This window comes from Acinetobacter tibetensis, from assembly GCF_023824315.1.
Taxonomy (GTDB): Bacteria; Pseudomonadota; Gammaproteobacteria; order Pseudomonadales; family Moraxellaceae; genus Acinetobacter; species Acinetobacter tibetensis.
The window spans coordinates 1,384,117-1,614,802 of the sequence record NZ_CP098732.1; the positions used below are offsets into that span (position 1 = coordinate 1,384,117).

The window sequence follows — 230,686 nt, forward strand, 5'->3', positions numbered from 1 at the left end:
TTTTTAAAAAGCATCCTTTAAATACCTATCAGGAAACTGGCGTGTATTTATCGCAAATTGTGAATGAAACTATTTTTTCCTATCCCAATACCCCTAAACCGAACTTTTCAACCACTATACAAGCCATGTTTACCCAACTGGGGCTTATTCCAACCAAGTGGACGGAAGTCCGTGAAATTCATATGGCTTTGGGTTTGGTGGCCTCAGGCGAGGGGATTTGTTTAATTCCAGAAAGTGCTTGCGACATTGGCATGAAGAATGTGGAATATCTGAATATTTTAGATTTAGAAGCCTATAGTCCAATCTCGTTGTCGATGCGCAACATGGACCAAAGTGCGTATATTCCAAAAATTTTAGAGTGTATTGAAGAAATCTATCGGACTGAGAACATTTCTAAAAACTTAAATTGATCGGATGCCGTTGACACATTCTACAAAAAAGATGCCTCATCCTGTATGAGGCATCTAGGCAAAAAAGTATAGCTTTAAAATTTTTTCATATAATTCATGAAAATACGGTCTTCAACAAAGTCATTACCATATTTCACATTATAATCAATGTGAATATATTGAAAGCCGAGTCCTTTGAGATAAGGCTGTTGAAAAGCGTAATTCAGTACATAATTGGCTTCGGTTTCTTGATTATTTTCCCTTGTGGATGATTTGAAATCATGACCATAGACCCATTTCACCGCAGTGCTTAGCCCTGGTACAAAGTCCTTAAAATCATAGCTATAAATCAAGTGATATGATTTTTCATCTTGTTTGGCAAAGCCTGTAACATTCCAGTTAATGAAATAGGTTTCAGGTAAATAACCATCTAATAATGGATAGGCAGAATCGCCAATAATTTGCTGATAGCCTAAGCCAAAAGAATGATTATTCACTTTCAATGTTTCCAGCAGACCGATGTTTTGCGCATCAATAGTGACCGTATTCTCATGATCTTTGGAATTAAAATATTTCAGTTTTGAATTAAGTGAAAAATTGGCTTGTTTCCATGTGTGATCTAAACTTGCATAGTGCGTGTTATATAAATTTTCCAGATTGCCAAAATAATATTCACCCTTTAACGTTGGGGTAATTTGATAACGCAGGTCAATATAGTTCAACCCATCTGAATAGTGTGTGACACCTTTAGAGGTGTAGGAAAATTTACGAAACTCTTCTTCATTCCGTGGCGAGACTTTTTCGATGCGACCAATTTCAGTTTGGAATTGAACGGTAATTTGCGAGCGTAGATTGGTTCCCCAATAAGAGGTTAATAACTGGCGACTGGTATCCACCGAAGTCACAGGCAGATCCAACCAGAGTTCACCCGTTCTTAATAAGGAATTACCATAACCGAGTTTTAAAGTTGCGCCATATTTTAAAAAATCTGATGCTTGTGATTGTTTGGATTTATCAAAAGGAAGAATGGAATCGGAAACGTGCTTATCTGAACTTAAACGCACGGCATATTGCACAGAAGCATTAGCACCAATTGTGATGGGTTGATCGGCAATATTTAAGGGCGTATCCAGCATTTCAGATTTATAGAATAAAGAGGCTGCTTGCGACCAACTGCCCGTATCTTTGACACCAGCGTTATCAAAATCACGGTCAATATACGCATTTCTCAGGGTAAATTTCCATTCATCTGCTGATGCTGCTGTAGATTCAGTTGCGTGAATAGCTGTTATTGAAAATCCATTGAATATGAGTAATGTGGCTAGGGCGAGTTTTTGTTGTTTGAAATGCGGTGAGCGTTGCATATTATTTCCAAAGGTTGAATGCTGATATCGGGCATTAACTTATTGATATTTTGACGATGTCTACCCAAACCACTATTTTGGGAAAGACATCAGAATGCAGAGATTAAAATGGCAATTAATGTAATTTTTCGCGTTGCATACTGTCGTTGAAAAATTTGCAGCCTTTAAGCAAGAGAATGAAAGCAAACACACATGATGCTCCGCCAATAATTGACAATGAAGACCCCACCATGATTGGGTTGCCAAAGTATTTGTCAGTCAAAATTGCAACTAAAGTGGTGCCAATACCTAAACCAATCAAGTTACTGACCAATAAGAAAATGGCAGACAGACGGGCACGAAATTGATTAGGGGCTAACATTTGTAAAGCGGTTGCAGAAATCACCAAAGGGAAGGAGGCAAAGAACATGGCAGGAATAAGTAACGCTACCGAAATGTGTAAATTCTGCACTTGGGTGAAAAGAGAGATCGGGAGAATTAATCCAATAATACCAATCACACCTGTGAGCATTGGTGCATTTTGTCTGCCTTTTTTAATGAACCAGTCATTGAGCCAGCCAGCACAAAAAACACCTAAGGTATTGGCAACTAACATAATGGAACCGAGCATATAGCCAGTTTCAGTCGGTGAAAGCGAAAAGTTGCGAATGTAAAAAGCAGGCGTCCAACTGGTTAAACTATATAAAGCCATAGCATAAAAGGTGAAACCTAAATAATGACAAGTAATGGTTTTGCCATGTTTACGGATAAATTGTAAACATTGCTTAAACTCACCTTTTTCGACATGGCCATAGGTATTCAAGCGCTGACCTTTACGTTCAGGGTCTCGTACGGTCAAAATGAACAGCAGACCAATGAAAATACCGGGTAAACCCACCACCAGAAAGGCAACTTGCCAAGCTTTCATGGCGCCTAATAAGGGAACTTGAATTAAGGTTGCACCTTTAAGCAGTTTAATGACATATCCACCTACGAGAAATGCGATACCACCGCCTAAGAATGCGCCAATAGAGTAAATTCCTACAGCACGTCCTAATTTGTCTTTGCTAAACATGTCACTAAACATGGAGTAAGCTGCTGGAGACAACGCTGCTTCACCAATACCCACGCCCATACGGCATAAAAATAACTGAAGAAAGTTTTTACTCATGCCGCAGGCTGCTGTTGCAAGACTCCAGATAATAATGCCAATAGAGATGAGTTTGGGACGAGAAAAACGGTCAGCAATATAGGCTAAGGGTAAGCCCATAAAGGCATAAAACAAGGAAAAGGCGAGGCCATGTAATAAACTAAATTGAGTATCTGTTAAATGTAAATCAGCTTTAATTGGCTCAATCATGAGCGCCAAGATTTGTCTGTCAATAAAAGAGAAGATATAGGCCAACATACAGAGTATGACCACATACCATGAATACAGATGGGTTTTTTTATGCTCTGCTTTTTCTACGTAGACATCTACATGATCCATTGATTTGTCCTTTTGTATTTAGCTTGCTCGGTTTGAAAGTTCTGAATAAAGTTTGCTTGCGCTAAACGCATAGATTTAGTGCGGATTAGATTCAGAGGCTTAACTTTTGTATTTGATCAATAATATTTTTAGGAAAAATAATTAGAATTCAGTCAGCCGTTCGGCGATTGAGAAGTTGATCATTGCAGGATTATTTTCTTTTTATATGTAAAATTCCATTACTTTTTGAGTATTTAAAAATACCCTATGGGTATTCTATTTACTCGGCTAAGCTAAAAAATAATTTTAGATCAAAGGTTTATTCTTAGAATTTTAGATAGGAGTTTGCAGGAGAGAAGAGTGCAGCAGATGAGTCTTCACTCATCAACTGCTGAATACAATTGAAAAGCAAGACTTAGCTAGAGGGCATCAATTCAAATAATTTTTTTAGTTGTTGGTTCAGATAACGAAGTTCATCTTCAGAAAAGGCATTCAGAATGCCTGCTAAAGTAACGGCACTGATTTGGTTAATCTGTTCGACAAGGCTTAAGCCTTTATCTGTTAGCTTTACCATAGAAATACGTTCATCTGTCGCGGAAGAAAAAACTTCAACAATGCCATCTTCCACTAAGCGATACACCGCTTTGGTTGCGGTAGTGAGTTTGAGTGTAGAAAGATTGGCAATGTCGGTAATACTGGCTTCACCTAAAGCATTGGTACTCAGAATAATTTTACGACGCGTATTGTCGATTCCTAATTTTTTTATTGATTTTTCAATTAGTTGTGAATATTTCCCATTGACTTGAGAAATCCAGAAAAAGGGGAAATTTTTAAGACTTTCTGGTTCATTGTTAGGTAAAAATTGTTCTAAATGGTTCAGCATGGCTAAGCAAGGACTTAGTTAAAATTGAGAAATCTATTATAAACAAAATTTTGCAGCTTGCCTTAAATGACTCTTGTAAAAATTACTTGACAATTATATTTAAATTTCTCATATTTATATTAAGTTATAAAAATACATGGAAAAGTGAATGAATATTATTGCACAATCACTTTCGCGAGGACATGGCGAACTCAAAGTCATGATTAAAGATACGATTGATATTCAAGGCTTTAAAACAGTTGCAGGCAGTAAAGCTTACTTAAATACCCAACCTGCGGAACACAATGCAGAAGTGGTCGACAATATTTTGAAAGCCAATTGTCAAATCACAGCCAAAACCAATTTACATGAATTGGCGTTTGGGATTACAGGCATTAATCATGCTTTTGGAACACCTGTTAATCCTAAATACCCTGAATTGATTCCAGGCGGATCTTCAAGTGGGTCGGCTGCGGCAGTGGCGGCAAAACTGGCAGATTTCTCTTTAGGAACCGATACAGGTGGTTCTATTCGTATGCCCGCTGCATGCTGTGGAGTTTATGGTTTAAAACCGACTTTTGGGCGTGTCAGTCGTCAAGGAGTGCATCCAGCAGCAAGCAGTTTAGATTGTGTCGGGCCTTTTGCAAATTCAGTCGAAATGCTTGAAGTTGCCATGCAGATTATTGAGCCAAGTTTTCAGCCTGCTGCAAAGCTGCAACAGCCACCCAAGTTGGCTTATTTAAATGTAGCTGCGAGTGATGAGGTATGCCGTTGTATTAAGCAATTCTTTGCACAGCATCAGCTTGATTTATCGCGTGAAACCATCGACTCGTTTGATGCCGCTTATGATGCAGGCATGCAGATGATCAATTATGAAAATTGGCAGGCTTATGGTGAATTAACTCAGACCGGTTTAATTGGTGCCGATGTAAAGCAACGCTTATTAAAAGCAGCGGATACTAGCCTAGAGCAGGTGAAACAGGCAGAACAGGTCAAATTACAATTTACCCAAGCATTAAATACGTTATTAAATCAATACGATGCTTTGGTTTTACCAACATTGCCGCAAATTCCACCAAAAGTAAAAGATGCCGAAAATACAGTCGCATTCCTAAATTTAACCCGTTTGGTTCGTCCATTTAATTTGTCTGGACATCCTGCTATTTCAATTCCATTACAGACAGAAGATGGCTTCCCTGTAGGTTTACAGTTGGTTGCTGGGCATCAGCAAGACGAAAAATTATGCGCGATTGCAAAATATCTTTCGCAATAAAATAAATATATTACAAGGAGTTAGATAATGAATGAATTATCTAAAATGGAGTTTGTAACACCAGAAAAAGCCGTCGATCTTGACGCTTTATGTCAAGAAATTCGAGCAAGAGCCTGTACAGGTGAGTTCGATAATCAAGCCTTTGTTAGTCAGGACATGATTGAAAAACTCAAGCAATTGGGAGTTTATCGCGCGCTTGTGCCAAAACGCTTTGGTGGTGATGCTGTTTCACCGCGTGAGTTTTGTGAACTGATTGAAACCTTGTCTAAGGCGGATGGTTCGGTAGGTTGGGTGGCAAGTTTTGGGATGAGCCCCGCTTATTTAGGCAGTCTGCCAGAAGCAACACTTGAAGAACTCTATAAAGATGGCCCAGATGTGGTTTTTGCTGGGGGAATTTTCCCACCTCAGCCTGCGGAAATTACCGATGAAGGCGTTCGAGTCAGTGGACGTTGGAAGTTTTCTAGTGGCTGCATGGGTGCAGACATTATTGGTGTGGGGATTTCACCTTTAAAAAATAATGAAATGCAGGGCCTACCGCGTATGGCAGTGATGCCTGCCTATAAAGCCAAAATTGAAATGACATGGGACACAGTGGGTTTAAAAGGCACAGGCAGTCACGATTTGGTTGTGGAAGATGTACTGGTCGAAAAGCACTGGACATTTGTACGGGGTGAACCTTCCAAACTACCAGAACCCTTTTTTAAATATCCGTCACTTTCTTTAGCGACCCAAGTTTTAACCGTTGTCGGTATTGGTGTAGCGGCAGCCGCTTTAGAAGAATTTCAAATTTTAGCGCCAGGCAAAGCATCAATTACAGGTGGTGCAGAAATTGCGAATCGTCCTGTGACGCAATATGAATTTGCTCAAGCAGATGCAGAATTTCAGGCAGCCAAAGCATGGTTCTATCAAACCATGGATAGCGTTTGGCACGAAGTCGTTGCAGGGCGTGTAGCAACCACACAACAGATTAGTGATATGCGTTTAGCCTGTACTCATGCTGCTCGAGTTTGCGCCAAAGTCACGCGCAAAATGCAAATGTTAGCAGGCATGACCGCCATTTATACCAACAATCCATTTAGTCGTTTTGTGAATGACACCAATGTAGTCACTCAACACGCCTTTATGGGGGATGCCACATTACAAAATGCAGGTTCAATTCGTTTTGGCTTAAAGCCAAGCCCAGGATATTTATAAATTTAAACTTGAGACAAGGAAATCAAAATGGACGCTAAAAAAACTTTACGTGTGTTGTTCTGTATGGGCATTAATCAGAATTTTTTTGATGCAGAACCTGCCGAAGCAAAAGCGGTTTGGGCTGCATTTGGTGAGATGTGGAACGCAATTCATGACCTACCGGGCGTACATGTTTTTGGCAATCTCGATGATGACCAAAGTATGGTTGGCCCTAGTACAGGCTGGCCATGGACGACCTATTTATTGGCAGATGTGCCTGACATTGAAACTGTACATGCGGCGTGTAATTTGTTCAGAACCACGGTTGTAGGCGAAGGTCCTTACAAACTATGGAAATACTGCAAAGTCGAAGCACGTGTTGGACGTGAATTAATTATTCAACGTTAAGGTACAGGACATGGATGACAAGGTGAATTTGGCAAAAATTCTCTCACGTTTAGAACAGTTGGAAGCACATAACGCCATCCGTAACTGTCTCAATCGTTATATGGAAATTTGTGATGAGTTGAATCCGAAGACCAATTTAGATGAGCTGATGGGGCTTTTTGATGCGGAGTGTATTTGGGAAGGCATTGGGGAAAAGTACACCAAATCTTTTGGGCGATATGATTCTTGGCAAGCCATTTACAACATGTTCAAAAGTTATACCCAAACAGAATCTCACTTTGTCATGAATGCTCACTTTGTCAGTTCGGAGCAAATTGAAGTACAGCAACAGTATGCCACGGCGACTTGGCTGATGTTGCAAACCTCCACTTTCCGCGATGGACGCAGTCATTTGAATAGCGCCAAGCTGAAGGTGAAATTTGCGCAACAAACGGACGGCAGTTGGAAAATCAAGCATTTTCAAACCCAGAATATTTTTAGCCGACCAGTGACAAATTGGCAGAGTGACGCTGAATTACCTGTCCCGACCCAGAATTAAATTACCAATTTATCAAAGGATTAATGAAATGAATGGAATTATCTCAACACTGAATATTGGTGTGGATTATGAAGCACTGGTGCAAAGCGACCGTGCACATACGTCTTTATACAAAGATGAGCGTATCTTTAATGAGGAAATGCAGAAGATTTTCTACAGCACATGGGTTTGGGTAGCACATGCCAGTGAAATCCCAGAAGGCGGTAGCTATAAAACCATCAATATTGGCAAACAACCTGTCGTGGTGGTACGTGACCGCAAGAAAAAAGTGCATGTATTACTGAATCGTTGTCGCCATCGTGCTGCGACAGTCTGTGAACATAAAAAAGGCAAAACCAATAGCTTTGTTTGTCCATACCACGGTTGGAGTTATGCCTTAGATGGCACACTGCGCGGCGTTCCTTCCCCAGAAAGTTATGGTGAATGTTTAGATAAATCTGAATTGCCATTGGTCAGCCTGCGTGTTGAAGAATATAACGGCATGATTTTCGCGTCATTTAATCATGAGGTTGAGCCTTTAGAACAATTTCTTGGACCTGCGAAAAAGTGGATTGATTTGTTCATGAAACAAGGTGCAGGTTATCCAGTGAAAGTTTTAGGTGAACATCGTTTTACCTTCCCGGGGAACTGGAAAATCCAGCTTGAAAACACCACCGATGCTTATCATTTTCCATTGGTACACAAGTCTTTCTTAAGTTCAGTCGATGAAAAAACGGAAGAATTATTTAACTTTGAAAATCAACCCGGTTTTGTTGAAGACTTAGGCAATGGTCACAGCGTGATGGTGATGATTCCTGAATTGGTCGATTTAGACGAAGAATTAATGGAACGTCCAATTCAGGAACGCTTTGAAGATTTAGCGCAAGCATTGCGTGATGAAGGTCATGCAGAACTGGAAGTGCGTCGTATTGTACGTGCTGTGGGCGGTTCTGGTTTTAACTTAAACCTGTTCCCGAACATCGCCTGTTCAATGGCGTTTTTCCGCGTCATGCAACCGATTTCCGTCGATAAAACAGAAATTCATCATTCCGTGATTACGATGGATGGTGGCCCACAAATTGCGAATCAATATCGCCTGCGTTTGCATGAGCATTTCCAAGGCCCATTTGGTTTTGGTACGCCCGATGATGCTGAAGCATGGGAGCGTGTGCAAAAAGGAGCCGCCGCAGGCGAAAACCTCTGGATTATGTTGAACCGTGGTTTAGCGGGCGAAGTACAAACTGAAGATGGTTTGAAAAGTGATGTGAGTGCTGAAACAGGGATGCGCTCTGCCTATCAACAGTGGAAAAAGTTGATGACGGCTTAAGGGGAAGAACATGAAAATTGATTTAAATTTACTCAATGAAGTCACAGCGTTTATTTGGGCAGAAGCCGATATGTTGGACCATGCTGAACATGCAGCATGGTTAAATCTTTGGAATGAAAAAGGGGTGTATATCATTCCAATTGATCCGACACTTAGCGATTATGAAAACAACCTGAATTATGCTTATGACGATCATCACATGCGTAAATTACGTGTTCAGCGTTTAGAAAATGGCGAAGCAATTTCAACTTCACCCAAGGCAAATACGGTTCGGAGCATTTCACGTGTTCGGATTTTAAAAGATGAAGAAGGTGAAATTGTTTTACGTTGTGCGCAAAACTTACGTGAATTCCGTAAAGAGAACCTCAAACACTACACCGCAGATGTGACTTACCATTTAAACCGTGATGCCGAAGCGGGTTTTAAAATTAATCGTAAAATCATTAATTTAATTAATTCTACCGATACCTTGGCAGGTATTAGCTACATTCTATAGGAGCATCGGCATGCAACAGGTTGTATTAGTGACAGGCGCTGCTTCAGGTTTGGGCAATGTCATTGCGGAATATTTTGCCAGCCAAGGTCATCAGGTAATTTTATCTGCCAGTACTTTGGAAAAGGCGGAAAAAGCCAAAGCAGAAAGTCAGTTTCCCGAGCAAATGTTTCCAGTGAAACTGGATATTTCAGTTGAAACGGACTTTCATGCCGTGGTGCAGTGGATCGAACAAAAATTTGCAAAACTTGATGTGTTGATCAATAACGCGACGGTCACTAAGGCAACCCCAGTTTTGGAGATTACGGCTGCTGATTTTGACTGGATTACCCAAGTTAATCAGCGCGGTACATTCCAGTCTTGCCAAATTATTGGTCAGTACATGGCGCAAAAAGGCTATGGGCGCATTATTAATATGGCATCTTTAGCCGGGCAAAATGGTGGTACGGCAACAGGCGCACATTATGCAGCGAGCAAAGGTGCCATTGTGACCTTAACCAAAATCTTTGCTAAAGAGTTTGCGGCAAAAGGTGTGACAGTAAATGCCGTTGCTCCCGGCCCAATGGAATCAGCCATTGTGCATAGCGTGGTGTCAGACGAAAAAATGGAACAGTTTATCCAGAATATTCCTGTTAAAGCATTAGGCAGTATGTCGTTTATTGCTGAAACCTGCGCGTTGTTGGCAAGTCCAAATGCTGGGTTCGTCACAGGCGCAACTTGGGATATTAATGGTGGTTTATTCATGCGCTAAGCCTTGTGCCAAGCAAGTGAAAAGGAGAAAACAAAAATGACTACACTTTATGATGTCGTCGTAAAAAACCGCCATGTAGAAGGTGGCAATATTGCAGTCATGGAATTTGAGTCTGCTAATGCCGAAGTATTACCTAAAATTGAAGCAGGTGCCCATATTGATGTGCACTTACCGAATGGTCTGGTTCGTCAATACTCGCTTTGTCAAAATCCTAATCAGGCTGGCAAGTTCAGATTAGGCATTTTAAGAGATGCAGAATCACGTGGTGGTTCAATTTCAGCTTTTGATGATTTAAAAGATGGAATGCACATTCAGGTGAGTGCACCCAAAAACTTATTTCCATTGTACCCAGCGAAACATACGGTGTTGATCGGTGGAGGCATTGGCATTACACCACTCATCACCATGGCCTATCAATTAGTGCATGAGGGTGCATCTTTCGAGCTGCATTATTGCGGTGCGAGCGAAGACCGTTGTGCCTTTGTCAATGAAATTAAAAATGGCGAATTGGCACCATTTACCACGTTCCACTTTAAATCTGAAGGAGCGAGCCATCGCCAGTTTTTTGAAGCTGCAATTCAGCATATTGATTTAACAAGTCATATTTATACCTGTGGCCCAGTGGGTTTTATGGACTGGGTGATCAATCTCGCTACGACACATAACTTTCCCCAAGCTCAGATTCATAAAGAATATTTCCAAGTTGAAACCGATACTTCGGGCGATGCATTTGAAGTGGTCGCTGAACGGAGTGGAAAAATTATTTTGGTAGATGCAGGAGAAACCATTTTGCAGGCATTAGCCAAACAAGGCATCAATATTGAAATGTCTTGTGAGCAAGGGGTTTGTGGCACCTGTATGTGCGATGTGATTGAAGGTGAACCCGACCATCGCGATGTGTATTTTACCGATGAAGAAAAAGCCAGTAATGAACAAATTTTGGTCTGCTGCTCTCGTTCCAAATCATCCCGTTTAGTTTTAGATATTTAAGCCTTTTCCTTGTGATATGGAAATTAAGGAGAAAAAGATGAATGTAATACAAAAAGTACAACCGTTAAGCATAGATCCTTTGCAATTCCGACGCGCATTAGGCAATTTTGCAACGGGTGTGACCATTGTCACAGCGCAAAATGAACAGGGTGAAAAAGTCGGGGTAACTGCCAATAGTTTTAACTCAGTGTCACTTGATCCACCGTTGATTCTATGGAGTATTGATAAAAAATCATCTAGTTTTGCTGTGTTTGAGCAAGCAACACATTTTGCTGTCAATATTTTGTCAGGTTCGCAAATTGAACTGTCCAACAAGTTTTCACGTCGCAATATTGATAAGTTTGAAGGAACCAATTATGAGGAAGGTGAAGGTGCGAGCTTATTATTAGAAAACTGTTCTGCAATCTTTGAGTGTGAACGTCATCAAGTGATTGAAGGGGGCGATCACTGGATTATGATTGGTAAAGTGGTGAAATTTCATGATCAAGGGCGCAGTCCTTTGGTCTATCACCAAGGCGCATATTCATGTGTGATGCCACATCCAAGTTTAAAGCTAAAACACAGTGAACCAACACTTTCTGAAATTCCACAACAAGGGCATTTATATAACAATGTTTGTTATTTAATGAGCCGCGCCTTTAAAGCCTATCAAACGGATTATATTCCGAAGCAATTGGCTTCGGGTTTTCGTACCAGTGAATCTCGATTGCTGTTGGTGCTTGCCAGTGGAACTGCTTCGAGCAAGGAAGATTTACCACGGGATATTGCTATGCCGATGCAAGAAGTAGAACGCGCAGCGGAAATTTTAAAACGTGAAGGGCTACTTTCAGACCACGAGAACTTGTATCAATTGACAGAAAAGGGCAAACAAACAGCACAATATTTGTTTGAAATCGCAGATAGCCATCAAAATGGAGTATTTGAAAAATATCCACAACAGGAAAAAGAAGCATTCATTAGCATGTTGCGTGACTTTGCTGGTGTGGCTTAAGTCGGAATGCACTGATAAATCTTCGGATTTATCAGTTTTATTTGATCTGAATATTGATGCTTAAGCCCGAATATATGTTTATCAGAGATGTATTTCGATGTGACAAAAAAGAGCCAAGGATAATCTTGGCTCTTTTTGCGTTATTCACTAGAAATTACCATGAAGGATAGGCAATTTCGGTTTTAAAATTAGGTTCGTGCAGTATTACTTTGTAAGAACTTTTCACTATACAAACGATAATCTTGTAAGGATTGTTCATCGAGCCAACTTTTAACCGCTTCAATCATTGGTGGCGGACCACATAAATACATATCGAATGCTTGTTCAGCCAGTTGTGCTTTGTTCAAATGTTCATGAATATAACCCGCTTTGCCTTGCCACTCATCTGATGCTTTGGTCACAATTGGGTGATAACTAAAGTTTGAAAATTGCTCAGTATAGTGATGTAAACGCTGTTGCTCACATAAATCTGACTCTGAATTCACCCCATAATAAAGTTGAATCGGTGGGGTATTGGGTTGTTCAACCAAATTGTCGAGCATACCTAAAAATGCGGATAATCCTGTACCACCTGCAATAAAGACCAATGGGCGTTCTACTTCACGCAAATAGAAGCTGCCTAAAGGTGCTTCAATCAGTAGCGTCTGACCTATTTGACAACGTTCGCGTAAGTAATTGCTCATTACGCCATCGGGTAATAGGCGAATCAAAAATTGTAATTGGTTTGTGGCATTTGGGCGATTGGCAAAGGAGTAAGAGCGCCAGTCATCGGTATCTGGAATTTGCAAACGTGCATATTGCCCAGCTAAAAATTGTAGTTGAGAGCTAAAGCTACTGGCATCCAAATGTAAAATGGCGGTAGTCTCTGAAACCAATTCAACGGCAGTGACTGTTGTTGCGATTTTTAAAGTTTCACCCGCATTACAGATGCTTGAATTATGATCAAAATAAAACGCGGCATCAGACTTTACCCGAGTTTGGCAAGCCAACATTTTTCGTTCTGCCAAGTCACGTTCACTTAAGGCATCTTCATCGACATAGTCTTGCGCATAGATACCCGTTTCACATTTGCCTTGGCAAGTTCCACAAACACCTTCACGGCAATCGAGTGGTAAATTAATCCCTTGTCGAACTGCTGCATCAAGCAGCAATTCGTCTTGGTTCACAGAGATGAAAAAGGTTTTACCATCGGCAAAATTTAAAGCAACTGAATGTCCCATTTCTATGCTCCTTAAACGTGGTAGAAGTCTAAAACAGAATCAATTTTGTCATTCAGCAAAATGCTGTGCTGACGACGAATCTTGAAGCTTTGCTCTGTTTGGCGGAGGAGATAAGTCGCATGACCATAGAAGGAACCTTCCAAACCTTGGCGGTTATATAGGGTATGCCAAGCCACTTTGGCTTCAACCAAACCATCTTCACGAGTTTGTACCTGCACATTGTTAATGCTGTGAAAGGTCCGAGGTAAAGGGCTCGCCGATGCCGCTTTACCTGTACGAATGCGAAATACACGGTCTTCTAAACCTGAACGATCGGCATAGTAAATATAGGACAAGCCTTGATTCGGATCTTGCACATAATTGTGGTCATCAATCCACTGTGGAATATGATATTCACTGTCCTCATCATAAAGATCAAGATAGGCGTCCCAGTCATATTTATCGCAAAGTTCTGATTTTTTATACAAAAATTGAGAAACTGCAAATTGTAGTTGTTGTGACATGGTTACACCTCATCCGCTACGTTTTGATTTTGAAAAGTGATGTCGAACATTTTTAATGACTTTTTCTTGAAGCCATCGAGCATTAGGCGTTGCCAATGACCGTGTTGATTGACATAGAGACCTTCATGGGTAAATTCACGCCCTGTAATTACAGGTTCAATGCCCAAATCAATTGAGTTTTTGCTTGGACCATATTCCCAAGCTTGATAACCACGTGAAATATCACTCCAACGTTCTAGTCGGGCTTGAAACCCTTTTTGCTGTTCACGGAATTCGACCAAGTCATCAGGGGTGCCTAAACCTGAAACATTAAAGAAATCTTCAAATTGACGAATACGATTACGACGCGCTTCAACTGATTCACCTTTCACACCGATACATTGGCTGATGACTTCGGTTTTGTTCCAAGCCACTGGACGAACAATTCGTAATTGTGAGCTGATTTGATCCATAAAGAATAAGCTAGGGTATAGGTTCAAGTTTCTTAAACGATGCATTGCCCATTCAGCATATTTTTGACCGTATTTCTCGACCATATAAGGCATAACGGTTTCATACCCAGGACGTACCGTTGGATTTGGCATATCACTGAATAAAACACTATGTCCATTTTTGAAGCTAAACCAACCATCATCGGTTTCAGCATCACCTGCGCCTAATTTGCTGTAATCGAGCGTATCCAGTTCAGCCCCTTTGGTAGCATTTACTTGCTGACGATGTTGCACTGTAGAAACGTAGTTATAATGCACAGTACTTACATGATAGCCATCTAAGCCATTTTCATTTTGCAGTTTCCAGTTCCCTGCAAAGGTATAGGCTGATTTGCCTTGCAGAACTTCAAGTTCTCCCGTTGGGGATTGATCCACCATTAAATCAAGGAAAATTTTGGCATCGCCCAAAAAGTCTTCCAAGGTATCTGTGGCTTGCGTGTCTAGGCTAACAAACACAAAACCTCGATAGCTCGCAATGCGTCCTTGTTTCAGTCCTCGGCTTGATTTATCAAAATCTTCACAATATTCACTTGGTGCTTTGACTTTGACCAAACGACCATCAGATTTATAGCACCATGCATGGAAGGGACAGGTAAAAGTTGATTGATTGCCTTTTGCAACACGGGTCAGTGTTGCACCGCGGTGTTCGCAGGCATTGACCATGGCATGTAACTCACCGTTGCCATCTCGGCTGACAATAATGGGTTGGCGACCAATTTGAACGGTCAAAAAGTCGTGTTTGTTGGGAATTTCACTTTCATGGCAGGCATAAATCCAGACTTTTTCAAAAATGAATTCCATTTCCAGATCGAACAGTTCTGGCTGGGTAAACATATCTCTTGCGACGCGAAACACACCATCTTGAGGGCGGAAATCGATGCATCCATCCACCAAGTCATTCCATTGTTGTAAATTTGATGAGGTCATGTGCTCAATCCTTTAGTCAATCAGCTTTAGCTTGATTGAAACGTGATTAAGCACTTGTCTCTATCCACTTTTTCCAGATGTTTATCCAGTCTGTGCTGCTTTTATTTTAAAGCGTTTAGATGCGGGATTTGATTAGGGGATAGGTATTGAAAGAGTCAGCTTTAACGTGCTGGCATTATTTGGGTGAGTTGCTGCATCATAATATTTACATATTTATGCACATCATCTTTAAAAATCATATATTGAAGTGCTAAGCCATAACTCAAAGAGATAATTTCTAGAAGCTTGTATTCATGCTGAGCTGACTCTGCCGCAGAAAAATTTGGAATGAGTTGTTGTAAAACTTCAGAAACTTGTGCCTGATGATTCTGCCAAACTTGCTGATATTCATTGGAAAATATTTCGTCACGTGCCGCATATAATTGCAATTCAATTGAAATTTTCAGCCATTCATCATTTTGGAAAAATTCGATTAACCACTGTTCGAGTGCGGCCATTAAATCAGACTGCGTCAAATGTGTTTGAGTAATAATTTTCTGTAATTGCAGATTTTCTTGTTCAAATTGAATTTTCATTAAGGTCAGTAAAAAATCTTCTTTGTGCTCAAAATTTGAGTAAAAAGCACCTTGAGTATAGCCTGCCTTTTTTGAAAGATTCCGAATAGATACCGCACTATAGCCTTGTTCAGAAATAAGGTGAAATCCTGCTTCAATTAACTGATTTCTAGTTTGAATTTGTTTTTCATCACGAGAAATTTTTGTGGGTTTCATAGGTTAATTTAAATTTCAAATATCACTTGATATCTTAAACTTTAAGCGTTATTTTGGCTAGGTCTATTTCAGATATCAAGTGATATCTAAAGTGGTAAATCTGTTTAAACCTAGAGAAAAATATGAGTAAGCAGTTGAAAAGAAAAATAGTGGTCATCAATGCTCATCCATCATCGACCAGTTTTAATCAAGCTTTAACGCAAGCCTATATTGAAGCTGTACCATCTGACTTGCAGGTTGAAGTGATTGAAATTGGCAAATTACATTTTAATCCAAATCTGAAATATGGCTATGAGCAAAGAATGGAGCTTGAACCCGATTTACAAGCAGCATGGTCTAAAATAATGAGTGCGGATCATTTGGTCTGGATTTTTCCAGTGTGGTGGGGCGGTTTACCTGCTGTAGCTAAAGGGTTTATTGATCGTTTATTTCTTCCGGGCAAAGCCTTTAGCTATTTTGAAAACAGCAACCGTATTCGGGGGCATTTAAAACGCAAAACGGCCAGAATTATTACCACCTTAGACCAAGCAGGTTGGACTTATAAATGGTATTTTGGCGAACCGAGCACACGACAACTTAAAGATACGACATTAAAATTTTGTGGTGTAGGGTCGGTAAAAACACATTATGTAGGCTCTGTACGGGGTTCTAGTTTAGCGCAACGTCAAATCTGGCTGGGATTAATGAAAGAACTGGCTCAACGTGATTATGCCAACTTGATGAAAAAATCAGATCAAGGAATGGTGCAACGGCTTCGGCTTTATTTTAGCAATTGATGGCATTAAAAAAGGGGAGAAAAGCATCTTATCCATGCAAAATGCAGATCCGATGCTATTTTTACTCACGACCCAAACCCGCATGGAATAAGGATTATATTCCAAATTTCTTGCGGTAACGCCATAAACTGGTTCGGCTAATTCCTAATGCTTGTGCTGTTAATCCCAAGTCATATTGATATTTCTTTAGGGTTTGTTGCAAGGTATAGGCATCCAGTTTTGTGGAACTGATTTGCACAGCTTGTTCATATGTTTCAGGCTCAGATACAGAATCCTGCAATACGTGAATGATTTCATCAGGTAAATCAGAAATACCTATTTCGGAACGACCATTCGCCATTGCCAGTGCATATAACAACGTATTCTTGAGTTCGCGGACATTCCCCGGCCAGTCATACTTCATTAAAGTTTGCAGGGCATCCTCTGAAAGGACAGGGGCATGTGCGGAAGTCCGATGCTCATTCAGCAGAAACTCAGCAATTAGGGGGATATCTTCTTTACGTTCACGCAGTGGCGGTACGAAAATCGGGATGACCCTTAAACGGTAGAGCAAGTCTTGACGGAAACGACCAGATTTTACTTCTTCACGTAGCGCACGATGAGTCGCCGCAATAATTCGGACATTGGACTTCAACGATTTTTCACCACCTAAAGGCGTGAATTCTCCTGTTTCCAGTACCCGTAATAATTTGGCTTGTAGTTCCAGTGGAATTTCTGCAATTTCATCCAGAAATAATGTGCCACCTGCCGCACGTTCAAAGACACCTTTATGTTCACGGATTGCGCCAGTAAAAGCCCCTTTAACATGTCCAAATAATTCACTTTCTAACAGGCTGGCATTGAGCGCAGCACAGTTGATGGCAATGAACGGATGTTTTCTTCTTTGGCTATGTTCATGAATGGCTTGTGCCACGAGTTCTTTACCACTGCCTGATTCCCCCCGAACCAGCACAGGAAATTCGGTAATTGCAACTCGTTCAATAATGGAGAACATATGCTGCATAGAACTTGAGCGGCTATGAAAAGTCTGTTGTAGAGATAATGCTGTTACAGGCTTTGGTTTTACCGTATTTAAAGAAACAGGCTGTAATACAAAAATTTCGCCTACAAACTGTTGATCAAGTACATCGAGTTTTTTTCGGGTCAATAAATATTGTGCAGAGGTTTCAGGCAGATGAATCAGCCCCGTTTGCAGTTCTGTATTTTGAATTAAATGTTTGAATGTCGTGATGATTTTTTTATTGAACTCGGATGTACCATATTCATAAATAAAGTTTTGGCTCTGCTGTTCTTGAATCAAGATCAAACTTTCATCAATAAGACTTTGTAATTGTTCTAAAAATAATTCTAGCTGAGTTTGTAAGGTAAAACTAAGTGTTAGCATGATGTTTCACTATCTGTTTCATTTGTTTCTTATTGAAACATAAAATGAAACAAAGATGAAACCGTATGGAAGAGTAAATTTATAATTTAAACTTTAATATATTGTTTTTTATCAATATAATTAAAAAAGCTAAAAGTTGGCACTGAGTTTGCAATTTAAGAATAAAGAAACGTATTTATTCAGGTGTTACAACATGATCTTTCATCAATTTTTTGAAGTAGAAAGTTCAACTTATACTTATCTCTTGGCTTCAGAGCAGACACATGAAGCAGTATTGATTGACCCAGTTGCTTCTGAAATAGACGTCTATACCCAGTATTTAGAAATGCATAACTTAACACTGGTCTATAGTTTGGATACGCATGTTCATGCGGATCATGTTACCGCTGCCAATCTATTACGTGAAAAGTTTGGCTGTAAAACCGTATTGCATCGTAATTCAGGTGTGAGTTGTGGCGACATTTTTATTACTGATCGTAGTGCGATTCGGATAGGTGAAATAAATATTGAAGCTCGTTATACCCCAGGACACACCAACGCATGTACCAGTTATGTTGCAGAAGGTATGGTATTTACTGGTGACGCTTTATTGATTGATGGTTGTGGACGTACTGACTTTCAGGAAGGGAATGCCGAAACCTTGTATGACAGCATTCATACTCAAATCTTTACTTTGCCAGACGAGACTATTGTTTACCCGGGTCATGATTATAAAGGCCGTTTAGCTTCGACAGTCGGACATGAGCGTTTGCACAATTCGCGTTTAGGTACAGCGCGAAACAAAGCTGAATTTGTTGAAATTATGAACAATTTAAATCTTCCATATCCGAAAAAAATTGATATCGCATTACCTGCCAATAAAGCATGTGGTCAGTAAAGGAGAGTGAAGATGCAATTAAAACAAGTCAATGCCGAATTCTGGGTTGCCGATCAAATTACTGTACAAGATATTGAATTGATCGTAGCACGTGGTATTAAAACCATCTTTTGTAATCGTCCAGATGGTGAAGGTGCTGATCAACCGAATGTGGCTGAAATTGAACAGGCCTTGCAACCGTATGGGATTCAAATTCAGTATTTGCCTGTGGTCAGCGGTAAGGTGACCGATGAGCAGTCCGAAGAGTTTAAGCAACTTTATATGCAGGCACAAAAGCCATTATTGGCATATTGCCGATCGGGAACACGGTCTATTACGCTTTGGGCATTGTCTCAAGTGGCAGATCAGACCTTAGAGAAAATGTTACTGACAGCAAAAACTTTAGGCTATGACTTACAAGGTGTAGTACCCCGTATTTTAAAGCAATCGACGCATGCACAAGAGCATATTCCAAAGTTTAGTGTGGTGATTGTAGGGGGTGGTGCTGCGGGTATTTCTGTAGCATCGAGCTTACTTTCACGTCAGCCGAATTTAGATATTGCGATTATTGATCCCGCGGAAGTTCACTACTACCAACCGGGTTGGACCATGGTGGGCGGCGGCATTTTTAAGCCTGAAAAAACTGTGCGGACCATGGCAAGCTTAATTCCGAAACAAGTGCAATGGATTAAAGCGGCTGTTGCAGCTTTTGATCCAGACAATAAACAAGTGTTACTGGAAGGATGTAAGCCACTGAATTATGAAGCTTTGGTGGTTTGCCCAGGGTTAAAACTGAATTGGCATGGTATTGAGGGTTTGGTCGAAACGCTGGGTAAGAATGGTGTGACTTCTAACTATCGTTATGACTTAGCACCTTATACTTGGCAGTTAGTCCGAGAAATGCAACGCGGTAAGGCGATTTTCACTCAACCGCCTATGCCAATTAAGTGTGCAGGTGCGCCGCAGAAAGCCATGTATTTATCTGCGGATTATTGGCAAAAGCAGGGCGTACTTAAAGATATCCAGATTGATTTTTACAATACAGGTGCAGCGTTATTTGGCGTGCCCGCCTATGTGCCTGCCTTGATGGAATACGTCAAACGTTATGACGCAAATTTGCATTTTAACCATCAATTAATCAAGGTCGATGGTCCGCAAAAACGTGCTTGGTTTAAGCAACTGAATGGTGAAAACAGCAGTATTGTTGAAACCGATTTTGACATGATTCATGTGGTGCCGCCACAGCAAGCTCCAGACTTTATTCGGGCAAGTAATTTGGTTGATCAGGCAGGTTGGGTCAGTGTCGATCAACATACCTTACAGCATACCCAATATCCGCATATTTTTGCTTTGGGTGATGTCATGAATGCACCAAATGCCAAAACAGCCGCCGCAGCACGTAAGCAAGCACCGATTGTGGCTGTGAATGTACTGGAGTATTTACAAGGCGGTGCCAACTTTGCCCAATACGATGGTTATGGTTCATGTCCACTTACCGTAGAGCGTGGAAAAATTGTACTGGCTGAGTTTGGTTATGGTGGCAAGTTACTCCCAAGCTTTCCAAAATGGCTGCTTAATGGTGAACAACCAACACGACTGGCATGGCTATTAAAAGAGCAGATTCTTCCACCGATGTATTGGGATGGCATGCTCAAAGGGCATGAATGGATGGTTAAACCTAAACGGTAATTATTTTAACTCCTTAAAAAACAAGTCCCTATCTGTCATTTTACAGATGGGTTAGGGACTCTTTTATTTAAAAAAGAGTCCCCCTTGAGGTAAAGAGGTCTAGAACCATGTGGTTGTTAGTTTTAGAAGGCTTGGCAATAGGATGTTTGCTTGGCATGACGGGTGCTGGCGGAGGAATACTCGCAGTTCCTGCACTGATGGCGAGTCAGGGATGGAGTGTGGCTCAGGCAGCCCCAGTCGGCTTATTGGCTGTTACCTTGTCGGCTTTTGTGGGAACAATTCAGGGTTTCTTCAAAAAAATCGTGCGTTATCGCGCTGCGATTTGGATTGCACTGATTAGTATTCCTTCAGCACGTTATGGTGTACAGCTTTCTAATATCATTTCTCCAGTATGGCTGAGCATTGCTTTTAGCCTAGTGATGTTGGTGGTGGCTTATCGAGTCTTTTTTAATAAAGTCAATGATATGGAAAATCCACCTTGTAAAGTGAATAAATCGACTGGACGACTCATCTGGAATTTCAAAACGGCTTCCGTGTTGGGTTTCATTGGTGTGGTTGCAGGATTATTGACTGGACTACTAGGTGTCGGTGGTGGCTTCGTGATTGTACCTGCATTGCGTAAAGCCACAGATTTAGACATGAACAGTATTGTGGCAACTTCACTGATGATTATTTTCTTGATCGGTGGTGTGAGTATTTCAATCCATGTCTTGGATGGTTTTCAGTATCCCATCAGTATTTCAGCAACCTTTGTAATTGCCTGTATTGTGGGTATGTTATTGGGGCGTAAAGCAACGAACCTTGTGCCATCCAGCGTCATTCAAAAGATTTTTGCCATTACCGTGATTGTGGTGGCGATTTCAATGTTGGTGAAAGCTTTGGTTTGATTAAGAGTCTATATTGAATTAAGCCAGCTAAGCCAAATCTGAAGATGCAACTTAAAACAGCACAGGACGAATCATCATCCTGTGCTATTGTTTATTGAGATACGTCGGATTTACGGATCTGGATCGCAAATTGAATTACGTGTGATAAGCCATGATGGAGCTGTCCTTCGAAGCGCTCAACTTCACCGACAAAAAAGTGCTGAATATGATCGTGTTGAAAATGATTTAGAAATTCTATCGGATCGTACAGCATTGCTTTGACCCGAGGTCCACCAGTTTGATAGGCAAGCTGTTCTGTGGAATAAACTTCACCAATAAACCATCCGCCATCAACCAAACTGTTGCGAACACCTTGCAACATCTGCTGGCGTGTTATCGCATTAAAATGCCCAAATACACAGATGATGTTGTCATATTGATTTTCTTGCCAATTTGCCTGAGTTAAATCCACTTTATGCGTATGAAGTGCGATGCGGAGTTCAACTGCATGGCGTTGTGCTTTATCTAGCGCAACCTGAGCATAGTCCCAGAGTTCAGCGCGAAAGGGGCGTTGCTGTTGTTTTGCCAAGTCAGCCAAATACAGCAGATTGCGACCTTCACCTTCGGCAAGCCCAAGGGTATTACCTAAAATGTCAATTTTTTGTGCGATCTGCTGAATAAACACATTGGCGTCCCGACCATAAAGATGATCTTGCTCGGCATAGCGAGCATCCCATTCATTCGTTATAGGCGTATCTGAATTATTCGGCATGATTAAATTCATTAAATGCAGTTACAGCATTGGCAGCATACATTAACGATGGTCCGCCACCCATATACACAGCGATACCTAGCACTTCATTCAGTTCTTCAAAGCTCATGCCCATTTTGACCAAGGTACGCACATGAAAACCAATACAGCCATCACAACGGTTGGCAACGCCAATGGCAAGCGCAATCAATTCTTTGGTTTTAGCATCCAAAATGCCATCTTTCATGGCAGCTTGCGAGAGTGAATTAAAACTCTTGATCAGATCGGGGGATTGATCACGCATACTTTTGATGTTGGCAGAAATTTCTTGTGTAAGTTCGGTGTAGCTCATGGTAAATCACCTTATATTTTGTATGGGTTTATTTTAAATTACCATGTTTATCATGAATATATTATATTTTTATATATTGATTTTTGTGAAAAGTATTTAATACTACAAGTCCCTGTTTAATCTTAATAATTTTGAATGAGAGCGTTAAGTATTCTCTCGCGAATTTAGCGTGATGCCATGTCTACGAACATATGTCAGTTGGCACGGATTGAAGCCAATCGAATCATGCTAAAAGACTCAATACGATTTTAATGCGTAAACGCTTGTTTATTGTGATCACGCCATTCGGAAGGGCTGATGCCAAACCAATGTTTAAAGTTACGGCTAAAAATGGAAAGTTCTGCATAGCCGAGTTGTAAGGCTAAATCTGTGAGGCTGACATTACCCGCGTTAATCATACGAAGCGCTTCTTTCTTGCGGACGTTTTCGAGTAAATCTCGATAAGTCGTGCCTTGCATTTTTAAGAGTCGCTGTAACTTTTTTGGATGCATACCCATACATAAAGCAATATTTTCAATACTACAATCACCTGTTGCCATTAACATGCGGACTGAGCTTTCAATCAATGTAGGATCAAGAGTAGCTTTGGTGCTGCTCTGCGTTTCCAGTCGTTGTACGATCAGTTGATCTACCAAATCTTCATTAAATGCATAAGGTTTATGGGTTAAAAAACTGGCAGGGAAATAAAGCGCATCTTCTTCTGTTTCGAACTCAACTCGGCAAGCGAAATGCTCTGTAAACACTTTAGGGTGTTTGGGAGCATGTTGCTTAAGATGAATTTTTTCAGCATGCCATGCGGGTCCAATCAAATCTTTTAAAATATTCGTCACGAGGCAGATTGCCAGTTGTGACTTTTGTGGGATATCGACATTGTATTCGTTTAAACGAACAAAGGTCAGTTTAGACCGTTGTGCATTTACTTGTGAAACTTGAAACACGATGCCTTCGGCATGTAAATAAACATATTTTTGGGCAACATTCAACGCATCTAAAATGGTCGCTTGTCGGGACATATACACGCCAATTAAACCAATCGTGTTAATATTTTGTAGTGCGCCAAGTTTTAAACCAAAACATTCTTCTTGGCAGTGCAAAGCCGCATTTTCTAATAAACTTAAGTAATGATCATAATGAATGAAAGAATCGGGATCGCGTAGTAAAGATGGCAAAATACCGACTTGTTTTAATATTTCTATAGGATTTACACCGTAACTACGAACAAGTTCTTCGAACCCACCAAGGCTGGCTGCACGGATATAACTTGCCATAACAATGTTCCTGAATGTCCTAAAAGATCAAGTGAGTGTCCTAAAAAGTCAAGCTCAATTCAAGTGTTTTGTTAAAGTAGAGTGAGAGATTTTCTCCATCTAGGCATCAAGAACGAGTCAATAATCGTTAGCCGTTAAAAGGAAAGACTATGCAACTTACAGTTCAGTCGCATTTAGAGCAAACAGTTATCGAACAGACATTACAAAACTGTTTCCAATTACAGCGCACGAGCTTTCATCAGCAAGGCATTGAAAGCAATGCACAACGCAAACAGCATTTATTGAATTTAAAGGCCATGATCACTAATCATCGAGAAGCGATTATTGAAGCTTTAAATCGTGATTATGGCAATCGTTCACGTCATGAAACTTTACTGGCAGAAATTATTACAGCTACTGACGATATCAATAGCAGTATTAAACATTTGAATCAATGGACGAAGGTGCAAAAGCGCAGAGTCGATCACAGCATGTACTTTGGTGCCAAGAACCGCCTAATTCCTCAACCACTGGGTGTGATTGGCGTTATTGTGCCGTGGAATTTCCCCATTAATTTGATGTTTTCGCAATTGTCCGCCGTGTTTGCTGCGGGGAATACCGCTATGGTGAAAATGTCGGAAAATTCGCGTCATTTGGCAGAGTTGCTCATTGAGATTAGCCCTAAATATTTTGCCAAAGAAAAATTACAAATTTTTGATGAAACGGGCGAGGTTGGTGTCGTATTTTCCAAACTGCCATTTGATCATCTGATGTTTACGGGTTCAGGTGCTACAGGACGTAAAGTGATGGCGGCTGCGGCTGAAAACTTAACTCCTGTGACTTTGGAACTCGGGGGTAAATCACCCGCGGTCATTGATCCAGAATACCCAATCGACAAAGCAGTTGAGCGGATTATGTTCGTGAAGCAGTTTAATGCGGGACAAATCTGTACCAATGTCGATTATTTATTTGTGCATGAAACGAAACTTCAGCAATTTATTGAAACTGCAAAGGCTTGGGTACAAGAGCATGTACCTGATATTTATAGTAAAGATTATACTTCGGTGATTGATCATCGTGCTTATCAACGCTTAATTCACAGTCTTGCTGATGCGGAAGCCAAAGGGGCAACTTTAATTAATTTAAACCAACAAGAAGCCGATGCTGCAACACGAAAAATTCCGCTGACTTTGGTGCTCAACAGCAATGATGAGATGGAAATTGATATGCGCGAAACTTTTGGTCCCATTTTGATGGTGAAAACTTATCAAAGCCCTGAACAAGTGGTGGACTATATTGTGCAGCGTGATCGACCTCTGGCATTTTATCCATTTAGTCACAATAAGCGTTTAGTCGAGTTCTATATCAGTCGTGTCATGTCGGGTGGTGTGTCTGTGAATGATGCATTATTCCACGTTGGACAACACGACTTACCATTTGGTGGTGTGGGGGCAAGTGGTATGGGGCATTATCATGGTTATGAAGGTTTTCTCACGTTCTCAAAAATGCGCCCAGTATTTTATCAGGCAGGGTTTTCGAGTTTGAAATTTCTGGCGCCGCCGTATGGCAAGTTTGCCACTTGGGTGCTGAATTTTTTAATTCGTATGAAGTCTTAGTTTTACTGTTTAAACCCTTAAATAGGGTAGTTGAGCTTCAGAATGATTTTTGAAGCTCAGGACTGACGCATGTTTAAAAAATAAAAAAAGCTATTAAAGGAGTTAATAGAATGAGTGATCAACATTTTGATTTTGATCAGATTGTCATCGGATCTGGTTTTGGTGGCTCGGTCAGTGCGCTACGCTTAAGTGAAAAAGGCTATAACGTCCTGATCTTAGAGAAGGGTTTACGCCGTGAAGACCATGATTTTCCAACCACCAATTTAGATACCAAAAATTATTTATGGATGCCTGAGTTAGGGTTCAAAGGCACCATGCAATTTACCTTTACCAGTAAGACAACCATTTTACATGGTGTAGGCGTGACCAATCGAATGGTGTGGTGGATTTTACAGGGCAAGTCTTCGGCTATAAAAACCTACGTGTGATTGATGGCTCAATTGTTCCGGGGAATTTAGGGGTAAATCCATCTTTAACCATCACAGCACTATCAGAATTCGCCATGAGCCAAATTCCAGTCTTTTCTGAAGAAAAAGCGTCTCAAATCAAGCGTATTCAGTTTAGTCAGCCTTTAGCAGGACAAGTATCCGAGTTAGACGGTACAGGTGACTTGGCAATTGCATTAACTCAAGTCTAATAGATTCAATATTTGACCTATGACTCAATGGGGAGTTATGGGTTAAATTATCCAATATATTGTTTTATTGAAGAATTTTTTAGTATTTTTTCAAGACTAAAACTAAGTTTAAACTATAATCAATTTCATTTGAGTGAATTAAAAAATTGGAGATGGTCATTTTGTACTTTATATATTTTAATAAAATATAATTATTTTAAGTGTTTGGCATGTATTTATTTTGGTTTCTTGGATTAGGCTTTATAAAAGATCTCATCAGCAATTGGTGGGTATAATGAATAGTGTAAAAGATAACAATTTTCAGTTAGGTTTTTTGATCTTTCGTTTAAATATATTGTTTTGTATCTTAAATCTCATGTAATAAAGCTGAAATAATATAAGCATCTGAATATAAAAATAAATAAATTATTAAGAGTTATGGTTGTCATAAAATTGTCATAAAGATTTAAGTAAATTTTAAGTTTCAAAACTTATTTTTTAATGAATTAATTTATGGCGAGATGACTATGACGACATTCATCTTTGGGACAGATTTTTCAACCAAATTTAATGGTCTGAATTATTATAAGAATCATCTAGTTTATAAAAATTCTACAGCAAAGCTAGAACATTTAAATCTATTAGACAACCAGAAAACCTATCAAATTGTATCACATCAAAAAAAGATGATGCTCCATATTCATGCTGTGCAAGAAAGTCAACCTGAGCGAAAACAGGTGGAAGCTTTTATCAGTACTAAGTATCAGGAAATGCATAAAGCAACATTGTCACATTTTTCCTCCACCTTATTTGTGGGGGAATTTCAGCATCAAACTCAAGTGGCGATAGGCATTGAACCGCTCAAATCCCATCAGGCATTTTTAGAACAGTATCTCGTACAGCCGATTGAACAGACGTTAACAAAAATGATTCAACGCGATGTAGCTCGAGAAAAGATTATTGAAATTGGCAATCTTGCTTCTCAGAACATGGAATACGCCAAAATGATGGTGGCATTTTTGGTGTTCTATCTCACGGTAGCGGAAGTCGAGTGGGCGGTATGTACGGGTACGATTGCCGTACGCTATGTATTACAGCAAATGGGGTTGCATTTTCATGTATTAGAAAAAGCAAATCCTGAAGTGTTGGGTGAAGCCAAAAAACAATGGGGTAATTACTATCAACAAAAACCATTGGTGTTGGCAATTAATGTTGCTGATGCTTTGGCTGTGACCCAGCAACATTATGATTTCAAAGTGAATCGTGCTGCAATCCGTGGGTGAAGTCTATGAATCAACTTTTTGATGTTATTGCAGCGTACGCTAAGCAAATGCCTAAACGTGAAGCGATTGTGACCGAAGTACGTACAGTAAGTTATGTAGAACTTCATCATGCTGTAGAACGCCTCAGTAAGGAACTGGGGCTGTTACAGACGCAGAAACTTGCGATCTGGGGCATGAACAGTATTGATTGGGTGTTGATTGATTTAGCTGCTAAAAAAGCAGGGATTACCGTGATCCCGATCCCTCTATTTTTTAGTGCTCAGCAGATTTTACATCTGTTAAAAGACAGTGCAGTCGATACGATTTTTATGGCAGATGTAAATCTTACCTTGTCAGCGTATCACCTTGATTGTGTGGCACAAAATCATACATGGTTGCATACCTTGAATGAGCAAGGCCATATTCAACAATTACTTAATGCTGAACAGGCTTCTGGCACTTTTATTCGTTTAAATGTAACTGCACCCACAACGATGGATTCAGCCGTTCCCGCAAAGATTACGTATACCTCAGGCAGCACGGGCACACCTAAAGGGGTATGTCTGGCGGAAGACACGATTCAGTCGATTACAGAATCGCTCAGTGCAGCATTACAGTCGAGCCAATTGGGACGACATCTATGTTTGATTCCCTTCGCTACTTTATTGGAAAACATTGCAGGGATTTATGTTGCCTTGAATATGGGGCGTTCAATCGTTGTAGGGAATGTCAGTCATTTTGGACTGGTGTCGAATCATGAGTTTAAGGTGGAAAACTTTGCAGCTACGGTGCAGCAATACCAGATTCAGAGCGTGATTTTATTGCCGCAAATGCTCAAGGCAATGGTGGAATATATTCAGCAATTTGGTGCTCAGGCTTTTGCGAGTTTGAAATTTATTGCAGTGGGTGGTGGTAAGGTTTCGCCCGATTTATTGTTGCAGTCGCAACAGTTGAATTTGCCTGTTTATGAAGGTTATGGACTATCAGAATGCGCTTCGGTGGTTAGCCTAAATCTGCCGAATGCCAGAAAAATTGGCAGTGTAGGCAAACCATTACCTCATGTAGATGTACAAATTGCGGACAATGGTGAAGTGATTGTACGCGGCAATGCCATGCAGGGTTATCTCAATGAGGTCGCAGTCGATCCTCTGATTCACACAGGTGATGCTGGTTTTTTTGATGAAGACGGTTACCTGTTTATTACGGGGCGTATCAAGCAAATTATTGTCAGTAGTTTTGGGCGAAATATTTCACCTGAATGGGTGGAATCGAATGGTTCGAGTGAGCCAGAAATTAATCAGATTGCCATTTTTGGTGAAGCACAGCCTTATCTTTCTGCGGTGATTTATGCCAAAGACAATATTTCGGATGGCATGTTAGCGCAAGCGATACAGAAAGCGAATGACCGCATGCCTGACTATGCCCAAATTAAGCAATGGTATCGATCATCAGAACCATTTTCACTGAATAATCAGATGTTAACCGACAACGGGAAATTGAGACGCAACGAAATTAAAAAGCAATTTGGGCAGTATTTATCGCTTCAATGAGCTGTCGTTCAGCTAAGCAAGCGATAGCCGCAATAAGACCTGAAGATTTAATTTCAAAGCATAAAATTTCACTAAACAGTGAGTAAAGATATGAATATTGAACAATCCATATTTGACCTTGAGCAGAGTCGTAGTTACTCAGCTTCAAGTCATGCAGAAATCAAGAATACCTTACGTGAGCAAGGTTGGATTTTACTCAGACATGAACATTATGACGTGCACCATTTTAGTGAGTTGATGACAGCTTTATGTCAAAAGCTGACCTATGACCCTGCCCGTGAAAATATCACACAACAATCTCAGAAAGTGGATGCAGGCACTCAGGCAGTTGGGCTGCATATTGAAAATGGTTCAACGCCATTACCTCCAGATATTATTGCTTTTTTTAGTGAAGTTAGCGCTTCTCAAGGTTCGCAAACCACTGTATGTGATGGACATGCAGTATGGAAAAACTTATCTGAGCCGTTAAAACAAAAATTTGCCGCACCGATGACCATTAGCCGTTATTTACCAAAACAGATTTGGCAGAAATATGTGGCGACTGCTTTCAATATTGCGGAAGCGAACTCAGTGACTTGGCAAGAGTTGAACCAATTTATTCAGATGATTCCAGGACAAACGATTACTCCATCTCACGATGAAGGTGTGGAATACCACCTGCAAATGAATATGATTCGCCGAGATAATTTGAAAGGTGTACCTGCATTTGCCAATACCATTTTAGGACCATCTTATAATTATCAAAAACCGAAATTCACCTTTGCTGATGGCCGCATTATTAGCGAAGAACTGATTGCAGAACTTACGGAACTGTGCGAACAGCATACGCAGGAAATTGACTGGCAAGATGGTGATGTTGCGATTATCGACAACAAACGTTTTATGCATGGTCGACGTGAAATTTTAGTCCCTCTTGAGCAGCGTAAACTCTATATCAGTATGGGTTTAGGGTTGAATGAAAGATTTTAAGCAGCAAGCTTTTATAAAATTAGAGTGAGTACAGTTATGTCAAATTTAACCGCAGTGATTGTTGGGGCAACAGGTGGCATAGGCAAAGCCATCGTTGAGAATTTATGCAAAAACAATGTGAATGTAGTTTTGGTGGCACGTAATGCCAAAGCATTACAAACCATGCAGTTAGAACTTAAAGCGCAATATCCGCAATTAAAGCTACAAAGTCTGTGTTGCGATTTGAGCGATACCGAGAGTCGTGAGCAATTTATTCAAGCACTGACGCAGCAAAAGATTCAGATCAATTATTATATTAACAATGCAGGGGTGAATGATTTTTCTTTGTTTAGCCACCAGTCGAGTGAAGCGATTGAACAAATGATGCTGATTAATGTGGTGTACCCACTACAATTAATTCAGCACATTATTCCATTAATGTCGAAAACCGCACCAAGCCAGATTATTAATATGGGATCGACTTTTGGCAGCATTGGTTACCCAGGTTATGTGAGCTACTGTGCCAGTAAATTTGCCTTGCGCGGTGCAACCGAAGCCTTGGCACGTGAATATTCCAACTCACCAATTCAGTTTAAATACTTTTCACCTCGGGCAACCGCTACTACCATGAACAGTCCAGTGGTGGTAGAAATGAATGCCAAGTTGGGTGTAAAAATGGATAGTCCTGTTTTTGTAGCTGAAGAGTTGTATCAATTTTTACAGAACGACAAGTTGTACTATCAAGTCGGGTATCCTGAAAAAATCTTTGTCAAAGTGAATCAGATATTACCCAATGTGGTGTCGAGTTCGATTCAAAAAGACATTGATAAAATTCAAAGTTTTGCAGAGTTAAATCATTCAAAAATCACGACGGCTTCATAAACAGGAGCCGTTTTAAGTGGCTGAACTGACGAGCACCCAGATTGGTGCTCGAATCTCTACAAAAGACTAACTTTTGGGCTGAATGCTCTCGATTGTCGAAATAAAATCCGTAAATTTCTCACCTTGAATGACCACATGCGCTTTCAGCAAAGCCTCAGCTTCTTGTTCATGACCTGCAAAAATGGCGTCTAAAATTGCGCTATGTTCTGAAAAAGAATGATTCATTCGATGGTTGACACGGAGTTGTAGGCGACGATAGGGATGCAAACGTTTGTGTAAAGTACACGCTTGCTCAATTAAAAAGGCATTATGGCTGGCGTGGTAAATGGCAAAGTGAAATAAACGGTTAGCCTCATAATAATTTTCCGAATCATTTTGCTTTAAATAATCCTGACACAATAGATGCAAACGCTGTAATTCTTGTTTTTCTTCAGGTTGAATGCGCCGTGCGGCCAAACGTCCACACATGGCTTCTAATTCAGCCATCACCTCGAACATTTCACAGAGGGTGAGTGAGTTAATGGTCGGAATAATGGCGCCACGACGTGGACGAATTTCAACCAATCCTTCAGCGGCCAATAGCTTTAATGCCTCACGAATCGGGGTACGTGAAGCCCCATAGCGTTCGCAAAGTTCTTGTTCATCTAGCTTAGTTCCGGGCAGGAAAAAGCCATAAATAATATCATCCTCTAACTTTTTACTAATTTGAATAGAAAGAGGAAGTTCCGCAATTGAAGTCATACATCACCAAAAATTGTATACAATTTATGTTTATTTGAGTACAAAATATTGTACACTGGATACAGATAAGCTATAACTATAGCAAATTATAAGTCAGATTATTAGAAGCGCTGCATGATCCAGGGAGGATTCAGCAATGATTATTTACGGAACAGCTATATTGGCAGTCTGCCATTTACTTGGTGTTTATCTAGGCAATGCACTCGGTATTGCACTCGGTGTTCAAGCCAATGTAGGTGGTGTGGCCATCGCCATGATTTTATTAATTCTATCGAAGGAACTGTTAGCTAAACGCGGGCACTTACCTCAAGTGACTCAATTTGGTGTGTTGTACTGGTCAGGTATGTATATCCCGATTGTTGTTGCAATGTCGGCAGGCCAAAACGTCGTTGCTGCTATGTCAGGCGGGATGTTGGGTCTGATTGTTTCGCTTGCGTCTTTGATTGGCACAGTCTTGGTGATTCGTTGGTTGAATAAATCCAGTGGCGACTATGAAAGCTATGAATGGGCTGTAGAGCAGACTGAAAAAGCCACTTAAGGACAAGGGTGTTGTCATAACACGAAATAACAATCAGTTGTACGGTTACAAGGAAGAAACACAATGGAAGAAATAATTACGGTTTTTACCAAAAATGCCCTCGTCGCGGCGCTCGCAGTGACTGGTTTGATGATGTATGTGTCGCATCTTTTGTCGAAATATCTCACCAAAGGGAAGTTACAAAGCTCAGCCATCGCCATCACTATGGGGTTGGTCTTGGCTTATTTCGCAGGGATTTATACTCAAGGTGAAAAGGGCATTTCAGATATCGCCATTTTCTCAGGTTTTGCTTTACTCGGTGGTGCCATGATTCGTGACTTGGCCATTGCATCAACGGCGTTTGAAGTCGACGTTAAAGAAGTGAAAAAAGCAGGAAAGGTGGGCTTGATCGCGCTTGCACTTGGCTGCGTGATTCCATTTTTGATTGGTGCAATGGTGGCATGGTTAATGGGCTATAAAGATCCCGTTTCGATGACTACGATTGGCGCAGGTGCGATGACCTATATCGTTGGGCCTGTGACTGGTTCAGCCATTGGTGCAAGCTCAGAAGTGATTGCATTATCAATTGCAATTGGTCTGATCAAGGCGGTGTTTTTTATGGTGGGTACACCGTTGTTCGCAAAATTTATGTATCTCAAAAGTCCACGTTCTGCCATGGTTTTTGGTGGAATGGCGGGAACGACCAGTGGTACAGCAGCAGGTTTGGCAGGAACTGATGTACGTTTAGTACCCTATGGTGCATTGGTCGCAACCTTCTATACCGGTCTTGGTTGTTTACTTGGGCCATCTGTATTTTTTCTCACAATTAATGCCATCTTCGGCTAAGCACAGCATAAAGGTGACCCCATGAACCAAATGGTTAAGACACGCTTATGGGATAAGCAGCGCACCCGTCGACAAGAAAAACTGAATCTTGCCAAAGAAAAAGGTTTTGCAAAACAAGTTGAGCATGCTCGGGTGATTGAACTTTTGGAAACGGTGATTTCCAGTGGTGATCGCGTTTGTTTGGAAGGTAATAACCAAAAGCAGGCCGATTTTCTCTCCAAGAGCTTAAGTCAATGTAATCCAGATGTGGTGAATAATTTACATATCGTACAGTCTGTATTGGCTTTACCCAGCCACATAGATGTCTTTGAAAAAGGCATTGCCTCTAAGGTTGATTTTTCCTTTGCTGGCCCACAGAGTTTGCGTCTGGCTCAATTGGTTCAGCAGCAAAAAATCAGTATTGGATCAATTCATACCTATTTAGAGTTATATGGTCGCTACTTTATCGACCTAACGCCAAATGTATGTTTAATCACAGCACATGCGGCAGACCGTGAGGGCAACCTCTATACGGGTGCGAATACCGAAGATACCCCTGCAATTATTGAAGCGACTGCATTTAAAAGCGGCATTGTGATTGCACAGGTCAATGAAATTGTCGATAAGTTACCACGTGTGGATGTGCCTGCGGATTGGGTCGATTTTTATATTGAAAGTCCCAAGCACAACTATATAGAACCGTTATTTACCCGTGATCCTGCACAAATTACTGAAGTGCAAATTTTAATGGCAATGATGGTGATTAAAGGCATCTATGCGCCTTATCAAATTCAACGCTTAAATCATGGCATTGGTTTTGATACCGCGGCGATAGAACTTTTACTGCCTACCTATGGAGCATCATTAGGACTAAAGGGACAGATTTGTACCAATTGGGCTTTGAATCCGCACCCAACTTTAATTCCAGCGATTGAAAGTGGATTTGTCGAATCGATCCATAGCTTCGGTTCTGAAGTCGGGATGGAAGACTATATTAAAGAACGTCCAGATGTGTTCTTTACGGGTAGTGATGGCAGCATGCGCTCCAATCGTGCCTTTAGTCAAACCGCAGGTTTATACGCCTGTGATCTGTTCATTGGTTCGACGCTACAAATTGACTTACAGGGCAACAGTTCAACTGCAACCGTAGACCGTATTTCTGGTTTTGGGGGTGCACCGAATATGGGTTCTGACCCGCATGGACGTCGTCATGCCAGTTATGCTTATACCAAAGCAGGCCGTGAAGCGGTCGATGGAAAACTGATTAAAGGACGTAAGTTGGTGGTGCAATTGGTGGAAACCTACCGTGAACATATGCATCCCGTTTTTGTTGAAGAGTTAGATGCGTGGCAGTTGCAGGACAAAATGGAGAGTGAACTCCCGCCAATCATGATTTATGGCGAAGATGTAACGCATATTGTGACGGAAGAAGGGATTGCCAACTTGCTGTTATGTCGGACTCCAGAAGAACGGGAACAAGCCATTCGTGGTGTGGCAGGTTATACCCCAGTGGGGATGCAGCGTGATGAGGCCAAAGTGGAAGAATTACGTCAGCGCGGCATTATTCAACGTCCAGAAGATTTGGGCATCGATCCAACACAAGTGAGCCGTGATTTGTTGGCAGCAAAATCGGTGAAAGATTTAGTTAAATGGTCGGGTGGTTTATATAGTCCCCCAAGTCGCTTTAGAAACTGGTGATCGACATGGAAAAGTTAAAATTTGAATTGCAATCAGCACCGCTGAGCGCTGAACAAGCAGCGGTTATTTGTGGTGTGGTTGGTTCTGGAAATTTAGAAGTTTTGGTTTCACAGCATGATCAGGCAGATATTTGTCAGATTGAAGTCACGACATCAGCCGTCGGTTTTCAACATGTTTGGCAGTCTGTACTGAATGAATTTGCACAACGTCATGCGGTAGCAGGGCTTAAATTTCAGTTAAATGATATGGGCGCGACCCCAGCGGTGGTGAACCTGCGCTTAAGCCAAGCATTATCTATGTTTAAGGGAGTATAGAACATGGATCAAGTGATGCTCAAAAATAGTTTTTATGAAAAAACCGCACGTGCGCGTATTCAAGCGGTCGTCGATGCTCAGAGTTTTCATGAAATCTTAAAGCCGACGGAGGTGGAGGTTAGCCCACATCTCTCGGCTTTGGATATTCCAGGAAGTTTTGATGATGGTGTGATTATTGGTACAGCGCGTTTGAACGGAAGACCAGTGCATATCATGGCTCAAGAAGGTCAATTCATGGGCGGTGCTGTGGGTGAAATCCACGGGGCGAAAATTGTCGGTCTCTTACATAAAGCCATTCAAGATCAAGCGCAAGCAGTACTGTTTTTTGTCGACTCAGGTGGTGTGCGTTTGCATGAAGCGAATGCTGGTCTCATTGCCATTTCCGAAATTATGCGTGCGATGTTACAGGTACGCAATGCGGGGATTCCGATTATTACCGTGATTGGCGGAACCTGTGGCGCTTTTGGTGGTATGGGTATCAGTGCGTGTTTAAGTAGCTCCATCATCATGACGGAAGAAGGGCGTTTGGCACTGTCTGGCCCAGAAGTGATTGAAACAGTGAAAGGCGTCGAAGAGTTTGATTCGAAAGACCGTGCTTTGGTTTGGCGTGTCACAGGGGGTAAACATCGTTATTTACTCAATCATGTACAGGCTTTGGTTGAGGATGATATTGCGGATATTCGTGATGCGATTCTAACGCAGCTAGACGCGAAAGCAGCCCCTTTAGACTTAGAACAATTATTGCAGCAACAGCAACAACTTGAGCAACAACAGCAACGCTGGTTTGGCAAAAACGATGGCTTACAGATTTGGCATGAAATGGGCATCGCTCAGCCAGAAAAAATTCCAATGCTCTCGGCGCATGAAGTCGTGATGTTAAAGCAAGGATGATGCAATGAATACAGAATTAGTTTTGAAACAACTTTTTCCAAATCAACTGAATTATCAGGTTGAGGGTTATGTCATTAAAGGGGATGCACAGACTGCGGTTGGTCCAGTACGAATTTTGGGTACGGTTAATGCTGCACCCATCAATCAAGACATTGCCATTCAGTTGTCTTCTGAAATTTTAAAATTGGTGCAACAAGGCAATAAAACTCCCGTGGTGTTTATTGTGGATACGCAAGGCCAAGATTTATCACGTGCCGATGAATTGTTGTGTCTCAACCGTACTTTTGCACATTTGGCATCTTGTGTAGATCTATTACGCCGTAGTGGACATGCCAATCTTGCCATTATTTTCGGTCAAGCGGTCAGTGGTGGGTTCTTGTCCTATGGACTCATGGCCAATGAAGTCTATGCACTCAGTGATTCTCAAGTCAAAGTCATGGACCTGAACGCGATGGCACGGGTGACCAAAATTCCTGTAGAAAAACTGAAACAACTGTCGCAAAGCTCAGCCATCTTTGCACCAGGAGTCGAAAATTTCTACAAGATGGGCGCAATCAACGCCGTATGGGAAAACTTGGACACCGATTGGGTCAGCCAAGCACTGTTAAATCAACAACAACGTCTTGAAGCTTATTTGACAGATCAGCGCCGTGTCGTTGGACAGCAGCGTCAGGGGCGTATGCTTTGTAATCAAATTGTCGAGAAAGTGGCACTGAGCTAAGGAGTAGAAAATGGATCGTCATGACTTAGCTTATCTCTATGATTCAGCGACATTACATTTTTTGGATAGTACTTTACCTGAACCTGCTAAACAAAAAGTGTCTCAGTTACTGAGTCAGAATATTCCAATGACGGTATGTCGGCAGGAAAGTTCGGCAGATGGACAAGTTAAGCTGGCGATCAACTGCTTGGTTGAGGGTTGCAAATATCGGGTTGCCTGTTTAGTCGATATTGCTGAAATTGAACTGATCACCCGACCGCTATCTTTACATACGCTCTTAAAAGAGCATGCAAACACCTTTTCAGATACGGTAATTCATGATTTTGCGGAGGCTTTGCAACAGCTTGGCTGCGAAGTGTATGTCTACGGGTCTTATGCCTATGAATATCTCACTAAAGAAGCCTATGTACGTTCAACATCCGACTTGGATTTGGTGTTATATCCAAAAAATTTAACACAAATTCCTGAGATTCTAAATCTGCTTCAACAGGCTCAAGCACTGAGCCAGATACGTTTGGATGGAGAAATTCAAATACATCCAGCTTGGCATGTATCGTTTAATGAACTCCTGATGATTTATCCAGACCAATCGCAGAGCATTATTGTAAAAGGATTGCAGCGGGTGGATATGCTGAGATTAGAACAATTATTAGAAGGGACGCTTGAAGATGCAGATTATACAGAAGCATGAAAGTGTATTAGACATTTCGCAGTATGCAATGCAATTAGATCATTTAGCGCGAACAGCACTTTATGAAGAAGTCAGTTTAGAACAAAAGCCCGGTTTAGTATGTCCGACAACGCAGGGTAGCCATACCGATATGGATTTCCCTCTGTTTCAGCGCAGTATTGCTGCTTTAACAGGTTATTTTCAATCCCAATGTTTAAACGGTTATCAGGGCGTTGCTTTTGAAAATATTCAGCGATGTGGCATTCAAGCTGAACAAAAAATGATGACCGCAACTGCACAGATTAATACCCACAAAGGGGCAATTTTTAATTTAGGCTTTGCCAGCGCGGCGGTAGGAAAATGCTTAGCTCAAGATATTTCTGTGAATGCGATTTCCATGGGTCGTATGATTCAGCAGACGTGGCAAGAGGAATTACTCCATCATTTAGAGCGTAATCCAAACAGCCACGGGCAACGCATGCGCAGTCAATACGGCATTACAGGTGCAATTGAGGAAGTCGCTTCAGGTTTTAAAACTGTTTTAGATGTTGCTGTTCCACATTATTTAGAAATTTATGTAAAAACGGAAGATAAAAAGCGAGCCTCCCTTCAAGCTTTATTTGCATTAATGTCTCATTTACAAGATACCAATATTGTTTGGCGTGGCGGTTTATCGGCTTTATATATTGTGCAAGATATGGCGAAGCAGTTTTTAGCGCGAGGCGGTGTGCTACAACACAATTGGATGCAAGAAGTGGTTAAAGTGGAAGATTATTTCGTTCAGCATCGCTTAAGTCCGGGGGGGAGTGCCGATTTATTGGGGGTGACTTTGTTCATGCTGAAGGTGGAACATGAATTTCGCAATATTATTTAGTGGGCAAGGGGTGCAGAACTTAGCTCATGTTCAGCAATTGAAAGACCTTGCCACAGAGTTAGATGTCAATTTGCAGCTCAAGCAACATCTGCCTGAGTTATTTAAGCCTGACTTATCTGAGGCAGACTTATATTCTAACGATTTTGCTCAACCCTTTATCTTTGCACTACAGTGGTGTCGATGGCAAAAGCTAAAGCATAAGTTGGATGAAATCATCAGTTTTTCAGGGTATTCACTGGGTGAGCTGAGCGCACTGATTTGTTCAACCGAAATTAGTTTTGAGCAAGGGCTGTATTTGGCCCGACAGCGAGGCATGTTAATGTCTAAGGCTGTGCAACAACCGAGTGGTTTACTGGCTGTTCAGGGCATGAATTGGGCAGGATTAGAACCGATTTTGGCAAAGACTGAGACCGAATTATCAATAAAAATTAGCGATAGTCATTTTATTGTGGGTGGTCTAGAAGTAAATTTACAGCAATTGACACAACAACTTGAACAGGTGGGGACTCGTTCGGTAAAGCGACTGAATGTCACTATTCCTTCACATACATCCTTAATGGATTGCGCTGTAGCCCCTTATCGGCAGGTCATGGTACAGCATCAATTTAACCGTTTGGGAACGCCAATTATTGGTGGTTCGGGTGGTCATAAATATTATAAAACCAGCGATGCCGTTGAAGCACTGATTCATCAAATGAACCATGCCATAGACTGGGATTCGTGTTTAACCGCTATACAAGAGAACCAACCCGATATTGTTCTAGAAATAGGAACAGGTAATGCTTTGAGTAAAATGTTATTGGAACGTAGTCCGCATTTAAATGTACGGGCAATCGATGATTTTAAGACATTTGATGGTTTAGAACTTTGGATTGAAAAACAACAGAATACTGATTCCTAAAATAGAATGAAATGAATGCACGGATGACGGTTGTATTTATCATCAGGATCGTTAGTCATTTGCATAAATTCATTTAAGCAGAAAATATGATTTGATTGGAACAATTGCTTATTTCAGGTCAAGTGGAAGATTCAGTATATTCAATGAACTTAAACCACGCGGAGAAACCAGTGATGACCATTAAATCTATTCGATACAACCGAGGAGAACTTGCTTGCTGAACTATCCCATGTGCAGCAAAAAATACAACTCATTTAGACACTATGAAATGGGGCCTAGAAACATAATGTCTAAGACTTTAACCCTGCAAGATTATAAATTAAAACAGATAAGTACAATAAAATTATAAAGTCCCAAGAGTTGGGACTTTTTTTTGCCTAGAAATTTATACAACTATCATTTCAGTCCTGTTGTCGGACTGCACGTTCAACTTCTTCAGGCTCAATTTTCTGAATTTTATTACCAAAACTGCGTAGCCACCACGTAAGTTGAGAGGTAAACGGCACAGTTGCGGAAATTTGGACCAGATTATGCTCAAGAGGAGTAATCACTTGATCTCGACTTAATTGGCTTTCTTCAAAATAATGGGACTCACATTCTGGAATGGTGAGTTTTAAAGCAACATGATCCGTCGGTTTGTTGTAGTCAACTCTAAATCCAAGTGCTCCTGAATCAATATATGCATCAATATCGAAATTGACAGGATGCAATGCACGAGAATCCAGCACTTTGGCTGATTTAAAACGGTGCAAGGCAAAGGTCTGAATATCGGTTTTATCATAGCGGGTGCAAATTAAATAAATAGTTGCACCTTTTTGCACCAATGCCAAAGGGTTCAGCGTATAGATACTTTCTTCGGCTTGTGGGCGTTTTTGATAAATACATTCCAATTGCTTGTCTTGTAGTAGACCCTCATAAATGGCTTGCTGTGCGGCACGATCAACCATGGGAGGAATCAATGGTTGATTGGCAGGTACAATACGCACCCGATTAATCCATTGGCGAACATTATTTTGGGTGGATAAACTGCGACGTGCCAAATCAAACCACGGATTCATCTCTTCGAGTAAGCTTGGAGGAAGAAGATGCTTTAAGTGCTCCTCTACCATCATAAAAGTCACAGCTTGAGAACTGGTCATATGCGGCAGGCTTTGAAGCGGTGCATCTGAACGCCAACGCCATCCTTGTGGGACGGTTTTGTTGCTCTCAATTGGAAATCGCTGCGAAATCTGATTCAAATCACGCTGGATGGTGCGCAAGCTGATATCGATGCCTTCTCTTTGCAAAATTTCCTGTATTTCCCGTGTACCCATCCATTTTCCTGCGGAAAGGCGGGAAAGGATTTGCCATTGTCGATAAAGGCTATTCGATGTTTCTTTTTCTTGTGCAGACATAATTCAAATAACAACAAATAAGTTGGTAATTAATAAAACAGTGTTAAACACAATAAAAAAACCTAACCGAATTGGCAAGCATTTCTCAACCAATCAGGCAAAGAAAGTTCAATAATTTTAGGCATAAGATCAAGCAGAAATGATATTGAGTACGGACTAAAAGCGTGAATTAATAAGGACTCGGCATAAGTGATGTAAGGAGTGGCATTCTTATTGCTTAATAAAAATGAGTTTGGCTATAACTATAAAGAGGGTCATATGCTTAAAGAAAAAGAGATTGTAGAGTTAAACGGTTTATCACGAGAAGTGAATAGTAAGCAATTGACAGTAAAAGTGGAGGGTGTAGCAAAACCGCAGGAGAAAACACAGTTACTTTTTGAGAGAACAAATTCGGTTTTTTTTAATGAAATGTTGGATGATCATGCTGTTTCCGAAACGGCATGTGCAAAAATTGAACACTGGTTGTCGCAATATAATATAGACGAATTACACGCTTTAAATCAGCATGCCAAAGAACATTTCTTATATGAAGGCATTACATTTACGGTCTATGGAGAGGCAGAAGGCACGGAGCGTACCATTCCTTATGATGTGATTCCTCGGGTAATTGTGAAAAAGCAATGGAATAAAATATCACTCGGTTGTGCACAACGCGTCAAAGCCTTGAATCTTTTTTTACATGATATTTATCATCAGCAAGATATTCTTAAAGCAGGTATTGTGCCTGAACTACACGTTCTCAAGCATGAGGCTTTTCAGCCACATATGTGTAATCAGAGCTTGAAAGGTAAAATTTATAGCCAAATTAGCGGAATTGATATTGTCCGAGACCGTCATGGAGAGTTTTATGTGCTGGAAGATAATTTAAGAACGCCATCGGGTGTGTCTTATATGTTGGAAAGCCGAAAAATTAGCCAAAAACTGATGCCTGAATTATGTTTGCAAAATAACTTGCAAGGCATTGAACATTATCCATTATTACTGAAAGAAATATTGGCAGAAAATGCATTTAACGATAATCCATTCATTGTTATTTTAACGCCAGGTCGTTTTAATAGCGCATATTATGAGCATTCCTTTTTGGCAAGGGAAATGGGTGTGCCTTTAGTAACATCGCGTGACCTTTACGTCGAAAACGATAAGGTTTATGTCAAAACCGTACGAGGTAAACAACGGGTTGATGTAATTTATCGACGTATTGATGATGATTATCTCGATCCATTGTGTTTTATGCCTGACAGTACACTTGGTGTTGCGGGGTTAATGTCTGCCTATTTGCAAAAGAATGTGGTGATTGCAAACGCACCTGGTACAGGGGTTGCAGATGACAAATCCATTTATCCTTATGTCGATAAAATGATTCAGTTCTATTTAGCTGAGCAACCCGTGCTTAAAAATGTACCGACTTATCAATGTCGTGAAAGCAAAGACCTTGAATATGTATTAGACAATTTAGCTCAACTGGTTGTGAAAGAAGCACAGGGTTCAGGAGGATATGGCATGCTCATCGGGCCACATGCTTCTGCACAGCAAATTGCGACTTTTAAAGATAAAATTTTGGCAACGCCACATTTGTACATTGCCCAACCTACATTAGATTTGTCGGTTTGTCCGATGTTAAGCGATACAGGGCTGTCGGAACGTCATATTGATTTGCGTCCATTTGTGCTGAGTTCACCTTATCGTACCGAAATTGTACCAGGGGGTTTAACACGCATGGCAATGCAGGAAGGCTCTCTTGTGGTGAATTCTTCGCAGGGTGGCGGCATTAAAGATACATGGGTTGTAGACCATTTACATTCATAAGTAACCAAAACGATGAAGGAGCAATTTCATGATCTTACTCAGCACGAATGCACAACAAATTTTTTGGTTAGGTCGTTATTTAACGCGCATTGAATATTTATGCCAACAATTTCCATTTATGGATGATCAGAAAGCCGTGTCTTATGCACATGCCTTTTGTTTACCTGCATTTGATGCAAGCTCACTCAATGAACTGGTATTAGACCCAGAACAACCCTATTCATTTATTCAACAATTTCAGTTTGCCAAAGACAATGTTCAAGAATTGAGGGGCATTTTGTCTGCAAAAACCTATGCAGAATTAAATCAATATATTCGGAATGCAAGTACGAGCTCGACATGTATTTGTGATGTGATTGCAGATTGTCGTGAAGTGTTAGAAGCTGAGCCTGAAGAAACTTTCTTATTCTATTCTTTAGGGCAAACTTTAGAGCAACTAGATCGACAACTTCGCTTAAAGCAAGATCAAACACAAACCTTAGAGCAAATTTCAGCGCTTATAGAAGTTTTAGAGCAAATGGGTTGGGACAGTTTAGATACGGCTTGGCAACAACTTAAAACGCAACCTGATCAAATAAACTTTTATAACTTTAGTGACCAAATTCAATATTTATTTGAGGTGAATGCATGAAACTCATGATCAATCACCAAACTCATTATCAATATACTGAACAGGCGTGTAATAGCATTCAGTATATTAAAATGACACCATTGAGTAATGCACATCAGAATGTACATTACTGGGATGTGAGTGTGCCAGGTGAGCGCTGTACGAAGAGAGACGCATTCAACAACATCTGGATTACCAGTTCACAACGTTATGCTTATGAGCAAATAACAATTATGGCGCAAGGGATTGTCGAGCTAAATAAGCAGCCTTCGGTGATGAGTCTGACAGATCATTTGAATCCTTATCAATTCCTGCAACCAACGCCAACAACCATGTGCAATGCAGAAATGAAAGAATTTGCTCATCGCTTCGTGCCAGAATTCACCCATGAAAATTTGGTGAAACTGTCTGAAGCTATTTTGCAGCATATTCCTTATATTCCAAATCAGACTTCAGTCAATACTTCTGCCATTGAAGCATTTCATAATCGTCAGGGGGTATGCCAAGACCATAGTCATGTTTTTATTGCTTTGTGCAAAGCTTTGGGCTTGCCAGCACGCTATGTTTCAGGTTATTTATTTGTGCCAAATACATCACACCTTGCCAGTCACGCATGGGCAGAAGTATTTCTAGGAAACACATGGTATTGTTTCGATATCAGTAACCAGATTTTTAGCCCAGACAAGCATATTTATGTGGCAATTGGTCGAGATTATTGGGATGTTGCCCCAATTCGTGGAGTGCGCGAAAAAGGGGGAATTGAAACGATGCACTCAATTGTTCAAGTACTTGCATGTTAATGTAAGTTAAGGGGAAGAGATGACTTATTGTTGTGCGCTTAGATTAAAAGATGGTCTCGTCTTTATCAGTGATACGCGTACGAATGCTGGCGTAGATCATATTTCAGTATTTCGAAAGCTTTATACTTTTGGAATTGAAAATGAACGTTTTATTACGATTCAAACCTCAGGTAATCTGGCCACAACACAGGCAGTCATTGGACATCTAAAAAACCATTTGGAATTACAACAAACACCCAATTTATATAGTGTAAATACCATGTTCGAAGTGGCTGAATTGGTTGGACACACTCTGCAAAAGGTTATTGCAGATGTGACTGAAAATACGCAGGAACAGAGTAATTATTACTGTAGTTTGTTGGTTGGTGGTCAAATCGGTCAAGCCGAAATGCAGCTTTATAACATTTACCCGCAAGGTAATTTTATTTGCGCGACCAGTGATACCCCATATTTTCAAATTGGTGAAAGTAAATATGGTAAACCAATTCTTGATCGTGCCTTAAGTTATGATATGCCACTGAGTGAGGCTTTACGTTGTAGTTTAATTTCATTCGATTCGACATTGCGTTCAAATGTATCGGTGGGAATGCCGCTTGATGCACTCATTTATAAAAAGAATAGTTTACATATTCCTGAAGGCAAACGAATCACTGAAGAAGACCCTTATTTTCAACATATTAGTAAACAATGGTCAGATACTTTGCGCAGTGGATTGCAGAATCTACCTAATCCTTCAGACGACTATTTTAATTAGTTTTTATACTTATTTTCCTAGGAATAGCGCGAGAAATCGCGCTGTTCTTTTATCTATGCAATGAATAAAACAATAAGATAGGAAATCACAAAGTATCAACTCTGCTATGTCAGTCAGGCAAAACGTCCTTCTGAAACACGACTACAAGATTTAAGAGACATTCTATCTGAAGCCATAGATTTTAATGTAAAACTAAAGGTCAAAGGGGGGATTGTGTTATACAGATGGTGGCTTCTTCCAATGTGTGGAAGGAGAACAAGATTCGGTTTTAAATTTATTGAATAAAATAAAACAAGATCAGCGACACTATGATTTAAGTATATTACCGAAAAAACAAATACAGACTGATTTTCATTTTCCAGATTGGAGTATCAAATATATGGGTAAACATTCAGACATATAACATTATTTTGCACAATTGGGATCTAGCACATTTAATCCCATATTATTGCAGCAAGCATCATTACAGAATTTTTTACAGTTGCTATATCGCATTCCAGATCAGCAGTTATAGACGCAGGTCAGTTGACCAAGCTATAAAACCATAGATACCGCTCACAAAGCAGAGCAGTACCTAAAGTCATTTTTTCTTATTTAGCAGTTCGATGAGGGCGTTGGCTTAAACGGCATAAAAGCTCATAACCAATGGTACCATTGGCATCAGCAACGTCATCTACTAAGCGTTGTTTGCCCCAAAGTTCAACAGGAGTGCCCAGTGCAACATTTAAACCAGTAACATCGATGGCAACCATATCCATTGCGACACGTCCAACAACTGGAAGCATTTTCCCTTGAATCACAACATAATTTTGTTTGACATAGGCGCGAGGGTAACCATCTCCATAGCCAATTGAAACGATGGCTAAATCCATGTTTTGTAATGCGGTATAGGTTGAACCATAGCCCACCTTTTCACCTTTTTGAATATGATTCAATGCAATAACTTCTGCACTCAAAGTCATCACAGGTTGTAAATCTAAATCTTTTACAGTCCGATCAGCAAAAGGTGTTGCGCCATATAACATAATGCCTGGGCGCACATAATCAAAATGGAGTTCAGGCCAACGATAAATTGCAGCTGAATTACAACATGAAGCAAGAATTGGAGCACAACTTTGTTTTATATCAATAAACTGAGCAATTTGTTGTTCATTTAAAGGGTGGTCGGCATCGGCATTGGCAAAATGCATGGTTAATACGCAGATAAAGCCTGCTGCTTTTAAGGTATTAATGACAGCAATAATTTCACTGGCTTTAAAACCTAATCGGTTCATGCCACTATTCAGCTTAATCCAGACTTTGAGTCCAAGGGCAGTGTATTGTTCTTGATGGGCCAGTAACCAATTCACTTGTTGTGGCTGATGTACAACACATTCCAGCTTTTCTGCAAGGACGGTCTGCATTTCATCAGCAGAAAATATCCCTTCAATTAATGTAATTGGCTGTTCATAGCCTAAAGCACGAATTTCCAATGCTTCTTGTAAGCAGGCGACACCAAAAGCATCGCTACTATTTAAGGCTGCAAGACAGTCTTTGATACCATGTCCATAAGCATTTGCTTTCACCATACTTACGATTTTTGCGTTAGGGGCAAGTTGTTTGACACGGTTTAAATTATATTGAAGTGCTGATTGATCAATACAAACTGTTGCTTGGCGCACCCGAATGACTCCTTTGGGAACAGAGAATGGCAAGATTAAAACAATGGTTTTATTTCAAGTCATCGAATCAGAAATATGGCATGGTATTAACGTTAAAGTAAATATCCACAAAATATGTCAGTAATTGTAGACCTATAAAAATTAAATACCCATCTTATTTCATGGCTTTATTCTATTTAAATGTATGGGTTATCGGTTTTGTTCGATAAAGACAATCTTATAGTGGCATTATTTTAAGTATTTAGGGTTAAATAAAAAATGGGCTGAACGCCCACTTTTTATTCTTCGTCATTGTACTGACTATAGTATTCAGGTGACAAGTTACTAAAACGCGTATACTGACCTTCAAAAGCCAATCGGACTGTACCAATTGGACCATTACGCTGCTTACCAATAATAATTTCGGCAGTACCCGCTTCTTTCGACTCTTTGTTATAGACCTCATCACGGTAAATAAACATAATTAAGTCGGCATCCTGCTCAATTGCACCTGATTCACGTAAGTCGGACATTACAGGGCGCTTATTAGGACGGTTTTCCAGAGAACGGTTTAACTGAGACAGTGCGATGACAGGACACATCATTTCTTTTGCCAATGCTTTTAAGCTTCGAGAAATTTCACCAATTTCACCCACACGGTTATCTCCCATGCCAGGGACTTTCATCAACTGTAAATAGTCGACCATAATACAGCCCAGTTTTCCCCCATGTTGTTTGGCAATACGACGTGCACGCGCACGTAATTCTGTTGGAGGCAGGGCAGAAGAGTCATCAATATACAGATGCTTTTCTTGTAGCTGTAAAATTGTACCAGTGACTTTAGACCATTCATCACCATCGAGTTTACCGGCACGTAAATGACCTTGATGTACTTTGCCGTAAGCAGAAATCAAACGCATAGCAATCGAGTCTGCGGGCATTTCCATCGAGAACACTAGCGCAGGCAAATCACAGTTAAATAGCACACTTTCAACTAAATTCATGGCAAAAGTGGTTTTACCCATCGATGGACGTGCAGCAACAATAATCATGTCACCTGCTTGCATCCCTGAAGTTTTATTGTCTAATTCAACAAAACCTGTGGTTAGACCAGTAATGTTACCTTCCATTTGAGACAGTTCATTTAATTTGTCAAAAACATCGGCAACTACGGTATTAATGGCTTTTGGACCAGCATTTTTCTTATTGTTATTGTGTTGTTCAGCAATCGAGAAAATATTGGTTTCTGCTAAATCTAAAATTTCACCGACACTACGACCTTTGGTGTCATAAGCATTTTGCAAGATTTCAGAACTGACTTTAATCATGTTACGTAAAGTCGAAAATTCTTTAATTTTATTGGCATAGGTTTCGAGGTTGTAGAAACTTGACGGAGAGTCAGCCATTAGCTGCATTAAATATTCTTCACCGCCAATCGCTTCCAGCAAATTCTGCTTAATTAACCAGTCATTCACCAATACCGCATCATAAGGCGAATTTTCTTGCGCGAGTTTTTCAATTGCACGGTAAATGTACTTATGGCGTGTTGCATAAAAATCTTGTTCATTCAGTATATCACTGACTTGCTCGAATGACTCGGCAACGGTCATCAGTGCAGCGAGCACAGCTTGCTCGATGGCTAAATTATGTGGAGGTGTGCGAAATTCTTTGAGTTGACTCGACTCATTTATTTTATTGTCAGCTTTGGATGAGTTTGGGGTAGCAGTGGCATTCGCCTGAGACATATCAAAAACCTAAAGATAAATGCAGGAAAGAATAATGCAGATAGAAGTGCAGAGCATTATGATGATGTCATCAATAATACGCACTCTGGGGTAAAGATAGTATCAAAATTTCAGCCTAATGTGGGCTAGGAATTTATAAGTGAGAAAATTTAAAGATAAAAAAAGAGCATGCGTGAGCATGCCCTTTTTTTTGCAAGAAATTACTCAGATACGATAGTAACGAGAACTTCAGCAACAACATCATGATGCAATTGGATTGCGATGTTGAATTCACCAGTGTGGCGAAGCGCACCATTTGGTAAACGAACTTCTGCACGGTCAACAACAAGACCAGCATTAGTTAAAGCGTCAGCGATATCACGCGTACCGATAGAACCGAATAGTTTACCTTCGTCACCAGCTTTAGCAGTGATTACGATGTTAACTTCGTCTAATTGGCTAGCACGTGCTTGAGCAGCAGCTAAAACATCAGCTTCAGCTTTCTCAAGTTCAGCGCGACGAGCTTCAAAAGCAGCAGTGTTAGCTTCAGTAGCTGCTACTGCTTGACCTTGAGGGATAAGGTAGTTGCGGCCGTAACCAGCTTTAACTGAAACTTTATCGCCTAATTTACCAAGGTTTTTAATGCGTTGTAATAAAATAATATCCACAGCTCAACCTCACTTATGATTGTCAGTGTAAGGGATCAAAGACAAGTAGCGAGCTTGTTTAATAGCAAGCGCTAATTGACGTTGGTAACGAGCTTTAGTACCTGTAATACGGCTAGGAACAATCTTGCCGTTTTCAGTGATGTACTGTTTTAAAGTGTCGATATCTTTGTAGTCGATGTACGTAACGTTCTCAGCTGTAAAGCGGCAGAACTTGCGACGACGGTAAAAACGTGCCATTGATGTTCTCCTTATGCTTCAGCAGAGTCTTGAGCAGCTAGTTGTGCTTCTTCACGTTGAGCTTTACGCGCACGCTTTTCTTCAGCACTCTTAGCCAATAAAGACTCTTCAGTGATTGCGTTTTCACGACGGATGATTAAGTTACGAAGGATCGCATCGTTATAACGGAACAATTCTTCTAACTCATCAAGAGTAGTTTGACCACACTCAACATTCATAAGAATGTAGTGAGCTTTGTGGATCTTGTTGATTGGGTAAGCCAATTGGCGACGGCCCCAGTCTTCAAGACGGTGAATTTGACCTTCAGCTTCTTTGATGTGAGTTAGGTAGCGTTCTACCATACCAACGACTTGATCGCTTTGATCAGGGTGTACTAAAAGTACGATTTCGTAATGACGCATTGTCAGCTCCTTACGGTTTAAACAGCCCCCAACTAAAATAATAAATTGGAAGCAAGGAGTCACAACCTAAGTTGTGTCGCATAATTTGCGAAGGATGAATTTTAGATGGTTTAGCGACCAAATTCAAGTCATAAAATAAGTTATGACGTGAATTTAGGATGGAATTTAAATATATTTATATTTAAACGAAAGTAGCTAAAGAAAAGTAAGTTTGTGAAAAGTTGTAGGTTTTTACAATGTATTGGGATAGGGCAAATTTTTAAAAGATAGAGAGGGGTCTCTATCTTTTAAAAAAGTGGTAAATGCGGGGCAGGGCTTACATAGCTGAAACTAAAACTAAAACTTAAAGCAGTGATTAAAATCACAGAATATAAGAAATAGCGTTTAGCCCAAACTTGATCATTTTCTGCTTTAAAGCCAATAATGGATAAATAAACCCAATAGGCACATAAAGCATTAAAACTGATTAAGAAAAATAAGTTTGTATAGCCAAAGCAATATAGACCATTTAATACTGCTGCAAACAAAACTACGTAAATCAGACTTTCGACTTTGGTGCGTAAAATTGAACGTGCAACAGGCAAAATTGGAATACCTGCATTTTTGTAGTCATCGAAACGATAGATGGCAATTCCCCATGAATGAGGCATCTGCCAGAGCGCATATGCTAAAAAAATCAGCAATGCAGCAACATCGAATTCGTTAGAAACAGCCGTATAACCAATTACAGGTGGACTTGCACCTGAGATACTCCCAATCAAAGTTTGGTGAATGGTGGTACGTTTGCTCCAAAGACTATAAAAACCGACATAAACAACAAAACCAAGGACAGCGAAACCAAAAGCATAAGCATTGACAAAAAGCCATAACATGCCAAATCCCAAAAGACCTAAAGTTGCTGCAAAAACAAGTGCAACACTAGGGCTAATCGTTTTTTGAACAAGAGCACGGTTTTGAGTACGATGCATCTTTTGGTCAATGTCTTGATCAATGACATTGTTAACTACACATCCTGATGCAACAACCAAAGTTGTAGCCAGTAGGGTAATCAGAAGTAAAAGGAAATCTACAGAACCTTGGGCGGCTAAGAAGAAGCCGCCCAAAGTGGTAACGAAGTTACCAAAGAGAATTCCTGGCTTAGTCAGGAATAAATACTTTTTTAACATGACAACCAGTTTAGAGCATCATGTTGAAGTGAAGGTAATTCATAACCCATACAGAACCAATCAAAAGAACGGCAATTGTAAGAATTGTATAAATAAATGCAATTACATTCCAACGCTGCTCTGCAGATGAGTTCATGTGCAAGAAGAAAATCAACTGTACAAGAACCTGAGCAATTGCAGTAATACCAATTACAGCAAGAGTTGCGCCACGACCGAAGTTTTCTGGGTTCATTGCCATGTAGAATGGAACAATGGTTAATAACACAGAAACAATAAAACCAATGGTATATTGTTTTACGGTACCGTGAGCTGCATCAGACGTATGATGATCGTGACCCATTAGAGAACTCCCGCCAAATAAACTACGCTGAATACACAGATCCACACGATGTCAAGGAAGTGCCAGAACAAGCTCAAGCAAGCAAGACGACGTGTGTTCGGTAAAGTCAAACCATTTTTCTTGATTTGAATCATTAACACAATCATCCAGACCAAACCAGAAGTTACGTGAATACCGTGCGTACCAACTAAAGTAAAGAATGCAGATAAGAACGCACTTGTGCTTGGACCATGACCGGCATGTACAAGGTGATTAAACTCGTATAATTCCATGCCAATGAATGCTGCACCAAATACCCAAGTAATAGCTAACCAGAGTAAAACTTGGCTAACATTCTTTTTGTATGATGCAAGTACAGCAAAACCAAAAGTTACAGAAGAAATTAAGAGAGCAAAAGTTTCAGTTAATACGAAACCTAAAGACTCACCAAAAAGTTCTTTTGCACTTGGTGTACCTGGTGGAACGTGACCACTTAATACAACGAAAGCAATGAAGAGTGTACCGAATAGGATCAAGTCACTCATCAAGTATGACCAGAAACCAAAGACTGTAATGTCTGTATCATCATGATGATGATGTTCATCGTGTCCGTGGTTATCGTGATGAAGTACTTCAGCCATTGTCTTAGTCCTTCTTCAAGTATTTTTCAAGAATCGCATAGCGTTCGTTTTCAATGCGCTCAACTTCAGCAGCAGGAACATAGTAATCAACTTTCTTAGTGAAAGAGCTTACGATGAAGCTGATGATTGCAGCAACAAAGGTTACGACAACTAACCACCAAATGTGCCAGATTAAACCGAAGCCCATAACAGTAATGAACATTGCGATTACAAAACCAGCAGCTCGGTTTGTTGGCATATGTACATCTTCATAAGACGTTGGACGTGCATAAGCAACACCATTCTCTTTGTCATTCCAGAAAGTATCGATACCGCTAATTTTAGGAAGATGAGCAAAGTTATAGAACGGAGCAGGTGAAGACGTAGACCATTCAAGTACACGACCATCCCATGGATCGCCTGTAACGTCCATGTTGTCATGGCGTTGTAAGAAACCAACAATGATTTGCATTAAGAAACATGCAATACCAAGTGCGATTAATACTGCACCAAACAATGCAATTGCGATGTACGGATCCCATTCAGGGTTGTCATATGTATTCAAACGACGCGTCATACCCATGAAACCAAGGATATAAAGTGGCATGAATGCAAAGTAGAAACCTAAGAACCAGAACCAGAATGCTGCTTTACCCCAAGCTTCATTCAGCTTCCAACCAAACATTTTTGGCCAGTAGAAAATGATACCCGCGAACATTGCGAATACAACACCACCAATAATTACGTTATGGAAGTGAGCGATAAGGAATAAAGAGTTGTGTACAAGGAAGTCCGCAGGCGGAACAGCCATTAATACACCAGTCAAACCACCGATACCGAAAGTCACAAGGAAGCCAAGTGTCCAAAGCATTGGTGTTGTATATGTAATGCGACCTTTGTACATGGTGAATAACCAAGAGAAGATTTTCACACCAGTCGGGATCGCAATAACCATAGTCATGATACCGAAGAACGCGTTAACGTTGGCACCTGCACCCATGGTAAAGAAGTGGTGAAGCCATACAACAAATGACAATACTGTAATTGCAACTGTTGCATACACCATAGACTTGTAGCCGAACAACGTTTTGCGAGAAAAAGTTGATACAACTTCTGAGTAAATACCAAATGCTGGTAATACTAAGATATATACTTCCGGGTGACCCCAAGTCCAAATCAAGTTTACGTAAAGCATTGGACTACCGCCAAGCTCATTGGTAAAGAAGTGGAAACCGAAGTAACGATCTAGAGATAACATTGCAATTGTTGCAGTTAACACTGGGAATGCAGCAATAATCAGAACTGCAGTACAAAGAGCAGTCCAAGTGAAAATTGGCATATCCATCAATTTCATGCCAGGTGCACGCATTTTGATGATGGTAACAAAGAAGTTAACACCAGTTAAAAGCGTACCTAAACCAGAAATCTGAAGTGCCCAGATGTAGTAGTCAACACCAACACCAGGAGAGTATTCAATGCCAGAAAGAGGAGGGTAAGCCATCCAACCTGTAGCAGCGAATTCACCTAAAGCAAGTGAAACCATCATTAAGCCTGCAGCACCAGCGAATAACCAGAAGCTTAAAGAGTTTAATAATGGAAAGGCAACGTCACGAGCACCAATCTGTAAAGGTACAGAGATGTTCATTAAGCCAACAACAAGACCCATTGCTACGAAGAAGATCATAATTACACCGTGAGCGGTGAAGATCTGGTCATAGTGTTCTGGGTGTAAATAACCTTCACCGCCACCACGAGCGAGGAAAAGTTGTAAACGCATCATGATCGCATCTGCGAAGCCACGAAGTAACATGACTACAGATACCAAGATATACATGATACCAATTTTCTTATGGTCTACAGATGTGAACCATTCGTTCCACAAGTAGCTCCATTTTTTAAAGTAGGTAATGCCTGCAAAAGCAGCAATACCACCTAAAACCATCAAAGCAACCGTTACCAACACGATTGGATCGTGTGGAATCGAATCTGGACCTAACTTACCTAAGAAGCTCATGTCTTATTCCCCTACAGCCGATGAAGCAGGCTCAACTGCGGCATGTGCGTTAGCAGCAGCCCCGTGAGCACCCGCAGTAGCTGAATGATCAGCACCGTGATAGTTACTCATGTATTTGTTGATTACTGATTCAAACAAGCCTTTCTCAACAGAAGAGTAGTAAGTCACAGGATGTGGCTTAGTTGGATAAGGCTTCATTGCTTCAGCAGCAGCCTTTTCTTCAGGAGTAGTCGCTTTAGCGATAAGAACTTCGATCTGATGATGCGAACGGTTGCCATCACGCAAGGTTGCAAATTCAGCTTGGTCTAAAATACCTTTTTGAATTGCTTCAGGGTTAATTGAAGTACCGTTGCCTGCTTTCACAGCTGCGACCCAATCAGCAAACTGAGCTTCTGTAACTGAATGCGCACGGAAACGCATTTGAGAGAAGCCATAACCTGAGTAGTTAGAAGAGAAACCGCGGTAGCCTTCAGCTGGGCTAGTTTCATCTGCCAACAAATGCAGGTGAGTTTGCATACCAGCCATGGTATAAATTTGGCCAGAAAGTGCAGGAATGAAGAACGAGTTCATTGTGAAGTTAGACGTCAAACGTAAGTTCACAGGAGTTTTCTCTGGGAAACGAATTTCGTTAACAGTCGCAATTTCTTGTTCTGGATAGATAAAGATCCACTTAAACTGTTCAGCGATAACTTGAACGGTTAATGGTGCTTTATCAGAATCGATTGGACGGTACGGGTCATACTTGTGTGAACCCCACCAAGTTAACCAAGCTAGAATACCAATAATAATAACTGGAACACCCCAAACTACAATTTCAATAGCAGTTGAGTGTGCCCAAGTAGGTTTATAGTCTGCATCTTTATTCGACGAACGATATTTCCAACCAAACCATAATGCCATTAAGATCGATGGAATAACGACCAATAGCATTAAATAGATCGCAGTCATCATCAGGTCACTTTGACCTTGGGCAACTGGACCTTTAGAGTTTAGAAGTACCATATCACCACCACACCCAGTTAAGAGTGCAGCAATCGTTGATAAAGACAATACAGCTAAAATTGTTTGTCTCATTTTACAACCTCGGTGAAGAGTCCCATTCCCTAAATAATATGGGATAGCGATTAAAGTGTCGCATGATTGAGAATTTTGTTTTTGAATGAAAAAAATTCTCAAGCATGTGACACCGCTACGTTGTAGGGCATTATGCCTGATATCGTTAAACTAAGCTATATATAAAGTCGCTTTAAATGGCTGTTATAAAACCTGATTTTAGTGGTCGGAATTAGTTGTTTCAGTTTTTTTTTTATTGAAATATCAAACTTATGTGTAAAAAAGGGATGAACTGATCATCCCTTAATTTTAATCACGTTTATTGTTTTATCACGATGGTTTTTGCTAGTTTATCGTGCAATGTCTGTCGATTTTTTCCGAATGCGAATAAATAGTCGGCAATCGTAATAAATGGCATAAACAACATGTTCAAAATGATAAATACAATACTGCGTAACAGAAAGATTCGCGTTAAATTCACTTTCTCACCATTATCGGCATCTACAATTTTAATTCGCGTTAACTTTTTACCAATGCTTTGTCCAGACTTTGCTAGAAAGAATGCCTGTATTGCCAGCATAATAATGATATAGGCAAACATGGTTTGCCAAGCTTCGATTGGAATAAGCGTGAAAAGTTGCTGTTGCAATTGCATAGCTTGTGTGGATGTGTCTGCAGCTTGCATTTTTTGTTGAATGCTAGCTAGCTCATTCACCTGATTGGCGTTAAGAAAAAAAGAAGGGATTGCTGCCGCAGGCAACCAAAGTAATAAATCAATGATTTTTGCCAATGCGCGAATATTGACTGAGGCAAGTTCTGGTTTAGATACTTTACCTTCAACTTTGGTTTGGATAATTGTGGAGTTCTGTAACGGTGTATGTGTTGGTGGAACATAACCTGTTGGTGTATATACAAGTTTCCCTTGGGTTAATTCACCTAAAGCTTTCCATTCGGTCATACCTTCATGCCAAGCCAAATCTGTTAAGAGTACTTGTTGGCTGGCAAGCATTTGATTCAACTGTTCTAAAGTGTATGGACCAGCTTGTTGATTATTACGTGCCAAGTAAATTTGCATAAAAATAAAATCTCAAAAAATGAAAAGAGAAAAAAAGACCCAACTAATGGGTCTTTTTTTAACATGTTTTCTTAAGCTTGTTGAGCTTTTTCTTCAGCAAGGAAGAACCAAGTGTCTAAAACTGAATCTGGGTTAAGTGAAACTGACTCAATTCCTTGCTCCATCAACCATTTTGCAAGGTCAGGATGGTCAGATGGACCTTGACCACAAATGCCTACATATTTGCCAGCTTTGCGACATGCATGAATCGCCATTGAAAGTAATGCTTTAACAGCCGCATCACGTTCGTCAAACAGGTGAGAAACAATACCTGAGTCACGGTCTAGACCCAATGTGAGCTGAGTTAAGTCGTTAGAACCGATAGAGAAGCCATCAAAATGTTCAAGGAATTGTTCAGCTAATAGTGCATTAGTTGGCAATTCACACATCATGATTACTTTCAGGCCATTTTCACCACGCTTAAGACCATTCTGAGCAAGCAATTCAATTACACGTTTTGCTTCATTTACAGTACGAACGAATGGAATCATGATTTGGATATTGGTTAAGCCCATTTCATCGCGTGCTTTCTTCAATGCGCGACATTCTAATTCGAAACAATCGCGGAAATTTTCAGAAACATAACGGCTTGCACCACGGAAACCAAGCATTGGGTTTTCTTCTTCTGGCTCATAAAGCTTACCGCCAATCAAGTTCGCATATTCGTTTGACTTAAAATCAGACATACGAACAATCACAGGCTTGTCAGCAAATGCTGCAGCAAGTGTCGAAATACCTTCTACAAGTTTCTCAACATAGAATTCAATTGGAGAAGCATAACCCGCAGTACGAGCCAAGACCGCTGCACGAGTTTCACGAGGTAAGCTGTCAATATTTAACAAGGCTTTAGGGTGTACACCAATCATACGGTTAATAATGAACTCTAAACGCGCAAGACCAATACCTTCGTTAGGAATTTGAGCAAAGTCAAATGCACGGTCAGGGTTACCTACGTTCATCATAATTTTGAACGGAAGTTTTGGCATAGAGTTAATTGAGTTACGTTGAATTTCGAAATCTAACGAACCTTCGTAAATAAAGCCTGTATCACCTTCAGCACATGAAACAGTAACTTCTTGTCCGTCGGTTAAAACTTCAGTTGCATTGCCACAACCTACGATTGCAGGTACACCGAGTTCACGAGCAATAATTGCTGCGTGACAAGTACGACCACCACGGTTGGTCACAATTGCAGCAGCACGTTTCATTACTGGTTCCCAATCTGGGTCAGTCATGTCAGAAACAAGTACGTCGCCTTCTTGGACTTTATCCATTTCTTTAATAGACGTTACAATGCGTACTTTACCAGAACCAATACGTTGACCGATTGAGCGACCTTCGCAAATTACAGTACCTTTTTGCTTAAGTAGGTAGCGTTCCATAGTGCCGACATTTTCACGGCTTTTTACTGTTTCTGGACGTGCTTGAACGATATAGATTAGACCATCGTCACCATCTTTTGCCCACTCGATATCCATAGGGGCTTGATAGTGTTCTTCAATGATCAATGCTTGTTTAGCAAGTTCTTGAAGTTCGTGATCATTTAACGCAAATTGTTGACGTTCTGCTTTTTCAACATCAACAACAACAACTGATTTGCCAGCAGCACCTTCTTCGCCATACACCATTTTTTGGTGCTTAGATCCAAGATTACGACGCAAAATAGCATGTTTGCCATTTTTGAGAAGTGGTTTAGAAATATAGAATTCATCAGGGTTTACTGCACCCTGCACAACCATTTCGCCCAAACCATAAGAAGCAGTAATAAATACAGCATCACGGAAGCCTGATTCTGTATCTAGAGTAAACATTACACCTGCTGCACCAGTTTCTGAGCGAACCATACGTTGGATCCCCGCAGATAATGCAACAATGTCATGCGCGAAGTTTTGGTGAACACGGTAAGCAATAGCACGGTCATTATAAAGTGAAGCGAAAACTTCTTTGATCGCGATAAGAACATTGTCAATGCCGCGAATGTTCAAGAAAGTTTCCTGTTGACCTGCAAAAGATGCATCAGGTAAATCTTCTGCTGTCGCAGATGAACGAACGGCAACCGCAATATCAGGGTTGCCGTTTGAAAGGGTAGCGAAAGCGTCGCGAACTTCCTTTTCAAGTCCTGCTGTAAGCGGGGTGTCGACAATCCACTGACGGATTTTTGCGCCAGTTTCTGCAAGTGCAATTACATCATCAACATTTAATGCTGCAAGTTCCGCGTTAATTTTAGCGTTAAGGCCACTTTGCTCGAGAAATTCACGATACGCAGCAGCAGTAGTAGCAAAGCCCCCAGGTACTGATACACCTGCATTTGCGAGGTGGCTAATCATCTCACCCAGAGATGAGTTTTTCCCACCCACGAGCTCTACGTCGTGTTTCCCTAATTTTTCTAGACCAATTACGCGCGCTTCCAAAGTTGTTACTCCACTTTTGCAGTATTAATCACTATCTTGGCATGAATTTAAAACAAATCTACTTAGCTTTTTAATTTTACTAAGCGACAGTCATGTAAGATCAGTTTACTATAATGATTATATAGCACTTAGACAAATATTCGAGGGGAATTTTAATGTCAGAAGGTAAACAAATAAAGCGAAGTGTGTTTTTTATTTCAGATGGAACTGCAATCACAGCAGAAACGCTTGGACACTCTTTACTGGCCCAGTTTCCAAATGTAGATTTTGACATTCATATTATCCCTTATATTACATCTGAAGAAGCTGCTATGAATGTAGTTTCTGAGATAAATCAACGAGCTGAACGCGATGGGCAACAGCCATTAGTGTTCGATACTTTAGTTGATCCTTATGCGCGAGATATTATTAATACGGCCAATGCTGTGAATTTAGATGTGTTTGAAGGGCTGATTAGTAAGTTGTCTGAAGAGTTGGGTACACCACCTACAACTTTAGTCGGACAAACCCATGCGGTGACGGATTCTGAGTCCTATAAAGCGCGTATTGATGCGGTACATTTTGCACTGGATAATGATGATGGCGCTCGTACTCGTCATTACGACAAAGCCGACTTAATTTTGATTGGGGTTTCTCGTTCAGGGAAGACACCGACATGCATTTATTTGTCATTACAATTTGGAATTCGTGTCGCAAACTACCCACTGACGGAAGAAGATTTAGATGACAACCGTTTACCTTCTGTGTTGAAAGCGCATAAGCATAAGCTGTTTGGGCTCATGATTGATGCTGAGCGTTTGGTTGCGATTCGTTCTGAGCGTAAAGCCAATAGCCGCTATGCAAGCTTTAGTCAATGTCAGATGGAATTACGCGCAATTGAAGGTATTTATATCTCAGAAGGAATTAAATATCTGAATGTGTCGGAAATGTCGATTGAGGAAATTTCTACGCGTGTCTTACAAATGACGGGTTTAAAACGCCGAATTGGATAGTATTGAATTACGCCGCTATTCATATAAAAATTGAATGAAGTAATACCCAATTTAAATAATTAGATTGGGTGTTTTTTGCACTTATTTTCATTATAAATATGAAACTTCATTTGAAATAGTCTGCAATTATTGATGCAAATTCGTTGTAATAATTAAGTCGACAGGATAAATAGAGCCATCCACACATTCAATACAGCTTTCTGTAATTTTCTTGAGTGGCCAAGTAATAAGTTGACATTTCTCTTGTTGTAGGGCGTGATAATAATCATCAGATTTTAGAAATTCTTTCTTTTCACGCGTAATATTCGGGGTTAGTTGTCGTTTTAGCCAGTTGTCCTGAATTTGAGAATCCAAAAAACGCAGGGCTAAAATGCTTTTGATACGGGGATTGATGAGGCGCTTATTTTTGATGAGCAATGGATGTTGCATATAACGGCTATATCGTTGTTCTGACTGTGGAAGGATTAAGGCAGGTTGTATCTGAAAAACATGAACTGAACTTGATCTATTACGGATTTTTTCAAGTAATGTGGCAATTTTTTGATCGATTCCAATAATTGCAACTCTTAGCCCGATGCAGGTATCTAGGTTTAGTTTAGCTGATGTTCGTATTTGTCCTTTAAATATTTCATAATCTTGTGCTTGATGTTGAAAAATATGGCTGGAAGTATTCAGCTTACTAAATTGTGGCATGATTATTCCTTAATCATTTTTTATTGTCAGATTTTTTGTTTTTTAATTGAATATTAATTCATCTACTGCGTAAAGTTGATTCAGCTACTCGGCAGTCATTTTTGATAGATTGCTGCTATGGTAAATTCCAAAAGCCTAAGAAACATGCTCTTAGGCTTGATTGTGATTTAAATATTTGAATCAAATATTATTTTTAATGTCGATTAGATGGCTAAAGTTTGCTAAGCGTTTTTCAGTATCGTAAATATCACAGGTAAAAATAAACTCATCTACCTCATAGGTCTTGAGTAAATCTTCAAGACCATCTTTTACGGTTTGAACCGAACCAATTTGTGCTAAGGCAAAGAAGTTATTCACTGACATTTTTTCGACGGGTGACCATAGGTTCTGCATGCTTTCTACAGGGGGCTTAAGTTTTAGGCTATGTCCACGCATTAAGGCGAGTACACGTTGGAAGGCACTGGTCGCAAGATACTGAGCTTCTTCATCTGTGTCTGCAATGACTGTAGGCACGCCCATCGAAACATAAGGTTGATCCAAATATTCTGATGGTTGGAAATTATCGCGGTAAAGTTGAATGGCTTGCCCGAGCATTCTTGGTGCAAAGTGTGAAGCAAACGAGTAGGGTAGCCCCAAACGTGCCGCCAATTGAGCGCTAAAAAGGCTGGAGCCTAAAAGCCAAACAGGGACATGTGTCGATTGACCTGGCGTAGCGACAATTTTTTGATTTTCTTCAGGAGCCTTAAAGTATTGCAATATTTCCGCGACATCTTGTGGAAATTGATCTTCAGTTTCTTGGCGCCCACGACGTAAAGCACGCATGGTGACTTGATCTGTACCTGGAGCACGACCTAAACCAAGCTCAATACGGTTAGGATAAAGCGTGGCTAAAGTCCCAAATTGTTCGGCAACCACAAGTGGTGCGTGATTAGGGAGCATGATCCCACCTGAACCGACTTTAAGTGATTGCGTGTTGGCAAGAATATAACCGAGTAAGACGGCTGTCGCAGAACTGGCAATACCATCCATATTGTGATGTTCAGCTAACCAGAAGCGTTCAAAGCCCAATTTTTCAGCATGTTGAGCCAGTTCAAGAGCGTGATGTAGAGAAAAGGCAATACTTTTATCATCACGGACTGGTGCAAGTTCCAGAATTGAAAATTTGGTATTTTGTAGAGTAGGCATATCCAGACTCGAAAACCATATATCGAAATAATACGATATGAGAGTGTTTTTGTATATCGTTTAATTTCGATATATTGCTTGAGCGCAAAATAAAAGCATCCGAAGATGCTTTGTATTATGTTGGATTAATCATCCCAACGTTTTTTCTTGTAGTGACCTAAATGGCGTCCATTGTCATGACGGTAAGAGCGATCATTGTAACGTGCATCGTTATAGCGATAATTACGGTCTGAGCGATAGCCACGATTATCATAGCGTTCATCATCACGACGATCTTCAGAGACTTTTCGTCCTAGCGCTGAACCACCAGCGGCACCTAAAGCTGCGCCAACATAGCCACCATTGGTCCCTGCAACATTTTTACCTACAGTGTAACCCCCAGCACCACCAAGACCACCACCAATAGCGGCAGAAGTTCTATTTCGGCGATCACTCGCAGCAGCGGCACCACCAGCACCACCGACAGCAGCACCAATCATTGCACCTGTTGTACCACCCAGTTGTTTACCGATTGCTGTGCCTGCGACACTACCTAAGGCAGATGTTGCTGCAACGCGAGTACCATTATCGGCATAAGCGGTTCCCATCATGGTGGTCGCGATTAATGAGGCATAAATTACATGATTCAGTTTCATGACAAACTCCATTTTTTCATAGTGCTATGTGCTTGAGTTCAATTTAAAAGAGTTGAGCGGATTAAAATGAAGTGCTTTGTATGTGTACATGATGGTTTTGTCATGACTTTGTATTGCTTCTTCATAACAAATTCACAATTACAGTTTGATAGAAACCACTACTTTAATTTCAGATCTAACTTTTTAATTCAATATAAAACAAGCACCTAATGGTGCTTGAATGCTTGAACTGTAGGAATTAACGGTAGTGACGGTGACGTTTTTTCCATTTACGTGAAGACTTGGCTTTTTCTTCAGCTTTATCTTTAGAAATTTTGTTTCCTAAAGCAGCACCACCCGCAGCACCTAGTGCAGAGCCAATATAACCACCGCTAGTACCTCCCATGCTTTTACCGACGGTATAACCTGTACCACCCCCTAAAGCACCACCAATAGCAGACTCTGTACGGTTACGGCGATCACTTGCTACCGCTGCGCCACCCGCGCCACCGAGTGCGGCACCAATTGTAGCACCTGTAGTGCCACCCATACTTTTGCCAACAGCAGTACCCGCAACACTACCTAGTGCACTTGCTGCTGCAACACGTGTTGTACTATCTGCGTGAGTATTCATTGCTAACATTGAAGATGCAGCCAATGCGGTACTTAATAAAACGGCATTCAGTTTCATCGTATTCTCCATGTCCAAAAATGCGGACGAAATTTTTTGATGCGGCAAATCTAACAAAACGCATCGTCATAAATGTGGAGAGCAAGGCACTAAGTTGTGCTGTTCGGTGAGTGCTTTGTATGAGTTTGATTAAAATCGTTCATTTTATGGCTGATCAATCATTGCATGGGTAAATAAGCAACAACTTTTTAAAGGATAGAACAAAGTCAAAGATGAGCAAAGTGAAAGCTTCAGAAGCTTATTTATCAGCATAATAGATATGTCAATTAAAGGGCAGAATCGGTAAACTATGCTCAAATTTGAAATTATGCAGCCTAATTTAGACTGCTTGAGCTATTGAGATAGATTAAACAATGAAAGAATCGTTACGTTTGCGATTAGATCAGCTTTCTGACCGTCATGAAGAGTTAACAGCACTATTGGCTGATGCTGAGGTTATTTCGGATAATAAGCGTTTTCGTCAATTATCACGCGAACATAGTGATTTAAGTGAAATTACAGAAGTTTGGGCGAAGTATAGACAAGCAGAAGAAGACATCGAAACTGCAAATGCTATGTTGTCTGATCCAGATTTTAAAGAAATGGCTCAAGAAGAAATTAAGGAAAATAAAGCCATTATTGAACAGCTCGAAGCTGATCTTAATATCTTGATGATTCCTAAAGATCCAAATGATGCGAATTCGGCCTATTTAGAAATCCGTGCAGGAACGGGCGGTGATGAAGCTGCTATTTTCTCTGGTGATTTATTCCGTATGTATAGCAAGTATGCTGAATCGAAAGGTTGGCGTATTGAAGTACTTTCAGAAAATGAAGGCGAACACGGTGGTTACAAAGAAGTCATCTGCTTAGTGAATGGTGAAGGGGTGTATGGTCGCTTGAAGTTTGAAAGTGGCGCTCACCGTGTACAACGTGTCCCTGCGACAGAGTCACAAGGTCGTGTACATACTTCAGCGTGTACTGTTGCGATTTTGCCTGAAATTGATGTCGATACAACGGTTGAAATTAATGCGTCAGATTTACGTATTGATACCTACCGTGCTTCAGGCGCTGGTGGTCAGCACATCAACAAAACCGATTCAGCAGTTCGTATTACCCACATTCCTACAGGAACTGTGGTGGAATGTCAGGAAGAACGTTCACAGCATAAAAACAAAGCCAAAGCGATGGCTTTATTGGCTTCACGTTTAGAAAATGCCAAACGTGCTGCGGCAGATGCGGCAACCTCTGAAATGCGTCGCGATTTGGTGGGTTCGGGTGATCGTTCTGAACGAATCCGGACTTATAACTATCCGCAAGGTCGTATGACCGACCATCGTATCAACTTAACTTTATATAAGTTGGATGCTGTGATGGAAGGCGATTTAAACGAATTGCTTGATAGTTTGCATCGTGAATATCAAGCAGATCAGTTGGCGATGCTTGCACAGCAAAATGGTGGCTAATGAATATTGCACAGGCATTAGCCTTACGTGGAGAAGTGGAAAGTTATGAGCGTCAAGAGAATGCGTGGTTACTTGAGCATATTCTAAAAATTGATGCTTTTGATTTATCCCTCAAATCCGCACAAGAACTCACCGCAGAGCAAGAGCAAGTCTATGTGAATGGTTTGGCACGTATCGCAGCGGGCGAACCTTTGGCTTATGTTACGGGTTCACAACCATTTTGGACATTAGACCTGATCGTGACTCAGGATACTTTGGTTCCTCGTCCAGATACTGAAGTATTGGTAGAAACCGTTTTGCGTCTTGATTTGCCTGAAGACACACGTGTTGTGGATTTAGGAACAGGTACGGGTGCTATCGCATTATCATTGGCAAGTGAGCGCCCAAACTGGTCTGTCATTGCAACAGACATTTATGAACCGACTTTAGAAGTTGCCCTGCAAAATGCCGAAAAGCATGATTTAACACAGGTGAAATTCTTTTTAGGCAGTTGGTTTACTGCGTTGAATCGTCAATATTTTGATGTGATTGTGTCTAATCCACCATATATTGATGCAAAAGATGAGCATATGCTGAATTTAGCTGCTGAACCTGAACGAGCTTTGGTTGCGGACAAACAAGGCTTGGCGGATATTGAACATATTATTCAGCAAGGTAAAAAATGGCTAGCAGCACAAGGTTGGATTGTACTTGAGCATGGCTATGATCAAGGTGAAGCAGTGCGCAATATCTTTAAAGCGGCAGGTTTTAAAGAAGTCAAAACAGTCAAAGATTACGGTGGGAATGACCGCGTGACTTTAGGGCAACTTTAGTAATTATCCCATTTTATAGTTGTAAAATTAAAAAAGCACGACCCAATGGTTGTGCTTTTTTAATGTGGTTGATGGTACTTTAAAGAAAGCTACAGAGTCCTAAACGGTACAAGGCTTAAGTTAAATTATGATTCATTGGTTGAATTGCGGGAGGTAATTCAACTTCAAGTGATTCTGACATTTCTCGTTCGATTAAACGCACAATTGAATTTAATGGCAGATCATTGTCTTGTAATCCAAAAGGCTCTTCAATTTGTGCACTCAGTGCATCTAAACCTAAAAATAAATAAGCAATCAAGCTCACTAAAATTGGAGTCCAAATGCCTAAACTCGCTTCTAGGCTAAAGGGTAAAATAAAGCAGAAACAATAAACGGTACGATGTAAAAGTACTGAATATGAATAGGGTAAAGGAGTACTTAAAATACGATCGCATCCAGCCTGAATATTGCCTAAATCGACAATATGCTGATTTAAACTATTGTAAATAATGTCCGATATTTCTGCGTTACGTAATGCGAGGACTAAATCTTTTTGAATAGCTTCAAGCACATATTGCGCAGCATTAATTTTTTTGCTGAGTTGTTGCAACTGTGTTGAATTGAAATCCACTTTATCGTGATAAAACTCGAAAGATTGAGGTTGAGCTCTAAGACGATCGCGTAATAAGTGAGTAAATAACATGACGCGATACATCAAAATATTGCGACGTTCAGTACTGAGAACATGCGAATCACGAGAGATATGACGTGAATTTGCAATTAATGCCCCCCAGAGTTTACGTCCTTCCCACCAACGATCATAACAGGCGTTATTACGGAAGCTTAAAAAGATAGAGAGGATGATACCGAAAATGGTAAAGCCAATTGCTGGAACCGCAGGAATAGTGAAGTATTGATGTGAAGAGAGATAAACCAGAATCGCTGAAATCAATATGACGATTAATAGTGCAGGGAGTACTTTAGGAAGTATGGTGCCAGACCATGCGAAAAGTAATTTGAAACTATTATTTTTATCTCGAACAATCATTGATCTATACCATCTCTATCACAACGACAGTGTTCCATAGACAAACTGTGCTGTGCAAGAGACAGTGAAATCATTTATAAGAAAAGACGACATGAAAGTCGTCTTTTCTTATGGACCGAAATGTCTAAAATACGATTCTAAACTAAATAATCGACCGAAATTTCGGAAATCTCAACTTGGGAAAAAGCATCAATTTCTTCTGCCAAGCAGAGCGCGACAATTTTAGAGGTATGAGTAAGCGTTGTGCCTTGAGTCAGGTTCTCACCTGTTCGCAAGCACAGAATAGCTTCATCACTGAGTTCGAGTGCCTTCGCTTTTGCCATTGCATCATGTTGCGAAAAAAATTGGGCTATCACATTTTGTAGCTCAACTTCTGAAACATTGAGTAGGCTTTGACTAAAAAATTCATCCAATTCTGTTGGGGAGTTTAGAGAATGAGTAAAATTTTGCACGAGATTTTTATCTAGTACATCAATCATCTTAAACATAACGTTTACCTTTAAGTTAAGGTGATAAAACAGGAGGGGTACAGCCGAAAATAAGCATAAAATTATGCTTTAGAGTTGAGTGAAAAATATACTAATATGGCGCAATTTGCAATTCAATCTAGATGACTGAGCAGTAATAAAAAAAGCTATGGCTTTATCATTTCTCTGTGAGCATGCTTATTCTTTAGATTGACGATAAGCACCTGGACTCAGTCCAGTCCATTTTTTAAAGGCACGATGAAAAGCACTTGGGTCATGAAAATTCAGTTCATCGCTAATTTCATGTAAGGGTTTATCGGTTTTAGTTAAAAGTTCTATTGCTGTATCACGACGAATATCATTTTTTAATTGTTGATAATTACAGCCTTCACTATTCAGTCGGCGGCGTACGGTTGCTTCTGACATATTAAGTTGTTGTGCCAGTACATTCAGTTCAATCCATTCTGCGGGTGGGGCTTGAAGTAGATATTTACGTACTTGGGTACTGAGCGCATGTGGATTTTTAAAGCGAACCAAGAGATTGTGTGGCGTTTGTGAAATGAACTCATACCACGATTTTTTATCCTGTTTAATTTTAATATTTAAATAGTCTCGATCAAACTCGACGACGTTTTGCTGAGTAGAATAGGCAATATTGGAACAGAATCGAATATGGTAATCTTCATCTGTTAAAGGTTTTTCACACTTAAGTTGGATTGAATTGAGGGGAATACGTTGACTGGCTAACCAACACATTAAAGTATGAATTAACATCAGGTAGGTCGCATAACTAAACATGCGCTTTGGCTGCTTTTTATCATGAATAATAATACGTGCAACATGCTGCTCAAGAATTAATTCACTTTGGAAATCATCTAAAACTAGATTAAAAAACTTTAATATATCTTTCAGCGCTTTTTCAACGGTTTCACTCTGAATAACAGCTTTAGAAATAAATTGATAACTACCTCGCCGTAAAGCATGGTGATCCATACCAAAAAACTCATCGTTCATACGATTAGCCAGTTCAATCCAAAGTTGTGCATATTGTGAAATAGATACACGGGCTTTATTGGATTGCATTAATTCTGCGGGAATCCCTGCACTGTGTAAGATTTCCTGAATATTGAGTCCTTGATGATGCGCAGAAAGTACAGCTTCCTGTACCAAACTCATCGAAATACTGCCTTTATCGAAATTTAATTGTGGTTCGCGCATGTAAAAATCCAAATCGTTGGACATTCCACTGTCCAAATCCATCATTAATAATGCAATATTTGGAAATTGTACTCAAGCTTGACTGTGTTTACTCTGAAGCTAAAGTCGAGTATGAACTTTCAAAAAGATAGGACAGGGAAATGAAAATTCAAAATAAAGTTTTTGTGGTTACAGGTGGTGCTTCAGGTTTAGGTGCTGCCACAGTTAAATATCTGGTTCATGCCGGTGCTCGTGTTGCTTTTGTTGATATGAATCAAGAACTAGGCTATGCCTTAAAACAACATTTAGGGGAAAACGCGAAGTTCTATCCTTTAGATGTCACCAATGAACAAACCGTGAAATCTTTCTTTTTAAATGTAGAGCAAGATTTTGGTCAACTGAATGGCTTGGTGAACTGTGCTGGCATTGCGCCGTCAGCAAAAGTTTTGGGACGCGATGGTTTACATGACTTAGCAATGTTTCAGAAAGTTTTAGATGTCAATGTTAGTGGTAGCTTTAACATGATTCGTTTTGCTGCGGAATTGATGGCGAAGTATGAATTGAAAAATGATGAAGAAGATCGAGGCGTGATTATTAATACAGCCTCGGTTGCCGCATACGATGGTCAAATTGGTCAAGCAGCTTATTCAGCATCAAAGGGTGCAATTGTTGCTATGACTCTACCGCTTGCACGTGAACTGGCGCGTAACGCGATACGTGTAATGACAATTGCACCCGGCATTATGGAAACCCCGATGCTTAAAGGTATGCCACAAAACGTGCAAGATGCTTTGGGACAAATGGTGCCGTTTCCACCGCGTTTAGCCAAACCTGAAGAATTTGCAAGTCTGGTTGGGCACATTGTGGAAAATACGTATTTGAATGGTGAAGTCATTCGTCTAGATGGTGCGATTCGTATGGCACCGAAATAAAGCTAAATACGTGTATAGATAATAAGTTTGCACAATTTGGATGTGCAAAAGAAAGAATAGAAAATTGATAAGAGTATTTACATGATTTTAAATGATGAACAAAAAATGGTTCAGGAGATGCTGCGCGATTTTTCGCAGACACAACTGAAACCCACTGCGGCTGAACGTGATAGAACTGGGCAATTTCCTGCCGAAGAGTTAAAGCAGTTAGGTGAACTCGGTGCGTTGGGTATGACTATACCGCCAGAATGGGGTGGTGCAGGTCTGGATTATGTCTCACTGGTCTTGGCTCTTGAAGAAATTGCTGCGGGTGATGGTGCAATTTCTACAATTGTTAGTGTTCAAAACTCATTGCCATGTGGCATTACCTACAAATATGGTACGGAACAACAAAAGCAGAAATATCTAGCAAAATTGGCAACAGGAGAGTGGTTAGGCTGCTTTTGCTTAACTGAGCCGCAGGCAGGCTCTGATGCTGGGGCATTGCAATGTCGTGCAGAGCGTGATGGTGATACATGGGTTTTGAATGGAACAAAGCAGTTTATTACGACAGGCAAGCATGCGCAGTTAGCAATAGTTTTTGCTGTGACGGATAAGTCCGCAGGGAAAAAAGGCATTTCTTGCTTCCTTGTACCAACGGATACCCCGGGGTATATCGTGTCGCGAATTGAGGAAAAAATGGGGCAGCATTGTTCAGACACAGCTACTATTGTGTTTGAGGATTGCCGAATTCCTGTGGAAAATATATTGGGTGAAGAAGGTCAAGGCTACAAGATTGCATTATCCAATTTAGAATCGGGGCGTATTGGAATTGCGGCGCAGTCAGTTGGTATGGCTCGCGCGGCTTTAGATTCGGCCATTGAATACGCCAATGAACGTAAGGCTTTTGGAGTGGAGTTGGTACAGCATCAAGCTGTGGCTTTCCGTTTAGCAGACATGGCAACACAAATTGAAGCAGCACGACAATTGATTTTGCATGCTGCAAGTTTAAAAGATGCTGGACAGCCCTGTTTAAAAGAAGCCTCAATGGCCAAATTGTTTGCATCTACTATGGCAGAAAGAGTCTGTTCCGACGCGATTCAAATTTATGGCGGCTATGGCTATGTAAATGATTTTCCAGTGGAACGTATTTATCGAGATGTGCGTGTTAGCCAAATTTATGAAGGTGCATCCGATATACAAAGACTGTTGATTGCCCGAGAGATTACTCAAGGTTAAAACAGATTCGCACATTGAGACGTTGTGTTCTCAATGTGCATAAAACAGCAATCAGATTGATGGATTTGGAAATTGATGCATCCCTCAAGGCATGATTAGCTAAGTACAGATCACCCAATTTTAGAACAGATTGTGGAAAACAATAAAAGCTAAGCAACAAGGCGAGATGCTTTGTATCAGGAAGAGGTTCAAGTCATGAAGACGTTAGTAGAAGCCCATCAAGAATTTAGTCTTGAAAAAGCAATTCAAGATCATTTAGTTGGAACTCCGCAAGCCCTAAATGCTTATGTTGAATGTTGTGCACGTTATTTAGGACAACATAAAACGGCTTTAATCTGGGAAGGTAAACAAGGTGAATCACAGCGTTGGAGCTTTGAGCAGTTAAATGAAGCTTCAGGTAAATTGGCAAACTATTTCCTGCAATCTGGAATTCAGGCAGGTGATTGTATTGCAGGGCTTTTGCCACGAACCCCTGAGCTACTGATTACTGTGTTAGCGACTTGGCGTATTGGTGCAATTTATCAGCCTTTATTTACTGCATTTGAGTCTAAGGCAATTGAGCATCGTATTGAGGTTGCTAAAACAAAATTAATAGTCACCAATTCTGAACAACGGTCTAAGCTGAATCATATCCATATTGCTCAAATTTTGACTGTACATCGTGATAAACACAGCCTTAAAACCGATCCAGATTTCTGGCAAGAACTTAATGCGGAAGATGCAGAATGTCCTGCGGTAATGCGGCATTTTGATGATGATTTTTTGATGATGTTTACTTCCGGTACTACAGGTTTGGCGAAATCGGTTCCAGTACCATTACGTGCAATTTTAGCCTTTAAAGGATATATGACTCATGCTGTAGATTTGCGTGAAGAAGATTCTTTTTGGAATCTGGCAGATCCAGGTTGGGCTTATGGTTTGTATTATGGCATTACAGGTCCGCTCAGTTTAGGTCATAGCATTATTATGGATGAGCGCGCATTTAATGTAGATCAAGCCATTGAAGTAATTCAAAAACATAAAGTTTCTAATTTGACGGGTTCACCGACTGCTTTTCGAATGTTCTTTGGATTCAAAGAGAAATTTAATGCGTCAATTAAACAACATTTACGTGTGGTGAGTAGTGCAGGTGAACCACTAACGCCAGAAGTGATTCATTGGTTTAACCATGATTTAGACGTCAATATTTATGATCAATATGGCCAAACAGAACTTGGAATGGTCATTGCGAATCATCATGCATTAGCACATCCGAAAAAAGTGGGTTCTGCGGGCTTTGCCATCCCTGGGCATCGCTTCGCAGTCCTGAATGCACAGCATCAGGAAGTAAAACAGGGAGAGGTGGGGACTTTGGCAATCGACTGTTCTGAATCCGATTTATTCTGGTTTAAGGGCTATGATGGGCAGAATCGTAAATCTTTTGTAGGGAACTATTATTTGACGGGTGATATGGTTCAACTGAATGAGTTCGGTGGTATAGATTTTATTGGTCGTGATGATGATGTAATTACAACGTCAGGCTATCGTGTGGGGCCTTTTGATGTGGAAAGTACATTATTAGAGTGTGAGGAAGTTCTAGAGTCTGCTGTGATTGGCAAACCAGATCCAGAGCGTACCGAAATTGTGAAAGCCTTTGTTGTCTTGAAACCACAATATCAGGCAAATGAACATCTGAATCAAAAACTACAGCAATATGTCCGATCTCGCTTATCGAAACATGCTTATCCAAAAGAAATTGAATTTGTAGAAAACCTACCTAAAACATCGAGCGGTAAAATCCAACGTAATCTTTTAAAACAACAAGAGATTGCGTTGCAGCAAATACAACGCGCATGTTAATACTTTTTAAACTAAGTTAATTTTGCTCTTGCGCCCTTCGGGGCGTTTTTTTATATCAATGACTTTTTTTGGGAATTTAAAAGATATTTTTCATGTGGTTAAAATTTGTAAAAAGCCTTTACAGACAATAAATGAGCGATATAATGCCAAGCATTCTTGTATAACTGTGTCATAAGTCACTTTTTTGGGGTTGTTTATGAAAAAAATCATTCTTTCTTCAGTTATTGCTACTTTTGCATTTTCTTCTATTGCTGCACATGCTGCAGGGACTGATACAACTCAGTTTCAAGTCAAGATTACTGTGAATGAATCTTGTAAATTTACTTCTAAAGATGATGTTGAATTTAATGCTGTAGATCGATCAACAAAGATTGGCAGCACAGCAAAAGGTCAATTAAATCTGACGTGTACATTAAATACACCTTATAAAATTGCTTTAGCAGGTACGGGTGCTATGAGTAATACTAACGGTACTTCAGCAAGTAAAGTGCCGTATAAGCTATATCAAGATGCAGCACGTACAACAGAATGGGACACAACAAACTTACTTTCTAAAACTGGTAGTGGTAAAGACCAAACCATTCCTGTCTATGCTAAATTGGCAGGCGATACGAACGTTGAAGCGGGTAACTATGTAGATACAGTGGTTGCGACTGTAACTTACTAAGTAGAAGTGCAATAAACAGAGTGACGCAATATATGAACAAATTTATTCCAAGTATTTGTGCTGCGATTGTTTCACTTTGTTCATTCAATCTTTCTGCTGCGAGTTTGCAGGTTTCACCTATTTCAGTGACATTTTCCACAGGTGAAAAAGCCAAAGAGATTTGGTTAACCAATACCAGTGATCAACCGATTCGTGCACAAACACGAGTGCTCAGTTGGACACAAGAAGCAGGAAAAGACCAGCTAAAGGCTTCAAGAGATTTGGTCGCCAGCCCTTCAATTACTGAAATAAAAGCAGGCGATCGTCAATTGATTCGTGTATTAAGCATGAATGTGCAGAATACAGCGAAAGAGCAGACTTATCGATTACTGATTGATGAACTTCCGAACTCGAGTCATGATCATCAACAAACTGGATTGCAACTTTTATTGCAATATTCTATTCCTGTATTTGTTCAATCGACAGAAATTACACCATCTAAAAGTGGCTTAACTTCACTGAATCAAGTGATCTTTAATTATAATAATCAGAAGCTTAGTGTTCAGAATAATGGTAAAAGCCATATTCGCTTAAGTGAATTAAATTATATCAACCCAAATGGTGAAAAAATTCCGTTAATTCAGGGTTTGGTAGGATATGTTCTGAATGGTCAAACCATGCAGTGGAATATTCCATTTCATACACAAATGCAGCCCAAAGGTAAGTTTGAAGCGCGAATAAATACAGATGGTTTAGCTCAGACATTACCCATTCCATAATTGGTGATGAACAAATTTGTTTACCGTCGTGCTCTATGTCGAGCACTGTTATGTACTTCTTCATTATATGTACAAGCCACTCTGGCAAATGAGATACCTCAGCCTAGTTCCGATGTTGTTGATCAACAAGAACTCTATTTAAGTGTGGTATTGAATCAAGCATCTAGTTCAGTCTACGGACATTTTATTCAGACACCGCAAGATTTATTAATTTCTCGAGAAACACTACAGGAATTACAGTTAAGCATTCACGCTGCGGATGCTTTGGGTCACACAGGTTTTGTTGCTTTATCCCAAATTAAAGGGCTCACTTATCACTATAATTCAGCAGAGCAGCATATTGACTTAACCGTACCTATGGAAGTTTTGCAGGCAAATACGACCTCAGGTTATGAGCAAATTCCCCCTGCCAAAGTCAATCCTGCGCAGATTAAGCCAGGTCTATTGTTTAATTATGATCTTTATTCTCAAGCCACTGAAGATGTCTGGTCTTTAAGTGGATGGAATGAGTTGCGGTTATTTGGTGTGGGGACAGGGAATATATTCAGTATTTCTGCCAATCATGTTTATACAAAAACTAAAACGACCAATGAACTTTCAAGCCAAATTCTAGATACCTATTGGCAAAAAGATTTTGCTGATCAAGCAATTACTTTGACAGTAGGTGATAGCCAATCCCGTGCTTTAGAGTGGACACGTTCAACGCGTATTTCGGGAATAAAAATAGCTAAAAATTTCAATTTACAACCTTATCAAGTCACATCACCACTGGAGTCTTTTAAAGGTTCTGTGCTTGTACCTTCGACAGTCGATTTATTAATTAATGGTATACAACAAAGCACCAGTGATGTGCTTCCTGGGCAATTTGATATACAAGCATCACCCTCTATAACTGGGGCAGGCAATGCGCAGCTTTTGATTACTGATTTAAATGGTCAGCAGCGCGTCGTGAATTTCTCATTGTTTGGAACTTCGCAATTGTTGCAAAAAGGCTTATCTGATTGGGAGGTTAATTTAGGGATTAATAAACTTGATTATGCAGTTAAATCATTTAGCTATGGGGATGAACCTGTTGTCAATGCAACATTGCGACATGGTTTAAGCAATAATACGACTATTGAGAGTCATGCCGAATATTCAAGTGATGTTACTTTGGTGGGATTAGGTATTTTGCATCGTTTACCAAATAGTTGGGGTTTAATCAATGGGGCTTATAGCTCTAGTGAATTAAACCAAAAACTGGGGCAATCATATGCTATAGGTTATGAATGGAATAATCCTTATGTCAATTTTTCTCTACAGCATCAACAAAGCGATGGAGATTTCGGTGATTTAGCAAGCGCTCTAGGTTATGGTTATGTTAAACAGTCAGATCACGCTTTTTTGGGTGTAAATACAGATTATGGTCAATTTGGTGGGAGCTATGTAGCACAAAAAAATCAGAATTCTGAAAATGAATATTTGGTTTTTAACTGGTCATATTATTTTCCTTCCAAAAAATATTTAACTTTGAATATGACCCGAAATTTAAACGAGCAAGAAAATACCTTTTTTCTGTCTTTAAATATACCGCTAGATCGTCAAACCAATGCCACTTTAAATGCGCAACAGGACACAGATCAGAATAAGTTTTCTGCCAATATTCGTAAAACAGCAATACAGAACGAAGATGATTGGGGTTGGCAGTCGAACCTTGAGTTTAGTGATAACAACAACTATAGCTTGCAAGGGCAGATTCAGCGTGAAACGCAGAGGGGTGAATGGGATGTCGGTTTACAAAGCGCTAAGATTAATAACGAAGACTACACCACGGTGGTCGGTTCTGCTCGAGGCAGTTTGGTGATGATGGAGAAGTCAGTGTTCCCAATGCGGCAATCGCTTAACTCTTTTGCTGTGGTTTCAACCGACGGTGTTTCGGATATTCCAGTTCGTTTAGAAAATCGAGTGGTAGGTAAAACCAATCGAAAGGGTTTAATGCTCATCGATACTTTAAATCCCTATCAACATAATGATATTTCGATTGATACTTTAGATTTACCATTGGAATATAAAATTGAAACTACGCGTATAGATGCAGTGCCATATAACGCTAGCGGTGTGGTGATTCAATTTCCAATTTACAAAATGCGTGCTGTTCAATTGAGTGCAACTGATTTGCACGGTGTAGCATTAAAAATGGGCAGTCGTGTTTGGGTACAAGATACTTTGCCAGATTTGGCATCAACAGAACACACGATTGTGGGGCGTGACGGGATGATTTATCTTGAGAACCCTTCATCTCAACAACTCTATGTTGAACAAGATGGAGAGGTTTGTAAGGTGGTTTTACCAGATTTTAGTCAACAATACGGCTTTCTGGATATGGGGAACGTACAATGTCGCTAAGTCTTTTCTTTCAAAAAGCAACAATTCGTGCATTTGGTTTATATGGTCTATTTGCTGTCATAATTATTGTTGGTGCGACATTGTTGAGCCCTTCAGCGCAAGCTGCTTCAGGACGCTGCTGGTTGTCAGGTCCTGCCTTAAATTTTGGTTCCGTTTCGAGTAAAGGCAAAAGTAATTACACCAACTGGCAAGTAACGTGTAATCAATATGGACATAAACAAACGGTGAATGTTGCATTGTGCCCATATGCAACAGCAGGTGGATTGGGTTTACTCAATAACAGACGCTTGATGGTTAATTATTCCACTTGGCCACAGAGTTACTTATCTTATGACCTGTTTTATGATGCTGCTTTAACAAAGCGTATTGATACTAAAGCTGATTTATCAACGTTACAGTGCATTTATAAAACCATATCGGTCAATCAAAACAGCAAAGTCTTTGATTTGCCTTTATATGGACGGGTATATTCGGGTCAAAATGTGGCTGCCGGTAGTTTTAGGAATAATAATGATATTTCGGTCACGTTATTGTATGACTTCAGCGAAGAGAAACAGCCAACTACAGAAGATGTGATGGCAAAACAATCCTCGAATAAAACTTCAAATAGCCTAAGTGTAACTGCTAACTATGAAAATAGTTGTAACCTTATGACAGCCTCAGATTTAAATTTTGGTCATATTGATGATTTATCTAAAGGTATTACGAGTAGTACAACAGTAAATCTGTCTTGCCCACTCAATACAACATGGAAAGTAGGCTTGGACCAAGGTTTAAATTATGATGGTAAAACTCGCCGTATGCGAAATGGTGTAGATTACATTGCCTATCAACTCTATCAAGACGTGACTTATAAGCAGCCTTGGAGTAGTACAAATACTTCACAGGGTGTGGGAACGAATGGAGCACAAACCATTCAGATATATGGAAAAGTTCCACAAAGTACTTCGAGTGTTCCACCGGGTGAATATCAGGACACCATTACAGTAACCTTAACCTATTAATAGGTAATCACAGCAGTGACTTTGTCACTATAAACCCCAGCAGGTACATCTGTATCGGATTGATTTATTGTGCCCCACACTGGCAGGGTTTGTGTTCTACCTGTACCTATATTGCGATAAGCATTTTGAGTTTCAGCTCCCCAAAGGGTTGTACGATTGGCATCTTGATAAAGGTTGTAAGGAATGCTCATGTTATTTACCTCTTTTGAGGTCATTTTTCGTTGACTTTGTAATGCAATGTTATAAGGCGTGCCTTGGGTACACGTTACTGCAAGTTGAGTACTTTGCATATTGGGCTTCGATGTACGATTGACTGTACCAAAATCCAAGTTTGTTCCATTCGCTGTTTTGATATTACACATTTCTTTAATGGTAATGCTGACATTAAATGAAGTCGAGTCTTGTTGCGCAGCATAAATATAAACAGATGCGGCGGCCAAAGTACATGCGAAAAAGGCAGAATAATACAATTTCATAAAGTGCGACTTTTATACATTTATACGTTTTATTCCAGCATACCTGAAATATATAAATTCGTCTGAAGTTAAATCATGTAACTGTTCATATTCTAACTCAATGGTGCTTAGTGGATGGAAGAAATCACATATTCAGTGTGATAATACTTAGTCGCCAAAGCCAAGTTATCCCTTATAATCGCCCAGTAGTTATATAAAACTCTCAACGGAAGAACAGTGAACTTGGTATCTGAGAATGATCTGGAATTAACAGACGAAGAAATGCATTTATATAGCCGACAGATCTTGTTGGACGGTTGGGATTTAGAGGCGCAAGAAAAACTAAAATTAGCCAATGTTCTGATTGTAGGGTGTGGTGGAATTGGCTGTACGGTTGCAGAGTTATTGGCACGTGCAGGGGTCGGTAAAATTATCCTAATTGATGCAGACCATATTGAAATGAGTAATTTGCAGCGGCAAATTGCATTTACTCAATTGGATATTGGTTTTTATAAAGCTGAGATTTTGGCGAAACGTTTAGCTCAAATTAATCCGCATATTCGGGTGGAACATCATGTTGCCAAACTCGATGAAACCAATGCCGTATCATTGATCAGCGAACAAGATTTAGTGCTCGATGGTTGTGATAATTTCACCACGCGTTATTTGGTTAACCAAATTTGTAAACAGCAGAATGTTGCCTTGATTAGTGCATCTGCCATTGGTTTCCAAGGACAGTTATTCATGGTGGAGGGGGATTCGGCTTGTTACAACTGTCTGTTCCCTAAAGAGCAGCATGACAATGAAAGTCTACGCTGTGCAGATTCGGGCGTACTTTCGACTACCCCGAATGTGATGGCCAGTTTACAAGCGCATCATGCTTTATTGTATTTAGGGCTAAACCGTATGCCATTACTGCAAAAACTGTTGCTCTGGGATGGTTTAAGTATGAAACAACGAATTTTGGCATTTGAGAAAGATCAAAATTGTCCAGACTGTCAGGCAAGATCGTCCTTAAAGTCTTAATTTTTTGTTAAACTCTGCGCTATGCATTTTTAACCAAATTTAAATATGATGAAAAATAATATCTGGCTAGATGGACTGCGTTCCGTTGCCCGTATGGGGGAAACCGCAGTTGTTGCGGCAAAGGCGGGCTTTAAATACGCCACTGAGAAGCCCAGTAATGCCAAGCTAATGCGTGAAACCTTTGAAGATTTAGGTTCGACTTATATTAAATTAGGTCAGTTTATTGCAAGTACCCCTTCGTTATTTCCGCGTGAATTTGTCGAGGAATTTCAAGGCTGTCTAGATCAGACACCGTCCTTACCGTTTAGTTATGTTCAACAGGTTTTGGCTTCTGAGTTTGCTGGTCGTAATTTAGATGAAATCTTTGCTTCAATTGAGGAAAAGCCACTAGCTTCAGCATCAATTGCGCAAGTACATGCTGCAAAGTTGGTCACAGGGGAAGATGTTGTGCTCAAGATTCAAAAACCGGGTGTAGAAACGATTCTATATACCGACTTGAATGTATTGCATTGGGCGACCAAAATTTTAGAAAAGGCAGTACCCAAAGTTAAATTTGCTTCGTTAGCAGACATTGTTGATGAAATTAAAACGCGGATGGTGCGCGAAGTTGACTTTATTGAAGAAGCGCAAAATATTGATGATTTTGTCAATTATCTAAATGCGACCAATAACAAAGCGGCAACTGCACCAAAGGTTTATCATCAATTTTCAACCCGCCGTGTCTTGACGATGCAACGTTTATTTGGCGTCCCTTTGACAGATTTTGAAGTGGTAAAAAAATACTCTAAAGATCCATCGCAAGTGCTTATTACAGCAATGAACACTTGGTTTGGTAGTCTCATGATGTGTAATAGCTTCCATGCGGATTTGCATGCAGGTAATTTAATGCTGCTTGAAGATGGGCGTATTGGTTTTATTGATTTTGGTATTGTGGGGCAATTAAAACCTGAGGTTTGGACAGCCTGTATGGCATTTATGGATGCACTACAAAGAACAAACTATACGCTGATGGCTGAAAGTATGCTTGGAATGGGTATGACAGATGTCGCTATTGATACTCAGGTTTTAGCTGCAGATTTAGAGCGCTTGTTTAGTGGTGTGTTATTGGCAGACCCACACGAAATTTTGAGTTCTAATCCTGCGGACTTAAATGACATTATGATGGACATGGTTGCTGTTGGTGAGCGTCATGGTATTCGCTTCCCGCGTGATTTTGCCTTATTGTTCAAACAAATGCTGTATTTCGATCGATTTATGCGCGTCCTAGCACCTTATACCGATATTTATGCAGACCAGCGTTTGCAAATGGTGCAAACTATTGATCCAAGTTTGATGTTGAAAAATTAATATTCAAATTTCTACTCTGCTATTCATGGTTAAAATGCAATGTGCCTAAGCCATGAATAGTTTGAAATTTAAGGATCATATTATGGATGCGATAGTCATTGAAGGCTTAAAGGTGAATACTGTGGTGGGTTGCTTCAATTGGGAGCGACAGATCGTTCAACCTTTAATGTTAGATTTGATGATTCATACCAATTTAGAGGTAGCAGCCAGTTCGGATGAACTTGAAGACACATTAAATTATGCTGAAATTTGTAGCATTTCCGCCGAAGTCATTCAAAAAGCTCAGCCTAAATTAATTGAACATGCTGCAAAATTGGTACTTAATGCGCTTTTTTCTACCTACCCTGCGATAGAATCGATTAAAATTACGATTCGTAAGCCTGCCATTATTGCAGAAGCCAATTCTGTAGGAATTCGTATTGAACGCCACCGAAACGATTTACGCCTTAGCACTGGCGAGTAATCTTAATCCCCAGCAAAATTTTCGTTATGCCTATCATCAGATATGTGAGCTTGGTACAGTTGAGTTTTCCAAAATTTATGTGATTCCATGCCGTGATGCTGTGGGAGCCGATTATTGGAATGCAGCTTGCCTATTACATTCAAAATTAAACCTTGAGCAAATTATTGCACAATTAAAGCAATGGGAAGCTGATACAGGTCGTGTTCGTCCATCTCATCAAATATCATTGGATGTTGATCTGATTGCATGGGGAATGTCGTTAGGGCGGATGCAATTTAATCCTAAAAAAATGCCTTTAGCACTCGATGTGAAAATTCCGATGGCGGATGTGTGGTCACATCCAAGTTTTGCAGACTCAAAGCATCAGTTCCCCACAGTGAAATGCCTTGAGGTTGTTAACATATAAAAACGCGGCTGTTCCATTGACTATTTTAAAATGAACATTGAAACAGCTATAAGAGATTCGCTGTTATGAAAATTCATCTTTTTCTATGTACACTGCTGAGTGGTCTAGTTGTGGGATGTAGTTCAACTGCTCCCATTGAAAATACAGAAACACCATCACCACCGATTTCTACAACAAATTTGGCTGGTGACGAAACGATGCTGCATGCGCTCAAACAAGCTGTCTATTTGTCTCTTCAGGAGCAGCCTTTATATCAGTACGCATTCTATGATTTGAATCAAGATGGTATTCAAGATGCGGTTGTGATGTTGAAAGGTACAAACTGGTGTGGTTCAGGCGGATGTACAGTATTGGTTTTTCAGGGCATGAGTCGTGAGAAATTTCAACCCCACAGTAAAATGACCGTAACTGATGTACCTATTGTGGTTTTAAATAGCAAGACACAAGGTTGGTCAGATTTGTCAGTTTATTCACGTGGTTCAGGACAAGTCATTCTAAAATTTAATGGTCGAAGTTATCCAAGTAACCCTTCACTTGAACCCAAATATACAGGTAATTTACAACAGACTGGAAACAGGGTTTTGATTCAATAACCAAATTTGAAAATGTAAAAAGCAGTGTCATTTGGCACTGCTTTTTTACTGCAAAATATATTGAGTCGGTTAAATAAAATAACTGGTTTTAGTCATGAGTTTTGAAATGGCGGTCATCGTCATGCGAACAGGCATAGGCAAATCCACACCACCAGCATTGAGCGCTGTATCACGATGATGCAGCTCATCTTCATTCATTTGTTCTAGAATTTTACGAGAACGGTTATCTTGAGCAGGAAGTTGACTAATATGATGTTGTAAATGCAAACTCACTTGGCGTTCAGTTTCAGCCACAAAACCTAGACTGTATTTGTCACCTGCAATACCAGCCAGTGCCCCCATCCCAAAAGACAAGCTATACCAGATTGGATTGAGCAAACTGGTGTGGCTATCAAGTTCTTTTAAGCGATCTTCACACCATGCTAAATGATCTTGCTCTTCAAGAGCTGCCTTTTCCATTTCACGGCGGACATTCGGCAGTTTCGCAGTGAGAGCTTGCCCGTGATATAACGCTTGAGCACAGACTTCACCACTATGGTTGACACGCATAAGTCCTGCCACATGACGTGCTTCACTTACAGCCAATTGTGTTTCTTCTGGAACAGCGGGATTTTCTCGCTGAGCTGCTGTCGTCCCTGGAACGAGACTACGAAGTGCTTGGTCAAAAGAGTTAATGAGCTTATCAATGCCCGTATAGTGACGCATAGGGTTAATCCTCTAAAGAGACTTGAGCTGTGTTGAGTAGTGGTTTTAAACGAACCAATAGCCAAATGCTAAATATTGCACTCAGTACAGCGGTAATGCAGAACAGTATTTTAATATCAATTTTTAAAATACTTAAAATGATAATGGAAAAAATAGCTGAGCTAACCATAAACACAGCATTTAATATGTTATTTGCAGCAACAACACGTGCACGGTGTGAGCGAGGTGAATAGGCTTGCATCATGGCATACAGTGGCACAATGTAAAAACCTCCGCTAATTCCAAGCAGAGTAACCGCTAACATCACATGGTAATAACTCCAACCTTGTTGGAATATATCAGCAAGATGTAGAAGTTCACCAGTTCGAACTGGAACAAAAGCGAGACTGGCAGCCAAATATAAAGCAAATACAGTTAAACCAATTGCGCCCATCGGAACCATTTTTAAATTAACTTCTGTTCCACCAATTCTGCGGCATAACAATGAGCCAATACCGATTCCTACAGAGAAAAAGGTCAATAGAAGACTGACAACATTTTCAGATGCATGCAAATTTTGCTGTGTTAGTTGCGGGATTTGGGTTAAATAGGTTGCTCCATAAAACCAATACCAAGAGTTACCTAATAGCACCAAATAAATGAGCGGAATGCTTTTCGCATACTTTAATGTTTGAAAACTGGTTCTGAAAAAGTTCCAATCAATCTTTAAATCAGGCGTAGTGACATTCTGTTTCAGAATAAAACGACTAGAGAAGTAACCCAAAATAGCAATCATAACAATGGTCAGGCTAATCCAGAATAAATTACCATCCGAAGCAGAAATGACTGCTCCACCCAAAATCATACCAATCAAGATCGCCATTGAAGTACCTGATTGAAATAAGGCATTCCCTGACATTAACTCATTGGGTTTTAAAATTTCAGGCAAGATTGCATATTTAATAGGGCCAAAAAAGGTTGAGTGCGTGCCCATGAGAAAAAGAGCGAGTAACAATAACCATAACTGTCCAAGTAAAAATCCGGCACTACCAATCAGCATGATGATAATTTCAAGAATTTTAATACCACGCACCAAGCGCGCACGTTCATATTTGTCCGCAATTTGACCTGCTGTAGCTGAAAAGATGAAGTACGGCAGAATAAACAACAGCGCTGCAAGGTTGTTTAATGTGCTCACACTGGCACTTTGTTGGTTAATCCATCCGTATGTAATCACCAACAATAAGGCTTGTTTATAAACATTGTCGTTTAATGCACCTAAAAATTGAGTCATAAACATCGGTAAAAAACGACGAGTGCTTAAAAGATGTTCTTTTTTTTCCATGACAATGTGAACTTCATAAAGTTTTATTAAGAAATGTGAGCATCTGGTAAAATAGCCATGAAAATCATGTATGATATTTTAATCCTATGCTGTGGTGAAAAAATCAATAAAATTGAGTTCTTTAGCCAGTGTAAATTTTAAACTTTTCATTACAAATACGAAGGGCTGTTGATTAGACCCATCATGAGTTTAGAGTATTCTATGCTTGTAAAAACCAATTTTAAAAAGTCGGCTTTAACCCTAAGTATGAACTCTATCTTGGAGTTGAATCATACCAATAAAAGTTTGTGTTTGAGCGCTTTTTTAATGTTTTTTGCCCAACATGGCTTCGCTCAAGAGATGAGTGTGGTACAACCTGAAAATGCAGCCACATCCCATATTGAGCAGGCGGCTAAAGATGAGCTGAATGCACAAATTCAAGCAGAAGCACAGACGCAGAATTTAAGCCGAGCTGAGCAACTTACAAAAGTTGAAAACGACCAGAATAAAGTTTCAGCGCCCGATAGTTATGCAATGTTGCAACATCAAGTGCGGCATAGCGATCAAATTGATACCTTTAAGCCAATTACCTTTGATGATTTGGAGGAGCTGCCTGAAATACCAGTCGATCAGGGTATGGCAAATGAAATTTATAATGTAGCCAAAGAAGCAAAAACTGAAGCCGAAAGATATCGTGCGGGTCAGACACAAGAAGTAGTAATACGTAATCCGACTCCGCAGGAACTGACCGAAATTAATCAGGCGCCAGTAAACATCGATCAATTAATGAATCGTATTCAGGCGGACAGCCAAATTGTCGTAGAGGCCAATGAGTCGGGTAAAACATTGCCAGAGTTGGGCTTAGTCACTGAACCAGTCGTAGAGGAAGAAAAAAGCTTTTTTAAACGTTGGTATTACAAACTAAGACCCTCTAAAAATGATTTAGAGACAGCCAAAGTACCTCGGATTAAAGCTGAGGTCATTATTGTTGATGCACAAAATACGAATCCAGATTTACCAGACAAAGAATATCAACAGGCACTTTTAAATTTAAAGAATAACGTGGGTGCGAAGCTGTCTAGCTTTACGCAAGAATCCTATGGTGATTTTAATGCAGCCTTGCCACAATTAAAAAGCTTATCGAATTTGTCGGCGCAGGCTGTAGGCTTTTATCAAGCTGAGTTTAAGTTTGAGAAGACCAGCGAAAGCCGCGTTAAAGTCAGTATTAAACCCAATATGCCCGTCTTGGTTGATAATCAAAATATTGAATTTAGTGGTGTTGGTGCAAATAACCCTCAATTCCAAGTCATTAGTGTGTTACCTGATTTAGACATTGGCGACGTATTAAATCACGGGTTGTATGAAAGTACGAAAAAGCGAATTGTAGATGCCGCTTCAAACAATGGTTACTTTGATGCCTATTGGCGATTGCATGATGTGAAAGTTGCACAGCCTCAAAATTTGGCAGACATTAATTTGCGTTTCGAAACGGGCGAGCGTTATCAATTAGCTGGCGCAGAATTCCGCATGAGTGATCCTGCTAAGCCATTTCCACTAGATATGGACATCTTGAAAATGATGGTGCCATGGGAAGATGGTGCCGATTATGCTTTATGGCGTGTGAATACTTTGGCAAATAACTTGACCAACTCACGTTATTTTAACTACACCTTAGTTGATGCAGTACGACCTGACTTAGTTGAAGTGCCTTTAGAACTTCCGCCAGATTTACAAGCGTTAGTCGATCAAGAAAAAATTGCAAGTAGTAAACTGCAAGCTCAAGATCAAAACGACGTAAACTCTGCAAAGGAAGTGACACAATCTGTTGTAGATGAAGATCAATTTGCTGGGACAAATGAAAAGGAAATGGATCCTGAAATTAAACAGCAAAGAGTAGCTCAAGAGTCACGGGTGGAAGAAGAAGAACGGCTGAAAATACAAGCACGCGATGAGAAAAAAGTGCCTGTTATTGTGACTTTAAACGCAGACCGATTAAATAATGCTGAAGTTGGTGCAGGATGGGGTTCTGATACAGGTGCGCGATTAAGAACAACCTATCGTCGTGCTATTGTAAACCGCAGAGGCCACTCATTTGATGCGAACTTAGAGTTATCTAAAATTCGGCAAGCAGTTGATACGCGCTATAACATTCCTTATAACCATCCGCTAAATGATTACATTAGTCTGGTGGGGGGATACGAACGTGAAGAACGAGATGGTGTTGCACAAGGTAATAGTTTAACTATCGAATCTGCGGTTGTCGGAGCAGATCGTATTATTAAGCGTTCTATGGGCAATTGGCAGCATACCTTTGGTTTACGTTATCGATTAGACCGCTTAAGCCAGAATGGTGTAGTGGATGAAAGTGATATTCCTGATGCATTTTTAGCAAGTTCGGATACAGAGCAACAATCGTTGTTGGTAGGTTATGAAGCTTCACGCGTAGATTCAGATAAGCGGGTAAATCCAACCAAGGGCTTTCGACAAATTTATAAAGTAGAAGTTGGAAGTGAAGCGCTTTTATCTGATGCAAATATGGCGATATTAAATGCAGGCTGGCGATTCATTTATTCATTAGGTGAAAATAATGACCATCAGTTTATAGGTCGTAGTGATCTAGGCTATATCGTGACTGAAGACTTTAATAAAATTCCTTATAATCTTCGGTATTTTGCGGGTGGAGATCAGTCTATTCGCGGTTTTGACTATAAGAGTTTAACGCCCGAAGTGGATGGTTATAAAATTGGGGGGCAAGCTTTAGCAGTTGGTTCACTCGAATATAACTATCAATTTAAAGACGGATGGCGCGCAGCATTATTCAGTGACTTTGGTAATGCGTATGATAAAAACTTTAGTAATGATACAGAATATAGTGTTGGTCTAGGCATTCGCTGGGCATCTCCGATTGGGGCTTTACGTATAGATGTTGCGTCGGGGATTTCGGATGAAGACCATCCAATTCGCGTGCATTTCTTTATTGGTTCACCACTTTAAAATTTAAACTTAATTTTGTACTTGAGAAGGTTATGGCTGAAGTAGAACAGCAAAAACAAGAATTACCCGAATCACCATTGCCTAAAAAGCGTCGTGTTATGAGGAGTGTGCTTTTAACGCTGCTTCTTTTGGTGATTTTGCTTGTATCTGCTTTCGCTATCATGTTTTCGACCGACAAAGGAAGTAAGTTTCTTCTGAATCGCGTGTTGGAACGTCAACATATTATTCATTATGAATATGAAGGTGGTAATCTTTTAAAAGGTATTATTTTAAAAAATATTTTGGTGACCTTGTCTGCGGTTGATGTAAAGATTGATCGTGCAGAAGTGACTTTAGGGTGGAGAGCTTTAGTACATAAAGAAGTTCATCTATATAATGCCGATGTCCGTAATTTACAGGTCATCACCAAAACACCACCGAGTAATGAGCCTTTTCAGTTTAAAGAAATTCGATTGCCATTTACCCTCCGTTTAGATCATGTCGATGTCGATCATTTATTGATTAAAACACATGCGTCCTCTGTGAATTTTAAAGATATTGAGTTAAATGAAGCGCTTTGGTCCAACACTAAATTAGAGTTTGAAGACTCTAGGGCAGATATGGGCTATCTAGCCATTAAAAATGCGACTGGAAACATGGATTTTCAGGGTAAATATCCATTACATGCCAAGGCAATAGTGAATATTCCAGCATTAAATCATAGTTTAAATGTTCACGATATTCAGGTTGTAGCAAAAGGAAGTTTGGATACGATTACAGCTGGATTTGCGACGAATACACCTGATTTACTTTCAGGCTGGGGGGTCGTGCATCCTGTTCGTAGTCATGTTCCTATGTTTGGACAATTAAAGTTCGAAAATTATCACTGGCCATTACTGACCGATCAAAAATTATTTACCCAAGCAGGTGTTCTTCGTTATCAAGGGGATATACAACGTCTCAATCTTGGATTATCGACTGATTTAACAGGACAAAATCTTCCAAAAGGCAAATATACTGCGGTCATGCATACTGACTTGGCGCATCAACTGAATATTGACCAGTTTAATGGTCAAGTGATGAATGGCACAGTTAATGCCAAAGGTCTAGTCAGTTGGGAAAAGCATGTACATTGGGATGTGCAGGGACGTTTAAATAAAATTAACCCTAAAGATAAGTTAATTCCTCAAGTAGTTAAAGATTTCTTACCACCAAGCCTTGATGCCAAAATTGCGTCGACTGGTCGCTTAGAAAAAGGGTTACATCTAACAGGTTTGGTTGATTTTGATCAATATGAAACTTGGAATTTAAAATTAAATCAGAATGAAGCGAAACCGAAACGGCCTCAACCCATGTTGCTTGATGTTGCATGGAAAAATATTGACCGTGCCATGCCTTATATTGGGTGGTTAAAAAGTGATTCAGGTGATGTTCAAATTCGCTTAGTCGAAGGTCAGCAAAATGTAGTGGTTTCTTCGGCGATTGGTCAGCATGAATCGGCTTTACTTCCAGCGGGTCAATATAAAGCGCAACTCGATATTAAGAAAAATATATTGAAAGTGCCAAGTTTCAGTTATGTTGCCAATAAAGGGAGTTTGAGTGGGCAAGCCAGTGTAATTTTGCCTACAGATAAAACCCAATTGAAATGGGATGCTAAGCTTAAGGCTCAAGATTTCAACCCACAAACTGTCGTTGCCGCTGCACCAGTCGATTTAGTCAATGGTCAAATACAGGCGAGTGGATATGCAAAACCGAATCAACATATTATTGAGCTTAAAGCAATTAATCTGGTTGGGCATTTACCACAACAGGCTCAACAAGAAACAGTACAGCTCACAGGTAAAAGTACCGTAGCGGTTCTTTTCCATGATGTTAAAGCCGGTGGTGGCTTCAAAAGCTTCGCTGTAAATTACGATGGTGCCTTAAAATCGAGCAAGATCAAAGAAAGTAGTGGACTGTTAAAAGTTAAAGTTTCTGGCACACCGCTACTTCTAAAAATTGATCAATTTCAACATGATGGCGCCGCAGGTAAAATTCTTGCACAAGGTAAAGTTGATTTAAGTAAGGGCATTGGATGGAATGTCAATGCTTCTCTGGTTCGTTTTAAACCACAGTATTTTGTCTCCACAGTTCGTGGTGAAATATCTGGTATTGTGCAAACGGAAGGTTTTTGGTCTGATGCACTTAAACGTATCAATATTCAGAAATTAAATGTAGCAGGCTATATTAATAATAAAGCTGTGCGTGGTACAGGTAATTTGGCTTTGGTTTTAAATAACACCCAAAAAGGCTTTTTACCACAGCAATTTGAAGCCAATAATTTGTATATGTCTTATGCAAATAACCAAATTCAAGCGACAGGCAATGCACAAAATTTAAGACTTAAAATTAATGCACCTGCATTATACGAACTGTATGGTGGCTTAAGAGGTAGAGCTTACGGCTATCTTAATATACAGTCACAACCGCGGTTACAGGCAACGGCAAATCTTACAGTTGATGATTTTAGAGTAGGTAATATTCTCAGTATGCAAAAATTACGCGTACAAGGTCAGTTACCAACTTCTGAAATTACACCAACATTGCTTAAAGCTGAAATGACAAATTTACGAAGTGGCAATAGAGAAATCCAACAAGGCGTGGTTTCACTTGCTGGTACAAGAAAAGCACATGTATTAAAGGTTCAAGGTAACAACCGATTTAGTAATTTTTATGTACAGCTTGCAGGTGGGTTTAATGGTAATAACTCATGGTTAGGTCAGATTCAAAAAGGTGATTTTGACTCAGTCCGCGTTCGTTTAGTACAACGTCAGAATGCTTCGGTGGTGTTCAATCAAAATACGACAGAACTATTTGTGGGGGCACATTGTTGGGCAAGTCAGCAAAGTGAGCTGTGTTTTGATCAACCCATCCGAATCAGTAAAGCCAAAGGCAATATCTCTTTTGTGACCAAAAACCTTGACTTAAACGACTTCGCTGCATTTATGCCAGAAGGTTTAGCAATTACAGGAAAGGCCAATGGTTATGCGAAAGCAGCTTGGGCGCAAGGCAGTAAACCTAAAATCGATGCGCGAATGGTATCGCGTCAAGGCATAATTGGAATTGCTGCTGAGGATCCTCAAGATACGGCATCTTCATTGAGATATGACGAAATTTCAGTGAATGCGAAAAGTGTTGCGCAAGGACTACAGCTTCGTTTAGATGTAAAAGCACCTGAAATTGGTACGGGTTATACCAATGTCATTATCGACCCTTTCAAAGCAAATAAGCCTATACAAGGTGAGATTGCGTTTAATGAAGTGCAACTAAAAGTCTTTAAACCATTTATAAAAGATATCCGTACTTTAAGTGGAACACTTTCTTTTGCAGGGAAAATTGGTGGTGAGCTTTTGGAACCACGCTTAACAGGCGAAATGCGTTTAAAAGATGGTGTGATCAGTATGATTTCACTACCTATCAATTTAACCAATGTTCAAGTTTATTCTTCCATTCGTAATGACCATGCCATTATTAATGGAGCATTTAATAGTGGTCAGGGGGTTGGTTTACTTACAGGAAATGTGGACTGGAAAAATGAGCCACGTATTCAATTACATTTAAAAGGCGATAATCTATTAATTCGACAAGCACCTTTAATTACGGCATTAGTTACCCCAGACTTTAGTTTGGATGTTATGCCTTTCCAGAAAAAATTAGTATTAAAAGGTGAGGTTGACGTTCCGCGTGCGTTAATCTCGATGCCTGAATCTTCTGCTCCAGTGGTGGATGTTTCTTCTGATGTTCGAATTGTACAAGAGGGACAAGATCAGTTGGCAATCTTAAAGTCAGCACGTCCTTGGGATATTAAAGCGGATGTGATGATTAATTTAGGCAAACAAGTTGTCTTCCAAGGCTTTAATAGTCGAATTCCATTGGTAGGACGCTTATATTTATCACAACGTGGTGTTGAAACAGCAATGCGAGCGAATGGTGCGATAGGTGTAAGTCAGAAGGTTAAAATCGAAGCCTATGGACAAAGTCTCGATTTAAATCGTGCAATTGCGCGTTTCAATGGCCCTTTGTCCAATCCAACCTTGGATGTCGATACCAATAAGATCATACAAGGAACCATCGTCGGAGTACGTGTTACGGGTACAGCAAGCAATCCAAATATTCAAGTTTACAATGACGGTAGTTTGACTGAACAAGAAGCCATGAATGCATTAATTACAGGGCGTATTAATGAGGGTGCGAATAATATTAATCAGACTGAAACATTTAAGTCTGATGTAAATAACACCATCGCAGCAGCAGGAATTAGTATGGGCTTGGGTGGAACAAGAGCCTTTACTAATCAGTTGGGGCAATCCTTTGGTTTAAGCGGTTTGGCGCTAGATGCTCAAGGTACAGGTGATGATACTCAAGTGAGTGTAACGGGGTATCTTACGCCAGATCTGTATATTCGTTATGGGGTCGGTGTGTTTACACCAGTCAACAAATTAACATTACGTTATCAAATCAATCAAAAATTGTATTTGGAAGCGAGCCAGTCAGTCGATCGTGCTGTAGATTTCTTCTATAACTGGCGTTTCTAAGTCACGGAAATCATATTTTTAGTAAGATACTGTTTATAATCATATTATTGTGGATTTAACCAGTATTAAGAAATACGGATGCAGACTGTTAAGTAATTTCAGATTAAAAATACAAAGGTTTAACTTGTAGACTTTGTCTGAAATGACACTTAACAGGTCTATGGATATCCTACTTATTGGGAACTATCGCCGCCGTTATGAGTTGGATGTTGAGATTCAGTGGCTGAATGTTCTGCAGTGCTTGTTGGTTTTTGGGTGACTTTGGGTTCGCGGTTAGGCATATACTCTGGATCGCTTGACATCGCTAAATATAAAAAAGAAAAAAAGATGGTCGTGATAATTCCAACAATAATAATAAATTTCCAACCCAATACTGTTGATTCGCTGTCGTTAGAAGAAGGTGTTTTCATAAAAAGCCCAAATGGGAAAAAGGCTATGTATAACACAAAGCTAGTGCTAGGTGATAATTGGTTGAAAAAATAATTTATGTCTTTTAGTTTGATCCCAATACTTAATGTTAGTCGAGCCAAAAGAAAGAAAAGGACGAAATAAAACCTATTAAGGGCTGTTTAATGTAATTATACGAATCATTACAGGATGTATTTAAAGTTTCATTCGTATTTACAGATTAGCTCTGAATATCAGTGATATTCGAATACAATAATAATCTGCAATTGGTAAAACCATAGTGATATTACGAGATTAGCTATCAAAAAAGTAATAACAGTTTTCATCTACTCATGGATAGTACAGGTTTAAAATACCTGAGCGAGGGGGAGGGGAAATATAAGAAGCATCAGTCGTAATATCACTGTTCATGGAGTAAATTACATATCGGTATAATGGGTGCAGGAATCTTTCAAATATATAAGTTTCAGCTCACTACAAATAATGTTAGTTTGATTCAGAAGTAGTCAGAGATTTAATACATTCTTTTTAAAAATATAGCTTCCACTACGCCCTTTATATTTTAACGAGCTTCGAAAAAGTATTTCCATCGTACTTGAGGTGATTCATCTAGATCAAGAAAACCTATAGATAACAGACACTAGATATCTAAAATCAATTAAACCATATGAAGAGTAGGTGTATAGTGATTGGACTTGCTAATTTTGAGCGATAATCACCATGCCAATCAAATTTGTACTGCGTTTTGCAGCGATTTTATTTTCTGTTTTAATCTTGGCGGCAATAGCTATTCAATTTTTCTTCAATCCTGACTATACCGTGATCTTTTGGATCTTCTCTGTACCTTTCATTTTGGGTATACCAATTTTAGCTTCTGTAGTTTTAACGAAAAATGAAGAACTTGATATTTATTCAGTGAATTAAAATTGTTGTATAAAATAAGTTTTAAGCATAAGAAGCTCATCATTTGATGGGCTTTTTTGATGGATATTTAGCAAAAATCGCACAGTTTGTTTTCAATATTTTTGCTATGTTAATCTTTTATTTAAAGAAATATCCTTTATGAAAAAAATCGTGATGCTTGGACTGATTATGGCGGCTTTGTCGGGTTGTAGCACTGCACAAAAGAGTGAAACTGTAAGACCAAACGTTGGTATGGCAAATCCTGCAAGTACTTTTTGTGTTGAACAAAATGGTAAATTAGAAATTAGAAAAGAAGCGAATGGTGAGGTTGGGTATTGTCATTTACCTAATGGGCAGATTGTTGAAGAGTGGGAATTTTTCCGTGCAAATCAGGCAAAATGTGTACCTGAACAAGCGGCGGCTTTGGTTGGGCAGAGTGGCTTGACCGAGGCGCAAATTAAACAAAAAACGAGTGCACATATCGTACGTTTAGTTCAACCAGATCAACCTGTGACGATGGATTATCGTGAAGACCGTGTTACGGTTACGATTAATCCGAAAGACAATAAAGTGGTTCAAGCGAGTTGTGGTTAATTTGTTCAGTGAAATAAGCCCAAATCAGGGCTTTTTTCACATTTGCAGCTTGTAATAGTTCTTCATTTTAAAAAGTTTGACTATCATAGAGCGCAAAATTGGAGAGTATGCATGAAAAAAGTTTATTTTTTGGCTATTGTGGCAGCATTAGCTGGATGTTCTGAAAAGAAGCCATTAACGCCTGAAGAACAATGGCATGGTTACTGTACCAGTATGGGTAATGCTGCACGTTCAATTATGCTTGATCGTCAAAGTGCTATTGAAAAAGATAAAGCCATAGAACACGCGAATAAAATTGATGATGAATTTACCAAAAAGTTCATTTTGGGGATTATTGAACAAGTCTATGCCTTGCCAGAAGAGCAAATTAAACAAGATAAAGACGCAGCACGTGAGCAAATTAAGGCACAAACTACAGAGAAATGTTTGGTAACGCCACATGATCAATTGCCAGAGTATAAGCAGTTTTAATGAGCTATAACGGATAAAATACAATCCTTCCTGAAAATTTAAATGCAAAATGTAGCCTTGTGTAATAGTGATACAGGGCTTTTTTGCTTGGGTAGGTTATCCATATAACAACATAGTTTTATTTATGATCAATAAAATAGCCTAAGCATATTTAAAATATATGATGAATGAGATTTGAAGATATAAAAAACTAGCAATTTTAAACAATAATGAAGGCAGAATAATAGCAACCAATGAGGTGAGAGATGGAAGTTGTTGGTTATTTAAATCACGCAGATTTACTTTCACAAGGTGAAACACATTGTATGATCATCACGGGTAGTCATTATGTGCTCAGCCTTGGCGATAGAGTTTCTATACAACACTCAATTGATGCAGATTTAAAGCTCTATGCTGTAAAAATTTCATTTATTGGCACACAGCATTTTATGCTGCATGAGGATGAAGTTCAGATCAAATTTGAAGGGGATAAATCTGCCTTGGTGGAGTATTTACGAGAAACCACTGTCCACTAAGGTTGAATATTTATCTGGAGTAAAAAAAGGCAACATAAGTTGCCTTTTTTTGTTTTTGAATGGCAGTTCAAAGTTAATGTGAAAAAAGTCCAAACGATCTGACTGTATTGTTGTTTTTATGTGCAATTGATATGAGCATCATTTAGTTAGAAAATAATGGGCATCACGAAGAAACACTTGTAGCGCATTAACTTTTAACTGGAATTTTAGTAAAATCAAGCAGTCCATATTATTTGCGTAGCTTTATTTAAAGCAGGAATGCGTAAATAATTTTTTAAAAAAGAGGAATAACACCGTGCTAGAAGCTTACCGCCAACACGTTGCAGAACGTGCCGCACTCGGAGTCCCACCGAAGCCACTTGATGATGCTCAAACAGCTGCATTAGTTGAATTATTAAAAAACCCACCAGCTGGCGAAGAAGCATTTTTAGTTGATTTACTAGAAAACCGTGTTCCAGCGGGTGTTGACCAAGCTGCATACGTTAAAGCTGCTTTCTTAGCTGCTTTGGCTAAAGGCGAGGCGACCTCTCCATTAGTTTCTAAAGAACGTGCGGTTTACTTACTAGGTACTATGCTTGGTGGTTATAACGTTGCTCCTTTAGTTACTCTTCTTGATGATGCTGCACTTGCTGAATTAGCGGCTGAAGCATTGAAGAAAACTCTTCTTGTATTTGATGCGTTCCATGACGTTGCAGACAAAGCGAAAGCGGGTAATGCGAATGCACAAGCAGTTATGCAATCGTGGGCTGACGCTGAATGGTTTACTAGCCGTAAAGATGTTCCAACTGAAATCAAACTTACTGTTTTCAAAGTAACTGGCGAAACCAACACTGACGACTTGTCACCTGCGCAAGACGCATGGAGCCGTCCAGACATTCCATTGCACGCAAATGCAATGTTGAAAAACGTACGTGACGGTATCAACCCAGAAGTTCCTGGTGAAGTTGGCCCATTAAACCAAATCAAAGACTTAATCGCGAAAGGCAACCAAGTTGCTTACGTCGGTGACGTTGTTGGTACTGGTTCAAGCCGTAAATCAGCAACCAACTCTGTACTTTGGTTCTTCGGTGACGAAATTGCTCACATCCCGAACAAAAAAGACGGTGGTTACTGCTTAGGTTCTAAAATCGCTCCGATTTTCTTCAACACAATGGAAGATGCTGGCGCATTGCCAATCGAAATTGATGTTGCAAACATGAACATGGGCGACGAAATCGTTCTTAACATTGATCATGCTGCTGCAAAAGTAACTGCAACTAAAGACGGTGCAGTAATTGCTGAAGCTGAATTAAAAACTCCAGTACTTCTAGACGAAGTGCGTGCCGGTGGTCGTATCAACTTAATCGTTGGTCGTGGTTTGACCACTAAAGCGCGTGAAGCTTTAGGTCTTGCTCCATCTACTTTATTCCGTACTCCAGTTCAACCTGCTCCTACTGGCAAAGGTTTCACTCAAGCACAGAAAATGGTTGGTCGCGCATGTGGTCTTCCAGAAGGTCAAGGCGTACTTCCAGGTACTTACTGTGAACCTAAGATGACGACTGTTGGTTCGCAAGATACCACTGGTCCAATGACTCGTGACGAATTAAAAGACTTGGCTTGCCTAGGTTTCTCTGCTGATCTTGTTATGCAATCTTTCTGTCACACAGCAGCGTATCCAAAACCAGTTGACGTTCAAATGCAGCACACGCTTCCTGATTTCATCATGAACCGTGGTGGTGTGTCTTTACGCCCAGGTGACGGTATTATTCACTCTTGGTTAAACCGTATGCTTCTTCCAGATACAGTTGGTACTGGTGGTGACTCGCATACTCGTTTCCCAATTGGTATTTCATTCCCTGCGGGTTCTGGTCTTGTAGCGTTCGCTGCTGCGACTGGTGTTATGCCATTAGACATGCCTGAGTCTGTACTTGTTAAGTTCAAAGGTAAAATGCAACCTGGTATCACACTACGTGACCTTGTACATGCAATTCCTTACGTTGCGATTCAGCAAGGTGACTTAACTGTAGAGAAGAAAGGTAAGAAAAACATCTTCTCTGGTCGTATCCTTGAGATTGACTTAACAGAAATGGAAACTGACCTAACTGTTGAGCAAGCATTCGAACTTTCTGATGCGTCTGCTGAACGTTCTGCTGCGGGTTGTTCTATCACGCTTTCTGAAGAGAAAGTTGCTGAATACCTGAAATCAAACATCACAATGTTGAAGTGGATGATTTCTGAAGGTTATGGCGATGCGCGTACTATGGCTCGTCGTGTTGAGAACATGGAAAAATGGTTAGCGAACCCATCACTTCTTAAAGCTGATGCTGACGCTGAATACACGAAAGTGTATGAAATTGACCTTGCGACAATTACTGAACCAGTTCTTTGCTGCCCGAATGACCCAGATGACGCTAAATTGCTTTCTGACGTTCAAGGCGTGAAAATTGACGAAGTATTCGTTGGTTCATGTATGACAAACATTGGTCACTTCCGCGCAACTGGTAAGTTGTTAGAGAAAGTTCCTGGTGGCGTACTTTCAACTCGTTTGTGGATTGCTCCTCCTACGCGTATGGACGAACGTCAATTGATGGAAGAAGGTTTCTACAATACTTATGGTAAAGCTGGCGCGCGTACTGAAATGCCAGGTTGTTCATTATGTATGGGTAACCAAGCACGTGTAGCTCCGAACACAACTTGTGTATCGACTTCTACTCGTAACTTCCCGAACCGTTTAGGTCAAGGTGCGAACGTTTACTTAGCGTCTGCTGAACTTGCATCTGTTGCTGCTGTACTTGGTAAATTACCAACTCCAGAAGAATACCAACAGTATGCAGCTCAAATTGATAGCATGTCTGCTGACATCTACCAATACTTAAGCTTCGACAAAATGGGCGACTATACTGACGCTGCTGCGAATGTTGATACGAAGAAAATTGCTGCTGCTCAGTTGACTTAATTGATTGATAATTAAGTTTTAATGAGTTAGAAATAAGGGCTGATTAATCAGCCCTTATTTTTTATGACAGATAATCCATTTGCATTCTATGAAGAACAATTAAATAATTTGAAAAATAAATTGATTGAAGCTAATTGTGAAAAGCTAGAAATTATAGAAAAAAGCTTTTTAGTTAAAGGAATAATGGTGAAAAGTTTAGATTATTATCATGCGGTTGGTCTGGTCTTAAGAACTGATCGAACAATTGATAAGATAATTTCTCTAAAACAAGATAAAGATGGTTTATATAATTGGAATGATTTAAAAGAACGAATCCCAAATGTTTTTGGCGTGGGTTATTTTTCTTATGAAAATTATTATTTGATGGTCAGTCATTTTTTTAGAAGAGGTTACGATCAATTAAATAATTTTACGCCTTCATTCATTGATGAATTTTATAAATTAGACAAAAATCATATGCATGCTTCTTTATCTTTAGATGATGATGCAATTCGTATTGATGAACCAAGACCTTATTTTGAAGCAGATGCTTGGTTTGGTGCTCTGTTTCAAAATAAAATTTCTCTAATTGAAGATGGAATAATTAAATGTAGACCACCAATACATCAGAAACCAAACTTTGTTAGACGTTTATACAATAATAATTATTCTCTTGATATGAAATGGAGTACGAAAGGCAATATTAAAACATTTCAATTATCTGAGTTTAAGGATGAATCAGTAACAATTGCAGTAGAAGGGCAAATTAGGCATCCCGTAAGATATATTCATGCTGAATATAATTTAGATACTAATTCATTTCAGCATTTTGATGGTGCTATACATTTTTATAATAAAAATCATTACTTGGAGAAAAGAGATAGTGATTTGAATTATGAATCCAAATATGGTGCGAATTTTAAAGCAAAATCGAAAAAATTATTTAGATTAGATGGTGTTATAACTGTTGAGCAGTGGTCAAATTTAACAACACATTTCTTACACGGAAATCCATTAATTATTGAGTATTTTACGGGTGACTATCCGCAATATGTCAAAAAAATACTAAATATATAAAGCTAGTATTCTTTGATTTTTAAAAATTAAACCATCAATAAGTAATTCATTGATCTTTACACTTCACTTATTTCATCGTTTAATCCCCACATTGAAAACTGCTTTAAAAGTAGATCTAAGCAAATGGCTAAACAATCTCGATTCCTATGTATTGGTGGTTTCCTCAATGGAACTCAAGTGAAAGACCAAGGCGATAGCTTTATCTGTGTGGAAAATGACAAACAAGTGACCTATCGAAAAATGGAAATTTTCCATCAAGACTCATGGGATCATGACTATTATGTTTGTGAAACCACGACAGACCAACAAGCACGAAACTGGGTCTATGACATCGAGTCTAATTAATCAAATATATTTTTATTCAGTGAGTAAAATTATAACGAAATTTCTGTAATAGACAGACATTAAAAGCCCCCTTATTCAGGGGGCAGGTTGTATAGATATTACTATACTTATAAAATTTTAATTTTGTTATAGATATTAAATTACCAATAGCCCAGCATCTTCCACCAAAGTCCGCCCAATACAATAAAAATAGCTATATTGATAATGCTCATAGCAAAACCAGCTTTCCACCATTCACCAAGTGTGGTGTAGCCAGAACCATAAATAATAGGGGAAGTACCTGTTGCATAATGAGTCAGCGTCATCATAATGCTTGATGCTGCTGCCATAATCAGTGCAAAGAACATTGGAGGAGCACCTAGTGCGATACCTGCAATGTAGAATGCTGAAAACATAGCGGTAATATGTGCAGTAGTACTGGCAAAAATATAGTGGGCGTACATATAAGCAAATAGTAAAAGCATGGAAGCAGGAACCCACGTTAAGCCAAGCTGTCCAATGCTAGTTTGTAAAACACCAGAAAACCAAGCGATTAAGCCGAGCTTATTTAAAAAGGTTGCCATCATGACCAATGCAGCAAACCAAGTTACCGTATCCCATGCGCTCTTTTGAGTTAAGACATCATCCCAAGTTAAAACTCCTGTAAGCAGAAGGAGTGATAAACCAATAAATGCGGTTGTGGTTGGGTCTAAAGTCCACATATCACCTAACAGCATGGCAGGAATACCTGCCCAGAGTAATAATAAAATTCCAAATACAGCCAACATAATCATTTCATGTAAGGTAATGGGCCCCATTTCTTGTAAACGGTCTTTGGCAAATTGTGCAGCATTTGGTGTTTTTTTAATTTCAGGTGGGTACATAAAGTAAAGCGCAATCGGCATAAATGCTAATGCGACAACACCTGGTAAAACCATTGCCAATGCCCATGTGGTCCAACTCAAATGGATTTGACTATTGGTCGCTTTCGCAATGAGTTCAACGACTAAAGGGTTAGGTGCAGTAGCCGTAATAAACATGGCAGAAGTAATAGGATTTGAATGGTAATTGACCAAAGCAAGATATTTACCAATTTTACCTTCAGTGCCTTTTTCTGGATCAGAATCAAAACTCGTTGCAATCGAGCGCACGATAGGGTGAATAATTCCGCCTCCACGTGCTGTATTACTTGGGGTAACGGGTGCAAGAATGAGTTCAGATAATGCAAGGCTATAGCCAATACCAATGGTTCTTTTGCCCCAAACTGCAATAAAGTAATAACCTAGTCGTGCACCTAGCCCTGTTTTTTGTAACCCTTTTGAAATCATGATGGATATACCAATCAACCAAATAAGAGGGTTAGCAAAGCCACTTAAAGCATCTTTGATGGCATCGCTAGGGTTATCTGCTGTTACTCGGGTTATCGCGACCAGTGCTATCGCGATAATCGAAATTGCACCAATAGGCATTGCTTTACCAATAATGGCTGAAATAACACCAATAAACATCGCAAATAGAAGCCAAGCATTTGCAGAAACATCTTGCGGAATTGGAATGAGAAACCAAATAATAAGGGTAAGTGATACTGAAATTATGGTTGGTATGAGTTTGAATCCCATTGAATCGTACTCCAAAAATATAGTTATTATGTGATTTATAATGAACAGTGATTTTGTTGAAGTCTAGTGTGCTTAACATATTGTCAATAAAAGAAAGATTTCAATTTTGTCTAGCGAATGATTGACTTCAATAAGAATTTAATGCTGCTCAATTCATTTATTCTTAATAGCAGTTTATATGTTTATTATGAATCTATAGTTTCAAACAGACAATAAAAAACCCCACTTTCGTGGGGCTAGTCGTATAGCTCTCGCTATACTCATATAAGGCTCATCTCATACTGAGCATATTAAAACATACATCTGCATGAATTGCAGTAAAAGAGTTATGGATTATTCAATTAACATTAAATCTGAAGTTGTTGCAGATTTAAGTGGTCGTAAAGCAAACGTCGAGCGAGTATGTCGAATTCCTTTAATCGAATACAGTTTTTTCCTTAAAAAACGTTCATAGTGTTCAGCATTTTTCACAGCAACTTTGACTAAATAATCATAATCTCCTGTAACCAAATGAGCTTCAATCACTTCGGGAATGTCTGCTAAAGTTTGGCTAAATTGCTCCAAAATTTCATCGTCATGCCGTTCTAGCGTGATTTCGATAAAGAATAATTCATTGATGCCAATTGCCTTTGGATTAATATTGGCGGTATAGCCATCAATGATTTTTAGAGTTTCCAAACGTTTTAAACGTGTCCAACAAGGGGAGGAGGAAAGTCCAACTTCATCTGCGAGTTGTGCAACTGTAAGTCTACCGTTTTGTCTCAAGGCAGATAAAATCTTCCGATCAATTTTATCTAGTGTATATTCTGTGCTGTTCAAAATTCATTCCATAGAAGAATCTTCTTTAAAATATAAATATACTTCATTCTTATGCTGAAATTTTTTTAAATCACTTTAAATACAGCAGATAATTGTGCAAGTTAATGATTAAACTAGATATATAAATTATCACTGAATGGGTTAAAAGTGATAATTGAACCAATAGCATCTTTAGGGAAGGGTGACTTAAAGATGCTATTGGTTCATCTTATGACTCACTTTCTTTGCATAATCAGTGAAATTGATCACAACCTGTATAATCATTGACAAAAATTCTTAAAAAAAATATGGATTAAATTTTTGAGCATTTATGGTTTTGTTATAACCTATATTCTAATTATATCTTATTGATTTAAATGAAATCATAATTTTGCAATTGATTGATTTAAAAGATGAATAATCGTCTTTTAACTATACGTATAAGCCTTAATTACCTAATTTAGGGGATGTCAGACAGAATCATCTAGGATTAGAATAATGAGGTCTATTCAACTCGGACGGAGTTATGAATATTTCTGAAACAATAACAGATTATAAGAAGTTATTACCTGAACATCAGAACCAATATCTAGAACAACTTTTAGCATTTGACCGTATGATTTTTCCTGATACCTGTAAGCAAGAATTGCATGATTTTATGCATGATTCTGATGCGATATCGGTGCAAGTAGTCGAGTATTTTGATGGCGTTCGTTTAATTGGGTATAACAGTATTCTTATATTAAAACTGAGTATCCGTGAAAAGAATATTTTTGTGGCGAATTCTCGCGGGTCATTTTTACCCAACTATCAGCGCGCCAACAAAACCATTAATTCGGTCATTAAAGTGGCAATACAACATAGTATCAAACATCCACTTCTTCCCTTGTGGATTGTCATGACCTTAATGCAACCTAAAGCTTATGCTTTACTTGCATCTTGTGCACAGAATTTTTATCCACGTATTGATATGGATACACCTCAGGACTACCTTGAAATACTTAAATTAATTGCATTGAGAAAATCTGATGTGCAAAAACGTGGGGAAGATATTTATGTACATCCTCGAGTAATCCCTGAAACAGCCTTAGATGAATCGATTCATATTCATGAACAGGCTAATCAACATATCGATTTCTTTATGCAACACACACCAGATTTCTTTGATGGAATGGGCATGGTGTGTGTGAGTAAACTCAATACCAAAATGTTGACAGAAGCTGCAATATTGAGTGCGATTGAACGTGCGGTAAGCTAAGCGAATCAGCGTTACAGGAGACTCACTTTCTTAACGATTGATGATTTTCACATCCGCATATTCGTGCAATAGCTCTGCGTTAATACGATCTAAAGCATCTAAGAAAGCCACATTAAATGAACCTACAGTTTGTGCTGTTTGGTATGCTAATTGTCCTGCTACAGCAAAATGCACATGTGCGGCCAAAGTGGCAGTCGTAACATCGGTTACAGCACAATAAGCTGCAATTAAAGCACCAAGCGCACAACCGGTTGCAGTCACACGTGGTTGTAAAAAGCTACCGCCATTCACTTGAATGACGCTGTTCAATTCTTTAGAAAGAATAAAATCGGATTCTCCTGAAATCGCAATACACTCAGCATGGTCTAACAAAGCCCAAGCTTGTACATAGACTTCAGCACTATCCAGTGTGCTATCTACCCCTTTACCTGCAACCTGATTACCCGCCAGTCCACTTATTTCAGAAGCATTCCCTCGAATCACTGTAGGTTGATATTGCAACAATTCATTGGTCATTTCCGAGCGCCAAGATAAAATGTTGCCATAACCGACGGGGTCAAGTATCCAAGGAATAGAAGCTTGATGCGCGGTATTGGCAGAAATTTGCATTGCCTGCATTTGTTCCGTTGTTGGTGTACCTAAATTAATACTGAGTGCACTACTAATACGAGTGAAACTTTCTGCTTCAAAGGGGTTATCAATCATGGCGGGGGAAGCGCCACAGGCAAGTAGAACATTGGCTACATAATTGGCTGCGACACTATTGGTAATACATTGCACTAAAGGTTGAGTTGCACGAAGTTGGGTATGCGCTTCAACAATTTTTTGTAGTAATGGTGCAGTTTGATCCACTAGATTATCCTGAAGGTCAATTATGGGTTGGTTTGAAAGTATAGACATGATGTTCACCATTCACCGTGTGAAATAGTGGTCCTGATGCTTACAACGTCGACAAAATAATGACACATATTCTTCGGCATCATAGTCAACGGCTAAGTCGTTAGAACCACAATACATACAGCGTTTGACTGAATAAAAGTTTAAACGCGGTTCAATTTTCTTCCACGAACGCCACCCAGGTTGAAAGAAAATACGTTCATCATAACCAAGAAACTTAAAAAATAGGATTTCACTCATTTTACTGAGGGGCATAGTTGGTAAACGAGGAAGTGTAGATGTTTCCCATTTTTCTGCGAGAGATCGTTCTCGATACTGCTGAACAGTTTTTTTGAGTAAGTTGGTATTAATGAAGTTCTCATTGCGTGGCTTAAGCGCTTTTTGTTCATGTAGATATTCTAATGCAGTTTGGATGAGATAATAAATCTGACCCACCGCGAGAGTATCCATTAAACGATAACAAAAGGTTTGAAAGCTCTGATTCCCTGCAATTTGAACCCCCCAAGATTTGCAGTAATATTGCATGAACTGAACGATTTCTTGATATAAGATCAAATACAGCGTGTTTTTAACTTCGTCAGCGTCTTTAAATGGGATACCGAGTTTTAAATTTTCGTAAAACCAATGTCTGAGTTGTTGGGTAATACTGAATAAACTCGGTTCTGTATAACCTTCTAGACGAACATTGACATAATATTCATGCGCTTCTTCTGCGAAATCTTTGGCAATTAAAATTTGGTCTTTTAACAGTTGCTTGAGCAAGGTACTTTGAAAATAATAATTGGGGGTAATGGGCTGATATTTAATTTTTTCCCAGTGAATAAATTCGTCATGTGCTGAATATTCCTGAATCTGATTATCCAGAATACTGAGTAAAAACAGTTTGTGTAGAAAGCTAAGTTGGCGCAGTTCTAGCTCTACAATCTCTTTCTTTTTGAGTTTACGTTGTTCTTGCAGTCGCGTTTCTTGCAGTAGCTTTTTACGTTTTGAAGCACAACTGTCACAGTGGCAAGTGAATTTATCCGACTGAAATACCCGATGCGCACAGTGACTACATTCATGGAATTGCACATCTTGATCATATTGTTCTGCTTCTATCCAATACATTGCTGCCTGACAAAGCGGACAAGTTGTGCTTTCATCCAGTTGTTTTTGCAGAATTTGGAGCAGCATGGTTAGTCATCGAATAATTGAATCAGTGTTTAAGATTATACACCGTTTAGGTATTGTTCAGAGTTGAACTGTTAAGCATTTATGCAAAGCTTTGCTGATGTTTTGCAAATAAAAAGAGCTACTGCTTCGAGTAGCTCTTTATTCGTTAGCGGTTAGAAAGAATTTAATAGGCTGCTGGGCAAGGCAGGGTTTCGTCATCTTCTCCGAGTTGTTTGGCATAAATTAAAGCTTTCACTTTTTTGGAAGGAATTTTTTTGCTTCCTAATGCATCATATTGATTTAAAACGCTGCTGACTTCTTGCGCTTGTATTGGAATACCTTCGCAACACATAAATGTGGCAATCACTTTATGATCGATGCCTGCTGCGTGTAAGCTTTGCATGACTTTAATATTTTCCGTACGAATCAAATGTTCTTTGATATACATCTTGCACCTCGTTTTTATTTTGCTGATTTTTATAGTGCGCTTTGCACATCTATTTACAAGCAAAAAACGTGCACAAATTGTAGTCAGTTTGAAAGATAAGTCATAAAAATGTCACCCGCACCAGTGATACGAAACGGTGTGTAACTGAAATAGGGACGTATGCGCTAAATACACTGTAATTTACGGGCTATGAGTGTCTGATTCACTTTTTGTTTTTGTTCATCTGCTAGATAATTTTGATAAGTTGTTATAGCACCTGATTGCTTCGCAGTATAGATCACGGCATAAATCCGTGCACCTTGCAGAATAATTTCATATTGTCCTGTATTGCGTTGGGAATTACGTTCGTTGAAAAAAAGGTGCTGTTCATAGGGACGATCTTCTGCCATTTCAATATTTTCAGTTTTTATATAATGCAAAGAAATGGGTTTTAAATAAGGAAAATACATCAGTTTTATTGTTTGCTCATTTTGAACTGGGGCAACCAAAACAAAATGATGTTGTTGATCCGACCCCAAACATTCTATGTATTCAATAGTTGGCGCGGCAATTGCAACGGATGCAAAACTTGACAAGATGATGCCGTAAATCAGGTGTTGTATTTTCATTTTTAGCCGACATACTCATAGAGGAGGAATAAAGCGTATAAATAAAATACATCTCCTTAAAATTATGCGCAATCATGATTGAAATGCAGAAAATAAACACCCATATTGAATGATAAACAAGGGCAAAGATACTTGTACTGTGGTGAATGATTTTACGCAATGCAAAAGTCAATGCTAAAAAGACAAATAGGAAATGATATGAACATTGCGGCAAACCCAGTGGTAGAAGCAGATCAAACTGTATATTTAAAAGACTATCAAAAACCTGTATTTCTGGTTGATTCGATCAATTTAGATATTCAGGTGTATGCAGAACACACACAAGTGGATGCCAATTTGGTCATGAAACGCCAAACTGAAGGTGATTTGGTCTTATTGGGGCGTGATTTAGAGCTGAAGTCTATAAGCTTAAATGGTCAGGTTTTAAATGTGAGCGATTACACTTTAGATAGTGAGCAGCTTGTTATTCATAATGCACCAAATGAAGTCATTTTAGAAACATCGGTGATCATTCATCCCGAATCAAATACGCAACTTGAAGGCTTATACCAAGCAGCATCAGATTTGTATGTAACGCAAAATGAACCAGAAGGTTTCCGTAAAATTACATTCTATCCAGACCGTCCTGATGTTTTAGGGGTATTTACGACACGCGTAGAAGCCGATAAAAAATATCCAGTGCTTTTGGCCAATGGTAATTTGCTTGAAACAGGTTTAGTTGGTGAAGATCGCCATTTTGCGATTTGGCAAGATCCAACCAAAAAACCAAGCTATCTTTTTGCTTGTGTGATTGGTGATTTGGCTGTTTTAAAAGATCGATACACGACTTCTGAAGGACGTGATGTGGCTTTGGAAATTTATGCTGAAGAAAAAGATATTCCAAAATGCCATATTGCGATGGAAGCCTTAAAACATTCCATGCGTTGGGATGAAGAACACTACGGTCGTCCATATGATCTAGACAATTACATGATTGTTGCCACCAGTGCTTTCAACATGGGCGCAATGGAAAATAAAGGTTTAAATATCTTTAATACCTCATGTGTACTGGCTGATGAAGAATACACGACCGACGCTGCAATTATGCGTGTGCAATCGGTGATTGCACATGAATACTTCCATAACTGGACAGGTAACCGTATTACTTGCCGTGACTGGTTCCAATTATGTCTAAAAGAAGGCTTAACGGTTTTCCGTGATCAATCTTTTTCGGAAGACTTACAATCGGCAGCCGTGCAACGTATTGATGATGTCGCTGTACTCAAAGCACATCAATTTCCAGAAGATTCGGGCCCATTGTCTCATCCACCGCGTCCTGACCATTTTGTGGAAATTAATAACTTTTACACAGCTACTGTATATGAGAAAGGAGCTGAAATTAACCGCATGATGGCGACCTTATTAGGAAAAGAAAAATTCCGTAAAGGTACAGATGAATATTTCCGCCGTCACGATGGTCAAGCTGTAACAGTTGAAGATTGGGTTGCGGCATTAACTGCGGGTTCAGGTGTTGATTTGTCAAATTTCCTGACTTGGTACAATCAACCAGGCACGCCAAAACTTGAAGCGACAGGTGAGTATGATGCAGTGGCACAAACCTATCGTTTGAGTTTTAAGCAAAGCCTTAAAGCCCATGCGAAATACCCGAACTTAAAAGCAGTTCCAATTCCTGTTGCACTGGCATTATTTAATGCGGAAACAGGTGAACAATACACGCTGCAATCTGAAGCATTATTTGAAAATGGCGTCAAAGATGGTGTGTATTTATTCGATCAAGAACAAGCTAGCATTGTCTTTACGGGTGTAACAGCGAAACCAGTCGTGTCTTTATTACGTAATTTCTCTGCACCCGTAAATCTTGAATTTAACTATTCAGATGAAGAGTTGGCGTTCTTGCTTCAATATGAAACCAACGGCTTTAACCAATGGCAGGCAACACAAACCTTGTTAGAGCGTGTTTTATTGAATGATCATGATGCAGCAATTTATGTTCAAGCCATTAAAAATACGTTGCCAGCGCTTGTAGAAAAAGATCCTTTACTGGCTTCACGTTTGTTTGATGTTCCGAGCGAAGGTTACTTGGGCAGTCGTATTGACGAAAACTATAATCCTGCCGTAATTCAAGAAAAGCGTAATGCATTGTTAAATACCTTGGCACGTGAATTAGGTCAATTCTGTAAAGAAACATACTTAGCTTTAGACCCTGATTTGCAGAAAGATTTTTCACAGGCAATGGGTGTGCGGGCATTGAAAAATATCATGTTGATGATGTTGGCACGTCAAGGCGATGTGGAAGCATTTGATTTGGCATATAGCCAATACACCAACACACGTAATATGTCAGAGCGTTTAGGGGCCTTGCGTGTTTTAGTGTGGAATGATGCGCTGCAAGCCTCTGTAGCACTGGAAGACTTCTATGCACGCTTTAAAGATGAAGCACTTTCGCTTGACCAATGGTTTACGGTGCAAGCGTCACATCCAAATGCAACAGTAGAAAGTATTCAAACTTTGATTAATCATCCAGATTATGATTTGGGAGTACCAAACCGAATTCGTGCTGTGAGCGGTGGTTTAAATAGCAACCCTGTAAATACATGGAGCTTTGGTGTTGAGCATTTTGTAGATTTGGCCAAGTATTTAGATGAAAAGAATCCAATTTTAGGTTCACGTTTATTACAGGTTTTATCTCGTTGGTATACTTTAGCCGAACCACAACGTTCTGATGTATTGGCATCTTTAGAAGCTTTAAAGCCGCAAGTCAAATCTAAAAACGTGGTGGAAACTTTAAATAGTATGCTGAGTATCTGATAAAAAGTTTTCTAAACTTTAAGTATGTTCGGGCTATTTTTCAGTCATGGGAAATAGCCTTTTTATTGGTTTCATTGAAGGCTAAACAAGCAAAATTGAAACTAAAATTGTGTAGGGGAAGGTGTACGGATTTACGTCTGAGGGCATTTACAGATCAAGTGCCTGAAGATGTAATGGCCCGTGCGATTTAAATTAATCAGTAATATATTGATTTTTAGTTGTGTAAGTTTACATTCTGCCGAATAGATACATAAAAAATCCCTCGACGCAGAGGGATTTTTTAACTTTAGACTTTTACAATCAGAACTGGAATAGGGGATTGTGTAAGTACAGCTTGTGCAACACTACCAAGCATCATCTTTTTGAAGCCAGTACGACCATGTGAGCCCATAATGATTAAGTCTGCACTGACTTCATCTGCAATTTGGATAATGCCATCCGCAACAGAAACACCACGGATGACTTTAGTATCGACCTCAATTTCATCCCGAACGAAGGATTGCTTAATATCTGCTAAACGCTTTTGGGCATTTTCTTCCGCTTGCATAAAATAATCTGTAATTGCTGGGGCAACTTTATAAAAGTCTACGCCGACAAAAGGGTCGACAGCCACGACACACATGACTGTTACGCGACAATTCAGGAGTTTTGCTAAAGAAAGTGCTTGCTCAACAGCAGTATATGAGATTGGGGATTCATCGACAGGTACTAAAATATGTTGATAAGTCATGAGAGCACACCTTCGATCATTATTATAAAAACTTGGCTTTGTATATTGGAGGAATTGAAAAGCACCTACGAAAGATACTTCAATGAGCACCCACCTAAAAGTAGGTGCTGAATTTTTGGACTTATTCTTTCACAATTAAAACAGGTAAATGTGTACCGCGGAGCACATCTTGCGCGAAGCTACCGAGTAAAAATTTTTGGAAGCCTTTACGACCATGTGAACCCATAACAATTAAGTCAGATTTTTTTTCTTCGGCAGTTTGAACCACGCCTTCCGCAGAAACTTGCCCTTTAATGATTTGAGTTGTTGGTTCGACACCTTCAGCCTGAGCAAATACAATCGCTTCTTTTAGGGCTTTTTCAGCATTCGCATAAGCTTGTACAAAGTATTCTTTCATAATTGCAGAAGAATAATAAAAGTCGACTTCTGTAAAAGGATCTTCTGCAACAAGGCTAATCAAAGTTAATTCGCTGCCAAATGCTTTCGCAATAATCGCGGCTTGTTTAACTGCGGAGAATGAAATTGCAGAGCCGTCTACTGGAACTAAAATATGTTGGTAAGACATCGGATTTACTCCTATTGTTTATCATTATTGCTACTTATTTATAGATAGCACATAGTCCGATTGTGATCAATTTATAAAGTGAAAAAACAGCGTAAATTCATTCTATTAATTAGAAATTTTTAATCTTTCTCGATACTTCCTAAAAGTTAAAAAGTTGAGTGTTTTTATCAGATTTATCATTGAAGCCTTAATCAAAATAGAAAGGTTTTTTCATTTTTTATGAGAGAGCTTTGTTTTTTCGCTAAAATACGCCTGTTGAAAAAGATTCTTTAAAACACATCATCATGAAAATATTTAAAAAAACTGTGGAATTACTTATGTATAAAAAGACAATTTTTATCATTTTAAGCTGTATTTTGGCGCTGTTAACAGCATGCCAAAATACTCAAAAAAGTAGCAAAGTTATTGCGCGAAGTTTTAACACGGCCACAGAAATACAGAAAAGAATGTTGGATAAACATGCACCTAAAAATGTATTGATTCATTCAAATATTGAATATTCCAGAAATCCAAAATTAGGACTTGATCTATATCAACCTGAAAATATCGAAGAACTGGGCTTAAGACCGACAATTATCTGGATTCATGGTGGGGGATGGATTTCTGGTTCCAAAGAAAATGCTCGCGGGTACTTTAAATTACTTGCTGCACAAGGTTTTAATGTTGTATCAGTCGAGTACCAATTCGCTCCTCAAGTGATTTATCCTAATCAGTTATTGCAAATCAATCGAGCACTTAAGTTTATTGGTAAACATGCTGAAGATTACCATATTGATGCGAATCAACTTTATATGGCAGGTGATTCCGCAGGTGCTAATTTAGCAAGCCATTATGCAGCGTTACTTACAAATCCTCAATTTGCGCGAGAATCAGATTTTGTACCTTCAATACAACCGCAACAGTTGAAAGGATTGATTCTGCATTGTGGTATTTACGATATGGCATCTTTTGTGGCTACAGCACCTGATGAACGTAAAATTGTAGAATGGGGCATTTATAGCCTGGTTAAGGCATACACAGGGGAGCGTAAGGACGATGCCGCTTTCTTAAATGAAATATCACCAATAAAGCATCTAACTGCAAACTACCCTCCAGTATTTATTAGCGGTGGTCATAAGGACTTTTTAACAGCGACTCAATCTGTTCCTTTTGTTGCCGCATTAAAGCAGCAGAAGATACCAGTAACTGCTGTGTTTTATCCTGAGAGTAAAGAGCCATTAATTCATGAGTATCAGTTCCTTATGGGCTTAAAAGCCAGTCAGCAAACGTTTGATCAAACCATTTCTTTTGTACAAAAAATCAGTGATTTGGATTCTGAATTATAGAAAAATCATATAATGAGCAATTATGAACTGTTAAGCTGCATCCAGAAAATTAGGAGAGGTGAAGTAGAGTATGAATGCACTGATATTGGCTTATGCCATGTTGGCTTTGGCAATTGTTTCCGAAGTGACTGGCTCCGCATTTTTAGTAAAATCTGAGGGTTTTACAAAATTAGGACCAAGCCTGTTGGTGGTTGTGTTTTATGTCATTTCTTTTTATTTATTATCCCAAGTGATCAAAACTATTCCCCTAGGAATTGCTTACGCAATTTGGGGTGGTGTGGGTATTGTATTAACTGCTTTGATCGGATTTTTTGTATTTAAACAAATTTTAGATTTACCTGCTTTAATTGGAATTGCCATGATTGTTGGTGGAGTAATTGTAATGAATGTCTTCTCAAACTCGATTGGACATTGATACGAAATGATATAAAAAAAGCATACAGAATTTGTATGCTTTTTTATTTGGTAGTGCTTATTTTTTGATGTTCAATTTCATAATAAATGCAACGGCAAAACCGAACAGTAGTCCCCAAAATGCAGAACCAATGCCAAAAAATTGAACGCCTGAAGCACTAAATAAAAAAGTCATCAATGCAGCTTCACGATCGGAAACATCGTGAAAAGCCAGAGCTATGTTGTGACTAATGGTTCCAAATAACGCAATTCCTGCTAAAGCCACAATAAAAATATGTGGAAAAGACATTAAAAGGCTAGTGAGTGTTGCGGCAAATAACCCCATTAACACATAGAAGAAACCGCAACTAATTCCTGCAATATAGCGCTTACTTGGGTCTGGATGTACTTGATCGTCTAAGCTCACTGCTGCACTAATGGCTGCAATATTGACACTATAACAACCAAAAGGTGCCAGTACCGTTTGAATGAGTCCTGTGCCACCAATTAATTGATTTACATGAGGTTGATAGCCATAACTTTTAATCATGGCAATGCCGGGTAAATATTGCGAGGCCATGTTAATCACAAACAGGGGAAGTGCAAGACCTAAAATTGCAGACCAAGTAAAGTCAGGTGTCATCCAGACAGGTTGAGCCATACTCCATGTAACAGTAGGGGTATGAAAGTCCAAAAATACAGGGCATAAGGCTATCGCTGCAATCACGGTTAATACAATGCTGTAGCGTGGAGTCAGTTTTTTTGCAACGATATAAACTGCTAATAAGGATAGAATAAATCCCCAATCAGTTTTAAGGCTAGCAAAAAGTTCGATGCCGAATTTTAACAGTACGCCGGCTAACATCGCGCTGGTCAGATTTTGTGGAATAAGCGTTAGAATTTTTTCAAAAATGCCTAAATAACCTAAAACCGCAGTAATTAAACCACAAACCAGAAAAGCACCGATGGCTTCGTTTAAGCTATAACCACTGCCTGTAGCAATAATTAGCGCTAGACCTGCGGTAGACCACGCAGTAGACACTGGGTATTTCAGTTTCCAAGACAGAAACATGCCCACCAAACCAATACCAAGCCCTAAAGCCCAAAACCACGAGGTAATTTGCTCAGTGTTTGCACCTAAAATTTGAGCTGCTTGAATGACCAATACTGCAGAAACACTGATCCCAATTAAAAACGTGATGAAACCAGCGAAAACTGCGGGAATAGAAAAATCTTGAATGAGTTTTTGCATGTATCCGTACTTATTCTATTTTGACCAAAGGTTTAAATATAAGTCTTGCATCATACGCTTAAGCTATATTTTGGAAAAGTGAATATCTGAAAATTAAACGATATTTCACGTTTTAACGATATTTATCGAAATTTATTCAACTATAGTGTTGAAAATGCCAATTTCATGCCAAAGCCTAAAAAAGCAAATCCAACGATTGCTACAGCAACTGAAGTAAGGCGATAACGCTGATTGAAAAATGCTGCAAAACGTACGCCAGAGAAAATCAGAATACTTAAATAAAGCATACTAATGATCTGTAAAATAACCGACATCAGGGTAAAGCTAATCGCAGGGTATGAATAGTTCGGATCGACAAATTGTACGAAGAAAGACAGATAAAACAAAATCGCTTTAGGATTAAGAATACTAATTGTTAGTGCAGTACGATAGGGTTGAGCATCTTTATAAGTGGTGATTGTGTTTGAGCTTTCTAATGCTTGAGCAGTCGTCCCTTTCCAAGTTCGTATACTTGCAATGATGAGTCGGCTACCCAAGTAGGATAAATAAGCTGCACCGACTACTTTTAGAATGGTAAATAGCCATGGAAAACTATGTAATAAAGAAGCAGCACCGAAAATGGTGCAAAGAATTAAAATGAGATCGCCAGTAAAAACGCCTAAAGCCGCAAGATAGCCTATACGTGTTCCAAAACGCGATGCAATGGACATGACATATAACGAATTTGGACCAGGAAGAATAACAATTAAAATTGTTCCAATAATATAGGTACTGAGATCCGTAATGCCAAACACAATATACTCATTATAAAAAGCCCATTTTGCTATTGTAACAAAATGAGCTTAAGCTTTGCGCACTTATGGTACGGAATTTTAAGCTTGAATTTCAGCATCAAAACCGAATGATTGACGTAATAAGGTACTGAGTTGTTCACGTGCTTTAATAAAGCCATCAATACCGCCTTGCAGCAATTGGAATGCCATTAGATCGTGTTCTAAATGGTCTTTGAACGTCGCTTTATCAAGAATGACTGCTTGTTCGGAACTACTTGGAATTTGGTTTGGATCGAGCTGAAGTTGTACTTCACGTGTATCGAGTTCTAAGTCAGCCAATAAACTAGGTGATACGGTTAATAAGTCACAGCCTGCCAAACCTAGGACTTGATCGGTGCTACGAAAACTTGCACCCATAATTTCAGTTTGAATGTGGTGCTGTTTGTAATATTGATAAATTTGCTTCACAGAAAGTACGCCAGGATCCTTCTCAATAGGATAGTTTTGTACATTTTCAGCTTTTTTGTACCAATCCAAAATACGCCCAACAAATGGAGAAATTAAAGTCACTTTAGCATCAGCACAGGCTTGGGCTTGATGTAAACCAAACAGTAGTGTGAGGTTACAGTGAATCCCTTCAGCTTCAAGCACACGAGCAGCTTGAATGCCTTCCCACGTAGACGCGATTTTGATCAGAATTCTGTTTTGATCAATACCATAAGCTTTATAAAGTGCTAAAAGTTCTTTAGCTTTGGCGATGGTTGCTTCGGTGTCATAAGATAATGAGGCATCCACTTCCGTTGAAACTCGACCATCAATGAGTTTAAGAATTTCTACACCAAATTTTACGGTCAGAATATCAATGGTACGTTCAATTAATTCATCAGAAGTATAGCCTTCTTGTTTTGCTTGATCATATGCAGCTTCAATTAAAACTTTATTTTCTGGTTGATTGGCTGCCGCTGTGATTAAAGAAGGGTTGGTCGTTGCATCGAGCGGACGAAATTTTTCAATTGCCGCTAAGTCACTGCTATCAGCAACGATGGTTGTCATCTTTTTTAATTGGTTTAACGCATTCTGTGTCATTGAGATCTATTTCTTAAAAGTTGTACCCGTCATTAAGTTATACCACAAACTTTGTCTGACCCAAGCAAAATCAGGGTTCTAGGTGAGCTAATTCGTATTTTTTTTGCTGTTTCTAATATGATCAATCAAAAAACGAGCAGCCGCACCCAGTTGACTTTCTCGGCTCCAAACTAAATCGACAAAATATTCAAATTTGGGTGAAAAATCTTGAAAACTCAGGATTTTTAATTGTTGTTGCAATGATGGATTTTCATTCAGCATTTCATAAGGAAGTACGCCCCAACCTAAGTTCTGTAAAATCATGGCACATGAGGAGTGATGATTATCCGTGCGCCAATAATTTTTAGAAAAAAGCAATTCAGGCTTTAAACTTCGGTCGCGACTTGCAACAACAATTTGTCGATTTTGCAGTAATTGTTCATAACTTATTTTTTCATGTTGGGCGAGAGGATGTTGTTTTGCTGCCACAGCAATAAGCGTTTCTCTCTTTAATTCTACAAATTGTTCGCCACTTTGTAATTGTTCGCGTTCAAACATCAATGCTAATTGTGCAGATTGATCGAGCAACATTTGCAATGCATCTTCTTGCGGTGCCGAAAAAATGTTGATTTGTAGTTCAGGAAAGCGTTGTTCTAGTAGCAGAATGTAGTCAGTCCAATGGGTATGGAGTAATTCGGAAACCACCACAATGTTCAAACTCGATTCTAGACCTCCAGCTAAGGCAAAGGCATGTTGTTTCCATTGATTCATTTCAATGAGAAGCTGTTGAGTTTTCTCATATAAAGTCATGGCTTGTGCAGTTGCAATCGGTTCACGCCCTTGACGGGTGAAAAGCGTGAGATCCAGATCAATTTCAAGATTCGCAATAGACATACTAATGGCGGAAGGGACTTTACCAAGTTTTCTTGCAGCCGCAGAAAAAGAACCTGTTTCTATCACAGTCTGAAAAATAATCAGTTGATCTTGGTTAATATTCATTGGCGTATTTTTTGCTTTAGTTACTAAAAAAAGTTTTAAGATAGACCTTTCAATAAAACTGAAAGAATCTAACTCGATTAATCAATATAATAAAAATAAAATAGCAAACATCAAAGACAAAGAGTAGTTTTAAATGTTGATTTCCAAGAGAAGGATTGTTCATGCGTTGAGCTATGAGATCATCCTGTTGGTCATCATTGCCATCGCATTAAGTTTTATTTTTAATATGCCAATGGAAGTTACAGGAAGCCTAGGAATTGTTATGGCGGTCACTTCTGTATTTTGGAACATAATTTTTAATCATTTTTTTGAAAAATTTGAGCAACGCCGTAAATTGCAACGTACTGTTGGTGTTCGTATTATGCATGCGATTGGATTCGAAGGTGGTTTGATGTTAGCCACTATTCCAATGGTGGCGTATGCAATGGACATGACCATCTGGCAAGCCATATTATTGGATCTGAGTTTGACCATGTGTATTTTGGTATATACCTTTATTTTCCAATGGTGTTATGACCATATCGAAATGCGATTAGGATATTCTCCTGTTCAGCAGTCCTAAGAAGTAAAAAAGCCACAAATGAGTGGCTTTTTTTATGCGTAGGTGTTGAATCGCTTAACAGTAAACTCATTACAAAATAAAGATATTGCATTATTTCGATTGTCTGACGATGGGTAAGTCTGCTGTGCTGGGTGGATTCATTAGTGATCAGTTGTATTACCAAATTGGGAAACGGTATGGATATGACTTTATTGACCAGCATCCCAAATTAAAACTGAGATTTCAAAAAGGCAGTGTGCTGATAGAAAACTATCCGATTTTAAGTATTTTATTGATGCGTTTTGCTTGGGGTTTAAGAACGATGCTTCCCATGATTATTGGGATTAAGCAATATCCAGTTTTGCGTTATATGGCAATCAATGTATTGGCTTGTTTTATTTGGGCATTTGTTATTGTAAGTGTTGGTTTACAAGTCTCGCATTGGTTGCATCAGTTCTGGCAAGGGGTAGTCCAACATGACAAATATTCAACCTTGATCATTGTCGCAGTGATTACCTGTATCTTATTGGTTCGTTTTCTCTTTTGGATGGTTTCATACCTTAGACAATCTAAAGATCATTGAGCTTGCTACAAACTAATATTGAAATTGAGAGTTAATTTAAGTCTCAGAGGAAAAAAAGCACCTCCGTAGAAGTGCTTTTTTAGAGGGGGTAAGTCAATTATTTTTCAACAATTGCCGTTACACCTTGACCACCCGCCGCACAAATCGAGATGAGTACGCGACCTGAACCTTTTTGGTTAAGAAGTTTTGCAGCAGTTGCTAAGATACGTCCACCTGTTGCAGCAAATGGGTGACCTGCTGCCAAAGAAGAGCCTTTAACATTAAGTTTGCTACGGTCAATTGAACCTAAAGGTGCAGCTAAGCCTAAGCGATCTTTACAGAATTGTGGATCTTCCCAAGCTTTTAAAGTTGAAAGCACTTGTGATGCAAAAGCTTCATGAATTTCGTAATAGTCAAAATCTTGCAGGGTTATACCAGCACGTTCAAGCATACGAGGAACTGCGTAAGCAGGGGCCATTAATAAGCCTTCTTTTGGTCCATTCTTGCCAATGAAGTCTACCGCAGCAGTTTCAGTAAAGGTTAAATAAGCCAGTACTTCATGACCATTTGCTTTTGCCCATTCTTCAGATGCAAGTAACACACAAGATGAGCCATCGGTTAATGGGGTAGAGTTACCCGCAGTCATGGTGCGTGCATCACCTTTACCAAAAGCAGGCTTAAGTTTAGCTAGTTTCTCAACTGTAGAATCAGCACGTAAGTTGTTGTCACGTTCTAAACCTAAAAATGGTGTGATCAGGTCATCAAAGAAACCTTCTTCATAAGCCTTTGCCATTTTTTGATGTGAAGAGGCTGCAAGTTCATCCTGTGCTTCACGCGAAATACCCCATTCTAATGCAGTAATCGCTTGATGGTCACCCATTGATAGACCAGTACGTGGTTCACCATTTTTAGGGGCATCCATCAAATCTTTTAGATTAATTTTGGTTAAGGCTTTTAAACGGTCTTTACCTGTTTTTGCGATATTAAGCTCAAGCAATGCCTTACGTAAACCATCACCAAAAGCAATTGGCGCATCTGAAGTGGTATCTACACCACCAGCGATACCCACTTCAATTTGTCCCAAGGCAATTTTATTCGCAACTTGGAAAGCTGCTTGTAAGCCTGTTCCACATGCTTGTTGCAAATCATAAGCAGGAGTTTCAGGTGCTAAAGCAGTATCTAGCACACACTCACGAGTCATATTAAAGTCACGGCTATGTTTTAACACTGCGCCCGCGACTACTTCACCTAGGCGCTGACCTTGAAGATTATAACGCTCAACAAGACCATTTAATGCTGCGGTAAACATATCCATGTTTGATGCTGTGAAATAAGCACCATTCGAACGAGCAAATGGAATACGGTTACCACCAATAATTGCAACGCGGCGAGGAGTATTTTGACTCATAATTTTTTCCTGTTGGACAGAAGTTTGAGTTGTAGATTCAGTTTTAGTTGTACTAGGTGCTGCTTTTTTGCGAGGCGAAGAAGTTGCACGTGTACGTGTTGTTTTAGTCGTTGGGGTTGCAGACATAGAAGCTGTGTCAGTTGTTTTGCGTGTACGAGTACGTGCTTTTGATGTATTTGACACAGTTTCTGCCACAGAATGATCGACTGCTGGATTATCTTGAGTTGTTTTGCTCATAAGGCTTTTCCAAGCATGTTACAGTATTCTTGAGGTGTACATTAACACAATACAGCATAGCTCGAATTGACTACAATGACATTGCAGAATACATTCAGGTCAAGTCATCACTAGATTAACTCAAGTATGATTCAACGGAAACTGATGGGTCTATTGAAATCTACGTCTTTGACATGATATTGAAGTTAAACAGTAGTTTAAAAGCCATCAAATAAATTTAATTCGTTTTGAGAGATAATAAACATGACTGACCAATACCAAGCATTCGCAAAATCTCCAATTGGTAAATTTGTCATTAAAAATTTAGGTTTGCCAGCACCCACTTTTTTAGATCGTTTTGACTCTGCGACGCCTGTTGTAAAAGGTGCAGTTTTGGTTGGTGCTGCACCCGCAGGTACATTATCTGGTGCAATTTCTCAGGTTTTGGCAAATATTCATGCCAACAGCTATGCAGGCAACAATGTAGAATTACAACAAGTTGCTGCAACCCAAGGTTTAAAACTGAATGCGTTTAACGATGGTGACCGTGAGTCGAAGTTCAAAGCCGTCGTTTTTGATGCGTCTGGTATTCAAAATTCTGAACAATTGAAAGAACTTTATAATTTCTTTAATCCTGTCGCCCGCCAAATCCTAGCTTCGGGTCGTGTCATTGTGGTCGGAACAACACCTGAAACGGCTAAAACAGTAAAGCAAGCCATTGCTCAGCGCGCTTTAGAAGGTTTTGTTAAATCTGTAGGCAAAGAATTTAAAAAAGGGATTGCAGCGCAATTGGTTTATGTAGATGAAGGTGCAGAAGCCAATTTAGAATCGACCTTACGTTTTGCTTTATCGCCACGTTCTGCTTATGTTTCAGGACAAGTCATTCGTGTGTCTAAAGCAGATGTGATTGATGTAGATTGGGTGAAACCACTTGCAGGCAAAACTGCTGTAGTCACAGGTGCGAGCCGTGGTATTGGTGAAGCAATTGCACATGTACTGTCACGTGATGGCGCGCATGTCATTTGTTTAGACGTACCACAACAGCAAGCTGACTTGGACCGTGTTGCGAGTGAAATTGGTGGTTCGACTTTAGCGATTGATATTACCGCAGCAGATGCAGGTCAGAAAATTAAAGAAGCTGCTGTAGCACAGGGCGGTGTTGATATTATTGTCCACAATGCAGGTATTACCCGTGACAAGACTTTGGCCAATATGAAGCCAGAACTTTGGGATTTGGTTATCAACATTAACTTGTCTGCGATTGAACGTGTTAATGATTATTTACTTGAACATGATGGTTTAAATGCTAATGGCCGTATTATCTGTGTATCTTCAATTTCAGGTATTGCAGGGAACTTAGGTCAAACGAACTACGCTGCATCGAAAGCAGGTGTTATTGGAGTGGTGAAATTTACTGCACCGATCTTAAAAAATGGTATAACCATTAATGCTGTTGCACCAGGTTTTATTGAAACACAAATGACAGCAGCAATTCCATTTGCCATCCGTGAAGCAGGCCGACGTATGAACTCGATGAGTCAAGGTGGTTTACCTGTTGATGTTGCAGAAACCATTGCTTTATTTGCTTCAACGGCTTCAACGGGCTTAAATGGTAACGTTGTTCGTGTTTGCGGACAAAGTTTATTGGGTGCTTAATCATAAAAATTTAGAATTTTCCCTCTTCTTTAAGGAGAGGGAAAACCAATAAAGGGAATGGAATTTTTCCTTCATCCCAACCTTCTCCTCGAAGGAGAAGAAGCTTTCAAAAAATATTGAAATAAAAACTTCATATAGGTTCAACATGAAAACGCGCCATTTTTCTCAGCTTCCGAAACCTTATTTGGCTTATCCCAAAGTCGTGCAGGGCCTCATCTTTAAAAAGCCCAAAGGCGAAAAAGTTCTTCCGCAAGTTGAATATGTGGTGGATTCTTTTAAGGTTGATCCAAAGCATTTGAAAGCGTATAACGCCGTGTGCGGATTTAAAAATAATGGTTATATTCCAGCGATTTATTTGGCTGTTTTGTCTCAAAGTTTACAAATGCATATGATGACGCAAGAGGCATTTCCTTTTGCGATTTTAGGTTTGGTACATATTCGTAACCAAGTTTCTCAAAGCCGTAAAATTGGTGTAAACGAAAGCTTATGCCTATCTTGTCAGTTTGGTGAATTAAAACCGCATGACAAAGGTGTGCAGTTTGACTTTATCACCACCGCAAAAGTGGGTAATGAAGTCGTGATGCAAGGGGTGACGACCTATCTTGCACGTCAAAAAACTGAAACTAAAGCGGCTACGAAGGCAAAAGAAGAAGCTCGCCCAAATTATGCATTGCAGGCAGAGTGGACAGTTTCAGAAAATACAGGTCGTCGTTATGCTTTAACTTCTGGTGATTTTAATTTAATTCACATTCATGCAATTACGGCAAAAGCATTTGGTTTTAAACAAGCGATTGCACATGGTATGTGGAGCAAAGCAAAAGCCTTAGCCAATTTAACTTTACCCGACAGCTATGAGGCTGATGTCTGGTTTAAATTACCTATGTATTTGCCTTCTAAAGTTGAGTTCCTCACTGCGCAAGTAGGTAAGGATATCGATTTTATGATTCAAAATAGTAAAAATAAAAAACCACATGTGACAGGTCATATTACCGCACGCTAATAGCGCTGAATAAAAAGCCCAAATTTTAAGGATTTGGGCTTTTTTACTTATGTATGTATCAATAATTAAAAAATTATAAGGATGTAAGATGAAAGAACTAAAAGCATATTTATCGGCGAATCCCAATCAATATCATGGTGATGTTGCTGAAAATTTTGAAGATTTGGCGAAACAGTTCAGTCGCTTACAGCATCCGCGAATGCATCAAGGTGGGGCTGCACTGTGTGTGTATTTTCAAGGACAAAAGGTCGTTGATATTTGTATCGGAAAAAAATCAGCGACAGAACAATGGGAAAAGAACACCTTGTCGGTCTGTTACTCAACAGGTAAAGGTGTTTTGGCAACGTTAGCTCATATTTTAGTGAGTCGCGGTTTACTGGATTATGATCAACCAATTGCAAAATATTGGCCTGAATTTGCACAAAATGGTAAATCCAATATTCGCTTGGCGGATATTCTAAGTCACCAAAGTGGCCTATTTGATATCCGCAATCTGGTTCAAGACGCAGCGCAAATGGCCGATTGGGAGTTTATGTTAGATCGGATTGCAGAGGCCAAACCGCGCTTTGCTGTAGGTGAAGATACAGCGTATCAGCCTTTAACTTTTGGCTGGTTAGTGGGCGGTGTTCTGGAAAAAGCCACAGGGCAAAGTTTATCTCATTTAATGCAACAATATTTGTTACAACCTCTTCATATACAAGATGCTTATTTCGGTGTGCCAACATCACAACTTGATCGGGTTGCACGACCATTCCCCACAGCGAACTCTAAAAGCTCAAGTTCTGATTCTTCGAAGATAAAAAATACAGCCAAGAAAACGACTTTAATGGATCGTGTTGCGACTTGGTCAGGTCAAAATCCGCAAGATTTCCAAGATGCTATGATTCCTAAAGGCATGAAGAACTTTAGTTTTTTCAGTGAACAAGGTTTACGAGCCGTAATTCCTGCTGCCAATGGAGTTTTCTCTGCTGAAAGTTTGGCAAAAATTTATGCCATGTTGGCTCAAGGTGGTTCATGGCAACAGCAACAGTTGATTAGGCCTGAAGTATTTCAACGTATGTCGCAGATTCAATATCAGCATCGTGACCGAATTATGCCTATCCCCATGCATTGGCGTTTAGGTTATCACCGCGTCCTGACTTTAGGTAAACAAGTTCCACAAGGTTTTGGACACATGGGTTTTAATGGCTCAGGTGCTTGGTGTGATCCACAGCGCCAATTAAGTTTTGCTTATACACATAATTTTGCAACGGCGTCCATCACAGGGGATTATCGTTTATGGGGCTTAACACAAGAAACATTACGCTGTGCTGATGCCATACTAAAGGGATGTAAGGGGTGGTTCTAAGATTTTTAGATTGGATAATAGAGACTTCACATACTTAAAATGCTAGGTGCGATGGACATTGTCTTTGGTTTAAGCATATTTGAAGGTGGTCAAATATGAAAAATCTACTCAAGTTACTTAAAGAAAATGTCTTTTTTTTGTGTAAAAGATCTGACTGGACAAGATCAAGTTGTATATAGATTTAAAGTGCACATTGACTGAATCTAAGGTTAACGTACCAACAACGTGTTTAATTTCCACAATCATCTACTCGCTTTGAGATTGTTCATTCACTCTTGCGCAAAAAAACAGTATGCTTAGACCTGTGAAAAGGAGCATACATGTATCAAGTACTTGCGCGTAAATATCGTCCCCGTAATTTTAATGAATTAGTGGGGCAAAACCATGTCTCGCGTGCACTGAGTAGTGCATTGGAACGTGGACGTTTACACCATGCGTATTTATTTACAGGTACGCGTGGCGTGGGTAAAACCACAATTGCACGTATTCTTGCGAAATGCTTAAACTGTGAGACAGGTGTAACAGCGACACCATGTGAAGTCTGTGCTACTTGTAAAGCGGTGAATGAAGGCCGTTTTATCGACCTGATTGAAATTGATGCAGCGTCACGAACCAAAGTCGAAGATACGCGAGAGCTTTTAGATAACGTACCGTATGCGCCAACTCAGGGACGTTATAAAGTATACTTGATTGACGAAGTACACATGCTCTCTACACATTCATTTAATGCTTTGCTTAAAACCTTAGAAGAACCACCTGAGCATGTGAAATTTCTATTTGCAACCACAGATCCGCAAAAGCTCCCAATTACGGTGATTTCGCGTTGCCTACAATTTACCTTGCGTCCTCTAGCGGTCGATGAAATTACTGAGCATTTGACAAAAATTCTTGAAAAAGAACAGATTCCAGCTCAACAAGATGCAATCTGGCAAATCGCTGAGTCTGCACAAGGCTCACTGCGTGATGCGCTCTCTTTAACTGACCAAGCGATTGCCTATGGTCAAGGTGCGATTCAGCATCAAGATGTAAAAGAGATGTTAGGCTTGATTGATCGTACTATTATTTATGATTTATTGATGGCGATTCATCAAAATCAGAAAGCGCGTGTGAGTCAATTGTTGCTGCAATTTAGACAGCAAGCTTTAGATGTTTCTCTGGTTTTGGATCAGTTGATTTCAACTTTGCATGAATTAGCATTGCTGCAATATTTGCCTGATTTGAGTTTGAAATATAGTGCAGAAATTAATCAAAAAATTTCTCAACTTTCCAAATTGATTGCAGATCAAGATTTACAACTTTATTACCAGATTGCGTGTAAAGGACGCGCGGATTTGCAGCTTGCGGTAACGCAAGAGCAAGGTTTTGAAATGTGTGTGCTACGTTTGTTAGCCTTTAGACCTTTGCAACCAAATGAAATCTTGGTTTCAACGCCTACTACACAAATTCAGTCGGCACCAATGTTGGCTACTGAACAAGCTGTCACAAATATCAATACTGTAGTTGTAGCTCCGCAAGATCAAATTCAAGCGATAGCGGAAGTTACACCACTTGTAGAAAACCTTGCTGTTGAGACAAATCTACAAGATGAGTCTGCATTACCAGAAATTCCAGAGCAGGTTGAAGAAACGGCCAATTTAACGAGTCATTCAGATCAAATCGTGTTTGACCCTGCCAGTGAAGAGGTCTTATTCGACCTTGATGAAGACACTGATACATCATACGAAGCTCCATCTGAAGCAAGTAGTGATGACTTCTTGTTTGAAGAAATTGCACCAATTGCCGTAGAAGAAAAAGTAGAACGTCCAGTCGAAGCATCTGTTGAAAATGAGTCATTATCAGCCGACTTAGGTTTTACCAGTGTAGACATAACTCAAGACACACTCTTTAATTTGGCGGTTGATGAAGTCGAAACAGATTCAGCGGTTCAGCCGATTATTGAGCAACCCGAGCCTGAAATAGAATCTCTGCTCACACCAACTGCTTCGAATACAGAAACTGCAAAGCTTATGCCGCAAGATATTTTGCGTGTACAAGAACAAGTTTTGGAAGGTGAGTGGACGCTCGGTAAGTGGGAGTTCTGGTTCAGACATAGTGAATTATCACCTGCGGTGCAAGAATTGGCACAACATGGTCTGATGACGGGTCAAATTGATGCTGAATCTGTGTTTCATATTCCAGAGCAATATCAGCAATTATTGGGTCAATCCCAACATGCTCTTGAACAGGCGCTAAAAAACCAGTGGCCGAATACCTTGTTTAAAATTGAGTATGGTGCAGTGACAGATACCACACCTTATCTTTTACAGCATCAACGAAAAGAACGAGCTTATCAGCGGGCAGAAGAGCTGTTACAAACAGAACCTGTCGTGCGTGATTTAATCCAAAGTTTTGATGCTGAATTACATAACATTCAATTGAAATAACGATTAAACAAATTTCTGGTCAGGCTCAACTTGCATAAAAGTGTGTAGAGCCTGACGCATGTTCATGGGAATCGGCGTACTTTTGCGCTGCTCTCGATCTACAAAAACATGAATAAATTGTCCCTGTGCCGCAGCTCTATTTTGATTGGCTTTAAAGATGGCCAAGTCATATTCCAAAGAACTGTTTCCCATACGTTTGATTGCCACACCGACTTCAATCACTTCGGGATAACAAAGCTCTTGTAAAAACTGACAAGATGAACTCACCACTAAGCCAATAATCGGTGAATGGTGTATATCAAAATGAGCTTTTTGAATCAGTAGCGCATTTGCTGCACTATCAAAAAAACTATAATAATTGACATTGTTTACATGCCCGTAAATATCATTATCTGACCAACGTGTTTGTATGGGAAAAATAAAAGGATAATTTTCTTTAAGTTTGGCTTGGGGTTTCATTTTTTGCATGTCCTTTGCTAAGTTATAAATTAAGCGTAAATCGCTTGGTAAATTTGTTCAGCATCATTCAGGCGCAGATCACGTGGATTATTTTGCAGTAGTCGGGTTTGTAACATAGCATCCTGTGCCAGTGCTGAAATGGCATTCTTTGGAACATTCAGTGCATTGAGCTTTAAAGTCAAACCACTTCGGTCTAAATGATTTTGCATATGATCGATAAATAAATCACATAAACCATCGGTGCAACCTTTGCTATAAGGGTCTATCCATGTCATCAGTTCAGCATATAAATGCTTGGCATTCGGCGCATTGAACTTCAAGACTTCAGTTAAAACCAAGGCATTACTGTGACCATGCGAAATGTGAAAATGTCCACCCAAAGGATAAGCCAGTGCATGTACGGCGCCTACTGGTGCATTAGCAAAAGCCTGACCTGCAAACATCGAACCATTCAGCATATTCTGCCGTGCTTGTAGATTCGAACCATCTTCTAGTACCAGTTTTAAATTTTGATTGAGTAGCCTTAATGCTTGTTTTGCCAACATATCGGCATATAGGTTTTTTTTAATTTTTGAAGTATATGCTTCGATGGCATGCACCATGGCGTCAATACCTGTTGCTGCCGTAATATGCGCGGGTAAATTTTGGGTAAAAGTCGCATCTAAAATGGCTACATCCGCATACAGTACGGGTGAAACAATGCCCATTTTAGTGGTTTCACCTGTAGTCACAATGGAAATTGGCGTGACTTCAGAGCCAGTACCCGCAGTTGTCGGAATTAAAATTAAGGGTAATCGAGGAGATTTTACGTTGTTGATCCCATAGAGTTCAGCCAATTTTTGCGACTGGTCTGGATGGGCTAAAATTGCAATGAGTTTTGCAACATCTAAAGAGCTACCTCCACCAAAGCCAATCACCGTATCAATTTTTTCTTGTTTTGCAAATTCTACTGCTGAATTGACAACGTGTTCGGGCGGATCAGCAATGACATCGGCATAAATCACATGTGCTAAAGATAGATGTTCTAAAATCTCTAAAATAGGGTGATGTAATTGTTGTTGAAGCATACCGTTATCTGTCACCAACAGCACTTTCTTACCACCTTGCTCAGTCAAGACTGTTGTGAGTTCTTGAATTGAGCCGAGACCAGAAATAATTCGGGAAACAGTTTGAAACTGAAAGTCATACATTGGCAATTCCTTCATGCTTTATCAATATTTACGTGTTTTTGTTATACAGTTTTAGTGGGATTCATCCTCCAAATAACTTAACATAAGACATTGCAAAATAAACGTTCTATTGAGGTGCTTATGTCATCGCAAACGCCCTACAAGGTGTTATGTGTCTGTCTTGGAAATATCTGCCGTTCACCCACAGCAGAAGTGGTATTTAGACATTACTGTGATGCACATCAACTGAATATTGAGGTCGATTCTGCTGGAACCAGCAATTATCATCCGAATAAGGCACCTGATTTAAGAAGCCAAAAACATGCCAAACATCGGGGGTATGATTTATCTGCTTTACGCGCACGTCAGCTTAAGATTCAAGACTTTGTTGAATTTGATCTGATTTTGGCAATGGATTATGAAAATTTAGAAGATATTCAAGACCTCATGCAGCAGGCTCAATTGGTTTTAGGGCAGCATATGCTTCGCGCAAAGATTGCCCTGATGAGTCAGCATGATCAAAAATTCCTTCAACAAGCTGTGCCAGACCCTTATTATGGTGGCGATGATGGATTTGAGCGTGTACTTGATCAATGTGAATCAAGTAGTTTGGCTTGGGTTCAGGTACTTCAACAACAGATGAAAGGCTAGTTCAGGTTTTAGCATGTATATTCAAAATAACGTTCAACTTAAGCCTTTTAACACCTTAAATTTGGGTTCGGTTGCATCACACTATGTAAAAATTGAAAATGAGCACATGTTGTTGCAAGCCTTGTCTTATGCAGAACAACAGCAGCTCAATGTTTTAATTTTATCAGGTGGGAGCAATATGCTTTTACCTGAGCATATTCACGCTTTGGTTATCCATATGGATATTCAAGGGATTGAAACGTTAAATGAAGATGATCAGACCAAGACGCTCGCCGTTGGTGCAGGTCAAGTATGGCATGATTTTGTGCTATGGACGACTGAACAGCATTTATATGGTCTGCAAAATTTAGCTTTAATCCCAGGTTTAGTTGGGGCATCACCTGTACAAAATATTGGTGCTTATGGTGTAGAAGTCGGTGAGTTTATTCAGGCTGTACGGGTTTATGACCGCGTAATACAGCAATTTACTGAAATTCTAGCTCCAGATTGTCAATTTGCTTATCGACACAGTATTTTTAAAGATGAACCTGAGCGTTATGTTATTACTCAAGTGATTTTTCAGCTTTTGAAACATGCAGATTTGAAGCTGAGCTATGGCGATTTAAAACAAGCCGTGGGCGAAGACTTGAGTGCAGAAAATCTACAAAATCAAGTCATTCAAATTCGTCAAAGTAAATTGCCAGACCCGAAAGAATATCCGAATGCGGGCAGTTTCTTTAAAAATCCTGTGATCTCTGCACAATGTTTTGACCAAATAAATACGAAATTCCCTCAATTGCCCCATTACCCTCAAGCAAATGGTCAGATTAAAATTGCTGCAGGCTGGTTAATTGATCAGGCGGGTTGGAAAGGTAAGCGTTTAGGCATGGTTGGTATGTTTGCAAAACAGGCATTGGTTTTGGTGAACTATGAAAATGCTACTTTGCTGGATGTGCAGGCGACTTATCGTGCAGTTCAGCAAGCTGTGTCGAATAAGTTCAATATCAACTTAGAACCAGAACCTGTTTTATTTAATGCAGTTGGTTTAATTCAATCACACGTGGAATAATGAATGGTTAAAACGCATTGGATGGTTCGTATTGTACAAATTGCAGCTTTGCTTTTTGTACTTTTGGGCTGCCTGATGATTTTCATCTATTCACCATTTTATTCAAAATTGGTGGTCAAAGCATTAAATACCTTTGTTCCTGTGGAAGTGAATGAAGTGGCTGCGAAAAGTCAAAAAATGGCAGCGCTGAGTGAAGCTGAGAATCTTGAACCAGGTTCTAATTTATGGATTGCACGTCAAGCGTATCTTAAATTGATGGAACAAGAAATTCAGCAAAACAATTCTGAAAATCTACCGCAAATTCAAGCACGTTACAAAGCCTTGCAAGATTTAATTAATAAAGAGCAGCAAGAACAACACGAAGAGGAAGAACGACCTCAAGTTCCGCTTTTGGCAGATCCTAAGCAAGCCGCATCAGCGCCTGAAGATCCAACACAAAATGTAAAAGATTTATTAGAGTTAGACAGCAAAGAAAATAAAGCCTTGATGGAAAAGTATCTGGATTTTCTACAGATACATGAAGTAAAACCTGTAGTTGAAAGTGTTGATGCACGGCAGATTGAAAAAGATATTGCCCAAATTAAAGAACAGAATGAAACACCGAAAGGGGCTTTATCACAACCTTATGCGATTGTGGTGTTAGGTGGTGGTTTAACTTTGGACAAAAATAGAAAAGATATAGTTGTGAATGACTATACAAAATTAAGACTAGAGAAAACTCTAGCGGTAGAAAAAGTATATAACTTACCGATTGTACTGAGTGGAGTAGAAGCTCCTTATATGCAGCGTTGGTTAAAAGAGCGTGGTGTCGATGCAAAACTATTAGAAAATAGAAGTATGAATACCTGTGAAAATTCACGCTTTAGCTCGCTATTATTACAAAAGAAAGGAGGAGCACCAACCGTGATTCTCATTACTGATCAATATCATATGCCTAGAACGCGCCGTTTATTTGCTTTAAATGGAATTGAGACTGTGCCTATTGAGGCACCAATGCCAACACAATTAACTGCTTGGCAGCCTAGCCAACAAAACTATGATCATAGCCGCCGCGCAAATTATGAAATGTTGGCGACCATTCGCGATATGTTATTCGGCTCAAGTGATTGCCGAGAGGTACCTTAATGCCTGAAATTCCATTTTTAAATCCAAGTATACTGAAACAATTAGATTTACCTGTACCTAATCGAGACACGACGCCACAGGTTTTAAGTCCATTAAATTTGAATCATGCATTTTCACCATCGGTTGAATTACAAGCTTATCGTAAGTTGTACGGCCTGCATCTGCTGGACTGTGAGCATTGGCAAGGTTTTGTGCAAATGCCTTTGTTTAAATTGCATGTGCAAGTGTTTCAACCTAAACCGAATACGGAAGGAAAGATTGTCATAAAAGGAACAGTATTCCTTTTGCATGGCTATTTAGAACACAGCGGAATTTATCAGCCAATTATCCGTGAACTGCTTGAACAAGGTTTTAGTGTACTTACATATGACCTCCCAGGTCATGGATTGAGTGATGGTTCGCCTGCGAGTATTCAAGATTTTGATCATTATCAGCGTGTTTTACATGCGGTATATCAATATGTGAAAAATGCTTCGCAGCTTCCTAAACCATGGTTAGGGATTGGACAAAGTACGGGTGGTGCAATCCTTATGCATCATTTACTTGAGTTTGCCGAGCGCCGTGAAAATCCATATGTAGAGCGTGTTCTATTATTGTCACCTTTAATTCGACCTGCTAAATCGGCTTGGTGGCACAACTCTGTCGGTTTGGGTATTATTCGTCGGATTAAGCGTCAAGTTCCGAGACATTTCCGTCGTAATAATCATAACCCTGAATTTTTAAGATTTGTTCGTTTAAAAGATCCTTTGCAACCTCGTATGATGGGTATGGACTGGATTTTGGCAATGTCGAAGTGGATGCAGCAGATGGAAGAGCGCCCCTCTTGTCGTATACCTGTCTGGTTGGCTCAAGGTGCATTAGACCAAACCGTAGACTGGCGTTATAACATTGAATTTATCCGTCGGAAATTTCGATTGCAAACCCTGTTGATGTTAGAAGAAGGGTCACATCAATTAATTAATGAACGGGCTGATATTCGTGCTGCTTTAACAGGTCTAATCCCTGCTTTTTTACATGCGCATAGCACAGGCGAGTATTATTAAAATTATTTTTGAAATTCATGCTTAAAATGGACTCGGTTAAAAGCTTAGCCAAGTCCATTTACAGTTAGAAATATTCTTTTTTTGCCATATTCCACATACGGAAATAAAAGTTTTCCTGATCTTTATTTTCGCAGTTTAGAAGTTCACCGTCTTTTAACCAAAAATGCAATTGAGCATAGTTTTTAATTTCACGGTCATTAATTCGTTGTGCTAAATGGTGGGCTTTAATATCTGAAGGGTGGCGTAGACCTGCCGCAGCAATCATTTCGGATAGGGCGTGTAGAGTATTTTTGTGAAAGTGAAAAACACGTTCACCTTTTGTAGGCACATGTATTGCCTTTTGGCGGTCTTGATCTTGCGTTGCAACACCGACGGGACACTGGTTGGTGTGACAACTCTGTGCTTGAATACAGCCAATTGCGAACATAAAACCACGTGCTGAGTTAACCCAATCGGCACCAATTGCCATTGTGCTTGCAATATCAAAAGCACTGATGATTTTCCCACTGGCGCCAATCTTGATCTGTTTTCTTAATCCAGCACCAACTAAGGTATTGTGTACGAATAGTACGCCTTCACGGAGCGGTGTTCCCATATGATTGATCAATTCAATCGGTGCAGCCCCAGTCCCACCTTCGGAACCATCGACTACAATAAAGTCAGGGAGTATTTGCGTATGCAGCATCGCTTTGACTATCCCCATAAACTGCCAAGGTTGACCGATACACAGTTTGAATCCTACGGGTTTTCCGCCAGAGAGTTCACGTAATTTTTGAATAAACTGTAGCATTTCAATAGGTGTATTGAAGGCTGAGTGCTTAGACGGAGAAATACAATCACGATCACGTGGAATACCACGGATTTGCGCAATTTCCGCAGAGATTTTATCTTTAGGGAGGATGCCGCCGTGTCCTGGTTTGGCACCTTGTGACAGCTTAATCTCAATCATTTTAATTTGGGGAAGAACCGCCTGCTGTGCAAACTTTACAGGATCGAAAGTACCATCTTCCGTGCGACACCCAAAGTATCCACTGCCCAGTTCCCAGACAATATCACCACCATATTCTAAGTGGTAAGGACTGAGACTACCTTCACCAGTATCGTGGTAAAAGTTGCCCAATTGTGCTCCTTTGTTTAATGCACGAATGGCATTAGCACTTAAACTACCAAAGCTCATGGCAGAAATATTCATGATAGAAGCATTATAGGGTTGAGTACATTGTGAACTCCCGATTTGAATGCGGAATGTAGAAGGGTCGGCAGGGGGACAAGGTTGAATGGAGTGCGTCATAAAGCGATAGTCTTGCTGATACACGTCGATGATGGAACCAAATGGTTTATCTGAATTTTCATTCTTGGCGCGTTGATAGACTAAGCTGCGTTGCATTCTTGAAAAAGGTAAAGCATCTTCATCGGATTCAATGAAATATTGTCGAATTTCTGGTCGGAACTCTTCAAATAAGAAGCGAAAATGTCCCATGATCGGGTAGTTTTTTAAAATTGAGTGCCGATTCTGTAATAAATCATATAAGCCGACAATGCTTAGGACAGTACTCACCAACCACAATACGTTGAGGGTCGTATCGGAGAGGAAATAATAAATATAATGAGGAGCATAATTGAGTCTAAACCAAGTGATGCTAAGTGTGATAAAAATAAAAGTGAACCAAACAGAATGACGCGAGAAAAAAGTGTTCAGTAATTTGTGGCGTACAATTTGTGCTGGATTCGGCATAGTTATAATTCATCCTTGTACCTGAAGTTTATTTCATTTCACAATGCCAAGATTTGATGATGAGTACAAGTAACTATTTGTGTTAGAAGTTCACTCATAAATCATTAAAAAAAGTCGAGTGGCTTACATAACAATCATGTTTATTTTCATTTAATTTATGCGAATAAGCAGTTTTTTTGTGTAAAAAGTAAGCGATGAGTGTATCTTAGGAGAATAGTATTAAATTGAAGGAGAAAGCTTTAATTTACCCAAATATAGGGATATGAGTCATCTTAAAAATTTGAGTATAGTACATACCAAAAAATGGGGTGTTACATGAGCAATGATGAAACAATGTTGCCAGTACCAGTAGTTATTCTGGAAGATGAACCAATTATACAGAACCGTCTAAGAAGAATTCTAACTGAACTGGGATATGAAAATGAGACATTACATTTTGTCTCTAATCTTAAAGAAGCATTTGAAAAAATAGAGGAAATTCCGGTCTCATTGGCTTTGGTAGACTTGGGTTTGCCAGATGGAAATGGCGTGGAGTTTATTGAGAAGTTACGCGAAAGAGATTCGAGCGCCTTAATTCTGGTTATTTCAGCATGGAGTACACAGTCAAGCTTATTCTCTGCCATTAAGGCAGGTGCAACGGGTTATGTGTTAAAAGAGCGTGATGACGCTGAAGTCTTGTTAGCGATCCGTAGTATTTTGCGTGGTGGTGCGCCAATTGACCCTTTTATTGCTCGTGAGATTTTGAACCAAATTGCGGTACAAGAAAACGCACATGATAAAAGTCAACAACAGGAAGCTTTACCATCCGATATGGAAGCATTGACCAATCGTGAAAAGGAAATTTTGGATTTGGTGGCGCAAGGTTTAAGTAATCGGGAAATCTCTGAACAATTATTTGTTTCGCGTTATACGGTAGAAAGTCATATTAAGCATATTTATCGGAAACTTTCTGTTTCAAAAAGGACGAAAGCTGTAAGTGCAGCGAGAACTTTAGGGATTATATGACCAAATTGATTCTGCGGATTTTTTGTATGTTTGCACTAGTTTGCATTCATATGCAGACTTACGCAGCATCATCTTATTATTCCATAGATGAGCATTGTACGATTCAAGTGCAACCGATTCAGTTTGTAAAAACAAATACGATTCATCATATTCCTACATCGGGTTGGAAAGAGGTAGAGTTACCTGATAACTGGGATATCCATGAGCCAAATTATAATGGTGGTGCGTGGTATAAAATACTTTGGAAACCTGATTGTTCTTCAGGAACACTTAGTGAATCTTTTGCATTTTCGATTGAATATATTAATTCTGCGGGTGCAGTTTATTTTAATCGTAACGTACTTTGGCGTGATAAAAATTTGGTTGAACCCTTATCGAAAAGCTGGAATATGCCTAGATATTGGGTATTAACACCATCTAGTTTTAAAACTGGAGAGAATGAGTTTTTAATTTATGTGAATGGTTATGCCTTTCAAAAAGCAGGACTTGGAGGGATTTCTTTCCATAATGTGCAAGCTGCTGATGATCAACATCGGCAACAGATTTGGAATAGGCGAACTTTATTTGAAATCAATATCATTATTTCATTGGTGCTAGGTCTATTATGTTTTTCGATATGGATTTTTAGGCGTTCAGAAACAACTTTTGCATGGTTCGCACTCAGTTGCATACTTTGGGTTCTATTTATTTCCAATATTCTAGTGACAGAAACTAAACCATTTCCTAATAATCTGATTTCTGCACAAGCCAATCTCAGTTTTTTTATTCTTTATATGGTGTGTTTCTGTACGTATCTGCTTCGATTTATTCGTATTGAGTTTCCTCGCTTAGAGCGCTGTATTTGGGGTATCACGTTTATTATATTAATTATTATTTTCTTTACACCACTACAATGGATCACCCCAGTTTTTATTAATATTTTTATTCTTTATATTTTATTATTTTTATCGACTTATTTTTATTTGGCTTATATTACAATTAAAACTAAGAAAAGAGAGTATATATTTTTATTGCTCTGTCTTACTGGTATTTTAATTTGTGCATTATTTGATAGCTTACTTCTAGGTTCAAATTTACATAAAAATATTAAACCACTTTCTCCTTATACATCACCAATCATTACGGTCTTTGTCGTGCTTATTTTAGGGGTGAAATTAGCCAGAAATACGCGCCGCGTAGAGAAGTTCAATGTAAGACTAGAAGAAAAAATGCATCAGGTCAGTCAAGATTTATATGCCAGTATGAATGAAAAACATAAGCTTGAACTGGAGAATGTTCGTTTACAGGAGAGAATTCATCTTTCGCATGATTTACATGATGGATTAGGTTCATCTTTGGTGCGCTCCATGATTATTGTGGATCAGGCGGAACACAATATGAGTAATCAGCAATTTTTATCTATTTTAAAGTTGTTGCGGGATGATTTAAGACAAATCATTGATAGTGGGTCAAGTCTTGGCTCACGAGTTCCTGAAAATCCAATTTTATGGGTAGCACCAGTTCGTCACCGTTTTAGCCAACTCATGGATGAATTGGACATCGAGTCTAAATGGTCTTTTCCACAAAATTGGGGCTATGTGCCGAATGCTTTGCAGTGTTTAACCCTTATTCGGGTTTTGGAAGAAAGTCTGACCAATATTGTGAAACATAGTCAGGCGAAACATGTCTTTGTTTCTATAATATTTCCGTATGAGCGCCAACTGATTTTAACCATTGAGGATGATGGTGTTGGTTTTGATGTGAAGAGCAATTTTCAAAATGGGATGAGCATTGGAATTCGAAGTATGAAAATGCGTTTAGAACGTGTAGGTGCTGAATTACAAGTCAGCTCTGAAAAGGGCAAAACGGTGGTTCAGGCATTTTTGGAAATTAGACAATAAAGATATTAAAAAAGGCATTCAAAACGAGATTGAATGCCTTTGTAACGTTGACTTATTCTTCAGCTGGTGGAAGTAGCATCAGAATCGAATCATTCATCAGTTGAGCAAAATCTTCTAAAATTTCGTCATGATTAAAGTGCTGATCAAAGGCCAATATTTGACCGTCTGCAATTTGCTTTAACAGATTGCTAGAATCTTCAGAAATACAAATTTGCTCGCCATTTGCCCAGAACAATAATGCTTGGTCTTGTTCGGCATACAATAAACGTGACGCAGGTTCGAGTAAAATTTCATAACCTGTATCTAAAATTTCACGTAAGTCATCTGCTTCAATTTCATCAGGTTCAGGAATATTGTCTGGATATTTTGGCTCTGACATTAAACTGATAATGGCATTATCCAGTTCGGATGAATTCTGTAAGCGTTCGAGTAACAGGGTTTTTAAATAATCCAATTCTGATTTGGTGATTTGCCCAATTGAATTGGGATGTTGTCTTTGAATATCAATCAATGGATTTTTTAAGAAAGTGTTATCAGCAAACTTGTCACTAACACGATCCATCAGATCTGCCATATTTGGCATACGGAAACCAAACGAGAAGGTGAGACAGTCATCTTCCGCGACACCGTAATGAGATAAACCTGGTGGGACATAGAGCAAGTCCCCAGGCGCAAGTACTTCATCAAAATCAACCTGCATTTCAGGCAGTAATTTTAAAGGTTGACCTGCAACAAATTCGGTATTGGCATCACACATTTGTCCAAGCTGCCAACGACGATGCCCATAGCCTTGCACAAGGAACACATCATAAAAGTCAAAGTGTTTTCCAACTGAACCACCTTTAGGCGCATAGGACACCATAATGTCATCACGGCGCCATTGCGGAATAAATGGAAACTTTTTCCACAATTCAGCCAAATCAAACGAGTAATGATCGACGGCTTGAACCAGTAATGTCCATAGTTTTGGCATCTTTTGGAAATCGCCCTTAATTAAAGGTGATGATTTCACTGTCCATTGATTTGGGTCTTTATCTTTTTGCTTAATTAAACGTGCAGTCACATGCTCTTCTAAAGCCAGTTCCATCACATCATTCGGTTCTAAGATGTTGATGATCTCAGGTAAAGCATTGCGTACAAGTAAAGGTTTCTTTTGCCAGTATTCGCGAAGAAACTGTTCAGCGGTGATGCCGCCTAAAACATCTAAAGGTTGGGACATAAATTACAGCCTAAATTAAGGAACTAAAATATTTAATTGACGGAGAATTTGGCACAATTGAATCATCGGCATGCCCATTAATGTGGTTTGATCGTGTCCGATCATTTGTTCGAATAAACTAATACCCAAACTCTCACATTTAAAGCTACCCGCACAATGTAGCGGTTGCTCTATAGCGACATAACGTTCGATCTCTGCCAAACTCAGTTTTCTAAATTTTACTTTGTAGTGTTCGACCAGTGTTTGTTCAAACCCAGTTGAATGTTGTTGTACGCTCAGTGCGGTACTGAAATAGACGATTTTGTCAGAATTGGCTTGTAGCTGACGAATGGCTTTATCTGCCGAGAGCGGTTTACCAATAAATATATCTGGGGCACCTTCACGCCAAGCCACTTGGTCTGAACCAATGACAATCGAGTCAGGATGTTTCTGTGCAATGGCATTGGCTTTTTCAAAGGCTAAACGACGAGCCAAATCATCTGCATGTAATTCACCACGGGGTGATTCATCAATATCTGGTACAACACAATCATACTGGATCTTTAAGCGATCCATTAAATCTTTGCGTGTCTGACTGCTTGAAGCCAGAATGATTTGGGTATTCATCAGATGGCATAATCCATTAATACATTCAGTGGAACATAAGAAAGAACGGCTTGATGGCAGGCATGGATTTTAACAGGAGGTGCTTGACCCGCCTGATAAGCTTCCACCCAACGTGTCACACAAATACACCAGAAATCGCCAGGTTGTAAACCAGGGAAACCAACTTCGGGTACAGGGGTGATTAAGTCATTGCCAACTTTCTGTGAAAAATTTAGAAACTCAGAAGTCATTTGCGCACATAGGGTGTGCTGCCCTAAATCGGTCGTTGCAGTATGGCAAAATCCATTGCGGAAATAACCTGTAATTGGGTCAAAACAACAACTGGCTAAGGGTTCGCCAAATACATTTAAGCGGTTAATTTTAGGATCTGGATGAAATGACATAGCAGTGAATCAATTTGTGGCTTTTCAATATCATAATCAAAACGAACGCTTTCGGCAGCTTTTATGCAAAAGAAGCTAACCTTTTTCTGCATAATCATTTAAAATCGTGCCGATTTTATATATTCAGAGAGCTATACATGAATTTTCAGCGTATGACTGACCTTGATTTAGCAGGTAAACGAGTTCTTATTCGTGAAGACTTAAACGTTCCTGTTAAAAATGGTGTGATTACCAGTGATGCACGTTTACGTGCTGCATTACCGACAATCAAAGCCGCATTAGATAAAGGCGCAGCAGTCATGGTGTATTCACATCTTGGTCGTCCTGTAGAAGGTGAGCCAAAAGCTGAACAATCATTAGCTCCTGTAGCTGCTTATTTAACCGAAGCTCTAGGTCAAGACGTTCAGTTAGTGACGGACTATCTTGATGGTGTTGAAGTTCAAGCAGGTCAAGTGGTTCTGTTAGAAAACTGCCGTTTCAATCTCGGTGAAAAGAAAAATAACCCAGAATTGGCGAAAAAATACGCAGCGCTTTGTGATGTATTTGTGATGGACGCATTTGGTACGGCTCACCGTGCTGAAGCTTCAACTGAAGGTGTTGCACGTTTAGCACCAGTTGCAGTAGCAGGTCCACTCCTTGCGGCTGAACTTGATGCATTAGGTCGTGCATTACAAACGCCTGAAAAACCAATGGTCGCAATTGTTGCAGGTTCTAAAGTATCGACTAAGTTAGATGTGTTGACCTCACTTTCTGATATTTGTGATCAATTGATCGTGGGTGGTGGTATTGCCAATACATTCTTGGCAGCAGCAGGCTTCAATGTTGGCAAATCATTGTGTGAAAATGATTTAATTGATACAGCAAAAGCGATTGCGGCAAAAGTATCTGTACCACTTCCAACTGATGTTGTTGTTGCTGATGCATCTGAAATTAACTTTGATGATTTCTTGGGTTCATTGGCTGCTGCAAAAGCAGTGGTGAAAAAAGTTGAAGATGTTACTGATAACGACATGATTTTGGATGTTGGCCCAGAAACAGCGCAAGCTTTTGCAGAAATTTTAAAAACTTCAAAAACAATTCTTTGGAACGGTCCTGTAGGCGTGTTTGAAGTTGATCAATTTGGTGAAGGCACTAAAACGCTTTCTTTAGCGATTGCAGAGTCTGAAGGTTTCTCAATTGCAGGTGGTGGCGATACTTTAGCTGCGATCGACAAATACGAAGTTGCTGATAAAATTGGTTATATCTCAACGGGTGGTGGTGCTTTCCTTGAATTTGTTGAAGGTAAAACACTTCCAGCAGTCGCTGTTCTTTTAGAACGTGCTTAAAAAAATAATGCATCGAACGAGATGAAATATAAAAGGTTGACTTCGGTCAGCCTTTTTTATTGCATTCATCTTTAGGTCATCAAACTGTCACATCTCTGCAATAAAATCACGCCTATTAAATCACCTGTTGTAGGAATAATGTGATGAACCTAAAATTAACGCTTGCTGCTTTATTAATCGCACCATTGGCTTTAACGGCTTGTGCCAAAAAAGATGAAGCACCGAAAACAGATGCAGCAGTAGAAGAAAAAGTTTCTCCAGAGCAACAAGCTGCAATTGATTCATTAGATAAGCCAGTTATGGATGAAAAGAATACTGATGTGCCTGCAGAAGTTGCAAATGTAGATGCCGATGCTGCGACTCCTGCAACAGAAGTTGAAGCTTCAAAGGCCACTGCTCAATAAATTGTCGTATTTTCTTACAAGGTCCCTGCAATTGCAGGGATTTTTTTTAAATAGTGTTATTTATTGCTGAATTGAAATTAATGACCATGTAGAATATGTCGCATTACCTGGGAGGACACTATGGCTCTTATTTCATTGCGCCAGCTCTTGGATCACGCCGGCGAACATGCTTACGGCGTACCAGCATTCAACGTAAACAACTTAGAACAAATGCGCGCAATCATGCTTGCAGCAGATGCGACAAATTCACCTGTTATCGTACAAGCATCAGCGGGTGCGCGTAAATACGCAGGTGCTCCATTTTTACGTCACCTTATCTTGGCTGCAATTGAAGAATGGCCACATATTCCAGTGGTGATGCACCAAGACCACGGTACAGATCCAGATGTTTGCCAACGTTCAATTCAATTGGGCTTCTCATCAGTGATGATGGATGGTTCATTAGGTGCAGACGGTAAAACACCAACCACTTATGAATACAACGTTGATGTAACACGTCGTACAGTACAAATGGCGCATGCGTGCGGTGTTTCTGTAGAAGGTGAAATCGGTTGTTTAGGTAGCCTTGAAACTGGTATGGCGGGTGAAGAAGATGGTGTGGGCGCTGAAGGTGTTCTCGATCATTCTCAACTTTTAACTTCAGTTGAAGAAGCACGTCAGTTTGTTGCAGATACCAATGTCGATGCACTTGCTATTGCAGTTGGTACTTCACATGGTGCGTACAAGTTTACGCGTCCACCTACAGGCGATATTTTGGCAATTGACCGTATTAAAGAAATTCATGCGGCTCTTCCAAATACGCATCTTGTAATGCACGGTTCAAGCTCTGTACCACAAGAATGGTTAGCGATCATCAACCAGTATGGCGGCGACATCAAAGAAACTTACGGTGTTCCTGTTGAGCAATTGGTTGAAGCAATCAAACATGGTGTGCGTAAAATCAATATCGATACAGACTTACGTTTAGCATCGACAGGTGCAATGCGCCGTATGATGGCAGAACAACCAAGCGAATTCGATCCTCGTAAATTCTTCGCAAAAACTGTTGATGCAATGAAACAAATTTGTATCGATCGTTATGAAGCATTTGGTACTGCAGGCAATGCTGACAAGATTCGTCCAATTTCTTTAGAGAAAATGGTTGAACGTTATAAATAATCGCTCCACAAATTATTTATAAATAGAAGCCCACATAATTTATGTGGGCTTTTTATATGACTGACGAACATATGGGGTAGATGTCTAATGGAGCTGATCCTTGCGGCAGCACTTTGCAGCGTTTTGGTATCAATACTACTGAAAGTTTCTAAGGCTAAAGGCTTGAATCCTATGCAGATGATTTGCTGGAATTATGCGATTGCAAGTCTTTTGTGTTTCTATTGGTTTAAACCGGATTTAAGCCATGTTTCTCTAAGTAATACACCATGGTGGCTTATTCTTAGCCTAGGCTTGTTATTACCGAGTGTGTTTTTATGTTTATCTAAGTCATTACAAACTGCGGGTATTGTCAAAACTGAAGTCGCACAACGTTTATCAGTCATCTTATCTTTAGGTGCTGCTTATTTCATTTTTAATGAGCAGTTTGGCATACTTAAACTTATCGGGATTGGTTTAGGTATTACAGCAGTCTTATGTATTATTTATTCACATCGCAGCAGCCATGCTCAAGCTAGTGCTAGTTCATCAGGTATGTTCTATTTAGCAAGTGTGTGGGTGGGTTATGCCTTGGTGGACATCTTGCTGAAATACACGACAGGTTTAGGAGTACAATTCTCAGTCGCTTTAACCTTAATGTTTATATGTGCCTTTGTATTTTCATTTTTATACGTTTTATTCACCACAAAACAAATAGGTTCATCTACAAACATTTTTTTGGGATTATGTTTGGGCGTGCTTAATTTTGCCAATATCGCGCTATACGTTAAAGCACACATGTTACTTAAAGATAGCCCCGCAATTGTATTTGCAGGGATGAATATTTTGGTGGTGTTATTGGGTGTTTTGAGTGGGCTTATTTTCTTTAAGGAAAAACTTAAAACCAGTACCAGTCTAGGGTTGGGCTTAGGAATTATGAGTGTACTTTGTTTAGCCTATGCCATGATTGTTTGAGAAGTTTAGCAGCCGATGTAATTGAGTAGAGAAGTAAGTCTTTTTTCTCCGCAACACCCATGAGTAAACCAGTATGATGACACTGAGGGCAGCGTGGTTTATGTAATACAGATGGTGCATAGGCATGAAAATAGGTGAGTTGACAGTGTTTACATTCAAATTTAATTGGAAGCTGAATAAATAAAGACATCACTAACCTCTGCTTAGGTAGAACTCGTATCTTCATTAAGCAAGATTTATTCCTTTATAGAAAAGGGACAAATCAATTGTCCCTCATTATTACAAGAAAATTTTACAGCTTGGTGAAAACGTCTTCTTTCTTTAGGCGAGATTTTGGTAGCTTGGCGTTAAAGTCAGTTTCACTGCGATAACCTAGTGTTAATAGCACAGAGGGGATTAAGCCTTTTTTAGTAAGTTGTAATTCTTCAGTTAATAAATCCTCATCAAAACCCCCAATAGGGGTAGCATCAATATGCTCAATTCCTGCTGCGAGTAAAATTTGACCGAGCGCGATAAATGTTTGATTTTCAGCCCAACGTTGAATATCACCTTTTTCATTACGGTAATAATCGACATAACCTGTACGGCTGTCTTTTTGACCTTGTTTTGCAGTAGCGTCTTTAAAACGACCACTGACATCATCTTGCGCCAATAAATTTTCTAAATGTTCCTCAGTAATATCAGCTTTGGTGCAAAATAAAATGGTATGTGATGAATCTAATACTTTTGGTGCGTTGTAGGCATATTTACCCACTAAAGCTTTGGCGATGCGTTCTTTGGCTACTTGGTTCTCTGCAATAAAGAAATGCCAAGGTTGAATATTAATTGAAGAAGGGGTTAAACGTAAAATTTCGAGTAAGTGTTCAAATTGTTCTTGTGGAATTTTCTTGGAAGGGTCGTAAGCCTTAGTGGTATAACGAGTTTTTGAAATATTCAAAAGATCCATGAAAATCACTCCGAGGTCAAATCGATGCTGTTATTAGCGGAATATTCACATTAATCGTTTCATGTATCAGATTCAAGCATCGTTCCTATATGTTCTATCAACGCTTGTTCAATTATGAGATAAGCGCAGAATTATGCATGATTAAGTGTTGAATACGATGATAAGATCGAAAATCAATATTGGTATTTTGCGCTGTAAATCGATTTACTTATCACCATCATGCCATTTAAAACTAGCTCATCATGATGCCTGACACCATTAACCATTTTAAGCAAAGATTAAAAAGCCAACAGCAAATCGGACTTTGGGTCGGTTTAGCCGATGCCTATGCAACCGAGATTGTTGCAAATGCGGGTTACGATTGGCTTTTAATTGATGGTGAACATGCCCCTAGTGATTTAAGAACCACATTATTACAACTGCAAAGTATGGCTGCCTATTCTTCACAGGCTGTGGTACGTCCACCCGTTGGTAGTGTGCAACTAATTAAGCAATTATTAGATATTGGGGCACAAACCTTATTAATTCCGATGGTGGAAACTGTTGAGCAGGCAGAGCTTATGGTAAAAGCCGTACGTTATCCACCAGAAGGAATTCGCGGCGTAGGGGCAGCATTGGCTCGAGCAACGCGTTGGAACAGTATTCCTGATTATTATGCACACGCGCATGAACAAATTTGTTTGTTGATTCAAATTGAGTCAGTACAAGGCTTAAGTCATTTAGATGAAATTCTTAAAGTTGAAGGGATTGATGGCGTCTTTATTGGAGCAGTCGACTTATCTGCAACGATGGGTTATCAAGGTGATCCAAACCATCCAGACGTGCAAAAAGCAGTCATTTCAGCAATACAGAAAATACGTGCAGCAGGAAAAGCCGCAGGGATTTTATCTACCACAGATGAAGTCACGCAGAAATACATCGAATTAGGAACAGAGTTTGTCGCTGTGGGTGTAGATACCAGTGTCTTGATGAATGGATTAAGAGCATTGTTGGCGAAGTATAAAAAGGGCAGTGAGGAAAAGCGAGTAGGCGGTGGCTATTAACCCTGAAGATGTATCGCAAAAATAGTGTTCAAGTAAGGCAACGAAAAATAAGAGTTTTAAATACTTAGTAGTTAAACGTACTTAATTTTAATATTAAGTCCTGTTGTTGGGGATCAATAACCAGAATTTGTGCTGAATCTTCTTTCCAATCACCGAGCACAATGCGCTTTTTACCCTCTTGTTCATGAATGGCAGCACGATGGGTATGCCCATGAATTAAGATATCCACATTTGCCAAAGCTTGAGTAACTGCTTGAGAATTGACATCCATCACTTCATAACTTTTAAACTGCTGAGCAGCATGACTTTTCTTTCGGAAGCCATTGGCTAGTTTGGTACGGAAACTGAGAGGGGTTTTTCGCAGGAAGCCAAGGACTAGAGGATTGCGAATGACTTTTTTAAAGCGTTGATAGCCGATGTCATCGGTACATAAGGCATCGCCATGTTCAAGTCGGAACTTCAGTTGGTTAATCTCTAAGACATGGCTGTCTGGTAACAAAATACCCTGAAACTGATCGAGAAATTTTTGACCTAAGGCGAAATCACGATTACCCACTTGGAAATAGACTTGATTACCTGCGGCATGAAAATGTTGTAAAGCCGTAACGATTTCATCTAACCATGGGGCGGTATAGTCATCACCAATCCAAGCATTGAACCAATCCCCTAAAATATAGAGCTGGGTTTGCTGGTGTTGATATTCTTTGAGCAAGGCGAAAAACCCTCGAACAAGTCGAGGGTGATCGGGTGACAAATGTAAATCTGATATAAACAGATAGGTCACGCTTTTATCCTTTAAATAATCCCTCCTAACCTCCCTTTACTAAGGGAGGAAGTCCCTCTTTTTTAAAGAGGGATTTAGGGAGATTAATTACTCAGAAATGATTTTTGCAGATTCAATTACAACGTTTTCTAAAGGAACGTCAGCGTGGTAACCACGGTTACCTGTACGTACGCTTTTGATTGCGTCTACAATATCTAAACCTTCAGTAACTTTACCAAATACTGCATAGCCCCAACCTTGTGCTGTTTTACCAGTGTGGTTAAGGAAAGAGTTGTTTTTCACGTTAATGAAGAATTGAGCAGATGCAGAGTGAGGTGCTTGAGTACGTGCCATTGCAATCGTACCAGCATCATTGCTCAAACCATTGTCAGCTTCGTTCTCAATTGAGTCACGCGTTGCTTTTTCTTTGAAGTTTTCGTCCATGCCACCACCTTGGATCATGAAACCATCAATCACACGGTGGAAAATTACGCCGTCATAGAAACCGTCACGAACATATTCTAAAAAGTTAGCAACTGTTTTAGGTGCTTTTTCAGCGTTAAGCTCTAGAACAATACGACCTTTATTGGTGTTTAATTCGACTTGAGGAAAACTCATTGTGTAATCTCCTTAACATGGACATAAAAGCCATGGGTTTTTGGTTGAGAGAAGCATAAGCAAACTGTAAACTACAAGGCAAGTAAAAACGTACATTTCTTTGTTAAAAATACTGAAATTGCGTTTAAAATATCCTGTTTTTTATTTTTAGAAGTGATCTATCTACTATGAAGCCAAATGATGTTGTTGCATCTCTGCCAAATAACCCGACACCAAGTAATCATGCCTCTGTCGATGCTGCGCAGCAAGAACAACAGCCTGGCTTGGATTTTGTACGTCAGGTCATTACTGACGATTTATCATCTGGGCGTACACAAACCGTTGTAACGCGTTTCCCGCCAGAGCCGAATGGTTATTTACATATTGGTCATGTAAAAGCGATTTGCCTAAACTTTGGTATCGCACAAGAATTTGATGGTTATTGTAATCTTCGTTTTGATGATACGAACCCTGATGCCGAAGAACAAGAATATGTTGATGGTATTGCCAACGATGTAAAATGGTTAGGTTTTGAATGGAAAGATGAACCACGTTATGCGTCGGGTTATTTTGATCAGTTATATGCATGGGCGGTGCAATTGATTGAACAAGGTGATGCTTATGTGGATTTGCAATCGCCAGAAGAAATTAAATTAAATCGTGGCAGCTTTGTTGAACCGGGTAAAAACTCTCCTTACCGTGATGCTACTGTTGCAGAGAACCTTGAGCGTTTTGAAAAAATGCGTAATGGTGAAACGAAAGAAGGTGAAGCGGTTTTACGTGCCAAAATTGACATGACATCTCCGAATGTTCATATGCGTGATCCAATTCTTTACCGTGTTTTGCATTCTGAGCACCATCAAACGGGTGACAAATGGAAAATGTATCCAATGTATGACTATGCTCATCCATTGTCTGATGCAATTGAAGGCATTACGCACTCTTTATGTACATTGGAATTCCAAGATCACCGTCCATTCTATGACTGGGTGATTGAGAAAGTTCACTCAGCCGCAGTTCCACGTCAGTACGAATCTAGCCGTTTAAACATTGATTACACCATTACTTCAAAACGTAAATTACGTAAATTGGTTGAAGGTGGTTATGTCAATGGATGGGACGATCCACGTATGCCAACAGTTGTCGGTATGCGCCGTCGTGGTTTCACACCTGAAGGCTTGCGTGATTTCTGTAAGCGTGTAGGTGTGACTAAGACCGATGGTATTGTAGATGTTGCAATGCTTGAGTTCTGTATCCGTCAATCGCTTGAAAATGCGGCTGGTCGTGGTATGGCAGTCTTGAATCCACTAAAAGTCACTTTAACGAATTTACCTGAAGCTTTGGACTTGGTGCATGCACGTCATCCAAATGTCGATATGGGTGAGCGTGTTATTCCACTTACTTCAGAAATTTACATTGACCGTAAAGATTTTGAAGAAATTCCACCGAAAGGCTTCAAACGTTTAGTGCCTGAGGGTGAAGTACGTTTACGTCATGCTTATGTGATCAAGTGTGACGAAGTGGTTAAGGATGAAAATGGTGAAGTAGTTGAACTGAAATGTTCAATTGATCCTGAAACTTTAGGCAAAAATCCTGAAGGTCGTAAAGTGAAAGGCGTTATTCACTGGGTATCTGCAAGCAAAGGTGTTCCTGCTGAAGTGCGTATTTATGACCGTTTATTCACTGAATCTGCACCTGACGCAACCGATGATTTCTTGGCGAATCTAAACCCAGAATCATTACAAGTTGTACAAGCAGTCATTGAGCCTGCATTGGCACAAGCAGAGCCTGAACAACGTTTCCAATTTGAACGTGAAGGTTATTTTGTGGCAGATCGTTATGACCATACAGCAGAAAAGCCTGTGTTTAACCGTATCTTAGATTTAAAAGACAGTTTTAAACCAGGCAAATAAAACCTGATTTGAAATATAAAAGCCCCTGAACTGCGAGTTGAGGGGCTTTTTTAATGTCTATTGCTTTTTGAAATAGAGATTGAGAGTGGATTAAATTATGATGAATAGCTTGAAACTAGAAAATGGTATTTTTAAGCATCAACTTAACGATTTTTATGTTCCTGATCTTTAAGGAACAAATAGGTTTGTCTCTGCATTTTCGCTTTATCACGCAGCTTCTTTTTAATGTAAAGCGCAAGTGCAAAACAAGTTGTAGTAAGGGTCAGTAGCATGCTGTTCATATAACTCATAATTGAACTGACATAACCAATCGTAGTTAATCTGTTCATCATGCGAACCACTTGAGGGCTGCTTTCTACCCCAGTAATTGCCCAAGTACAAAGATGTTCACAATTGTTCATAATCAGGTGATAGTGGTTTTCTTTCATACGTGAGCGCATACGGCGCACGACGTTGCGACCTGAATATTTAGGTTGTTGGTATTGGACGACATCAATTTTTTTACCATGACAGAATTCTGCTAGAGTGGTAATTTCAATCGGTCTTTTTTTATAGAAGTGGGCAAAACCTGAATAATGGATAACACGTCCACGCCCAATATAAATCCCATGATGAGAGTAGGCGAAGTGTTTTACCACCAAATGTGCCCCAATAGGAAACGGTTTTTTCTGTTGATGCATTGCTACACTAAACGAATAAACTACGGCTGTATATTAGCATGTAGTTTACTTGGAATGATGGAGATAGGTGAATAGTTGAATATGAATGCTACAAAAAGCAATAAAATAAAAATAAGCGGCTAAAGAGTGTTTGATGGTATGTATACAAAATTCAGGCAAAGGATTCAGCTTGTGTTCATACTCCTATTCAGTTTGTTATCGGTAGAATCTGAGGCACAAGTTAAAAGTTATACGCGTGAATATAATGATCTCAATTTTACAGTGGTCGAAGTGCATGATCTGGCAAAGCTACGTTTATTTTTAAATCAACAGGAGCGTAAAACTCCCATTAATTATTTCACCAATATACCAATGCAACTAGCACCATGTGAGGGCATGCTATTTGCAATGAATGCAGGTATGTTTCATTCGAATTTCAATCCTGTTGGTTTATACCTTGAAAAAAGGCAGGCGCAATATCCATTGAATCTGCATCGAGGTTGGGGAAATTTTTATTTAAAGCCAAACGGTGTTCTGGCATGGAACAGTAAACAGGCGATCATTTTAAGTAGTTCGCAATATACCAAGAAGAAATTCAACGCTGATTATGCGACGCAGTCTGGACCGATGTTGGTGCTTAATCGACGAATCAATCCAATTTTCATGGCAGAAAGCACATCCTTTAAAATACGTAACGCCGTGGGGATAAAAGATCAAGTATTGTATTTTGTACTGACTGAGCAAGCTGTGAATTTTTATACTTTGGCGAGTTTTATGCAAAACGAGCTCAAGTTAGAGCAAGCTTTATATTTAGATGGCTCAATTTCAGCGATATATCTGGCTGAGAAGGATATCAATACTCAGAGTAGTCCGTTTGGGCCGATGCTGGCCTATATTGAAGATCAATCTTGTAACTAGAAAATTTTGAAGTTGAAAATAAAAAAGCATTGGTTTAACCAATGCTTTTTAATGACGAAATCGGCATCACTGTAATGGTGAACGGGTGATTTCGTTTAGCTCTTTGCGGCTATAACCTCGAGAGGCTAAAACACGTTTTATGCCAATGATGACATCATCATCTGTGGCTTGAGCAAGAGCCTTTAACAGTTGTTCATCTGTTTTGCATGAGCAATCATTTTCGACACACGCGATTTGATTTTTATGCTCATTCAACTGCTGCGGTGCAGCAAACAATTTTTGCCAAAAACTCATAGAGCCTTCATTCATGAATAACATAGAACGAAATATAGCCAATTTTATGAATAATGCAAGATGGTCTAAGTGATAAAAGCAGCAGTTGAACACGCAAAATTTCAATCATAATGGCAAGATTTAACGGTTTTATGACAGGTCTAAATATATGGTGAAATTAACTACTTTATTTCAAATAAAAATCCTCAAGTTATTGTTTTAAATGACTTGAGGATTTGATGTTTTAGTAAAATTAATTTTTACAATTTTTCTAGTAACACACCTGATTCTACATGATGTGTATAAGGGAATTGGTCAAACAAGGCAAATTGAGTCACTTTGTGGGTTTGAGTCAGTTGCTTTAAATTGTCATGTAAAGTGTCTGGGTTGCATGAAATATAGATAATTCGCTCAAAGCGCTGTAATAATTTGAGCGTTTCATCATCAATACCTGCACGTGGTGGATCCACAAACACCGTATCAAAATCATAACTGCTAATATCAATTTGTGCTTCTTGTAAGCGTCTAAATTCACGTTCGCCATTGTAGGCTTGGGTAAACTCTTCAGCAGAAAGTCGCGCTACTTGAATGTTATCAATGTTATTTTGTTCAATATTCCATTGGGCTGCATATACCGATGATTTTGCCAATTCAGTTGCTAAAACACGGTTAAAATGCGTTGAAAGCGGTAGGGTGAAGTTCCCATTACCACAATACAGTTCTAATAAGTCTTTTGCAGATTCTTTTGCTGCATTACACGCCCATTCCAACATCTTTTGGCAGACTTGAGCATTGGGTTGAGTAAAGCTGCTTTCGATTTGTTTGTACTGATATTTACACTCGGAAACTTGTAGTTCCTCGACCACAAATTCATCAGAAAGCACAACCTTTTGACCACGACTACGACCAATAATTTTAATCTTAAGTTTTTCTGCAAGCTGTTTGGCTAGTGCTTGCCATTGTTCATCGAGCGGGCAGCGATAAATCAGTGAAACAAGCATTTCACCTTTTAAAGTTGCTAAAAAATGAACTTCAAATAGTCGTTTTGATAATGCATCGTGACTTTTTAGTTCAGCCAAAAGTACAGGCATCAGTTGATTAATACTGGCATCAGCAATTGGGAATTCATCAATACGAAGGACTTGTTTTTGTTGTTGTTCGTCGCGCTCAAACATGGCATAGAACATATCTTCATCTGTATGCCAAATACGAAATTCTGCGCGCATACGAAAATGTTGCTCTGGTGATGCAAATACAGCAAGTGAAGGAGGATTGAATTCGGCAAATTGTGCAGAAATACGTTCAACTTTGGCATCAAGTTGTTGCTGATAAGATGAAGTCATATGCAGTCAAAAATTATAAAACGTAGAAAACAGGGATGGTAACAAAGTTTACTGAAGAAGACTAAGCGAATTCGGCAACTTCGAATGAAAATCTAAAGAACTGGGGAACAGTTAGATGAATATGGAGAAAATATGCTTTTCTCAAATAAAAAGAAACCAAGCCATTAGACCAGTAATGGCTTGGTAAGGGAAAGATACCCCTTTAACAGGATGCTTTAAACCTTAGTTCAAGGTCATTAAGCTTGCATTACCACCCGCAGCAGCAGTGTTAATACTAATCGCACGTTCAATCACAAGACGTTCAACTGGAATGTTTTGTTCCGCAGGCTGTAAATGGGTAATCCCCACAATAGCACCTGAACGTTGAGCGATGGTTGCTTGTAACTCAAGTACTTGAGTTGTTGTGCCATGGTGTAGAACTGCATCAAAATCACCCGTTGCAATGCTTTGGATCACTTTGAATTGTTGTGCTACCGCTTTAGGCATAGAAGACAGATGTTTCAATGCAAATACATTGTCTGCAAGTACAGCAGCTTGGCTACCGACTGCAAAAATTGCATTTAATTGAACCAATTGGTCTTGTTCTTGCTCTGCAAGAGACAATACACAGTGACGTGCAACAATTGTATATTGGTTACTTTCACCTGTAGGGCCATTTAATTCATACACTTGACCAGATGCAAGCGCAGGTACTTCAGGCAATTTCACTTGTGGGAATTGCTGTTTCACCCATGCGCTAAACTGTTCATACACTTCATTTTTTGGAGCAGGCTGTAATACTTTGCCTACTGCAAAAGGTGTACTTAACTGTTTTGCACTGCATTCTTGCATTAAACGGTACAAGTAAAGTGGACCACCCGCTTTAGGACCAGTACCAGACAGGCCTTCACCACCGAAAGGTTGTACGCCAACAACAGCACCAACGATGTTGCGGTTAATATACAAGTTACCCACTTCAGAAGTGCTAATCACAGTGTTGATGGTTTCATCAATACGTGTATGTAGACCCATAGTTAAGCCGTAGCCTTTCGCATTGATTTGATCGACTACAGCTTTCACATTACCTTGTGGGTAACGGATTACGTGTAATACTGGACCAAAGACTTCGCGCTCAAGGTCGTTTAAGTTTGGCAATTCAATCAACGTAGGTGGAATGAATGTACCTTGAGTCAGGCTCGCATCAGCATTGTCGTTATGCATGAACTGATGAACCGCATAACCTTTACCACGCATTTTTTGAATGTGGTTTTGGATATTGGTTTGTGCTTCGGCATCAATGACTGGACCAATATCAGTTTTTAACAATGCAGGATTACCTACAGTTAACTGTTTCATGGCGCCTTTCAGCATGCGAATTACACTTTCAGCATTGTCTTCTTGTACGCATAAAATACGTAATGCAGAACAACGTTGACCAGCACTGTCATAAGCCGAGTTCACAACATCTAAAATAACTTGTTCAGTTAATGCTGATGAATCCACGATCATGGCATTTTGACCACCTGTTTCCGCAATTAACGGAATCGGTTGACCATTTGTACCTAAGCGTTTCGCAACAGTTTTCTGAAGGATTTTCGCAACTTCAGTAGAACCTGTGAACATAATGCCTTGAATACGTGGGTCAGCACTGAGTTGTGCACCAACAGTTTCACCGCGGCCAGGAATTAACTGTACAACCGCTTCTGGTACACCTGCTTCCCAAAGCATTTGAATGGCTAAAGATGCAATAAGCGGCGTCTGTTCAGCTGGTTTTGCAATAACCGTATTACCTGCAACAAGTGCAGCAGAAATTTGACCACTGAAGATTGCCAATGGGAAGTTCCATGGGCTAATACACAATACTGTGCCTAATGACTCAATTTGCGCATTTGTAGCCAAGTTTGTGCATTGTGCAGCGTAGTAACGTAAGAAATCTACCGCTTCACGTACTTCCGCAATCGCATTGGCATAAGTCTTACCACTTTCGCGGCATAACAACACCATCAGCTCTTGGATACGGCTTTCCATAATGTCGGCAGCACGGTTTAAACATGCAGCACGTTCATTTTTCGGTGTATTGACCCAAGCAGCTTGTGCATTCGCAGCATTTGTCAGCGCAAGATTCACATGTTCAGCAGAAGCTTCTTTTACGCTACCAACTTTGTCTGTATGGACAGCAGGGTTGATTACAGCAACTTCAGCAGACGCAGCAATTTCAGCTAAACTAGGACCCATTGATTGAGCAGCCCATTGCTGAGACATTAAGTTTTGAACTGTCGTGTCTAAACTCAATAATTCGCTGTCATTCGCTAAATCTACGCCAGAAGAGTTGTGACGCAATGCACCATATAAATTCTTTGGTAATGGAATAGCAGGATGTTTTAAGCCAACCGCTTGTTCTTGTTTCGCAGCAGTTAAGATTGCTTCGCGTGGATTTTCGATCAAGTCTTGAATCTTCAAGCTCTTATCCGCAATACGGTTTACGAAAGATGTGTTAGCACCATTTTCAAGTAAACGACGTACTAAGTAAGCCAATAGAGTTTCATGCGTACCCACTGGTGCGTAAATACGGCAAGGAACGTTTAATTTCTTTTCAGATTTTGGACCAACGACTTGCTCGTATAAAGGTTCACCCATGCCGTGTAAGCATTGGAATTCGTATTGACCGACATAATATTGTTCAGGTTTTGCCAATTCGTAAATGGTGGCAACAGTTTGAGCATTATGCGTTGCAAATTGTGGGTAAATTTGCTCTGGTGCAGCCAATAATTTTCGTGCACATGCGATATACGACAAGTCTGTATGTACTTTACGCGTAAATACAGGGTAATCCGTCATACCTTCAATTTGCGCTTTCTTGATTTCGCTGTCCCAATAAGCACCTTTCACCAAACGGATCATCAGACGCTTGTTGCTACGCTTAGCAAGATCAACCACATAGTCTACAACGTAGAAGCAACGTTTTTGGTACGCTTGAATAACAAAGCCGATACCTTTCCAATCCGCCAGTTCTGGTTCGAAGCAAAGACGCTCTAATAGTTCAAGAGAAAGCTCTAAACGCTCAGACTCTTCAGCATCAATGTTTAAACCAATATTGTAGTTTTTCGCTAAACGAGCCAATTCCAAAACTTTGCTATAAAGTTCGTTATGTACACGTTCAGTCTGTGAACGTTGGTAACGTGGGTGTAAAGCAGAAAGCTTAATTGAGATACCCGGGCCACTATAAACGTCTTTATCTGTAGATGCTTGACCAATTGCATGAATTGCATTGGTGTAGTCATTGAAATAACGTTCTGCATCGTGATCTGTTAATGCAGCTTCACCCAACATGTCGTATGAATAACGGAAACCTTTATCTTCTAGACGTTCAGCGTTGCTTAAAGCTTCTTTAATGGTTTCACCAGTAACGAACTGTTCGCCCATCATACGCATAGCAACGTCTACTGCTTTACGGATTACGCCACGACCACTACGTGCAATTAAGCCAGTCAGCATACTCGAAAGACTGGCTTGCTTCGGTGTTTCCATCAGCATACCTGTTAACATTAAGCCCCACGCAGCGGCATTAACGAACATTAGGTTGCTTTGACCAATGTGATCTTTCCAGTTACCTTGGTTAATTTTGTCACGGATGAGTAAATCACGCGTTGCAGTATCAGGAATACGTAATAACGCTTCAGCAAGACACATAAGCGCAATACCTTCTTGAGAAGATAAAGAAAACTCTTGTAATAGTCCTTGTACGATACCTGCTTTACCCGCAGAACTTTTACGCTCACGTAACGTGTGTGCAAGGTTAAAAGCTAAGTCTTGAATACGTGTATTCAATTCATCTGAAATTTTGCTATGCTCAAGTAGATTTTCAACACATTCAGATTCGGCACGGCGCCAAGCAGTGTTAATTTCTGTTTCGTAAGCGGTCTTTTCTTTGAAAAGCGTAATGTAGTCTTGATGAGGCTTTGTTCCATCAATTGGGGAGATGATCGTATTCATGCCAACTTCCTGTGACTGAAAAGATTGAGTTAAGCAAATTGCCGTATATAATTAATGATCACAGAAATAAACCCGAATAACTCACTATACTTTCCCTTATTTTTAGAGATTAATTCAGATGTCTAGCCAAATTTTATCGCTTGATCGAACGGATATTAAAATTTTAGATATTCTGCAAAACGATGGAAGAATATCGAATATTAAATTGGCTGAAGAGGTGAATCTATCTCCTACGGCTGTGCTTGCAAGGGTACAGAAGCTCAGTAAAGATGGATTTATTCTTGGCTATGAAGCCAAGTTAAATGCAGCGATGCTAAACTCAAATTTTGTGGTCTTTGTAGAAATTTTACTCGATAAAACCACGCCAAATGTATTAGATGAGTTCTGCGAGGCTGTGATGCAGTATCCAGAAATTGTTGAATGTCACATGACCAGTGGTGGATTTGATTTTGTTGTAAAGATTCGCTGCGCCAGTATGGAAGAGTTTCGTAAAATTTCAGGGCAGGTGCTTTGGCAGTTGCCAGGAATTAAAGAAACCAGAAGCTATCCTGTTATGGAAGTTATTAAAGAAAGCGCTAAGCTTAACCTGAAAATTAAAAAGAGTAGATAAAAATAAAGGGGCATTAAGCCCCTTTATTTTTAACTTGGTAAAGAATTATTTATTCTTCAACTCTGCCATTTCACTTTTGTAAAAGGCATCTGCTTTTTCAAAACGTTCAATAACTTCTTGCTCAGGTGCTTTGCCAAGAAGGCTAACAACGATAATGCTGATGAAAGATAGAATGAAGCCTGGAATAATTTCATACAAGCCAGTGTCACCCATTGTATTCTTCCATACGATTACGGTAATTGCACCGACAAGAATACCCACGATTGCACTGTTTAGCGTCATACGCTTCCAGAACAAAGACAAGATAATCAATGGACCAAATGCAGCACCAAAACCCGCCCAAGCATAAGCCACTAAACCTAAAACTTTACTGTCTGGGTTTTGAGCAAGAATAATTGCAAGGATGGAAATACCGACAACCATCAAACGACCAACCCAAACCAATTCATTTTGCGTTGCATTTTTACGGATGAATACTTTGTACAAATCTTCAGTTAACGTACTAGAGCAAACTAAAAGCTGACAGCTTAAAGTACTCATAACAGCAGAAAGAATTGCGGCAAGAATAATACCCGCCACCCATGGATTAAATAAAATTTTATTTAACTCCATGAAGATTGTTTCTGGGTTCTGAGAAACAACGGCTGCAAGTTCTGGATGTTGCTGGAAGTAAGCGATACCGATAAAGCCAGTACCTACTGCACCACCAAGACATAAAATCATCCAAGCCATACCAATACGACGTGCCGCTGGAATGGTTTTTACAGAATCGGCTGCCATAAAGCGTACCAGAATATGCGGTTGCCCAAAATAGCCTAAACCCCATGCCATTGAAGATAGAATGGCAACGGTACTCAAACCTTCAAGCATATTCCACGCTTGCGGGCGAGCAGCTTCAAGCAATACACCAAACTGTTGACTATGGTCGTCAATAGCAAGGTAAGCAATCATTGGCATTAACAATAATGCAAAAATCATTAAGCCTGCTTGGAAGGTATCCGTCCAACTTACTGCAAGGAACCCACCAATACATACATATGAAATTGTTGCGAGTGCACCAATCCAAAGGGCAGTAGAGTAGTCCCATCCAAATAAACTTTCGAATAAGCGTGCGCCAGCAACCATGCCTGAAGCACAGTAAATAGCAAAGAAGATTAGAATTACCAATGCGGAAATAATACGTAACACACGTTTTTTGTCGCCGAAACGACCAGTGAAATAATCTGGTAAAGTGAGTGCATTATTTTGAAATTCAGTGTGAACACGTAAACGTCCTGCCACTAAAAGCCAGTTTAGCCATGCACCGATAATTAGACCAATAGCAATCCATGCTTCAGAAAGACCAGAGAGATAAATTGCTCCTGGCAAACCCATGAGTAACCAACCACTCATGTCCGATGCGCCTGCAGAAAGTGCAGTTACAACGCTTCCAAGACTACGTCCACCCAAAATGTAGTCAGAGAAATCTGAAGTTGCCTTATAAGCATATAGGCCAATACCGACCATTGCGATAATGTAAAAAATAAAGGTGATTAATGTAGGGTTCACTTGACTCATATGCCCATCCTTTGTCTTCAAACCATCAATCCAAGATGATTTTTTGAGCTGCAATAGCGAGGAGGTGATTCAATCATAAAAGCAAAATTACTTACTGTTACATTTCTAGGGTGTTTATAGTCGTTTTATGTAGTGAAATGTAATTTTAGTTACAAAACTAAAAATGACAAAAAATCATACTGAGCATATGTAAAATGGGCTTTTTAAAAGAATGAATGCTTTAAAAAGATGATTATTCACCATATTTGATGGTAATTTAATTTATAAAGATGCAATTTCTGTAAAAAAATGATTTTGTTTACATAAAATAACAATAAGCTTTAGCTCTATTTATAAGAAATATTAGTTAGATAGCTTTAATTGACTCTTGCTTTTGCAGCAAAGGAGTCATGAAATTTAAAAATTAAGATTTTTAGAGCAATTTAGATATTGCTATATTTTTCAAATAAATTTAGCAAGGTTAGATTTTATTCTTCTATATTCTACATTTGTATAATTATTCTATTAAATTTTTGTGATCACTTGGTTTCAATGTCACAAAGAAACAGGATGAAGAAAATTATTCATTTGGTTTTCGTTTATAGAAGTAAAAACCTAGTTTTAACACAATATTTGTATGGCACTTTTTTCGAGTTGCTGATGTAAATTTATAAAAGTGAATATCAAATGTCCTGTTGGACAAGAGACTCAGGTATTTGCACTATATAATAGTCATTCAAAATGTTGTCGGGGTGTGCTGAGATGCTAAATAAGCTGAAAGATGTATTTAAAAGTTCTAAAGTAAAAGAGGAAGAGGCTTATCTGCAAGAACATGCGATCCAGTTTAATCCACAACAGGGCTATATTGTAGATGAAATTGTTCTAAATCAGGAATTGTCTGAACGGCTAGAATACTTTTCTAACCGTCGTTTAAATAAGTTTGATGATTTACAAGCTCTTTATTACGCAGCTATGTTAATTAATGAAAAAATTGATTTGGAAATTACACAGCAGAAATTTGTCGCACGTTTAGGCAATACGGAAGAAAACCTGCTCCAATTTAAAAGCATTGTAAAAAAACTGAACGATTACTATCGTAATTTTATTCGAGATAAATAGTCGTCGAACATGAGTGAGGATAATTTTCTACCCCAAGCATGCATTTTTCAATGTAATCATCACGTATGTTGTCATCGCTATGTTGGATTCAGTGACTATATAACTGCATAAAAATTTTATGTACTTTTAGCTGCATGATAAGATTGTAATTAAGTGACTTATCTCTAAAAAGCGATCTACATGTTCGAACAAGAAATTGCTCAACTCAATCTGTCTAAGTTGAAAGCAGGTGACAAACGCTGGATTGGACAATTACAAGGTTCAGCTGCTGCACTATTATTTAAAGAAATCTCAAAACAACATCAGCAACTTTTTATTCTTGTTGCACGAAATAGTCAGCACTTAGCACAGTTGGAAAGTGAGCTTGAATTTTATGGGCTAAAGCCAACTATTTTTCCAGATTGGGAAATCTTACCTTACGACCGTTTATCTCCTCATCAAGATATTGTTTCGGAACGTTTGGCCATTTTATCTAATATGCCGCAACAAGGGGTATTATTGGTTTCCGCCTCGACCTTGGCACAGCGTGTTGCACCAACGTCTTGGGTGTTGGGGGAACATTTTGATATTCAGATTGGACAAAAATTTGATATTGAAAAGCAAAAACTGCGCTTGATTCAGGCAGGCTATCATCTGGTCGATACCGTATATGATCATGGTGAATTTGCTGTGCGCGGCAGTATTATGGATATTTTTGCATCTGGGCAAAATTCACCGATACGAATCGATCTTTTTGATGATGAAATCGAAAGTTTAAAATTTTTTGATCCTGAAACCCAACGTACCACGCAAAACTTAGAAAAATTTAGTGTACTCCCTGCAAAAGAATTTCCATTAAAAGAAGCGCGTTCTTTATTTAGAGACCGTTATGCTGAAAGTTTTCCAACAGCAAATCCGAAAAAGAATCCAATTTATCAAGATGTACTGGAAGGAATTTCTTCGCCAGGCATAGAGTTTTATTTACCGCTTTTTTTCAATAAGTCTTTGATGCAAAGTCAAAGTACGCTTATGGCATATTTACCACGGAATGGCATTGTCATTACAGATAATGGCTTAGATGAGGGGATATCGAGCTTCTGGAAAGAAGTTTTACGCCGTTATGAGGACCGTCGTCATAATGTTGATCATCCGATCTTGCCACCAGAAGAGCTATTCCTTTCACCCAACGTTGTTTTAGAGCAATTAAATAAATTTGCTCGTGTTATTGCATCAACTGAAGCTATAGAAGAACGTGCAGGTGCAATCAATTTAGATACTGAAACTCCACCACGTTTAGCGGTTGACCCTAAGCAAGAAAAGCCTTTTGCTGCTGTAAAGCAATATTTAGATGCAGTTAATCATCCAGTATTACTCGTCGCAGAAAGCGCAGGTCGGCGCGAAACTTTAAAAGATGCCTTGCGACCTTTTTTAGGGGATATTCCAAGTGTCGAGAGTTTTGCTGATTTCCAGCAATCTTTACAAGCAATTGCAATTACCAACGCGCCACTTGATCGCGGTCTGGTTGTTCGAGGGCAGTTGAGTGTAATTTCAGAAAATCAACTCTATGAGCATCGTGTAGTACAGCGCCGACGTAAACGTCAGCAGGAAGTTTCTGAAGAGTTTTTAATTAAAAGTCTGACTGAACTGAGTATTGGTGCACCTGTAGTGCATATTGATTATGGGGTTGGGCGTTATGCAGGTTTAGTCACACTAAGTATTGATGAGCAAGAGCATGAGTTTTTGCAACTTGATTATGCCGATGCAGCCAAAGTTTATGTTCCTGTAACGAATCTACATTTAATCAGTAGATATAGTGGTGGTGATCCCGATTTAGCCCCATTACATAAATTGGGTACAGATGCTTGGAATAAGGCAAAACGCAAAGCTTTAGAACAAATTCATGATGTGGCAGCAGAATTGCTACATATACAGGCACGTCGTCAATCTAAACCAGGCATCAGTTTTGAATTAGATCAAAGCTTATATATGCAATTTGCGAGCGGATTCGCATACGAAGAAACTTTAGATCAAGCCAATGCCATTGAAGCAACGTTGCATGATATGCAATTGGCCAAACCTATGGATCGTTTGGTCTGTGGTGATGTTGGCTTTGGTAAAACTGAAGTTGCTATGCGTGCAGCATTTTTAGCAGTCCAAAATAATAAGCAAGTTGCTGTATTGGTGCCAACCACGTTATTGGCTCAGCAGCACTTTGAGTCATTCAAAGACCGTTTTGCAGATTGGCCAATTCGTATAGAAGTATTATCCCGTTTTGGTTCCAGTAAAACTCATCTCAAAATTATTGAAGATTTGGCTGAGGGTAAAGTCGATATTGTGGTGGGTACCCACAAGATTCTGCAAGAGAATGTGCAATTTAAGAATCTCGGTCTAATGATTGTAGATGAAGAACATCGTTTTGGTGTGCGTGATAAAGAAAGAATCAAAGCAATGCGTGCCGATGTGGATATGCTGACGCTTACAGCAACGCCAATTCCGCGGACTTTGAATATGGCATTTAGTGGTATGCGTGATTTATCAATTATTGCGACCCCACCTGCACGCCGTTTAGCTGTAAAAACTTTTGTACAGGAGCACACGTCAGAATCAGTGAAAGAAGCCATTCTGCGTGAACTGCTGCGCGGTGGACAAGTTTACTTTTTGCATAATGAAGTTGAAACCATCGAAAGAGCGGCAGAAAGTCTTCGTGAACTTGTGCCCGAAGCACGCGTTGCGGTAGCACACGGGCAAATGCGAGAGCGCGAACTTGAACAAGTTATGCAGCAGTTTTACCATAAAGAATATAATGTTCTGGTCTGTTCAACCATTATTGAAACAGGGATTGATGTCCCAAATGCCAACACAATTTTAATTGAACGTGCCGATAAGTTGGGATTGGCACAGTTACATCAACTGCGTGGACGTGTTGGACGTTCGCATCACCAAGCTTATGCCTATTTGTTAGTACCTTCCATTAAAGGACTAAAAGGTGATGCAGAAAAAAGACTCGATGCCATTCAACGTGCTGCAACCTTGGGTGCGGGTTTTATGTTGGCGACGGAAGATCTTGAAATTCGTGGTGCGGGTGAATTACTCGGTGAGCAGCAAAGCGGTTCTATGCAAGCAATTGGTTATAGCTTGTATATGGAAATGCTTGAAAAAGCGACCAAAGCCATTCAGAAGGGTAAAACACCAAACTTTGATGCACCGTTGTCATTAACGGCTGAGATCAATTTACATATGCCTGCATTAATTCCAGATGATTATTTGGGGGACGTTCATCAACGACTTCTCTTCTATAAGCGTATTAGTAATACAGATCATCAAGAAAAACTCGATAATATTCGTATGGAATTGATTGATCGTTTTGGTATTCCACCGCAACCTGTCAAGCAATTGTTTGCTGTACATCAGTTGCGTCTGAAAGCCGAACACCTAGGTATTACTAAAATCGATATTAATACCAATGGTGGCTATATTGAATTTTCACAAGATACACCAGTGCAGGCGATGAGTATCATCAGTATGATGCAAAAACATCCGACCTTCTTCAGAATGGAAGGTGGTCAGCGCCTAAAAGTCATGGTGATGTTGGAAGATTTTCAAAAAAGAATCCAATTTATTAATGAGTTACTTGATAGTTTGATTAAAGAGTTAAATTAGTCTCTAGAGTGTGCTTCTTTGGCTTGACTTTCTAAAAGTAAGATTGGAGTGATAGCCAAAGAAGCAATTGATTTATTTGGAAAAATTATTAAAGTGTTAAATGTGATCAATATCATATAAAATAGTGATTTATTTGTAATGAAACACCTTTTATAGAATACTCAGCTCTAGTTTGATGTGATAGTATTAACCATCATTCTAATTTTCCATCATTTATAAAGATATGTTTAGTTTGCATCCACAACTTGCTCAAGATACGTTTTTTGTAGGCGATTTTCCGCTTTCTACATGTCGTTTAATGAATGATATGCAGTTTCCTTGGCTTATTCTTATTCCACGTGTACCTGGAGTAACTGAGCTGTATGAATTGAGTCAGTCAGATCAAGAGCAGTTCTTGCGTGAATCAAGTTGGTTATCTAGTCAGCTTGCACGTGTATTCCGTGCTGATAAAATGAATGTTGCAGCATTAGGTAACATGGTTCCTCAGTTGCATTTCCATCATGTTGTTCGTTATCAAAATGACGTGGCTTGGCCTAAACCAGTTTGGGGCACACCAGCAGTTCCATATACCAATGAAGTTCTTGCGCACATGCGTCAAACATTAATGCTTGCTCTACGTGGTCAAGGTGATATGCCATTTGACTGGCGCATGGATTGATCCCAGAAAATCTTTGTTTATGGATGAATTGTGATTAGATTCGGGTTCTGGAGTAGGTAGTGCTATCATTAAGCAATTGGATAGATAGAGACCCTAAGCATTTTGAATATCTTCATCGTGTGATGGGATATGCAATGCTATCTCTACTTTTAGTTGTTTATCACTACACATCCCCAGAAACCAAATATCAAATTTATGTACCAATTCTGCTTGGAATTGTGGCATTAATTCTTCCTAAACTTTCGAATTGGTTAGACTTTAAGTTTGGTTATCATACCAAGCGCAATACACTATTTGCGATTGATGTGGTTGTCATTGCGATTATGTTGTCGGCCGTACATTTAAGTTTGGTGCTGACTTTTACAGCAATTTTTGCAATTTTATTTTCATCTATAAATACAAAAGTCTCTTTTTTCTCAGCCATGCTCACTTGTGTGTTTGGTGTAGCTGTTTTTTATTTTGGTAATATTTTTATTTTTGGGTTTGGTGAGTATTTCGAACATACATCGGCAGAACTGACGGTTCTTTCATTTTTATGTTTAATCACCTATTTTGGTGTCGGAATTATTTATCAAAGCCGTCGCATTCGCTATATCCATACCAAGCGTGAATATTATTATAATCAGATGAATCGCTACATGGAGTTCGCAAATCAACTCAGTCGTTATGCGCCGTTACAGCTTTGGCAATCGATCATGAAAGGAGAGTCGGAGGCCAAAATTGAATACAAGCGTAAAAAAATGACAGTTTTTTTTTCGGATATCCAAGGTTTTACTGAGCTATCCGAAACGCTAATTCCAGATGATCTTGCATATTTACTTAATGATTACTTAAGTCATATGACTGAAATTGCCAAGCAATATGAAGGCACTGTCGATAAATTCATGGGCGATGCCATTTTAATTTTCTTTGGTGATCCAAATACACAAGGTGTAGAACAAGATGCAAAAACCTGTGTAGAAATGGCGATGGTTATGCGTCAGCAAATGAAGTTGCTTCGCGAGCGCTGGATTAAAATGGGTTATCCACCGTTGCATATTCGCATGGGAATCAGTACTGGTTATTGTCACGTAGGGAATTATGGTGCTGCACATCGTATGGCTTATACGATTGTGGGTCGTGATGCGAATTTGGCAGCTCGCTTACAGAGTGCCGCAGCAGTTGACGAAATTTTAATTTCTGATGATACCTATAACCTGATTAAAAATGATTACTTGTGTGCGCCTAAATCACCAATTTATTTGAAAGGGATTCAGGGTCCTGTGAGAACTTGGCAGGTAATGGAGAAGTATACTTCTCAAAAAACAGATTACCAGCGTTGGTTTGATTATGAATACAAAGGTTTTCATTTATTGTTAAACTTGGATGAAGTGCAAAACTTTGAGTATCCTGAATTGATCACTGTGTTAGATAAAATGATTAAGCGTATTCAAACTCAACAAAAATTAACCAATTCCAAAGGTATTGTGAAGCTAAAACTTGAAGATGAAGTGATTCAACCTATTGAAAATACACATACTCATTAAATTGAGATGCTGCTGAATGAATATCATTTTTGTATAAAAAAGTTGAATAATAAAAAACCACGCGAATGCGTGGTTTTTTACATAAGAAATGGATTAGTGATTTTCTGAAGCATGGTTGATGGTGTATTTAGGAATCTCAATTTCTAAATCTTCATCTACAATTTCAACTTGGCATGACAGGCGCGAATCAGGTTCTAAGCCCCAAGCACGGTCTAATAAGTCAGCTTCAACATCATTCATTTCTTCAAGACTATCAAAACCTTTGCGAACAATCACGTGGCAAGTTGTACATGCACATGACATGTCACAGGCATGTTCAATTCGGATATTGTTCTTGAGCAAGCTTTCACATAAGTTTGCATTTTGTTCAACTTCAAACTCAGCACCTTCTGGGCAGAATTGCGCATGTGGAAGTACTTTAATACGTGGCATAATCTTTACCTTAATTAGTTTGAGTTTGACCAGTCTTCGAGTTTAGTGCCTTTTAATGCAGCATCAATATGTTGATTCATACGTAATGCGGCAAAATTATCACTGTGTATTTTAAGCTGTTCGATAGCTTGTTCAATAGCCTTGATATCATCACTTTGTAGTTGAGTCTCTAGCTGGCTTTTAGCAGTATTCAGCAGATTTAGTTGTTCAGTACTTAGAAGATGAGTATCAACTTTCAAGGCTTGAATCAAAGCTTCAAGTTCGCGTTGTGCTTCTACTTTGGTTTCTTGAAGGTGGCGAAGATTTTTATCTTCTTCAGCATATTTAAAGCCATCAAGTAGTAGTCGTTCGGTGTCTGATTCAGATAAACCGTATGATGGCTTAATATCAATTTGTGCGTGTACACCAGAAGTAGTTTCTTTTGCAGCTACAGTGAGTAAACCATCAGCATCGACTTGGAAGGTCACTTCAATACGGGCTTGTCCTGCGGTCATTGGCGGAATGCTGTGCAATACAAAACGACCTAAGCTACGGCAATGTTCGACCAAATCACGTTCGCCTTGTACCACGTGAATCAACATGGCGGTTTGACCATCTTGATAGGTGGTGAATTCTTGACGACGTGCAACAGGAATTGCAGTATTACGAGAAATCAGACGTTCAACTAAGCCACCCATGGTTTCTAAGCCGAGTGAAAGCGGGGTAACGTCTAAGAGTAATGAGCCATCAGTTGAGTTGCCAATTAATTGGTTAGCTGTAATAGATGCGCCAATTGCGACCACTTCATCAGGGTTAATGGTGCATAGAGGTTCTTGATTGAATACACTCTGAACTGCTTTTTTAACAGCATAAGAGCGCGTAGAACCACCCACTAAAACCACGTTTTGAATGTCATTGAGTTCTAATTTAGCATCACGCATGACACGTTTACAAACGCTGATGGTTTTATCAAGTGCAACTTGGATAATCGATTCAAAAGTCGGGCGATCAAGTTGTAATGATTGATCAAGAAGTTTGAGTTCGACTTCATTTGCATCTGATAAGGCTTCTTTTGCTTTACGTGCTGCCACAACAAAATGTGCATATTCAGCATCATTAAGAAGTTCGATGTTTAGTTGTTTTTTTGCCCATTTCACAATCAGACGATCAAGATCATCACCACCTAATGCGGTATGTCCACCTGTTGCTAAAACTTCGAATACGCCTTGCGAAAAACGAAGAATAGAAACATCAAATGTACCACCACCCAGATCGTAAATTACATAGTTGCGATCAGTTGCTAAATTGGTTTCTTGGTCTAGGCCATAAGCAACGGCTGCCGCTGTTGGTTCATTCAATAAGCGTAGAACATTTAAACCAGCCAGTTGAGCGGCATCACGCGTTGCTTGGCGTTGAGCTTCATCAAAATAAGCTGGAACAGTAATAACGGCACCATTGACTGGATTTTTGAGACTTTCTTCAGCACGGTCTTTCAGTTGTTTTAAAATTTCAGTAGAAATTTCAACAGGAGTTTTACGACCTTGTGCAGTTTCGAAAGCTGGCATTTGATGGTCTTCACCCACAAGTGTGTAGGGGTGTTGAAATTTGATGTCAGCTTTAGAGCGTCCCATAAACCGTTTAACGGAAACAATGGTATTTTTAGGATCTGTTGTAATAAACGGTTTTGCATCATCGCCATAATGGGCTTGATGTTGAGTGTAATGAACGATAGAAGGAAGTAACACTCGACCTTGTTCATCGTTAAGAACTTTGGCTTTCCCTGAAAGCACAGTTGCGACTAAAGAGTGGGTTGTGCCTAGGTCAATTCCAATCGCGATACGGTGTTCATGAGGTGCACTTGATTGCCCCGGTTCTGCAATTTGCAAGAGTGCCATGCGTTACATCCTTTGAGCAGCAAAATTTAAAAAATTAGAAATCATCATCAAGATCGAAACTATCATCATCCAAGAAACGATCTTCAGCCCTGTCTATGTCGAGCATGACTTTTTGAAAGAAACGTAATTTCCTGACGGTGTCACGTGCTTCGGACCAATCTTCATCCGTGTAATCGATTTTGAATTCTCGAACTAAACCATCAATCCATTGAAAAACTTCTTTTTTAAGCGAGCTGAGATCTTCAGTTGAAGATGCTTCATCAAGTTGCTCACGTATTTCTAACGCAGATTGAAGAAATTCAAAGTCACTAATCGATTGATCTAAATGATGATCTTGTTTTTTGAGCGCTAACAAGTAACCAGCACGGCTATCCACATGAGATAAAACCTTGAATGCTTGATTGATTTCACTTGATTTTATCAAGGCTTGATCTTTATCTTCAGCTTTATCAGGGTGATATTGTTGCTGCAGTTTTAAAAATTCACTTTTTAAACTTGCTAAATCAATATCGAGCGCTACTGGGAGGTTAAACAACTCAAAATGATTCATGGAAGATGGATCCGCAATAATTTCATGTAAATAAATAGAATTAAAACAGTGTAAAGACACTGTTTTAACAAAGAAGGTAATGGGAGGTTAAACAGTGAAAGATTCACCGCAACCACATTCACCTTTTTTATTCGGGTTGTTAAATTCGAAGCCTTCATTCAGACCATTTTTAACATAGTCCATTTCCATACCATCGAGATAGACTAGGCTTTTGGGATCTACAAAGACTTTAACACCGAACTGTACAAACATTTCATCATGTGTATCAACTTCATCAACGAATTCGAGTACATATGCTAAGCCTGAACAGCCAGAAGTTTTCACACCAACGCGAATACCTTCACCCTTACCGCGATTCTTTAAGTAATTGCTGATATGAGTTGCAGCATTTTCAGTTAAATTGATCATGAAAACTCCATTATTCTTTCACTGATTTTGAAACAATTAAGCTTTGGCTTGCTTGTTGCGATAGTCTTCAACAGCAGCTTTAATTGCATCTTCTGCAAGTACAGAGCAGTGAACTTTTACTGGTGGAAGTGCAAGCTCAGTTGCAATATCAATGTTTTTGATGGCTTGAGCTTGGTCTAAGGTTTTACCTTTTAACCATTCAGTCACTAAAGAACTTGATGCAATTGCAGAACCGCAACCATAAGTTTTAAAGCGAGCTTCTTCAATTACACCTTCGTCGTTAACTTGGATTTGAAGACGCATAACGTCGCCACAAGCTGGCGCGCCAACCATACCAGTACCAACATTTTCAGCGTTTTTATCTAAAACACCAACATTACGGGGGTTTTCGTAATGATCAATTACTTTTTCACTATATGCCATGATGCTTCTCCAAACCTCGGGGTCAGCGTTAATATTAATATGGGGTTGAATTCGGTTTAATCAATGAGATCATGCGAGATGATCTCATTGAAAGAGTAGAATTAGTGTTCAGCCCATTCGACTGTAGAAAGGTCAATACCTTCTTTATACATATCCCAAAGCGGAGACAGTTCACGTAACTTATCAACAGCAGCTCGGGTCACGCTTAACACATGATCAATATCTTCTTCTGTGGTGTATTTACCAAAGCTGAAGCGAATTGAACTGTGAGCCAACTCATCAGAAAGACCTAATGCACGAAGTACATAAGATGGTTCTAAAGTTGCAGATGTGCATGCAGAACCCGAAGAAACCGCAGCATCTTTGAGTGACATCATTAATGATTCACCTTCAACAAAATTGAAGCTCACATTTAAATAGTTAGCAACGTTTTGAGTTGGGTGACCATTAAGGAATACTTGTTCAAGATCTTGTAAGCCATTCCAAAGTTTGTCACGCAACACACGTAAGCGAGTTTGTTCTGCAACCAAGTTTTTGCCTGCAAGTTCAAATGCTTCACCCATACCTACAATTTGGTGTGTTGGTAAAGTACCAGAACGCATACCACGCTCATGACCACCACCATGCATTTGTGCTTTTAGGCGTACACGAGGGCTACGACGAACAAACAATGCGCCGATGCCTTTAGGGCCATAAATTTTGTGTGCCGAGAAACTCATTAAATCTACTTTTAAGGTAGACAAATCAATTTCAACTTTACCCGCAGCTTGAGCAGCATCAACGTGGAAGAAAATCTTGTTAGCGCGAGTAATTTCACCAATAGCAGCAACATCAGTCACGGTGCCAATTTCATTGTTCACCATCATCAGTGAAACAAGGATGGTATCTGGACGAATCGCTTCTTGTACCATTTCAGGGGTAATTAAACCTGTTTGTGGTAATGGTTCAAGATAAGTAATTTCAAAACCTTCAGCTTCTAGTTCGCGGCAAGTATCTAAAATTGCTTTGTGTTCGATTTTACTGGTGATGATATGCTTACCTTTAGAAGCATAAAATTGAGCTACACCTTTTAATGCGAGGTTGTCAGACTCAGTTGCACCAGAAGTCCAAACGATTTCACGAGGATCTGCTTTGATTAAATTCGCAACTTGTTCACGTGCATATTCAACTTTTTCTTCAGCTTGCCAACCGTATGCATGAGAACGTGAAGCCGCATTACCAAAAGTACCATCGAAAGTTAAACATTCCATCATGCGTTCTGCAACTTGAGGGTCTACAGGGGTGGTTGCTGCATAATCAAGATAAATCGGACGTTTCATTTCAAATACTACCTGTAACCGATAAAAGGGCTGAATCAAAAGATGCTGTGTTTTGACGAATAGCAACGGTTTGTACGTTGTCACGAGCTACAAGATCAGCAAGTGTGATTTTAGCGAGATAATCGGCAATGTGGTGAGAGAGTTCTTGCCATAAATCATGTGTTAAACACATTGCACCATTTTGACAGTTGCCTTTGTGGTCACAACGTGTTGCATCTACAGTTTCATTTACAGCTTCAATAATTTCTAACACAGTGATGTCTTCAGCGCTGCGAGCTAGGTGATAACCACCATTCGCACCACGAACACTAGAAACTAATCCATGGCGTTTTAACTTGGCAAAAAGTTGTTCAAGATATGCAACGGAAATAGTTTGGCGAGCTGCAATTTCGGCTAGTGTGATCGTTTGTTCAGTAGGCTGCAAAGCTAGATCAAGTAGAGCAGTCACCGCGTAGCGACCGCGAGTTGTTAAGCGCATGATTCGATACACATGTTTAGACTAGATGTGTAGATTCTATGAATCCTGACTAAAATAGTCAAGTTTTTTTAAGACCAATTCTTTTCTTTTAATTAATAATAAAAATAGTGATTTATGGAAGCCAAATATTATACACAAATAAACTAATCAGGAGTACTGTGATTACAAAAAAAGCAATGTTCATGCGCTTTTGTTTTTGTTCTAAGCGACGTATGCGATTTTTATATTGTTTTACTTCAACTTGGAGCGAGTTGATTTTAGAACGTTGCTGATCAATCTTTTCTAAGAGTGGGGCAACCCGTTTATTGGAAGAGGTAATATTTTCTTCACCATCAATAGGCTCTAAAAACCATTGTTTCCAGTCAGCTAGTACTTTAGGTGCACTGAAAAGTAGCACTAAATCGCGAAATTCATCTTTAAGCGTTATGTCACCATCTATACGCATGGTTTTAATGCTGCGTCTGTTGGCAAAGACAAATATCTTAATTAAATCCATTAGCGTAGTTCTAACATCTAGATCTACAGCTTTTTCAGGTGCCTTCGTGTCAAACAAAATACCATGTTCGTTAAATTGGACATAAAAGTCGAAATAAGGGACGTAGCTATTCATTTTAATTGCGATTTTTTGATCTACGAATTTTTTGGCTTGAAGTGCAACCACAGCATCACGCTTAACCACAAAAGTAAAAATCGTTTCTAAAACAATCATGGATGTTGTCAGCAACAAATGTGGTTGATTTTGTCTTTGTTGCGAATCGCTCATAAAACCTAATCCTTGCGGGTAAAAAAAGTCCTATCTCATTGTATGTGTTTGAGGACTGAAATTAATTGCATATTAAACCTGCTTTGTAGAACAGTTTTGCGAATCGATCAAGTGTTAAGTTTGCTATGATGAGTCTATTTATATAAATACAGTGTTGAACAGGACATAAAATAGGCAGGAGTGGCTTGAATGAATAAAACGACAAAAAAAGACGAAGATGATTTTGGAATTCCTACGGAAACAGCGAATAAAATAGCCTTAAGGCAGCGCTCAAAGTCAGGTTTGGATTTTAGAAAATATACAAAACAAATTTGGTTGGCAGGTTTGGGGGCATTTTCACGTGCCGAAGAAGAAGGAAATAAATTATTTGACTCTTTGGTCAAAGTTGGAGAGGAACTTGAGTCAAAAACAACAGAAATTGCAGATCAGACAGTAGAAAAGGTTTCTGAGAAAGCCAAAGAGTCTGTTGTTGATACTAAAGATAAGGTGGAAAAATTAATTGATCACAGTGTGCATCATTCGCTAAATCGAATTGGTTTGGTTACAGTGAAAGATATTCAACATTTGGAAAATTTGATTTTACAACTACATAGCAAAGTAGATGCGTTAATTCTAGAAAATGAACAATTGAAAGCAAAAATTGAAAAAAAGTGACAGATTTAGAGAGTTTCCTATTTTTTCCAGTCTAATTTACGATTAAATTTATAGAAAAGCTTAAGAGGAGTATTGCGTTCTCCCCTAAAGCATTGCTATAAAGGCGTTATGGTAATTTAAACTATATCCTTGAACCTTAAATAAACGATATTAGAGGACTTCATCTTCATGAATAAATCAGAATTAATTGATGCAATTGCAGAAAAAGGGGGATTGTCTAAGACTGATGCAGGTAAAGCCTTAGACGCGACAATTGCTTCAATCACAGAAGCGCTTAAATCAGGTGATACAGTTACACTTGTGGGCTTCGGTACTTTTAATGTAAAAGAACGTGCTGCACGTACAGGTCGTAATCCACAAACTGGTGCGACTCTTGAAATTAAAGCCAGCAAAGTTCCTAGCTTTAAAGCAGGTAAAGGTTTAAAAGATTCTGTAGCTTAATCTTTTAATGATTTACCAAACGCGCCTCCTTGGCGCGTTTTTTATTAATAATGCTGATTTGATGGCTAAACGCATTCATTCATATCAGGTTTTCGGGTAAAATGCGGCACAAATAAAATATTGGAATACTTATGGAATCTTTTCGTAAAGTTATTAAGGGCTGGTTGGGCAAAGTTTTGCTCATTTTGTTTTTGACCCCTTTAGCACTTGTAGGTATTGAAGGATATTTTAGTAGTGGTAGTTCTAAGGACACTGCAAAAACAGTGAATGGGCAGGAAATCAGCAATAAAGAGCTGGAAAATGCGACGAAGTCGTATAGTCAGCAGTACTTATCTTATGTAAATGGTGATGAAACATTGTTGAATCAGTCTTTTATTAAAGATAAAGCTTTAGAGTCATTGATTGCTCGTAACTTATTATTACAACAAGCAGAAAAATTAGGCATTTCATTGAGCGATGCTCAAATTGAGCAAATGATTGCACAACAACCAAGTTTACAAGAAAATGGCAAGTTTTCTGAAGCGCTTTATGCGAATTATTTAAAATCAGTGGGTTTAACGAGCCAGGCATTGATTGAAAATTTACGCCAAGATCATGCATTGAAGATGATGACATCAATGGTGATGGATTATGCCTTGGTGAGTAAGGTTGATATTCAGCAAATTGCGAATTTACAAACTGAGCAACGTACGATTCATTTGGCAAGTATCAAACTTGATGATTATAAAAAAGGCATTCAAGTTAGCCAGCAAGAAGTTTCCGATTACTATAACAAGCATAAAAATGCATTTAGACAAGTTGCAAGTGTTGATGTTGATTTTGTGGTGCTCAGCCCAGCAAACTTACCTGCGGTAAATGCTCAAGCTACGGATGCAGAATTACAACAAGCTTATGCAAAATTTGTTGAATCACAGAAGTCTACAGTTAAGCCTTCAGTGAAGCATATTCTTATTACGGCTGATTCGCGCTCAGATGCTGATGCGAAGAAATTAGCTGATAGTGTGGCTGCACAAATTAAAGCGGGTATGAGTTTTGCTGATGCTGCTCAAAAGTATTCTGATGACACTGACTCAAAATCAAAAGGTGGGGTTCTTGCTGTCTATGATAAAGGTGTATTTGGAGATGCATTTGATACAGCTGTTGCGTCACTAAAATCAGGTCAGGTTTCAGCGCCAGTGAAAACCCAATATGGTTATCACATTATTTCTGCTGAAGCGCCTGCAATGAAATTGCCATCTTTTGAAGCTGAAAAGCCGCGTTTAATTGCTGAGGTGCAAAAGGCGAAAACGGCGAATGCATTCTCTGATACTGTTAATAGCTTGAATGAAATGGTAGTGGGTAGCGATGCACTCGATACTGTAGCTCAAGAAGTTAAAGGTGTGCAGGTTCAATCAATTAAAGGTTTAACTTTAGGCATGCAGCATCCAGTTTTAAGTGAAGCAAATGTAAAAGCTAAACTCTTTAATGATGATGTAAAAAATGGTGATCGTAATGCTTCAAGTAACATCCAATTAGCGAATGGTGATGTTGTTTGGGTAAAAGTACGTGATTATCATGCAGCTGGTGAACAAACTTTAGCTGAAGCAAGCGCGCGCGTGAAAGCAAAATTGATTGAGTTGAAGGCTACGGCTGCGGCTAAAGCAAAAATTCAAAAAGCATTGGATGAGTTTAAAACTCAACCAGCTGCAACGGTTCTGGCTAAAAATCAATTAAGTTTTGAAGATGCAGGTGTGTTTACCCGCTCACAAGGTTTAAAACGTCAGATTGAACGTGCGGCATTTAGTGTTCCTGCACCTAAAGCTGGTATGTGGTCAGTAACAACTGCTTCTTTACCAAATGAGTTTGTTGTGGTTGCAATTTCTAATGTGAATAAGACTGCTGCAAATGCTTTAGCACCAGAGCAGTTGACTGAGTTGGCGAAGCTTTATCAACAACTTCGTGGTCAGCAAGAGCTTGATGACTACACTCAATATTTAAAAAGCCAAGCGAAGATTAAATAAAATACGGTAATAAAAAAACCAGCCTAGGCTGGTTTTTTTATGGCTATTAAATTATGAAATTATTCAGCGCGAAGAATAATCTCATAGCCCGTATATTTACGGATGTTAATCACACCTGTATCGAGCAGTAAATATTGTCCTTTAATCCCTTGCAGCTTGCCGCGAATGATTGGGGTTTTATCCAAATTGTGCGACTTAATCTTTTCAGGATAGTGTTCGACAGGATAAATAAACTCACGAGGCTGTTCATTTTCAAGCAATTCAACAGTTTCATTGAATTCAAGATTCTGGCTAAATTCATCTCGTATGGTTTGAATTTTAGGTGAAAATTCTTCAATCAATTGCTCACGTACTTCAAGTAAGTTGACAGGTTCAGCTTCACCTTTAAGAAGTTTGCGCCAGTCAGTTTTATCAGCAACTTGAGTTCCAAACATGATTTCGAGTTGACCAGATAAGCGACGAGAACCCACTTTCATAATTGGAATAGCCTGAGTAGCACCTTGGTCCAACCAACGTGTTGGCATTTGTCCAAGTCGAGTGATTCCTACTTTTAAAGCGCTAGAATTGGCCAAATATACAATATGGGGTTGAAAACAGACTTCATGCGCGAAACTATCTTCACGGCATGTACCTAGATGATAGTGGCAGGTTTCTGGTTTCATAATGCACATGTCGCAAGATGCTTTGGTTTTAAAACATTTAAAACAATGCCCTTGAGAATAAGACTTCGGTGTTTTGCTGCCGCAAGAAACACAGTAAATATTTCCAGTCCACTCCAACTCAATTTCTTGACCTAAACTGAATGGAAGCTCAATTTCTGCACGATCTAGAATAAATTTATATTCAACATTTGCCTTGCGAGTCTGTTGATCAGTTACACTAAGGTCCTTGAGACCTGCATGCATTTTATGACAAATGCCTTGTAGTTCCATGAAAAGCTCACTCAAATAATAAGGATGCAGTTATGGCTGAACAGAATGTCATCACTTCTATGCTAGACGATTTATCTCAGGAACAGCCTATTCAAACTGCATTGTGTATTGGTCAAAATTTAGAACAATATGACCAGAATCAATCAATTCGTTGGACTTATTTTAACGTAACTGAGTTTCTAAGTCTGCCTTTTACGCAACGTTATGATTTGGGTTTTGTTGTACTCGATAATCTAGAGATGAGCAGTTTATCAGATACGACCAAAGCACAATTTTTAGTCAGGTTGCGTGATTTAATGGCGAAAAAGTTGGTTGTGGTCACGAATGAGCAAGATCATAAATTAATGCGTTCACTTGGTTTTACCCAACTCATTGAAAAGTCAGCGCAGGGTCATAATCTGGCAATCTGGCAATTCAATATTCTAAACTACAAACATGTCCCAGATTGGTTTAACTCTAAATACTGGGCGAATCCTGAAAACTGGAATAAATTTCGTTGGTAATTTTTCAGTTCGGGAAACAATTGTAAAAATGGGCTTGTGCTTTTTAAGTTTGCACAAGCTCATTATTTATTTTGCCAATGAGAATTTTCATCTTTTATAATAAGCTGCTTTCCTTTTTTGACATTTGTCACACATCTTCCTTATATGATGCCTTTACTTACTGATTCCTTGCAAAATCAGCCTTTTTCTATTTTTCTAGAATATTTGCCGACCAAGCACACACAACCTGTCCCATCGTGCATAGCTGGCTATCCAGTGACCATGACGATTGCTGATCGTGTGCGTAGTGATGATGATCCAGAGCCATTAGTAATTGCTCAAAATTATGCGGCTGAGATCCCGAAAATTTTACATTTTTCTGGTAAAGGGCGAGACATAGCAGATTTTAATGAATTTATTCAAGCGATACAGGAACAAGGATATTCGAATGTATTGTTACTGACAGGTGATAAATTAAAGCATCATCAAAATGGTCAGGATATAAATTTTCCACGGACACGTTATTTGGAATCCGTGAATGCTGTGATGCAGGCCAAAAAGCTTGCGCCTCAAATAAAAGTTGGGGTGGCGCTGAATCCCTTTAAATATGCAAAAGCTGAGCATGATGCCCAATATTATAAATTGGATAAAAAAGTGCTGGCAGGGGCAGACTATGTTGTCACTCAGTTAGGCTTTGATTTGGATGCATTAAAGGAAGCGAAGCAATATTTAGAAAATCAGCATTCACAGGTGGATTTGTTTGCTTGTGTAATGCCATTAACAGCAGCGCGTGCAGAATTTATGGTCAAGCAAAAAGTTGCAGGCATTGTTTTGACTCCGCATCTTTTACAGTTGCTTAAACGGGAGCAGAGTGTAGATGCTGCCATTGCAGAACAGAATGTTTACGCACGTTGTGCTTTGCAGATTTTAATTTGCCGTTCTTGGGGATTTGCTGGAGTGCACTTATCCGCCTGTCATAAGCCCGAAGAGCAAAAAAAATTAGAACAGGCGCTTGAGCGTTTTCAGGATTTTAGTTTTGATCAGTGCATGCGGATATGGAATGAACTGCATCAATTGAAGTCGGGGGATGAACTTAAGTCTAAGCCTGATGTGTTTCAAAAAAAACCATCTACGGAACAGGTGCTCAAGTATAAAAGTATGCAATTTATGCATGACTCAATGTTTGACTCCAAGATTGCGCGGAACGTAGGAAGCAAATTTTTTAATCCTAAGCTTTGGTCTGGTCATTTTGCCAATAAATTACTTATAAAGTCTGAATACTTGTCCAAACATGGTGTCGTAGGCTGTGAAAGTTGTGGTCAGTGTCGCCTTGCAGATACTTTATATATCTGTCCTGAAACTTGTCCTAAAGGCTTAGCAAATGGGCCATGTGGAGGCACAACTTTAGATCGTTGTGAGTTTGGAGATCGAGAGTGTATTCATTCGATAAAAGCACGTTTAGCACAGCAAGTGAATCAAATTGATGTGCTTAAAAAGCGCATGATTGATACTGTTTCAATTGAGTCGCGAGGCACGAGTTCTTGGGTAAATTGGTTTAACCCTATATAAAAAACACGCCGAAGCGTGTTTTTTAAAGCGATCAGGATTAGAAGTTATATTCCATACCTGTTCCGATTACAGTGCGTTTGTCGTCATCACTTAACCAATCGCGTTTTTGTTGTGCTACGATGCCGTAGAAACGTGCTTGTTTGTTAATTTTGTAGTCTAAACCAATACCATACTGGTCAATCGTACGATCGTCGTGACCATCACGTGCAGTTTTTGCTGATTGGTATTGTCCTTTTACAGCAAAAGGTGTGTTGCCGATTTTGTAAGTAACTGCTGTAATCCAAGAGTCTTCTTCTAAGCCTTTGTAGTTTGCAGTAATTGCAGCACCAGTTGTCGCATCTGTTTTACCAGTGTTATAAGCAGTTAAGTCATCTTTAGGTTCAGCATGTTGCCATAAGCCACCTAGTACAAGACCTTTAAGACCAATAGTGCTGAAATCATAAGAACCTGTCACACGGTAAGCATCAGAGTAAATATCTTTTAAGCTGTAAGCATTGTATTTGCCTTGGATACCTGAGTTACCAGCAACTGCTAGTGCTAGACCTAAATCTTTATTTTCATAGTTGATTGAAGCTGAAACAGCATCACCAAAACCGTCACGTTTATCATTATTACCTGTTGAACCAGTTGTTACACTAGAAGAACTTTCACCTTGTTGGAACATTACATTGAATGATAAGCCAGCAAGTAATTTAGGGTCAGATTCAAAACCAACGACGTTGTTTGAACGTTCTTCACCATACATGGTGTTGGTGATATCTAAAATTGTGTGGTCATTGAAGATATCTTGATTATTGCCAGCAGCAGTTTTGAAGTAAGAGTCAAATTTACCTACTTTTAGCGCGCCGATACCATCAGTTTTTAAACCGATGAAGCGGTTACGCGCACTAAGGTCTGTATCAGAACCAGAACCATCAGTTGCGATTGCCCATTCTGCTAAATAGATTGCAGATAACTTTTCTGTTAATTTTTCTTCGCCTTTGATGCCGATGCGTGAAGCATTTGAGTTGATTTCAGTGACATCACTCTTACCATCAAAACTTTTGTTATCAACATTGTCGATCGATACATTCAGTTTACCGTACAATGTTGGCGCTGCCTGTGCTGCGTTTAAGCTTAAAGTTGTGACTGCTGCAGCAAGTAGCAATTTTTTCATTGAGATTTCTCCAAAACACGATTTTTATGGCAAGGGCCTACAAACTCTTATTTTCAGCTCGCTTCTGTACAATTCGTTACATAGCTCACCAACTTGCTATGCAGTATCTGTAAACTATGTGACAGCAAAGTGAAAAATAAATGACAGTTTGATGACGAGGTGTGATTGGATAACGCTCAGTTTTATTTTGCTTTTTTACTTAAGATAAAAAAATGGAGCCGAAAGGCTCCATTTGTTGCTTAGATAATCAAATTATGATTCTAACGCAGCTTTAATTTTTTCAGCTTGAGCTTTAATCTTTTCTTGATCGCCCATTTGTGCAGCATGTTTGCCTAACTGATGAACATTGGTCGGAATGAGGTGGAAATGGATGTGCGGAACAGTTTGTCCAGCAGCAGCTCCACTTAATTGCATTAAGATAATGCCATCTACGCCAAGCGCTTGTTCCATTGCACGTGCAATTTTTTGTGTGACCTGAATGGTGTAAGCAGCAGTTTCGGCTGGAAGATCGAGCAAGTTTACTGCTGGAGTTTTAGGAATGACTAGGGTGTGTCCTTCAGCTTGCGGCATGATATCCATAAAAGCAAGAACCTGATCATCTTCATACACTTTGATTGCAGGAAGCTCTCCACGTAGGATTCTTGCAAAAATATTTTGATCATCGTAAGCCATAATTATTCCTTTAACAGTCTCCATTTAAGGAGGTAATTTAGTTGTTATTTACAATTTAATTCTTTCTGACGAGCTTTGATTTCGTCAAGACGTTGCTGTTCTTTGTCTGAAAATTTCGGTTTGGTGGTATAGCAGTTGTCATTACCAAACTTTGCTTTTGCTTCAGGGTCTTTAAAACAGAAACCTTTAGATGCATAGATCACATCATGATCATTTTTGAGTTTTTGACACTCTTGCTCTGGCGTTGCAGCCAAAGTATTTGCACCAATAAGGGTAGATAGACCAGCAAGACAAGCAATAAGCAACTTACTCATAAGAGTTTCCTCATGGTTTGTAACAGTGTATGTTTAATACTTATTACAATATTGGGTTTAATTTGTCATCTTCAATGGCAATAAATTACTCTAACGTAATTCTGTTCAACATGATAGATAAAATTTATATGTATCAATAGTTTTGTAAAGTTAAATTGATAACAAAGGGCTAATTTTTTGTTGCAATTGTATCTAATCGTTCTACGGCATGTTGCGTTATTTGTAAATTGATTGCGCTAAAATTCTTTAGTCATTTAGGGTCTGTAAAGTCACAATGAAATTCAAGTTATTATGCTCATTGGTAAATCGAGTCCAATTCAAAAATGACTTAAATATAGTGGGTTAATTAGTCAATTTTGTATTTAAAATTTTTATAACTGAGTAATATTAATAAATTAGAAGTTGAAGGTAACTATATATTTTATTGACGAATTAGGTGCTTGGATGCATTCATGGTGAGATTCGTCACTATGATAAAATGCTTATTGTAAGATCAAGGGGTTAGATTACTTTCTTTGAATATGGGATTTCAATGAAGAAATAAAGACAGAATGAAAAATTTGGTTCTCTGGAATGTCTAGTGAAATTTCAAAATTCATAGACATTCCAGAGAACCCAAAATACTTTACGATATGAAATAAAAATAAGTATAAGTTATTTATTTTAAATAGAAAAATCACTCTAACGTAATTTTGCTCCAAGATTCATATAATTTTACAGCACTAGAAAAATCACTTTCTGCAGGCGAAAGATCACTTGCTGCTTGTATCAGGCTTTGTGTCAATGCAATTACAGGTGCTGAAAGTTTAGCGTCACGGACTAAATCTAATGCTATTCCAGTATCCTTTGCCAATAACGGTAAAGCAAAGGTAAGAGGGAAGCTACGGTTTAAGACGCGTTGAGGTAAGACGGTCTCAGTCACACCACTTTTACCACTGGATGCATTAATACAATCCAGTGCTTCACCCAAATTTACACCATGTGCTTTTAACGTGGTAAAGCCTTCGGCAACAGAACAGAGGTTAACCGCAAGAAGCATGTTATTCACGGCTTTTACTGCGAAACCAGCACCTGAGTTACCCACATGTTTAATGAGTTTCCCAATCGCTTGCAAGGCAGGGAGGGCTTTTTCGAATGCTTCAGCATCACCACCTACCATTATGGTTAGTGTGGCATTTTCAGCGCCAATGGTTTGACCACTTACAGGGGCATCTAAGAAAGTCACTTGTTGTGTCTGTAAGGCGTCTGCCAGATTTTTAGCGGACTCTGGTACACCACTTGTACAGTCAATCCAAATACTGCCTGCTTTTAACTCTAATCCAGAAATAAGCGCTTCAACATCTTGGCTCGTTGGAAGGCAAGAAAAAATGATGTCTGCCTGAACTGCATCTTGTAAAGAAACAGCAAGGGTTCCATATTCAGTTGCATGTTGTTCGGCTTTGGAAAAATTACGATTCCAAACAAAAACGGTTTCAAAATGTTTAGGGAGATGAGCTGCCATGCGATAGCCCATAGCACCTAAACCGATAAAAGCAACTGAATGAATCATAATTTTTCCTTTATATCTTTGTCGATCTTTGTTCTAACCACGAAGTAAGTTTGGGCCAAAATTGTTCAGCGCTTGCCTTGTTTGACATTAAGCCCAAATGCCCTCCGGGGATAAGAGTAAACGTGACATCTTGACTGTTTGTCAATTCACATAATGGTTTTATTGAAGCTTCAGTAACGAGTTGATCGGTTTGACCTGCACCAATCAACAAAGATGAAGTGATTGAATTTAATTTGATTTGTTTATCTTCAAGCTGAATAACCCCGTGTTTGAGTTCATTCTTTAGCCAAATTTTAAAAATCATGTCTTGGTTAATACCACCAGGATAATCAATCATATTATTGAGAAACTGGCTAATGGTGGCATTTTCACTGATGGTTTCCAAATCATCCAAGTTGTTCAAAAGGGTTTTATAACTTGCATACCAACCTTTAGGGTCCAGAATTTTAAAACCAATTGAATTTAAGCGCCCTGATGTATGAGTAAATTTTTTTGGAATATTGGTAGAAAACAAGAGTTGATTGAGTGTTGTATTTTTTTGGACCAGCCGATACATATTTTGATTCACTTTGCCAATGAATCCAGAAGCATAACTATCAATAGGACTGCCTAAAACAATTAAGTTTTTTACAAAATTAGGCTGTCGCAAAGCACTATAAAGTAAAACAAAAATGCCTGCCATACTCCAGCCATGCAGTGAAATTTGCTCAGATTGAGCATGACTGCGTATCTTGTTAATACAGTCAGGGAGTGCGTAGTCAACGATGGTAAGAAAATGAATATGTCGGTCACGAAAGCGAAACTGCTTCCATTCAACTAAATACACATCAAAACCTTGATTTTGAAAATGCTTTACTAAAGACCGATAAGGAAACAAATCATATATCGCCATATTAATGGCAAAAGGGGCAACAAAAACCAGCGGTTCTAGATAACGCTTTGAGACAGATGGATAGTAACGCACTTTAGCATAATCATTGTGTGCGACAATTTCATAAGGTGTACTTTCAGACAGAATAAGTGAATGTTGCTTAAAGACGCGTGTAGATAAGTTTTTAAGTTGGATTTTCTGACTGGCGATCCGTTGTTTTAGTTTTGTTGTCGCGGGCATATTTATTGACCTACTTGAAGATTTGCTCGAAGTCTAAACGATAATTTTATATTTTACCTTGACCTGAAATGCCGTAGACGCTCAAAATGTTGGCAATTATTCACAAAGGCAGTTCTGAGAACTGAATCGTAGAAATGAGCCAATACGACGACATCGAATATCAATTAGACACTTTAGCGATTCGTACCGGTCACACACGTACTTTTGAAGGTGAGCATAGTGAGCCAATTTTTCTAACATCTTCTTTCGTATGCGAAAATGCGGCAGATGCGGCAGCCAAATTTTCAGGACAAATTGAAGGTAATACTTATTCACGTTATACCAACCCTACTGTACAGGCATTTGAAAAACGTTTAGCTGTATTAGATGGTGCTGAACGTGCAGTGGCAACCAGTTCTGGTATGGCAGCAGTTCATGCTGTGACTTTGGCTTATTTAAAAGCGGGTGATCATGTCGTGTGTTCACGTGCTGTCTTTGGTTCGATCATTTCGCTGTTTGAAAAATATGTCATCAAATTTGGTGTCGATGTAACATTTGTAGACTTGGAAGATTTAGATGGTTGGAAACAAGCGATTCGTCCCAATACACGTCTTTTATTTATTGAAACACCATCAAACCCATTGGCTCAAGTGGGGGATATGCAGGCGATTGCTGATATTGCCCATGCACATAATGCTTTATTTGCAGTCGATAATACTTTCTGTACCCCAATCTTACAGCAACCAATTAAGTTCGGCGCAGACCTGATTATCTATTCATCAACGAAATATATTGATGGTCAGGGTCGTGCTTTAGGTGGTGCGGTTGTGGGTAAGGATAAATTGGTTGAAGAGATTAACGGTGTTATTCGTACACTCGGTAATTCTATGAGCCCGTTTAATGCGTGGATCTTCTTAAAAGGTTTAGAAACTTTAAGTTTACGCATGAAAGCACATTGTACCAGTGCACAGAAATTAGCAGAATGGCTCGATGCGCACCCAAAAGTTGAAAAAGTGTATTACGCGGGTTTACCAAACCATGAAGGGCATGAACTGGCGAAGAAACAACAATCTGGTTTTGGTGGTGTGGTTTCTTTTGTTGTGAAAGGCGAGCGTGAAGGGGCTTGGACGGTTATCGACAACACTCGCTTCTTATCGATTACGAGTAACTTGGGAGATGTTAAATCAACGATTACCCATCCTGCGACTACATCGCACGGCAGAATGTCGGCTGAGGCTAAACAAGCAGCAGGTATTCGTGAAGGTTTAATTCGTGTTTCTGTTGGTTTAGAAGATATTGATGATATTATTCGTGATATCGCACGTGGTTTAGACTTAATCTAATTTTTAATTTTATGTTCGGAGATTTTTATGAACATTAATATGCTGATGCAACAAGCACAACGCATGCAAAAAGATATGGAAGTTAATCTTAAAAAAGCCAAAGAGGAGCTTGCACAGACTGAAGTTCATGCGGAAGCAGGCGGTGGTTTGGTTAAGGTGACTATGACTTGCCGTAATGTAGTGAAGCGCATCGAGATTAATCCTGAATTGTTGCAAGATGATCCAGATATGATTGAAGACTTGATTGCGGCTGCAATGAATGATGCTGCACGTCAGGCAGAAGTTATTTCTGAAGAGCGCTTAAAAGGTGCGAGTTCGGGTATGGGCTTGCCACCAGGCCTTGCGGGAATGTTCTAATCCCAAGTGGTTGCTTACCTCCCTTTTTAGGGAGGTATTTTTATATAGGAATAACCGTGTTTAGTGATCGATTTGAACAATTGGTTCAAGCTTTAAGAATTTTACCAAGTGTGGGGCCAAAGTCTGCACAGCGTATGGCGTTGCATCTGATTATGAAAAATCGGGAAGGTGCAGTGGGTTTAGCCCATGCTTTGACAGAAGCGACAAATCATATTCATGAGTGTTGTGTTTGCCATTCACTCACAGAAGAAGAAGTGTGTGATATTTGCCTATCAACAGAGCGTGATGACCAGCTATTGTGCGTGGTTGAGTCTCCAGCAGATGTCATGGCAATTGAGCAAAGTGGAAGTTTTCGCGGGAAATATCATGTTTTAGGTGGACATTTGTCACCACTGGATGGTATTGGACCAGACGAAATTGGTATACCGCATTTGGTGCATCGCCTAACAGATGGCAAAATCACAGAAGTGATTCTTGCAACCAATGCGACTGTTGAAGGTCAAGCAACCGCGCATTATCTGGTTGAAGCCTGTAAGCATCTGCCAGTACATATGACAAGAATTGCACAAGGTGTACCACAAGGCGGGGAGCTTGAGTATGTAGACAGCCACACCTTAAGTCAGGCTGTACATAACCGGATGCGCATGAAATAAGTGAATACTTGTTTCATGTTCACTTTAGAGAGATAGTCCTTTAAATTTTGAATATTATTTTAACGATTGGTATATTTTATAAAAATCAATGATATAAAAAAAGTATCAATAAACAGGTAAATAGAGCTTATACACTAAAATTTAACTAATTCTTTAGCAGAAAATTAAAATTTTTATAGATAATTGTTATATATAAGGTAAGATACCTTTTTAGAGAATCTATTCCTAGACTCGGCAGTATGTTTCAGTTTATTCAGCACCAAACAGATTTAAATAACTTTTTGTCCATCATGGATCAAAATTCCATTTATGGGCTTGATACAGAGTTTATTAAAGTGGATACCTTATGGCCAAAGCTTGGGGTGTTCCAAATTAACGTTGCTGACCAAGTCTATTTGTTAGATGGAACAACTTTAGATTTAAGTGGGTTCTGGAAAAAAATATTTACTGCGCAGTTGAATGTGTTTCATGCTTGTGGTGAAGACATTGATTTGATTTATCATTATGCACAAGATAAGTCACTGAGTAATGTGTTTGATACCCAAGTAGGGATGTCATTTTTAGGTCATGGCTTGCAAGTCAGTTATCAAAATGCACTGAAACAAATGCTCAATGTAGATATTGATAAAGATCAGACCCGTTCAGATTGGTTGGCACGTCCACTGTCGCCTGAACAACTCAATTATGCTGCGAATGACGTGCTGTATATTATGGCATTGGCACAAAAAGTTAGATCTGAGTTGCAAGAAAAACACTTGTTAGATTTTGCTCAGGAAGACTGCCGAAATTTGACCTATGAAATTGGTCAAGAAACTCCACTGACTTTGCTCTATCAAGATGTTGGAAATTATCGACATTCACGCCGTGAACTCATGCAATTACAGCAATTGGCAGTTTGGCGTGAGCAGATGGTTAAAGCACTAAATCAACCGCGTAGTTTTATTCTTAAGAATTCAAGCATGATTGATTTGGTTGAGAAGAATCCAAAAAATCATTTCCAATTGTGCAATATCAAAGATATTCGTCAGAATATTCTACGTGAGCACGGGAAAACTATTTTAGATTTATTGAAGTTTTTACCAGCTCAAGAAGAATGGCCATTACGTATGGCACGGCCAATCCGCCACTCGTCTAAAGAAATTGGTAATAAGGTCGATGCGGTCATTCAAAATGTGGTGAATGAAACAATGGTTCCGAAGGAAGTCTTGCTGCGTAAAAAGTGGCTCAATGCTGTGTATCAGCATGTTGTGTCTGGGCGCGCTGAACAAGATTTACCAAATTATTTACTAGGATGGCGCTATGAGCTTTTGACCAAGCCGCTCATTCAAGTATTACATGCAGATCAGCAATATTTATCTACACAAATGAAAATTGCACAATAGCCACTCAAATTTGTTTAAAGAATTGACACTTAGACAAATTGACGACTGCTGCGTTAATAATCATTACTGAATCAGATTATTTTTTGTTGTATGCTTGGCGCTGTGTTTTCTAAGTTAAGTAATGTTCCAAGCATGCATTGTTCAATCTATAAATCGAGCAAAAAAGACGAGATGTATCTTTATGTTGCTCATCTTCCTTCTGAAAATGATGCAGAAGCATCTAATCCATTAGACGTTGTTCCAGAAGCCTTACGTATTGCTTTTGGTCGCGCAACGTTTGTTATGCATATCGAGTTGACCGAGACACGCAAGTTAGCGCGTGTGAATGTATTACACGTGATAGATTCGATAGAAACTCATGGTTTCTTTATTCAAATGCCACCAGAAGGGTTAATTAACCCGAATGCAGTAGCGCCAGAAGGCTTACGTGGTGCTTAATTTTTTTCAGGAGTTGTACTATGAATAATTTTCTTTCAATTTTAGACACAATTCCTGAAGATACGATTGCAGTCAGTGTGTATTTGCTAGGCAGCATCATTATTTTATGGTGCTGGTATGCAATCGCGAAGCGCCTACCAAAACCGTTTGGTGGGATTAGTTGGGTGGTTGTTTTTGCTGTTATGTTGACACCAACGGTTTCTGAAGGGACAAATGCTTCGATTGCACCTGCATTTTTTGGTCTAATGTTTGGCATACTGACTAAAGAAAACCCGCTCATCTGGTTTAATTTATCTGCAATTTTATGTGTTCTTGGTTTAGGGTTGATCGTGGGCTATTGCTGGTCTAAATATAGTGATAAACGCGGAATTTCTGTAGTTAACAAGAAAAGTTCACCACTTTAAATAAAAAATAAGGTTATCTTATGTCTGTTGATGCTCAACAATTTACGGGTACAAGTCAGTACATCGCGACTGATAGTTTAAAGCTTGCAGTGAAGGCTGCACGTGCATTGCAAAAGCCATTATTGGTTAAAGGGGAACCGGGAACGGGTAAAACTTTATTGGCAGAGCAAGTTGCAGAAAGCTTAGGTTTAAAACTCATCACATGGCACATCAAGTCTACAACCAAAGCACAGCAAGGTTTGTATGAGTATGATGCGGTTTCACGCCTGCGTGATAGCCAGTTGGGTGATGACCGTGTCTACGACATTAAAAACTACATTAAACCCGGTAAATTGTGGGAAGCATTTACCAGTGAAGAACGCTGTGTGTTGTTGATTGATGAAATTGACAAGGCAGATATCGAGTTTCCAAACGATTTATTGCACGAACTCGATAAAATGTCTTTCTTTGTGTATGAAACAGGCGAAACCATTACTGCGACTCAACGTCCAATCGTCATCATTACTTCAAATAATGAAAAAGAATTACCAGATGCATTTTTGCGTCGCTGTTTCTTCCATTATATTGAGTTTCCTGATGAAGCAACCATGCGTGAAATTATTGATGTGCATTTTCCGCAGGTTTCAACTGCTTTAGTGAATGAAGCACTTCAAGTTTTCTTTAAATTACGTCAGGTTCCAGGGCTAAAAAAACCGCCTTCAACCTCTGAATTGATTGATTGGTTAAGCCTGTTGATGGCAGATGATATGCCAGAAGATGTATTGCGTAACCATGATAAATCTAAAGCGATTCCGCCGTTGTATGGTGCATTGATTAAAAACGAGCAAGATGTACAGTTGCTTGAGCGTTTAGCCTTTATGTCGCGTCGCTAAAGGAGAAACACGCATGTTTGTGCGCTTGTTTTATACCTTACGCAAATATGGTGTGCCTGTATCTACACGAGAACTCATTGATCTGAATGAGGCGGTCGCATCAGGCTTGGTATTTGCCGATCAAGAAGAGTTTTATCAGCTCACCAAAACCATTATGGTGAAGGATGAGCGTTTCTTCGATAAATTTGATCGGGGCATGAAAGACTACTTTGATGGTATTTCTACTTTTAATTTGGATGAATTACTCAATCAAGTTCAGCAATTACCCAAAGATTGGTTTGATCTAGAATTATTAGAAAAGCATCTCACGCCAGAACAGCGTGAAGAGTTGAAAAAAGCGGGTTCCCTTGAAGAATTGATGAAAATGTTGGAAGAGCGATTACGCGAACAGCATAAAAAACATCAAGGTGGAAACAAGATGATTGGTACGGGAGGGACTTCTCCTTTTGGTGCTTACGGAGATCATCCTGAGGGTGTACGCATTGGTGGACCAGGGCGGAAACGTTCAGCGGTAAAAGTTTGGGAACAGCGCAAATACCGTAATTTGGATGATGAGCAGATTTTGGGGACACGCCAAATGCAATTGGCATTACGCCGTTTGCGTAAGTTTGCTCGTCAAGGTGCTGCCGAAGAACTGGATATAGATGGCACTATTAAAGAAACTGCCAAACAGGGCATTTTGAATGTTCAATTGGTGCCTGAACGCCGTAACCGCGTTAAAGTCTTGATGTTGTTTGATGTGGGTGGCTCAATGGATTCTCATATTGCACAATGTGAGAAATTATTTAGTGCAGCAAAAACAGAATTTAAAACACTCGAGTATTTCTATTTCCATAATTGTTTGTATGACTATGTATGGAAAGATAATGTGCGTCGCTCCAATACACGCATGAACACATGGGATTTATTCAATACTTATGGTCGTGACTATCGTGTAATTGTGGTGGGTGATGCAAGTATGGCACCTTATGAGCTGAATTCAGTAGGTGGTTCTGTTGAATATATGAATGATGAATCGGGGCAGGTGTGGCTACATCGCTTACGTCAGCATTTTGATAAAACGGCATGGCTAAATCCTGAAGAAGAAAATTACTGGCATTACACGCAAACCATTGGTGCAATCAAACAGATTTTTGAACAGCATATGTATCCGATGACCTTAAAAGGGGTAGAGGATTTAACCAAATACTTAGCACGTTAAATATTTTATGTTTCTAAGCAAGTATTAAGTATTTGATAAATAATAAATGTGATAAAGGGGGAATAAGCGATGAATCATCAAATTAATGGGGTAGATTTACCCAATGCTGAAGGTTTTTTTGGACCTTATGGTGGTCAATTTATTCCTCCACATCTTAAAGAAGCAATGGATGAAATTAACGTGGCATATGAAGAAATTCGTCATACGCCAGAATTCCAAAATGAACTTGCAGATTTATTTGCAAATTATGTTGGTCGACCGAGTCCTTTATTTCACGCCAAGCGTTTGTCTGAGCAATTGGGTGGTGCGCAAATTTATTTAAAGCGCGAAGATCTGAACCATACTGGCGCACATAAAATTAACCATTGTCTTGGTGAGGCATTGCTTGCGAAGTACATGGGTAAAACCAAAGTCATTGCGGAAACAGGCGCGGGACAACATGGTGTGGCTTTAGCTACGGCTTGCGCTCTAGTTGGAATTCCTTGTGAAATTCATATGGGGCAAGTGGATATTGAGAAAGAACATCCAAATGTTGTGAAAATGAAGATTCTTGGTGCAAAACTGGTTTCGGTTACGCGTGGTACAGCAACCTTAAAAGATGCTGTAGATAGTGCCTTTGAGGAATATCTAAACGATCCGAAAAACTATATTTATGCGATTGGTTCGGTCGTTGGACCGCATCCATTTCCGAAAATGGTGCGTGATTTTCAAAGTATTATTGGTAAAGAAATTAAAGTACAAACTCAAGACCGTTTTGGACAAAATCCCGATTATATTGTTGCTTGTGTAGGTGGTGGTTCTAATGCAATCGGTGCGTTTACAGCATTTTTAAACGATACAGATGTAAAATTGGTGGGTGTTGAGCCTGCTGGTCATGGTTTGGATACAGCTATGCATTCAGCGACCTTAACATTGGGAAAACCAAGTCAAATCCATGGTATGGCATGTTATGTATTGGAAGATGATCAAGGTGAACCATTACCTGTGCATTCAATTGCTTCTGGTTTGGACTATCCGGGCGTGGGGCCACAACATAGCTTCCTTAAAGATTTAGGACGAGTTGAATATACAACAGCAACGGATCAAGAGTGTTTAGATGCGTTTATGACTTTGTCACGTGTTGAAGGAATTGTACCTGCACTAGAAAGCTCACACGCAGTCGCATGGGCATTGCGTGAAGCACCCAAATTACCCAAAGATGTGAAAATCGTGGTGAATTTATCCGGTCGTGGTGATAAAGATTCTGACTATGTTGCAGACAAACTTGGTCTAAATTAAAGCTTAAATTTTAAAAGGTCAGCATATGCTGACCTTTTTTATATATTGACCTATATTTCATTATCCAGAAATATATTGTTGTAATTGCTCAATCAAGTTTTTCTGATCTGCCATTGCTGCTTTTACTAAGTCACCAATTGAAATTAAACCAATCAGTCGTTCGTTCTCAACCACAGGCAAGTGGCGTAGGTGGCGATCAGTCATTAACTCCAAACAATCTTCTATACTGGTGTTGGTTGTTACGGTCAATACAGTTGCAGTCATAATTTCATTCACGCTGGTGGAAGAAGAAGTTCGTTCCAGTAAAGCGACTTTACGCGTGTAATCACGTTCAGAAACAATACCAACGACTCTTTCGTCTTGTGTAACGACTAAAGCGCCAATGCCCTTGTCCGCCATAAGTGTAATTGCTTCAAATACGGTAGAATCTGGACGAATTGTAAAAATTGACTGTTCGGATTTATCTTGAAGGACTTGTGCAACTTTAGTCATATTATTCATCTCTGATGTTGTTTATTGTTTGACTTTTAACTTAACTTGAAATATGCAAAATGCAAATACCTGAAGGGTCATAAATTGCATAAAATTAAAAAAATTAGGTGTCAAAGGGAACACCTAATTTAATTTGCTTTAAGCGGATTGTAATTGCACATCTGCAAAGAAAAAATGGCGCATTTGCTGAGTGGTCAGTTTAAATTTTTGGCTAGAAGAATTACATAGTGCAGGAATGACTTTGAGCCGAGTTAAAGTTGGCAATAATGATTTTTGAAAATCAGCAGGTGTAATCCTGCGAGGGGTATAGCTTGGCCAATGAACTTCTGCATATTTATGTGCTTGAACGCTATTCATCCAGAACGGAAAAATAAAATCATCTTGGTCGGACATGATTGCCCAGCCTTGATTGTATAAACCCCATAACACACCGCAGTACATCATGGATTTAAGAATAGTAATTTTAAAGAATAAGTCTTTTGAGATTGGTTGTAATTGACTAATTTGTTTCATATTGGACAAACGTTGTGAAGTCATGAGTTATTGTAAAAAGGTTAGGTTAAATTTCAGTGTAAGCTTTGCGAAAAATCGTAAGTAAATATGTTTTTTGGAAAATAAGGCTCAAAAAAAACGCCACCTAAGTGACGTTTCATTATGCTTGCATCGTGGCCATCTTTTGCCAGTACTGAGCTTTAAGAGAATCACGTTCTACACGAAAACCTTGATAATAAAGTTCAGCTAAAAACATTGCTGCTTTACCATGACCTGCACGTGCAGCGTCTTCCAACTGTAAAACGGCTTCTGAAAAGTTCATTTGCGATTGAATAGTGTTTACCGCGTTAGCATACACATGTTCTAATTCATGATGAGAAATTTGTTGAATCATAGATAACTCCTTATTGTAATTATGATTGCACAGCTAGACTTTTATAGTCTTCATACTAATTTAACTAAGTATTATTAAACTAATATTACATATTAGATGAAAAGTCAAATAACAGATGGGGGTTGCACAAATAAATTCAAGTTACATGATTAAACAATAGTCAAAAAGTTTTTTTATTATTATGGATCTACAGGATACTGTAATTAAAAGGAGAATAATATGACAAATACAATAGATGGTTTTACTTTTGATTTACCACTGAACGCGGAAAAAATTATTGAATTGGCTCACTATCATCGTCAACAATTAGATGAGGCCATTTTTCACAATGAAATTCATTTAGGGGAATACTGTTTGGCTCAGCGTAAGCGTGTGTATGATTTTACGCGAACACTGGAGCCACAACAGCGTGTTGAATTTTATAAAATGTACGATGGGGAACTGCGTAGAATTGCAGATGATGAGGACTTGCATCCTGCTGATGCAGAACATGGTGTAGGTGTATTTACCATTGTACTGGCATTAGCGTTTATTGCTTTTATCCTTTATTTTGCTGTAGTCCGTAATATTATAAGTGCTTAAGACAGAATTTGCCCATTTTTAGCCAGTTGAGGTTAAGACTGGGCAAATAAACTTGAGATTCTTTAGTAGCCAACCTACACTACCTACTCATTCGAGGTAGTGTATGCATAGCGCAAAGCAAAAAATTATTCATTTTTTTGATCAGTTTAAATTAGAGAATTTATATTATTTCTTGGTCGTATTAATTATTGGTGCGATTCTTTTTTTTGCTACTTTTGCCTTATTTAGACCTGTGACACCAGAGCAATATCATCAAATCAAACAGTTATCTCGGCAATCATATTATCCTTCTACTCAAGATATGGCAGATCAACTTTTGTATAAGCATCAGGTGACCATAGGTCATTACTTGAAATTGATGCGGGCATATCATACAGAGAAGAATCAGGCAACGGAGCTTCCTCCTTTGGCGGATGATACTGTTCGCCCATTTTAGGAAGTGTCGTTTTGGGTGTAGCTAATTTCTTACTCGTGTTTAAGTTTTCTTGCAAGATGTGTTCTAAGGTAGATTTATCTAGGTTTTTGCTGAAAATTACAAGGGTGAGTCGATCTGGATGTAAATGCTTTCGGATCGCGTTTTGCACTTGAATAGTGGTTAACTCATTTAATTTTTCACTATAGCGATTTAAGTAATCAGCAGGTAAATGATAAAACCCCATAGCGCCTAACTGAGCATTAATCGTGGCGTTGCTACTATAGTGAGTTGGAAAAGCTCGTATCATGCCTAATTTGGCTTGTTCAAGCTGTTGTTCATCAATCGAAGTATGGATGAAATTGACCAAGGCTTGATGTGCAATCTGAATGCTTTCTGACAAATTTTCCTGTTCTGTTGAATAGCCTAAGCTAAAGGGGCCTGCTGCTTGCATGAAATTAAAATTACTATACGCACCGTAGGTAAGACCTCGTTTAACACGGAGTTCTTGATTCAAAATGGAATTAAATCCTCCTGTTCCAAATATGCGATTAGCTACTTGAAGGGCTAAATAATCTGGATCTTCTCGAGTCGTTCCGATTTCACCCATGACAATATGTGCTTGGCTTGATGCATAAGGGATATGCCGAATATTAAAATCTGTACGCATAATTGGGGTAGGTAGTGGCTTTGCTTTGCTGCCTTCAGGTAATTGTTTCGCTATTTTTTCTGACAGTTTTAATGCGTCTTTCGGATTTAATTGTCCAGTAATTGCAATGTTCAAATTATTACGGACTAAAAATCGCTTACGAAACTCAATCAAATTTTCAGGCGTGATGCGTTTAATGCTGGCTTGAGTTCCTGTAACTGGTTCGGCATAAGGGTGTTTGCCATATAAAGTACGGTAAAACACAATATTTTTCATACGATCTGGATTTTCTTTTAATTGCTTTTGCCCTACAGCGGTATTACTGAGCATTAAATCAATACTTGGCGTCTTAAAAGTAGAGTGATTCAACACTTCAAGCATCATTGCCACTGCGGGTTGTAACTTTTCAGGATCGGATAAGGTTCTTAATTTAATGATAAACATATCTCGATATGCAGCCACGCTGAACTTAGCTCCAACACTTTCAAAAGTTGAAATAATTTCCTGTGCTGTGTAGTTGGTTGTTCCTTCATCCATAAGTTGCGCTGCCATATTGGATAAACCATAAAGATTAGTGCCAATTTCAGAGTCTCGTGCTGAACCTGCATTAAATGTCAGTTGAATGTCGATTATCGGTAAAGTTTGCGATTCCACAAACAGTGATCGAACATGAAAGCGATTATTCAGTTCGTGTACGAAGGGTGCGGTTTGATGTGGATTTTCCTGAATATTTTTTAGGCTTTGTAGCCGAGAAATTGAGCTGAACTCGTTTGTTGTTTCTGTATTTTGTATAACCTCTGCGAAACTGGCAGGTAAAAATAAAAAAGAAGTGATGATACATAAATGAAATTTCCACATTTGCTTCTCCATGGGTTATTTTTGTTGTTCAGGAAGAATGTGCATATTGCTCAGGTTTTTTTGGTTGAAATAGGTATTGGCTACGCGCTGGATATCTTCTGGGGTAACAGCTTCATAATGTTGTTGTAATTGATCGATTAATTGATAGCTCAATCCATTCACCTCCAATGTTCCAATCATTCGGGCTTGTCCCGCAATATCATCTTGGCTATAAATCAAATCGGCCATATATCTTGTCACTACATGATTTATCTCATTATCAGATACAGGGCTGTTTTTTAAACTTTCTATTTCAGCCAATACAGCTTTTTCAATCTCTTCCAGTGAAACGCCTTCTACGGGTAAGGCAGTAATACTAAAAAGGCTATCACCACGATTATATGGATCATAAGAGGCACTGATTGAAGTTGCTAACTTTTGATTGCGTACTAAATTTTTTTGAAGACGGGAAGTTATACCGCTATCCAGTATATTTTTGATAATAACGAGTGCATAGACATCTTGTGGATTTTGTGCGGTAGCTAAAGAGTGAACATTCCAAGCCAAAAGCAGATTTGGAACCTGTACAGGAAGTTTAACCTCCATATAGCGATAGCCAACATTTGTATATTCCTGAACTTCATTTCTTTGAGCTAATACTTTTGCTGGAATAGCAGAAAAGTATTGTTTTACTTGATGAAGCGTTTGCTGGGTATCTACATCACCAACAATAACTAAAATAGCATTATTCGGAGCATACCAGTCTTGATACCATTTTTTAAGAGAGTCTAATTGAAGGGTATTTAGATTCTTCATATAACCAATTACAGGTTGCCTGTAGTGACTGGTTGGGTAAGCAATCCATTTAAACCGCTCAGATGCGAGAGCACGAGGATTATCATCGGTTCTTTGGCGCCGTTCCTCCATAATAACTTTAATTTCAGTATCAAAATCTTGTTGTCTGAGCAGTAAATTACTCATCCGATCAGCTTCTAATTCCAATGCTAAAGCTAAAAAGTCTTTTTGGTAGAGTTGATAATAGTAGGTGTAGTTGGTAAAAGTTGCAGCGTTCACACTCCCACCATACAGTCGACTTAAACGAGTAAATTCATCATTGGGTACTTTGATTGTGCCTTTAAACATCATATGTTCTAAGGCATGCGAAATACCCAAAAGATTCCCTGATTCATCACTGCTACCAACAGCATACCAAATTTGCGTCATGACCATAGGCGAGCGATGATCTTCGCGGATTATGACTTTAAGCCCATTGTCTAAAGTATATTTTGAGGTTGAGTGTGTTAGATAATTTTGAGGTTTTGCATAAACTGGACAAATGCAGACCAATATGCCAAAGAGTATAGCGGGTTGTTTTAGGCGTTTATTATTATTTTTGCCAAACACTTAGGGAGCTCACAAACCTTGGTATTTAAATTCATTCTTAAGAAAATCATTTGTAAATGCAAGGTAAGGGTGTAGTTTTTTGTAGCTGATTTACACGATACGGCAAGATAAGGAAAATCCTTATCTTTTATGCTAAAATTATTAACTTTTAACGCGCTGCTTTTCAAAGGATTCGGCATGCAACAACAATCTACTGGGCAAAATAAATTTTTGATTGATGCTGATATTGGGGATGACGATGTAACTTTACCAAGTTTACCTGCGGTAAATGTGCCCATTATTGAGACTCCAAAAGCTGAAGAAACGATTACTCCAGTTCAAAAAACTTCCGATGAGCAAACTATCGAAAAGTCAACAGGCGGCTTTTTTAACCGAATGAAAGAAGGGTTAACCAAAACCCGTAAAAACTTTGCCGATGGTATGGTCAATATTTTGATCGGTGGCAAAGAAATTGATGATGAACTCCTTGAAGAAGTTGAAGAGCAGCTTTTAGTTGCAGATATTGGTGTAGATGCGACCAAAGCAATTATCGCTAATTTAACTGAGCGTACAGCGCGCGGCGATTTGATTTATTCGCATTCTTTATATAAAGCATTGCAAGAAGAATTGGTTAACTTGCTGGCTCCGCGGGTTAAACCCTTGCATATCGATCCAAACAAAAATCCATTTGTGATTTTGGTCGTGGGTGTAAATGGTGTAGGTAAAACGACCACTATTGGTAAATTGGCTAAGCGTTTGCAAGGTGAGGGTAAAAAAGTCATGCTTGCGGCAGGGGATACTTTCCGTGCAGCAGCAACCGAGCAATTGCAAATTTGGGGTGAGCGCAACAATATCGCCGTGGTTGCTCAAGGTCATGGTGCAGATAGTGCTTCTGTCATTTTCGATGCTTTTGAAAGTGCACGTGCGAAAGGTGTAGATGTTCTGATTGCCGATACCGCAGGACGTTTGCATAACAAAAGTCATTTGATGCAAGAATTGACGAAAGTTAAGCGCGTTATGCAAAAAATTGATGCCACAGCACCTCATGAAATTATGTTAGTGGTAGATGCAGGCACGGGCCAGAATGCGATTAACCAAGTCGAGTTGTTTGATGAGGCTGTTGGTCTTACAGGTATTACGATCACTAAATTAGATGGAACAGCAAAAGGTGGTGTTCTGTTTAATATTGCAAGTCGCACTCATGTTCCAATTCGCTTTATTGGTGTTGGTGAGAAAATTGATGATTTACGACCGTTCTCGGCAAAATCATTTGTAGCTGCTTTATTTGAAACAGAAAAATAAAAAGCAGTCTATTTCACATAAACTCCGCAAAGTGCGGAGTTTATCTTTTTTAGGCTATTTAGTTGATTTAAAAGAGAACAGTCTTTCTAAAGTAAATGGTTATTTCCCAGAAATTTGGCGTTAGAATAAAATCCTTAAAAAAAATATGTGTATTTGGGTTTTACGGGGTAATCAATGGCACTATTAGATAAACTTAGCCAAGTGCTAACAACTGAAATTACAACGGACTTAATTTTTAATAGAAAAAATGAAACTGATTCAAAGGAATCGGATTATCTTCAACAATTACAACAACGCCAATCCATACAGAAATTAGGTAAGAACCTAGCATATGATCAAATATATTTAAGCGAGTTGATTCATGCCGCTGTTTTAAGTTGCCCATCGGCAGTGAACATGAAAACCACACGTATTGTTATTCTATTTTCCAAAGCACATACGGAATTTTGGCATTTGGTTCAAGAGATTCAAAAAACACAAATACCCGAACACTTATTTCCAGCAATTGCAATAAAGATTCAGAAATGCAACGCGGCTTATGGAACAGTTTTATTTTTTGAGGATCAAACAGCCATCGAAAACTTGCAAAAGAACTCACCTTTAAATTCAGCAGAATTACCATTGTGGTCAGAACAGAGTTTAGGAATGGCGCAATATGCAGTTTGGATGGCTTTAGCAGAAATAGGAATAGGAGCGAACTTTAATTATTACAGTCCGTCAATTGATTACAAAGTCGCTCAATACTTTAAAATAAGTACAAAATGGAAATTGCAAACCCAACTGGTATTTGGTTCTGTCGAACAAGATGCTGAGTATGTTGATGCTACCAAGAAAGAAGCAGAATTTTTGGTTTTTAAGTAAAAGAATAAACAATATTGTTTGATCTTTAATAGAGTAAATCTTGTAATATATTGAACGTTCTAAATATAAAACAGACTGTCACAATGATAGGTCTTTATATAATTTACAAAGGACTTAAGATATCCCTAAGTCAATTGAGATATAACTCTCTATTTAAACGAACAAATGAATGAGGAAAAAATAATGGCATTCTTGGATCATATGAAAAAACGCCGTACAATTTACGCAATTGGAAAAAATGTAAAGTTGGAGCAAGCTGAAGTTGAGCAGCTTATTAAAGATGCTGTACGTGAAAGCCCATCAGCTTTCAACTCTCAAACTTCACGCGTTGTTAGCTTGTTTGGTCAATCACACCATAAGTTCTGGGAAATTGTACGTGAAACCTTACGTAAAATGGTTCCAGCAGAAGCATTCGAAAATACAAGTAAAAAAATAGACAGTTTTTCTGCGGGTTACGCTACTGTTCTTTTTTATGAAGATCAAGATGTTGTGAAATCATTGCAAGAGCAATTTGCACTATATGCAGATAACTTCCCTGTATGGTCAGAGCATTCATCAGCAATTGCCCAACATGCGGTTTGGACAATATTAGCTGAACATAATATTGGTGCATCCTTACAGCACTATAATCCTGTGATCGATGCTGAAGTTGCAGCAACTTATGACATTCCAAGCCATTGGAAGCTACGAGCGCAATTGGTGTTGGGTTCAATCGAAGCACCGGCTGGTGAGAAAACATATTTAGACGATAACATTCGCTTTAAAACATTTAACTAAAAGCCTTTACCGCAGTCATCTACATTGATGATTGCGGTATCGTTAAATGATCAAAGCTCTATATTTAAGTATATACAAGATGTACATTCGGACGTTCCTCTCGACCAAATGCCAATATCATCTATTGTGTAAAGCATATAAAAATAAGTTAAAGAAATCGGTTGCATTTCAAAAATGACTTTGTCATAAAATTGTCATTTATAACTTGCATAGTGCAACTAAAATTTAACAATGAATCAAGAGAAGGCAAAATGGCTTTACGTTTAACATTTGCTACAGCGGCTTTAATGGTGAGTAGTTCAGTATTTTCTGCGGTTACAATCACAGCTCCAGAAGCAATCAAGATTCTTGCGGTAAATGATCAAGAAGTGAATACAGGGTTATTCCGTTCAGAAAATAATGCCTATAAATTAGATGCGGGTAGTTCAGACATTAGCGTTCGCTACATTCAGTATTTTGAACATATGTCTGGTGAGCATGATATCGTTAAATCAGGTGTTGTTACTTTAAAAACCCCAAGCCTTCAAGACAATGAAACTTATCAACTGGCTTTAATCAATGCACCAAAAACATTTGAAGATGCAAAAAAATACGCACAGCAACCTACAATCGCGCTTTTAGATAAAAAGCAACAAATTTTGGTTCAGCAAACTGGTGCAAATACAGAACAAAAACCATGGTTAAGCCGTAGCATGTTTGGTGGGGCATTAGATTTAACACAAAAGAATTCTACGCCTGCCAATCAGCCGCCAGCTGTATATGCACAGCCTTCGACACCACAAGTTGCGACAAATACCAAGTCAAATGCTATCACTGTAGATCAACAATTAATTGAACTATGGAAAAAAGCAAATAAAGTAGAACGACAAAAATTCATGGGTTGGGTGGCTGAACAAACAAACTAAGCTATTTTCAATATAAATGAACTCAGTATATGTATGTGTACTGAGTTTTTTTGTATAGCAATCTGTAAAAATGCGCTCTGATGCTAAATTTAGTGTTTTAAATGGTCGGTTTGATTAATTACTAATCGCTTGGTAGCGTATTCCGCGATTATTAGTTAAAAGTGCTTGCACTCATACCAAAACTCTATAGAATGCACTCCATACCGACGAGATAGACGGAAACGAACGAAGCGCGAAGCGCTGAGTTGTTAAGTTTATTGAAGTCCAGCTTCTAGCACTGACGAGGTGTTAGAAAGATCATTAAGAGATTATGAAGAACAACTTGTGTGGATTTTTACTGATTGATTGATCGAAATTATTTTCATTGATTGATGGTAGAAATTACTCGAAGTTTATTTGAGAAATATTTGTCAGAAAATTGATGAGCCAAGATTGGTACCCTTATAGGTACTACTGATTTTAAACTGAAGAGTTTGATCATGGCTCAGATTGAACGCTGGCGGCAGGCTTAACACATGCAAGTCGAGCGGAGTGGTTGTGCTTGCACAATCACTTAGCGGCGGACGGGTGAGTAATGCTTAGGAATCTGCCTATTAGTGGGGGACAACATTCCGAAAGGAATGCTAATACCGCATACGCCCTACGGGGGAAAGCAGGGGATCTTCGGACCTTGCGCTAATAGATGAGCCTAAGTCGGATTAGCTAGTTGGTGGGGTAAAGGCCTACCAAGGCGACGATCTGTAGCGGGTCTGAGAGGATGATCCGCCACACTGGGACTGAGACACGGCCCAGACTCCTACGGGAGGCAGCAGTGGGGAATATTGGACAATGGGGGGAACCCTGATCCAGCCATGCCGCGTGTGTGAAGAAGGCCTTTTGGTTGTAAAGCACTTTAAGCGAGGAGGAGGCTACTAGTACTAATACTACTGGATAGTGGACGTTACTCGCAGAATAAGCACCGGCTAACTCTGTGCCAGCAGCCGCGGTAATACAGAGGGTGCGAGCGTTAATCGGATTTACTGGGCGTAAAGCGTGCGTAGGCGGCTGATTAAGTCGGATGTGAAATCCCTGAGCTTAACTTAGGAATTGCATTCGATACTGGTCAGCTAGAGTATGGGAGAGGATGGTAGAATTCCAGGTGTAGCGGTGAAATGCGTAGAGATCTGGAGGAATACCGATGGCGAAGGCAGCCATCTGGCCTAATACTGACGCTGAGGTACGAAAGCATGGGGAGCAAACAGGATTAGATACCCTGGTAGTCCATGCCGTAAACGATGTCTACTAGCCGTTGGGGCCTTTGAGGCTTTAGTGGCGCAGCTAACGCGATAAGTAGACCGCCTGGGGAGTACGGTCGCAAGACTAAAACTCAAATGAATTGACGGGGGCCCGCACAAGCGGTGGAGCATGTGGTTTAATTCGATGCAACGCGAAGAACCTTACCTGGTCTTGACATAGTAAGAACTTTCCAGAGATGGATTGGTGCCTTCGGGAACTTACATACAGGTGCTGCATGGCTGTCGTCAGCTCGTGTCGTGAGATGTTGGGTTAAGTCCCGCAACGAGCGCAACCCTTTTCCTTATTTGCCAGCACTTCGGGTGGGAACTTTAAGGATACTGCCAGTGACAAACTGGAGGAAGGCGGGGACGACGTCAAGTCATCATGGCCCTTACGACCAGGGCTACACACGTGCTACAATGGTCGGTACAAAGGGTTGCTACCTAGCGATAGGATGCTAATCTCAAAAAGCCGATCGTAGTCCGGATTGGAGTCTGCAACTCGACTCCATGAAGTCGGAATCGCTAGTAATCGCGGATCAGAATGCCGCGGTGAATACGTTCCCGGGCCTTGTACACACCGCCCGTCACACCATGGGAGTTTGTTGCACCAGAAGTAGGTAGTCTAACCGTAAGGAGGACGCTTACCACGGTGTGGCCGATGACTGGGGTGAAGTCGTAACAAGGTAGCCGTAGGGGAACCTGCGGCTGGATCACCTCCTTAACGAAAGATTGACGATTGGTAAGAATCCACAACAAGTTGTTCTTCATGACGATGTATCTGAGGGTCTGTAGCTCAGTTGGTTAGAGCACACGCTTGATAAGCGTGGGGTCACAAGTTCAAGTCTTGTCAGACCCACCAAATCTGACTAACGAAGCATTTGAAGAAATGCTGAATACAGAAAAACAGAGACATTAACTTATTGATAAGCTGGGGACTTAGCTTAGTTGGTAGAGCGCCTGCTTTGCACGCAGGAGGTCAGGAGTTCGACTCTCCTAGTCTCCACCATATATTGAATATCAATATATAAGCTAAGTAGTTAGATTATAGAAATTAGTGAATAGAGATTGGAAGATCTTGTTTTATTAACTTCTGTGATTTATCACAGTTTCCTGACCTGACGAAGGCTGGAAAAATCATTAACAGAATATATTTGAGTTGAAATAATTTGTTCATACTCGTTGAAAACGACATAGGCAACTATGAAGTGATTAAATGAGTTACTAGCGAAATTAACTGAATCAAGCGTTTTGGTATGTGAATTGAATTGAAGCTGTACCGTGTTTAAGTACACAGAACAACAAACTGTATGATCGAGCAATCGATCTGTCCTAGTACTACTTGTAGGTGCTACGACTGTTTGGGGTTGTATAGTCAAGTAATTAAGTGCATGTGGTGGATGCCTTGGCAGTCAGAGGCGATGAAAGACGTAATAGCCTGCGATAAGCTCCGGGGAGGCGGCAAATATCCTGTGATCCGGAGATTTCTGAATGGGGAAACCCACCTACTATAAGGTAGGTATTGCAACATGAATACATAGTGTTGCAAGGCGAACGAGGGGAAGTGAAACATCTCAGTACCCTTAGGAAAAGAAATCAATTGAGATTCCCTTAGTAGCGGCGAGCGAACGGGGAAAAGCCCATTAAGTCATATCAGTTTTAGTGGAATGCTCTGGGAAGTGCAACCATAGTGGGTGATAGTCCTGTACACGAAAGGGCTGATATGATGATGTCGAGTAGGGCGAGGCACGTGAAACCTTGTCTGAATATGGGGGGACCATCCTCCAAGGCTAAATACTCCTGACTGACCGATAGTGAACCAGTACCGTGAGGGAAAGGCGAAAAGAACCCCTGTGAGGGGAGTGAAATAGATCCTGAAACCGCATGCATACAAGCAGTGGGAGCCGACTAGTTCGGTGACTGCGTACCTTTTGTATAATGGGTCAGCGACTTACATTCAGTAGCAAGGTTAACCGAATAGGGGAGCCGTAGAGAAATCGAGTCTTAATAGGGCGTTTAGTTGCTGGGTGTAGACCCGAAACCAGGCGATCTATCCATGAGCAGGTTGAAGGTTGGGTAACACTAACTGGAGGACCGAACCCACTGTCGTTGAAAAGCCAGGGGATGACTTGTGGATAGGGGTGAAAGGCTAATCAAGCCTGGTGATAGCTGGTTCTCCCCGAAAGCTATTTAGGTAGCGCCTCGGACGAATACCATAGGGGGTAGAGCACTGTTTCGGCTAGGGGGTCATCCCGACTTACCAAACCGATGCAAACTCCGAATACCTATGAGTACTATCCGGGAGACAGACTGCGGGTGCTAACGTCCGTAGTCAAGAGGAAAACAATCCAGACCGCCAGCTAAGGCCCCAAAATTATAGTTAAGTGGGAAACGATGTGGGAAGGCATAGACAGCTAGGAGGTTGGCTTAGAAGCAGCCACCCTTTAAAGAAAGCGTAATAGCTCACTAGTCGAGTCGGCCTGCGCGGAAGATGTAACGGGGCTAAAACTATATGCCGAAGCTGCGGATTTGCAATTTATTGCAAGTGGTAGGGGAGCGTTCTGTAAGCCGATGAAGGTGTATTGAGAAGTATGCTGGAGGTATCAGAAGTGCGAATGCTGACGTGAGTAACGACAATGCGAGTGAAAAACTCGCACGCTGAAAGACCAAGGGTTCCAGTCCAACGTTAATCGGGGCTGGGTGAGTCGACCCCTAAGGCGAGGCCGAGAGGCGTAGTCGATGGGAAATTGGTTAATATTCCAATACTTCTGTGTAATGCGATGAGAGGACGGAGAAGGTTAAGTCAGCCTGGCGTTGGTTGTCCAGGTGAAAGGTTGTAGGCATGTATCTTAGGCAAATCCGGGGTACTCTATGCTGAGAACTGATAGCAAGCTGTACTTGTACAGTGAAGTGGCTGATACCATGCTTCCAGGAAAAGTCTCTAAGCTTCAGTTACACAGGAATCGTACCCGAAACCGACACAGGTGGTCAGGTCGAGTAGACCAAAGCGCTTGAGAGAACTCTGCTGAAGGAACTAGGCAAAATGGTACCGTAACTTCGGGAGAAGGTACGCTGCTGACGGTGATTCCCCTCGCGGGATGAGCTATTGGCAGCCACAGAAACCAGGCCCCTGCAACTGTTTATTAAAAACATAGCACTCTGCAAACACGAAAGTGGACGTATAGGGTGTGATGCCTGCCCGGTGCTGGAAGGTTAATTGATGGGGTTAGCGTAAGCGAAGCTCTTGATCGAAGCCCCAGTAAACGGCGGCCGTAACTATAACGGTCCTAAGGTAGCGAAATTCCTTGTCGGGTAAGTTCCGACCTGCACGAATGGCATAATGATGGGGGCGCTGTCTCCAGCAGAGACTCAGTGAAATCGAATTCGCCGTGAAGATGCGGTGTACCCGCGGCTAGACGGAAAGACCCCGTGAACCTTTACTGCAGCTTGACATTGAACTTTGATCTTACTTGTGTAGGATAGGTGGGAGGCTTTGAAGTTGGAACGCTAGTTCCAATGGAGCCGTCCTTGAAATACCACCCTGGTAATATTGAGGTTCTAACTCTGTCCCGTTATCCGGGACGAGGACCATGTCTGGTGGGTAGTTTGACTGGGGCGGTCTCCTCCTAAAGAGTAACGGAGGAGTACGAAGGTGCGCTCAGCGTGGTCGGAAATCACGCGTAGAGTATAAAGGCAAAAGCGCGCTTAACTGCGAGACCCACAAGTCGAGCAGGTACGAAAGTAGGTCTTAGTGATCCGGTGGTTCTGTATGGAAGGGCCATCGCTCAACGGATAAAAGGTACTCTGGGGATAACAGGCTGATACCGCCCAAGAGTTCATATCGACGGCGGTGTTTGGCACCTCGATGTCGGCTCATCTCATCCTGGGGCTGAAGCAGGTCCCAAGGGTATGGCTGTTCGCCATTTAAAGAGGTACGCGAGCTGGGTTTAGAACGTCGTGAGACAGTTCGGTCCCTATCTACCGTGGGCGCTGGAAATTTGAGAGGATCTGCTCCTAGTACGAGAGGACCAGAGTGGACGAACCTCTGGTGTACCGGTTGTGACGCCAGTCGCATCGCCGGGTAGCTATGTTCGGAAGGGATAACCGCTGAAAGCATCTAAGCGGGAAGCCTACCTCAAGATAAGATTTCCCTAGGACTTTATGTCCTCTAAAGAGCCGTTGAAGACTACGACGTTGATAGGTTGGATGTGGAAGCATAGTGATATGTGAAGCTGACCAATACTAATTGCTCGTGAGGCTTGACTATACAACACCCAAACAGTTGGTGTTGTGGTTCAAATCACTGCAAATAACTTGATTTAGTTATAAAGCTAGATACAATATCCAACTCAAATATACCTGTTAATAACTCATTTGACGAAAGTTAGGCATACACGCTGTGTAAATAAGACCATAACGAATAGTCATAAACAGTTGTGCTGGCGACAATAGCAAGAGTGAACCACCTGATCCCTTCCCGAACTCAGAAGTGAAACCTCTTAGCGCTGATGGTAGTGTGGGGTTACCCATGTGAGAGTAAGTCATCGCCAGCTCATTTATTCAAACACCCCCTAACCAACGTTAGGGGGTGTTTTTTATTGCATATTAATAAATAAAAGATGAAAATTATTCAAAGAAGATGATCAATTTGCAAAGCAAGCTAACTTTGGTCTTATTGTTTCAGAATTTACGTTTAATACTATGATTTTAAATAAATAATTATTAATGATTGCAATATAAGTAACATTTTTACTAGATTTTAAAGTCTATTCACCACTTAAATTACTGATGAAATGTTCCATTTGATAGTCTAAATACCTTATAGGTATATTTTTATACCCTTGAGGTTTTAGACAAAAAATGATTTATTTGTATTGACAGTATTAATATTTTTAATATGGTTTAAGTTTATGAATTTGTTAAGTTAATTTCAATTTTCTGATGTTGGTTGATCATGAACTAATCGTTCAATTAATCTATAATATTTCTCTAGATTTCATATTTTATGATTATTAATATAGAGGAACTTTTTTACTTGTGGTGCTTGGATGCTAATTCGTGTTAATGATGTGATCATCAATACAGATTTAATTCAGTATATGGAAATTAAGAGTGAACCTCCTTTTGTTGTTGTAATTCATTTTAATGTTGGTAGCGTAAAAAGGTTGAAATTCAAGAATCTGGATGAGCAAAAGAAATTTATTGAGAAAATCGGTTTATAGCTTTCTAGTTAACATGAATCGCGGATAAGCATTTGACTTGAAAAAAAGAAGGACTAGAGTTGTGAGTTTGGTGTAGTAACTCAACCAACGGCTCTAGTCCTTATGTTCGATAGTACCCAATTATTCTATGTCATTGATGATTTTTTTCTAAAATTTGAATCAATCTATTGGAAATTTCTAAAACAGAACTTTCAACGTTTAGGAAATCACCCTAGTCAGCTTAGTATTTCTGAAATTATATTCATTGCTGTTTGGTATAAGTGCTCTCATTTTAATAACTTCAAAGCATTCTTTGTAGCGCTGGGGTATAACCATTATCCTTTATTCAAACTTTGTTACCAACGTATGATTCATCTGATCAATACAATATACATCAACGTGCTTTGCACGCCTTGCATCATACTTTGATGAAAAAGCATAAAAGCCATTATCTATGGATCGATTCAACAACATTAGCTGTCTGTAAAAATTAGCGGATTCAATGACATAAATCCCTAGCAGCAATTGCAACACGTGGAAAAAGTTCCATGGGGTGGATCTTTGGCTGTAAGCTACATTGAATGATGAATTTGTCAGGAGAGATTGTGAGTACAGCTTTATCGAAAGAGCATACAATCTATGCAGTGATCAAAAGCAGATCATCTGAAACAACATAATAAAATAGAAACTTTATTCAGCTTGCTCAAAGGGACTTACAATCTAGTGACGACTAAAGCCCGAAATGTTATAGGCTATTTAGCGGGTATTTATGCATCTTTATGTACTTATCAAATCTGTCATCAAAACAAGCCGATGATTCGTATTATGGGAATATCGGCTTAAGCAGGATTTGGTTTAAATTAAGGTTAATGTTTAAGTGAAGACTTATGAATAATTTTTATTTCAGGTGTTAAAATAATTTGTCCTCTTTTATATTGTAGTTCACCATATCTCATTGCGTATTTAATTTAGAAAAGGAGTAGTCCCTTATTCTTCTTCGAGCTATGGGTATCTATCATTTAAAGTGATAAAATATGGTAAATTTTTTAAAGTATACAAATTTTGAAATAATTTTCTAGAAAAAGATTTGTATACCATTTGTCTACTAATCAAACATCGTGGGTACGAAGGGATACAACTTTAAAAAATTATAAACCATTGTAAATACATGAGAAAATACCTTGATACCATCTCTTCCAATGACAACTAAACTAGGTGGTTTCTATCTTTTTTACTATTGTATTGTTGGGACATTCATGCCGTATTGGAGTCTTTATTTAGAAGATCAAGGCTTCAATTTTCAGGAAATTGGTGTTTTATCTTCTATTGCGATTATCACTCGTTTTTTTGCACCATTCATATGGGGATGGGTGGCTGATAAATCTGGCAAACGGATGTTATTGGTTAGAATTGCAACTTGGATGGAAGCGTGTATATGGTTCTTAATTTTTCTCATACCAAATAGTTTTCAGTCGATCGCCTTACTGATGTTAATTTTTAGTTTCTTCCAAAATGCAATTTTAGCGCAATTTGAGGGCGTGACATTATTTTGGTTGGGAGATAAAAGGGCTGAGTTATATGGAAAAGTTCGAAAATGGGGATCTATCGGTTTTATCACGGGTGTATTTTGTATAGGCGCATTATTAGAAATAATCCCTATCTCTATGCTACCCATTCTATTGCTGTGTATCTCATTTTTAGCTTTTCTATGGTCATTTACTATTTATGAACCTAAAAGTGCACCTAAATCACAGAAGAAACTTGAACCATTGTTACCGATTATAAAAAAACCAGTGGTTGCATCCTTTTTTATTATTGAATTTATTATGTTGCTATCACACGCACCTTTTTATAGTTTTTACAGTAATTATCTTAAGCAGGTTGGTTACTCAACAACTGAAATTGGGTTTTTATGGGCGATTGGTGTGATTGCAGAAATTATTATGTTTGCTTTTGCGAATATCTTTCTTAAGACATTCTCGTGGCGTTTCTTGGTGAGCTTGTGTTTAATACTCACAGGTGTTCGATGGTTAATCGTCGGCTTTTTCCCGAATATATTTCTGATGCAGTTATTTGCTCAAACGATTCATGCTTTTAGTTTTGGTCTTTTTCATATGATTGCGATGCGCATTATCTTTGAAAATTTTATGTATGGACAGCAGGGACGTGGACAAGCACTGTACAGCACAATGTGGGGATTAGGGGTTGCTTCTGGTAGTTTATTGGCGGGTAAGTACTGGACTGAAATTTCAGGTGAACATGTTTTCATGATTGCAGGACTTTCTGTATTTATGGGCTTAATTTTTGTTGCGGGATTGCCCAATAAAGTACAGAAAGACCATTTAGCTGAGCTTAAATCTTAATTTGACTATATTTTTTTGCCCAAGGTTGGGCCTGTTCTAATTGTTGTGCCAATTGTAAAAGCCAGTCTTCTCGTCCGAAAGGTGCAACAAATTGTGAGCCTAAAGGAAGTTGGTTGTTGTTCCAATAAATTGGAACGGACATTGCAGGCAAGCCTGTAATGTTAGCCAATTGGGTGAATGGTACCCACTTCAGATTTTCTTTAATAATTTTTTCCATAAATCTTCCTTCAGCAAGTCGATGCGCTTGTCCTATTTTAAGAAGAGTTTTTAATAATTGTTTTTGCCAGACAGGTGTTTTAATTTCACCATTTTTAGGTGCGGTTGTTGCAGTTGATGGAATGAGATATAAATCATATTGTTCAAAAAAATGATTCATCTGCGCTGCATATTGTCCCCAATTATTAAGGTTATGAATATATTGTAATGCTGTTGTCGTTTCGCCAAATGCAGCCAAAGCTAATGAATCCAGTTCAAAATCATCATTTTGAATATTAAACCGAGACCGTGTTTCTTGAATGGTATAAGCGAACTGGCTAAACCAAGTCGTGATAAAGTCTTTCGCTAATGACATGCCATTGATAGGTGGTTGAGCCTCTACCACGATGTGTCCTAAAGATTCGAGTAACTGTGCAGTATGTAAAATCGCTGCTTCTGCTTCACTAGAAACCTTGGTTCCTATCGGAGATTTCACACTATAGGCAATTTTGAGTTTTTTAGGTGGGCGTTGAATAATATCTAGATAGCTTTGCTCGGGTGTTTTAATTGAAAAAAGAGAATGTAGTTCAGAGCCGTGTGTAGCATCCAGCATGGCTGCACTATCGCGTACCGATTTAGTCAACACATGTTGCATTGCTGCTCCATGCATGGCTTCACTTAAATGGGGTCCCCATGGTGTTCGACCTCGACTAGGCTTTAGACCAAACAAGCCACAATAAGAAGCAGGGATGCGGATAGAACCGCCACCATCACCTGCACCTGCAAGGGGTACTATTCCAGCAGCAACAGCAGAAGCAGAACCACCGGAAGAACCGCCGCTATTGTGCTTTAAATTCCATGGATTGTGGCAGGCTCCCCATGCTTCTGGCTCGGTAATGCCTTTTATTCCAAATTCAGGTGTATTGGTTCGACCAAAAGTCACAATACCGGCTTTTTCCCAGCGATTGACAATTTCAGAATTGGTTTGTGCAATATAATTTGCCCGTTTAAATGCTTTACTGCCAAAGGTACTTGGATAGCCTTTAAACTCTTGGAATAAATCTTTTACCAGAAAGGGAACGCCTGCAAAGGCACCTTGAAGAGATTGCTGAGAACGTTTTTGAGCATAGTCATGCATTGGAATTGTAATAGCATTTAACTTGGGATTGACTTCCGCAGCTCTTAACAGTGCTGTGAGTAGCAACTCATGAGGGTGAACTTCTTTTTTAGCGACCAGTTCAGCTAATCCTAAACCATCATACTGTTGATATTCCGAAAACTTCATTATTGTTTTACTCCAGATGTACTGTTTTATCTTTATTCAGTCGAAATAATAATCTGATTTCGCCCTTGTGCTTTTGCACTATAAAGGGCTTGGTCTGCTCGAACAATCAGTTGTTGTAATGTTCCAGATAAAGGTAGGTTTTGATGTGCGATTCCAATGCTAATGGTCATCTGAATTTGAAACTGATTTTCAATATTTAAAACTGCGGTTTCGATGGCATGGTGAATGCGTTCAGCTAACTGAATTGCATCTTCGAGTGATGTATTCAACGTTAACACAGTGAATTCTTCACCCCCAATTCGTGCGAATAAGTCATTAAGCCCAATTTTGTGTTTTACTAATTTTGCGAACTGTTGTAGTACCAAATCACCAACATGATGACCATATCGATCATTCATTTGCTTAAAGTGATCAATATCTATCATGAGAATGCTTACAGATTTATTATGGGGCTCTTGAATAAATAATTGACTTTGTTCCAGAAAATATCGTCGATTTAATGTGTTTGTTAAACTGTCATGATTCGCGTAGTCGAGGACTTGATGATAAAGCTTTTGACGATTTTGGCTAATTGCACACAGAATAAGCGGTGCAATTCCAAGCATACATAACCCAATACGAATAGATATGGTCGTGCTTAAGAATGCATTGGATGACGATGATAAGTAAAAGTAGGTTAAGCTATGATAGGTCACTATGCAGACGACACTATTAATAAAGGCAACAGAGAATAATCTATAACTCAGTGCTGCCCAAATTAAGGCTGCTAAAGGATAAAGTAGTGAACCAGGGCCAAAAAATATGTGCGTGAAAGCGACTGAAATGATGATAGCGATAAAAGGTAAAATATCACTGGTTTTTAGCGGCTCAGTAAAGAGTTCAAAAATCCATTGCCGACTTTCTTTCTTTGCTGGGAAGGTAAGAATTAAGGGGAGAAAAGTCACAAAGTTAAAAATTTCTCCTGTCCACCACATGCCAAATTCAGTCCAAAAACGTTCTGGAGACATAAAACTGTTTGGTACATGTGTGATACTTTGAACTGCAAAAAAAGCACTTAGCAGGCAGCCTCCCAAAGTACACATGGTAAATAAATATAGAAAACTCAAGCCTTTATTATAGTCACGATAATCCAATTTTGTGAGATGAACCAAAATTAAAGGGACGGAGACACTAATTAAATTTGATATAGTTAAATACAGTGTAATTTCAATTGAATTACCCGTAACCAAATCTGCAAGGAGATAGGCGGTAATTGCACCCAACCAACCTCCAAGGATATTGAGTTTTGGAAATCGTAAAAACAACCCCAATAATATAGGATTAGCAGGCCATAATAAGGCTAAAAAAGTGATTGGGCGTGTAAATATCCCGATGAGACAGCAAGCAAAAATTACGGTTGCGATTATTAAAAAAGCATATGATTGTTGTTGAATTGAAGGAGTTATAAGTTGTCTGATTTGCATTTGCAAATAATCATCCTTAATTTAAGCGTTATGATTTTCTAGCAATTGAAGAAAATAAAAGTAAACTCAATATTAGCTTTGATTTTAAAAGCTGTCGGAAATCATTCTATAGATTTCGAAGAGGAAAGTGCTAGTACCATGAGGATGAAAATGCATTTTTTTATACAAATAGATTGTAGTGAAATGGTTATAAGTGGTGGTTTTGCTTAAAAATATGATAACGTATTTGCAGGGATGCAATGGCTGATTAACTATATGAAAAAAGCATATCTTACAGTGATCTTGATGTTATGTTCAGCAATGAGCATGGCAAATGAAAGTTCTACTGCAACACAAGATGCTCAAGATGAGGCAGATCGTGGTGCCAATACGATTCGTATTATGACACGACCTGAAATTGTAGGTTTGTGGGGAATGGAAATTCCAAATAATAAAAAATGTATTGAATACTATAATTTTAAAAGTAATAACGACGTATTCATTAAAAGTGGTCAAGAATGGTCTACAGGAATCTATGATTATCAGGCTTCGAGAGATATTGCGGCTCAACTTCCTGTTTTAATGTTACAGGTGAAATACGATAATAATGAAACAGACTGTTCTGGGTATAAGCAAGACCAGTCAGGTGAAATTTCTCAGTATTTTGTACAATGGAAAAATCCGACGACCATTAACTTTTGTAATAATGAAAAAGCAGGACAATGTTTTGCAACTTTACGTCGGGTCTTACCGTGAGTTTTTTCTGATAAACGACTTTATATGAATGAATAAAAAGCCAGTCAATTGACTGGCTTTTTATTGAGTAGGGGCTTGCTAATTAAGATGCTGCTTTTTCAGCTTGACCTTCGAGTTGCTTCAACAAATGCTTTTCTAGATAGTGAATATCCATTGCATGTTTGCAGAAGTTTTTGTCTTGTAGAATTAAATCCTTATGCAAAGGAATATTGGTTTTAATTCCTGTTAGGATCATTTCATCTAAAGCTTGGCGCATACGAGCAATACAAGTTTCACGATCTTTACCATGTGCAATGAGCTTGGCGATCATTGAGTCGTAGTAAGGTGGAATGCTATAACCCTGATAGATATGTGAGTCCAAGCGAATGCCTGCACCACCTGGCGCATAGAAATGCTCAATTTTACCTGGAGATGGCATAAATGTAGAAGGGTCTTCTGCATTGATACGGCATTCCATAGCATGACCTTTACATTCAACATCTTCTTGAGCAATTTCAAGTCCAAGACCTGCGGCAATACGCAATTGCTGCTCAATAATGTCAATGCCTGTAACCATTTCTGTAACAGGATGCTCTACTTGAACACGGGTATTCATCTCGATAAAGAAGAACTCACCATCTTCAAATAAGAACTCGAATGTACCTGCACCACGGTATTGCATAAGCTTACATGCATTCACACATGCTTCTAAAATGTCAGCGCGTGCTTGTTCTGGTAAATTTGGTGCTGGCGCTTCTTCAAGCACTTTTTGGTGACGACGTTGTAAAGAGCAGTCACGATCAAATAAGTGGATTGCATGACCATTACCATCACCCAGTACTTGGATTTCGACGTGACGTGGTTTTTGCAGGAAGCGTTCCATATATACCGTATCATCACCGAACCACATTTCTGCGTCACGTTGGGCTGCTTGTACAGACTCAAGTAAGGTGTCTACCTGTTCTACAATACGCATACCACGACCACCGCCACCTGAAGCTGCTTTCACAATCAGTGGAAAGCCAATTTCTTTTGCTTCAGCAAGAGCATTTTGTGGTGTTACTGCATTTGCAGAACCTGGTACGGTTGGTACACCTGCTTTACGCATTGCAGTAATTGCAGAAACTTTATTCCCCATCAGGCGAATATGTTCTGGGCGTGGACCAATAAAGATGAAGCCAGAGTTTTCTACAATTTCAGCAAACTCTGCATTCTCAGATAAGAAGCCATAACCAGGGTGGATAGCATCTGCACCTGTAATTTCTGCTGCAGTAATAATTGCAGGAATATTTAAATAGCTCTCGCTACTCGCTCCTGGACCAATGCAGACAGCTTCATCACAAAAACGTAAATGCATTAGGTCTTTGTCAGCATCGGAATAGATACCAACCGTTTTGATTCCTAATGTTTTGCAAGCACGGGTGATACGTAAAGCGATTTCACCCCGGTTTGCAATTAGAACTTTTTGCAACATTGTGAGACCCCGTGGTGTTATGCGCGATAGCGGAATAAAGGTTGACCGAATTGGATCACTTCACCGTTTTTCACAAGAATTTCTTCAATCACACCGCTTTGAGTTGCCTCAATTGGGTTCATGATTTTCATTGCTTCAATAATACCAAGTGTTTCACCAGCAGTTACAGTTTGACCCACTTTAATAAATGTTGCTTCACCTGGGCTTGGCGCAGCATAGAACACACCAACCATTGGTGAAGTTTCAACAGCACCACGTGGTGAAGATTTTGGTGCAGATGGAATTTCTGCTGATGGAGCTGGCATTGCCGCAATTCCTGCTGCAACGACTGGACTACGACGAGTTAATGCAATCGATTGATCACCTTCTTTAACTTCGATCGCCTGTAAGTCAGATTCAATCATCAAATCGATGAGTTTCTTGATTTTACGAATATCCATGAGACAGTATTCCTGATTATGATTACTTAGATGGTTGAATTTTTTCGAGGGCATAATCGAGTGCAGCGGTATAACCTTTAGCACCTAAACCGCAAATTACGCCAACAGCTTTATCGGAAAGATAGGAGTGATGTCGAAATGCTTCACGGGCATGAACATTTGACAAATGCACTTCAATAAAAGGTATTGCTACGCCAAGAAGGGCATCACGTACTGCAACTGAGGTGTGTGTCAGTGCTGCAGGATTAATAATGATGAACTGTACGCCTTCTTGTTGCGCTTGATGAATTCGGTCGACAATGGCACCTTCCCAATTACTTTGAAAAGTATTGAGCGTTGTTGATGCTTTTTGCGCTTGAGAGATGAGTTGCTGATTGATATCCTCTAGGGTCAAGTAACCATATACTTCAGGTTCTCGTTTTCCTAGTAAGTTTAAATTCGGTCCATGAATGACCAAAATGGTCGAACTCATTCAGCACGCTCCAATTTTAAGTTTGCAATATTGCTTTGCAAGATCTCTGCAAAGTTTGCTTATTATGGCATAGTATCCTACAAGTCTTTTGATTTTTATTTGAATTATTGTAGAAAGCATGTACCAGAACTTGGGACATATATTGCGAACTTTGCTAACAATTGGCAATGTTAAAAAATGACAAAATTTACGATAGAGCAGTTATTTTCTTTTAAGGCATGAATTGACCAAAACAGCTCATTTACAAGTCGTTTGGCTGAATAGAGAATCATCAATTGTTAACATTTCATTCCAACAAGTGGTGTAACGTGGCGAACGATGTAGTTGTTTCATCTTCCATGCAGGGCTGTTGGAATGATAACCAATTTGTATGCAATCGGAACCATAACGATGTTTCATTTTGTATAAAGTTTCCATGAGCTCTTCACGTTGTTGAATCAAGTTTATCGGTTGCCATAAGTCATCAATATGCTGGCTTTTAGGATGTAGAGCAGAAAGCATAACTGCAACCTTCACATACTTTTTATTTTCTTCAAATAAAACATCAATTTGCTGTAGTGCAGCTTTGTTTAAAATTAAGAGATCATCACTAGCATAGTCTAAACCTACGGCATGTGAATGGCTCTTTTTATGGGGTGACTTAGGCACTTTTTCATACAAAGAAACATGGATACAGGCGCAGAGTTGTTGTTGTTGCATCAGGCGTTTATGAACACGATTGACATGGAAAATCATTGCTTGTTTTATGATCTCTTTTTGTGACAATACTTTGGCAAAACTACGAGAGGAAAGGATGTTTTTTGCTGGTAATGTCGGATCATCTAAGGCAATACAGGACTGACCTTTTAGCTCACGGATTGTGCGTGCAATGAGGATAGAAAACTCTTTACTGAGGTAATGTTCATTGGCAAAAGTTAAGTCAAAGCCATTATGAATTGCATAATGCTGTAATTTTTTACTGATTTTTCGTCCAATACCCCAAACTTCTTCTACAGGTGTTTCGAGTAGCAGCCCTTCAAAACTGCATAAGTCCAATGTGGGCAAAAAACAGACCTGATTAAAGCTCTTTCGTTTCTTGGCAAAATGATTAGCAAGTTTCGCCTGAGTTTTGGAATAACCAATTCCAATACAGCATGGTAAACCTAGCCATTGCGCAATTTTGTTCACAAGTTCTCGACAATATTGTTCGATATCGAAAAGTTGTGTGTAGCCAGTGAGCCTTATAAAACACTCATCAATTGAGTAGGGTTCTAAGTCCTGATCATTAAAGTGCTCACCTAAAATCTCAAAAAAACGACGTGACATATCGGCATAGAGCGGATAATTGCTAGATAAGACGTGCACACCTGCTTTTAATGCTTCGCGTTCAATTTCGTGCCAAGGTACAGCCATGGAAATATTCAGTGCTTTGGCTTCATTGCTGCGTGAAATGACACAACCATCGTTATTACTCAGCACGACTACAGGCTTATCATTCAATTTGGGGTTAAATACACGTTCACAGCTAACATAGCAGTTGTTAATGTCAATCAGTGCATAAAGTTCTTGATGATAAAGCTTGTCCATAATCGTCACTTATTTGAGCTTTTTTAAAATACAGATGACAACACCCCAAATTGCAATATTTTCCTCACCGTGTGGGTAGATGTCAGGATAGTCAGGATTCTCTGCTTTTAGCCAAAATCTAAAACCATGCTCCGTATGTTTATCTTGCATAAAGCGTTTAACCGTAAATTCATTGTTGATGAGTGCTAATACAATATCGCCATGTTCGGCATTTAATTTACGGTCAATGAGAATTTGGTCTCCAGCATCAATTCCTGCATTTTTCATAGACAAAGAATCCACGCGTAAAATAAAAGTACTGGCTGGGTTTTTAACTAAATACTTATTTAAATCAATGTAATCTTCTATATAGTCTTGCGCGGGCGAGGGAAATCCAGCCGCAACAGATTCGAGTGGGGAAGGAATTGATAATTCAGTTTGTAAATGAATTGGATTCAGTTGAATGGTGTTCTGACGGTCATCTTTAGGTACAGGTTTTAGCCATTCTTTAATGGCCATTACCTTAGACTCGGGCACGCGCATAACGACTGTTTTTTCAGTGTAGTGAGATTTGCGTCCTGCATTGGCACGTTTGCCGCCGTGAGAGGTTGTATTCGACTCGCTCATAATTCACCTTGATAAAGTTACATAATCAAGATTAGCAGAAAAATAAACCGCGCGACAGTATATTTTGTGTAGGGATGACTTGAGACAAATGGCACTTGGTTCTAAACTGCGGAACATCAATCATTACATTTGGTATCCACAATGGATATGGATCTAATCACTGAACAAAAACTGGTATGTGAAGAATATGGCTCAAAGTATATTGCAGTGCATGAAAATGATGTGATTGCCGTTGCAGTCGCATCTTTAAATCAAGAACCAATTGTAGGCATTCGGAACAAGCCAGAAGCAGGGGAAGATGTCACCTGGTTTATTTATGCGGGCGAGCATGATGACCGTGAAGATTTTTTCCAAACGGTTTGTGTTAAGGATTTGCATAAAATGTTGCCTGAAGTACTGCCATTTTTGGCATTGGAACATGGTTATCGTTTTATGATTGATCGGGAAGAATACGAAGATGTATGGAAAGAAGGGGATGAAGTTTAAGCAAAAGCCTTAAATTTGACTGGAAATGACATAAAAATGACGGGAAATGATACGTTAAATACGATCACAATAGCTGTGTTAAAAGGGCTAGTGTCCTTTAACCAACAACTACTTCCCTAGTTGTTGTTTGTACCGCTTAATAGCCATGTGAATAACATGGCTTTTTTTATTGCTGCTATAGATGCAGACCGCAATATTGTCAAAATTGCTACAATCCGATACTTTTGAAAAAGAATAGTTGGAATAACGAAATCTATGAAATGGGATGAAATTGGCGAGCAGCCTTGTTCGATCGCACGCGCTTTATCGATTGTTGGAGATCGATGGACATTATTGGTTTTGCGTAATGCATTTATGGGTATGCGCCGTTTTGATGATTTTCAGCAACAATTGGGCGTGACTCGCCATGTCTTAGCTGACCGCTTAAAGCGTTTGGTTGACCAGCAAATTTTAGAAAAAAAACCGTATGTTGAAAGACAGCAACGTTTTGAGTATTGCTTAACCGAAAAAGGTCTAGAACTTTATCCTGTGCTGATGAGTATGGTGACGTGGGCAGATAAGTGGATGGATGATGGTACGGGTAAGCCGATGCAACTCATGCATAAACAATGTGGTCAAATTTTTACAGCCATAACAGTGTGTTCAGAATGTAAAGAACCATTAAATGCACGGCAGGTTAAACCAATTTTTCGTCATCATCCATTTCAATTAGACGCTGTTCAGCCTATCGATCAAACCAAACAGGCTTGAGCCTCTTGGGTTTATAAACAATTGGCAGGTTTTGGAACACCAGCGAGGCGACTTAAATGTCGGGCAACAAGACCTGTATTAAATTTTTCTTGCAGAACTGCATTGTTAATATCTGGGCTTACACTTTTCATTAAAAATTTAATAAGAGGACGAGTTGCAGGCGAATGTCCAAATTGCTGATAAAACTGACGTACAGCATGCAAAATACTCAAATGCCAGTCAGTCAATTCAAGTTCAAGGCTATTTGCCAACTCTTGAGCCACCTCAGGTGTCCAGATGGTGTAATCGACCAAATGACCATCTTGATCAAGTTCTAGATTCATCATGATATTTTTAAACCTATTATTTAATGGTCATGCAGCGCGTATGTGCTAAGCAAATGTCAGCAAATTGAGCATAAGAAATGACTTGGATGTGTGTTGGCAATTGTTGAATCAGTAATGCAGCATCTGTATCTAGAACATAGAGTCGTTCGACTTGCTGTAATGTATCATGCTGTGCGTGTAAGACCGCATCTCCCATCAGTACTACACTGTCACTGCTCTGTAATAAGGATTGGAGCTGAACGAGTTTAGTATTTACGGAAGAATAATCTGATTGAATCAAAAAAAGTGTAGCTGTCAGCATAAAAAATATTCATCCGTTACCAATATAAAACGTGGTCGAAGTCTTGTAAAAACTGGGCATTTAGCTCAACAAACTCAATTTCTTGTTGGGACTGAACCACAAAAGGGTGGTCTTGATTCACACTTTCCACCAAAATTGGGGTTAGGTCGTAAAATTCAAAGCTATCAACCATATTGGATGCCAGTTTAAAGGCATGTTTAACGCTATCGTATTGTTGTTCCGCTTGTAATAGGCTGAGCGCAGCATTCACGAGTAAAACCTTGACTTCACAGCCGAATGTCGCTAAAACCATAGTCGCAGCAAGGCTTTCATGCACGTGTAAGCTGGTTAGGTTGGCTTGGGTTAATATCACGAGTACAGTTTTCACACAATTTACCTTTTAAATGCAACAAATTCGCCAAAAATAACCACTTAAAATTGAATTAGACGTTCAGTGGATTGTACGGCATCGGCAAGTTCACCCAAACCGACCAATTCAAAGCCATGCGCTAAGTTATGTTGGTCAATATTGTGTCTTTTTGCATTTTCTTCATCTGTGATACCCCTTGCCAAAGCTGCACTTACACAAACAGGTAAGCGAATGCCAAGTTTCTGCCACTCTGTCGTGAGGTTTCGTTGGTCATCGGGCACCCATTGCAGGGCATTGGCTACGGAAACTCCGTCTTGATAAAAGAAAACACGGAATGCTTCTTGCTGTGTATGTAACGCTTGCGCAAGCCCGAGTGCATGCCAAGCATGAATAGATGTAGGAGCAGAGGTAATTAACAGTAATGTACTCATGGAATTCACTTAAAGGCTGTACCAATCGAAACTTGGAACGTCCAGACTTCATAAGAAATAGGTAGTATACAATGATTTTAGTAACTGGTGGATTAGGCTTTATAGGCTCGCATGTCGCTCTTAGCTTAATGGCTCAGGGGCAGGAAGTCATTATTGTAGATAATTTGTCCAATGCCAATCTACAGACCTTGGAAAGACTGGAGTACATCTCTGGGATGTATGTTCCATTTGCAAAGCTGGATATTCGTAACACGCCTGCTTTGAATAAGGTCTTTGAGCAATATACAGTCAATGCTGTTGTTCATACGGCTGGGTTCAAATCTTTGCAAGAGTCGGTGTTAAAGCCACTTGAGTATTACAATGACAATGTCAGTAGTATTATGAGTTTAATGCGTGCCATGCAACGAACGGGCGTGCGACATTTGGTTCATTTGTCGAGTTTGGCAGTATATGGTGAATCGAGTCTCGATCTGAAAGAAGATATGCCATTTAACTATGCATACCCCAATCCGTATATTAAGTCTCAACAAATGATTGAAGAAATCATACGTGACACCTTTAAGACTGATGAGGAATGGAATATTGCCATTCTAAGACTGGGTAATGTAGTAGGTGCGTTTGAACATGGTGTTCTAGGTGAGTTTGTACAACCGTTGCCGAAAAATATTGTGCCATTAGCTATGCAAGTTGCTGCTCGACAGCGCGAATATATTGATTTACATAAACAGGCAAAAACTGCGGATGGTACTGTAGAGCGTGGATTTGTACACGTTTTGGATAGTTGTGATGCGGTGATTGCCGCTCTGAAATGGCTATATACTCAACAGCATACTTGTGAAGCGTTTAATATCACAGGTGAAAATTATTCGATTCAAAGTTTATTGCAACAGATTGCCCTAGTAACAGGGGCTGAAATCAAAACCATGAATACCAACTACTTGATTAGTCAAGAGCTGGATCAGGTTGGAGCAAATACGGAGAAAGCCGAACAACTTTTGGGCTGGAAAGCAAAACGTAGTTTGACCCAAATGTTGGAAGATGAGTGGCGTTTTTATCAAAATACGTTGCGTACATAAGTGAATTAAAGTTGGAGTAAACGATAATTATTATCGTTTACTCTGTCGCCTCATTACATTAAAATAACAACACTATTCAACCTGAATAAGTAAAAAAGACCATAGATAGATAAAGAAGATAGAGGTAAACATGTATACACGTATTGAACATGACACCATGGGTGAAGTTGAAGTTCCCGCAGAGGCAATGTGGGGGGCACAGACTCAACGGAGTTTGCAGAACTTTAAAATTGGTGGCGAGCGTTTACCTCGACCAATGATCCGAGCGATGGGGCTTGTAAAAAAGGCTGCCGCATTGACCAATTCGGATTTGAAGCAAATTCCACAAGAATTAGCACACTATATTGTCGATGCAGCAGAAGAAGTGATTCAAGGACAGTGGGATAGCCAATTTCCACTGGTCGTTTGGCAAACTGGTTCGGGTACGCAAAGTAACATGAACTGCAATGAAGTGATTGCTAATATCGCCAATCAGAAACTAGGCAATCCTCTTGGTGCACAAAAACCTGTACATCCAAATGACCATGTAAACCGTGCACAATCGACCAATGATTCATTCCCAACCGCAATTCATGTTGCAGCGAGTCTGCAAATTAATGAATTATTGATTCCTGCTGTAACACAATTACGTAACACCTTAGATGCTAAAGCTCAAGAATTTAATGATATTGTGAAAATTGGGCGTACTCATTTACAAGATGCAACGCCGTTAACTTTGGGCCAAGAGTTTAGTGGTTATGTATCTCAGTTAGATCATGGTTTAAAACGGTTACATCAGGCATTGTCAGGCTTATATGAGTTGCCTTTAGGGGGAACGGCTGTTGGGACAGGGTTAAATGCTCATCCTGATTATGCTGAAAAAGTAGCTGAGCAATTATCTCAGCTTACGGGACTTCCTTTTGTTACAGCACCAAATAAATTTGAAGCACTCGCTGGGCGTGATGCAGCAGTGTTTGCATCAGGTGCATTAAAAACACTGGCAGCGAGTTTGAATAAAATTGCCAATGATATTCGTTGGTTGGCCAGTGGTCCACGTTGTGGTTTTGGTGAAATTCGTATTCCTGAAAATGAACCGGGTTCAAGTATCATGCCTGGTAAAGTGAATCCAACCCAAAGTGAAGCGATGACCATGGTGGTTGCACAGGTGTTGGGAAATGATACAACGATTAACGTTGCAGGTGCTTCAGGGAATTTTGAACTGAATGTATTTATGCCTGTGATCGCCTATAACTTATTGCAATCTATTCAATTGTTGGGTGATGCATGTAATAGCTTTAATGAGCATTGTGCAGTCGGAATTGAACCAAACCGAGAGAAAATTGATTATTTCCTACATAACTCATTAATGTTAGTAACGGCATTGAACCCTGTGATTGGCTATGAGAATGCGGCAAAAGTGGCTAAAACTGCTTATAAGGAAGGTAAAACCCTTAAACAGGTGGCAGTTGAGCTGCAATTGGTGACCGAAGAGCAATTTGATGCAGTGGTTCGACCAGAAAATATGGTTTCACCGAACGTAAAATAAGCTTCTGTAAAACGAAATAAGATCAGCGGTTTTTATCTGTTGCATAAGTGCGTACAATACGCATTAGATTTTTACCGCTGATGATGACCTATGCTAGACATATATTTGACAGATGTTCAGAAACGTATTCAATTTAAGGATTACCCAGGTGAGCATCCTGTTAAATTTATTCTAAATTTTAAAAAGATTTTCCCAAGTGTAATGGAGCTGTTACTTCCAGTATTGCCTGAAAGTGAAAATTTAGAGGAAATGACATGGGAGTCAAACACTGAAGATTTTGAACTATTTAAGTTGCTTTTAAGTGGTTGGGGGGTGATTGAACTACGTTTGACAGCCTTGGCAAAATTTAAGGATAAAAAATTTGCGGATGAACTAGTTAAGCGTGCACAACAAAAGCGCAAAACTGATGCCCAAAAACATGCAAAATTAAAAACAGTAGAACTCGATTATCTATTCATGCACGAAATTCATGCTTTGATTGACGCTGAATTGGTTGAGCTAGGTGAGAAGTTTTATTTACCAACATTAAGAGAAATCTGGAAAGCCCATCTTCCAAATAATGTATTGCAAGCCAACCTAGCTTGAGATTTATTTAAACCCCTGATTTAAAAAAGAAACCATTTGGCATCAACGGCTAAATGGTTTTTTATTCGCTAAATGATTCGATAACCTCATAAATTTTAGTTTTATTCTAAATATCGTATAAATGTCTCATGAGTCTTTTTTACCAAATATAAAAAATATGAATATGTTTTTACTTAATATTTATAAGTAAGTTGGAATTGATTTTGCATAATATTCAATATTAGCAAAGCACAGGCTAAGAATTAACCTTTTATTAAACCATCATTCAAGGCATGCAACATGGCAAATGAATTCCTGAACTTAATTGAACAACGCCGTACCATTTATGCATTGGCAAAAAATGTAGAACAAACACCTGAATATTTAACGGATCTAATTCAACGAACGATTCGTGAAAGTCCATCTTCATTTAATTCGCAATCTTCACGCGCCGTGATTTTATTTAATGCAGAACATGAAAAGTTTTGGAACTTCGTGAAACAAGAATTACAGGCTTACGCAACTGACGAAGCTGCGGCAGCTAAAACCGCGGCTAAAATGGATAGTTTTGCCGCAGGATTAGGCACAATTCTATTTTTTGAAGACATGAGTGTAATTGAAGATTTACAAACCCGATTTACTTTATATGCGGAAAACTTCCCAATTTGGGCAGAGCATTCTACTGCTATGGCTCAATTTGCAACATGGACAGCGTTGCATACAGAAGGGCTAGGGGCATCTTTACAGCATTACAATCCAATTGTAGATCAGCAAGTCCATAATGAATGGGACATTCCTCAAAATTGGAAACTACGTGCTCAACTTGTATTTGGTTCAATAGAGGCAGAAGCCAAAGCAAAAACTTATATTGAAAATGCCGAACGATTTAAAGTTTTCCAATAAACCTAGATTCGAATGAGGAAATAAGTCTTATGATTTCTTCTTTTAAGTGGTGTCGGTTCTAATCAATAAATTAAATAGATTTGGATAGATGAAAATAGATCTAGATTAAATTATTAAGTGATGAATCTTTCAGTTCAAATGGTTTGCAATGCAAACCATTTTTTTATTTAGTGTCGAACCAATTTCGGAAAGATAAATAGCCTAAGCATTTTATATATATTTCTAAAATAGCCTAAGCAAAAATAAGATTAATTTGCTCACGCAAAAAAACATGCCTTAAATTTTCATTTAAATCTTTATGCCAAAACATCCCCATCTTCATATAAGGTAACTCGGCAGGAACAGGAAAAATATTCAAAGATGAGCCGACTTGTAAGTGAGATAGGATTGTCTCTGGTAAGGTTAAAATCGCTTGATCATTCTGTTCTAATATTTGGAGGGCAGTCGAGTAGTTCTGGCAACGTAATAAAATGTTCCGATTCAATTGTTGACGTTGAAAATATATATCTTCTAATAATAACCCTGTACGGCGGGAAGATACGCCAATATGTGGAGAAGAAAAATAACGCTTTTCATTCATTTGAGCTTGTTGAGTACAGACAACGAAACGGTCATGTACCAGTGCTTGAAATTGGATTTTTTCTCCAAAATTTTGTTCCAGATCCATCACAAAATCAATTTGCTGTGCAGCCAAATCCGCAACAACCGTTTTACGATCTAATTTAAAACTCGTAAATTGAATCTCTAAATTGAGTTGTTGGAAGTGTTGAAAAAGGCGTGGGAAAATAATCGGTTCAATTTCATCATGGACTGCAATTTTAAGTGTTTTAATCATGATGGGTTCAAAGCTTTGTTTCTGAAGAGAAACATTTTGAATAGCATGCAAAGCTTTTTTGATGATGGGATAAGACTGTTCTGCAAACGGTGTAGGTAGCATCTTATGACCAGCGCGAATGAACAAATCATCTTGCAGTTGTAAGCGTAAACGTTGTAAGGCATGGCTAGCAGCAGATTGTGTAATATTGAGCATATGTGCTGATTTTGAAATACTTTTTAGCTCGTAAATAGCAATAAAAAGAGGATAAAGATTGATATCGATACGGTAGAACGTTGCTAAATCCATATCTACATTATTATGAATATTGCTCATAGTTTTAGATTAAATAAAATCATTTCATTCATACTAATTTTCAAGCTAATGTACTGTAAAGCGAAAATATACAAAATTCACAGGATAAACCTATGTTTGAACTCTCAGCACGTACAAAAGACTATATAGAACGTACGAACGCATTTATCACAAATGAAATTGAGCCAATAGAACCTGAGTTTTGGAATGAAGTACATCGCTTGAATCCAAGTGGGGATTGGACTCAGTGGCAATGGCCAGCGCAATTAGAACAGTTAAAAGCTAAAGCTCAAGCAGCAGGTTTATGGAATATGTTCTTACCCGATCCAATCTTGGGTGCAGGGCTTTCAGTGCAAGAATATGCGCATATTGCAGAGTTAACAGGTCGTAGCTTAATTGCCCCAACCGTATTTAACTGTAATGCCCCAGACAGTGGCAATATGGAAGTGCTATGGCGCTATGGTAGCGACCAACAAAAACAACAATGGTTAACACCATTATTGGAAGGAAAAATTCGTTCAGTATTTTGTATGACGGAACCCGCAGTCGCTTCGAGTGATGCAACCAACATGCAGGCAACTGCTGTAGTTGAGGGTGATGAAATTGTCTTAAATGGACGTAAATGGTGGTCATCAGGTTTAGGTGATCCAAATGCCAAAATGATTATTTTTATGGCGCATACCCCTGACGAAACTAAAGATCGTCATCATCAACATTCGATGGTTCTTGTACCGATTGATTCAGCAGGTGTAACCATCGAGCGTATGTTACCCGTATTTGGGGATTATGATGCACCACATGGTCATGGCGAAATTAGCTTCAATAATGTACGTGTTCCTGTATCTAACTTTATTGGTGGTGCGGGTCAAGGCTTTGAAATTGCACAAGGCCGTCTAGGGCCTGGTCGTATTCACCACTGTATGCGTTGTATCGGAGCAGCGGAAAAATCATTAGAGTTGATGATTGACCGTGGTATGAACCGTACCGCTTTCGGGAAAGAAATTCTAAAATTGGGTGGCAACTTAGAACGTGTTGCAGAAGCTCGAGTTGCCATTGATCAAGCACGTTTACTGACTTTATATGCTGCCTACAAAATGGATACTTTAGGCAACATGGCTGCCTTAACCGAAATTTCAGCCATTAAAGTGGTTGCACCAAGTGTATTGGAAAAAGTGGTGGATATGGCAATACAAATTCACGGTGGTGCAGGTGTTTCTCGTGACACACCATTAACTGGATTCTTTGCTCAAGCACGTAGTTTACGTTTAGCAGATGGCCCTGATGAAGTGCATAAAGGGATGATTGCAAAACTTGAACTGAAAAAGCGTGGATACGGCGCGCGTAAAAAATAAAGCTGTGGTAAAACTAAGTAAAGCATTCATATTCTAAAAATTAGGGATAACAAGTATGTCGGTAATTGATGTAGGTGGCAGTGTACGTGAAGGTGAAGAACTGGATGTACAAGCTGTAGAAGATTGGCTTAAGTCACAAGGCGTTGTATTAGAAGGACAAGTTGAAGTCACACAATATTCGGGTGGGGCTTCAAATTGGACGTATCGACTAAAATATGACAATACTGATCTTATTCTGCGTCGCCCACCTAAAGGTACTAAAGCAAAATCTGCCCATGATATGGCGCGTGAATATACGGTGCAGAAAAATCTGGCCCCGTTTTATCCTGTATTACCTGAGATGATTGGTCTTTGTCAGGATGAGTCTGTATTGGGTTGTGACTTTTATGTCATGAAACGCATTGCGGGTATTATTCCGCGCGCAAAACTTCCACCAGAATTACATTTTTCTGAAGCACAAGTGCATCAATTATGTGTGAATGTGATTGATAAACTGATTGAATTACATCAAGTACCTTACCAAGGTACAGAATTGGAAAAACTAGGTAAAGGTGAAGGCTATTGCCGTAGACAGGTTGAAGGTTGGGATCAACGCTTTGAGAAAGCACATACACTCAATGTACCGACCTTTAAATTTGTACGTAAATGGCTGATCGACAATATCCCTACTGAAGATTCCGCAACCTGTTTAATTCATAACGATTGGCGTTTTGATAATGTCATTTTAGATCCTGAAGATCCAACGCAAGTGATTGGCGTTTTGGATTGGGAGATGGCGACAATTGGCGATCCGCTGATGGATTTGGGTTCGGCATTGGCTTATTGGGTTGAAGAGAAGGACAGTAAAATTTTTAAAGCGACGCGACGCCAACCTACCAATATGCAAGGGATGTTTACCCGTAAGCAAGTTGTAGAATATTACTTGGAAAAGACAGGATTACAGCCAGTCAATTGGACCTTTTACGAAGTGTTTGGCATCTTCCGTTTAGCTGTTATCGCGCAGCAAATTTACTATCGCTATTTCCATAAGCAAACTAACAATCCTGCCTTTAAAGATTTTTGGGTCATTATTCATGCCTTGCATATTCGTGCGTTGAAATTGATTGGTATGCAAAAGCTGGAAGCCAATGAAATTGCACATAAATATATGGAAAAATTTAAGGAAATTTTAGAAAAATGACCACCATTTATCTGATTCGTCATGGGCAAGCGTCTTTTGGTGCCGAAAGTTATGACAAACTTTCGGAGAAAGGAGAATTACAAGCGCAACGATTAGGTCAATATTTCAAACATATTTTAAAAGAATCACCGTATGTGGTGGCGGGTTCAATGCATCGCCATCAGCAAACGGCGCAATTGGCTTTGGCGGAATGCTTTCCACATAGCCCAGTGGTCACAGATTCGCAGTGGAACGAGTTCAATCATCAGCAAGTTTTTGCTCAGTATGAGCCAAGATTCAACGAACCGCATTTATTAAAATCTGATGTCGCGCAGCATGTAAATCCGCGTGCCTATCTGGCAAAAATATTTGAAGGGGCAATAGAGCGTTGGACAGGCGGTGAATATCATCATGAATATGAAGAGTCATGGCCAATCTTTAAAGATCGCGTCGAAACAGCATTACAAGAATTGTGTAATGAGTTAGCACAAACTAAACCTCGTTATGCGGTCATATTTACTTCAGGTGGTGTAATTTCTGTAGCAGCAGGAAAGATTCTAGAACTGAATCCTAGTCGCACATTTGCATTGAACTGGGCGATTACCAATACCAGTATGACCACTTTGCGTTTAGTTGGAAATGAACCGCAATTACTCAGTTTAAATGAGCATCATTTTATTAAAGCAGATGACTCAGAACTTTTAACATGGATATAACAAGGATTTCACCCATGGCAAAAACCATTTTAATTACAGGGGCGAGTTCAGGTTTAGGCGCAGGTATGGCGCGTGAATTTGCTCAAAAGGGCTACAATCTCGCGATTTGTGCGCGACGTATAGAACGTCTAGAAGCACTTAAACAAGAGCTTGAAAGTCAGTATGGTATTCAGGTGATTGCCAAAACTTTAGATGTGACTAATTATGATCAAGTGTTCGAAGTGTTTAAGGCTTTCCAACAAGACTTTGGCAAACTAGATCGGATTATTGTGAATGCGGGAGTCGGACAAGGTCGCCGTATTGGTAAAGGTAATTTTGAGATTAACCGAGCAACAGCCGAGACTAATTTTATTTCTGCATTGGCACAGTGTGAAGCGGCTGTTGAAATTTTCCGCGTACAAAATTCAGGGCATTTGGTGGTCATTTCTTCCATGAGCGCGGTACGTGGCTTGCCAAAACATTTATCGACTTATGCAGCCAGCAAAGCCGCAGTGGCACATTTAGCCGAAGGCATACGTGCAGAATTGATTGATACACCGATTAAAGTTTCGACTATATTCCCTGGTTATATCCGTACTGAGTTAAATGAAGGGGCGAAACAGTTACCGTTTGAAATCGATGAAAAAACGGGTTCTCATTTACTTGCAGAAGCGATTGAGAAAGCGCCTGTCAAAGCATATGTTCCAAAGTGGCCGTGGCTACCCATGAGCTTAGCGATGAAAGTTTTACCTTTGCGAATTGTAAATAAATTGGGGTAATTCCCTTTTAGCTTAGAAATATTCCTAAGTAATTTTATTTATTTTGAGAAGCCGACTGATTTTAAAGTGGGCTTTTTTTTCGACTAACTGTCTTAAAATAAAAGTATTATTAATTTAACAAAAATTTCAATTTGCTCGGAGAGGCTTACTTCCAGAAGCTTTTTATCAAGGGTAGCAGTTACTACGTGTCACATGTTGAAGTAATCAATAAACCTCATAAAACTGTTGGTTCCGTTGACAGCATTAGTGCAATTACACCTAAAATTTATGAACTTTTACAACCTATTTTAGTGGTTACTTTTCCAGTGTTCATAAGCAATATTCACCACTCATAATTAATTTCCTCTAAAATCAGCACAAGATGAATTGTTTTAAATATTTGAAATTAAATAAAAAATAAAGGTTTGGTTGAATATTTTTCTGGATTACTCAGATTATGTCTCTTATTTCGAGTAACGAGTTTCATAAGTCTCTATAAAATTTAAACTAATTGAACTATTCTTGCTTAGATCATTTTACGTGGAGAAGTAAATGCTTCCTCTGATTGTTAAGTACGCAATAACAGCAGGCATGGTTATACTTATTTCCGAAGTAGCAAAACGAAGTGACCGTTTAGGTGGGTTAATTGCAGCATTACCTCTAGTAACAGTACTGGTTCTGATCTGGATGAAATTAGAGGGACAGGAACCTCAAAAAATTGCCAATCATGCTCGGTATACTTTTTGGTATGTCATACCGACTTTACCCATGTTTTTAGCATTTCCTCCATTGTATCAACGTTGTGGTTTTTGGATTGCTTTAGGTACTTGTTGTATTATAACGATAATTATATTTTTGCTTTGGGCAAAGCTTTTACAACATTTTGGTATTCATCTCATTTAAATATAAGTGTTAATTTTAAGAAATGTCAGTTATAGAAACCCACCCACTCGAACCTTTTTTACCAGCAAATGCAAAATTACTGATGCTAGGCAGTTTTCCACCGCCCAAAACTCGTTGGAAAATGGATTTTTATTATCCGAATTATCAAAACGACATGTGGCGAATCTTTGGGCTGATCTTTTTCCAAGACAAGGCGTATTTTCTAGACCTTCCAAATAAGAATTTTTATGAGCAGAAAATCCGTGATTTTTTAACTGAAAAAGGGATCGCTATTTTTGATACGGCGTATCAAGTTGTTCGTTTAAAAGACAATGCCTCAGATAAATTTTTACATATAGAAACGCCGACCGATTTAACGACCTTATTAGCCAAGATTCCTTTTTGTCAAAACATTGTCACTACAGGGGATAAGGCGACAGACACGCTTATGTTATCCATGCCTGAAGGCACGGAAAAACCTATAATTGGGACAAGTTCGCAGACATTTTTTGCAGAGCGTGAGTTAACTTTATCTCGAATGCCATCATCTTCGCGCGCTTACCCATTAGCATTAGAGAAAAAAGCTGAAGCCTATCAACAGCTTTTTCAAAAAATTGGTTTAATTTAAATAGATGTATCTTTTAAGTTAAAGCTTTAGGCATACTTTTTGGCATAGAAGACACACATAATGACGGCAAAACACACGAGAATCATGGAAAAATCGATGGCTTCATGAAGTACTAGAGTGCAAAGTATGAGTCCCAAAAAGGGTTGTAAAAGTTGAATTTGCCCAACACGTGCAACTCCTCCTAATGCCAAACCTTTGTACCAAAACACAAAACCAATCAACATGCTAAATAGGGAAACATAGAACAATCCTGCATATGCTGTAATAGGAATAGATGCCCAGTTTTCAGGATAATAAATTCCAAATAACAGCAACATTAAAGGCAAAGCAATAATCAATGCCCAGCAAATGACTTGCCAACCACCAAGCTGCTTTGAGAGTTGTCCACCTTCGGCATAGCCTAAACCACAAACCAATACAGCCATGAGCATATATAGATCAGCACTAAGATGAAAACTTTGCTGATCTTGAAACCACATAAATATGGCAACAAAGCTGCTGCCTATGATTGCAGAAAGCCAAAATTTACTCGAAGGTCTTTCGCCTGCACGTAACACGGCAAAAATGGCGGTAGCTAAAGGGAGTAATGCCACGAAAACAAGGGCACGTGCAGCAGTCATGTTTTCTAAGGCAAGAGCGGTGAAAAATGGAAAACCAAATACAACGCCAAACGCAATCACAATTAAAGATTTGATTTGTTTCAGGTTCGGGAAGGGTTGTTGAAACAAAATTAGGCATACAATTGCAAACCCAGCGGCAATGACAGCACGAGCGCCAGTAAGAAATTCTGGGCTGAATCCGACCACAGCAAGACGTGTGGCTGGCATAGAGCCTGCGAAAATGACCATGCCTAAAAAGCCATGTATCCAACCCATATTACTTTGCTTCATGCTTAAATCTCATTTTTCTATGATTCAATTACATGCCAAATGAGAAGCTCTAAACAGATACAATCCAGTACAATTTTAAATAACTGTATTGGTATACAATTTGTACTGTCAGAGATCTATTAAATTGAATACTCAGCTATGTATACGCAAAGCAAAATTGATATTGTGATTGAACAAATCAAATCACAAATCGCGAACCAGCGTTTTGTTGTTGGGGCGCGCTTACCTTCCGTACGGCGTTTAGCGCAAGATCTAAATTTTTCAATTTCGACAGTGGTAGAGGCGTATGCACGCTTAGTTACAGAGGGTGTACTCGAGGCAAGAGCGGGTTCTGGTTTTTATGTTAAAGGGCAGATGCAAGCGAAAAAAATAGCAGAACATCATGTTCAATATGATCGGGAAATTAATCCTTTATGGATTTCACGCCAATCTTTGGATGCGAATGAAGAAACGCTTAAACCTGGTTGCGGCTGGTTGCCTCCAGAGTGGATGCCTGAAAGCAGCTTGCGTAAGGCTTTAAAACACGCAGCGAAATCATCTTTAAAGATGCTGGTAGAATATCCTGTACCGCATGGTCATATGGGCTTAAGGCAATGGATTGCCCGTAAAAATAATCAGTATGAAATACAAGTTGAACCCTCACAAATCTTAATTACAGATTCTGGGACTCAGTCCATCGACTTAATTTTTCGTGTACATTTGAAAGCCGGGGATGTGATTCTAGTCGATGATCCATGCTATTTTAACTTCCAAGCCCTCATTCAAGCCCATCGCTTACAAGCAATTGCAATTCCATTTACAACTCAAGGCCCTGATATTGAAAGTTTCGAACAAGCCTTACAATATCAACCAAAGCTTTATCTAACCAATTCTGGAATTCATAATCCGACAGGGGCAACCTTATCTGTTCAAAGAGCCTATCAAGTTGCCAAATTGGCGGATCAAGCGAATCTATTGATTGTTGAAGATGATATTTTTTCGGAATTTGAATATGTTCCCGCGCCACGTTATTCCACACTTATGGGTTTGGGGCGGGTGATTCAAATTGGCAGTTTCTCTAAAACCTTAACCGCTTCGCTACGCTGTGGTTATATCGTTTCTAATTCTCAGGATATTGAAAAATATATTGATTTAAAAATTGCAACGAATTTTAGTAGTGGACATTTAAATGCAGAAATTGTGTTTGCTGCACTTATGGACAGTCAATATTTAAAACATATCGAGTCATTAAAAAAGAAACTCAATACCAGTATGGGATTGTGCATTCAACGATTAAGGCAACTGCGTATTGAACCTGTACTTATTCCCAAAGCTGGAATTTTCTTATGGTGTAAACTGCCTTCAGAGATTGATGCGGCAGAATTATCTCGACGCTGTTTAAAACGCGGATTAATTCTTGCTCCAGGACACGCATTTAGCCAATCAGAAGGTGCAAAACATTTAATGCGTTTTAATGTGGCGCAGTGTATGAATCCCCAAATATTTGAGATTATTGCGCAAGTGATGGATACCTTTAGTTTTGATCATGAAAAACCTAATTCCGAAATGCTGACCAACAACAATGAAACACAATCGAATTAAGCTTCTTTAGATGAGAAAATATATAAGATGTAATGATTATGTCATTACATCATCCATTCAATCGGTAAGTAGGACAAACTCTTAAAAGTAAATCGCTGAAATTTAGTGGTGTGCGGATCAACATTATATTCAGTCACTTGCCCATTCTCATGATGTTCGAGCCAAATGATTTCCCCTTGAGGGTTGAGTTTTAATTCGTAGGCAACTTGTGGTAAATAACTGTCCATGGCATGTGTAACAAGGTTTTGTAAATGATCAGATTCGACAACTAATCCAACTTCAGTATTTAAGTTCACTGAACGAGGGTCAAAATTAAATGAACCAATAAAAACTTTGCCATCTACGTCAAAGAATTTGGCATGTAATCTTGATGAGCTTTTTGCTTTAGCAGGAATCAGGTTACCTGTGAGCACTTCATACCAAGTACGCTGTTTTCTCTGAATATCAGGCTTAAACTCATAAAGTTGAATACCATTTTTAAGCAGTTCTTTCCGATATTTCTGGTAGAAGGCATGTACTATAGCAACATCATTTGCTAAAAATGAATTGGTTAAAACACGAACTTTAATATTTTGATGTGAAATATCTGCAAGGAACGCTGTTCCATCTTTAGTGGGTACAAAATAAGCCGAGACTAATTCTAAATGTTCTTTAGGAATACCCATTGCATGTTTCAGTTGAGAATAGAGCAATTTATCGTGTGCGATATTGCCAAGCGTTTTTTCTGGATAATCAGCCAAGAATTGTGCTTTAACCCATTCAATCTTACGTTCCCGTAATTGCGTCATAATTTGTTTTTGTGCAAAATCTAGTCGGTTAATAAACTGTTCTCTTCCGAGATCGTTCATAGCATGACTTTTACGAAGTAAATCTAAATCATCTACCGATCCAACCCCAATCAATTGCTGTACTGAATAACTCAGGTCATTATTCCAGAAGTTAATAAAAATTTGATTGGCAGATTTTACGGCATTACCAAAGAACAAGATGTCCATATCGGTAAATTGAAAATCATTACCTGCATCAAAATATTCACGACTTATATTACGTCCCCCAGTCACTGCAATGGCACCATCGGCAATAATTAGCTTGTTATGCATACGATGATTGATTTGTTTCAAGCGGAAAGCATAATCAATGACCCTAAAATTACGGTATTTGTAGGGGTTGTAGATTTTGATTTCGAAATTTGGATGTGCAACCAACTTTTCAAGTAATGGATCTAATTTGGTGCCATTTTGATCATCAATCATGAGACGGACTTTAACGCCACGGTCTGCGGCTTTTAACAGTTCGGTCAGCATCATATGACCTAAGGAATCATCTTCCCAAATATAATATTGTAAATCGAGCGTATGTTTCGCTTCTCGTATTAAGTGAATACGTGATGCGATACTCATAAATGCATCATCTAATGCTAAATAGGCAGTAAGTCCTTGCTTGAGTTGGGCATCAACATTTTGGCGTTGTATCCAATGTTCAGTGTGGTAGTTTGAAGCAGATTCTTTCTTTGCCTGATTTGGTGGAAGGCTACAAGCCGTGAGTAAACCTAAGTTTGCACATAATAATAAGGAGAAATATCTGGTATTTTTTTGCATCTTGTTCTAATTCATTATTACCAATATAAATACATATTATCATGCGGTTATTGTTGAATTAAGGCTTTAAAAGCGGTTACTGTAGTCCATCTGTTAAATATCGATATAAGGGAACATGGCATGAAATCACGTGCAGCCGTAGCCTTTGCGCCAGGACAGCCACTTCAAATTGTAGAAATTGATGTTGCTCCACCAAAAAAAGGGGAAGTATTGGTTAAAATTACCCATACGGGTGTATGCCATACCGATGCATTTACGCTATCAGGTGATGATCCAGAAGGTGTTTTTCCTGCTGTATTGGGGCATGAAGGTGCAGGTATTGTCGTAGAGGTGGGTGAAGGTGTAACCAGTGTTCAACCTGGCGATCATGTTATTCCACTCTATACCGCAGAATGCGGTGAATGCTTATTCTGTAAATCAGGTAAAACCAATCTTTGTGTTGCAGTCCGTGCAACTCAGGGCAAAGGTGTAATGCCAGATGGTACGACGCGTTTTTCATATAATGGTGAACCAATTTATCATTATATGGGCTGTTCTACGTTCAGTGAATACACAGTGGTTGCAGAAGTTTCTTTGGCAAAAATTAATCCAGAAGCCAATCCTGAGCAAGTCTGCTTGTTAGGTTGTGGTGTAACAACAGGGATTGGTGCAGTACATAACACAGCCAAAGTACAAGAGGGTGACACAGTTGCAGTATTTGGCTTGGGCGGTATTGGTCTGGCCGTGGTACAAGGGGCAAAACAAGCGAAAGCAGGTCGTATTATTGTTGTAGATATGAATCCTGACAAATTTGAGTTAGCCAAACAGTTTGGTGCGACAGACTTTTTAAATCCAAAAGACTACGAACAACCAATTCAGCAAGTGATTGTTGAAATGACGGGTTGGGGTGTTGATCATTCATTTGAATGTATTGGTAACACCAACGTTATGCGTTCAGCATTGGAATGTGCGCACCGAGGTTGGGGACAATCAGTAATTATTGGTGTGGCTGGTGCGGGTCAGGAAATTTCAACACGCCCATTCCAATTGGTTACGGGGCGTAAATGGATGGGTACAGCTTTTGGTGGCGTAAAAGGGCGTACACAGCTCCCAGGTATGGTTGAAGATGCGATGAAAGGCGATATTCAACTGGCACCTTTTGTAACCCATACCATGGGCTTAGACAAAATTAATGAAGCATTTGATTTAATGCATGAAGGAAAATCCATCCGCTCTGTCGTTCATTTTTCTGAATAAGTGAGTCCAGTTACTAGAAAAGACCGAGCAAAGGCTTGGTCTTTTTTTATCTACATCTAAAATTTTTATGGAAATAGATTGGCAAAAAGTAACTTTTGTTAGACAAAAAATGATAATAAATGCCAAATGATATGTTTTGTCCTCATCTGACATAGAGCACTACAACAGTTAAATTTATTGTAAACTCAGCAATAAAAGACAGTTGTATAAAAATATAGATTGATTCAGATGGGTATAATTATGGGAAATCATGTGCAATATAAGCCAGAGTGGATACGCGAAGACTTTGTCGATTTTATCGCGGAAAAAATTCATCCAATTTGGGCGTGGAAAAAAATTAAGGCTCAACTCATTGCACGTAAAGCATTGAGTGATGATTTTATTCAGTTACAGTTACGACCAAATCAAAACTTTAGACCTGAGATAGCTCAGGCAGGGCAAAGCCTGCTGCTCACAGTTGTGATCGCAGGTGTTCGACAACAGCGCAGTTATTCTATAGTCGACATCCTCGACAATGGTGATGTGCTGATTACCATAAAACAACAGGGCTCTGTTTCAAGAGCCGTAACCAACTTAGCTTTAGGCGCAGTCATTGAAATCTCTCAAGCTCAGGGCGAGTTTGTATTTAAACCGCAATCGAGTCAAGCAAGCTTATTCCTTGCCTCAGGAAGTGGTATTACCGCCATTTATGCTTTAGTCAAACAGGCGTTGAAAAGCACAGAACATCCTATCGATTTGATATATTTTACGCGTGATAATGCCTACCATGCAGAACTAGAAGCCTTAGCAGCACAATATCCGCAGTTTAAATATCATTCATTTAACA

General features: G+C 39.4%; 217 protein-coding genes, 2 tRNA genes, 3 rRNA genes and 5 pseudogenes (2 of these 227 running past the window's edge). 131 read left to right on the forward strand and 96 right to left on the reverse strand.

From position 1 onward, the window contains the following. Positions 1-410: the final stretch of a LysR family transcriptional regulator gene (locus M5E07_RS06745; RefSeq protein ID WP_252223246.1), read on the forward strand. Its footprint begins 502 nt before the window's first position; only the last 410 of its 912 coding nucleotides appear in the window; its start codon lies off the left edge, out of view; its stop codon occupies positions 408-410. 74 nt (positions 411-484) lie between these two features. On the opposite strand, the gene M5E07_RS06750 is transcribed toward M5E07_RS06745, so the two are convergent. The 3 genes from M5E07_RS06750 to M5E07_RS06760 all read right to left on the reverse strand — a co-directional run bounded on the left by M5E07_RS06750 (position 485) and on the right by M5E07_RS06760 (position 4,083). After that, positions 485-1,753 (reverse strand): OprD family outer membrane porin, encoded by a 1,269-nt coding sequence (locus tag M5E07_RS06750; protein WP_252223248.1) that lies wholly within the window; start codon positions 1,751-1,753, stop codon positions 485-487. Positions 1,754-1,868: 115 nt separating this feature from the next. Then, complete coding sequence (locus tag M5E07_RS06755) at positions 1,869-3,221, reverse strand: spinster family MFS transporter (protein ID WP_252223250.1); 1,353 nt, start codon at positions 3,219-3,221, stop codon at positions 1,869-1,871. Between the two features lie 394 nt (positions 3,222-3,615). Then, positions 3,616-4,083, reverse strand: coding sequence for a MarR family winged helix-turn-helix transcriptional regulator (locus M5E07_RS06760; RefSeq protein WP_252223252.1), 468 nt, complete (start codon positions 4,081-4,083; stop codon positions 3,616-3,618). A gap of 148 nt (positions 4,084-4,231) precedes the next feature. On the opposite strand from M5E07_RS06760, the pseudogene M5E07_RS16390 reads away from it, so the two are divergent. From M5E07_RS16390 to M5E07_RS06805, 10 genes and pseudogenes are all read left to right on the forward strand, one after another. Beyond that, positions 4,232-4,817 (forward strand): annotated as a pseudogene (locus M5E07_RS16390) (amidase family protein); the annotation flags it as partial. Between the two features lie 77 nt (positions 4,818-4,894). After that, positions 4,895-5,335: pseudogene (locus M5E07_RS16395) on the forward strand (amidase family protein); the annotation flags it as partial. A gap of 45 nt (positions 5,336-5,380) precedes the next feature. Next, a complete protein-coding gene (locus M5E07_RS06770; RefSeq protein ID WP_252223728.1) occupies positions 5,381-6,529 on the forward strand; it encodes an acyl-CoA dehydrogenase family protein in 1,149 nt (382 codons plus the stop codon). A gap of 27 nt (positions 6,530-6,556) precedes the next feature. Next, on the forward strand, positions 6,557-6,916 hold the full coding sequence (locus M5E07_RS06775; protein ID WP_016166452.1) for a hypothetical protein: 360 nt from the start codon (positions 6,557-6,559) through the stop codon (positions 6,914-6,916). Positions 6,917-6,926: 10 nt separating this feature from the next. Next, positions 6,927-7,454, forward strand: coding sequence for a nuclear transport factor 2 family protein (locus tag M5E07_RS06780; protein ID WP_252223256.1), 528 nt, complete (start codon positions 6,927-6,929; stop codon positions 7,452-7,454). Positions 7,455-7,482: 28 nt separating this feature from the next. After that, entirely contained in the window at positions 7,483-8,760 is a 1,278-nt protein-coding gene (locus M5E07_RS06785) for an aromatic ring-hydroxylating oxygenase subunit alpha (protein WP_252223264.1), read from the forward strand. A 10-nt stretch (positions 8,761-8,770) separates the two neighbouring features. Further along, complete coding sequence (locus tag M5E07_RS06790) at positions 8,771-9,256, forward strand: aromatic-ring-hydroxylating dioxygenase subunit beta (protein WP_252223266.1); 486 nt, start codon at positions 8,771-8,773, stop codon at positions 9,254-9,256. Between the two features lie 10 nt (positions 9,257-9,266). After that, complete coding sequence (locus M5E07_RS06795; protein ID WP_252223268.1) at positions 9,267-10,004, forward strand: SDR family NAD(P)-dependent oxidoreductase; 738 nt, start codon at positions 9,267-9,269, stop codon at positions 10,002-10,004. Positions 10,005-10,040: 36 nt separating this feature from the next. Next, on the forward strand, positions 10,041-10,994 hold the full coding sequence (locus tag M5E07_RS06800) for a PDR/VanB family oxidoreductase (RefSeq protein ID WP_252223270.1): 954 nt from the start codon (positions 10,041-10,043) through the stop codon (positions 10,992-10,994). 37 nt (positions 10,995-11,031) lie between these two features. Next, entirely contained in the window at positions 11,032-11,985 is a 954-nt protein-coding gene (locus tag M5E07_RS06805) for a p-hydroxyphenylacetate 3-hydroxylase reductase component (RefSeq protein WP_252223272.1), read from the forward strand. Between the two features lie 188 nt (positions 11,986-12,173). Here the strand turns inward: M5E07_RS06805 and antC are convergent, their stop codons facing one another. The 4 genes from antC to M5E07_RS06825 all read right to left on the reverse strand — a co-directional run bounded on the left by antC (position 12,174) and on the right by M5E07_RS06825 (position 15,896). After that, positions 12,174-13,211: an anthranilate 1,2-dioxygenase electron transfer component AntC gene (gene antC, locus M5E07_RS06810; RefSeq protein WP_171304938.1), complete on the reverse strand. Its 1,038-nt coding sequence runs from the start codon at positions 13,209-13,211 to the stop codon at positions 12,174-12,176. A 5-nt stretch (positions 13,212-13,216) separates the two neighbouring features. Next, complete coding sequence (gene antB / locus M5E07_RS06815; protein ID WP_116759607.1) at positions 13,217-13,708, reverse strand: anthranilate 1,2-dioxygenase small subunit; 492 nt, start codon at positions 13,706-13,708, stop codon at positions 13,217-13,219. A 2-nt stretch (positions 13,709-13,710) separates the two neighbouring features. Then, complete coding sequence (gene antA / locus M5E07_RS06820; RefSeq protein ID WP_116759605.1) at positions 13,711-15,126, reverse strand: anthranilate 1,2-dioxygenase large subunit; 1,416 nt, start codon at positions 15,124-15,126, stop codon at positions 13,711-13,713. A gap of 161 nt (positions 15,127-15,287) precedes the next feature. Next, a complete protein-coding gene (locus tag M5E07_RS06825) occupies positions 15,288-15,896 on the reverse strand; it encodes a TetR/AcrR family transcriptional regulator (protein ID WP_252223274.1) in 609 nt (202 codons plus the stop codon). A 122-nt stretch (positions 15,897-16,018) separates the two neighbouring features. On the opposite strand from M5E07_RS06825, the gene M5E07_RS06830 reads away from it, so the two are divergent. Beyond that, the gene (locus M5E07_RS06830; protein WP_252223276.1) at positions 16,019-16,672 is read left to right on the forward strand and encodes an NAD(P)H-dependent oxidoreductase; all 654 of its coding nucleotides are present in this window, start codon (positions 16,019-16,021) and stop codon (positions 16,670-16,672) included. 94 nt (positions 16,673-16,766) lie between these two features. Here the strand turns inward: M5E07_RS06830 and M5E07_RS06835 are convergent, their stop codons facing one another. Then, on the reverse strand, positions 16,767-18,056 hold the full coding sequence (locus M5E07_RS06835; protein ID WP_252223278.1) for a sigma-54 interaction domain-containing protein: 1,290 nt from the start codon (positions 18,054-18,056) through the stop codon (positions 16,767-16,769). A gap of 193 nt (positions 18,057-18,249) precedes the next feature. Between M5E07_RS06835 and M5E07_RS06840 the strand changes: the two genes are divergently transcribed. From M5E07_RS06840 to M5E07_RS06850, 3 genes are all read left to right on the forward strand, one after another. Next, positions 18,250-18,933 (forward strand): MBL fold metallo-hydrolase, encoded by a 684-nt coding sequence (locus M5E07_RS06840; protein ID WP_252223280.1) that lies wholly within the window; start codon positions 18,250-18,252, stop codon positions 18,931-18,933. A 12-nt stretch (positions 18,934-18,945) separates the two neighbouring features. After that, positions 18,946-20,601: a bifunctional protein tyrosine phosphatase family protein/NAD(P)/FAD-dependent oxidoreductase gene (locus M5E07_RS06845; protein ID WP_252223282.1), complete on the forward strand. Its 1,656-nt coding sequence runs from the start codon at positions 18,946-18,948 to the stop codon at positions 20,599-20,601. Positions 20,602-20,708: 107 nt separating this feature from the next. Next, the gene (locus M5E07_RS06850) at positions 20,709-21,488 is read left to right on the forward strand and encodes a sulfite exporter TauE/SafE family protein (RefSeq protein ID WP_116759593.1); all 780 of its coding nucleotides are present in this window, start codon (positions 20,709-20,711) and stop codon (positions 21,486-21,488) included. A gap of 91 nt (positions 21,489-21,579) precedes the next feature. Here the strand turns inward: M5E07_RS06850 and M5E07_RS06855 are convergent, their stop codons facing one another. The 3 genes from M5E07_RS06855 to M5E07_RS06865 all read right to left on the reverse strand — a co-directional run bounded on the left by M5E07_RS06855 (position 21,580) and on the right by M5E07_RS06865 (position 23,838). Next, positions 21,580-22,239 (reverse strand): class I SAM-dependent methyltransferase, encoded by a 660-nt coding sequence (locus tag M5E07_RS06855; RefSeq protein WP_252223284.1) that lies wholly within the window; start codon positions 22,237-22,239, stop codon positions 21,580-21,582. Continuing rightward, positions 22,229-22,570 (reverse strand): carboxymuconolactone decarboxylase family protein, encoded by a 342-nt coding sequence (locus M5E07_RS06860; protein WP_116759591.1) that lies wholly within the window; start codon positions 22,568-22,570, stop codon positions 22,229-22,231. Before M5E07_RS06860 ends, M5E07_RS06855 begins: the two co-directional genes overlap by 11 nt. Positions 22,571-22,818: 248 nt before the next feature. After that, on the reverse strand, positions 22,819-23,838 hold the full coding sequence (locus M5E07_RS06865) for an AraC family transcriptional regulator (RefSeq protein WP_252223286.1): 1,020 nt from the start codon (positions 23,836-23,838) through the stop codon (positions 22,819-22,821). Positions 23,839-23,987: 149 nt separating this feature from the next. On the opposite strand from M5E07_RS06865, the gene M5E07_RS06870 reads away from it, so the two are divergent. The 7 genes and pseudogenes from M5E07_RS06870 (at position 23,988) to M5E07_RS06900 (ending at position 30,691) form a co-directional block, all read left to right on the forward strand. Beyond that, on the forward strand, positions 23,988-25,433 hold the full coding sequence (locus M5E07_RS06870; protein WP_252223288.1) for a coniferyl aldehyde dehydrogenase: 1,446 nt from the start codon (positions 23,988-23,990) through the stop codon (positions 25,431-25,433). A gap of 110 nt (positions 25,434-25,543) precedes the next feature. Further along, positions 25,544-25,861 (forward strand): NAD(P)-binding protein, encoded by a 318-nt coding sequence (locus M5E07_RS06875; RefSeq protein WP_252223290.1) that lies wholly within the window; start codon positions 25,544-25,546, stop codon positions 25,859-25,861. Beyond that, a pseudogene (locus M5E07_RS06880) lies at positions 25,810-26,070 on the forward strand (GMC oxidoreductase); the annotation flags it as partial. The gene M5E07_RS06875 and the pseudogene M5E07_RS06880, both read left to right, overlap by 52 nt. A gap of 506 nt (positions 26,071-26,576) precedes the next feature. Beyond that, positions 26,577-27,332 carry a thermostable hemolysin gene (locus tag M5E07_RS06885; protein WP_252223294.1) on the forward strand — a complete coding sequence of 252 codons (756 nt, stop codon included), beginning with the start codon at positions 26,577-26,579 and terminating at the stop codon, positions 27,330-27,332. Between the two features lie 5 nt (positions 27,333-27,337). Beyond that, positions 27,338-28,861 carry an AMP-binding protein gene (locus tag M5E07_RS06890; protein ID WP_252223297.1) on the forward strand — a complete coding sequence of 508 codons (1,524 nt, stop codon included), beginning with the start codon at positions 27,338-27,340 and terminating at the stop codon, positions 28,859-28,861. A gap of 90 nt (positions 28,862-28,951) precedes the next feature. After that, a complete protein-coding gene (locus M5E07_RS06895) occupies positions 28,952-29,830 on the forward strand; it encodes a TauD/TfdA family dioxygenase (RefSeq protein ID WP_252223299.1) in 879 nt (292 codons plus the stop codon). Positions 29,831-29,866: 36 nt separating this feature from the next. Next, positions 29,867-30,691, forward strand: coding sequence for an SDR family oxidoreductase (locus tag M5E07_RS06900; RefSeq protein ID WP_252223301.1), 825 nt, complete (start codon positions 29,867-29,869; stop codon positions 30,689-30,691). Between the two features lie 66 nt (positions 30,692-30,757). Here the strand turns inward: M5E07_RS06900 and M5E07_RS06905 are convergent, their stop codons facing one another. Further along, a complete protein-coding gene (locus tag M5E07_RS06905) occupies positions 30,758-31,432 on the reverse strand; it encodes a GntR family transcriptional regulator (protein ID WP_252223303.1) in 675 nt (224 codons plus the stop codon). A 136-nt stretch (positions 31,433-31,568) separates the two neighbouring features. On the opposite strand from M5E07_RS06905, the gene madL reads away from it, so the two are divergent. The 9 genes from madL (at position 31,569) to M5E07_RS06950 (ending at position 38,843) form a co-directional block, all read left to right on the forward strand. Then, positions 31,569-31,970, forward strand: a complete 402-nt coding sequence (gene madL, locus M5E07_RS06910) for a malonate transporter subunit MadL (protein ID WP_116759575.1) — start codon at positions 31,569-31,571, stop codon at positions 31,968-31,970. 63 nt (positions 31,971-32,033) lie between these two features. Further along, a complete protein-coding gene (gene madM / locus M5E07_RS06915; protein WP_168158472.1) occupies positions 32,034-32,795 on the forward strand; it encodes a malonate transporter subunit MadM in 762 nt (253 codons plus the stop codon). Positions 32,796-32,816: 21 nt separating this feature from the next. Next, complete coding sequence (mdcA, locus tag M5E07_RS06920) at positions 32,817-34,472, forward strand: malonate decarboxylase subunit alpha (protein WP_252223311.1); 1,656 nt, start codon at positions 32,817-32,819, stop codon at positions 34,470-34,472. Between the two features lie 5 nt (positions 34,473-34,477). After that, complete coding sequence (gene mdcC, locus M5E07_RS06925) at positions 34,478-34,786, forward strand: malonate decarboxylase acyl carrier protein (RefSeq protein WP_252223313.1); 309 nt, start codon at positions 34,478-34,480, stop codon at positions 34,784-34,786. Positions 34,787-34,789: 3 nt separating this feature from the next. After that, a complete protein-coding gene (locus tag M5E07_RS06930; RefSeq protein WP_252223315.1) occupies positions 34,790-35,677 on the forward strand; it encodes a biotin-independent malonate decarboxylase subunit beta in 888 nt (295 codons plus the stop codon). 4 nt (positions 35,678-35,681) lie between these two features. Continuing rightward, positions 35,682-36,398: a biotin-independent malonate decarboxylase subunit gamma gene (gene mdcE / locus M5E07_RS06935; protein ID WP_252223317.1), complete on the forward strand. Its 717-nt coding sequence runs from the start codon at positions 35,682-35,684 to the stop codon at positions 36,396-36,398. Positions 36,399-36,408: 10 nt separating this feature from the next. Then, entirely contained in the window at positions 36,409-37,089 is a 681-nt protein-coding gene (gene mdcG / locus M5E07_RS06940; protein WP_252223319.1) for a malonate decarboxylase holo-[acyl-carrier-protein] synthase, read from the forward strand. Then, positions 37,067-37,942 carry a triphosphoribosyl-dephospho-CoA synthase MdcB gene (gene mdcB / locus M5E07_RS06945; RefSeq protein WP_252223321.1) on the forward strand — a complete coding sequence of 292 codons (876 nt, stop codon included), beginning with the start codon at positions 37,067-37,069 and terminating at the stop codon, positions 37,940-37,942. Before mdcG ends, mdcB begins: the two co-directional genes overlap by 23 nt. After that, positions 37,920-38,843, forward strand: a complete 924-nt coding sequence (locus M5E07_RS06950) for an ACP S-malonyltransferase (RefSeq protein WP_252223323.1) — start codon at positions 37,920-37,922, stop codon at positions 38,841-38,843. Before mdcB ends, M5E07_RS06950 begins: the two co-directional genes overlap by 23 nt. 401 nt (positions 38,844-39,244) lie before the next feature. Here M5E07_RS06950 and M5E07_RS06955 read toward each other — a convergent pair whose 3' ends face one another. Next, positions 39,245-40,237: a helix-turn-helix transcriptional regulator gene (locus M5E07_RS06955; RefSeq protein WP_252223325.1), complete on the reverse strand. Its 993-nt coding sequence runs from the start codon at positions 40,235-40,237 to the stop codon at positions 39,245-39,247. A gap of 258 nt (positions 40,238-40,495) precedes the next feature. Between M5E07_RS06955 and M5E07_RS06960 the strand changes: the two genes are divergently transcribed. The 5 genes from M5E07_RS06960 to M5E07_RS16355 all read left to right on the forward strand — a co-directional run bounded on the left by M5E07_RS06960 (position 40,496) and on the right by M5E07_RS16355 (position 44,610). Further along, positions 40,496-42,043 (forward strand): circularly permuted type 2 ATP-grasp protein, encoded by a 1,548-nt coding sequence (locus M5E07_RS06960; protein ID WP_116759713.1) that lies wholly within the window; start codon positions 40,496-40,498, stop codon positions 42,041-42,043. Between the two features lie 28 nt (positions 42,044-42,071). Then, positions 42,072-42,674: an alpha-E domain-containing protein gene (locus M5E07_RS06965; RefSeq protein WP_252223327.1), complete on the forward strand. Its 603-nt coding sequence runs from the start codon at positions 42,072-42,074 to the stop codon at positions 42,672-42,674. Beyond that, on the forward strand, positions 42,671-43,453 hold the full coding sequence (locus tag M5E07_RS06970) for a transglutaminase family protein (RefSeq protein WP_252223329.1): 783 nt from the start codon (positions 42,671-42,673) through the stop codon (positions 43,451-43,453). Before M5E07_RS06965 ends, M5E07_RS06970 begins: the two co-directional genes overlap by 4 nt. Positions 43,454-43,472: 19 nt before the next feature. Then, on the forward strand, positions 43,473-44,207 hold the full coding sequence (locus tag M5E07_RS06975; protein WP_116759553.1) for a proteasome-type protease: 735 nt from the start codon (positions 43,473-43,475) through the stop codon (positions 44,205-44,207). A gap of 211 nt (positions 44,208-44,418) precedes the next feature. Beyond that, positions 44,419-44,610 (forward strand): BLUF domain-containing protein, encoded by a 192-nt coding sequence (locus M5E07_RS16355; RefSeq protein WP_350464054.1) that lies wholly within the window; start codon positions 44,419-44,421, stop codon positions 44,608-44,610. Positions 44,611-44,797: 187 nt separating this feature from the next. On the opposite strand, the gene alr is transcribed toward M5E07_RS16355, so the two are convergent. From alr to ppsA, 12 genes are all read right to left on the reverse strand, one after another. Next, on the reverse strand, positions 44,798-45,868 hold the full coding sequence (alr, locus tag M5E07_RS06980; protein ID WP_252223331.1) for an alanine racemase: 1,071 nt from the start codon (positions 45,866-45,868) through the stop codon (positions 44,798-44,800). 278 nt (positions 45,869-46,146) lie between these two features. Further along, on the reverse strand, positions 46,147-47,592 hold the full coding sequence (dnaB, locus tag M5E07_RS06985; protein WP_252223333.1) for a replicative DNA helicase: 1,446 nt from the start codon (positions 47,590-47,592) through the stop codon (positions 46,147-46,149). A gap of 200 nt (positions 47,593-47,792) precedes the next feature. Beyond that, positions 47,793-48,239 carry a 50S ribosomal protein L9 gene (rplI, locus tag M5E07_RS06990; protein ID WP_116759545.1) on the reverse strand — a complete coding sequence of 149 codons (447 nt, stop codon included), beginning with the start codon at positions 48,237-48,239 and terminating at the stop codon, positions 47,793-47,795. Positions 48,240-48,248: 9 nt separating this feature from the next. Next, positions 48,249-48,476: a 30S ribosomal protein S18 gene (gene rpsR, locus M5E07_RS06995; RefSeq protein ID WP_004278792.1), complete on the reverse strand. Its 228-nt coding sequence runs from the start codon at positions 48,474-48,476 to the stop codon at positions 48,249-48,251. Positions 48,477-48,487: 11 nt separating this feature from the next. Then, positions 48,488-48,877 (reverse strand): 30S ribosomal protein S6, encoded by a 390-nt coding sequence (rpsF, locus tag M5E07_RS07000; protein ID WP_116759542.1) that lies wholly within the window; start codon positions 48,875-48,877, stop codon positions 48,488-48,490. A 287-nt stretch (positions 48,878-49,164) separates the two neighbouring features. Beyond that, a complete protein-coding gene (gene cyoE / locus M5E07_RS07005; RefSeq protein ID WP_116759540.1) occupies positions 49,165-50,043 on the reverse strand; it encodes a heme o synthase in 879 nt (292 codons plus the stop codon). A gap of 10 nt (positions 50,044-50,053) precedes the next feature. Further along, on the reverse strand, positions 50,054-50,383 hold the full coding sequence (cyoD, locus tag M5E07_RS07010; protein WP_116759538.1) for a cytochrome o ubiquinol oxidase subunit IV: 330 nt from the start codon (positions 50,381-50,383) through the stop codon (positions 50,054-50,056). Then, positions 50,383-51,003 (reverse strand): cytochrome o ubiquinol oxidase subunit III, encoded by a 621-nt coding sequence (gene cyoC / locus M5E07_RS07015; RefSeq protein ID WP_252223335.1) that lies wholly within the window; start codon positions 51,001-51,003, stop codon positions 50,383-50,385. The genes cyoD and cyoC overlap by 1 nt, the downstream gene beginning before the upstream one ends. A 4-nt stretch (positions 51,004-51,007) precedes the next feature. Continuing rightward, positions 51,008-52,996 (reverse strand): cytochrome o ubiquinol oxidase subunit I, encoded by a 1,989-nt coding sequence (gene cyoB, locus M5E07_RS07020; RefSeq protein ID WP_252223337.1) that lies wholly within the window; start codon positions 52,994-52,996, stop codon positions 51,008-51,010. A gap of 3 nt (positions 52,997-52,999) precedes the next feature. After that, positions 53,000-54,070, reverse strand: a complete 1,071-nt coding sequence (cyoA, locus tag M5E07_RS07025) for a ubiquinol oxidase subunit II (RefSeq protein ID WP_252223339.1) — start codon at positions 54,068-54,070, stop codon at positions 53,000-53,002. A gap of 298 nt (positions 54,071-54,368) precedes the next feature. Further along, positions 54,369-55,124, reverse strand: coding sequence for an RDD family protein (locus tag M5E07_RS07030; protein ID WP_116759530.1), 756 nt, complete (start codon positions 55,122-55,124; stop codon positions 54,369-54,371). A 71-nt stretch (positions 55,125-55,195) separates the two neighbouring features. Beyond that, positions 55,196-57,574, reverse strand: a complete 2,379-nt coding sequence (gene ppsA / locus M5E07_RS07035; protein ID WP_116759528.1) for a phosphoenolpyruvate synthase — start codon at positions 57,572-57,574, stop codon at positions 55,196-55,198. A 155-nt stretch (positions 57,575-57,729) separates the two neighbouring features. Between ppsA and ppsR the strand changes: the two genes are divergently transcribed. Continuing rightward, positions 57,730-58,566, forward strand: coding sequence for a posphoenolpyruvate synthetase regulatory kinase/phosphorylase PpsR (gene ppsR, locus M5E07_RS07040; protein ID WP_116759526.1), 837 nt, complete (start codon positions 57,730-57,732; stop codon positions 58,564-58,566). 126 nt (positions 58,567-58,692) lie between these two features. On the opposite strand, the gene M5E07_RS07045 is transcribed toward ppsR, so the two are convergent. From M5E07_RS07045 to M5E07_RS07060, 4 genes are all read right to left on the reverse strand, one after another. After that, entirely contained in the window at positions 58,693-59,259 is a 567-nt protein-coding gene (locus M5E07_RS07045) for an NAD(P)/FAD-dependent oxidoreductase (protein ID WP_116759524.1), read from the reverse strand. A 180-nt stretch (positions 59,260-59,439) separates the two neighbouring features. After that, on the reverse strand, positions 59,440-60,444 hold the full coding sequence (locus tag M5E07_RS07050) for an LLM class flavin-dependent oxidoreductase (protein ID WP_252223341.1): 1,005 nt from the start codon (positions 60,442-60,444) through the stop codon (positions 59,440-59,442). A 125-nt stretch (positions 60,445-60,569) separates the two neighbouring features. Continuing rightward, positions 60,570-61,079 (reverse strand): hypothetical protein, encoded by a 510-nt coding sequence (locus tag M5E07_RS07055; protein WP_116759520.1) that lies wholly within the window; start codon positions 61,077-61,079, stop codon positions 60,570-60,572. 238 nt (positions 61,080-61,317) lie between these two features. Further along, complete coding sequence (locus M5E07_RS07060; RefSeq protein ID WP_116759518.1) at positions 61,318-61,749, reverse strand: glycine zipper domain-containing protein; 432 nt, start codon at positions 61,747-61,749, stop codon at positions 61,318-61,320. A gap of 353 nt (positions 61,750-62,102) precedes the next feature. Between M5E07_RS07060 and prfA the strand changes: the two genes are divergently transcribed. Beyond that, complete coding sequence (gene prfA, locus M5E07_RS07065; RefSeq protein ID WP_116759516.1) at positions 62,103-63,191, forward strand: peptide chain release factor 1; 1,089 nt, start codon at positions 62,103-62,105, stop codon at positions 63,189-63,191. Next, positions 63,191-64,003 carry a peptide chain release factor N(5)-glutamine methyltransferase gene (gene prmC, locus M5E07_RS07070; RefSeq protein ID WP_252223343.1) on the forward strand — a complete coding sequence of 271 codons (813 nt, stop codon included), beginning with the start codon at positions 63,191-63,193 and terminating at the stop codon, positions 64,001-64,003. Before prfA ends, prmC begins: the two co-directional genes overlap by 1 nt. A 115-nt stretch (positions 64,004-64,118) precedes the next feature. On the opposite strand, the gene M5E07_RS07075 is transcribed toward prmC, so the two are convergent. The 3 genes from M5E07_RS07075 to M5E07_RS07085 form a co-directional block, all read right to left on the reverse strand. Beyond that, on the reverse strand, positions 64,119-65,030 hold the full coding sequence (locus M5E07_RS07075) for a bestrophin family protein (RefSeq protein WP_252223346.1): 912 nt from the start codon (positions 65,028-65,030) through the stop codon (positions 64,119-64,121). A 137-nt stretch (positions 65,031-65,167) separates the two neighbouring features. Beyond that, the gene (locus M5E07_RS07080; protein ID WP_252223348.1) at positions 65,168-65,518 is read right to left on the reverse strand and encodes a hypothetical protein; all 351 of its coding nucleotides are present in this window, start codon (positions 65,516-65,518) and stop codon (positions 65,168-65,170) included. A gap of 177 nt (positions 65,519-65,695) precedes the next feature. Further along, positions 65,696-66,715, reverse strand: coding sequence for an AraC family transcriptional regulator (locus M5E07_RS07085; RefSeq protein ID WP_252223350.1), 1,020 nt, complete (start codon positions 66,713-66,715; stop codon positions 65,696-65,698). A 140-nt stretch (positions 66,716-66,855) separates the two neighbouring features. Between M5E07_RS07085 and M5E07_RS07090 the strand changes: the two genes are divergently transcribed. The 7 genes from M5E07_RS07090 to M5E07_RS07120 all read left to right on the forward strand — a co-directional run bounded on the left by M5E07_RS07090 (position 66,856) and on the right by M5E07_RS07120 (position 75,497). Then, positions 66,856-67,626, forward strand: a complete 771-nt coding sequence (locus M5E07_RS07090; RefSeq protein ID WP_252223352.1) for a 3-hydroxyacyl-CoA dehydrogenase — start codon at positions 66,856-66,858, stop codon at positions 67,624-67,626. Positions 67,627-67,707: 81 nt separating this feature from the next. After that, complete coding sequence (locus M5E07_RS07095; protein ID WP_252223354.1) at positions 67,708-68,844, forward strand: acyl-CoA dehydrogenase; 1,137 nt, start codon at positions 67,708-67,710, stop codon at positions 68,842-68,844. Between the two features lie 195 nt (positions 68,845-69,039). Continuing rightward, the gene (locus M5E07_RS07100; protein ID WP_252223355.1) at positions 69,040-70,683 is read left to right on the forward strand and encodes an AMP-binding protein; all 1,644 of its coding nucleotides are present in this window, start codon (positions 69,040-69,042) and stop codon (positions 70,681-70,683) included. Between the two features lie 196 nt (positions 70,684-70,879). Beyond that, entirely contained in the window at positions 70,880-71,350 is a 471-nt protein-coding gene (locus M5E07_RS07105; protein WP_228157505.1) for a Csu type fimbrial protein, read from the forward strand. A gap of 32 nt (positions 71,351-71,382) precedes the next feature. Further along, positions 71,383-72,108: a fimbrial biogenesis chaperone gene (locus tag M5E07_RS07110; RefSeq protein ID WP_252223357.1), complete on the forward strand. Its 726-nt coding sequence runs from the start codon at positions 71,383-71,385 to the stop codon at positions 72,106-72,108. A gap of 6 nt (positions 72,109-72,114) precedes the next feature. Further along, entirely contained in the window at positions 72,115-74,493 is a 2,379-nt protein-coding gene (locus M5E07_RS07115; RefSeq protein WP_252223364.1) for a fimbria/pilus outer membrane usher protein, read from the forward strand. After that, a complete protein-coding gene (locus M5E07_RS07120) occupies positions 74,484-75,497 on the forward strand; it encodes a Csu type fimbrial protein (protein ID WP_252223366.1) in 1,014 nt (337 codons plus the stop codon). Before M5E07_RS07115 ends, M5E07_RS07120 begins: the two co-directional genes overlap by 10 nt. On the opposite strand, the gene M5E07_RS07125 is transcribed toward M5E07_RS07120, so the two are convergent. Beyond that, the gene (locus M5E07_RS07125) at positions 75,494-75,973 is read right to left on the reverse strand and encodes a Csu type fimbrial protein (protein ID WP_252223368.1); all 480 of its coding nucleotides are present in this window, start codon (positions 75,971-75,973) and stop codon (positions 75,494-75,496) included. The two genes, M5E07_RS07120 and M5E07_RS07125, sit on opposite strands and share 4 nt — an antisense overlap. Positions 75,974-76,234: 261 nt before the next feature. Here M5E07_RS07125 and M5E07_RS07130 point away from each other — a divergent pair, with 261 nt between their 5' ends. From M5E07_RS07130 to M5E07_RS07150, 5 genes are all read left to right on the forward strand, one after another. Continuing rightward, on the forward strand, positions 76,235-76,978 hold the full coding sequence (locus M5E07_RS07130) for a HesA/MoeB/ThiF family protein (RefSeq protein ID WP_252223730.1): 744 nt from the start codon (positions 76,235-76,237) through the stop codon (positions 76,976-76,978). A 48-nt stretch (positions 76,979-77,026) separates the two neighbouring features. Continuing rightward, positions 77,027-78,325, forward strand: a complete 1,299-nt coding sequence (locus M5E07_RS07135) for an ABC1 kinase family protein (protein WP_252223732.1) — start codon at positions 77,027-77,029, stop codon at positions 78,323-78,325. 82 nt (positions 78,326-78,407) lie between these two features. Next, complete coding sequence (folB, locus tag M5E07_RS07140; protein ID WP_252223370.1) at positions 78,408-78,788, forward strand: dihydroneopterin aldolase; 381 nt, start codon at positions 78,408-78,410, stop codon at positions 78,786-78,788. Then, positions 78,745-79,194: a 2-amino-4-hydroxy-6-hydroxymethyldihydropteridine diphosphokinase gene (locus M5E07_RS07145; RefSeq protein ID WP_252223372.1), complete on the forward strand. Its 450-nt coding sequence runs from the start codon at positions 78,745-78,747 to the stop codon at positions 79,192-79,194. Before folB ends, M5E07_RS07145 begins: the two co-directional genes overlap by 44 nt. 65 nt (positions 79,195-79,259) lie before the next feature. Next, positions 79,260-79,787 (forward strand): COG3650 family protein, encoded by a 528-nt coding sequence (locus M5E07_RS07150; protein WP_252223374.1) that lies wholly within the window; start codon positions 79,260-79,262, stop codon positions 79,785-79,787. 69 nt (positions 79,788-79,856) lie between these two features. Here M5E07_RS07150 and coq7 read toward each other — a convergent pair whose 3' ends face one another. Beyond that, positions 79,857-80,492 (reverse strand): 2-polyprenyl-3-methyl-6-methoxy-1,4-benzoquinone monooxygenase, encoded by a 636-nt coding sequence (gene coq7, locus M5E07_RS07155; protein ID WP_104442025.1) that lies wholly within the window; start codon positions 80,490-80,492, stop codon positions 79,857-79,859. 4 nt (positions 80,493-80,496) lie between these two features. Then, on the reverse strand, positions 80,497-81,816 hold the full coding sequence (locus M5E07_RS07160; protein ID WP_252223376.1) for an MFS transporter: 1,320 nt from the start codon (positions 81,814-81,816) through the stop codon (positions 80,497-80,499). Positions 81,817-82,017: 201 nt separating this feature from the next. Here M5E07_RS07160 and M5E07_RS07165 point away from each other — a divergent pair, with 201 nt between their 5' ends. Continuing rightward, on the forward strand, positions 82,018-84,789 hold the full coding sequence (locus M5E07_RS07165) for an autotransporter assembly complex protein TamA (RefSeq protein WP_252223378.1): 2,772 nt from the start codon (positions 82,018-82,020) through the stop codon (positions 84,787-84,789). Positions 84,790-84,821: 32 nt separating this feature from the next. Beyond that, the gene (locus tag M5E07_RS07170) at positions 84,822-89,342 is read left to right on the forward strand and encodes a translocation/assembly module TamB domain-containing protein (protein ID WP_252223380.1); all 4,521 of its coding nucleotides are present in this window, start codon (positions 84,822-84,824) and stop codon (positions 89,340-89,342) included. A gap of 173 nt (positions 89,343-89,515) precedes the next feature. Here M5E07_RS07170 and M5E07_RS07175 read toward each other — a convergent pair whose 3' ends face one another. Continuing rightward, on the reverse strand, positions 89,516-89,752 hold the full coding sequence (locus M5E07_RS07175) for a hypothetical protein (protein ID WP_252223383.1): 237 nt from the start codon (positions 89,750-89,752) through the stop codon (positions 89,516-89,518). Positions 89,753-90,043: 291 nt separating this feature from the next. On the opposite strand from M5E07_RS07175, the pseudogene M5E07_RS07180 reads away from it, so the two are divergent. From M5E07_RS07180 to M5E07_RS07215, 8 genes and pseudogenes are all read left to right on the forward strand, one after another. Continuing rightward, a pseudogene (locus tag M5E07_RS07180) lies at positions 90,044-90,273 on the forward strand (transposase); the annotation flags it as partial. Positions 90,274-90,470: 197 nt separating this feature from the next. After that, positions 90,471-90,674, forward strand: coding sequence for a hypothetical protein (locus M5E07_RS07185; RefSeq protein WP_116759482.1), 204 nt, complete (start codon positions 90,471-90,473; stop codon positions 90,672-90,674). A gap of 138 nt (positions 90,675-90,812) precedes the next feature. After that, the gene (locus M5E07_RS07190; RefSeq protein WP_116759480.1) at positions 90,813-91,247 is read left to right on the forward strand and encodes an I78 family peptidase inhibitor; all 435 of its coding nucleotides are present in this window, start codon (positions 90,813-90,815) and stop codon (positions 91,245-91,247) included. A gap of 111 nt (positions 91,248-91,358) precedes the next feature. Then, the gene (locus tag M5E07_RS07195; RefSeq protein WP_252223385.1) at positions 91,359-91,718 is read left to right on the forward strand and encodes a hypothetical protein; all 360 of its coding nucleotides are present in this window, start codon (positions 91,359-91,361) and stop codon (positions 91,716-91,718) included. Between the two features lie 245 nt (positions 91,719-91,963). Then, the gene (locus M5E07_RS07200; protein ID WP_252223387.1) at positions 91,964-92,233 is read left to right on the forward strand and encodes a hypothetical protein; all 270 of its coding nucleotides are present in this window, start codon (positions 91,964-91,966) and stop codon (positions 92,231-92,233) included. A gap of 295 nt (positions 92,234-92,528) precedes the next feature. Then, positions 92,529-95,168 (forward strand): bifunctional aconitate hydratase 2/2-methylisocitrate dehydratase, encoded by a 2,640-nt coding sequence (locus tag M5E07_RS07205; RefSeq protein WP_116759474.1) that lies wholly within the window; start codon positions 92,529-92,531, stop codon positions 95,166-95,168. A gap of 63 nt (positions 95,169-95,231) precedes the next feature. Further along, on the forward strand, positions 95,232-96,224 hold the full coding sequence (locus M5E07_RS07210; protein WP_252223388.1) for a hypothetical protein: 993 nt from the start codon (positions 95,232-95,234) through the stop codon (positions 96,222-96,224). A 123-nt stretch (positions 96,225-96,347) separates the two neighbouring features. After that, positions 96,348-96,569 carry a hypothetical protein gene (locus M5E07_RS07215; RefSeq protein WP_252223389.1) on the forward strand — a complete coding sequence of 74 codons (222 nt, stop codon included), beginning with the start codon at positions 96,348-96,350 and terminating at the stop codon, positions 96,567-96,569. A gap of 140 nt (positions 96,570-96,709) precedes the next feature. Here M5E07_RS07215 and M5E07_RS07220 read toward each other — a convergent pair whose 3' ends face one another. Both M5E07_RS07220 and M5E07_RS07225 read right to left on the reverse strand, forming a co-directional pair. Beyond that, positions 96,710-98,167, reverse strand: coding sequence for a DASS family sodium-coupled anion symporter (locus tag M5E07_RS07220; RefSeq protein WP_004695721.1), 1,458 nt, complete (start codon positions 98,165-98,167; stop codon positions 96,710-96,712). A gap of 333 nt (positions 98,168-98,500) precedes the next feature. Further along, a complete protein-coding gene (locus tag M5E07_RS07225) occupies positions 98,501-98,986 on the reverse strand; it encodes an Lrp/AsnC family transcriptional regulator (RefSeq protein ID WP_116760938.1) in 486 nt (161 codons plus the stop codon). 505 nt (positions 98,987-99,491) lie between these two features. Between M5E07_RS07225 and M5E07_RS07230 the strand changes: the two genes are divergently transcribed. Beyond that, the gene (locus tag M5E07_RS07230; RefSeq protein WP_116760936.1) at positions 99,492-100,223 is read left to right on the forward strand and encodes a hypothetical protein; all 732 of its coding nucleotides are present in this window, start codon (positions 99,492-99,494) and stop codon (positions 100,221-100,223) included. 30 nt (positions 100,224-100,253) lie between these two features. On the opposite strand, the gene thiM is transcribed toward M5E07_RS07230, so the two are convergent. The 4 genes from thiM to M5E07_RS07250 all read right to left on the reverse strand — a co-directional run bounded on the left by thiM (position 100,254) and on the right by M5E07_RS07250 (position 103,328). Further along, positions 100,254-101,123 carry a hydroxyethylthiazole kinase gene (gene thiM / locus M5E07_RS07235; protein WP_434087797.1) on the reverse strand — a complete coding sequence of 290 codons (870 nt, stop codon included), beginning with the start codon at positions 101,121-101,123 and terminating at the stop codon, positions 100,254-100,256. 12 nt (positions 101,124-101,135) lie between these two features. Continuing rightward, positions 101,136-102,293 (reverse strand): hypothetical protein, encoded by a 1,158-nt coding sequence (locus tag M5E07_RS07240; RefSeq protein WP_252223390.1) that lies wholly within the window; start codon positions 102,291-102,293, stop codon positions 101,136-101,138. A 163-nt stretch (positions 102,294-102,456) separates the two neighbouring features. Further along, complete coding sequence (locus tag M5E07_RS07245; protein WP_252223392.1) at positions 102,457-102,720, reverse strand: hypothetical protein; 264 nt, start codon at positions 102,718-102,720, stop codon at positions 102,457-102,459. 164 nt (positions 102,721-102,884) lie between these two features. Further along, on the reverse strand, positions 102,885-103,328 hold the full coding sequence (locus M5E07_RS07250; RefSeq protein WP_252223394.1) for a hypothetical protein: 444 nt from the start codon (positions 103,326-103,328) through the stop codon (positions 102,885-102,887). Between the two features lie 198 nt (positions 103,329-103,526). On the opposite strand from M5E07_RS07250, the gene pepN reads away from it, so the two are divergent. Then, positions 103,527-106,136, forward strand: a complete 2,610-nt coding sequence (gene pepN / locus M5E07_RS07255) for an aminopeptidase N (RefSeq protein WP_252223395.1) — start codon at positions 103,527-103,529, stop codon at positions 106,134-106,136. 286 nt (positions 106,137-106,422) lie between these two features. Here pepN and M5E07_RS07260 read toward each other — a convergent pair whose 3' ends face one another. Next, positions 106,423-106,866, reverse strand: a complete 444-nt coding sequence (locus M5E07_RS07260; protein ID WP_252223397.1) for a universal stress protein — start codon at positions 106,864-106,866, stop codon at positions 106,423-106,425. Positions 106,867-106,987: 121 nt separating this feature from the next. Continuing rightward, complete coding sequence (locus M5E07_RS07265; RefSeq protein WP_116760923.1) at positions 106,988-107,431, reverse strand: universal stress protein; 444 nt, start codon at positions 107,429-107,431, stop codon at positions 106,988-106,990. Positions 107,432-107,748: 317 nt separating this feature from the next. On the opposite strand from M5E07_RS07265, the gene M5E07_RS07270 reads away from it, so the two are divergent. Next, positions 107,749-108,756 carry an alpha/beta hydrolase gene (locus tag M5E07_RS07270; RefSeq protein WP_252223398.1) on the forward strand — a complete coding sequence of 336 codons (1,008 nt, stop codon included), beginning with the start codon at positions 107,749-107,751 and terminating at the stop codon, positions 108,754-108,756. Positions 108,757-108,826: 70 nt separating this feature from the next. Next, the gene (locus tag M5E07_RS07275; RefSeq protein ID WP_116760919.1) at positions 108,827-109,171 is read left to right on the forward strand and encodes a DMT family transporter; all 345 of its coding nucleotides are present in this window, start codon (positions 108,827-108,829) and stop codon (positions 109,169-109,171) included. A 57-nt stretch (positions 109,172-109,228) separates the two neighbouring features. Here M5E07_RS07275 and M5E07_RS07280 read toward each other — a convergent pair whose 3' ends face one another. The 4 genes from M5E07_RS07280 to aceR form a co-directional block, all read right to left on the reverse strand. After that, positions 109,229-110,401, reverse strand: coding sequence for a benzoate/H(+) symporter BenE family transporter (locus M5E07_RS07280; protein WP_252223400.1), 1,173 nt, complete (start codon positions 110,399-110,401; stop codon positions 109,229-109,231). Positions 110,402-110,541: 140 nt separating this feature from the next. Continuing rightward, on the reverse strand, positions 110,542-111,195 hold the full coding sequence (leuE, locus tag M5E07_RS07285) for a leucine efflux protein LeuE (protein ID WP_116760915.1): 654 nt from the start codon (positions 111,193-111,195) through the stop codon (positions 110,542-110,544). Positions 111,196-111,273: 78 nt separating this feature from the next. After that, positions 111,274-112,260: a transaldolase gene (tal, locus tag M5E07_RS07290; RefSeq protein ID WP_252223402.1), complete on the reverse strand. Its 987-nt coding sequence runs from the start codon at positions 112,258-112,260 to the stop codon at positions 111,274-111,276. An 87-nt stretch (positions 112,261-112,347) separates the two neighbouring features. Continuing rightward, positions 112,348-113,238 (reverse strand): HTH-type transcriptional regulator AceR, encoded by an 891-nt coding sequence (gene aceR, locus M5E07_RS07295; RefSeq protein ID WP_116760911.1) that lies wholly within the window; start codon positions 113,236-113,238, stop codon positions 112,348-112,350. A gap of 133 nt (positions 113,239-113,371) precedes the next feature. Between aceR and aceI the strand changes: the two genes are divergently transcribed. Together aceI and M5E07_RS07305 are read left to right on the forward strand one after the other, a co-directional pair. After that, complete coding sequence (aceI, locus tag M5E07_RS07300; RefSeq protein WP_116760909.1) at positions 113,372-113,800, forward strand: chlorhexidine efflux PACE transporter AceI; 429 nt, start codon at positions 113,372-113,374, stop codon at positions 113,798-113,800. A 109-nt stretch (positions 113,801-113,909) separates the two neighbouring features. Further along, positions 113,910-114,362 (forward strand): DedA family protein, encoded by a 453-nt coding sequence (locus M5E07_RS07305; RefSeq protein ID WP_252223404.1) that lies wholly within the window; start codon positions 113,910-113,912, stop codon positions 114,360-114,362. Between the two features lie 97 nt (positions 114,363-114,459). Here M5E07_RS07305 and M5E07_RS07310 read toward each other — a convergent pair whose 3' ends face one another. Continuing rightward, entirely contained in the window at positions 114,460-115,986 is a 1,527-nt protein-coding gene (locus M5E07_RS07310; protein WP_252223406.1) for an acetyl-CoA C-acetyltransferase, read from the reverse strand. A gap of 243 nt (positions 115,987-116,229) precedes the next feature. On the opposite strand from M5E07_RS07310, the gene M5E07_RS07315 reads away from it, so the two are divergent. From M5E07_RS07315 to dnaX, 4 genes are all read left to right on the forward strand, one after another. Beyond that, the gene (locus M5E07_RS07315; RefSeq protein WP_252223408.1) at positions 116,230-117,621 is read left to right on the forward strand and encodes a 3-oxoacyl-ACP reductase; all 1,392 of its coding nucleotides are present in this window, start codon (positions 116,230-116,232) and stop codon (positions 117,619-117,621) included. A gap of 145 nt (positions 117,622-117,766) precedes the next feature. Next, positions 117,767-118,621, forward strand: a complete 855-nt coding sequence (locus tag M5E07_RS07320; RefSeq protein WP_252223410.1) for a MaoC family dehydratase — start codon at positions 117,767-117,769, stop codon at positions 118,619-118,621. Between the two features lie 88 nt (positions 118,622-118,709). Then, positions 118,710-119,969 (forward strand): serine hydrolase domain-containing protein, encoded by a 1,260-nt coding sequence (locus M5E07_RS07325; protein WP_252223412.1) that lies wholly within the window; start codon positions 118,710-118,712, stop codon positions 119,967-119,969. Between the two features lie 320 nt (positions 119,970-120,289). Then, positions 120,290-122,392, forward strand: coding sequence for a DNA polymerase III subunit gamma/tau (dnaX, locus tag M5E07_RS07330; RefSeq protein ID WP_116760899.1), 2,103 nt, complete (start codon positions 120,290-120,292; stop codon positions 122,390-122,392). 3 nt (positions 122,393-122,395) lie between these two features. Here dnaX and M5E07_RS07335 read toward each other — a convergent pair whose 3' ends face one another. Together M5E07_RS07335 and M5E07_RS07340 are read right to left on the reverse strand one after the other, a co-directional pair. Further along, complete coding sequence (locus M5E07_RS07335) at positions 122,396-122,851, reverse strand: acyl-CoA thioesterase (RefSeq protein ID WP_165815698.1); 456 nt, start codon at positions 122,849-122,851, stop codon at positions 122,396-122,398. Positions 122,852-122,880: 29 nt separating this feature from the next. Beyond that, on the reverse strand, positions 122,881-124,041 hold the full coding sequence (locus M5E07_RS07340) for an iron-containing alcohol dehydrogenase (RefSeq protein WP_252223414.1): 1,161 nt from the start codon (positions 124,039-124,041) through the stop codon (positions 122,881-122,883). A gap of 120 nt (positions 124,042-124,161) precedes the next feature. Between M5E07_RS07340 and M5E07_RS07345 the strand changes: the two genes are divergently transcribed. From M5E07_RS07345 to M5E07_RS07360, 4 genes are read left to right on the forward strand one after another with little or no spacing between them, the layout of a single operon-like run. Then, positions 124,162-124,671, forward strand: a complete 510-nt coding sequence (locus tag M5E07_RS07345; protein ID WP_252223416.1) for a low molecular weight protein-tyrosine-phosphatase — start codon at positions 124,162-124,164, stop codon at positions 124,669-124,671. Between the two features lie 13 nt (positions 124,672-124,684). Next, positions 124,685-125,719: a UDP-N-acetylmuramate dehydrogenase gene (gene murB / locus M5E07_RS07350; RefSeq protein ID WP_252223419.1), complete on the forward strand. Its 1,035-nt coding sequence runs from the start codon at positions 124,685-124,687 to the stop codon at positions 125,717-125,719. 3 nt (positions 125,720-125,722) lie between these two features. Further along, a complete protein-coding gene (locus tag M5E07_RS07355; RefSeq protein ID WP_252223421.1) occupies positions 125,723-126,844 on the forward strand; it encodes a YdcF family protein in 1,122 nt (373 codons plus the stop codon). After that, positions 126,844-127,887, forward strand: a complete 1,044-nt coding sequence (locus tag M5E07_RS07360) for an alpha/beta hydrolase (RefSeq protein ID WP_252223423.1) — start codon at positions 126,844-126,846, stop codon at positions 127,885-127,887. Before M5E07_RS07355 ends, M5E07_RS07360 begins: the two co-directional genes overlap by 1 nt. A 64-nt stretch (positions 127,888-127,951) precedes the next feature. On the opposite strand, the gene M5E07_RS07365 is transcribed toward M5E07_RS07360, so the two are convergent. After that, positions 127,952-129,622, reverse strand: a complete 1,671-nt coding sequence (locus tag M5E07_RS07365; protein WP_252223425.1) for an FMN-binding glutamate synthase family protein — start codon at positions 129,620-129,622, stop codon at positions 127,952-127,954. Between the two features lie 315 nt (positions 129,623-129,937). Between M5E07_RS07365 and M5E07_RS07370 the strand changes: the two genes are divergently transcribed. Next, positions 129,938-130,627: a response regulator gene (locus tag M5E07_RS07370; RefSeq protein ID WP_252223427.1), complete on the forward strand. Its 690-nt coding sequence runs from the start codon at positions 129,938-129,940 to the stop codon at positions 130,625-130,627. Next, entirely contained in the window at positions 130,624-132,507 is a 1,884-nt protein-coding gene (locus M5E07_RS07375) for a sensor histidine kinase (RefSeq protein WP_434087798.1), read from the forward strand. Before M5E07_RS07370 ends, M5E07_RS07375 begins: the two co-directional genes overlap by 4 nt. A gap of 52 nt (positions 132,508-132,559) precedes the next feature. On the opposite strand, the gene M5E07_RS07380 is transcribed toward M5E07_RS07375, so the two are convergent. Genes M5E07_RS07380 through M5E07_RS07390 form a run of 3 tightly spaced genes read right to left on the reverse strand, consistent with a single transcriptional unit; the run spans position 132,560 to position 134,715 of the window. Next, entirely contained in the window at positions 132,560-133,726 is a 1,167-nt protein-coding gene (locus M5E07_RS07380; RefSeq protein WP_252223431.1) for a ribosomal protein uL16 3-hydroxylase, read from the reverse strand. A 15-nt stretch (positions 133,727-133,741) separates the two neighbouring features. Next, entirely contained in the window at positions 133,742-134,332 is a 591-nt protein-coding gene (locus M5E07_RS07385) for a Maf family protein (protein WP_116760879.1), read from the reverse strand. Continuing rightward, on the reverse strand, positions 134,332-134,715 hold the full coding sequence (locus M5E07_RS07390) for a DUF2237 family protein (RefSeq protein ID WP_116760877.1): 384 nt from the start codon (positions 134,713-134,715) through the stop codon (positions 134,332-134,334). Before M5E07_RS07390 ends, M5E07_RS07385 begins: the two co-directional genes overlap by 1 nt. A gap of 137 nt (positions 134,716-134,852) precedes the next feature. On the opposite strand from M5E07_RS07390, the gene M5E07_RS07395 reads away from it, so the two are divergent. The 4 genes from M5E07_RS07395 (at position 134,853) to M5E07_RS07410 (ending at position 138,553) form a co-directional block, all read left to right on the forward strand. Continuing rightward, a complete protein-coding gene (locus tag M5E07_RS07395) occupies positions 134,853-136,040 on the forward strand; it encodes a phosphoglycerate kinase (RefSeq protein WP_252223433.1) in 1,188 nt (395 codons plus the stop codon). A gap of 143 nt (positions 136,041-136,183) precedes the next feature. After that, a complete protein-coding gene (locus M5E07_RS07400) occupies positions 136,184-136,444 on the forward strand; it encodes a hypothetical protein (protein ID WP_116760872.1) in 261 nt (86 codons plus the stop codon). 120 nt (positions 136,445-136,564) lie between these two features. Next, complete coding sequence (gene fba / locus M5E07_RS07405) at positions 136,565-137,602, forward strand: class II fructose-bisphosphate aldolase (protein ID WP_252223434.1); 1,038 nt, start codon at positions 136,565-136,567, stop codon at positions 137,600-137,602. An 87-nt stretch (positions 137,603-137,689) separates the two neighbouring features. Beyond that, positions 137,690-138,553 carry an EamA family transporter gene (locus tag M5E07_RS07410; protein ID WP_252223435.1) on the forward strand — a complete coding sequence of 288 codons (864 nt, stop codon included), beginning with the start codon at positions 137,690-137,692 and terminating at the stop codon, positions 138,551-138,553. A gap of 292 nt (positions 138,554-138,845) precedes the next feature. Here M5E07_RS07410 and nfsB read toward each other — a convergent pair whose 3' ends face one another. Further along, positions 138,846-139,499 carry an oxygen-insensitive NAD(P)H nitroreductase gene (gene nfsB, locus M5E07_RS07415; RefSeq protein ID WP_252223436.1) on the reverse strand — a complete coding sequence of 218 codons (654 nt, stop codon included), beginning with the start codon at positions 139,497-139,499 and terminating at the stop codon, positions 138,846-138,848. A gap of 245 nt (positions 139,500-139,744) precedes the next feature. On the opposite strand from nfsB, the gene hpaI reads away from it, so the two are divergent. Further along, a complete protein-coding gene (hpaI, locus tag M5E07_RS07420; RefSeq protein ID WP_252223736.1) occupies positions 139,745-140,542 on the forward strand; it encodes a 4-hydroxy-2-oxoheptanedioate aldolase in 798 nt (265 codons plus the stop codon). Positions 140,543-140,606: 64 nt separating this feature from the next. On the opposite strand, the gene M5E07_RS07425 is transcribed toward hpaI, so the two are convergent. Then, the gene (locus tag M5E07_RS07425; RefSeq protein ID WP_252223437.1) at positions 140,607-141,326 is read right to left on the reverse strand and encodes a UDP-2,3-diacylglucosamine diphosphatase; all 720 of its coding nucleotides are present in this window, start codon (positions 141,324-141,326) and stop codon (positions 140,607-140,609) included. Positions 141,327-141,413: 87 nt separating this feature from the next. Then, positions 141,414-141,923 carry a peptidylprolyl isomerase gene (locus M5E07_RS07430; RefSeq protein ID WP_116760860.1) on the reverse strand — a complete coding sequence of 170 codons (510 nt, stop codon included), beginning with the start codon at positions 141,921-141,923 and terminating at the stop codon, positions 141,414-141,416. Between the two features lie 167 nt (positions 141,924-142,090). Between M5E07_RS07430 and M5E07_RS07435 the strand changes: the two genes are divergently transcribed. Continuing rightward, positions 142,091-143,815, forward strand: coding sequence for a glutamine--tRNA ligase/YqeY domain fusion protein (locus tag M5E07_RS07435; protein ID WP_252223438.1), 1,725 nt, complete (start codon positions 142,091-142,093; stop codon positions 143,813-143,815). A gap of 143 nt (positions 143,816-143,958) precedes the next feature. Here the strand turns inward: M5E07_RS07435 and M5E07_RS07440 are convergent, their stop codons facing one another. Continuing rightward, positions 143,959-144,495, reverse strand: coding sequence for a lecithin retinol acyltransferase family protein (locus M5E07_RS07440; RefSeq protein WP_252223439.1), 537 nt, complete (start codon positions 144,493-144,495; stop codon positions 143,959-143,961). A 171-nt stretch (positions 144,496-144,666) separates the two neighbouring features. Between M5E07_RS07440 and M5E07_RS07445 the strand changes: the two genes are divergently transcribed. After that, positions 144,667-145,392 (forward strand): phosphodiester glycosidase family protein, encoded by a 726-nt coding sequence (locus tag M5E07_RS07445; protein ID WP_252223440.1) that lies wholly within the window; start codon positions 144,667-144,669, stop codon positions 145,390-145,392. A 66-nt stretch (positions 145,393-145,458) separates the two neighbouring features. Here the strand turns inward: M5E07_RS07445 and M5E07_RS07450 are convergent, their stop codons facing one another. The 3 genes from M5E07_RS07450 to putA form a co-directional block, all read right to left on the reverse strand. Then, entirely contained in the window at positions 145,459-145,686 is a 228-nt protein-coding gene (locus M5E07_RS07450) for a hypothetical protein (protein ID WP_026441170.1), read from the reverse strand. 239 nt (positions 145,687-145,925) lie between these two features. After that, positions 145,926-147,008 (reverse strand): tRNA (uridine(54)-C5)-methyltransferase TrmA, encoded by a 1,083-nt coding sequence (gene trmA, locus M5E07_RS07455; RefSeq protein WP_252223441.1) that lies wholly within the window; start codon positions 147,006-147,008, stop codon positions 145,926-145,928. Positions 147,009-147,230: 222 nt separating this feature from the next. After that, positions 147,231-150,980, reverse strand: coding sequence for a trifunctional transcriptional regulator/proline dehydrogenase/L-glutamate gamma-semialdehyde dehydrogenase (putA, locus tag M5E07_RS07460; protein ID WP_252223442.1), 3,750 nt, complete (start codon positions 150,978-150,980; stop codon positions 147,231-147,233). A gap of 118 nt (positions 150,981-151,098) precedes the next feature. On the opposite strand from putA, the gene M5E07_RS07465 reads away from it, so the two are divergent. Next, positions 151,099-151,590 carry an Lrp/AsnC ligand binding domain-containing protein gene (locus tag M5E07_RS07465; protein WP_044740442.1) on the forward strand — a complete coding sequence of 164 codons (492 nt, stop codon included), beginning with the start codon at positions 151,099-151,101 and terminating at the stop codon, positions 151,588-151,590. A 45-nt stretch (positions 151,591-151,635) separates the two neighbouring features. Here the strand turns inward: M5E07_RS07465 and putP are convergent, their stop codons facing one another. After that, the gene (gene putP / locus M5E07_RS07470) at positions 151,636-153,147 is read right to left on the reverse strand and encodes a sodium/proline symporter PutP (protein WP_116760846.1); all 1,512 of its coding nucleotides are present in this window, start codon (positions 153,145-153,147) and stop codon (positions 151,636-151,638) included. A 741-nt stretch (positions 153,148-153,888) separates the two neighbouring features. Here putP and M5E07_RS07475 point away from each other — a divergent pair. From M5E07_RS07475 to M5E07_RS07490, 4 genes are all read left to right on the forward strand, one after another. Then, positions 153,889-154,245, forward strand: coding sequence for a hypothetical protein (locus M5E07_RS07475; RefSeq protein WP_116760844.1), 357 nt, complete (start codon positions 153,889-153,891; stop codon positions 154,243-154,245). Positions 154,246-154,425: 180 nt separating this feature from the next. Next, a complete protein-coding gene (mfd, locus tag M5E07_RS07480) occupies positions 154,426-157,884 on the forward strand; it encodes a transcription-repair coupling factor (RefSeq protein WP_252223447.1) in 3,459 nt (1,152 codons plus the stop codon). A gap of 223 nt (positions 157,885-158,107) precedes the next feature. Further along, a complete protein-coding gene (locus M5E07_RS07485; RefSeq protein WP_116760840.1) occupies positions 158,108-158,542 on the forward strand; it encodes an HIT domain-containing protein in 435 nt (144 codons plus the stop codon). A 122-nt stretch (positions 158,543-158,664) separates the two neighbouring features. Continuing rightward, positions 158,665-160,068: an adenylate/guanylate cyclase domain-containing protein gene (locus tag M5E07_RS07490; RefSeq protein ID WP_116760838.1), complete on the forward strand. Its 1,404-nt coding sequence runs from the start codon at positions 158,665-158,667 to the stop codon at positions 160,066-160,068. 93 nt (positions 160,069-160,161) lie between these two features. On the opposite strand, the gene fdx is transcribed toward M5E07_RS07490, so the two are convergent. The 8 genes from fdx to M5E07_RS07530 form a co-directional block, all read right to left on the reverse strand. Then, positions 160,162-160,500, reverse strand: a complete 339-nt coding sequence (gene fdx / locus M5E07_RS07495; RefSeq protein WP_116760836.1) for an ISC system 2Fe-2S type ferredoxin — start codon at positions 160,498-160,500, stop codon at positions 160,162-160,164. Between the two features lie 14 nt (positions 160,501-160,514). Continuing rightward, positions 160,515-162,374 carry a Fe-S protein assembly chaperone HscA gene (hscA, locus tag M5E07_RS07500; protein ID WP_252223449.1) on the reverse strand — a complete coding sequence of 620 codons (1,860 nt, stop codon included), beginning with the start codon at positions 162,372-162,374 and terminating at the stop codon, positions 160,515-160,517. Positions 162,375-162,408: 34 nt separating this feature from the next. Continuing rightward, positions 162,409-162,924, reverse strand: coding sequence for a Fe-S protein assembly co-chaperone HscB (gene hscB, locus M5E07_RS07505; protein WP_116760832.1), 516 nt, complete (start codon positions 162,922-162,924; stop codon positions 162,409-162,411). 87 nt (positions 162,925-163,011) lie between these two features. Continuing rightward, complete coding sequence (iscA, locus tag M5E07_RS07510) at positions 163,012-163,332, reverse strand: iron-sulfur cluster assembly protein IscA (RefSeq protein ID WP_116760830.1); 321 nt, start codon at positions 163,330-163,332, stop codon at positions 163,012-163,014. A 36-nt stretch (positions 163,333-163,368) separates the two neighbouring features. Then, positions 163,369-163,755 (reverse strand): Fe-S cluster assembly scaffold IscU, encoded by a 387-nt coding sequence (iscU, locus tag M5E07_RS07515; RefSeq protein WP_116760828.1) that lies wholly within the window; start codon positions 163,753-163,755, stop codon positions 163,369-163,371. Between the two features lie 101 nt (positions 163,756-163,856). Continuing rightward, a complete protein-coding gene (locus tag M5E07_RS07520; protein WP_131264359.1) occupies positions 163,857-165,074 on the reverse strand; it encodes an IscS subfamily cysteine desulfurase in 1,218 nt (405 codons plus the stop codon). 1 nt (position 165,075) lies between these two features. Continuing rightward, entirely contained in the window at positions 165,076-165,552 is a 477-nt protein-coding gene (locus M5E07_RS07525; RefSeq protein ID WP_016166295.1) for an Rrf2 family transcriptional regulator, read from the reverse strand. 112 nt (positions 165,553-165,664) lie between these two features. After that, on the reverse strand, positions 165,665-166,315 hold the full coding sequence (locus M5E07_RS07530; RefSeq protein ID WP_252223451.1) for a hypothetical protein: 651 nt from the start codon (positions 166,313-166,315) through the stop codon (positions 165,665-165,667). 189 nt (positions 166,316-166,504) lie between these two features. On the opposite strand from M5E07_RS07530, the gene M5E07_RS07535 reads away from it, so the two are divergent. The 3 genes from M5E07_RS07535 (at position 166,505) to M5E07_RS07545 (ending at position 169,410) form a co-directional block, all read left to right on the forward strand. Further along, positions 166,505-166,969 (forward strand): phasin family protein, encoded by a 465-nt coding sequence (locus M5E07_RS07535; RefSeq protein ID WP_116760822.1) that lies wholly within the window; start codon positions 166,505-166,507, stop codon positions 166,967-166,969. 168 nt (positions 166,970-167,137) lie between these two features. Then, positions 167,138-167,410: an HU family DNA-binding protein gene (locus tag M5E07_RS07540; protein WP_004697018.1), complete on the forward strand. Its 273-nt coding sequence runs from the start codon at positions 167,138-167,140 to the stop codon at positions 167,408-167,410. A 131-nt stretch (positions 167,411-167,541) separates the two neighbouring features. Beyond that, positions 167,542-169,410, forward strand: a complete 1,869-nt coding sequence (locus M5E07_RS07545; RefSeq protein WP_252223453.1) for a SurA N-terminal domain-containing protein — start codon at positions 167,542-167,544, stop codon at positions 169,408-169,410. Between the two features lie 59 nt (positions 169,411-169,469). On the opposite strand, the gene M5E07_RS07550 is transcribed toward M5E07_RS07545, so the two are convergent. Next, positions 169,470-170,342 carry a DUF2797 domain-containing protein gene (locus tag M5E07_RS07550; RefSeq protein WP_252223455.1) on the reverse strand — a complete coding sequence of 291 codons (873 nt, stop codon included), beginning with the start codon at positions 170,340-170,342 and terminating at the stop codon, positions 169,470-169,472. Between the two features lie 32 nt (positions 170,343-170,374). Between M5E07_RS07550 and M5E07_RS07555 the strand changes: the two genes are divergently transcribed. Together M5E07_RS07555 and M5E07_RS07560 are read left to right on the forward strand one after the other, a co-directional pair. Next, positions 170,375-170,845, forward strand: a complete 471-nt coding sequence (locus M5E07_RS07555; RefSeq protein ID WP_116760816.1) for a DUF6231 family protein — start codon at positions 170,375-170,377, stop codon at positions 170,843-170,845. Between the two features lie 147 nt (positions 170,846-170,992). Then, entirely contained in the window at positions 170,993-172,393 is a 1,401-nt protein-coding gene (locus M5E07_RS07560; RefSeq protein WP_116760950.1) for a methylenetetrahydrofolate reductase C-terminal domain-containing protein, read from the forward strand. Between the two features lie 37 nt (positions 172,394-172,430). On the opposite strand, the gene M5E07_RS07565 is transcribed toward M5E07_RS07560, so the two are convergent. The 5 genes from M5E07_RS07565 to M5E07_RS07585 all read right to left on the reverse strand — a co-directional run bounded on the left by M5E07_RS07565 (position 172,431) and on the right by M5E07_RS07585 (position 177,195). Next, positions 172,431-173,549, reverse strand: coding sequence for a porin (locus M5E07_RS07565; protein ID WP_116760813.1), 1,119 nt, complete (start codon positions 173,547-173,549; stop codon positions 172,431-172,433). A gap of 252 nt (positions 173,550-173,801) precedes the next feature. Further along, positions 173,802-174,221, reverse strand: coding sequence for an HIT family protein (locus M5E07_RS07570; protein WP_116760811.1), 420 nt, complete (start codon positions 174,219-174,221; stop codon positions 173,802-173,804). A 44-nt stretch (positions 174,222-174,265) separates the two neighbouring features. After that, positions 174,266-174,535, reverse strand: a complete 270-nt coding sequence (locus M5E07_RS07575; RefSeq protein ID WP_016166286.1) for a YARHG domain-containing protein — start codon at positions 174,533-174,535, stop codon at positions 174,266-174,268. Between the two features lie 676 nt (positions 174,536-175,211). After that, positions 175,212-176,084 carry an NAD(P)-dependent oxidoreductase gene (locus M5E07_RS07580; protein WP_252223458.1) on the reverse strand — a complete coding sequence of 291 codons (873 nt, stop codon included), beginning with the start codon at positions 176,082-176,084 and terminating at the stop codon, positions 175,212-175,214. Positions 176,085-176,094: 10 nt separating this feature from the next. After that, on the reverse strand, positions 176,095-177,195 hold the full coding sequence (locus M5E07_RS07585) for an alpha/beta fold hydrolase (RefSeq protein ID WP_116760807.1): 1,101 nt from the start codon (positions 177,193-177,195) through the stop codon (positions 176,095-176,097). 134 nt (positions 177,196-177,329) lie between these two features. Here M5E07_RS07585 and M5E07_RS07590 point away from each other — a divergent pair, with 134 nt between their 5' ends. The 9 genes from M5E07_RS07590 to trpB all read left to right on the forward strand — a co-directional run bounded on the left by M5E07_RS07590 (position 177,330) and on the right by trpB (position 185,102). Continuing rightward, entirely contained in the window at positions 177,330-178,517 is a 1,188-nt protein-coding gene (locus tag M5E07_RS07590; RefSeq protein WP_252223460.1) for an O-succinylhomoserine sulfhydrylase, read from the forward strand. Positions 178,518-178,544: 27 nt separating this feature from the next. After that, positions 178,545-178,874 (forward strand): YbaB/EbfC family nucleoid-associated protein, encoded by a 330-nt coding sequence (locus tag M5E07_RS07595; RefSeq protein WP_116760803.1) that lies wholly within the window; start codon positions 178,545-178,547, stop codon positions 178,872-178,874. Positions 178,875-178,930: 56 nt separating this feature from the next. After that, on the forward strand, positions 178,931-179,527 hold the full coding sequence (gene recR / locus M5E07_RS07600) for a recombination mediator RecR (protein ID WP_116760801.1): 597 nt from the start codon (positions 178,931-178,933) through the stop codon (positions 179,525-179,527). Positions 179,528-179,766: 239 nt separating this feature from the next. Next, the gene (locus tag M5E07_RS07605; RefSeq protein WP_252223462.1) at positions 179,767-180,909 is read left to right on the forward strand and encodes a ribonuclease D; all 1,143 of its coding nucleotides are present in this window, start codon (positions 179,767-179,769) and stop codon (positions 180,907-180,909) included. A 132-nt stretch (positions 180,910-181,041) separates the two neighbouring features. Beyond that, complete coding sequence (locus tag M5E07_RS07610) at positions 181,042-181,347, forward strand: YcgL domain-containing protein (RefSeq protein WP_252223464.1); 306 nt, start codon at positions 181,042-181,044, stop codon at positions 181,345-181,347. A 20-nt stretch (positions 181,348-181,367) separates the two neighbouring features. Next, positions 181,368-181,751 carry a hypothetical protein gene (locus M5E07_RS07615; RefSeq protein WP_116760795.1) on the forward strand — a complete coding sequence of 128 codons (384 nt, stop codon included), beginning with the start codon at positions 181,368-181,370 and terminating at the stop codon, positions 181,749-181,751. Positions 181,752-181,771: 20 nt separating this feature from the next. Then, on the forward strand, positions 181,772-182,623 hold the full coding sequence (locus M5E07_RS07620; RefSeq protein WP_116760793.1) for an AAA family ATPase: 852 nt from the start codon (positions 181,772-181,774) through the stop codon (positions 182,621-182,623). A 13-nt stretch (positions 182,624-182,636) separates the two neighbouring features. Further along, on the forward strand, positions 182,637-183,824 hold the full coding sequence (locus tag M5E07_RS07625; protein ID WP_252223466.1) for a vWA domain-containing protein: 1,188 nt from the start codon (positions 182,637-182,639) through the stop codon (positions 183,822-183,824). Positions 183,825-183,893: 69 nt separating this feature from the next. Continuing rightward, complete coding sequence (trpB, locus tag M5E07_RS07630; protein ID WP_252223468.1) at positions 183,894-185,102, forward strand: tryptophan synthase subunit beta; 1,209 nt, start codon at positions 183,894-183,896, stop codon at positions 185,100-185,102. A 60-nt stretch (positions 185,103-185,162) separates the two neighbouring features. On the opposite strand, the gene M5E07_RS07635 is transcribed toward trpB, so the two are convergent. The 3 genes from M5E07_RS07635 to M5E07_RS07645 all read right to left on the reverse strand — a co-directional run bounded on the left by M5E07_RS07635 (position 185,163) and on the right by M5E07_RS07645 (position 186,480). After that, positions 185,163-185,594 (reverse strand): CBS domain-containing protein, encoded by a 432-nt coding sequence (locus M5E07_RS07635; protein ID WP_116760787.1) that lies wholly within the window; start codon positions 185,592-185,594, stop codon positions 185,163-185,165. 138 nt (positions 185,595-185,732) lie between these two features. After that, positions 185,733-186,107, reverse strand: coding sequence for a DUF2750 domain-containing protein (locus M5E07_RS07640; protein ID WP_252223738.1), 375 nt, complete (start codon positions 186,105-186,107; stop codon positions 185,733-185,735). A gap of 139 nt (positions 186,108-186,246) precedes the next feature. Then, entirely contained in the window at positions 186,247-186,480 is a 234-nt protein-coding gene (locus M5E07_RS07645) for an SEL1-like repeat protein (RefSeq protein WP_016166270.1), read from the reverse strand. Between the two features lie 219 nt (positions 186,481-186,699). On the opposite strand from M5E07_RS07645, the gene M5E07_RS07650 reads away from it, so the two are divergent. Continuing rightward, positions 186,700-187,062 carry a hypothetical protein gene (locus tag M5E07_RS07650; RefSeq protein ID WP_116760785.1) on the forward strand — a complete coding sequence of 121 codons (363 nt, stop codon included), beginning with the start codon at positions 186,700-186,702 and terminating at the stop codon, positions 187,060-187,062. Positions 187,063-187,352: 290 nt separating this feature from the next. Here M5E07_RS07650 and M5E07_RS07655 read toward each other — a convergent pair whose 3' ends face one another. Beyond that, positions 187,353-188,981: a M16 family metallopeptidase gene (locus M5E07_RS07655; RefSeq protein ID WP_252223470.1), complete on the reverse strand. Its 1,629-nt coding sequence runs from the start codon at positions 188,979-188,981 to the stop codon at positions 187,353-187,355. A 15-nt stretch (positions 188,982-188,996) separates the two neighbouring features. Beyond that, the gene (locus M5E07_RS07660) at positions 188,997-190,322 is read right to left on the reverse strand and encodes a M16 family metallopeptidase (RefSeq protein WP_434087807.1); all 1,326 of its coding nucleotides are present in this window, start codon (positions 190,320-190,322) and stop codon (positions 188,997-188,999) included. Positions 190,323-190,541: 219 nt separating this feature from the next. Here M5E07_RS07660 and ftsY point away from each other — a divergent pair, with 219 nt between their 5' ends. From ftsY to M5E07_RS07715, 11 genes and pseudogenes are all read left to right on the forward strand, one after another. After that, positions 190,542-191,645: a signal recognition particle-docking protein FtsY gene (ftsY, locus tag M5E07_RS07665; RefSeq protein WP_252223472.1), complete on the forward strand. Its 1,104-nt coding sequence runs from the start codon at positions 190,542-190,544 to the stop codon at positions 191,643-191,645. 174 nt (positions 191,646-191,819) lie between these two features. Continuing rightward, positions 191,820-192,506, forward strand: coding sequence for a nitroreductase family protein (locus M5E07_RS07670; RefSeq protein ID WP_252223473.1), 687 nt, complete (start codon positions 191,820-191,822; stop codon positions 192,504-192,506). Between the two features lie 183 nt (positions 192,507-192,689). Continuing rightward, entirely contained in the window at positions 192,690-193,283 is a 594-nt protein-coding gene (locus tag M5E07_RS07675; RefSeq protein WP_116760779.1) for a nitroreductase family protein, read from the forward strand. 251 nt (positions 193,284-193,534) lie between these two features. Beyond that, the gene (locus M5E07_RS07680; RefSeq protein ID WP_252223474.1) at positions 193,535-194,188 is read left to right on the forward strand and encodes a DUF2057 family protein; all 654 of its coding nucleotides are present in this window, start codon (positions 193,535-193,537) and stop codon (positions 194,186-194,188) included. A gap of 461 nt (positions 194,189-194,649) precedes the next feature. Further along, a 16S ribosomal RNA gene (locus M5E07_RS07685) occupies positions 194,650-196,186 on the forward strand. Positions 196,187-196,247: 61 nt separating this feature from the next. After that, positions 196,248-196,324, forward strand: a tRNA-Ile gene (locus M5E07_RS07690). Positions 196,325-196,395: 71 nt separating this feature from the next. Then, positions 196,396-196,471: transfer RNA gene (locus M5E07_RS07695), tRNA-Ala, on the forward strand. Between the two features lie 364 nt (positions 196,472-196,835). Beyond that, positions 196,836-199,729 (forward strand): 23S ribosomal RNA (locus M5E07_RS07700). A 171-nt stretch (positions 199,730-199,900) separates the two neighbouring features. Further along, a 5S ribosomal RNA gene (gene rrf, locus M5E07_RS07705) occupies positions 199,901-200,015 on the forward strand. The 16S, 23S and 5S rRNA genes sit together here with 2 tRNA genes alongside, the layout of an rRNA operon. A 771-nt stretch (positions 200,016-200,786) precedes the next feature. Further along, a pseudogene (locus M5E07_RS07710) lies at positions 200,787-201,506 on the forward strand (transposase). A 356-nt stretch (positions 201,507-201,862) separates the two neighbouring features. Next, a complete protein-coding gene (locus tag M5E07_RS07715) occupies positions 201,863-203,026 on the forward strand; it encodes an MFS transporter (protein ID WP_434087808.1) in 1,164 nt (387 codons plus the stop codon). Here the strand turns inward: M5E07_RS07715 and M5E07_RS07720 are convergent. Together M5E07_RS07720 and M5E07_RS07725 are read right to left on the reverse strand one after the other, a co-directional pair. Next, positions 203,016-204,506: an amidase gene (locus M5E07_RS07720; protein ID WP_252223476.1), complete on the reverse strand. Its 1,491-nt coding sequence runs from the start codon at positions 204,504-204,506 to the stop codon at positions 203,016-203,018. The two genes, M5E07_RS07715 and M5E07_RS07720, sit on opposite strands and share 11 nt — an antisense overlap. Before the next feature lie 32 nt (positions 204,507-204,538). After that, the gene (locus tag M5E07_RS07725; RefSeq protein WP_350464056.1) at positions 204,539-205,768 is read right to left on the reverse strand and encodes a GGDEF domain-containing protein; all 1,230 of its coding nucleotides are present in this window, start codon (positions 205,766-205,768) and stop codon (positions 204,539-204,541) included. 435 nt (positions 205,769-206,203) lie between these two features. Between M5E07_RS07725 and M5E07_RS07730 the strand changes: the two genes are divergently transcribed. Continuing rightward, positions 206,204-206,704 carry a hypothetical protein gene (locus tag M5E07_RS07730; protein ID WP_252223478.1) on the forward strand — a complete coding sequence of 167 codons (501 nt, stop codon included), beginning with the start codon at positions 206,204-206,206 and terminating at the stop codon, positions 206,702-206,704. An 82-nt stretch (positions 206,705-206,786) separates the two neighbouring features. Here M5E07_RS07730 and accC read toward each other — a convergent pair whose 3' ends face one another. The 5 genes from accC to M5E07_RS07755 form a co-directional block, all read right to left on the reverse strand. Further along, positions 206,787-208,157: an acetyl-CoA carboxylase biotin carboxylase subunit gene (gene accC / locus M5E07_RS07735; RefSeq protein WP_252223480.1), complete on the reverse strand. Its 1,371-nt coding sequence runs from the start codon at positions 208,155-208,157 to the stop codon at positions 206,787-206,789. Positions 208,158-208,174: 17 nt separating this feature from the next. Beyond that, positions 208,175-208,597 (reverse strand): acetyl-CoA carboxylase biotin carboxyl carrier protein, encoded by a 423-nt coding sequence (gene accB / locus M5E07_RS07740; RefSeq protein ID WP_116763308.1) that lies wholly within the window; start codon positions 208,595-208,597, stop codon positions 208,175-208,177. Positions 208,598-208,619: 22 nt separating this feature from the next. Then, complete coding sequence (gene aroQ / locus M5E07_RS07745) at positions 208,620-209,069, reverse strand: type II 3-dehydroquinate dehydratase (RefSeq protein WP_116763306.1); 450 nt, start codon at positions 209,067-209,069, stop codon at positions 208,620-208,622. A gap of 237 nt (positions 209,070-209,306) precedes the next feature. After that, positions 209,307-210,635 (reverse strand): Y-family DNA polymerase, encoded by a 1,329-nt coding sequence (locus M5E07_RS07750; protein ID WP_252223482.1) that lies wholly within the window; start codon positions 210,633-210,635, stop codon positions 209,307-209,309. A gap of 9 nt (positions 210,636-210,644) precedes the next feature. After that, positions 210,645-211,241 (reverse strand): LexA family protein, encoded by a 597-nt coding sequence (locus M5E07_RS07755; protein WP_116763302.1) that lies wholly within the window; start codon positions 211,239-211,241, stop codon positions 210,645-210,647. 141 nt (positions 211,242-211,382) lie between these two features. On the opposite strand from M5E07_RS07755, the gene M5E07_RS07760 reads away from it, so the two are divergent. Both M5E07_RS07760 and M5E07_RS07765 read left to right on the forward strand, forming a co-directional pair. Further along, positions 211,383-211,727, forward strand: coding sequence for an immunity protein Imm33 domain-containing protein (locus M5E07_RS07760; protein WP_252223484.1), 345 nt, complete (start codon positions 211,383-211,385; stop codon positions 211,725-211,727). A 255-nt stretch (positions 211,728-211,982) separates the two neighbouring features. Then, a complete protein-coding gene (locus M5E07_RS07765; protein ID WP_252223486.1) occupies positions 211,983-212,477 on the forward strand; it encodes a winged helix-turn-helix transcriptional regulator in 495 nt (164 codons plus the stop codon). 11 nt (positions 212,478-212,488) lie between these two features. Here M5E07_RS07765 and M5E07_RS07770 read toward each other — a convergent pair whose 3' ends face one another. Genes M5E07_RS07770 through tusD form a run of 4 tightly spaced genes read right to left on the reverse strand, consistent with a single transcriptional unit; the run spans position 212,489 to position 213,884 of the window. Then, a complete protein-coding gene (locus M5E07_RS07770) occupies positions 212,489-212,800 on the reverse strand; it encodes a TusE/DsrC/DsvC family sulfur relay protein (RefSeq protein WP_116763318.1) in 312 nt (103 codons plus the stop codon). Positions 212,801-212,819: 19 nt separating this feature from the next. Beyond that, positions 212,820-213,104, reverse strand: a complete 285-nt coding sequence (locus M5E07_RS07775; RefSeq protein ID WP_252223488.1) for a DsrH/TusB family sulfur relay protein — start codon at positions 213,102-213,104, stop codon at positions 212,820-212,822. 16 nt (positions 213,105-213,120) lie between these two features. After that, positions 213,121-213,471 carry a hypothetical protein gene (locus M5E07_RS07780; protein ID WP_252223490.1) on the reverse strand — a complete coding sequence of 117 codons (351 nt, stop codon included), beginning with the start codon at positions 213,469-213,471 and terminating at the stop codon, positions 213,121-213,123. Between the two features lie 44 nt (positions 213,472-213,515). Further along, the gene (tusD, locus tag M5E07_RS07785; protein ID WP_016167904.1) at positions 213,516-213,884 is read right to left on the reverse strand and encodes a sulfurtransferase complex subunit TusD; all 369 of its coding nucleotides are present in this window, start codon (positions 213,882-213,884) and stop codon (positions 213,516-213,518) included. Between the two features lie 71 nt (positions 213,885-213,955). Here tusD and galE point away from each other — a divergent pair, with 71 nt between their 5' ends. The 4 genes from galE (at position 213,956) to M5E07_RS07805 (ending at position 217,952) form a co-directional block, all read left to right on the forward strand. Further along, positions 213,956-214,960, forward strand: coding sequence for a UDP-glucose 4-epimerase GalE (gene galE, locus M5E07_RS07790; RefSeq protein WP_116763292.1), 1,005 nt, complete (start codon positions 213,956-213,958; stop codon positions 214,958-214,960). A 130-nt stretch (positions 214,961-215,090) separates the two neighbouring features. After that, positions 215,091-216,485, forward strand: coding sequence for a class II fumarate hydratase (fumC, locus tag M5E07_RS07795; RefSeq protein WP_116763290.1), 1,395 nt, complete (start codon positions 215,091-215,093; stop codon positions 216,483-216,485). Between the two features lie 90 nt (positions 216,486-216,575). Beyond that, positions 216,576-217,070 (forward strand): hypothetical protein, encoded by a 495-nt coding sequence (locus M5E07_RS07800; RefSeq protein WP_116763288.1) that lies wholly within the window; start codon positions 216,576-216,578, stop codon positions 217,068-217,070. Positions 217,071-217,349: 279 nt separating this feature from the next. Continuing rightward, complete coding sequence (locus tag M5E07_RS07805) at positions 217,350-217,952, forward strand: nitroreductase family protein (protein WP_252223493.1); 603 nt, start codon at positions 217,350-217,352, stop codon at positions 217,950-217,952. Positions 217,953-218,184: 232 nt separating this feature from the next. Here M5E07_RS07805 and M5E07_RS07810 read toward each other — a convergent pair whose 3' ends face one another. Then, complete coding sequence (locus M5E07_RS07810) at positions 218,185-219,102, reverse strand: LysR family transcriptional regulator (protein WP_252223495.1); 918 nt, start codon at positions 219,100-219,102, stop codon at positions 218,185-218,187. 92 nt (positions 219,103-219,194) lie between these two features. On the opposite strand from M5E07_RS07810, the gene M5E07_RS07815 reads away from it, so the two are divergent. The 6 genes from M5E07_RS07815 (at position 219,195) to M5E07_RS07840 (ending at position 224,555) form a co-directional block, all read left to right on the forward strand. Next, on the forward strand, positions 219,195-220,433 hold the full coding sequence (locus M5E07_RS07815) for an acyl-CoA dehydrogenase family protein (protein WP_252223497.1): 1,239 nt from the start codon (positions 219,195-219,197) through the stop codon (positions 220,431-220,433). A 55-nt stretch (positions 220,434-220,488) separates the two neighbouring features. Next, positions 220,489-221,613, forward strand: coding sequence for a phosphotransferase family protein (locus M5E07_RS07820; protein WP_252223499.1), 1,125 nt, complete (start codon positions 220,489-220,491; stop codon positions 221,611-221,613). Further along, on the forward strand, positions 221,610-222,308 hold the full coding sequence (locus M5E07_RS07825; protein ID WP_252223501.1) for a histidine phosphatase family protein: 699 nt from the start codon (positions 221,610-221,612) through the stop codon (positions 222,306-222,308). The genes M5E07_RS07820 and M5E07_RS07825 overlap by 4 nt, the downstream gene beginning before the upstream one ends. A 14-nt stretch (positions 222,309-222,322) precedes the next feature. Further along, positions 222,323-223,066: an SDR family oxidoreductase gene (locus M5E07_RS07830; protein ID WP_252223503.1), complete on the forward strand. Its 744-nt coding sequence runs from the start codon at positions 222,323-222,325 to the stop codon at positions 223,064-223,066. A gap of 531 nt (positions 223,067-223,597) precedes the next feature. Next, a complete protein-coding gene (locus tag M5E07_RS07835; RefSeq protein ID WP_252223511.1) occupies positions 223,598-223,948 on the forward strand; it encodes a DUF3147 family protein in 351 nt (116 codons plus the stop codon). 22 nt (positions 223,949-223,970) lie between these two features. After that, positions 223,971-224,555, forward strand: coding sequence for a uracil-DNA glycosylase family protein (locus tag M5E07_RS07840; protein WP_252223513.1), 585 nt, complete (start codon positions 223,971-223,973; stop codon positions 224,553-224,555). Positions 224,556-224,581: 26 nt separating this feature from the next. Here the strand turns inward: M5E07_RS07840 and M5E07_RS07845 are convergent, their stop codons facing one another. Beyond that, on the reverse strand, positions 224,582-225,445 hold the full coding sequence (locus M5E07_RS07845; RefSeq protein ID WP_252223515.1) for a DMT family transporter: 864 nt from the start codon (positions 225,443-225,445) through the stop codon (positions 224,582-224,584). A gap of 138 nt (positions 225,446-225,583) precedes the next feature. Here M5E07_RS07845 and M5E07_RS07850 point away from each other — a divergent pair, with 138 nt between their 5' ends. Continuing rightward, entirely contained in the window at positions 225,584-227,026 is a 1,443-nt protein-coding gene (locus tag M5E07_RS07850) for an aminotransferase-like domain-containing protein (protein WP_252223517.1), read from the forward strand. 44 nt (positions 227,027-227,070) lie between these two features. Here M5E07_RS07850 and M5E07_RS07855 read toward each other — a convergent pair whose 3' ends face one another. Then, entirely contained in the window at positions 227,071-228,624 is a 1,554-nt protein-coding gene (locus M5E07_RS07855) for a phospholipase D family protein (protein ID WP_252223519.1), read from the reverse strand. 120 nt (positions 228,625-228,744) lie between these two features. Here M5E07_RS07855 and M5E07_RS07860 point away from each other — a divergent pair, with 120 nt between their 5' ends. Together M5E07_RS07860 and M5E07_RS07865 are read left to right on the forward strand one after the other, a co-directional pair. After that, positions 228,745-229,860 (forward strand): S-(hydroxymethyl)glutathione dehydrogenase/class III alcohol dehydrogenase, encoded by a 1,116-nt coding sequence (locus tag M5E07_RS07860; protein ID WP_131264937.1) that lies wholly within the window; start codon positions 228,745-228,747, stop codon positions 229,858-229,860. 240 nt (positions 229,861-230,100) lie between these two features. Then, on the forward strand, positions 230,101-230,686 hold the 5' portion of the coding sequence (locus M5E07_RS07865) for a flavin reductase family protein (protein ID WP_252223521.1). It continues 440 nt past the right edge of the window; the window shows 586 of its 1,026 coding nt (coding positions 1-586); its start codon is at positions 230,101-230,103; its stop codon lies off the right edge, out of view.

Excerpts from the sequence above, each read along its gene's own strand:
- M5E07_RS06750 (WP_252223248.1), bottom strand. The coding sequence starts at position 1,753 with ATGCAACGCTCACCGCATTTCAAACAACAAAAACTCGCCCTAGCCACA.
- M5E07_RS06755 (WP_252223250.1), bottom strand. The coding sequence starts at position 3,221 with ATGGATCATGTAGATGTCTACGTAGAAAAAGCAGAGCATAAAAAAACC.
- M5E07_RS06760 (WP_252223252.1), bottom strand. The coding sequence starts at position 4,083 with ATGCTGAACCATTTAGAACAATTTTTACCTAACAATGAACCAGAAAGT.
- M5E07_RS06770 (WP_252223728.1), top strand. The coding sequence starts at position 5,381 with ATGGAGTTTGTAACACCAGAAAAAGCCGTCGATCTTGACGCTTTATGT.
- M5E07_RS06775 (WP_016166452.1), top strand. The coding sequence starts at position 6,557 with ATGGACGCTAAAAAAACTTTACGTGTGTTGTTCTGTATGGGCATTAAT.
- M5E07_RS06780 (WP_252223256.1), top strand. The coding sequence starts at position 6,927 with ATGGATGACAAGGTGAATTTGGCAAAAATTCTCTCACGTTTAGAACAG.
- M5E07_RS06785 (WP_252223264.1), top strand. The coding sequence starts at position 7,483 with ATGAATGGAATTATCTCAACACTGAATATTGGTGTGGATTATGAAGCA.
- M5E07_RS06790 (WP_252223266.1), top strand. The coding sequence starts at position 8,771 with ATGAAAATTGATTTAAATTTACTCAATGAAGTCACAGCGTTTATTTGG.
- M5E07_RS06795 (WP_252223268.1), top strand. The coding sequence starts at position 9,267 with ATGCAACAGGTTGTATTAGTGACAGGCGCTGCTTCAGGTTTGGGCAAT.
- M5E07_RS06800 (WP_252223270.1), top strand. The coding sequence starts at position 10,041 with ATGACTACACTTTATGATGTCGTCGTAAAAAACCGCCATGTAGAAGGT.
- M5E07_RS06805 (WP_252223272.1), top strand. The coding sequence starts at position 11,032 with ATGAATGTAATACAAAAAGTACAACCGTTAAGCATAGATCCTTTGCAA.
- antB (WP_116759607.1), bottom strand. The coding sequence starts at position 13,708 with ATGTCACAACAACTACAATTTGCAGTTTCTCAATTTTTGTATAAAAAA.
- antA (WP_116759605.1), bottom strand. The coding sequence starts at position 15,126 with ATGACCTCATCAAATTTACAACAATGGAATGACTTGGTGGATGGATGC.
- M5E07_RS06825 (WP_252223274.1), bottom strand. The coding sequence starts at position 15,896 with ATGAAACCCACAAAAATTTCTCGTGATGAAAAACAAATTCAAACTAGA.
- M5E07_RS06830 (WP_252223276.1), top strand. The coding sequence starts at position 16,019 with ATGAGTAAGCAGTTGAAAAGAAAAATAGTGGTCATCAATGCTCATCCA.
- M5E07_RS06835 (WP_252223278.1), bottom strand. The coding sequence starts at position 18,056 with ATGCTAACACTTAGTTTTACCTTACAAACTCAGCTAGAATTATTTTTA.
- M5E07_RS06840 (WP_252223280.1), top strand. The coding sequence starts at position 18,250 with ATGATCTTTCATCAATTTTTTGAAGTAGAAAGTTCAACTTATACTTAT.
- M5E07_RS06845 (WP_252223282.1), top strand. The coding sequence starts at position 18,946 with ATGCAATTAAAACAAGTCAATGCCGAATTCTGGGTTGCCGATCAAATT.
- M5E07_RS06850 (WP_116759593.1), top strand. The coding sequence starts at position 20,709 with ATGTGGTTGTTAGTTTTAGAAGGCTTGGCAATAGGATGTTTGCTTGGC.
- M5E07_RS06855 (WP_252223284.1), bottom strand. The coding sequence starts at position 22,239 with ATGCCGAATAATTCAGATACGCCTATAACGAATGAATGGGATGCTCGC.
- M5E07_RS06860 (WP_116759591.1), bottom strand. The coding sequence starts at position 22,570 with ATGAGCTACACCGAACTTACACAAGAAATTTCTGCCAACATCAAAAGT.
- M5E07_RS06865 (WP_252223286.1), bottom strand. The coding sequence starts at position 23,838 with ATGGCAAGTTATATCCGTGCAGCCAGCCTTGGTGGGTTCGAAGAACTT.
- M5E07_RS06870 (WP_252223288.1), top strand. The coding sequence starts at position 23,988 with ATGCAACTTACAGTTCAGTCGCATTTAGAGCAAACAGTTATCGAACAG.
- M5E07_RS06875 (WP_252223290.1), top strand. The coding sequence starts at position 25,544 with ATGAGTGATCAACATTTTGATTTTGATCAGATTGTCATCGGATCTGGT.
- M5E07_RS06885 (WP_252223294.1), top strand. The coding sequence starts at position 26,577 with ATGACGACATTCATCTTTGGGACAGATTTTTCAACCAAATTTAATGGT.
- M5E07_RS06890 (WP_252223297.1), top strand. The coding sequence starts at position 27,338 with ATGAATCAACTTTTTGATGTTATTGCAGCGTACGCTAAGCAAATGCCT.
- M5E07_RS06895 (WP_252223299.1), top strand. The coding sequence starts at position 28,952 with ATGAATATTGAACAATCCATATTTGACCTTGAGCAGAGTCGTAGTTAC.
- M5E07_RS06900 (WP_252223301.1), top strand. The coding sequence starts at position 29,867 with ATGTCAAATTTAACCGCAGTGATTGTTGGGGCAACAGGTGGCATAGGC.
- M5E07_RS06905 (WP_252223303.1), bottom strand. The coding sequence starts at position 31,432 with ATGACTTCAATTGCGGAACTTCCTCTTTCTATTCAAATTAGTAAAAAG.
- madL (WP_116759575.1), top strand. The coding sequence starts at position 31,569 with ATGATTATTTACGGAACAGCTATATTGGCAGTCTGCCATTTACTTGGT.
- madM (WP_168158472.1), top strand. The coding sequence starts at position 32,034 with ATGGAAGAAATAATTACGGTTTTTACCAAAAATGCCCTCGTCGCGGCG.
- mdcA (WP_252223311.1), top strand. The coding sequence starts at position 32,817 with ATGAACCAAATGGTTAAGACACGCTTATGGGATAAGCAGCGCACCCGT.
- mdcC (WP_252223313.1), top strand. The coding sequence starts at position 34,478 with ATGGAAAAGTTAAAATTTGAATTGCAATCAGCACCGCTGAGCGCTGAA.
- M5E07_RS06930 (WP_252223315.1), top strand. The coding sequence starts at position 34,790 with ATGGATCAAGTGATGCTCAAAAATAGTTTTTATGAAAAAACCGCACGT.
- mdcE (WP_252223317.1), top strand. The coding sequence starts at position 35,682 with ATGAATACAGAATTAGTTTTGAAACAACTTTTTCCAAATCAACTGAAT.
- mdcG (WP_252223319.1), top strand. The coding sequence starts at position 36,409 with ATGGATCGTCATGACTTAGCTTATCTCTATGATTCAGCGACATTACAT.
- mdcB (WP_252223321.1), top strand. The coding sequence starts at position 37,067 with ATGCAGATTATACAGAAGCATGAAAGTGTATTAGACATTTCGCAGTAT.
- M5E07_RS06950 (WP_252223323.1), top strand. The coding sequence starts at position 37,920 with ATGAATTTCGCAATATTATTTAGTGGGCAAGGGGTGCAGAACTTAGCT.
- M5E07_RS06955 (WP_252223325.1), bottom strand. The coding sequence starts at position 40,237 with ATGTCTGCACAAGAAAAAGAAACATCGAATAGCCTTTATCGACAATGG.
- M5E07_RS06960 (WP_116759713.1), top strand. The coding sequence starts at position 40,496 with ATGCTTAAAGAAAAAGAGATTGTAGAGTTAAACGGTTTATCACGAGAA.
- M5E07_RS06965 (WP_252223327.1), top strand. The coding sequence starts at position 42,072 with ATGATCTTACTCAGCACGAATGCACAACAAATTTTTTGGTTAGGTCGT.
- M5E07_RS06970 (WP_252223329.1), top strand. The coding sequence starts at position 42,671 with ATGAAACTCATGATCAATCACCAAACTCATTATCAATATACTGAACAG.
- M5E07_RS06975 (WP_116759553.1), top strand. The coding sequence starts at position 43,473 with ATGACTTATTGTTGTGCGCTTAGATTAAAAGATGGTCTCGTCTTTATC.
- dnaB (WP_252223333.1), bottom strand. The coding sequence starts at position 47,592 with ATGTCTCAGGCGAATGCCACTGCTACCCCAAACTCATCCAAAGCTGAC.
- rpsR (WP_004278792.1), bottom strand. The coding sequence starts at position 48,476 with ATGGCACGTTTTTACCGTCGTCGCAAGTTCTGCCGCTTTACAGCTGAG.
- rpsF (WP_116759542.1), bottom strand. The coding sequence starts at position 48,877 with ATGCGTCATTACGAAATCGTACTTTTAGTACACCCTGATCAAAGCGAT.
- cyoE (WP_116759540.1), bottom strand. The coding sequence starts at position 50,043 with ATGTTAAAAAAGTATTTATTCCTGACTAAGCCAGGAATTCTCTTTGGT.
- cyoD (WP_116759538.1), bottom strand. The coding sequence starts at position 50,383 with ATGGGTCACGATCATCATACGTCTGATGCAGCTCACGGTACCGTAAAA.
- cyoC (WP_252223335.1), bottom strand. The coding sequence starts at position 51,003 with ATGGCTGAAGTACTTCATCACGATAACCACGGACACGATGAACATCAT.
- cyoB (WP_252223337.1), bottom strand. The coding sequence starts at position 52,996 with ATGAGCTTCTTAGGTAAGTTAGGTCCAGATTCGATTCCACACGATCCA.
- cyoA (WP_252223339.1), bottom strand. The coding sequence starts at position 54,070 with ATGAGACAAACAATTTTAGCTGTATTGTCTTTATCAACGATTGCTGCA.
- M5E07_RS07030 (WP_116759530.1), bottom strand. The coding sequence starts at position 55,124 with ATGCAAATTTACTTGGCACGTAATAATCAACAAGCTGGTCCATACACT.
- ppsR (WP_116759526.1), top strand. The coding sequence starts at position 57,730 with ATGTCAGAAGGTAAACAAATAAAGCGAAGTGTGTTTTTTATTTCAGAT.
- M5E07_RS07045 (WP_116759524.1), bottom strand. The coding sequence starts at position 59,259 with ATGCCACAATTTAGTAAGCTGAATACTTCCAGCCATATTTTTCAACAT.
- M5E07_RS07050 (WP_252223341.1), bottom strand. The coding sequence starts at position 60,444 with ATGCCTACTCTACAAAATACCAAATTTTCAATTCTGGAACTTGCACCA.
- M5E07_RS07055 (WP_116759520.1), bottom strand. The coding sequence starts at position 61,079 with ATGAAACTGAATCATGTAATTTATGCCTCATTAATCGCGACCACCATG.
- M5E07_RS07060 (WP_116759518.1), bottom strand. The coding sequence starts at position 61,749 with ATGAAACTGAATGCCGTTTTATTAAGTACCGCATTGGCTGCATCTTCA.
- prfA (WP_116759516.1), top strand. The coding sequence starts at position 62,103 with ATGAAAGAATCGTTACGTTTGCGATTAGATCAGCTTTCTGACCGTCAT.
- prmC (WP_252223343.1), top strand. The coding sequence starts at position 63,191 with ATGAATATTGCACAGGCATTAGCCTTACGTGGAGAAGTGGAAAGTTAT.
- M5E07_RS07075 (WP_252223346.1), bottom strand. The coding sequence starts at position 65,030 with ATGATTGTTCGAGATAAAAATAATAGTTTCAAATTACTTTTCGCATGG.
- M5E07_RS07080 (WP_252223348.1), bottom strand. The coding sequence starts at position 65,518 with ATGTTTAAGATGATTGATGTACTAGATAAAAATCTCGTGCAAAATTTT.
- M5E07_RS07085 (WP_252223350.1), bottom strand. The coding sequence starts at position 66,715 with ATGCGCGAACCACAATTAAATTTCGATAAAGGCAGTATTTCGATGAGT.
- M5E07_RS07090 (WP_252223352.1), top strand. The coding sequence starts at position 66,856 with ATGAAAATTCAAAATAAAGTTTTTGTGGTTACAGGTGGTGCTTCAGGT.
- M5E07_RS07095 (WP_252223354.1), top strand. The coding sequence starts at position 67,708 with ATGATTTTAAATGATGAACAAAAAATGGTTCAGGAGATGCTGCGCGAT.
- M5E07_RS07100 (WP_252223355.1), top strand. The coding sequence starts at position 69,040 with ATGAAGACGTTAGTAGAAGCCCATCAAGAATTTAGTCTTGAAAAAGCA.
- M5E07_RS07105 (WP_228157505.1), top strand. The coding sequence starts at position 70,880 with ATGAAAAAAATCATTCTTTCTTCAGTTATTGCTACTTTTGCATTTTCT.
- M5E07_RS07110 (WP_252223357.1), top strand. The coding sequence starts at position 71,383 with ATGAACAAATTTATTCCAAGTATTTGTGCTGCGATTGTTTCACTTTGT.
- M5E07_RS07115 (WP_252223364.1), top strand. The coding sequence starts at position 72,115 with ATGAACAAATTTGTTTACCGTCGTGCTCTATGTCGAGCACTGTTATGT.
- M5E07_RS07120 (WP_252223366.1), top strand. The coding sequence starts at position 74,484 with ATGTCGCTAAGTCTTTTCTTTCAAAAAGCAACAATTCGTGCATTTGGT.
- M5E07_RS07125 (WP_252223368.1), bottom strand. The coding sequence starts at position 75,973 with ATGAAATTGTATTATTCTGCCTTTTTCGCATGTACTTTGGCCGCCGCA.
- M5E07_RS07130 (WP_252223730.1), top strand. The coding sequence starts at position 76,235 with ATGCATTTATATAGCCGACAGATCTTGTTGGACGGTTGGGATTTAGAG.
- M5E07_RS07135 (WP_252223732.1), top strand. The coding sequence starts at position 77,027 with ATGAAAAATAATATCTGGCTAGATGGACTGCGTTCCGTTGCCCGTATG.
- folB (WP_252223370.1), top strand. The coding sequence starts at position 78,408 with ATGGATGCGATAGTCATTGAAGGCTTAAAGGTGAATACTGTGGTGGGT.
- M5E07_RS07150 (WP_252223374.1), top strand. The coding sequence starts at position 79,260 with ATGAAAATTCATCTTTTTCTATGTACACTGCTGAGTGGTCTAGTTGTG.
- coq7 (WP_104442025.1), bottom strand. The coding sequence starts at position 80,492 with ATGCGTCACTATACGGGCATTGATAAGCTCATTAACTCTTTTGACCAA.
- M5E07_RS07160 (WP_252223376.1), bottom strand. The coding sequence starts at position 81,816 with ATGGAAAAAAAAGAACATCTTTTAAGCACTCGTCGTTTTTTACCGATG.
- M5E07_RS07165 (WP_252223378.1), top strand. The coding sequence starts at position 82,018 with ATGCTTGTAAAAACCAATTTTAAAAAGTCGGCTTTAACCCTAAGTATG.
- M5E07_RS07170 (WP_252223380.1), top strand. The coding sequence starts at position 84,822 with ATGGCTGAAGTAGAACAGCAAAAACAAGAATTACCCGAATCACCATTG.
- M5E07_RS07175 (WP_252223383.1), bottom strand. The coding sequence starts at position 89,752 with ATGAAAACACCTTCTTCTAACGACAGCGAATCAACAGTATTGGGTTGG.
- M5E07_RS07185 (WP_116759482.1), top strand. The coding sequence starts at position 90,471 with ATGCCAATCAAATTTGTACTGCGTTTTGCAGCGATTTTATTTTCTGTT.
- M5E07_RS07190 (WP_116759480.1), top strand. The coding sequence starts at position 90,813 with ATGAAAAAAATCGTGATGCTTGGACTGATTATGGCGGCTTTGTCGGGT.
- M5E07_RS07195 (WP_252223385.1), top strand. The coding sequence starts at position 91,359 with ATGAAAAAAGTTTATTTTTTGGCTATTGTGGCAGCATTAGCTGGATGT.
- M5E07_RS07200 (WP_252223387.1), top strand. The coding sequence starts at position 91,964 with ATGGAAGTTGTTGGTTATTTAAATCACGCAGATTTACTTTCACAAGGT.
- M5E07_RS07210 (WP_252223388.1), top strand. The coding sequence starts at position 95,232 with ATGACAGATAATCCATTTGCATTCTATGAAGAACAATTAAATAATTTG.
- M5E07_RS07215 (WP_252223389.1), top strand. The coding sequence starts at position 96,348 with ATGGCTAAACAATCTCGATTCCTATGTATTGGTGGTTTCCTCAATGGA.
- M5E07_RS07220 (WP_004695721.1), bottom strand. The coding sequence starts at position 98,167 with ATGGGATTCAAACTCATACCAACCATAATTTCAGTATCACTTACCCTT.
- M5E07_RS07230 (WP_116760936.1), top strand. The coding sequence starts at position 99,492 with ATGAATATTTCTGAAACAATAACAGATTATAAGAAGTTATTACCTGAA.
- thiM (WP_434087797.1), bottom strand. The coding sequence starts at position 101,123 with ATGTCTATACTTTCAAACCAACCCATAATTGACCTTCAGGATAATCTA.
- M5E07_RS07240 (WP_252223390.1), bottom strand. The coding sequence starts at position 102,293 with ATGCTGCTCCAAATTCTGCAAAAACAACTGGATGAAAGCACAACTTGT.
- M5E07_RS07245 (WP_252223392.1), bottom strand. The coding sequence starts at position 102,720 with ATGTATATCAAAGAACATTTGATTCGTACGGAAAATATTAAAGTCATG.
- M5E07_RS07250 (WP_252223394.1), bottom strand. The coding sequence starts at position 103,328 with ATGAAAATACAACACCTGATTTACGGCATCATCTTGTCAAGTTTTGCA.
- pepN (WP_252223395.1), top strand. The coding sequence starts at position 103,527 with ATGAACATTGCGGCAAACCCAGTGGTAGAAGCAGATCAAACTGTATAT.
- M5E07_RS07260 (WP_252223397.1), bottom strand. The coding sequence starts at position 106,866 with ATGACTTATCAACATATTTTAGTACCTGTCGATGAATCCCCAATCTCA.
- M5E07_RS07265 (WP_116760923.1), bottom strand. The coding sequence starts at position 107,431 with ATGTCTTACCAACATATTTTAGTTCCAGTAGACGGCTCTGCAATTTCA.
- M5E07_RS07270 (WP_252223398.1), top strand. The coding sequence starts at position 107,749 with ATGTATAAAAAGACAATTTTTATCATTTTAAGCTGTATTTTGGCGCTG.
- M5E07_RS07275 (WP_116760919.1), top strand. The coding sequence starts at position 108,827 with ATGAATGCACTGATATTGGCTTATGCCATGTTGGCTTTGGCAATTGTT.
- M5E07_RS07280 (WP_252223400.1), bottom strand. The coding sequence starts at position 110,401 with ATGCAAAAACTCATTCAAGATTTTTCTATTCCCGCAGTTTTCGCTGGT.
- tal (WP_252223402.1), bottom strand. The coding sequence starts at position 112,260 with ATGACACAGAATGCGTTAAACCAATTAAAAAAGATGACAACCATCGTT.
- aceR (WP_116760911.1), bottom strand. The coding sequence starts at position 113,238 with ATGAATATTAACCAAGATCAACTGATTATTTTTCAGACTGTGATAGAA.
- aceI (WP_116760909.1), top strand. The coding sequence starts at position 113,372 with ATGTTGATTTCCAAGAGAAGGATTGTTCATGCGTTGAGCTATGAGATC.
- M5E07_RS07305 (WP_252223404.1), top strand. The coding sequence starts at position 113,910 with ATGGGTAAGTCTGCTGTGCTGGGTGGATTCATTAGTGATCAGTTGTAT.
- M5E07_RS07310 (WP_252223406.1), bottom strand. The coding sequence starts at position 115,986 with ATGAGCAAAACAACTCAAGATAATCCAGCAGTCGATCATTCTGTGGCA.
- M5E07_RS07315 (WP_252223408.1), top strand. The coding sequence starts at position 116,230 with ATGACTGACCAATACCAAGCATTCGCAAAATCTCCAATTGGTAAATTT.
- M5E07_RS07320 (WP_252223410.1), top strand. The coding sequence starts at position 117,767 with ATGAAAACGCGCCATTTTTCTCAGCTTCCGAAACCTTATTTGGCTTAT.
- M5E07_RS07325 (WP_252223412.1), top strand. The coding sequence starts at position 118,710 with ATGAAAGAACTAAAAGCATATTTATCGGCGAATCCCAATCAATATCAT.
- dnaX (WP_116760899.1), top strand. The coding sequence starts at position 120,290 with ATGTATCAAGTACTTGCGCGTAAATATCGTCCCCGTAATTTTAATGAA.
- M5E07_RS07335 (WP_165815698.1), bottom strand. The coding sequence starts at position 122,851 with ATGAAACCCCAAGCCAAACTTAAAGAAAATTATCCTTTTATTTTTCCC.
- M5E07_RS07340 (WP_252223414.1), bottom strand. The coding sequence starts at position 124,041 with ATGTATGACTTTCAGTTTCAAACTGTTTCCCGAATTATTTCTGGTCTC.
- M5E07_RS07345 (WP_252223416.1), top strand. The coding sequence starts at position 124,162 with ATGTCATCGCAAACGCCCTACAAGGTGTTATGTGTCTGTCTTGGAAAT.
- murB (WP_252223419.1), top strand. The coding sequence starts at position 124,685 with ATGTATATTCAAAATAACGTTCAACTTAAGCCTTTTAACACCTTAAAT.
- M5E07_RS07355 (WP_252223421.1), top strand. The coding sequence starts at position 125,723 with ATGGTTAAAACGCATTGGATGGTTCGTATTGTACAAATTGCAGCTTTG.
- M5E07_RS07360 (WP_252223423.1), top strand. The coding sequence starts at position 126,844 with ATGCCTGAAATTCCATTTTTAAATCCAAGTATACTGAAACAATTAGAT.
- M5E07_RS07365 (WP_252223425.1), bottom strand. The coding sequence starts at position 129,622 with ATGCCGAATCCAGCACAAATTGTACGCCACAAATTACTGAACACTTTT.
- M5E07_RS07370 (WP_252223427.1), top strand. The coding sequence starts at position 129,938 with ATGAGCAATGATGAAACAATGTTGCCAGTACCAGTAGTTATTCTGGAA.
- M5E07_RS07375 (WP_434087798.1), top strand. The coding sequence starts at position 130,624 with ATGACCAAATTGATTCTGCGGATTTTTTGTATGTTTGCACTAGTTTGC.
- M5E07_RS07380 (WP_252223431.1), bottom strand. The coding sequence starts at position 133,726 with ATGTCCCAACCTTTAGATGTTTTAGGCGGCATCACCGCTGAACAGTTT.
- M5E07_RS07385 (WP_116760879.1), bottom strand. The coding sequence starts at position 134,332 with ATGAATACCCAAATCATTCTGGCTTCAAGCAGTCAGACACGCAAAGAT.
- M5E07_RS07390 (WP_116760877.1), bottom strand. The coding sequence starts at position 134,715 with ATGTCATTTCATCCAGATCCTAAAATTAACCGCTTAAATGTATTTGGC.
- M5E07_RS07395 (WP_252223433.1), top strand. The coding sequence starts at position 134,853 with ATGAATTTTCAGCGTATGACTGACCTTGATTTAGCAGGTAAACGAGTT.
- M5E07_RS07400 (WP_116760872.1), top strand. The coding sequence starts at position 136,184 with ATGAACCTAAAATTAACGCTTGCTGCTTTATTAATCGCACCATTGGCT.
- fba (WP_252223434.1), top strand. The coding sequence starts at position 136,565 with ATGGCTCTTATTTCATTGCGCCAGCTCTTGGATCACGCCGGCGAACAT.
- M5E07_RS07410 (WP_252223435.1), top strand. The coding sequence starts at position 137,690 with ATGGAGCTGATCCTTGCGGCAGCACTTTGCAGCGTTTTGGTATCAATA.
- nfsB (WP_252223436.1), bottom strand. The coding sequence starts at position 139,499 with ATGGATCTTTTGAATATTTCAAAAACTCGTTATACCACTAAGGCTTAC.
- hpaI (WP_252223736.1), top strand. The coding sequence starts at position 139,745 with ATGCCTGACACCATTAACCATTTTAAGCAAAGATTAAAAAGCCAACAG.
- M5E07_RS07430 (WP_116760860.1), bottom strand. The coding sequence starts at position 141,923 with ATGAGTTTTCCTCAAGTCGAATTAAACACCAATAAAGGTCGTATTGTT.
- M5E07_RS07435 (WP_252223438.1), top strand. The coding sequence starts at position 142,091 with ATGAAGCCAAATGATGTTGTTGCATCTCTGCCAAATAACCCGACACCA.
- M5E07_RS07440 (WP_252223439.1), bottom strand. The coding sequence starts at position 144,495 with ATGCATCAACAGAAAAAACCGTTTCCTATTGGGGCACATTTGGTGGTA.
- M5E07_RS07450 (WP_026441170.1), bottom strand. The coding sequence starts at position 145,686 with ATGAGTTTTTGGCAAAAATTGTTTGCTGCACCGCAGCAGTTGAATGAG.
- trmA (WP_252223441.1), bottom strand. The coding sequence starts at position 147,008 with ATGACTTCATCTTATCAGCAACAACTTGATGCCAAAGTTGAACGTATT.
- putA (WP_252223442.1), bottom strand. The coding sequence starts at position 150,980 with ATGAATACGATCATCTCCCCAATTGATGGAACAAAGCCTCATCAAGAC.
- M5E07_RS07465 (WP_044740442.1), top strand. The coding sequence starts at position 151,099 with ATGTCTAGCCAAATTTTATCGCTTGATCGAACGGATATTAAAATTTTA.
- putP (WP_116760846.1), bottom strand. The coding sequence starts at position 153,147 with ATGAGTCAAGTGAACCCTACATTAATCACCTTTATTTTTTACATTATC.
- M5E07_RS07475 (WP_116760844.1), top strand. The coding sequence starts at position 153,889 with ATGCTAAATAAGCTGAAAGATGTATTTAAAAGTTCTAAAGTAAAAGAG.
- mfd (WP_252223447.1), top strand. The coding sequence starts at position 154,426 with ATGTTCGAACAAGAAATTGCTCAACTCAATCTGTCTAAGTTGAAAGCA.
- M5E07_RS07485 (WP_116760840.1), top strand. The coding sequence starts at position 158,108 with ATGTTTAGTTTGCATCCACAACTTGCTCAAGATACGTTTTTTGTAGGC.
- M5E07_RS07490 (WP_116760838.1), top strand. The coding sequence starts at position 158,665 with ATGGGATATGCAATGCTATCTCTACTTTTAGTTGTTTATCACTACACA.
- fdx (WP_116760836.1), bottom strand. The coding sequence starts at position 160,500 with ATGCCACGTATTAAAGTACTTCCACATGCGCAATTCTGCCCAGAAGGT.
- hscA (WP_252223449.1), bottom strand. The coding sequence starts at position 162,374 with ATGGCACTCTTGCAAATTGCAGAACCGGGGCAATCAAGTGCACCTCAT.
- hscB (WP_116760832.1), bottom strand. The coding sequence starts at position 162,924 with ATGAATCATTTTGAGTTGTTTAACCTCCCAGTAGCGCTCGATATTGAT.
- iscA (WP_116760830.1), bottom strand. The coding sequence starts at position 163,332 with ATGATCAATTTAACTGAAAATGCTGCAACTCATATCAGCAATTACTTA.
- iscU (WP_116760828.1), bottom strand. The coding sequence starts at position 163,755 with ATGGCATATAGTGAAAAAGTAATTGATCATTACGAAAACCCCCGTAAT.
- M5E07_RS07520 (WP_131264359.1), bottom strand. The coding sequence starts at position 165,074 with ATGAAACGTCCGATTTATCTTGATTATGCAGCAACCACCCCTGTAGAC.
- M5E07_RS07525 (WP_016166295.1), bottom strand. The coding sequence starts at position 165,552 with ATGCGCTTAACAACTCGCGGTCGCTACGCGGTGACTGCTCTACTTGAT.
- M5E07_RS07530 (WP_252223451.1), bottom strand. The coding sequence starts at position 166,315 with ATGAGCGATTCGCAACAAAGACAAAATCAACCACATTTGTTGCTGACA.
- M5E07_RS07535 (WP_116760822.1), top strand. The coding sequence starts at position 166,505 with ATGAATAAAACGACAAAAAAAGACGAAGATGATTTTGGAATTCCTACG.
- M5E07_RS07540 (WP_004697018.1), top strand. The coding sequence starts at position 167,138 with ATGAATAAATCAGAATTAATTGATGCAATTGCAGAAAAAGGGGGATTG.
- M5E07_RS07545 (WP_252223453.1), top strand. The coding sequence starts at position 167,542 with ATGGAATCTTTTCGTAAAGTTATTAAGGGCTGGTTGGGCAAAGTTTTG.
- M5E07_RS07550 (WP_252223455.1), bottom strand. The coding sequence starts at position 170,342 with ATGGAACTACAAGGCATTTGTCATAAAATGCATGCAGGTCTCAAGGAC.
- M5E07_RS07555 (WP_116760816.1), top strand. The coding sequence starts at position 170,375 with ATGGCTGAACAGAATGTCATCACTTCTATGCTAGACGATTTATCTCAG.
- M5E07_RS07560 (WP_116760950.1), top strand. The coding sequence starts at position 170,993 with ATGCCTTTACTTACTGATTCCTTGCAAAATCAGCCTTTTTCTATTTTT.
- M5E07_RS07565 (WP_116760813.1), bottom strand. The coding sequence starts at position 173,549 with ATGAAAAAATTGCTACTTGCTGCAGCAGTCACAACTTTAAGCTTAAAC.
- M5E07_RS07570 (WP_116760811.1), bottom strand. The coding sequence starts at position 174,221 with ATGGCTTACGATGATCAAAATATTTTTGCAAGAATCCTACGTGGAGAG.
- M5E07_RS07575 (WP_016166286.1), bottom strand. The coding sequence starts at position 174,535 with ATGAGTAAGTTGCTTATTGCTTGTCTTGCTGGTCTATCTACCCTTATT.
- M5E07_RS07580 (WP_252223458.1), bottom strand. The coding sequence starts at position 176,084 with ATGATTCATTCAGTTGCTTTTATCGGTTTAGGTGCTATGGGCTATCGC.
- M5E07_RS07585 (WP_116760807.1), bottom strand. The coding sequence starts at position 177,195 with ATGCCCGCGACAACAAAACTAAAACAACGGATCGCCAGTCAGAAAATC.
- M5E07_RS07590 (WP_252223460.1), top strand. The coding sequence starts at position 177,330 with ATGAGCCAATACGACGACATCGAATATCAATTAGACACTTTAGCGATT.
- M5E07_RS07595 (WP_116760803.1), top strand. The coding sequence starts at position 178,545 with ATGAACATTAATATGCTGATGCAACAAGCACAACGCATGCAAAAAGAT.
- M5E07_RS07605 (WP_252223462.1), top strand. The coding sequence starts at position 179,767 with ATGTTTCAGTTTATTCAGCACCAAACAGATTTAAATAACTTTTTGTCC.
- M5E07_RS07610 (WP_252223464.1), top strand. The coding sequence starts at position 181,042 with ATGCATTGTTCAATCTATAAATCGAGCAAAAAAGACGAGATGTATCTT.
- M5E07_RS07615 (WP_116760795.1), top strand. The coding sequence starts at position 181,368 with ATGAATAATTTTCTTTCAATTTTAGACACAATTCCTGAAGATACGATT.
- M5E07_RS07620 (WP_116760793.1), top strand. The coding sequence starts at position 181,772 with ATGTCTGTTGATGCTCAACAATTTACGGGTACAAGTCAGTACATCGCG.
- M5E07_RS07625 (WP_252223466.1), top strand. The coding sequence starts at position 182,637 with ATGTTTGTGCGCTTGTTTTATACCTTACGCAAATATGGTGTGCCTGTA.
- trpB (WP_252223468.1), top strand. The coding sequence starts at position 183,894 with ATGAATCATCAAATTAATGGGGTAGATTTACCCAATGCTGAAGGTTTT.
- M5E07_RS07635 (WP_116760787.1), bottom strand. The coding sequence starts at position 185,594 with ATGACTAAAGTTGCACAAGTCCTTCAAGATAAATCCGAACAGTCAATT.
- M5E07_RS07640 (WP_252223738.1), bottom strand. The coding sequence starts at position 186,107 with ATGAAACAAATTAGTCAATTACAACCAATCTCAAAAGACTTATTCTTT.
- M5E07_RS07645 (WP_016166270.1), bottom strand. The coding sequence starts at position 186,480 with ATGATTCAACAAATTTCTCATCATGAATTAGAACATGTGTATGCTAAC.
- M5E07_RS07650 (WP_116760785.1), top strand. The coding sequence starts at position 186,700 with ATGACAAATACAATAGATGGTTTTACTTTTGATTTACCACTGAACGCG.
- M5E07_RS07655 (WP_252223470.1), bottom strand. The coding sequence starts at position 188,981 with ATGTGGAAATTTCATTTATGTATCATCACTTCTTTTTTATTTTTACCT.
- ftsY (WP_252223472.1), top strand. The coding sequence starts at position 190,542 with ATGCAACAACAATCTACTGGGCAAAATAAATTTTTGATTGATGCTGAT.
- M5E07_RS07670 (WP_252223473.1), top strand. The coding sequence starts at position 191,820 with ATGGCACTATTAGATAAACTTAGCCAAGTGCTAACAACTGAAATTACA.
- M5E07_RS07675 (WP_116760779.1), top strand. The coding sequence starts at position 192,690 with ATGGCATTCTTGGATCATATGAAAAAACGCCGTACAATTTACGCAATT.
- M5E07_RS07680 (WP_252223474.1), top strand. The coding sequence starts at position 193,535 with ATGGCTTTACGTTTAACATTTGCTACAGCGGCTTTAATGGTGAGTAGT.
- M5E07_RS07715 (WP_434087808.1), top strand. The coding sequence starts at position 201,863 with ATGACAACTAAACTAGGTGGTTTCTATCTTTTTTACTATTGTATTGTT.
- M5E07_RS07720 (WP_252223476.1), bottom strand. The coding sequence starts at position 204,506 with ATGAAGTTTTCGGAATATCAACAGTATGATGGTTTAGGATTAGCTGAA.
- M5E07_RS07730 (WP_252223478.1), top strand. The coding sequence starts at position 206,204 with ATGCAATGGCTGATTAACTATATGAAAAAAGCATATCTTACAGTGATC.
- accC (WP_252223480.1), bottom strand. The coding sequence starts at position 208,157 with ATGTTGCAAAAAGTTCTAATTGCAAACCGGGGTGAAATCGCTTTACGT.
- accB (WP_116763308.1), bottom strand. The coding sequence starts at position 208,597 with ATGGATATTCGTAAAATCAAGAAACTCATCGATTTGATGATTGAATCT.
- aroQ (WP_116763306.1), bottom strand. The coding sequence starts at position 209,069 with ATGAGTTCGACCATTTTGGTCATTCATGGACCGAATTTAAACTTACTA.
- M5E07_RS07750 (WP_252223482.1), bottom strand. The coding sequence starts at position 210,635 with ATGGACAAGCTTTATCATCAAGAACTTTATGCACTGATTGACATTAAC.
- M5E07_RS07755 (WP_116763302.1), bottom strand. The coding sequence starts at position 211,241 with ATGAGCGAGTCGAATACAACCTCTCACGGCGGCAAACGTGCCAATGCA.
- M5E07_RS07760 (WP_252223484.1), top strand. The coding sequence starts at position 211,383 with ATGGATATGGATCTAATCACTGAACAAAAACTGGTATGTGAAGAATAT.
- M5E07_RS07765 (WP_252223486.1), top strand. The coding sequence starts at position 211,983 with ATGAAATGGGATGAAATTGGCGAGCAGCCTTGTTCGATCGCACGCGCT.
- M5E07_RS07770 (WP_116763318.1), bottom strand. The coding sequence starts at position 212,800 with ATGAATCTAGAACTTGATCAAGATGGTCATTTGGTCGATTACACCATC.
- M5E07_RS07775 (WP_252223488.1), bottom strand. The coding sequence starts at position 213,104 with ATGCTGACAGCTACACTTTTTTTGATTCAATCAGATTATTCTTCCGTA.
- tusD (WP_016167904.1), bottom strand. The coding sequence starts at position 213,884 with ATGAGTACATTACTGTTAATTACCTCTGCTCCTACATCTATTCATGCT.
- galE (WP_116763292.1), top strand. The coding sequence starts at position 213,956 with ATGATTTTAGTAACTGGTGGATTAGGCTTTATAGGCTCGCATGTCGCT.
- fumC (WP_116763290.1), top strand. The coding sequence starts at position 215,091 with ATGTATACACGTATTGAACATGACACCATGGGTGAAGTTGAAGTTCCC.
- M5E07_RS07800 (WP_116763288.1), top strand. The coding sequence starts at position 216,576 with ATGCTAGACATATATTTGACAGATGTTCAGAAACGTATTCAATTTAAG.
- M5E07_RS07805 (WP_252223493.1), top strand. The coding sequence starts at position 217,350 with ATGGCAAATGAATTCCTGAACTTAATTGAACAACGCCGTACCATTTAT.
- M5E07_RS07810 (WP_252223495.1), bottom strand. The coding sequence starts at position 219,102 with ATGAGCAATATTCATAATAATGTAGATATGGATTTAGCAACGTTCTAC.
- M5E07_RS07815 (WP_252223497.1), top strand. The coding sequence starts at position 219,195 with ATGTTTGAACTCTCAGCACGTACAAAAGACTATATAGAACGTACGAAC.
- M5E07_RS07820 (WP_252223499.1), top strand. The coding sequence starts at position 220,489 with ATGTCGGTAATTGATGTAGGTGGCAGTGTACGTGAAGGTGAAGAACTG.
- M5E07_RS07825 (WP_252223501.1), top strand. The coding sequence starts at position 221,610 with ATGACCACCATTTATCTGATTCGTCATGGGCAAGCGTCTTTTGGTGCC.
- M5E07_RS07830 (WP_252223503.1), top strand. The coding sequence starts at position 222,323 with ATGGCAAAAACCATTTTAATTACAGGGGCGAGTTCAGGTTTAGGCGCA.
- M5E07_RS07835 (WP_252223511.1), top strand. The coding sequence starts at position 223,598 with ATGCTTCCTCTGATTGTTAAGTACGCAATAACAGCAGGCATGGTTATA.
- M5E07_RS07840 (WP_252223513.1), top strand. The coding sequence starts at position 223,971 with ATGTCAGTTATAGAAACCCACCCACTCGAACCTTTTTTACCAGCAAAT.
- M5E07_RS07845 (WP_252223515.1), bottom strand. The coding sequence starts at position 225,445 with ATGAAGCAAAGTAATATGGGTTGGATACATGGCTTTTTAGGCATGGTC.
- M5E07_RS07850 (WP_252223517.1), top strand. The coding sequence starts at position 225,584 with ATGTATACGCAAAGCAAAATTGATATTGTGATTGAACAAATCAAATCA.
- M5E07_RS07855 (WP_252223519.1), bottom strand. The coding sequence starts at position 228,624 with ATGCAAAAAAATACCAGATATTTCTCCTTATTATTATGTGCAAACTTA.
- M5E07_RS07860 (WP_131264937.1), top strand. The coding sequence starts at position 228,745 with ATGAAATCACGTGCAGCCGTAGCCTTTGCGCCAGGACAGCCACTTCAA.